This is a genomic window from Paenibacillus sp. sgz302148, from assembly GCF_056120465.1.
This window is the reverse complement of the sequence record NZ_JBVYOJ010000009.1, coordinates 115,344-311,647: the sequence shown is the minus strand read 5'-3', so window position 1 is coordinate 311,647 and position 196,304 is coordinate 115,344. Positions and strand designations below refer to the sequence as shown.

Here is a 196,304-nt window from a genome sequence, read left to right as displayed (position 1 = left end):
CGTCGCCGCGCATCGCCGCCGCGAACGCGGAGATGCTGCGCGCGCTGCATCGTCAGCCGCTGACGCTTGCGGCGGATGAGCTGTCGCGCTACGGCGACCGCGTCGCGATCCTCTGGGGCGAGAGCGATCTCGCGTATTCGCTGCCGGAGGCATTCGGTCGTCTTGATCGTGTGACTCGCCTACCGTACGGACATCAATTCCCGATCTCTCACCCACTGGTAACGGCGGAGCTGATGGTACGTTTGACTGCAAGCGTTCGATAAGAACGCCATTCATTGTTATTTGTTATACTTTTCAATTCCATCTGAATGGAGAAGCGGTCGCCCTGCTGGTGACCTCTTTTCTTTTTGAACAACATTGCGTCTTGATTTTAGATAAATTCGGACATATCCATAACTGCTCAAATTGTTATAATGGGAACAAATACCACAAAAAAGCGGCGGTACATACGATGAACAAGAATGATTCGGAGTCCATACAACACGCGATTGATTTTATCGAAATTCATCTACAGGAGGAGGTCGAGCTAAGCTGCATCGCAAGCAAAGCGCACCTGTCCCAAGCGCAGCTGTACCGGATGTTCTATGCCTTAACCGGCCATCCGGTAAAGGAGTACATTCGCAAACGCAAAATAAGCGAGGCAGCGAACGAATTGCGGTATTCGAATCGTCCGATTGCCGAGATTGCTTGGGAGAACGGCTTTGAATCGTACCAATCGTTCGCCAAAGTGTTCAAACGAATTGTTGGCATAACGCCAGCCGCCTATCGCAAGGCGGAGCAGTTCTTCAGCTTCGAGCCGATTCGATTGGAGGAAAAGGTTGCGTATGCGGAGCAGCGGGAGCAATCGGAAGCTTATCCGGATGTCAAAGTCATCCGCATGCAGCCGATGAAAGTATTCGCTTATCTGCATATCGCTTCTCAAGCGGAAGGCATCGAGCATTCCGCCTTTCGGAGAGTGTACGAGCGCATTCGTGCGCTCAAACATACTGGGTCGAAAATTCGGTTCCTCGGCCATAATGTCGATCTGCCTGACGTTAATGGCATTGCCCGGCACGGATACCGCATGCTTCTCTCCGGCGATGATCGAATCGGCGATGATGACCTATTCGTAGAAGATCAGTTTCCCGGTGGATTGTATGCCGTCCTGAAAACACCCGCTTCCCGCCATGACGCGATCGTCGCCGCTTGGGACCGGTTGCTCGCGGAATGGCTGCCAAAAAGCACGTTCGATCGAGGAAAACACCAGTATGTAGAAGAATTTATCGCTTATCACGAACATATTGCGCGCATGCACCTCTATTTGCCTGTCGAACGAAAACTGCGCCCCGAACAAATTGAAATCGTCCAAAGGCAGCCGGTAACCGCTCTTTTCAGCCGAGGGCATGGAGCTAAAGCCCAAACGTATGCGGAGCGCGAATTAATTGCGTGGTATAACCGATATTGCGGGTTTCCGTTAGGCCGCCATCATCACTATTACTTGTCGTTTCTTTATGGTAGTGATGACGACGAGCATTATTGGTGGGAAAACGGCATTGCCGGAGAGGGACTTGCCTGCCAGGAAGGACGCCATATTCACACAAAAAATAATAAGCGGCGGCCTCTACGCCTCCGTCGTTTCGAAAACGTACGGCCTGTTGACCGGCATGCTCGACAACATCCACCGATGGATCGCGGCTCATGCCAACCGTTTTCAATTGGACGAGGACAGGCAGTGGTTCGCCGAGTACCACACCTTCGAAGGAACCGACATCGCGCTCGATTCCATCGTCAAAATCTATGTCCCTATCAAGTGAGGAGCGTTTAGCATGGATCAAGCCGCCAAAAAAGATCAGGAGCATAATTACCGGCCGAATCACGTTACGCGTGCATTTCAGGTCATCGCCGGACATCATGCCATTATGCAGGAAGCAGGGAGCTCCCGAAATGAAGCGAATCCATCAGGCAGGCGAGCGCCCGAAATCGATTGCATGACATTGATTCAATTGCCCGCATCGGACTTGAAACGAATGGTTCATTTTTACGTTCATGTCTTGGGACTTGAATTCGAGTATCCCGATCGGCCAATCGAGGGTAACAGTTTTATCAGTACCTCACCGAGAATCGGTCCCGGTCTTCATTTGCTCGCGACTCCGGCATCGGAATTCCGTCATCTGCACGCGAATGTAAACGGGGTACCCCGTGAATACGTGAGCGTTTATGTCAAATCCATCAAAGAGCTGCATACACGGTTGCTTGAAGCAGGCGCACAAATCGTGTCCGAGCCAAACAACGGCTATATGTCTTTTCTCGATTCGGAAGGCCATTTAATCGGCGTTTATGAACGAACGGATCATCTCATCAATGAGCAGTTCCAGTCCAATATAACAGGCTTTCGACATGTGCAGCTACAAACCGTCAACGCGGATAAAACATCGGAATATTTCATCGATGCTTTTGGCTTCGAACCTGCAGCTCTCAGCGATGCGGTAACGGGTGAACGATTCCTCCGTATCCGGGACGGCGGCGACAACCAACCGTTCGTAATATTGCTGCAAGTACCTGAAGGTGCCTATCAGCCGATGCATTGGATACTTGACGGCCGGCCCAAACATGCGCTTGAATTGCACTCCAAGAGCATCCAAGCCTTAAGAGATACATTGGTCGGACATGCAACCGTCATCGAAGAGATGGAGTTTACCGCGTGTGGCGGTTATCTCAAGCTATTTATACCGGATGGCCACTATATTTGGGTCAATCAGGATCGTGAATACTGCGATTATTAATACATTGGGGAAGTGATATTCGAGATGAGCCAGCATGCGCGGAAAAATACCGAAGGCTACCAGCCGAACAGCGTGACGAAAGCTTTTCAAGTGATTATGGGGAATCAAACAGCAGCGGAACAATCGGCCGAACCCCGGAATACGACGTCGTTTACAATCGTTAGCATACAAGAGATGACATTAATCGGCATCCAGCCGGATGAACCGTTTCCGGGCTTCGATAAGAAAGTACGCTATCTGCTGGATGCGTGGGATAAGTTGTCGGCCGCCATTGACGGTGCTTTAAAGAAGGAGGACGCTGCAAAATATTTCGTTTATCATGGCATCGAAGCTTGTCCTTTCCTATGCGTCAAGGCTGACGATTTGTACTCCATTCCCGAGGGGGCTTCACAAATTACGGTGCCGGCAGGCCAATATGCCGTGTTTACATACAACGGCCTCCTGGAGGACCAGGATAACATATTTACGGAAATTTGCGATGCCCCTTTTGATATGGATCAAGACGGCATCCGCTTCGAGTTGTACGGTGAACGGTTAAACGAAACAGGTACACGAACGTGTTGCGATCTATACTTCCCGATGAAACGCTCCGAACCATGATCTTTGCGATTGCTTGCATTGCAACCCGTGAAAAGGCATCGACGCAAGCTCTTGAATAGACATTCAGAAATTTTTGGCTGAAATTCAGCAGATTCTTTCTGAAAACCTTATAAATGCTCTCATTCATTTAAAAATTCAGAAAATTTTTTCTGAAATAAAGAAATTTTTGGCTAAAAACAGAAAATGATTTCTGAATTCCGCGAAATCCCTTTCTTTGCCTTAGAAATTAAGAAAAAAGATTCTGAATTTCAGAAACTTTTTTCTTTAATGCGAGAGCAGAAGCTATTTAAAGACGAAATCAGGACATCTATTTCTGATGCAACCAAAACAACTAGCGCCGTCCGTCCTCATCACGACAAAAAACAACCTGCGAATTCCTCCCTAAAGGAAAACGCAGGTTGTCTTCATTTACTTTGCTTATAAAAGCACTTATGCGTAATGACAAGCGGCCCAATGGCCCGGCTTCACTTCGGCGAACGCCGGCTCCTCTGCGGCGCACCGCTCGGTCGCATGCGGGCAGCGCGTGCGGAAATGGCAGCCGCTTGGCGGATCGATCGGGCTCGGCAATTCGCCGGACAACACGATCCGCTCGCGCAGCGACTCCACCTCCGGATCGGGGATCGGTATGGCGGACAGCAACGCTTGCGTATACGGATGCTGCGGACTCGCGTATAATTCCTCGCTGCCTGCAAGCTCCACCATTTTGCCGAGGTACATCACCGCCACGCGGTCGCTGATATGCTTCACCATCGACAAGTCGTGGGCGATGAACAAATACGTCAGCCCGAGCCGGCGCTGCAAGTCCCGCATCAGGTTGACGACCTGCGCCTGGATCGAAACGTCGAGCGCCGAGATCGGCTCGTCGCATACGATGAACTGCGGATCAACCGCAAGCGCACGGGCGATGCCGATCCGCTGCCGCTGGCCGCCGGAAAACTCGTGCGGGTAACGCGTTGCGTGGTCCGGATTCAACCCGACCCGATCGAGCAGCTCCTCCACCTTCTTCTTGCGAGCGCCGCGGCTGTCCGTCAGCTTGTGAATATCGATCGCCTCGCCGATAATGTCGGCGATCGTCATCCGCGGATTCAGCGAAGTGTACGGGTCCTGGAAAATCATCTGCATCTCCCGCCGCAGCGCCTTCATCTTCTGCCCGGACAACGAATAGATGTTCGTCCCGTTAAACCGTACCTGGCCGTCCGTCGGCTCATACAGCCGCAGCATCGTGCGTCCGGCTGTCGATTTGCCGCAACCCGATTCGCCGACCATGCCAAGCGTCTCCCCTTTACGGATCGTAAAGCTCAGGTCGTTGACCGCTTTCAGCGTTTTCCCTTTCCCTGCATTGAAGTACTTTTTCAAATGATCGACAATGACAAGCGGTTCCGTCATACGCTCACCTCCCTGGCCATCGGATGCTGCGTCCAACATTTCACTTGGTGCGTTGAGGACAGCATCGTTGCTTCCGCGTCGCGAACGCCGCATACGGCCATCGCTTCCTCGCAGCGGCTGCAAAAACTGCAGCCTTCGGGCGGTTTGATCAAATCGGGCGGCGTGCCGAGAATCGGAATAAGCGGCTCGTCCTTTCTTTGATCCAGGCGCGGAATCGAACGAAGCAGCCCTTTCGTATACGGATGCTGTGGGTTTTTGAAAATGTCCCATTTCGTTCCCGCTTCCACCACTTTCCCGGCGTACATGACGATGACGCGATCGCACATGCCCGCCACGACGCCAAGGTCGTGTGTGATCAGAATAATCGACGTGCCAAAACGCGTTTGCAAATCTTTCATCAGCCGCAAAATTTGCGCCTGAATCGTGACGTCGAGCGCCGTCGTCGGTTCGTCGGCAATAAGCAGCGCCGGGTTGCAGGCAAGCGCAATCGCGATCATTGCCCGCTGCCGCATGCCGCCGGAAAACTCATGCGGATACTGTCGAAACCGCGCTTCGGCGTTCGGTATGCCGACAAGCTGCAGCATTTCGACGCCATTCCTGTACGCCTCCGCCTTGCCGAGCTTCTGATGCTTGACCAGTCCTTCGGTAATTTGCCGTCCGATCGTAAGCGTTGGGTTGAGCGACGTCATCGGGTCTTGAAAGATCATTCCGATCTCTTTGCCGCGGATATGCTCCATTTCCTTTTCCGTCTTCCGCAGCAAATCTTCGCCCATAAAACGAACCGAACCGCTCTTGACGACGCCGGGCGGCGACGGAACAAGCCTCATGACCGTCTGGGCGGTCACGCTTTTCCCGCACCCCGACTCGCCGACGATCGCCACCGCTTCCCCTTTGTTCACGGAGAAGTCGATGCCGCGCACCGCCTGCACTTCCCCGCCGCGGACGTGAAAAGACACGCGCAAATCTTGGACTTCCAATATCGGTCTCATGTTCTCACCTCGTTTTGTGAGCGATTACTTTTTCATTTTCGGATCGAGCGCATCCCGTAGGCCGTCGCCGAAAATGTTAAACGCGAGCATTGTAATGCTGATCAGGAAGGCGGGGAAAAACATCCTCCACGGATACAGCATCCAGCCGGCCAACGCGTCGTCGATCATCGTTCCCCACGAGGCTGCGGGCGATTGGACGCCAAGGCCGAGAAAGCTTAAAAAAGCTTCCGAAAAAATCGCCGAAGGAACGGTAAGCGTCAGCGTCACGATGATCGGTCCCATCGAATTCGGGATCAGATGTCGGAACAAAATGCGCCAGGCACTTGCGCCAATCGAGCGTGAGGCGAGAACAAACTCTTGATTTTTCAATTGCATCATTTGCCCGCGCACGATCCAGGCCATGTTGATCCATCCCGTGACGGACAAGGCCACGATAATCGTCCAAATGCTCGGTTCCATGACGACAAGAAGCAAAATAACGACCAGCAAATAAGGAATCGCATACAAAATCTCGCAAAATTTATTCAGCGCCTTATCGACCCAACCGCCGAAATACCCCATGATGCCGCCGATGACAACTCCGATCAGCAAATCGACGAGAGCGGCCGATACGCCGACGATGAGCGAAATTTGCGCCCCCGTCCAGGTGCGGGCGAACATATCGCGGCCCAGATCGTCGGTGCCGAACCAATAATCGGCGGAAGGAGACTGATTCGTCGCATCGAGGTGGTTCGTCTTAAAATCATGCGGCGATATAAGCGGCCCTACTACGGCCATCACAACGAGCAGACATAAGACGACGAGACTCGCCATTGCAAAACCGTTGCGCCGCAGCCTTTGCCACGAATCCTTCCAAGCCGATACGCTTTCCCGCTTCAGAACATCCGGCTGCTTGCGCTCGCGGCCCAGCTTCGCAAAGTCGCCGGGCGTAAGCCGCGCCGGCTTGAGACGGACATGTTCCTCCTGCATTCCCATCGGTCACGTCCCTCCTTTGCCGGCGCTCAATTTAATGCGCGGGTCGATAAAACCGTAGGCGACATCCGTCAAAAAACGGGTAGCCATCAGAATGATGCCATAAAACAACGTAATGCCCATAATGAGCGTGTAATCGCGATTGCTTACGCTTTCCACGAAATATTTGCCAAGCCCAGGTATGCCGAATATTTGCTCGACGACGACCGAACCGGTAATAACGCTGGCTGTCAGCGGCCCAAGATATGTGACGACAGGCAAAATGCCGTTGCGCAGCGCATGGCGCATCATAATAATTGTGCCGGGCAACCCTTTGGATTTGGCTGTTTTGATATAGTCGGCATTCAGCACCTCGAGCATGCTCGAGCGGGTCAAACGGGCAATAAAGGCAATCGGCAGCGCGGACAACGCAATGGTCGGCATAACGAAATCAAAAGGACTGTTTAACCCTGCAACATGAAACATGCCTAGCTTGACGCCGAGCACGTACTGCAGCATCGAAGCGAGCACAAAGTTCGGGATCGATACGCCTAGAACGGCGAGCACCATCGCCGCGTCATCGAAAAACTTGCGGTGGTGCAGCGCGGCGATCATTCCTAGTGCAAGTCCAAGTATGACGGAAACGACCAAAGAAACGATGCCGAGCTGAAGCGAATAGACGAACGAAGTGCCGATAATGCCGACGACCGTTAAATGCTGCCGTTTCATCGACATGCCGAAATCGAATTGGAGCAAATTTTTCAAATAATTGCCATACTGCACGATTACGGGTTGATCCAAGCCGTAATGGGCCAGCAGCTTCGCTTTAATTTCCGGCGGTACGGCTTTCTCGGACATAAACGGGTCTCCCGGAATCGCTTTCATCAGAAAAAAAGTGGCCGAGGCAAGAACAAACATCGAAATGAGCAAATAGACGAACTTCCATGAAATATACCGGATCAAGGCGAATTCACCTCCAGATAACCCCACAAAGTGGGGCTTGACTTCGAAGCTGATTCAGGTACTTAAAAAGTTTGCGAAGCAAACTTGCATCGAAAGCGTTGCTCGGGGACCCCGTATACCTTTAAGAAAGCCGGGACATACACGGTCATGTCGGCATATGCCCCGGCTGGCCGGTTTTTGTTACTTATTCGATATAACCGCGGTTAAAGTTGATGTCGCCTTTGTAGTCGATAAATATATCTTTGAACCCGGGTTTGAGCAAACGGACGTTGGAATAATAGTAGATCGGCAAAATGACCATGTCGTCCATCAGCAGCTTCTCCGCCTTCGACATCGACTCCATCCGTTTCTTCTGATCGAACGACGTCGTCGCTTCCTTGACCAGACCGTCATACTCCTTGTTTTTCCAGCCGGAATCGTTATTGCCGCTTGTCGAAGTCCATAAGTCCATATACGTCATCGGATCGTTATAATCCGCACCCCAGCCGGCGCGCGCAATTTGATAGTTTAAATTCGTCCGGTTTTTCAGGAATACGCCCCATTCCTGAACTTCCGTCTTGACCGAAACGCCGAGCTTTTTGTTCCACATGTCCGCGATCGCTTCGGCCACCTTTTTGTGCCCCGCGCCTTCGTTATGAATCAGCGTAATTTCCGGAAGCTTGGCGTAGCCTTTTTCCTGCATCCCTTCGGCCAGCAATTTTTTCGCTTCTTCGATATCTTCTTTGAAGAAATCGTCCTTGTACTCCTGCCTGTATTCTTTTTCCGCGCCGGAAATGCCCGGCGACACGAATCCGTAAGCCGGTAATTCCCCGGCAAGCGTTACCTTATCCACGATTTCCTGGCGGTCGATCGCCATGGCGAACGCCTTGCGGATTTTTACGTTATCGAATGGCGCCGCGGTCGTATTGAACACGTAGTAATAAGTGCTCGCGATGCCTTTAATCTCCATTTCGTCTTTTTTCGATTCCTTGAGCTTCGGAAGCTGATCCGCCGGAATTTCTCCGGTCGGCTTGCCGGTATAGTCGAGTTGATTCGTCTCGTACATGCTGAGCTCCGTGGAAGCGTTGTTCACCATCGTTAGATTTACTTTGGTTAAGTGGATGTTGCCTTTGTCGTAATAGTTTTCGTTCGGCACAAGCTCGATCGAATCGTTATGTTTCCATTGGCTGATTTTGAAAGGGCCGTTCGTGATGATGGATTGGGCTTCGGAAGCCCAGGCTGGATTGGATTGCACCGTTTTGGCATGTATGGGGTAGTAAGTCATAAACGAGGTTAAGCCTAAGAAGTAAGGAGTCGGCGATTCGAGCGTAACTTCGAGCGTATAATCGTCAGTCGCTTTGACGCCAACCTGGTTCGGGTCGGAAATGTGGTTCGGGTTGTCTTCGATGACGTTATAGTTTTGCGCATTTTTCAAGTAGTATAACTGATAAGCATATGGCGGGGCCGGCTCCGCTTTCGGATCGAGCACCCGTTTCCAGGCAAATTCGAAGTCGTGCGCGGTGACGGGATCGCCGTTGCTCCATTTGACGTCTTTCCGGAGATGGAACGTATACTTGGTTTTGTCGTCGGAAATATCCCATTTTTCGGCCATGCCGGGTTGGACTTTATTATCCGCATCAAGCTGAACGAGCCCTTCGTACAATGCAGTCAGAACGGTAGACGAGATGTTGTCCTGCGATTGCCCGGGATCGAGCGTAGGCGGCTCGGAATGCAAATTCATCCGAAACACTTGCTCTCCGCCCTTGCCGCTTTTTGTTCCGCAGCCGGCGAGCAGAGCTCCGATGACGAGTACAACCGACAATACAACATACATACTTTTTGTTCTCATACGAATACCCTCCCATAACATAAAATCGTCGTGCATAATGCGTTACATAATGCAGTCGGTTTTGTTGAATGGAAAGCCCGTAATCGTAAATACATCACTGGAATCAATTCATGTCACTCCTTTCATCTATATTATTAAAAATATGTAATGGTAAGAGAATTTATTTTTCCAATGGTTAATTTTTCGGATCAGCACAAAAAAAAGAGAACCGTCAAGGTTCTCCTAAAAATAAAACGATGTCGCGATTACGATTTATGCGTAATGGCAAGCTGTCCAATGGCCCGGCTTCACTTCGGCGAACGCCGGCTCCGATTTGGCGCACAACTCGGTCGCATGCGGACAACGCGTGCGGAAAGGGCAGCCGCTCGGCGGATTAACCGGGCTGGGCAAATCGCCTTTGAGCACGATGCGTTCGCGTGTCGCCTCGATCTCCGGATCGGGAATCGGGATCGCGGACAGCAGCGCTTGCGTGTAAGGATGCTTCGGATTGGCGTACAGCTCGCCGGCGTCGGCCAGCTCCACCATTTTGCCCAAATACATCACCGCTACGCGATCGCTGATATGCTTCACCATCGACAAGTCATGAGCGATGAACAGATAAGTGAGGCCCATGCTGCGCTGCAAATCTTGCAGCAAGTTGACGACCTGCGCTTGAATCGAAACGTCGAGCGCGGAAATCGGCTCGTCGCAAATAATGAACTTCGGATTCACCGCAAGCGCCCGGGCGATGCCGATCCGCTGCCGCTGGCCGCCGGAGAACTCATGCGGATAACGCGTTGCATGATCCGGGTTCAGCCCGACCATGTCGAGCAGCTCTTCGACCTTCTTCTTGCGGGCGGCGCGGCTGTCCACCAAATGATGAATATCGAGCGGTTCGCCGATGATATCGGTAATCGTCATTCTCGGATTCAGCGATGCATACGGATCTTGGAAAATCATCTGCATGTCGCGGCGCACGGCCTTCATCTTTGCGTTATTCAATCCGTAAATGTTCGTTCCGTCGAACTCAACGGCACCGTCCGTCGGCTCGTATAAGCGCAATATCGTGCGTCCCGCCGTCGATTTGCCGCAGCCGGATTCGCCGACCATGCCTAGCGTTTCACCTTTGCGGATGGAGAAGTTCAGATCGTTCACGGCTTTAAGCGTCTGGCCTTTGCCAACGTTAAAAAACTTTTTCAAATGATTGACCGACACTAACGGTTTCGTCATACGCCCACCTCCTGTGCCAGCGGATGCTGCGTCCAGCAGCGAACGACATGCGTGTCGCTAAGGCGCGTAAACTCGGCATCCCGCGTTGCGCATACGCCCATAGCTTCATCGCAACGGCTGCAGAAGCCGCAACCTGCAGGCGGTTTGATCAAATCCGGCGGCGAGCCCAAAATCGGGATGAGCGGCTCGTCCTTTTTCTGGTCCAGCCGCGGAACCGAACGAAGCAATCCTTTTGTGTATGGGTGCTGCGGATTTTTGAAAATTTCCCATTTCGTTCCTGTTTCTACCACTTTACCCGCGTACATCACAACGACACGGTCGCACATATCGGCCACGACGCCGAGATCATGCGTGATCATAATGATCGAAGTGCCCATCTTCTGCTGCAAATCCTTCATCAATCGCAAAATTTGCGCCTGAATCGTCACGTCGAGCGCCGTTGTCGGCTCGTCGGCGATTAACAGCGCCGGATTGCACGCCAGCGCGATCGCGATCATCGCCCGCTGCCGCATCCCGCCGGAAAATTCATGCGGATATTGCTTGAACCGCGCTTCCGGATTCGGAATGCCGACCAGCTTCAGCATTTCAACGGCGCGATCGAATGCTTGCTGCTTGCTCATTTTTTGATGCTTGATGAGGCCTTCCGTAATTTGCCGTCCGATCGTAATCGTCGGATTCAGCGAGGTCATCGGGTCTTGGAAAATCATGCCGATGTCTTTGCCCCGGATGCCTTCCATTTCTTTTTCGGTTTTCTTCAGCAGATCCTGGCCGAGAAAGTTGATCGAACCGTTTTTAATTTTGCTGGGCGGAGACGGAATAAGCCGCATGATCGTTTGCGCGGTCACGCTTTTGCCGCAGCCCGATTCGCCGACGATCGCCACCGCTTCGCCCCGGTTGACATGGAAGTTCACCCCGCGCACGGCCTGCACTTCGCCGCCCCGCACGTGAAACGATACGCTGAGGTCGCGTACTTCCAATAACGGTTGTTGCATGATGTTTCACCTCAATCCCTATCTATTTTTTCATCTTCGGATCGAGCGCGTCGCGCAGCCCGTCGCCGAATACGTTAAATGCAAGCATCGTCAAGCTGATCAATACAGCCGGGAAAAACATTTTCCAAGGATAGATCGTCCAGCCTTGCAAAGCGTCGTTAATCATCGTGCCCCAGGAAGCTGCGGGCGATTGTACGCCAAGGCCAAGGAAGCTTAGGAATGCTTCCGCAAAAATCGCGCTTGGCACGGTCAGCGTCAGCGTGACGATAATCGGCCCCATCGAGTTCGGAATGAGATGGCGGAATAGAATACGCCATGCGCCTGCGCCGATCGAACGGGATGCGAGCACGTACTCCTGATTTTTCAACTGCATGATCTGTCCGCGTACGATCCACGACATATTAATCCATCCGGTCACCGACAAGGCGACAATGATGGTCCACATGCTCGGTTCCATCACGACGAGCAATAATATGACAATAAGCAGGTAAGGAATCGAATATAAAATTTCCGCGAATTTGTTCATCGTTTCATCCAAGCGGCCGCCGAAGAAGCCCATGATACCACCGTAGATTACGCCGATCACCAAATCGATTAATGCGGCGACAACGCCGACGGTAAGCGAAATTTGCGCCCCCATCCACGTTCTTGCGAACATGTCGCGGCCCAGATCGTCCGTTCCGAACCAATGCTCGGCCGAAGGCGGCATGTTCGTCGCATCCAGATTGTTCGTTTTATAATCGTGCGGCGAGATCATCGGACCGATAATTGCCATAATGATGAGAAGGATCATCACGATAAGTCCGGCCATCGCCAGCTTGTTCGTTTTGAGTCTTTCCCAGGCGTCCCGCCAGGCGGACAAGCTTTCGCGGGGAATAGCTTCCGATTGCCTGCTTTGCTGATCGAGCTTGACGAAATCTTCCTTGGTCAGCGCCGGTTTGTTGTCTGCTGAACTATTGTTCGTTGCCAATGTTAGCCCTCCTTGCCTTTTGAAAGCTTAATGCGCGGGTCGACGAACATGTAGGCAATGTCGGTGACGAACCGGGCAACCATCAAAATAACGCCATAAAATAACGTAATGCCCATGATCAGCGTATAATCGCGATTTCCGACGCTTTCGACGAAAAACTTGCCCAATCCGGCGATACCGAATACTTGTTCGATTACGACCGAACCGGTAATGACGTTTGCCGTGAGCGGTCCCAAATACGTAACGACAGGCAATATGCCGTTGCGCAGCGCATGCCGAATCATCACGATACGCCCAGGCAAGCCTTTGGAGCGGGCGGTACGGATATAGTCGGACGTTAATACTTCAACCATGCTGGAGCGGGTAAGCCGTGCGATAAAGGCAATCGGCAAAGCGGACAAAGCCAGCGTCGGCATGACAAAATCAAGCGGCTCTTCCAGTCCCGCTACGTTGAACCACCCAAGCTTTACGCCCAGAAAATATTGCAGCATCGATGCGAGCACGAAGCTCGGAATCGATACGCCGAGTACTGCAAGTATCATCGCGATGTTATCGAGTGCGCGACGATGGTATAGCGCAGCGATCATGCCAAGAAACAACCCGACGATAACCGATACGATGATCGAAACGACGCCTAACTGCAGCGAATAAGTAAACGAATCGCTAATAATGCTCGTAACGGTCAAATTCTGGCTTTTCATTGACATGCCTAAATCCAAATGCAGCAAGTTTTTCAAATACACGACGTATTGCGTGAATAGCGGCTTGTCCAATCCGTAGCTAGCCATCAGCTGAGCGCGGATTTCAGGCGGAACGGCTTTTTCGGATAAAAAAGGATCCCCTGGGATCGCTTTCATGAGAAAAAAGGTAGCCGTTGCCAACACGAAAATGGAGACAAGCATATATAAAAACTTGCTTGAAATATACCGGGCCATTACTGCACCTCCATACAAAATATCGCTTAATGCTACATTAATTGTAAACTGTCGTAGCCGACAACGTCCATTTTAAGATGTTTCCATTCAAGGTGGATTCATGGTCTCCATTCAAAAGAAATCGGGATATATATGGATTTCCACATATATCCCGATCACTCATCGTTCGTTCACTACTCAATATAAGCGCGAGTATAGTCGACGTCACCTTTATAATCGATCGTCAAGCCTTTAACGTTCGGCTTCACCATTTGCGTGCTGGAGTAATAGTACAGCGGCATGATGACCTGATTGTCCATCAGGATCTTCTCGGCTTTGGCCATCGCTTCAACCCGTTTGTTCTGATCGGCGGTGCTATATGCTTCTTTCACAAGGGTATCGTATTCCGGGCTCTTGAAGCCGGAGTCGTTGTTGCCGCTCTTCGAAGTCCACAGATCGATAAATGTCATCGGATCGTTATAGTCCGCTCCCCAACCGGAACGAGCGATTTGGTAGTTCAGGCTTGTACGGTTTTTCAGGAACACTTTCCATTCTTGGTTTTCAAGCTTAACCGTTACACCCAGGTTTTTGCTCCACATGTCGGCGACTGCTTGAGCGATTTTTTTGTTGCCGTCGCTTGTGTTGTAAGTCAATTTAATTTCTGGCAAAGCCGTTAATCCTTTTTCTTGCAGGCCTGTTGCAAGCAGTTTTTTCGCTTCGTCGATGTTGTCGGCGAAGAAGTCGTCTTTATGCTCGGTACGGAACTCGTCTTTGACGCCGATGATTCCCGGCGGCACGAAACCGTGTGCAGGCAGTTCGCCGGACAACGTAACTTTGTCGACCAGCTTCTGGCGGTCAATCGCCATCGCGAACGCTTTGCGGATGTTCAAGTTGTCGAACGGCGCAGCCGTCGTGTTGAACACATAGTAGTACGTGCTTGCGATCCCTTTAATGCTGAGCTCGCCTTGTTTTTCTTGTTTCAGCTTCGGCAATTGATCCAGCGGAATTTCGCCGGTTGGCTTGCCTGTGTAATCCAATTGACCTGTGTTGTACATATTGAGCTCGGTCGAGGAATCTTTAACCATCACGAACTTGACTTTCGTCAGTTTAATTTCGTTTTTGGCGTAATAGTTCTCGTTAGGAACCAATTCGATCGAGTTGCTGTGCTTCCAGGAGCTGAGCTTGAACGGTCCGTTCGAAATGAACGTGCTTGCATCTCCGGCCCAGTTGGCATTGTCTTTCGCCGATTTATGAACCGGGAAGAACGTTTGGAACGACAACAGGCTCAAGAAGTACGGCGTTGGCGCTTCAAGCTGGACTTCCAGCGTGTAGTCGTCCTTCGCTTTGACACCGACTTGCGAAGGGTCTGTAATATGATTAGGGTTATCTTTTTCAACGTTATAGTTTTGTGCGTTTTTCAAATAATACAGCTGGTAAGCGTATGGCGCAGGAGGATTCAGCTTCGGATCCAATGCGCGGGTCCATGCGTATTCGAAATCGTGAGCCGTTACAGGGTCGCCGTTGCTCCATTTCGCGTCTTTGCGAAGGTGGAACGTATACGATTTTTGGTCGTCGGAAACTTCCCATTTCTCGGCGATGCCGGGAATCGTTGCGCCTTTTTCGTCTTTGCGGGTCAGTCCTTCAAACAGACCGTTGATGACCGTGTTGGATACGTTATCCTGCGATAAAGCCGGATCCAAAGTCGGCGGCTCGGATGTTAAGTTCATCCGGAATACTTGCTCTTTAGCCGATGGTTTGCCAGTTTCTCCACCTGCGCCCGTCTCGGCTTTGGAGCCGCAGCCGGCTAGAACAGTGCCTGCGACAAGCAGTGTGGACAGCATGACAGTCAAACTTTTTTTCATCTGTTCGTTTCCCCCTAAAAGTTTTGTGAAGCAAGACTTCGTGAATCAACTACGCAACAAAACTCGCTTCGAAAGCACTCGCTTAGTTTTGTGGAGCTTGGCTGCTGCGAATGAACTTCGCAACAAAACTTACTTCGTAAGCATACGCTTAGTTTTGTGAAGCTTTGCTTCATAAATTCAGCAACATATCAAAGCGCGCATGCCAAGAAAGCGTTATTATAGCTGCGTTTCCCATTATAAAACCGCCGGTCAATTAATTGCTAGATGTAAATATTGACATTCGCGATCCTTATCTTCTATTTATAAAAAAGCACCTTTGAACATCACTGCTGGTTACATTCCCCATAGGAGGCAAAAAAAAGAACCTACTTCTTTGTAGGTTCTCACCGTTTGGTCCAATTATTCGCAATCGCTACATCGTAAAAATATTTTTTCCGATCCCGACAAATAAAAATACGACATATAGCAAACTCATCGCAAAAAAACTGATTCTCCACAAGCTTCTGAAAATTTTGGCGACATTCAGCTTGCCGCGAACTCGGTATTGCAAGTTGCCCATTAGTCCGCCCGCAATAAGAAAGAACAATAAAATGCCGTAAAATCCGAACTTGGACGAAAATACATTATTGAACATGCTGGCCACAACGGCAATCAGCAATGCCGTCGTGACGTCCATGGACATAAGCGTCGCTTGACGCTTGTCCTTGCGGCGATAATAAACGATTGCCCATACGATGATAAAAGGAACAAAGGGTACAACCGCCAATACAGCATACAAATGTCCGAGCCATTCCAGCATTGCATCATCACCGCCTTTATCGCAATATCCCTTTGACTAGATCATATACCGTTCGATTCGCAGGTACAGGGACCCCGACCCGATCGGCCAATGAAATGACGCTGCCGTTAATCCAATCGATCTCCGTCTCCCGTCCTTCCTGAATGTCGCGCAGCATCGAAGACGTATTGTTCGCCGTGCTGCGGCAGACGCCCAGCACTTCTTCCCACGCTCCGTCCGGCAGAGAACAACCCAGCTTCCCGACAACCCCCGCGGCTTCATCGAACAATTGCCGCATCATATGTATTCTGCGTTCCGATAGGAGCAGTTCCCCGTTACGGATTCGCCATAACGCCGTCAGCGGATTAATGACCGCATTCACGACCAGTTTCATATAAACTCTATCGTTGATGTTGTTCGACAGAAATACGGAGAATCCTGCCGAAATAAGCAGATTGTTCAATATTTTTTCATTATTTTGCGGAATGGAGACGGAATTTCCGATATAGGTCGTCCCGTGCCCGGTATGCAGCACGGAATGTCCGGACTGCTTCAGCGCAGCTTCGGTCGTTATGGCCGCATAAAGACGCTCCTCCGGAATAAATTCAGCGAGACGTTCCATATGGCCAACACCGTTTTGAAAGCACACCATCTTCGTCTTCCGCCCGATGAGCGCAGCTATCCGCTGCGCGAACTTCGCGTCAATATGCTTTTGCTTTACCGTTAACAAGATCCACTCCGGACCATCGCCAAACTCGGCTGACGGCAAATGCTCCATTGCGTATGCTTGGCATGCCGTATGGCCGGCTTCGTTTGTCGACGCCTCCATAACGGTGATACCGGCTTGTCCGATTTCATCGGCTTGTTGTGCCGATCGCGTCACAATGGCAACGTCCGCTCCGGATATCGCCAGTTTGCCCGCAAAGAGCAGCCCCATCGAACCGGCTCCAATGACCCATATTTTCATTTTATCCCCGCCTGTTAGATTCGCTTCCATAGTTAAGCTCATTATCTCTTCAATGAAAAAGATCCGCAAGCGACTTCGTCACTTCCGGATCTTAATACGCGGCTGCTATTCAATTCGTTCCAAATTCCCGTTGGCATCCATCTTGAACCGCGGCTTCGACTCATCTTCCTCTTCTACGAGGAATGCGAGTTTTCGTGCCCGATCCATAATTTGAATGAGTGCTTTATAATCGTCGTTGACGACCCGGTAATCGGTTTGCACTTCGCTCACTTCACGGTTCAAACGTTCATTGTCTCTGCGCAATCTGGAGATATCGTCTTCCTTCTCGCGCAATTCTTTTTCGAGACTCTTGATTTGACGGTGCGTTTCCTGATAGGTTGTTTTCCATTGTCTTAAAAAACGAATAACCGCATCGATCGAAATCGATTCTTCGGTAATGGTATCGCTTCGGTATCCGGAATCATCCGTTTCCAGCGTGGCGATTGCCGCAATATGACTTGCCGCGGTCTGTTTTTTCATGTAGTTTCGCTTTTGCCTTTGCGCCTTGGCATTATGAATCGCTGTTTCGTATTTTTTGCGTACGCAGCTGTTCCAACGAAAACCGCATGCCGCCGAGGTTCGCCCTATTTTTTCTCCTACCTCTTCAAAAGCGGCCAATTGTGTACTGCCCTCGCGGATATGACGCAAAGTCACCTCCGCCAAGATCAGATCATCATCCGTGCTCCATGCATCTTGTCTAACTGCTGACATGCTTATGAACCTCCCAACTTATTGGTTTCATGACGAATCCCGTTTTTTTCTACATATGTGTCATCGGTTGTATGAGTCATTAAGTAACCCTTACCTTATCTCTATGCCCTTGGTAGAGTTCATAGAATCTATTTGTAGTATTTGGTATTTCCATTTTTTCGAAGGCTCATACATGTTTTTGGGCGATATAGGGTAAAGTAATTTATAAGCGGCAAGCAAATAGAAAAGTTTTGGATTTCGTCACGGATTCGCAGTTTACACCAAGTCGAGAAAAGCGGTATAATGTTGGTTAAAGACTGCGCCTGCGAGAGAGGGGGAGAATACAGTGGCACGCATGTTTCGGGTTCTCGGCTTCTTTACACTGGTGATCGGGCTTATGGCATATGCCGGCGATATGGTGGAAATGGCACTTCTGTTCTTTTTCCAAACCGCCGTATTTGTACTACTCGGTTACTTGAACTTCACTGAAAGGACTTACATATTAATGTTCTGGGGGTATATGATCCTTAGTTTCGGGGGATATACGTACTGGACATTTTTTGAGATGGGCAAACCTTTCTAAGAAGACGTCGACGACAAAGCGGCTGAGCGATCAGCCGCTTTTTTGCTGTACTAGCACCTTAAACAATTCGCTCATGCCATCGCTTAGGAGCAGTTGGCGGATGGCACGATTGGCGCGAGCTTCCTTCGAGAACGGATCGCCGGCGTGCTGCTGCAATCGGTTCAATATGCCGGCCTCGATCAGAAACTGCTTTTGTGTCTGGTATGCGATTGTTTCCAAACCTAATTTGCTTCCGGCACGCATGAGAGAAGAAAAATTGACGTGTGCCGTCATATCCTGCTCACCGATGAAGCGATACGGACGATCATACGCGGTATGGTTTCGGTAGCATAAAAACGTGCCATTCATCCGAGAGCGAGCGTACAACTCCTCTGACTCATCCCCGTAATCGATCGACAAGACGATGCTTCCCGCAGGCAATTTGTCGGCTATATTGCCCAGCCATGCGATGGCGTTCAGGTTCACTTCGATCGTCTGCCCTTCCGCAAGCTCGATGGCTTCATCTTGTACATAACGTGTCAGACGTTCGTCGCGAATCGGCGAGAGCATTTCACGGAACCATCCGCTCTCGTCATCCCAGCCTACGCAAATTTCCATAACTTCTCCCCGATGCTTGTGCAATCGATGGACCGGGAATGCGTCGAGCAGTTCGTTTGACAATACGATATGATGCCCTGAAATCACCTGCCGCTCATACTCTTCACGCGTAAACACCGTCGATATATCGGCATACGGAGCCAACCTCCGGCGGATGATATCTCGGTGATACGGACTTTCCTCCACAACCTGATATCGGATATCCGAAAGAATCGTCGCTTCGGCCTGTTGCAGCCCCCGAACGATTTGTTCCGCGAGCTGTCCCGTACCTCCGCCCCATTCCGTCAACGTCACTTCCTGACCGGCCCATCCGTTATCGCGAATCACTTTATACACATAGGCTGCCAGCATTTCTCCCATGAATCCCCCGATCGCGGAGCTTGTATAAAAATCGCCGTCCTTGCCGATTTTATCCCGCTGCCGGGTGTAATAGCCATGCTCGGGATCATAAAGACATGCTTCCATATAAGCGGCGAAAGTGATCGTTTGATCCGGACTTTGCTTGATACGGCCGCGAAGCAAGTCGATCAAGCTCTCGTCCCCGCGTTCTCCTTGTTTAGGTATTTCGGTTCGCTCTAGTTCCATCGAAATATCCTCCGTTCGATCCATTCTAGTCTCAGCTAAAGACAAATACCGTACGAGTCGCTATAATATTAAAAGATTATGATACCAGGAAGGAGTATCGGCATGAAGAAGCGCAAATCGCTGCTCGGTTTGGCGGGCCTAGCCCTGTTCGTTGCCTTGGCCGCCGGCTGTTCAGACGACGATACATTAAAGAAAGAAGTGCGGCAATCGATTCAGAAGCAAACCGAAATGAAGAGCTACTCCTTCGCCGGTTCGGCCAATGTTCGCGCCGATGTTCCAAAGCCTCAGACAGCCTCCCTGACAAGCCAATTGGCCGAGGCATTGGCTAACAGTCAGATCAAGTGGCAAGGGGCCGTAGACAGCCAAGCGGCGCGCGGAGAGATGAAGCTGAACGTTAAGCCGGAAGGAAATCAGCAAGCGTACGATCTGTCCATGCTGTTCAAGGATAACAAAATGTACGTGGGCACGCCACTCGTTAACGCACCGGATGAATATTTTGAGATCGATCTTGCCAAAGGAGCCCAAATCGGACCGCTTTCCGCGGATACGTTTCAGATGAACGGCATGTTTGCCCGTTTATTCGGCACGATTGCGGACGCCGTCGAACCCGGATCGTTTCGGCAGACCAAGGCATCGGACGCTAGCAATCAGAACGTCCATACGATATCCGTCGAAGTGGAAGATAAGAACAAGGAAGCTTTTTTGACTCAGCTCTACCCGAAGCTGCCGGAACTATTGGATACGATGGCCTCTTATCATGTGATTAACTCATCGCAATTGCAGGTGCTAAAGTCACAGCTAGAGAAGCTGGACAACGGGCAGAAAAAGAAGCTGGCCGAGCAAACAACCTTGAACGGACCGTTGCAGCTGCAGCTCACCGTCGACGGCGAGAGCCGCGTCGTCCGGCAAACGATGAAACTGGATCTGACATTCAAGCCGGAAACAAGCGATACGCCGCTCGGTCTGAAGCTCGATACGGACATTGCCTACGATAACCTGGATCAAGCCCCTTCGTTCAAGATGGAGGTCCCGTCCAAAACAGTTTCCATCGATCGGCTGCTCCAATACATAAAGCCCGTCTCCCCATAATATGATTAGGGTGTAGGGACGAGGGGGTTATCGCGTGAACATGCTGAAACGGAGCGTTGCCGCTCTCATCTGCCTTTGGATGCTCTTGTCGCAGACGGAATCGTATGCCGCCACGGAGCTTGTACCCGCCGAAGCCGATCAAGGCGCCAAAAGCATATTGGAAAAAAGCTTGTCCATCGTCGAAATCGATAAAGAGATCGCACGCATCGACGAGTCGCGACAAGCGACAGCAGCAAAAATCACCGAGTCCGAACGCCTGATCGGGGAGCAGGAGACGCTGATCGAAGGCAAGCGGGAGCAGGCAGGAGCCATATTGCGCGCATATTATACCGGCGAAAGGCAATCGTTATGGCTATCGCTTCTATCATTGGACAAATTCAGCGACCTGTTCGCCGTGTTCGACTATTTCAATGTCATCTTCGAGAACGACGGCCGCACGCTGGATCGTTATACGACCGCTTATCGGGAGATCAAATCGCTAAACGCCGAATACAAAAAAACGGAAACCGAGCTGAACGAACTAAAATCCCGGCTGGTCGCTCAAAGAAACCGAGTCGCCGCACTTCAATCCGAAGTGCAAAGCGAGCTGGATCAAAGCGGCAACCGTGAGCAGCTGCAAAGCATGATTCAGGATCTGATCGCGCATTGGCAATCTTCCGGCATCGAGGCGGTACAAACGTATTTCCGCGCGCTTGCTGCGGCGATGAAGGATTTCCCCGAGCTGCTCGATAACCATCGCGAAAATATTGTGATCGACGGATTCAATTACACCGTGCAAATCAAGGAAACGGACCTGAATGCGTTTCTGCGGCAAAAAAACCCGCTTTTCAAGCAGATGGAGTTCAAATTCGAACCCGGTCTGGTTAAAGCAAGCGGGAAACAGGACAATATGGAAGTCAGCATTTATGGGAATTACACGCTGGAGGAAGAGCCGGAGAACGCAATCCGCTTCCACGTCGACCGGCTCACATTTAACGGCATTGACCTGCCGGATACGACGTGCCGGGATCTGGAGAAACAGTTTGATCTGAGCTTCTATCCGCAGAAAGTCATCGCTTTGTTCAAAGCGACCGACATCAAGATCGAACAGGGCAAGCTCATTGTCGATTTAACGATCGCATTATAGGCCCTTGCCTTTCCATCCGCTATCGACACGTTCGATAAACGACTTGACATCGATATCGCCTTTCCACAGCTTCGGCAGCTCCTGCTGAAGCTGTTCCAGTTTTTCGGGCAAATAGGGGTCTGGCGGGAACACCCTGCCCTGCTCGGTTACTTTCGCCGTATGCCGCAAATCAGCGTAATCATTCGAGAACGAATTCAGGTAGAGCGATTTCACAACGGGCAGCTGTCCTGTCGTTTCCAGCATATTTTGCTGAGATTCCGTCGATGTCATCGCTTTGACCCATCCCATCGCTTCGTCCTCCAGTTCGGTTCTGGACGATACGACGAAGCTTCTCCCTCGAAGCCAGCCTCCGTTTTTCACTTCTTCTTTGGAATCAAACTCCATGTAACGAATATCGGCCGTTCCCTTCATCCGGTACTTCGACATTGTTGTCACCATCATCGCTAGGTCGCCTTGCTTCAACAGCTCCCATGCTTCATCCTCATTATCCGCGCCGCGATAAAATATCGGTCCGGCCGGAGCGTCCTCGCTCTCGCCCGACGCCAGAGCCGCTTCGTTGCCATCCTTGGTCGCGGGCTTGCCGTTGACGTTGCTTTTGTTATCGGCAGCTTGCGTCGTCTTCGGATCGAACAGCTGGCTCAACATGTGACCCGTTACGGAATCGGAAAGCCGCGGGCTTCCGCTCGTCCGATCGATCCATGATCCGCCCAATTGCCATATGAGCGAAATTAGCGCATAGGGGTCATTCGGATTGACATATAACGCATGCCGTCCCTCTTCCGGGTTCGCCAGCATCCGGCATAACGCATAAAACTCTTCAAACTTAGCGGATGGCTTCAACCCTTTGCCGTAATTCAATGCTTTGTCGTTCCATACCAAGACATACGGATCGATATCCTTCGGGATGCCCCATATGTATCCGTTCCATTTCAACTGCTCAATGATCGGCTCAATTTGGTCCGATTGCGATTCGTTCGTGAAATAAGCGTCCACCGGCAGCAAATAACCGAGCACGGCAAACTCTCTTACCCAGCTGTTGTCGAGCAGGAGCAGATCCGGCGCTTCGCCGAGCTGCGACATTCTTTTGAACTGTTCATACGCTTCGGCCGGGCTAATATTGTTTAATTCAACGGAGATCCCGTGTTCCTCCATATATTTCATGTTCATCGATTGCAGCATCACATATTCTACGGGCTCCATGGAAACGGCGATTTTAATCTGCTTCGACTCTTTCGTCAGCTTGGCCGTCTCTTCCGCCGGTCGGAATACTTGCTCTCCCTTATCCCAATTCTGCTGGGTGATCGGGGCGCTTCCATAAAATTGGAGCAGCAAAATCAAGGAAATCAGCAGCATTGAAGCAAGGACGAGTGCATTTTTTTTCTTTGACACGAATTTCTTCCTTTCACTCCTATACTTCTTACTATCATATCAAAATATTGAAAACGCTTCAAAACAATTGTTGGCCGCAACGGCTTGCCTACCCCTGCCGGTTTCATGGATAATAGTAACGAATATAGAATCGAGCGAAGGAAGAGTTGACATGATCAAATACGGTATTTTGATGAGTTTGCCGGACGGCAAGCTTCCCGGATTTTATGCGCAAATCGTCAAAGGACTCGCGGCTAAAGTAACCCTATTCGACCGTGACAAAGAAATGCTCATCGTCGATACGGAGCATGACCGTGACGCCGTTGTTGAGCTGCTCATCCATTACAAGGTCGAATATGAAACGATGGAACTGACACTGCTGCCGGAAGCGGCTCAAGTGGCCGGAACGTTCGAGGATTACGGCTTCACGAGCCGCGCCGGTAACAGTTATTTGTATAATCGATTGACGCTTTTGTTTACGTTTGCCGATCGCATCGAAGGCAGCGGCCAAACCGAACGGCATATGGCGGTTCTTCAGCTGGAAGAACACGTTATTGCCAAGTTCGACCTAGACGGCGCCACAATGTATGCGGTCGACCGTCAAATGGACGAATTGATCGAAGGCATCGCCAAAGCTTACCGTTGCAACATTCGTTTCCTATCGTAGCTTACAGCAAATCTGCCGCGAGCTGAGCAAGCCGGGACCGCTCCCCTTTCTCCAGCGTCATATGCCCGCTGATCGATTCCGCTTTGAACCGTTCGACCAAATAAGTCAGCCCGTTGCTCGTCGCATCGAGATACGGATGATCGATCTGTTCCGGATCGCCCATCAGCACGATTTTACTGCCTTCCCCTACGCGCGAAACGATCGTTTTCACTTCATGCTTGGATAAATTTTGCGCTTCATCGATAATGATGAACTGGCCCGGAATCGAGCGGCCGCGAATATACGTCAGCGCCTCCACTTGGATGCTGCCGAGTCCGAGCAATATTTTATCGATATCGCCGGATTTTTTCGTATCGAACAAAAACTCCAGATTGTCGTAAATCGGCTGCATCCACGGACGCAGCTTTTCTTCTTTTTCTCCCGGCAAATAGCCGATATCTTTGCCCATCGGCACGACAGGGCGTGCGATAAGCAGTTTTTTATATTTATGCTCGTCCTCGACCTTCATCAGTCCCGCTGCCAGGGCGAGCAGCGTTTTCCCTGTTCCGGCTTTCCCTGTGAGCGTCACGAGCGGAATATCGTCGTTCAGCAGCAGCTCCAGCGCCATCCGTTGCTGCGCGTTCCTAGCGCCGATGCCCCATACGGGATCATTGCTGTAGTATAAGGGCTCCAGCTTTTTGCCGTCGCTGCTCACTCGAAGCAATGCCGATTTGGACGAACCCATCTCATCCTTCAAAATGACGAATTCATTGGCCAGCAGCTGCACGTTCGGCGGCAAGCTCTTCGTCGGCAGAAACCGGTACGTATAAAATTCGTCGATGACCGACGGATGAACAAACAGCGAGACGTACCCCATATACATATCCGACAAAGACGAGGCGATCCGGTCCGATAAATAGTCTTCGGCGTTTAATCCGAGTACGTCGGCTTTGATGCGGACGAGCACGTCTTTGCTTACGATAATAACCGGTCGCGGCGATTCCTTGTCCTGCTCCTCCATATGGTAATTGAGCGCAACCGCCAAAATGCGGTTGTCGTTTGTAATTTCCCCGAACATCTCCTGAACCTTAACGAAGCTTCGATGGTTCAGCTCAACCTTGAGATTGCCTCCGTTGTCCAGCTTGATGCCGCTGTGCAGCTGGCCTTGTTCCCTTAATCCGTCGAGCAGCCGCGACACAAATCGCGCATTTCTGCCGAGTTCGTCGGCATTTCTTTTTTTGGAATCAATTTCTTCCAGAACGACAGCGGGAATGATCACCTCGTTGTCCTCGAAAGCATATATCGCGTTAGGATCATGCAGCAAAACGTTCGTATCCAACACAAATATTTTTTTCATAGGAGTCCCTCCAGCCGCTCGTTATAAATTGATGGAATAAGGACAAACTAACCTCGGACATTCGTTAAGAAAGGACGGTTATTGCCATGAACAAAAAACTGCTGCTTGTATCCATGTCGGTTACGTTAGCGTTGTCCCTTGTAGGCTGCATGAATCGAAATGCGGCATCACCCTCTCCTCATAGTCAACAGGTTAGACCTTATGCAACGGCACCAGGACAAAAGCCTGTCATTCAAAATCCAACGGAGGTTGCCGCCCATCTTGAGGCGCTGGCCAAAAGCGTTCCGCAGGTGAACGGGGCCCATTGCGTCGTTATGGGCAATACGGCGATCGTCGGCATCGATGTGAACGAAAAACTGGATCGCTCACGCGTCGGAACGATCAAATATTCCGTCGCCGAAGCGCTGCGCAAAGACCCGTACGGCAAATACGCCATCGTTACGGCCGATATGGATCTGGCGCAACGGATCCGCGAAATTCGCGCCGATATCGGCCGCGGGCGTCCGATTTCCGGTTTTGCAGAAGAATTGGCCGATATTATGGGCCGAATCGTGCCGCAAATGCCGCAGGATGTCATGCCGAGGAAAGATCCGAACGCAGGTGATCGTCCTAAACTGAATAAAAGCCTGTAGGCCAATCAAACAGCCGATTAAAGCCGCAAAAAGCCCAGTGAAACGCTCACTAGGCTTTTTTCATGGCGGTAAACACTTGTCCGTCGAGCTTATCCGCCGCTCGTTTGTCATACGTTTTTTCATATTCGGGGCCGACCGTTATGCGCGCTCCGTAGAACATCGCATCCCGCACCGTGTCGATGTCCACATCGAAGCAGGCCAGCTTTAAAGGTACTTCGGGCAACGTTTCCGCAACAACGGAAGCGCGGCCGTATACTGCGTACACGGAAGCCGCACCGAAGACGGAAACGGTCACCAAAGGATTTTGCGTCATGTTGGCGATCAGACGGGAACGTTGATCTACCGCAAATCGCAGCTTGGACGGGCTTACCGCGTACACCCATGAAATGGCGCTGGCGGTAGGAGCTCCGGATTCCGCGTCGATCGTATGGAGCATCACGAACGCTTCTTTCTGCAATTCGGCGAATAGTGGCTCGGATAGTGTTGTAACCGGTTCTGCCATGCAATCGGAACCTCCTAGTTCAATAATGTTACTGCTATTATAACATACGCTTTGTACAGGAGCTATATGTGTCCGGCCAAGGTCCCATTCGGAAAAGGGGCGCACCGCACGCGGCACGCCCCTTACGTTTTATTTTGCTTTGCTCTCGTCCGTTGTCTCCGGCGCTTTCAGCGCGTCGCTATTGCCTTGCAGTTCGTTCTGAAGCGATTGCTTGGCTGCGTCGAGACGCTCGTCCGAAACTTGCATATACGGGCTTATCCAAGCTCCTTCGATCGGCGTATAGCGAATATGGTCTTTGCTGATTCCGATATAGGTCCAGATCAAGTCCTTAATTTGCTGACTAGGAATGTCCGTCTTCAAATTATCGCCGACCGCATCGATGACGTCGCCGATTTTGGTTACGCCGCCGAGCGTTTGCATTTTGCCTACGATCTCCTTGAGCACTTGATTCTGACGAATGTTGCGCTCGAAGTCGCTGGACTCCTTCGTTGCGCCCTTACGGCCCGGATTGGAGTGACGGTAACGCACGAAATCAAGCGCGTTCTTCCCGTCCAGAGTCTGGGGGCCTTTCTTCAGGTTGATGTCCGTGCCGTCGGCCGTATCGCGGTAACGCATATCCTGGTCCACGTTGACGTCGACGCCGCCGAGCTCGTCCACCACTTGCACGAAACCTTTGAAGTCGATAATTGCCGTATAATCGATCGTAATATTCAAATAATCGCCGAAAAATTGCTTAATGTCGTTTTGCGCTTTGGTTAGCGCCGCTTCCTTGGCGGCATCCATCTTGGTGCCTTTGTCCAGCTCGTCTTTCAGCGCATTCGTATAGAAGGTCGCATAATAGGAATTAGCCTTATAAATATTGCGCTTCTTGTGCCCTTCGACCTTGATGTAAGTGTCCCTCGGAATGGACACCATCGTCGTCGTTTTGGTTACCGGGTTCAGCGTAGCCACGATAATGACGTCCGTATTCAGTCCGCCGCCTTTGCTTCGCGTATCGACGCCAAGCAGCAAAATCGATAGCGGCTTGACTTTGGCCGACTGCTCGGGCGGTACTTCGACGTCTTTGTTCGGATTTGATATTTTTTTATCGATATTATCATTGAGCTTCAATAATACACTCGCCGCGAACGCCCCGCCGCCAATCAGGCATAAGATGATCACCGTGATCAGCACCCGCAGCCAAGTCCGCTTTTTCTTGCGCTTGGTCGTACGTTCGCGCGGCGGCAAGTCGGAAGATTTCGACATGATCTATACACCTTTTCCAGTTAATTGTATTTCGGATTGGATTGAATGTCATGCAGCAGCTGCTCCGCCGCTTCGCGGTCGATAAGCTGCTTTTTCGTTTTCCCCTCCGATTCATACTGAACATGATACATCGTATCATCGACGCGTACAATTTGAAAATGTTGCAGTTTGTGGTCTTCTTCAAGGATTCCTTCAAAAAATTGGCATGTATCCAGCGCTGCATTGTCTTCCGGGCGAGCATCCGCTACGATCCGGATTTGCAGCCAATTAAACAACGCATCCTGCAAATTCACCGGTTATCCCTCTCTTATCCACACGACATCATATCCCAGTAAGTTCCAGCCATCGATCAAAGCAAGCAAGCGCAATTCCATATCGGACCACGTCATGGTGCGGGCAATGGCAAGCCACCCTTTTACTTCGCCTACCGAAGGCAAACGGTCCAGAAACGATTGTCCGCAGTGGGACAATTCCCAAGGCTTGCCGTCGAAAATTAGGTGACCATCGCCGTTTAAAGAAACGCAAAAGGACGAATATTCGTCCTGGCCTCCAGGGCCGCAAACGTCATCGCCGCCGTATTCCCCGCTTGTCAGCAGCTCTGCCTTGAACATACTGACGAAACGGGGATGAATCAGGTTCATTTTTTCGCGGAAGGCCGTTAGCTCCGGCGACGGGCTCACAGGGAGCCGGCCTGTGCCGAACGTTAACGGTTCCCGCGAAACGACGGGAGTCAGCCACATGTTAACCATTGCGTTTTCTCTTCTGCAGCTTTTCGACAAAATAGCGAATTTGGACCATTAGCATCAGAATGACCGCAACGCCAAGGCTTTGGATAATCGGAAGTCCTCGTCCCGTTTGGAGCACGTCGATCTGGAATACGAGCAGCATAAGCGCTCCAAGCCCGATCAGCACATATACGATAATCTCTTTAATAATCGGCAGCTTGCGAACTCGGAACACTCGATTATATACATAGGTCATGAACAAAAATATAAGAATATAAGCTATCCATGGATGGGCTTGAAACCACTCGCTCATCGCATTCCACTCCTCTCAGCCTGCCCGAAGGAACGGTTTATACGTTCGCTTCGGCCATTTTCCGGTGCTTCTCCGCACGCTCGCGCTCGCTTTTATTCAAGATTTTCTTGCGCAAACGGATGGATTTCGGCGTAATCTCACAATATTCGTCGTCGTTCAAGTATTCTAGCGCCTGCTCAAGCGAGTAAATTCTTGGCGTCTTCATCTTGACGGTATCGTCTTTTCCTGCGGAGCGAATATTGTTCAGCTGCTTTTCTTTGCAAATGTTCACAATAATATCGTTATCGCGGGTATGCTCGCCTACGATCATCCCCTCATACACTTCTGCGCCCGGTGTCAAGAACAGAATGCCGCGATCTTCGATTGACAAAATCCCGTACAGCGTCGAAGTGCCGGTATCGCTGGACACGAGAACGCCCTGATGACGTCCTCCGACGTTGCTGCCGGCATAAGGTCCATAGCTGTCAAAAGCATGGTTCATGACGCCATATCCGCGCGTCAAAGTCAAGAAATGCGTCCGGTAACCGATCAGTCCGCGAGCTGGAATCAAGAACTCTAGACGTACTTGTCCCGTACCGTTGTTGATCATATTCACCATGTCGGCTTTGCGCGTTCCGAGGCTTTCCATGACAGCACCCATGCTGTCTTCCGGCACGTCGATAATAAGCCGTTCGATCGGCTCCAGCTTGACGCCATCCTCAACCTTAACGATAACTTCCGGTTTCGAAACTTGCAATTCAAAGCCTTCACGGCGCATATTCTCGATCAGAATGCCGAGGTGCAGCTCGCCGCGTCCGGATACGACGAACGCATCTGGGCTGTCCGTTTCGTCTACGCGCAAGCTGACATCGGTTTCCAGTTCTTTAAAGAGACGCTCGCGCAGCTTGCGGGACGTTACCCATTTGCCTTCGCGGCCCGCAAACGGGCTGTTGTTAACGAGGAATGTCATTTGCAGCGTCGGCTCGTCGATCTTCAGGACCGGAAGCGCTTCGGGATTCGCCGGGTCGGCGATCGTTTCCCCGATGTTGATTTCTTTGATGCCGGCGATCGCAATAATGTCGCCCGCTCCCGCTTGCTCGACTTCAATGCGCTTCAGGCCTTGGAAGCCGAACAGCTTCTCGATGCGCGCTTGCTTGATGCCGCCTTCGCGAGTCATGACGGCTACCGGCTGGCCTTGGCGAATGATGCCGCGGTTTACGCGACCGATGCCGATGCGGCCCAAGTATTCGTTGTAATCCATCAAGGTGACGAGGAATTGCAGCGGCTCGTCTACATTTTCCGTCGGCGCCGGAATGTGCTCTACGATCGTGTCGTACAGCGCCTGCATGTTATCATCCTGCTTCTCCGCATCTTTGCTGGACGTACCCATTAATGCGGATGCGTAAACAACAGGGAAATCGAGCTGATCGTCGTTCGCGCCAAGCTCGATGAACAGGTCCAGCACTTCGTCGATGACTTCCGCCGGACGCGCGTTCGGACGGTCGATTTTGTTCACGACGACAATCGGCGTCAGTTGATGCTCAAGCGCTTTGCGCAATACGAATTTCGTCTGCGGCATGCAGCCCTCGAATGCGTCCACGACGAGCAGAACCCCGTCGACCATCTTCATGATCCGCTCCACTTCGCCGCCGAAATCGGCGTGTCCCGGTGTATCGACGATGTTAATCAAATAATCTTTGTACGTGATTGCCGTATTTTTAGCCAAAATCGTAATGCCGCGTTCCCGTTCCAGATCGTTCGAGTCCATGGCGCGTTCTTGCACCGCCTCGTGTTCGCGGAACGTTCCGGATTGCTGGAGCAGCTTGTCGACAAGCGTAGTTTTGCCATGGTCAACGTGAGCGATAATGGCGATGTTGCGAATATTTTCTCTTAAATGCATGTGTCAATTCCTTTCAAATGTAGGTTTCTTCTCCTGTTAAACGGATAAACGGTCTTGCGCCCAAAAAAAGCGCCGGACAACAGTGCCGACGCTTGACATAACAATATTATACGAATTTCGTCAAAAAAATCAAGCTACCATAGCCGTGGACGTCGGTAAATAAGAAACGCGCCGACGATAATCAGGACGATGGCGACGAAATAAATGCCCGCTCCCCATAGCAGCGAAATCCCGAAGAAAACGGCGGAAATGATCGTCAGAATCATGGAGGCAAGGAAAATGCCTTTCGGGCGATGCGGTTCGAACCAGTAGTATTCGTACAAGCCGATCGCTACGCCGAACATGAAAAACGGCCATAAATACTTCATCAGATCGAAGCCGAACCAGTTGCAAATCTGAAATATCAAGCCGTAGGTCGTCAAGATGCCGGCCGGGATCAATACCCACGACGGCAGCATACGGCTGAAGAACAGTACGTGAAGCAATATGCCCGGAACGAGAATAAACAACGGCCAAAAAATCGTTCCGATAAAGCTGAATACACCGAGCTTCCCGAGGAGAATGACAACTCCTGCAAGTAGAATGAATACGCCGAGCGCAGATTGATTTTTGGACATTCCCCATCACTCCGTTCCGTCGGTTTCGACAAGATTCTTGATATATCTCTAGTGTAATGCAGATTGGTTAAAAATACTAGCCGACAAGCATCCGCTTCGGTAAAAATAGTGCTTTGGTTGTTGTTACTTGACGACTCGGATCAAACGGAACTTCTTCATTAACCCCAGGCCGATGACGAGAACTGTCGTCAAGATCGGAATGAGCCAATGGAAGAAGGCAAAGTCGTGGATGAACCACTCGATCATTTTCGGATCTTTCACGAACATCTCGCCGGCCGTGTAACCGAGAATACCGGCGCCCAAGTAAACAAGTATCGGAAATTTTTGCAGCAGGTTCATGATGACCGTGCTGCCCCAGATGATGAGCGGTATGCTGAAGCCGATGCCGAGCACGATAAGCGGGACATCTTCGCCCGCAACGGCGGCGATCGCCAGCACGTTGTCCAAACTCATGACGAAGTCGGCTACGATTATCGTCCACACCGCTTTGCCGAGCGTGGACGCTTCCTTAACGTTAGAATGCCCGTCATCGTCCATAAGCAGCTTGATCGCGATGTATATGAGCAGAATCGAACCGGCAGCCTGAATAAACGGCACCTTGAGCAGCGTCACGGCAACAACCGTCAGGATGACGCGCAGAACTACCGCCCCGATGGCGCCCCACCAGACAGCCTGCTTCCGTTTGTCGGGAGGCAAATTTTTGCTGGCGAGCGCGATGACGACGGCATTATCTCCGCTCAGTACGATGTTAATCAGCATGATTTGCAGAAATAACCATACCCATTCCATCTTGCATACCCCTTTTCATCGGAAAATGTATTAGAACAAATGACGATCAATTTCGTTCCGATTGCCCGGCAGCACGATTGTTTCCGTCTGGTTGACGGCGTCCTCGATCCAGCGATCAAGCTCCGTAAGCGATTGCTCCGTTCGTTCGACGACATGCAAATTCGGATTGGTGCTCGGCGATTTCGGCACGAACAGCGTGCAGCAGTCCTCGTAAGGCAATATCGAAATCGGATAAGTGCCGATCGATTCGGCGATTTTGACGATCTCCACCTTATCCATCGCGATCAGAGGCCGAAGCAGCGGAATGTCGATCCCTTTGCCGATCACATTCAGGCTGCCCAGCGTTTGGCTTGCCACCTGCCCAAGGCTGTCGCCCGTCACGATCGCCAGCGCATTATTCCGCTCAGCTAGCTTTACCGTTATTTTCAACATGATTCTGCGCATCAGGGTGATTAGCAAATTTTGCTGCCCGGTTTTGGTCAGCTCCGTCTGAATTTCCGTAAAAGGAACCATATGTAGCTTGATTCTTCCGGCATATTGAGACAATACCTCTGTGAGCTCGATGACCTTCTGCTGAGCTCTTTCGCTTGTGAAGGGGTAGCTGTGAAAATGTACGGCCTCAAGCTCCAGCCCCCGCTTCATGGCCAGCCATCCCGCGACCGGACTGTCAATGCCGCCGGACAGCATCAGCATCGCTTTGCCGTTCGTGCCGAGCGGAAATCCGCCGGCAGCCGGTACGACCTCGCAGAACACATAAGAGGCATTTTCCTGGATATCAAGGTGCAGCGTAACTTCCGGCTGATGCACGTCCACCTTCAAGCCGGGAAAAGCTTGAAGAACGTAACCGCCGACCAAATGATTCATTTGCAGCGTGTCATGAGGGAACTGCTTCCAAGGCCGTTTCGTCGCCACTTTAAAAGTAGCCGGAATTTGCTTCAACTCTTTCATCATGGCGACAGAGGTTGCGCGAATTGCATCGAGCGTCGATTCGGTCCGTTTCAGAGGGCTGTAAGATACGATGCCGAACACCTTATGCAAGGAAGCGGAGACTTTCTCGTAGCTTTCCCCCTCCAGCTCGACGTACAAGCGGCCGAACGTTCTCATGTACTTCAGACCCGGGAATGGCCGCAGCACGCGGCGCACGTCCCGTTCAATCGCTTTTTCGAATTTGCCTCTATTTTTGCCTTTCAGCGCCAATTCTCCGAAGCGAAGCATTATCATATCGTATTTCATTCGTTTGATCTCTCCAAAGGCTTTAGTTTATTGACGACTTGCGGCAGCATGCGGCATAAATAGTCTATCTCATGCTCCTCCTGATCCGCAGACAAGCTGATGCGTATGCCGCTGTCCGCGCGCCGCTCATCGTTCGTCATCGCGAGCAGCACTCGGCTAGGCTTGTTCGTTTTTGACGAGCAGGCCGATTGGGTGGAAGCGATGATCTTATGTTTTTCGAGCATATGAATAAACACTTCCGGCTTCATGCCCGGGTAACAAAAATGAATGATGTGCGGCGCCATCATACGTTCGTCCTCGCTGCCGCTCACGACAAGCTCGGGAATGGCCCGGACCGCATCCAGCAGCTTCGATCGCATGGCGTACAAATGGCGTTCCTTGTTAGATTGCCCTTCCAGCGTCATTCTTACTGCTTTCGCCATGCCAACGATGTTTGGAACGTTTTGCGTCCCCGCGCGTTTGCCGAATTCCTGAGTTCCCCCGGCAAGCAGCGGCTCAAGCTTTACGCCGTCCCGGCAAAACAACGCGCCGGCTCCTTTCGGTCCGCGGATTTTGTGCGCGGAAATACTGAACAGGTCGATCCCCCAGCCTGTAATATCTACCGGGATTTTGCCGATGCTTTGAATTCCGTCGACGTGAAAAAGCACCTTCGGGCGATGCTTCAGCAGCGCCCCGATCTCGGCGATCGGCTGTATGCTGCCGACTTCGTTATTGACGTGCATCACGCTTACGAGGATCGTTTCCTCCGTCAACGCGGCCTCGATATCCCGAACGTCCACATGCCCCGATGCGTTAACGGGAATATAGGTAACCCGAAACCCTTCACGCTCGAGCTGTTTAAAGCATTCATAAACGGAAGCATGTTCGACCGCTGTAGTTATCATATGATTGCCGCGGCTCCGATATTGCATCGCCGCCCCCCGAATCGCTAAATTATTGCTTTCCGTACCTCCCGAAGTGAACAGGATTTGCCCCGCGGAGACGCCAAGCGACTCTCCGATGACTTCCCTGGCCCGCATCAGCAGCTTGTCCGCTTGGGCTCCGAGCCGGTGAATCGACGACGGATTGCCGTAATGCTCCTTCATCACTTCCGTCACGGCGTCGATGACTTCGTCGTAAGGCCGGGTTGTCGCGCAATGGTCAAAATACAGCATGATGTCCGCTCCTTTGACAATATTTCAGGTATGCGATATCCGAATAATATCATATCTGGGCAAAAGAAAAAGATCAAATCCCTTATGATCGGGTTTTGATCGTTATTCGTTCGAATAGGTTCAATTACACCGCAAAGTCGTCCCGCATCCGAAGTACTTTGCGGACATACTGCTGCGTTTCCTCCGGCAGCAAATGCAGCTTCTCGCTCAAATCGTCGTTGGTCCGGATACCCAGCCGATCTACTCTGCCCGGTCCGGCGTTATAAGCGGCCAATGCCACCCCTTCGTTGCCGTTATATTTGCGAAGAAGATAACTTAGGAATCTTGTTCCTCCGTCGATATTCTGCTCAGGGTCAAACGAATCGGTGACGCCCATCCCCCGTGCCGTGTCATCCATAAGCTGCATCAAGCCTTTGGCTCCCGCGGAGGATACGACGTTCGGGTTAAATGACGATTCCTTGCTGATCACTGCCTTCACGAGATTCGGATCAACGCCGTATTTGGCGCTTGCCGAACCGATGATGGAATCATACGCGACCGGAGCCGGTTGAGCGGCGGATTGGATCCGCGGAATCGCGCCGAAGCTTCCGAATGCATCCATTGCCGTCGGTCCCAGAGACGCGCTGCCTGGTTCCTCTGCCGAAAGGTTGTCCGACAATGCGATTTGCTGGAGAAGCGCCGCGAAATCGATGGACTGCTGCTCGCTGGACTCAGCCGCGGGCGACGTGCCTGTGGCGGTAAGATCCAGGCTGCGGAGCAGCTGCTGGTTCAACATTTCTTTGACGTAACGGAAATCGATGCTCATCATTATGCCCCATTCTTGTACGTTTTCGAACTAATTCTATTTTATATATCGGTTAACGAGGCCTGAAACTTTGCATGTATTTATTTCCATAATTATAAATTTCAAATAAATAGAAACAGACTTGCCTGACCGCAGTCATAACAAGCCTGTTTCACTTCTAACGATAAAAGGGCAGTAACACCAAGTATGCCACAAAGGCCACCATGCCGATAATCATCGACCATACGGCCATTGCCCGGCTGCCTTGAATATAGGCTACCGCGCCAAGAACGATCGCCGTAGGTCCCATAACAACCGGCCATAAAAACAAAGAAACGAAAGAAAAGATAAGCGCAACCCAGCCCATCGTTCTGCCGCCTTGATTCGTTCGCGTAACGTCTCTGCTTGGCCTGCTTTCGGCAACCGGCCGTTCTCGGCGAAGATTGGAATCAGCGACGGCGATTTCTGTGGCATATTCTTCTTCGGTGAGCATTCGTCCCGATTCCAGCTTCATTTGCTGACGTTTCCGACGCTCCGTATCCTGCGAATCGCCTTCATGGCTGTTGTGATCCTTGTCCATCAGGTATCGGCCTCCTCAAGCACCCTTTTTCGGCTCGAACGTATGGCAGCATGTTGCGGACGCAATTTTCGCGGTATCCTTATGGTTAGGCTCGAAGCCTTCACCCGCAAACTCTTCGTTCAAGTTGGCGTTAGCGTGCTTGTCGATTTCGATCAAAATCGTCTCGGCGCTGCACCGGTTCCCTTGTGCCCAATAATTACAATCGGATACGCTGCATTTAACTGCAGGCATAGTTATCACCCCCACTACAATCGTTCCCGCGGAGAAGCCGCCCTATACCATGAAACAATTGCAAAAAAAAGAGATGCGAATCGATCGCATCTCAAGGTTCTATATCGTTCTTATCCGGATTTATGCTTTTTCGCCTTGCATCCGGCGCTGTGTCAAATAATCGTTTTCGTAATACGAAAGATCGTCCCGCAGTTCCTCGTACACCTTGGAAATGTCCATGATGATGTCGCGGGCGACCCGGACCGGTTTCTTGCGGAAACGGATGGCATCCTGCCCCGTGTAAGCATAACGCCCATCTTCGGAATAACATTCATTTTTAGGATAAAAAAACGCATTAACGCTATTATGATAAACATCGTACAGCGCTCTTTCGGCAAAATCGTTATCGAAATTTTGCCTCCGCAATACAACGCCCAGCTTTTCGTAAGAAACTTCGGAAAAAACAAGCAAGTGCCGCAAGTCGGCCAAATACCCTTTGTAGAACAGCCCCATGTCCGCGTCGTTATCGGAATTAAGCTGAGGCAAGCTGTAAGCATTCAAAAAAGCTTCCATTTTGTCGATGGCTTCCTTCAGCTTTGCTCTTGTCGTTTCGCAAATGTTTTTTACATTGTGCACAGGCATAAAACTTCCCCCTTAAAAGATGGCAAAAAATACTGGTATCGTCAATGAACTTCCGTATTACATCCTACCACAAAACGGACAGAAAAGGTACTCCTTCCGCGCGCATAATTTGCGGGCGAGTTTCTTACGCTAAGAGCACAAATCTCAACTTGAGGAGGCGCCATTATGCGCAGATTTTGGATTGCCGCGTTTTTCACGATCGCATTGGTCGCACTAATGTATCCCTTTGCCGCTCCCCGCAATCCGGGAAATCCGAAAACGATGCAAGTTCCCCAGCCGATTCCGAAAAACGCTTGGCATGAAGTATCGATGAAAAAAGCCATTCTCAGCCAGGATCTGAAACGAACCGATGAACTATGCCGTACGCAATGCACCCTTGATTTCAAAATGATGATGACCGAAATTTCGGGCCGAACGGCACGGGAAGTCCCGGCGACCTTGCGGAAAATGCAGGAGGAACACAAAAATATCGATTATGTTCAATGGTTCAAGGGAAACTCCGAAGTGACGAGCGGCACCTTGCAGAAATCGCTCAAGCCAAAAGTCTCAGCGGAATTAGAGCAAGCGAAAAAGAAGGCGCTCAACCGGGAATTGTACCATTCCAAAGCGATTAAGCATGACGGGCATACGTATTTCGTGCTTGGCGTGCCGGCGTCTGCCGGCAAATCCGCGATGGTCGGCGTCGTGCACCAGCAAATTCTGGCCAAAGTCGAAGCGCACCAGCGCAAAAATTTACGATTGGTCCCTTATCCAAAAGAAGGCAAGCCAAAAATCGAATCGGTTGATCCGAATACGAACCGGGATATTACGGTCCAGACCGGTGAAGATAATGGTAATGCAAGCCATTACCATATTAACGAGGTGGTCGTTCGATTCCGCAATGCCCCGACCGATGCGGAACTTGCGCAGATGAAGGCGGATCTTGGCACGAAGCATGTCAGGAAGCTGGGCTACACGTATGTGTTCCATTCGAAAACGATGGATGCAAACGCGATGATGAAATATTTCAGCAAATGGAATCCGGTTTACATCGAACCCCATTATTATTATTTGACGAACGAACAGGTACCGAACGATACGTTGTATTCCAAATACCAGTGGAACCTACCGATCATCGAAACGGAAAAAGGCTGGGATCTGTCGAAAGGCAGCGGCAACGTGATCGTTGGCGTTGTCGATACCGGCGTCGATTTGAATCATTCCGACCTGAACGGTAGATTGGTCAGCGGCTATAACGTCGTGAACAAAGGCTCTCAGCCGACGGACGATGTCGGCCATGGTACGCATGTCGCCGGCATCATATCCGCGCTCGTCAACAATGGCTTAGGCGTCGCGGGGATGACGTGGAATAATAAGGTCATGCCGGTCAAGGCGCTCGATTCGAGCGGTGCAGGCACGACGTACACCGTCGCGGAAGGCATCATCTGGGCGACGGATCACGGAGCGAAAGTCATCAACATGAGTCTCGGCAACTATGCCGAAGCGCAGTTCCTGCACGATGCGATCAAATACGCGTATGACCACGACGTCGTGCTTGTCGCGGCCAGCGGTAACGACAATACGGATCGGCCGGGATATCCGGCTGCGTACCCGGAAGTATTCGCGGTTGCGGCGACCGATTCGAATAAGAACAAAGCGCCGTTCTCGAACTTTGGCGATTATGTCGACGTTGCTGCGCCAGGAGTCAGCATTGCGAGCACGTATCCTAGCAATGACTACGCGGCTTTGTCCGGCACTTCGATGGCGAGCCCGCACGTTGCCGCATTGGCTGCGCTTATCCGTTCCGTCAACCCGAACCTCAAAAATACGGAGGTCATGGATATTATGCGGAAAAGCGCCATCGATCTCGGCGCACCCGGCAAGGATCCGAATTTCGGATACGGTCAAATCGACGTCGTAAGGGCACTCCAGATGGCGGAGCAAAACGTCGCATCAATCGAAAATTGGAAAGATAATTTGCAACGGAGGCTGAATTTTGCGATCAGCAAGTTCAGAAGATAATTTGTTGCGAAATTCGATATTCGCAAACGTACAAGGATAACAAAAAAGCATGTTACACCCAAGGCTAACTTGCGTGTAACATGCTTTTCTATTTACGACGTAAAACAAAAAGCGAAAACAAAACCAGCCGTCGTCACATGGCCGGAACCGGCTGCTTGAGCAGAAGATTCGCGGCAAGACTCGGCTGTTGCTTTGCTGAACTCATTTATACGCATTGTAGTAGTTATGGAAAGTTTGCCATAAGCCGGGTTCTGTGCTTCGAGTGGTCAAAACGGGAACTACCCTCCCACCGTAAAAGCGACAATCATCTATCTAGGCCGGCCATTGCTGACCGGCTCAAGCGACCAACCCGGACGCGCCTCGGGCTAAGGCTGCGGTTCAAACCGCTGCGTCCCTCTTCGGTCTTGCTCCAAGTGGGGTTTACCAGGAACGTAGTCACCCACGCTCCTCGTGGTCTCTTACACCACGGTTCCACCCTTGCCTGTGCCGCAAGCGGCCATCGGCGGTCCATTTCTGTGGCACTATCCTTCAACTCGCGTTGACTGGACGTTATCCAGCACCCTGCCCTGCGGAGCCCGGACTTTCCTCTCGTGAGCTCGCGCTCACCAGCGATTGTCTGTCAAACTTCCCAATATACATTGACTAGTATACAAACATTCCGGCAAAAGTACAACGATAAATGTATAACAGGTTTGCACCGAATTGGCGCGGCTTCCAGCTATACGAATCGGAACGGCTCCGTATTGACCGTCGATGGGATGACTTGCGTCGCATATTTCGATTCGGTCATTTTCGATTGCAGCAGGTCGGCGACCTTCGACTTCATGATCTTCTCGATATTGTGCCCTGGATCGATGATCGCAAGACCTGCAGCCAACGCGTCGTGGGCTGTGTGATAATCGATATCGCCCGTGATCAGCACATCGGCGCCGTTAAACAAGGCATGCCGCACAAATTTGCGTCCGGCTCCGCCCAATACGGCGACCTTGCGTACCGGACGCTGCAATTCGCCGACTACACGAACAACGGGTACGTCAAACGCCGCCTTCGTTTGGTTTGCCAATTGCTCCAATGTTACGGTCTCCGGCAGCTTGCCGACCCGCCCCAATCCGAAGGTACGCCCCTTCAGATCAACAGGATACAAATCGTAGGCTACTTCCTCGTACGGGTGCGCCTTGAGCATCGCTTGCACGACGCGGCGCTGCATGCTTTGCGGCACGATCGTTTCCACGCGCACCTCGTTAACGCGCTCAATCTTGCCTTCTTTGCCGATAAACGGCTCCGTGCCCTCTCGCGGCATAAAGGTGCCCGTGCCTTCAATATTGAAGCTGCAGTGGCTATAATCGCCGATCCAGCCGGCTCCGGCAGCGAACAGCGCTTGCAGTACCTGCTCGTGGTGCGATTTCGGCACGAATACGACGAGCTTGCTCAGCTTTTCGGTATGTACTTCCTCAAGGCAGGACAGCTGGCTCATGCCAAGCGCCTCGGCCATCATATCGTTAATGCCGCCGTCGGCGACATCCAGATTCGTATGCGCGATGTAGACGGCGATATCGTGCTTGATCAGCTTTTCGTACAGCTTGCCCATCGGAGAGTCCGTTTGCAGCGTCTTGACGGGCATATACATGATCGCATGGTGCGCGATGATCAGGTCAACTTGCTCGCGAATGGCTTCCTCGACGACATCGTCGGTCACGTCCAACGCGACGAGCACCTTCTTGATTTCCTTCTGAAGCGTGCCGAGCTGCAAGCCGATCCGGTCGTCCGGCTCCGCGTAATGCTTCGGCGCGAATTGCTCAAACATTTGGATTACGGTTTGTCCTTTTGCAAACATTGCAATACCTCCTTAATGCAAGCGATCTCCTGACGGAGCTGATCTTCCTTCTCTCGCGAAGCTTCCAGACTAGATTGCTGCAACGTCCCGACTATCCGCTCCAGTTTGCCGATCTCAAGCTCCCATTTGACGAACAAGACAGGGTCGGCTTGCCGAAGCAGATACGGACCCATAGCGATCAGTCGCTCCCGGGTAACGCTTATGCCGCACGTCAAGCGGATCGTATCCGGATATAATTCGGCATTCAGCTCTTCCGCGTTCGCCATCCGTTCGGCGGTTAAGATTTCGTATATTTTGTCGTCTTCCTCCAGGATCTGCTCTTCTACGAGAACCCATCCCCGTTCCAATAGCCAGGTCCGCACCTGGTCCTCGCCGACGTTCGGCTGCAGAACAAGACGTTTCACGCCCTGCAGTTTCGATTCGCCTGCGGACAATATTTTGACGATCAGACTTCCGCCCATGCCCGCGATCGTAATGACGTCGACTTCGCCCGGCCCAATCACCGCCAAGCCGTCGCCGCGACGTACGGAAACGACATCCGCCAATTTCGCTTGAGCGACCTGTTTGCTGGCGGCCTCGAAAGGACCCTGATTGACTTCGCCGGCAACGGCAAACGCCGCTACGCCGCGTTGTACAAGATATGTCGGCAGCAGCGCGTGATCCGATCCGATATCGGCGATCCGGCTGCCTTGCGGAACTTGACCGGCAATCATCGCCAGTCTTGATGATAATTTAACCATTTAAGCCATCCATTCAATCCATTTTTTTCTGAACGCAAATAATAAAACCGCTCCGAACACAATTTTCACCAGCAATAACGATTGCACGACACCGGCCATACTGCCGTCTACGAACATGTGGTCAAGCTCCGGCGCAAACCAGAGCAACGCGCCTACAATAAACAATACGCCGGACGCCGATTTGTTCCGTTGATGAAACAACGAAGCGAGCCAACAAAAAATAAAGCATGCCGGCAACCAGTACAGCTGCAGCTCGATCCAAGAAGCTTTGACGGCTTGCGGAAAGAGAAGCCATCCGTAAATCATGATGAAGCCGATCCAGCCGCACAGATGAAATAATCGAATGCGCAACAGAATGCCCAAGATCAGCCAAACGAGACTGCATAAGGCCAAAAAAGCAATCGTCCAGCCAATCGGCTGGATTTGATGCAGCCGAAGCATGTAAAGTCCGATGCCGAGCAGCGATATGCTTCCCGCTCCGATCGCGGAGAAGGAAACCGCGGTATTCGTTTCCCGATATTTCACGCCGACCCCGTAACATGCGGAGACGAACAGCAGCGTGACCCCAATTTGCAAAGGTGCGGGAAAAGAGTTAAAATAAATCCCAGATAAACAAATCAAGGAAATTATGACAATCCCAAGCAACCAGCTTTTCCAGCTGCTATTAGCTATAGGCGTTGTTGACTGACCGCCCGAGCGTGAAGAAGGCTTGTCCGTTGATTTATCGGCATACAGATTCAATAAAAAATCACAATAATGCTCAGGCAGCAGCTTGCTGCGCCGCCAATGCTCAATTTCCTTGACAATTATATTTCGTTTCTCTTGATCCACCGGATCACCCCATCGTTAGAACTGGTCCCAAGTTCGCGCCGTCCTCATTAGCGTTCCTTGGAAAAAAAGACCTTACTGCAAGCAGAAAGGTCCTTCTCTAACTTATATCGGATCGGGGCTGCCATTATTCAAGAAAATCTTTTAAACGTTTGCTCCGGCTCGGATGACGGAGCTTCCGCAACGCTTTCGCTTCGATCTGCCGAATCCGTTCGCGCGTAACGCCGAATACTTTGCCGACTTCCTCGAGCGTCCGGGTCCGCCCGTCATCAAGTCCAAAGCGCAAACGAAGCACGTTTTCTTCCCGTTCGGTGAGCGTGTCGAGCACATCCTCGAGCTGTTCTTTCAGCAGCTCGTATGCCGCGGCGTCAGCCGGAGCGAGCGCTTCCTGATCCTCGATGAAATCGCCGAGATGGGAATCGTCCTCTTCGCCGATCGGCGTTTCGAGCGATACCGGCTCTTGCGCGATTTTCATAATTTCGCGAACTTTGTCCGTGCTGAGGTCCATCTCCGCCGCAATTTCCTCCGGCGTCGGTTCGCGCCCGAACTCTTGCAGCAATTGCCGCGAAACCCGGATCAGCTTGTTGATCGTTTCCACCATGTGTACGGGAATCCGAATCGTTCTTGCCTGATCCGCAATCGCCCGCGTGATCGCCTGCCGAATCCACCAGGTCGCATACGTACTGAACTTGTAGCCTTTCGTATGATCGAACTTTTCTACGGCTTTAATCAAGCCCATGTTCCCTTCCTGGATCAGATCCAGAAACAGCATGCCGCGTCCGACATAACGTTTGGCGATGCTGACGACCAGCCGCAAGTTCGCTTCCGCGAGCCTCCGTTTCGCCTCTTCGTCACCGTTTTCGATCCGCTTCGCCAAGTCCACCTCGTCGTCGGCCGACAACAAAGGCACTCTGCCGATTTCCTTCAAATACATCCGAACCGGGTCATTGATCTTGATCCCCGGAGGCAGAGACAGGTCGTCGTCGAAGTTGAATTCGTCATGATGATCGCGATCGCGGTCGCGATCGTCGCTCATATGCATGTCGTCTTCGTTATCGTTCGTCACTTCAATGCCCAAATCGGCCAATTGCTCAAAAAATTCATCGATTTGATCCGCATCCTGATCGAATGAGGCCAGCTTCTCCATAATCTCTTTATACGTTATCGCTGACCGCTTCTTGCCTTGCTCGATCAACTGATCCTTCACTTGATCCAGTGATAGTTCGGTCTCTAGTTCAGTATGTTGATCATTTGCCATAACCCGACTCCCTCCTCCCTAGAACGTTATCCCTGCAATAACTTCAGCTGTCTTTCTAGGGCAATAATCTCGCTTGCGATTTGTGCGGCCGCCAGCACGTCGCCTGAACGTTCCGCCCGCATCATTTGTTCTTTTTTTGTTTCGATTTCTTTCTGACGCGGCACTTTTTTGATTTCCCGAATGTAGTCGTCGATTACCTGCTCATTGTAACCGAGGTTCATGTCCATGAGTATGGATGCCGCAATCTGCTCCAAAGCGTCATCCTTCAGCGACGTCATGTACATCCGGGCATCGGGTGGCTTGCCTTGCGCATAATAAGCATATAAATAAGCAGCTAATGCTGCGTGAGCTTCGACGTTGAATTGATCTCCCAACTGTTGTTCGACATAACCCGCCACTTCATCGTTTTGCATCATAATGGCGAGCAGATTGCGTTCAGCGTTATGGTAAGCGGGGAGTAAAGAGGGCGTGGAAGGTGCGACTCTTTTTTCATGCATAACAGTATTCCACGAATTCTGGATATTATCCCCATGTCGGTTTATTTTTTGCTGTTGCTGCTGCCGAACTTCATTTAATTCCTGCTTTAACGTTTCGAACGATATTTCAAATTCGGAAGACAATTCTTTAACGTAGTGCTCTCTCTCCGTCGGCGAAGGAACCTCTGCGATGATTTTGACGGCATCCTTGACATAATTCAATTTCCCGTCATCTTCTAGCAGTATATGGTTTTTTCGCAAATATATAAGTTTAAATTTTGTCGGCGATACCGCATGGCGAATCATTTCATTCATGAACTTGTCGGCGCCGTAGGCCGTAATGTATTCGTCCGGGTCCATCCGGTTCGGGATGACCGAAACGGTCGCATGCAGCCCGGCTTTTTCGAGAATGGCCATGCTCTTGTACGCCGCCGCTTGTCCGGCATTGTCGCCGTCGTAGCAGATGACGACGTGCTCCGCAAACCGCCGCATCAGAATCGCATGTTCTTCGGTAAGCGCCGTACCCATCGTGGCCACGCCGTTCGTTACGCCGGCTTCCCATGCCTTGATGACGTCCACGTAACCTTCGAACAACACGACCTGCCGCGTCTTGCGAATCGATTCTTTCGCTTGATGCAAATTGTAAAGCAGCTTGCTCTTGCGGAATAAAATCGACTCGGGCGAATTCAAATATTTCGGCTGTCCGTCGCCGAGTATTCGTCCCCCGAACGCGATCACTTTGCCGCTGGCATCACTGATCGGGAACATGACCCTGTCGCGGAACTTGTCGTAATATCCTTGGCTCTCGGATCGTTCGGACAACAGTCCGCCCTTCTCCATCAATGCGGGATCGAAGCCTCGCCGTTCCAGAAATTGCGCCAATGTTTCCCACATGTTCGGAGCGTAGCCGATTTGGAACCGGTCGATCATCGCATCGGAAAATCCGCGCTTCTGCAAATACTGCTTGGCCGGAATGCTGAACTCCATATTTTTGAGCAGATGGTTGTACAGCATCGCCGAAAGCCTGTAAGCCTCAAGCAGGGATTGCCTTTCCTGATCCCGCTCCGTCGGTTCGTGATCCGCCTGCTTCCAGTCGAACGGAATATTCGCATCTTCTGCCAAATGCCGAACGGCTTCCGGGAACGAATAGTTCTCGATATCCATCATGAACTGGATGGCAGTTCCGCCTTTGCCGCAGCCGAAGCATTTGTAGATTTGTTTCTCCGGCGTCACGGTGAACGAAGGCGTTTTCTCCGAATGGAAAGGACAGAGCCCCTTCATAGACTTCCCGTTTTTGGTTAGATGCACGTATTTCCCTACGACTTCGACAATGTCGCTTGCCTTTAAGATCGCTTCAATGATCTCATCCGGAATATTGCCGCTGCTCATCTAAACCACCTTCATCTCTGTAAGCACGATAATAATTATTCGCTGCACTCACGTATTCTCCTGCAAAAGTCGTAAAACTTTTGTCAGGTTTTGTAGAAACTTTTTGCGATCCTCGTCGGTGAACGCCCGCGGACCTTTGCCCCGCTTGCCGCCGCGCCGATCCTTGGCAAGCTGGTGCCGCCTCTCCAGCAAAAAGTCGATCGTGCTGTCCGTATACAGCTGGCCGTGATTCGACAAAACATGAGCGCGCTTCGCCAAACCGATCGTCGCGAGCCCAAAATCCTGCGTCACGAGAACATCGCCCGGCGAAATCCGATTGGCGATATACAAATCGACGGATTGCGAGGACGGGTCAACCTGGACGATTTGTACGCTTGCCTCGGCTTCCAGCCGATGAGCGTACGAAGCGACCAGCAGGACAGGAACATGGAACTGCCGCGCGGTTTCGGCAATTTCGCGTTTGACCGGACATGCATCCGCATCAACAATGATTTTCGGAGCCGTCGCTACAATGAGAATCCCCCGTTTATCGAACGATAATATGAATAATACAATAGATCCGTCGATCCCTGATTACCGTAATATTATATACGATGAAGATTTAAAAAATCCTGCTTTTCCATAAAAGCAAGTACCGTCGATTCATATCGAAATTTGTCGAAAGATTGAACAAAAGAAATCTGCCCCGAAAGGCAGATTAATTGCGCTGGCGAAACATATCCAGAATGACGCTGGCCGTTTCCTCCACTGCTTTATTCGACACGTCGATGACGACGCAGCCAAGCCGTTCCATGATCGAGTTCGCGTGCTCCAGCTCGCGCCCAATCCGCTCGATCTTGGCATAATTGGCGTTCTCCGCAAGTCCGAGCGCCTTGAGGCGCTCCCTGCGGATTTCGTTCAGCTTGGCGGAATTGATTGTCAAGCCGACGACCTTCGACTTGTCGATCGTAAACAGCTCGCTTGGCGGCTGCAGCTCCGGCACAAGCGGCACGTTCGCCACTTTATATTTTTTGTGCGCCAAGTACATCGATAGCGGCGTCTTGGACGTCCGGGACACGCCGACAAGCACGATGTCCGCCTTGAGCACGCCCATCACGTCGCGGCCGTCGTCGTATTTTACGGCGAACTCGACCGCTTCGACCTTCTTGAAGTAATCTTCGTCGAGCATATGGTTCATGCCCGGCTCCCGCAGCGACTTGCGCCCGACTCGTCTCTCGAGACTGTCGAGCAGCGGACCGAGCAGGTCGATCGTCTCCACAAGGTGAAGCCGCGCTTGCTCCAGCAAATAATCGCGCAGCTCCGGAATGACAAGCGTAAATGCGATCATCGCACGCTGCCGCTTTGCGTCCGACAGCACTTTATCGATCGCCTCCTCATTTTGAACGAACGGGAAGCGGCGAATGTCAACGACAACGGGATGAAATTGCGCCGCGGCCGCTCTTACGGCAAACTCCCCCGTGTCTCCCGCGGAATCGGACACGACGTAAACGACCGGCGATTGACGATCCTCTTCCATCGGGAAGTTTACCATACGATCTTGGAGAAATCGGCAAAGCTGCGCAAGTCGCCGGCAATGCCGCTCAGTTGGGCGAGCCGGTTCGCTTTGATTGCCTCGTCGTTTGCCATGACCATCACCTGATCGAAGTAGCGGGTAATCGGCTCCTTCAGCTTGCCGATGATCGACAGCGCCTCGCGCTCTTGACCCGATGTCATCGCTTCCCCGTATGCTCCGCGAACCGATTGCCATGCGTCGTACAGCTCCCGCTCGACCGCTTCGGCAAATATCGCCGGATCGATTGCGTGGCTGTCCGCTTTGGCGGCAAGATTCGCCACCCGGTTGAACGAGTCGACGGCCGTTTTGAAGTCGGCTTGGTTTGCCACCGTATCCATCAACGCGGAACCGCGGCGAACGACCGAACCTACGTCGTCGATGCCTTCCGAGCCGGCTAATACGGCATCTACGACGTCATAGCACACGCTCTCCGACAATACGTTTTTCACGCGCAGGGTGAAGAAATCGAACAAGTCTTTGACGATTTCCGCAGACGGGCGCTTGAGCAGCTTCGCTTGATCAAGCACGGCGAGCGCTGCGTCGAATATTTGTGAAAGCTTGACGGTCAAGCCATGATCCAAAATGATCTGCACGATGCCCGCGGCTTGGCGTCTAAGCGCATATGGGTCCTGCGAGCCGGTCGGGATGATGCCGATCGAGAAGCAGCCGACGATCGTGTCGATTTTATCCGCGATGCTGGCAATGGAGCCGACAATCGATGCCGGCGAAGCATCGCCGGAGAAGCGCGGCTGGTAATGCTCGTTGATCGCTTTGGCGACAGCTTCAGGCTCTCCCGCTTTGCGGGCGTAATCTTCGCCCATTACGCCTTGAAGCTCGGGGAACTCGTATACCATTTGCGTCACGAGGTCGAACTTGCAAATATCGGCTGCACGGCCGACATGCTGTGCGGTCTCGGCGTCCACGCCGATCAGAGCGGCCAAACGGTCCGCGATGGCGCGAATGCGGCGCACTTTATCGCCGATCGTGCCGAGCTCCTCGTGGAATACGATCGTCTCCAGCTTCGCGAGTGCCGTTGCGATCGGAAGCTTCTGATCTTCCTCGTAGAAGAAGCGGGCGTCGGACAAGCGGGCGCGAAGCACCTTCTCGTTGCCTTTTGCCACGATATCTAGTGATTCGCTGTTGCCGTTGCGTACCGTCACGAAATACGGCAGCAGCTGTCCCGCTTGATCAAGCACCGGGAAGTAGCGTTGATGCTCGCGCATCGACGTAATGAGCACTTCTTGCGGAATGCTGAGAAATGCAGGATCAAATGAACCGAATAACGCCGTCGGGTATTCAACAAGGAATAGTACTTCCTCGAGCAAATCGTCCTTAATGGCGATGGTCCAGCCCTTTTCCGCCGCGATCGCGTTGATTTGCTGCAAAATCAGATCTTTGCGCTCTTCCGCATCGACGAAGACAGCCTGATCTTTCAACAACGCTTCATACGCCGCAGGGCTCGTAATTTCCGTATCGCGGCCAAGGAATCGGTGTCCCTTGGATACGCGGCCAGCCGTTACGCCGGCAATTTCAAGCGGGACGACCGCATCGCCCAGCAAAGCGACGAGCCAGCGGATCGGACGAACGAATTTTTGCTCCAGCCTGCCCCAGCGCATATTTTTCGGGAACGTCATTGACGTAACGATCTGCTGCAGTCCTTCCGTCAAAACGGCCGACGTCTCGACGCCGATGCTGTTCTTCTGCGCATAGACGTATTCCACGCCGCCAAGCTCTTTGAAGTACAACTTCTCCGGTTCGACCCCTTGGCTGCGAGCAAACCCTAAAGCCGCTTTGCTCCAGTTGCCGTTTTCGTCCTGGGCGATTTTTTTCGCCGGACCTTTCGCTTCCTCCTGGATATCCTGCTGCTTATCGGCAACCGCCAGCACGCGAACCGCAATCCGGCGCGGCGTTGCGAACGCTTGGGCCTCGCCGTGCTCGATCCGGGAATCGGCAAGCCATTTCGTCAATTTATCTTTTAACTGATCCATCGCACCGCGCATAAAACGGGCCGGAATTTCCTCCATCCCGATTTCGATGAGCAAATCTTTAGGCATTTTCGTTCGCTCCTTTCTTAAGCAACGGGAAGCCGAGCCGCTCGCGCTCCTCCAAATACGTCGCCGCGCAGGCGCGGGCCAAATTGCGGACGCGCATAATGTAGCCGGTTCTTTCCGTAACGCTGATCGCGCCGCGCGCGTCGAGCAAGTTGAACGTGTGCGAGCATTTCAGCACGTAATCGTACGCTGGAAATACGAGCTTTTGCTCCATCGTTTTTTTCGCTTCTTCTTCGTACGTGTTGAAAAGAGAGAACAGCATTTTGGCGTCGGAAACCTCAAACGTATATTTGGAATGCTCGTACTCCGGCTGCTTGAATACGTCGCCGTACGTTACGCCGTCCACCCACTCCAGGTCGAATACGTTTTCTTTGTCTTGAATATAGGACGCAAGCCGTTCCAGGCCATACGTAATTTCGACGGCGACCGGGTTTGCGTCGATGCCGCCGACTTGCTGGAAATACGTGAACTGCGTAATTTCCATGCCGTCGAGCCATACTTCCCAGCCGAGTCCCCATGCGCCAAGCGTCGGCGATTCCCAGTTATCTTCTACGAAGCGGATATCATGCTTGAGCGGGTCGATGCCGAGACGCTTCAAGCTTTCCAGGTACAGCTCCTGCACATTGTCAGGCGATGGCTTTAAAATAACTTGGTACTGGTGATGCTGGTACAGCCGGTTCGGGTTTTCCCCATAACGGCCGTCCGCCGGGCGGCGGGAAGGCTCCACATAAGCGACATTCCACGGCTCCGGGCCGATGCTCCGCAAAAACGTCATCGGGTTCATCGTGCCTGCGCCTTTCTCCGTGTCGTATGGCTGAAGAATGATGCAGTTTTGCTCGGCCCAATAGTTTTGCAGCGTCAAGATGATCTGCTGAAAATTCATTGCTACTACCCCTTTCTTCATTTGGACAAAAATAAAACTCCCGCCCTATGCCTGAACATGCAAGCATAGGGACGAGAGTTGTTTTCCCGCGGTTCCACCCTAATTGACCGATCCGATACGCAAAACGTACCGTTTTCGATCCACTTTTCAAATTGCCGCTCAAGAGCGCCGTTTCACCGACCCGGTCGACCGGGCTTACACGATCCCCGGCTCGCTTGACATAACCTGACAGCCTGCTACTTTCTCCGTCATTGCAGCTTATTCCGTATGTTGTACGAGAACAATTATGCAATATAATACCTAACTCATAGCAGATTGTCAATATGCAGGCAGATTCGCCTATCGGCCCGGCTGCTGAAGCCGTTCCTGCGCGATGCGGATCATCTCGCGCACCATCCGTCCGCCGATTTGCCCGCCGATTTTGCCGGCATTTTCCGTCGACAAATTGCCGTTATAGCCTTGCTCGAGCGGAATGCCCAGCGTACGGGCCACTTCGAACTTGACGTTCTGCGGCTGGTTCGCCTGGTAACCGGCATCCCGCATCACTTCCAGCTTGAGCTGCTCCAGCGCGCCGGCCGCCTCGGGCACGATCGGCCGTCTGCTTCTTCTTCTCGCCACCGCTATCCCTCCTTCAGCTACTCGAAGCCGGGCGGCTTCGACAAGCGTATCGTTGACACGCCTTGAACCGTGGTTCAGGCTGATGTGCTTACCGATAGGGTGTCCGGGACGAAGGTTAAATATGATACTTGTCCATCTGGTCCAAAAAATTGCGTGCTTTAAAAGAGATGCCGAGGTGGTGATCCAAATACGCCTTCATGCACCTTTTGAGCTGCTGCTTCGTTTCCGGCTTCACTTCCACTTTGCCGAGCCGGCGGGCGTCAAGCCGCCCAAATAGCCGGAGCAGCTTAATCGCCTTTTCGGATAGTGCCGTTGCCGACGGATCTTTCGTCAAGCAGTAGGAGCACAGCATGCCGCCGAGCTGCGCGCTTAAGGCGAACAGCTCGGAAGTTCTTCCGCAGGAAACGCACTCCTCCAGTACAGGCGCATAGCCGGAAGCCGCAATGATCTTCATTTCGAACAAATGGATGACGATTTGCGGGTCTTTTTCCTGCTCGATCGCTTCCAAACTGGCCTTCAGCTGCTCGAACATATAGGCCCCCGCCTCTTGCTCCTGCAGCGCGCGGTCCGCTAGTTCTACCAAGTAGGCGGCATATGCGGACATATGCAACTGCTCACGCAAAAGATGGTGAGATTCGTAAATCTCACCATGATTCAGCGTACCCATTTGGCTGTTTTTGTAAAAGACATACTCACCGTACGTAAACAGCTGCGACGCCGCCGTCAGCCGGCTTTTCAGCTTCTTCGCTCCGCGCGCCATGACGGCCATTTTCCCATGCGTTTTCGTAAACAACGTGACGATTTTGTTTCCTTCGCCGTAATCGATGCTGCGAATGACAATCGCCTCAACGCGATGCAGCATGTGTCCATCCCCCATGTTCCTGCCAAGCTTCAGTTCGATAAATTACAATTCGTTATAAATCCGCCGTTTCCTCCTGAAGCGGCTCATCCTGCTCCCATTCGTCCCGATCGACGCCTTTGTTGATTTCCTTGTAGAGCATGTACGCATCGACATCCCCAGTCATCATAAAATACTTCCAAGAAAAATCTCGCATCCGAGTATTCATCCTTTCCGTAGGAAATGACTATGCATTTACACCGTTAGGATGCGGCGAAAGAGCCTTCGATATGCGATGCAATAACTGGGAGAAGGTGGGACGTTCGGTTGACGTTGAAGGAAAGTGCGTGCTCCTTGCAAAAGAAATGCTTCGTTGCGAGTGGGTATGTGCTTCCGTCCGCTGTTCAAATCGTATATTTCACATCATGTTTTATGGTTATTATACGATTTGAAATCGGAACGCAGACTTGGAAGTTTTCCGAAGGAAAACTCGCATCGTAAGCATATGCTCAGCACATACCCGACTCGCTTACTTCGCTTTCTTTTTCCAGTCGCTACATTTCCACAATCAAAACCGAACAATGAAGAAGAGACTAAGGAAAAACGAACGGACAAAACAAACGAATCAGACAAAACAGACAAACAGCCGAAGGATCAATACGAATCCTTGCGGAAGCCCAGATCCTTCAGAACGCTTTCGTGGTTGCGCCAGTCTTTTTTAACTTTGACCCATAGCTCCAGGAACGTACGCGAGCCAAGCAGGTTTTCGATGTCCTGGCGCGCGCGTTTGCCGATTTCCTTGAGCAGTGCGCCTTGCTTGCCGATAATGATCCCTTTTTGCGAATCCCGCTCGACAAAAATCACGGCGGATATATGCACAACCCCGTTCTCCTGCACTTTCATATCCTCGATCGCAACGGCGATGGAGTGCGGCACTTCCTCGCGGGTCAGCAGCAAAATTTTCTCGCGAACAAGCTCTGCGCAAACGAACTGCTCCGGATGGTCCGTAATTTGGTCGGCCGGATAATATTGCGGTCCTTCCGGCAAATATTTGATCAGCTGCGTCAACAGTGTGTTCACATTATTGCCGTTCATCGCCGAAATCGGCACGATTTCCGCGAAGTGATATAAATCCTTGTATATTTCGATCGTCTTGAGCAGCGCCTCCGGCTGAACTTTATCGATTTTGTTCAGCACGAGGAATACGGGCGTCCGTACGTCCTTGAGCCGCTCGATAATGTACCGGTCCCCGCCGCCGATCTCTTCCGTTACGTCAATCAGGAACATGATCGCGTCCACTTCCGCCATCGCGCTGTCCGCGGCCTTCATCATGTAGTCGCCAAGCTTGGACTTCGGTTTATGTATGCCCGGCGTATCCAGGAATACGATTTGCGCGCCGTTCGTCGTATACACGCCGTGGATTTTGTTGCGCGTCGTTTGCGGCTTGTCGGACATGATGGCGACCTTCTGTCCGATCACTTGGTTCAACAGCGTCGACTTGCCGACATTCGGCCTGCCGATAATGGCGATAAAGCCGGATTTGAATTTTTCGTTAGCCATATGTAATAAATCCCCCTATGGAAGGTGTTCAATTGAATATTGAATGTAAAACAACTGGAAAATATGTAGTTAATTCGAGAACAAAAGGCACGTTGAACAAATTAACTGTAAATCCTGTACTTAAAATTTCCGGAATCCTCGCTTAATCCATATTTCCTCGAAATTAACTGTAGGTTTTCCATTTAATCGATAAAAATCAATTGTTTTAAACGAAATTAACGGCAGGTTTTACAGTTATTTCTCAATGTGAAATCAAACAACGTCGAGGACACTCATTTACCGTTCCGGCAAACCGGCCGTCATCCGGCCGCCTTTCCGCCCCGCATACCGCTCATACTCACTCGGGAATACCCGGCCACCCTACAGCGCTTGAAACAAACTGTAGCATAGCAACGTAATTAAACTCCCCGTTGCTCCGCCCAGCAGCAGCGACAGGATAGATCGATCGGTCTTATCAACCAAAACAATTACAAATATAACGCATAACAGAACGGAAAGTAAAATGACGAGCGATTCGCCCGATACGAGACAAATCAGCGTTGCGATAGCGAACGAAACGGCGGCGATCAGGCTTGGTCTCCATCCGGTACCCGATTTGCCGGACAATCGTACTTGGATCGCGATGATCAGAATAAGCACCAGCGCAACAAACGCAACGACCATGCCGGCAGATAGCGAAATGTGCTGCATCCGCCACTCCCGAAGCAACGTATCCACCGGTTCGTAGAAGACGATCGCCCCCACGGCAACGGCAAAAACCGCAGTCACGAGTACGGCGCCTGCGGCTACGTCTTTTGCGATTTTAGCCAAAGGATGGCGGTCCGGCATCGCCAGATCAACCGTTTTTTCAACGGCCGTGTTGATCATTTCCATGACGATAACAAGCGTAATCGAAGCCAGAATGAACAATATATCCAGCTTCGACAGCCGAAGCAGCATCGCAAACAGAAGCACAAACACCGACACGGTGAAATGGAATTTCATGTGCCGCTGCGACGATAACGCGTATTGAATGCCTTCATACGCATAACGAAAATTGCGAATCCATTTGCGAGGCTCCATTAGCGGACCAACCCTACCTTTTGCAAAGCGGCTTCTTGCTTGTCCATCATGATGCGTTCCGCCGCCTCGTCCTGATGATCGTAACCAAGCAGGTGCAAAAATCCGTGCGCGAACAAAAATCCGAGCTCCCGTTCGACCGAATGGCCGTAATCTTCGCTTTGCGCAATCGCGCGAGGCACGGAAATAATGATGTCGCCCAGCATATTGCCGAACGGCTCCTCCTCATCCTCGCTTTCCACTTCGAAGACGATGTCAGGCTCACCGTCGCCGTCTTCCTGCATCGCAAAAGACAGCACGTCCGTCGGCTTGTCCACGCCCCGGTAATCTCGGTTCAATTGATGGATTGCGGCATCGTCCACAAAACTGAGCGCAACTTCGCCGGCTTCCACGCCTTCCGTTTCGCCAACAATTTGCAATACCGTCTCGAGCTTGGCAATCAGCTCGTCCGTAATTTCGAGCGCATCCTGCTCATTATTCCACTCCAATGTCAACGTCATGCGGTTTGTTCTCCTTTGTTGTCCTTATTGTCCGTTTTTTTGGCGATATCCTCCGGATATTCGATCCGGGAATGGAAAATGCCGATTACCGTTTCCTTGAGCGATTGGGCAATCGTATCAAGCTCTTTCATCGTCAAATCGCATTCGTTGAACTGCTGGTCGTCCAGACGGCTTTTAATGATTTTTTGAATCATATTCTCAATATGCTCCACGGTCGGATTGCGGAGCGAACGGACCGCGGCTTCGACGCAATCGGCGATGCCGACGATGGCCGCTTCCTTCGACTGCGCTTTTGGTCCCGGATAACGGTAATCTTCTTCGGTGATATCCGGCTCTACGCCTTGTTCCTCCGCTTGTTTCAAAGCCTTGACGTAAAAATATTTCAGCAGCGTCGTTCCGTGATGCTGCTCCGCAATGTCGCGAATCGGCTTCGGCAGCCGGTGATCCTTCAGCATCTCGACGCCGTCGCGCGCATGGGCGACGATGATCGATTTGCTCAGCTTCGGCTCGATAAAGTCATGCGGGTTTTCGATGTTCGTTTGGTTTTCGATAAAATAGCTCGGGCGCTTCGTTTTGCCGATGTCATGATAGAACGAGCCGACGCGGCATAATAAGCCGTTCGCCCCGACCGATTCCGCGGCGGCTTCCGACAAATTGCCGACCATCACGCTATGGTGATAGGTGCCCGGCGTTTCCTTAAGCAGCTTGCGCAGCAAAGGATGGTTCGGATTCGACAGCTCGACGAGCTTCAGCGCCGACAAAATGCCGAAGGTGAGCTCGAAGAACGGCATCAGACCGATGACGAGAATGACCGTCAGCAGCCCTCCCGCCAAAGTAAATCCAAGCGAATAAAAAACTTCCTGCCGGTTGACTTGGTCCTCCAGCATGAGCAGCGACATGATCGACAAGGCGCCGAACAAGCAAACCATGATGCCGGCTTTCAAAATCGTCGAACGCTGGCTTGCCCGATGGATCGCGAACATGGATGCGAAGGAAACGACCAATGCGACGAAGCCGTAGCGGAAGTCGAATATTTGATCTTGGCCCATGTTCAGCACGATGCTCGCGATGACGGCGAACAAAATCGTGGATACGTAAGCGATCCTTCCGTCCATCAGCAACGTTACGAGCATGCTGCCGAGAGCTAGCGGAGTAATAAACCCGATATACGGATACTCGTCGCTTTGCGCCAGCTCGACGATCTTCATCGCGAAAATATTCACTATAAAAATTAGCAGCAGCATAAGCAGCTGGCCGTTATGGTACGGATAGCTCGTCGCGCTGCTTTGCCGCATAAACATAAACAAAACGAGCGTAAACAACAGTACGAGGATGAACAAGCCGAATTGCGGCCAATAGCTGACTTTGTCCTTAAGCAGCTTCAAAGCGTCCAAACGATCGTAAATATCTTGCGTAATGACTTCGCCTTTGTCGACGACGATGTCGTTTTTCTTGATATAGACAGGCTGCGTGTTTTCCCGCGCTTTATCCCGCGCTTCTTGCGTCGATTCCTCGTCGAAAAATCGATTCGGCGTAATCGCGTAACGCGCCATTTCCTGCACGATTTCACGCATCGCTTTTTTCGATAGCGTCGATGCGTTCACCAACTCCGCGACGCGGGCTCTCGCCGTTTGGGCGTCGTTGATCTGATCGTTCATGAGGCGCATGACGATTTCGCTCGTTACGGGCCGCATTTCCGCAATTTCCGCCGCGCTTAGCTTCGGCAGCTTGTAGAACGTTTCTTCCGGGATCGTATATTGCTGCTCGTCCACCCGCTTCTTCAGCTCTTCCAGCAGCGTTGCGTTCAAATTGATGTTCGATTTGTTGTTGCGGATGAAGGAATCGGTAAAATTGCCGATTTTGCCCGGAATTTCGTTGCGGTAAATATTAACCTTGCTGTCATACGAAACTTCATCGTCCGCATTGAGCTGCTCCAGGCGGTCGAATATTTGATCGACAACGATTTCGTTGCGCATCGATACGATCGTAAAGATCGGCTGAACCTTCTGCGCCGCATCTTCCTGCGCCTTGACCGTCGCTTTTTTATCCTCGATTTGCTCCGACGCTTTGATTTCCCTTTCGCTGACTGCGCCTAGCTTAATGTCGTACGTTTGCGGCACGAGCCGGTCCGCCATGCTGATATAAAACAGTACCGCAAAAAAGAAAAACAGAAGCAAGCGCACGCCAGCACTGTGCTTCCATCCGCTCATTTTATACGAAAATTTGCTTCTCGCCCCGTCAAGCTTTCGGTTCATACGGAGGTCATTCCTCTCTTATTGACCAACTTGCTCAGTTTCTTTATTGTAGGCCATAATAATTTTTTGGACAAGCGAATGACGGACAACGTCCTGTTCCGTAAAGTGAATGAATCCAATCTCCTCAATTTCGTTTAATAGCCGTCCCGCTTCGATCAATCCGGAATTTTTGCCCCGAGGCAAATCGATTTGCGTCACGTCGCCGGTAATGACCATCTTGGATCCGAATCCGAGCCGGGTTAAGAACATTTTCATTTGTTCGGGCGTCGTATTTTGCGCTTCGTCCAAAATAATAAAAGAATCGTCGAGCGTCCGTCCCCTCATGTAGGCGAGTGGCGCGATTTCGATTAATCCCCTCTCGAGCGCCTTGGCGACATGATCGGTTCCGAGCACGTCGTATAAGGCGTCATACAGCGGTCGCAAATACGGATCGACCTTTTCTTGCAAATCGCCTGGCAGGAAGCCAAGACTTTCGCCGGCTTCGACGGCGGGCCGAGTCAATACGATCTTCTTCACTTGCCCTTCCTTCAGCGCCGCCACGGCCAGTACGACGGCCAAATATGTTTTCCCCGTTCCTGCAGGTCCGATACCGAACACGATGTCCTTCTTGCGTATGGTCGAAACGTAATGTCGTTGACCGATCGTCTTGACCCGAATCGGTTTCCCTCGATACGTAGTAGTAATCTCACCTTTGTACAGCTCTAGCAGCTGGTCCGCTTTCATTTCCTTCGCCAAATCGATGGCGTACAAGATATCCCTTTCCGTCAACGCATAGCCGTTGCGTACAAGCTGGAGCAGCACGTCCAGCAGCTGGTGAATCGAATCCAGCATCGCCCCTTCGCCTTGAATCGATATTTCCGCCTCGCGCGACTGGATGCGCGCATCCATCCGCTCTTCAATCAACCGCAAAAATTTGTCCTGCGGACCGAACAGGGCGAGCGCCTCCGCCGTATTTTGCAGCGTCATCTTGATCGTTTGTGGGTAATTTGCCAACAAGCCTCATTCTCCTTGGATGTGAACTAGGGGTTGTTCTTTCGCTATATTTTGCTCTATCTCGAAAAGCACTTTCATATAAACTTTACCACTCTCCGTCTTTTCATGCAAAATCTTTTCTTCCTTGATCGCCGCATCGCGGCCCGCCTTGACGAGCAAATCGGCCCGCGCCTGCTCCAGTCCGATCGCTTTCGCCTCCTTCGGCGACCGTTCCGTATCCAAATATTCGAATTCCATAATCTTTTCCTTCATCCACCCGATCGGCAGCGAGTAGCCCCGCCATCCCACCTTGTCCCGTTCGACGATCGTTTCATACATCGCATATTCCAGCTTCCCGAAACCGCTCACCTTCAGCGCGCGGTCGCCGAAAACCGCATATTGCCGGATCTTGGACTCGCCGGTATACACTTTATAGCGCTGCACAAGCGGTACGGCGATCTCGTATTCGTGCCATACGAGGCCCCTTACCTTTCCTTGCGCAACGACCGTTGCCGTATTGTCTCCTCCGCCGGTAATGCCGGATATGAGGATATCCCCTTTTTTGACACGCATGTTTTTGCGGACGAGAGGCTTGCCCTTCTCGGCGATAATTTCGGTAATGACCGCATCCGCGTTCGAAACGAAGTGTCGCGGCGTATTCAATGGCTTGTCTTCAGGCACCGTAGCCTCAACAACCTTGATCATGATGCTCGTCCCTTGTTTCTCGACGCCAACCCAAGCAGCTCCCGGGAGATGATTTTGCAGCCTTCTCGACAGAACGTCGGCGTCATCCAGCCTGAACTTCCATTGAAAGCGATAAATGCCCTCCTGCGCTGCCGCTTTCATGATTTGATCCTCCGTTATCTTTACGTTGCCTTGTACCTGAATGTTCCAAACAAGCGATGAAAGAATATAAAGTCCGATGAAAAAAGAGACGCCGCCGACAACGAACATTTTGCGATGGCCCAGTTTGTCCAAAAAAAACGGAAAACCAAACCGCGCCTTCACATGGATGCGGCAGCCTGTCCGTTTCAAGAGCGGCCGAAGCCGGAAAAAATCGCGCAGCAAAATATTCATTTCGAGCCGCTCATTGCGCGTAAGCTTGACGTCCCAAATAGAAAAACCGCCGGCGGCGGCCGCGTTGACGAGTTCTTCCCGTCGTTCGCCGCGCACCTCCACGGTAACAAAGCCGCGAAGTTTGGAGATGATGGACGATTGCAAGGAGATCACCCTTTCGATTGGCTAATATATTTCACGTCGGAGATCGTGCCTTCGACGAGCACCTCTTCGGATAAAATCGCGCGTATGACGAGCTCCTTGCCCAGCACTTCCAGTTCGCCGGCCGTCAGCGACAGGCGCAGCCTCTCGCTGGAGAAATGCAATACGCCGCGATAGTTCTCGATATAGAGCTGCACGTTGCCGATCATCGTCACGCGGGGCATATCGAAGGTAACGTCTTGAGGCAGGTCGAGTATGGTCGAGGTTAGTTTTCGAAGTTTTCGGCCTAAGCGGCGCATGTTTGCTGCAGCCCCCCTCCTGTACTGTACAAAATATGCGTCGATAATCCGTTTTATGAGCAACAAAAGTACCCACAATGTGGAGTCTGGCTTCAAAGCCGATTAAGGGACTCTGCGGGAACCCCGAGACGTAAAAAAATCGCCAAGCCTTATGCATCAAGGCTTGACGATCGATGAAACTCCTATGCGCACTAGGACATCCGTTTGCCGGAGTAAGGTCTTTTTGCGCGCGGCGGACTTAATATTTCCGACCAGATGACCCCTTGAACGAGCTCCCTGTTCGTTACTTTCCGCTGCGGTACGGCAGCGTCCGACGCAGCCGTCGAATTCTCGTTGCCGATGGCGCCCGGCGTCAATAAGCTCTCAGGCCGCCTTGGGTCGGGCGGCGCTGTCAACGCCGGCATGGCGATTTCGCGCTCGTTGGACGGGATTGCGCCCTGTTCCGACACCGGTTCAGGCCGTTCCTGGCGGTCCGGAGCCGCCGTTTGGAACGGTGACGGCGCCGGCGCTTTCCGCGGCTCCATCGGCCGCGCAGGACGCGAAGGATCGCGCCAAGGCCGCGCCGGGTCGCCGCCTCCGAAAGGAGGCATCGGATTCATTCGTTTGCCCGGAGTCTGCGGCTGATTTTGCGGTTTGCCGAGCTTGGAAAATAACGAAATGACAAATCCGATCACGATGACGACAAATACGATATTGCCCATCAAAAAATCGATGATCGTTTGCATGGCATTACTCCTTGTCGTCGTTGCGGCCGGATTCCGACATTTTGCCTAACGATCCGCGCATTTGCGTGTCGGCTTCGATATTTTTCAAATTCATGTAATCCATGACGCCGATTTTGCCGCTGCGGAGCGATTCCGCCATTGCAAGCGGAACCTCGGATTCGGATTCGACAACCTTCGCGCGCATTTCCACGACTCTCGCTTTCATTTCCTGCTCCTGGGCGACGGCCATTGCCCGGCGCTCCTCGGCTTTCGCCTGAGCGATCCGCTTGTCCGCTTCCGCTTGTTCCGTCTGCAGGTGGGCGCCGATATTTTTGCCTACGTCCACGTCGGCGATATCGATCGATAAAATCTCAAAAGCGGTCCCTGCGTCCAGTCCTTTGCCGAGCACGGTACGCGAAATCATGTCCGGATTTTCGAGCACGTCCTTATGCGAGTTGGCAGAACCAACCGTCGTGACGATCCCTTCCCCGACGCGGGCAATAATTGTTTCTTCACCGGCGCCGCCGACGAGTCTTTCGATGTTCGCGCGCACCGTAACGCGCGCTTTGACCTTCACTTCGATTCCGTCCTTTGCTACGGCTGCGACGGTCGGCGTTTCGATCACCTTCGGGTTAACGCTCATTTGCACCGCTTGCAGTACGTCTCGGCCCGCCAAATCGATTGCGGCCGCTCGCTCGAAGACGAGATGAATGTTGGCGCGCTCTGCGGCGATCAACGCATTTACGACGCGGTCCACGTTCCCTCCGGCGAGAAAATGACTTTCCAACTGATTGATCGTAAGTCCCAGACCCGCTTTTGTCGCCTTAATCATCGGGTTAACGATACGGCTTGGGATAACGCGGCGCAAGCGCATCGCCACAAGCGTAATGATGCCGATGCGGACGCCCGATGCCAGAGCGGAAATCCAGAGCATCACCGGGAAAAAGCTTAAAAATACAAATAGCACGACAACGGCGACGGCACAAATCAGCAATACTGTAATCGTATTCGGATCCATCTTCGATATCATCCTCCATTGATTATATTTGCTCTACTCGAATACTACTCGATAACTTCTCGCACGACGACGCGGCTCCCTTCTACCTTGCAAACTTTAATCCGTCGATGCGGCATAATAAATTCGCCTTCCGTTACGACATCGACGCGTTCGCCGCCGATAAGGGCCGTTCCGGCCGGGCGCAGCGGCGTGATGCTTTCCCCCGACTGATGAAGCAGAGAGGTCTTTGTTTCCGCAGAAACGTAGCCGTCCTCCGTCTTCAGCGAGTGCTTCAGAATGAACCGGTTCCATTCGCCGAGATGCTTGTACTTCTTCGTGAGCCAAACGACGATGATCGTCGAGATCACTAGAGCAAAGCCAAGCGAGACGACGGCTTCTCCGGGATGCTCCGCGGCGCGCACGACGCCGATGATCAAACATAAGGTTCCGAGCACGCTCAGCAATCCGAAGCTTGGTACGAATAATTCCAAAGCCAGCATCACGATGCCGAGGATGAACAGCACGATATCGATCATGCTTGCCGAACCTGCCGCAAACTGCCCATAGAAATATACCGCGAATGCCGCAGTCCCGACGATTCCCGCTCCCATAAAACCGCGAAGCAGCAAAGCGGATGCGATGCCGGTCAGTCCGATCAGAAGCAACAGGGCCATAACGATCGGATTTGTCAGTATATCCATCGTATTCACCTCCACTAGTTGTTTAATACGATGCACGGCCATAAATGTTTCAACGAACCTATGCCGATATGGATCGAATCCTGTCGCCTAACGGTCATGCAGCTTCCGATTTTTAAAGAAAAAACACCCCGCTGGCGTGCGGAGTGCTTTGTTTGTTCGTTTGTTTATTGCAGAAGCTGCTGTACGGTTTGGTTAACGAGCTTACCGTCAGCGATCCCTTTGACTTTCGGCATTAAAGCGGCCATTACTTTCCCCATATCGGCTTTCGAAGAAGCACCGGTTTCTTGGATGGTCTGCTGTACAATAACTTTAACTTCTTCTTCGGAGAGCTGCTGAGGAAGATAAACGCTTATTACGTCGATTTCGGATTTTACTTCTTCAGCCAGGTCGCTGCGACCCGCCTTATCAAACTCTTGGAGGGAATCTTTTCGCTGTTTGATCTCACGACTAAGAATGTCAAGCACTTCGTTGTCATCCAGCGTTCTGCGCAAATCGATCTCTCGATTTTTTATCGCCGAACGAACCATTCGAATTACGGAGAGTTTGAACTTGTCCTGACTCTTCATCGCTTGTTTCATATCTTCGTTCAATCGTTCGCTTAAGCTCATGCGTTGTGAATCCTCCTAAAACTTTCTCTTGCGAGCAGCCTCGGACTTTTTCTTGCGCTTAACGCTTGGCTTTTCATAGTGTTTGCGTTTCTTCACCTCAGCCAAGACGCCGTCCTTTGCAATGGAGCGCTTAAAGCGACGAAGTGCAGCATCGATTGTCTCATTTTTGCGAACTTTAGTTTCAGACACCAGTTTTCCCTCCCTCCGAACAGACCGTCCAAGACGAATAACACGGTTTATCAAACTACATTATATGTTAAAACGAAATAGGGTGTCAACCTCACATAATGATGCCGGCCTGCAATGTACCTTGAAACTTACGATTGCTGCGCGACTGTTGCGACAGGACCAAGCTTCGCGCCGGCCAACAAATGGAAATGGATGTGGAACACGACTTGCCCGGAATCTTTGCCGCAGTTGTTCACGAGACGATATCCGGTTTCGGCTACGCCGAGTTTGGCGGCGACCTGCTGAGCGACGCGGTGCACCTCGCCGATCGTCTGCCAATCCTCCGCGCCTGCGTCGTTCAAGGAAGCGATATGTTTTTTCGGTATGATCAGCACATGGGTCGGAGCGACCGGCTGGATGTCATGAATGACGATCACATGCTCGTTTTCGAACACCTTCTTGGAAGGAATGGAGCCTTCGATGATTTTGCAAAAAATGCAGTCCATAAGTGGAACCTCCTCTACTCTATGTATATACGCCCGTAATAAAAAGGGCGGTCGACGAATGACCCTGCGTAAGATGAAACTTTTCTTGAAATATCATAAGCTTCGCTGCTGATATTATAACAAAAAAAAATCGCTCGTCCAATTCTAGATCGCCGAAAAATGGGAAATATTAAATGCCGACAACAGTTACGCAAAGTTCCGCTCCCGTACGACGGAATCATTATAGACTACGAGTCTAATTTGGCTTATAATGATTGTAAAGACGGGTGCTGGAGGAATCAGCGATGCAATATATGCGATCCGAGACGAAGAAAAAAAGGCAATTCGTCATCGACGTCGCTTTGAAATTGTTCATGGATAAAGGGTACGAAAACGTATCCGTGGATGAGATCATTGCCGCCACGAATACGTCTAAAGGGACATTCTACCACTATTTCCGCAGCAAAGACGAAATCATCGGCGAAATCATTCGCAATCAATTGGATATTATTGCGCAATGGTCTTTGCAGCCGCCAACCAAGGTCATGTCACAGGAAGGCCATATCAATCGTCTACTATTAGACTTGGCGTCTAATATATCCGCTGTTCCGAAGCTGATTCGCAGTCTTTCGGCATTGTACGCCTTAAACGAATCGCTGCTGCGCGAATATGAGCGGCAAGTACGCGTGCTGTACGAAGCCATTTATCGTCGGCTGCCTCATCCAGAGAAAGCCGACCTGCTCGTCACGACCTATTTCGGCACCGTTTACTTTTGGTGCATGCAAGAAAACGACGATCTCATCCGCAGGATGAGCGATAACTTAGCGCTCGTATGGACCGGGCTGCGTCACGACGACCCGACCGGGCTCGATCTGGCGTTGTCCCCTAATCAACCGGAGGTGCCACACATGAAAGTAGCCATAATTGGCGGAGGATTGGCCGGCCTGACCGCCGCCTCGTATTTATCGGAAAACCAACACATTGAAGGAACGATCTTCGAACGGAGCCCGCAGCTCGGCGGACGTGCATTCACTTACGAGAAGTCCGGGTTTACTTTGAACTACGGCGCACATGCCATTTACGGATTGGACCGCCATATCTTAACGACGATGGAGCGCGAGCTAGGCTTGTCGATCGGCAGCAAACAAGTGGACAAACGGAAAGTGTATTACGAGAAATTCGATCAAATCACGCCCGCTCCGCTTGATTTCTTCAACCTGATGCGGACGGGATTGTTAAGCGCGATGCAGAAAGTGAAATTCGTCGGCGAAATTACGGCGATCATCGCCAATATCCACCAAATTAAAAATTTCAAGACGCTGGGCGACTACCTGGCTCAATCCAATGCCGACGAAACGCTGAAGGAATTGTGGGAGCATCTCGTATGCTCGAACTTCTTCATTACGCCGGAAGACGCGCGCAAAGTGCCGGGACACGTTATTAACAGCTATTATCATAACCTGTTTTTGTCGCACCGCCCCGTCAACTACATTCTCGGCAGTTGGGCCGTTATCACGAACCAGCTGAAGCAGAAAATCGAAACGTCGGGCCGCTGGGAGCTGGCCATGCAGGAAGGCGTTGAATCGATCCGTTTCGAGGATGACAAATATTGGGTGAAAACGAAGAAAAACGAGCTTGCCTTCGACCGGATCATCTTTGCCATGCCGGTTCAACAGGTCGCCAAATTGCTCAAATCGACGCCATGGGAATCCGCCATGACGCCTTACGAGAACAATAAAGCGACGGAAGTCATGGTTTATGACGTCGGCCTTTCCGAAGTCGTGGCGCGTCCTTTCTCGTATATAAGCGACATGAATCACAAAATGTTCATCAGCGACGTTTCGGCAACCGATGACACGCTCGTGCCGCCTGGCGCGCAGCTGCTCCAAGGCATCGCTTACCTGCATGACGAGGATTTCACCAGTGAGGAAGAGCGGAAGGCTTACCTGGAGGAGCGGACGCAGCAAATGGAAGCTTTATTCGACCGTCATTACCCGGGCTGGCGGGACGCAATCGCCGTCAAGCGCGTTTCCAAAAAAGCGATGGTGCAAAGCGTGAAAAATGTCATCACAAACAATCTGCTGCCGAACCAAATCGAGGGCGTGCCGTTTTACTTTTGCGGCGACGGCTGCGTAGGTAAAGGCGAGCTCGCCGAACGGGCATTCTCGAGCGCTCGCGCGGTCGCGCAGTCGATCATCAAAGAAAGCGGAAAAACGCTTCAACATGCCTCCGTCTAATCGATTGAATTGACGCCTTCGGGTGTTGACTTCATCCAACTTAATGTTGATTTTTGTCCGAATTCCTCGAATTCGGACTTTTTTGTCTAGTAGCCTTTTCAAGAATCGTATATACTAGACAAAGACATGGTTATTTTACCTAAACATTTACATTCAGCTGGGAGTGCCGGTAATGCACAACAAAAACGCCAAATTTTTCTCCATGGGGCATGCAGTCATCGCCTTTGTACTGGTGCTGCTGTATTTGCAAGTGCCTAATCAGCCGTCTGTTTTGTTGCTGGCACTCTGCTCGCTCTTATGGACCTACTATTTGATATGGCGGGCTTACTTTCGCAAAGATTTGATTCATTCGCTGCAGCGTGCCTCCGTATGGTTATACATTATGGCCGATACCGTCCTGTTGGCTTTCGTGTTTGCCGTTCCCGACTGGTCGGGAACCCCGTTTAAGCCGACTTGGATATTATTGTTCGTCCTTGTGTTTTATTGCGCGGAGCTTGGGATGGCAGCTTCGATCAACTACTGCCTGCTTGCGGTCGCAAATCTATTCTTATATAGCATTGTCCAGCATACGAGCTTTTTTGCTTTCGATACGTTCCTAATTTTGATCGGCATGTTTTTTGCCGTCTTTTTCGTCGGACGGATGACGGATCATTTGAGCCGGATGGCTTATAGCGATTCGCTTACCTTGCTGCCGAACCGGTATTATTTTCAGGATAAGCTGTCGGCTTTGCTCGTCAAGGCGCGGCGCAATCGATCGCAGCTTGCCGTTTATTTTCTCGATCTCGATCAATTCAAGCATATTAACGATACGATGGGCCACGCTGCAGGCGACGCATTGCTCAAGAAGGTAGCCGAACGGATGAAGGAATGTTTGCCGAAAAAAGCGACGCTGTCGCGGATGGGCGGCGACGAGTTTACGCTAGTCGTCTCTGATTTGAAGAGCATGGATGAAGCGAAGATGATCGCCGAAAAAATCATCGAGGCCATGGAACGTTCCATTCTGCTGCATGGGAAGGAAGTGTTCATCTCCTGCTCGATCGGAATCGTCCTCTACCCGAGCGACGGACAGGATGCCGAAACGCTGATGAAGAACGCCGATGCCGCCATGTACCGCGCCAAAGAACAAGGAAGGAACAATTACCAGTTCTATGCGCCGCCGAACAGCCAAGACCGGATTGAACGCATTACGATGGAGACGATGCTCCGGCATGCCGTGGAGCGCAAGCAATTCATCGTGTACTACCAGCCGCGCGTGTATGCGCATAATGAACAGTTAGCCTGTCTGGAGGCGCTCGTACGCTGGCACCATCCTGTGCATGGCATCATTCAGCCGAAGGATTTTATTCCGCTCGCCGAAGAAACCGGCTTGATCGTGCAAATCGGCGAACAGGTGCTGCAGATGGCGTGCAGGCAGCTTAAACAATGGCTTGACCGCGGGTTCCCGGAGATCAACATCAGCGTCAACTTGTCGGCCCGCCAGTTTAGCCAGCCGAATTTGCCCGGCGTCATCGCCAAAATATTGAAGGAAGAAAAGCTCCATCCGTCATATCTCGAGCTGGAGATCACGGAAAGCATGGCGATGGGCGATATTAACCACGCGGTTGCGATGCTGCGGACATTAAAGGATATGGGCATAAAAGTGGTCATCGACGATTTCGGCACCGGCTATTCTTCGCTCAGCTATTTGAAACGTCTGCCGATCGACGGGCTCAAGATCGACCGGTCGTTTATCCAGAACATCTTGACCGATCCGGACGATGCCGCCATCGTCAACGTCATCATCACCCTGGCCAAAACGTTGAACCTGTCGGTAACCGCCGAAGGGGTCGAGACGGTCGGCCAGCATCTGTTCCTGAAGGAGCGACACTGCGACGAGGCGCAAGGATTTTTGTTCGGCAAGCCGATGCCGAAAGCGATGTTCGAAGATTGGATTCGGCATGTCATGTCGGAGGAAGAACAGCAGAAGCAGCCGAGCTAGTAATTTGTTACATATAAGGTTCATTCCAGCGAAAAGAACCTCCAATTCCACTGAAGTGGTTTTGGAGGTTCTTCTTGTTTCAACCGAGATTCTAGAACGTCTCGATACGCACAGTGCTTCCGCGTCCCGAATGCTCGGCCGGCTGGACGATCAGCTTGCGCGGCAATCGTGCCCGCAGCTCGGGAACGTGGCTGATGACGCCTACGGAGAGCTGGTCGGTATGTAGTTTTTCGAGTGCGGTGACGACCGTATCGAGCAAATCGGGGTCCAATGTACCGAAGCCTTCGTCCAGGAAGAAAAACTGCAGCGGATATTGACCGCGAAGCTGGATTTGGGTCGACAACGCCAATGCCAGCGCAAGCGAAGCGAGGAACGTTTCGCCGCCGGACAATGTCGACACGGGACGTTTAACCCCGCCGTTGGCATCGTCGCGAATGACGAAGCCGCCGCCGGAATCCACCTCGATGGCATAACGCCGTTTGGTCAGAAATCCAAGCCGTTCCGAAGCTGCGCGGCTAACCTGAATCAGCTGCTCCTCGGCGATAAACTCGACGAAAGCATTGCCCCGGAACACCGACTGCAGCTTGCCGAGACGTTCGTAAAGCAGCTGTTGCACCTCGCGTCTCTCTTCAAGCTCACGCCATTTGACATGCTTGCGTTCCAGCTCTTCGGCATCGCGCTCGGCTTTGGCCCGCTCGGAGAGGGCAAGCTCGTCTCTCTGTTTGCTCATCGTTAATGCTGCGGCAATTTCATTCCATTGCTCTTCGGACAGGGTCCGCTGCTGCAGCAGCCCGTCCAATTGGCCAAGCTGAGCCTTGAGCCGCTTCTCCGCGTCGCGATGTGCGGTAATCTCCTTCGTCCAAATCTGTATCGTATCTTCGTCGAGCAAAGCCGACTTCGTTGCCGTCTCGTCCTGGAACGGAGTCTTGGAAAGCGCGGCCCGCCATTCATCCTCAGCCTTCGCCAGCCGTTCCGCTGCCGTCGAAGAAGCTTGTTGGGCGGCACTGTAGCTATTGCTCGCCTGCTGCGATGCCTGAAGCCTCATTTCGCGTTCTTGCGCCGCCAGCCGATGCTTCTCCCTCAGCGCTGTAAGTTCGGCGGTTGCCTCGGCAATCAGCCGCTCGGCCGAATGCTCGCCGATCCATTGGCGCAGCCGCATCCGTTTCTCTTCAAGCAGCTCGCTTTTCCCTTGAAGAATGGCGGATAGCTGGGCTTGCGTTTTTTCCGCTTCCGCAAGCTGCCGCTCAAGCTGCGCGATCTGTTCCTTCGTCTGCTCGATGAATGGGATGCTCCGATCGAGACGTTCTCTAATATCCTGGGCTTTACGATCCTTCTCCGCCAACAGTTCCGTCGCGGAGACAACCTGATCCAGCTGCAATCCCGGGTAGCTTTTATCCCACCGGCCTTCCATCGACAATAGCTCATCTTTTAGCAACGCTTGTTTGGATGCAAGTCCCTCGAATGCCGACTTGGCCGCTTGCTCATTGGCTGCGAGTTGATGGACTTGTCGAGTCAGCTCGGTTTCCTGTTTGCTTATCGCATCAAACTCTCGTTCGATGGCGTGAAGCTTGCCGCCGAAATAGACAATTTGCTTATCGGCTTCGTCTAACTTCTTAACTGCCATCTCAAGCTGAATCAGTTGCTTAGGCTCGGAAGGTACGGATGAAACGGCTACCGCAGGTGCTGCCTCTTGCAGAAAACGATGCCTGTCCTCTGTGACACCCTCTTCCCGCTCCCCGATACTCCGCAAAAGCCGGTCGCCCCGGAACAAAAGATGTTTCAGCTCAAGCAGCTTCGTTCCGACTTGCTGCAGCGCTTGCTCCAGCTGCATGCTTTCGGCTTGACGTAGGGCGATGCCGTCCAACTCCGGCATACCGGCCGCCGGTCGCGGATGGTGACTCGACCCGCAGACAGGACACGCTTCTCCGTCCTGCAATTGCGCCGCCAAGCGATGGGCCAGCTTCTCCGCCTCTGCGGCTTGTTCCGCTTGACGCAGCCATTCCAGCTTGCGGGGGATCGCTTGCTGGAGCTCTCTCAGCTCCGATTCGCACATCGTCAGCCTCAGCAGCTCGTCAGCCGTCTGCTCCGCCAGCGATTGCAGCTGCCGATCCAGGCTTTGCCGCCGCTCTCCGGATTCGGCGAGCGATTGCTGCAGTTGAACGAACGCCTCTTGTTTCGCCGCTTGCTCCTGCTCCTGTTCATGCATGCGGATGCGCAGCGAATCGATCGATTGTTTGAGCCCGAGTGCCGATTGCATACGCTCCCGATCTTCCGTACGAACTTCGTTCCCCTTCAGCTCGTCCTTCAACTCGGTTTGCCGTTTGACCGCCTTGTCCAGCTTCTCTTTTTCTTTGCCGCCCTGCTCCTGGGCTTGGCGCATCAAATCGGCGATCCCGTCGCGCTGCCCGGCCATCTGCCGTATTTCTGCCGCCAGCTTGGCCTCATCCGCCTGCAGCAGCTTCGCCTGCTCCAGTTGTTCCAGCCGCAGCAGCAGCGGCGCCTCTCCGCGCGACAGCTCGCCCTGGGCCTGCTCGCAAGCCGTCGTCGCCCTCTCGGCTTCCGCGCTTGCCGCCGCAAGCTTGGCTTGGGCCGTCTCCAAAGCGGCCCGGCAAGTCAGCATCGATTCGCGAGCCGCCTCAACTTCTCGCAAATACGGCAGCGCCTTGACGGCGGCTTCCGCTTGCGCCAATTGCCGCTCGCGGCCTTTGACCTGCTCGTCGCGGTCCGCGAGCTGCTCCAGCTGCTTCGCCAGCGTCTCGCGCTCTTGCAGGCGCTCGCGGATTTGCTTCGCTTCACCATAACGGAGCTCGCTCGCCGCAAGCGCCTCCCGCGCGCGTTCCGCTTCTAGCCGCGCGGCGGCCAAACGTTCCGCCGCCGCTTGCACGGCTTCGGCTGAGGCGTCGCCAAGACCTTGCTGCTCGGCCGCGATCTCCTTGATTGCGACATCCGTTTCCTTGTAGCGGGCGCTCAGCCTGAAGCTGAGTCCGTCTCCGTATTGCTCCAGATGGAACAACCGCTGCAGCATCGCGCGGCGGTCCTTGCCCGCAAGCGTCAAAAATTCGGCAAACTTGCCTTGCGGCAAAACGACGGCCCTCGTAAAATCCTGCATCGACAAGCCGAGCAAATCTTCAACCGCGCGAGTCGTATCGCTCATCTTGTCCGCGATGACGCGGTCCCCTTCCGGGACGACCTCCACGAACCGGCTCACCGAATTCTGGATCGAAACGTCGCCGCTCCGTTTGAATTGGCGCTCTACCCGATAACGCTTCGCGCCGGAAGCGGATTCCAGCTCGAACGCAAACGATACGGACAAGCTGTTCTCGGAATGGTTCATAATCGCCTGCGTACCGCCGGAAGCCCGCTCCACCTTGCCGTACAAAGCGAGGGTGATGGCGTCGAGAATCGTCGACTTGCCGCTGCCGGTCGGACCGAATATCCCGAACACGCCGGCATCGGTCAGCTTCGTGAAATCAACCTCCTGCGCGTCGCGATAGCTTTGCAATCCCGCAATTTTCAGCAAAATCGGCCTCATGCCGCATCACTCCTTTCCTTCCGCGGCAGCCGCCGCTTCCGCATGGCCTTCCAGCAGCTCCAGGAACAGACGGACCAAATCCTCATCTGCCTGCGCGCCGCCGGATTGGCGCGTGTAGAATCGCCGGAACAGCTCGTCGATCGGCAAACCGGCTTGAACGGACAGCGTTTCGGCTTCACCCGTTTCGGTGTATACCGGACGAATGTTCACGATGCCTTCATGCGATTTGCGGAGCTTGGCGATTTGCTCCATGGTCAACGCGTCGCTCATGTGGATTTCCAGATCGATCCAAGCCCTTGCGTCGCGTCCTTCGTCCAGCCATTGATGCACTTGGCCGATCCCGCCGGTGGCCCGCCATTTGACCAGCGGCCTGCCGCTGCTCAGCAGCAGCTCGGTCACAAGCGGCGCTTGCCCCGGCTGCACGTCGAGCAGCGTCACCGACTTCGCTTGCCCCGCTTCGGAGAAGCTGTACGCCAGCGGCGAGCCGCTGTAGCGCACGATGCCCGGCGCCTTGAGCGTCTGCGGCCGGTGCAGGTGGCCAAGCGCCGTATATTGCGCTCCGCTGTCGAGCGCGGCCATATCGACGGTATACGCGCCGCCGACTTGAANAGCCGCTGTAGCGCACGATGCCCGGCGCCTTGAGCGTCTGCGGCCGGTGCAGGTGGCCAAGCGCCGTATATTGCGCTCCGCTGTCGAGCGCGGCCATATCGACGGTATACGCGCCGCCGACTTGAATCGGCCGCTCCGAATCGCTCTCCGCGCCGCCTAGCGCATAAATATGGCTCATCACGACGTTGACCGTGTCCGGCGCAAAATGACGCGCCTGCTGCCGGATCAAGCTGCCGACGCGCGCCGAATACGCACTCCGCAGCAGCTCCTCCTCCGAGCTGTCGGAAAGAAGCTCGGACAATCTCGCCTCGGAGGGATACGGCAAGCCGTACACGACCGCCCGTTCTCCCGTGCGGGCAATGTCAACGAATTGCACGTCGGCTGTCGGCAAGCCGATCAGCGTAATGCCTTGGCGCGCGGCGAGCGGCCCCGATGCCGACAGCCGATCCGGGCTGTCGTGATTGCCGGCGATCGCGATGACCGGCCTCCGACCATGGTCGCACAGCCGGGAAATGCCCTCGTAGAAAAGCTGCTCGGCGGCCGCCGGCGGATTGACCGAATCGTAAACGTCGCCCGCGATCAGGACGAGGTCAACCTGTTCTTCGAAGGCGATGCGAACCAGCTCATCGACGAATGCCGCTTGCTCCGCGAGGCGCCCTCTCCCTTCCAATGCGCGCCCGAAATGCCAGTCGGCCGTATGTAAAATGCGCATTCGCGCACCTCCTTGATATGGAACTATGAATTCGCCGCGACCGGCTCTAGTTAGAGTCGCACCGCGGTATTGCCTTCAAAAAAGTAAATGTATTTCCCTGCGACCGGCTTGCCCCACAAGCTTTCTACCGCTCTCGCGTACAAATCCAGCTGCAACCGGTATTTCTCGGCCGTTTCCGCATGCCGGTTGCCCCGCACCGCGTCGGTCTTAAAGTCGAGCAGCACCCATTCGTCGCCCTCGCGAAAAATACAATCGATGACGCCCTGGATCAGCACGATCTCACCGTCAAGCTGATGCTTGTCCTCCGCACCGGCGTAAGCTTCCGCCGCCGGAATGCCGAAACTGAACGGAAGCTCCCGCTTCACCTCTTCGGCACGGATCAGCCTTTGCCCCAGCTCTCCCGCGAAAAACGCGGCGATCGGCGCAGGATCCAGCGTTTGCAGCTGGTCGCCGCTTAGGATGCGCAGCTCGGCCATGCGGGAGATCGTTAAGGCGACAGCCGCTTCGTCCACCTCCGCCTCAAGCGGCACATGCTGCATGACGGCATGGTATAGCGTCCCTCGTTCCGTTGCCGTCATCGAACGCCGCTCCATGAACTTAGGCCTGCGGTAAGGCGCTGCGTTGGCGCTTGCCGCACCCGCTATTCCCGGACGCTCAGATTGCTCGTCCAACGCGGACGCTAGCGAAGGCAGCATCGCCGTTCCGTTCCCTTCTTCAGCCTCCAGCTTCAGCCGCTTCAGCTCCGTCACCGATGTTTTGGCAAACCGCCGTTCTGCCGCCGTATAAGGATACCGCCAAGACATACGCCGGGATATCTCGGCTTTATACATTGCACCTTCATCGCTCGCCACCGCCTCATCCACCGGCGTCAGCTCCGTAATGGAACGGATCGCCGCAGCTTGCAGCTCGTCGGGCTCGGTTTGTTCCTCGGCGGCAGCGGCGGCGAGCGACGCGAACATGTCCGCCTCCAAGACGCTAATGCGCCATGATGACGTATCGTCCGCCATGCAGAGCGCTGTCCGGTTCTCCATCTCCCCGCGCTGCCGCAATTCGGCCCCCGCCTTGTGCCGGATCATTGCCGGACCGATCCAGTCCAAATAACAACGCGCCTTCGCCAGCGTAAATACTGGGAGATGCCACTCATCGTGCTGTACGGCCTGGCTCCATTTATCAAGCTGCTTGTCGAGTCCTTTCACCGTACCGACAAGAAACAGCTTTTCTTTGGGCCGGGTGAGCGCCACGTACAAGACGCGCATTTCTTCGGCCAGCGTTTCCATCCGCATCCGCCGCTTGATCGCGAGCGTCGGCAGCGTCGGGTACGTCGTACGCAAAACGGCGTCCACGTACTTCGGTCCGAAGCCGAGCTGCTTGTGCAGCAGGAAATTGCCGTTCAAATCCTGCTGGTTGAACTGCTTGGCAAGTCCGGCGACAAATACGATCGGGAACTCCAGCCCTTTGCTTTTGTGAATCGATATGATCCGGACAACGTCCTCCTGCTCGCCAAGCGCTCTGGCCGTTCCGAGATCGCCGCCGGAATCGCGCATCCGTTCGATAAACCTCAGGAAGCGGAACAAGCCGCGGAACGAGGTGGATTCGTATTGGCGTGCCCGGTCGTACAACGCCCTCAGGTTGGCTTGCCGCTGTATGCCGCCCGGCAGTCCGCCGACGAGGTCATAATAGCCTGTCTCGCGATAGAGACGCCAGATGAGCGCCGCGACCGATCCTTGCTTCGCCTCGTCCCGCCAGCGGTTCAGAGCCGCAATGAAGCCGGCCAGCTTGGCGGCCAGATCCGCATCAAAGCTGCCGGAACGTTGTTCGGAAACGCTTAGAAGGGCGACGCTTTGCCCGGCAATGCATTCTGCGTTCACGTTGTCCCGGACAGTGCTTTGCGGAGCAACGTTATCCGGGGCCACATTATCCCGAGCAACGCTTTCCCGGGCTACATTATCCCGAGTAACGTTATCCCGGGCAACGTTATCCTTGGCGGCGCCTTCCTTAGACGCCAACACCGCGCCAGCAAGCACCGCTTCGTAAAAAGGCTTGCCCTTGCCAAGCATTCGGATATGAGCGAGCTGCTCGGCCGTTACTTGGAACAACGGCGAACGAAGCACGCCGGCAAGCGGGATGTCCTGATACGGATTATCGATGACTTTCAGCAGCGACAAGACAATTTCAACCTCCGTCGCCTGAAAATAACCGGTATTGAGCTCCGCATACGCCGGAATGCCCGATGCCCGGAGCTGCTCGATCATGACCGGCGCCCACATTTGGGTCGCCCGCAGCAAAATGACAATATCGCGGTACATGACCGGCCGCATCGCTTTTAGCTTTTTGTCATAAACATGGAACGGCTCCTGACCGTTTTCGCCGAATAGGGTGCGGATTTGCGCCGCAATCAGTTCGGCTTCCAGCTGCGCCGTTTCCATATCCCGGGCGTCCTGCAAGCTGTCCGCACCGCCGGCCTGTTCGTCGGATTGTTCCCCATCGTCGTCCGCTTCCGCTGCGGATCGATCCCCGGTTGCACTCGAGCCACGATCCATCAACAGCAGCTCCACCGCGTAATCCTGCCGTTCCGCCCGGCCTTCCTCGGGATAATAAGAAGCCCCGAATACAAGCTCCGCCCGTTCGTCATACCCGACTTCGGCCACCGTTTCATCCATGATTTGTTTGAAAATATAATTGACGCCGTCCACGACCTGCCTTCGGCTGCGGAAGTTGCGGGCAAGATCGATCCGGCGGCCGACGGCCGGCGATCCCGCCCCGGCGCCAGCCGTTATCTCCGCAACCGGCGCGTCGTTCCGGTACGCTTTATACTTTTGCAGGAACAATCCCGGCTCTGCCAAGCGGAATCGATAAATGCTCTGCTTGACGTCCCCGACCATAAACCGGTTACCGTGGTTGTGCCGAGAAATGAGCGTGACGATCGCTTCCTGTACCATGTTCGTATCCTGGTATTCATCGAGCAAAATTTCGACGAACTGCTCCTGAAATTCAAGCGCCGCCTGCGAAGGTATGGTATGCTCCGGGGTTGACGAAGCATCGCGAAGAATGTGAAGGCAATAATGCTCCAAGTCGGAAAAATCGACAAGCCCTTTCGCCAGCTTCGCCGTCTTGTAGCTTTCGCCGAACTCGATCACAAGCTCGGCCATCGTTTCCATTAGCGGCGCAAGTTCGTGCAGTTCCGCCAAGTACATCTCAGGCGGCCTCGTAAACAACTCGCCCCGAACGTCGCCCATCGTGTCTTTCGCTTGCTCGCGCAGCCCTTTAACCTGCTCTTGCAACCGCTTATCGACCGAGTCGCCCTTAACCGGCTTCAGTCTGCCGAAACCGCCCGATTGAAACGCCGCGAACAATGCTTCCCAGCCCCCGCTTCGTGCAGCTTCCCAAACCGACAGGACGTATGCCAGCTCCTCCTTGAGATTGTCGGCGTACGGCAGCGGTCCGCCCGGCGCTTCCGCCAGATTTAGCGCCTGCCGGAGCAGCTCCGCCGCTCCTTGCAGCGAAAGCTTGACGTCTTCGACAAGACTTAAGTACCACGGCGTTTGCTCCAGCGCCTGCACATCGGCTACGGCAAAATCCGCCGCCGTTTGCCTTAGCCATTCGTCCGGCCAAGGATGGCTGCGCGAAAAGTCGTACAGCTCCTGTACGAGACGAAACAGAGCGGCATCGTTGCGTTCGCCGCCGAACCAATCGGCCAGCCGCACGAAAGCGGAACCGCCATCGGAGCCACCGTCGCCATCGGTCCCTTCGCCCGCGATGACGTCTTCGGCTTCGCCGTATTTGGTTTCGAACAGCTGTTCCAGCACGTCCTGCCGCATCAGCTCGGCTTCCGTTTCGTTGGCGATGCGGAACACAGGATCAAGCGGAATAAGCTGATAAAAGCGCTGAATGACCTCCATGCAAAACGAATGCAGGGTCGTTATCGAAGCGCGGTTCATAAGAGCCAGCTGCCTGCGAAGGTGCTCCGATTCAGGCTGTTTATCCAGCGCATGCTCCAGAGCTTCGCGTATCCGTTCGCGCATTTCCGCTGCAGCCGCCTTCGTAAACGTCGCGACAAGCAGACGGTCGACGTCGATCGGCGATTGCTCGGAGCAAATTTTACGGATGATCCGTTCGACGAGCACCGCCGTTTTGCCCGAGCCTGCGGCCGCGGCGACCAGGATGTCCTGCCGGTCGCGCACGATCGCCGACCACTGGTCGTCCGTCCAGGAGCTGTCCTGAGGCTTTGGCGGATACGGTGCAGCACCCTCTGATGCCGGTATCGAAGCCGTTACCGGTGATGATGGCGACGTTGTAGCGGATGTTGCCGATTCTACCGGCATTACAGCGCCAACACTCGATACCGATGCCGATTCCACCGGTGTTACAGCGCCCGCACTCGATGCCGATGCCGATTCCACCGGCATTACAGCGCCCGCACTCGATGCCGATGCCGCTTCAAACGTTTCATCCTTTTCCGGCTTCGTACGTTTATCGTCCATCTGCGGTTTTTCCTTGTCCGATTCCCGTTCCAAGTTCATGTCCCCCCGTTCCCCCGCTTTCCGAGAGCAGCTGCCACACCTGCTCCTTGCTTGGCTTCAGCCACGTTCCGTAAGCATTGCCTTCGATCAACGGATCGAACTGGCATACCGGCTTGTATGCGCAATGCTGGCATGCCGTTTTTTTGCCGATTCTGTACGGGGCAATGGCTACTTCGCCGTCCGTGATGCGCGTGCCGATGCGGCGGATCGTCCGCCGTACCGCTCCGCGCAGCGTATCCCATTGCTCCGGCGTTGCGACGGAAGATCTCGCGTCAAAGCCTCCGTCCTTCTTGACCCGCACCGGAATCAACTGCGAATAGCCCGTATCGGCCGCATTGTCCATCAACTGCACCGTTTCTTTGTCCGCGCGGACAAGTCCCCGCATTTTGAACCGTTTCAATAACTCTTCCTGTGCCTGTTCGGGAGCTAGCGCATTGCCCGATGCGATCAGCGGGTTATGTACGTGAAAATACAAAGCGCCTGCCGGAGCTGCGCTGCGGCCCAGCCATTGCTCGGCGTGCGAAACCGCGATGTCGAGGTAAGTTAATGTTTGCAGAGACAAACCGTAATACACTTCATCCAGCTTCAGATGCGTTTCGCTGGATTTGTAATCGATGATCCGAACGAGCAAGCCGCCGCTTTCATCCTCCGCCGCGTCGATCCGGTCGATTCGGCCGATAACTTCCATCGTGCAGCCGTTTGGCAGCGTAAATTGCAAGGACGGGATCGGTTTGTCCGGCCCGAAGGCAAGCTCCAGCCCTACCGGGACGAACGCGCTGCGTCGGCTGTGCTCGCCCAGGACCGCGGAAGCACGTCCGACGATATCCTTCAGCTTGCGCGCGATGTACCCGTATCGCTTCGAGCTGAGCAGGATTTCGCCTTGCAGGCGCGGGGCAAGCTCATCCACCACGGCGTTCGCCGATACGCGGCACTGCTCGGCCGACATATCGCCCCAACTGATGCCGTCCTGCATAAGACCGGCCGCGATCCGGCTTAATGCCGCGTGGAACAGCTCTCCGATATCCGGCGCTTCGAGCCGATATACGGCCCGCTCCTCAAGCCGAAGCCCGTGCGAGGCGAAATGCGCGAAAGGACAAGCGACGAATCGCTCCATCCGCGACACGCTGGCTCTCAGGTGGCGGCCGAACAACGCTCGGCTCGCCTCCTCTGTCAGCGGCGGTTCGTTATTCGTGTAGAACAGCGATCGCGTCAGCAGCTGCAGCTTCGCCTGCCATTCCGGCCGGCCGCAAAACCAGTTGAACAGCTCCCACCAGAACGGAGCGATCTCCACGCCGCGCCTCCATTCCCGCAACTGTACGATCAAATGCGACAGCACGCGCTCCGGATGTGCGACAAAAGCGAATTGCTCGTCAGCGGATTGGTCCGTCCCCGGTTCGACCAGCAGCATTTGCTCCCGCAAACCGGGATACATCGCCTTCATGTGGCGAAGCAGCTCCGAAGGCAGCAGCGTTTTGCCTTCTTCGTCCGCCATGGCATAACTGATCCATAGATGATCGCTTGGCGTTGTCAGCGCATTATAAAGAATGAATTTTTCGTCCAGCAGCTTGCGCCGAATGCCCGGCGCGAGCGTCACGCCGCCGTCTGACAGCCTTTCGCGCTCCTGCTCCGTCAAAACGCCGTCTTCCTTCGCCTGTGCCGGAATGACGCCGTCGTTTGCGCCGATGATCATACAATAGCGAATGTTGCCCGATCTTGTCCTGTCGATGCTGCCGACAAGCACCTGATCCAGTGCCGGGGGCACGAGCCCCAGCTTCATGCTGGCAAGCCCCGTTTCCACGATGCCCGCGAACAATTCAAGCGACAGCTGCTCCTCACCCATCATCTCCACGATCTGATCCAGCATGTCGACAACATTATCCCATAGCTGGCTATGCTCACGCGCCTGCTGCGGGTCGCCACTGTTCGCGCTCTCGTCGCTCCAGCGCTGAAGCCGCTCAGGTGCCTGAACGTCTTCCAGCAGCCGGTACAACGCCTCCGTCATATCCCTAACGTTAGTCGCTCGCTTCATCTCGCGTTCCATCCGCTGGAGCGGCTCGACAACATAATCGCGGCTGCGCATGATTCCTTCCATTTCCGCTGTCTGCCGGGCCGATGCACCCAATTGTTCCTCCTGCTCAAGTCCATCCCTGCGAAGCGGCCTCCAGCAGCGGGCATCCGTCCAACGCCAACCGTCGATCCCGCGTGCCAGTGCATAGTTTTCCAACCGATCCATGTCGCTTCGGTCCACCTGCCCGTCAAGCGGAAGCAGGAACTCCGTTTTAACACAGCGGAAAGCAGCATCGTATCGCCAGCCTTGGGCAACGGTTTCGAGGGAGGAACGGATAAATTCCGCGAGCGGATGGTGCAGTACCGTCCGTTTCTGATCAAGAAAATAAGGAATGCCGTAGTCGGCGAATATCGTCGTCAAATAATCCTCGTACGCCGCCGTATTGCGTACCAGGATCGCCATTTCGCGCCAGCGGTACCCTTCGTCGCGGACGAGTCTAACCATTTCGCGCGCCGCACCCTCCACCTCGGCTCTGCGATTTGCGGCCGCTTGCAGCGAAATGCCCTTTCCCTTTTCATCCGTTGCGTTTGACCAGCGTTTTCGCCGCTCATAATTTCGCTCAAGATGGGCAAGCTGACAGCTTGACGCATATCGCGGAAGCGGATCGCCGGCCAGAACGACCGCAGGCTCCTGTACGACGCCGAGCTGCTCCGCCATCTCGCACAATTGAATGCACGTCGAGGCTGTCGGATGGAACATGTCCAGCTCATGCGGCCGCTCTCCCGCGACATATTCGCGGTCTAGGCATAATGCGATCGACACTTTGCGCGCATGCTTCAGCAGCTGCCCGATGACACGGTATTCCTGCGGCGTAAAGCCGTGGAACCCGTCGATCCAAACTTCCAGTTCCTTTATATAGGAAGAATGCGGAATGCCTTCCGCCAGCATCGCCAAATAGTCTTCCGAATCGACGTACAGCTTGGACAGCTCCTGTTCAAAATCCTCATAGATCAGCTTGAGATCGTGCAGCTTGTCCATCATCATGGTCGTGCTGTATCCGCCGCCCGACGCTTGCGGGCCCTCTTCTTCCGGGAACAAGCTTTGGGGCGATACGCAATACCGCTTCATTTCGTTGTGCAATTCGTTCAGTTTGCCGACGAAGCCGAATTGCTCCGCCGCACGCGAGAATAAGCGCAGCTCTTGCTTACGCTTGTGCAATATTTTATATAGAAGCATCGATTTGCCGTTATCGTCGATATGTATGAGTGCCGTGCCGCCGGTCTCCTGCATGACCCGAAATGCGAGCCTTCGAAAGCTGAGCGCCTGGGCGCGTATCATTCCCCTAAGATCGGGCGTTTGAGCTAATGAATATTCAGCCTGAAACGTCGCTTGCTCCGGTACGAGTAGAACAAGCGGACTGCCATCCGGGTTTTCGCGCAGCTTGCCGCGCACGGCATCCAGGCAGTACCGGCTTTTGCCGCTGCCCGACCTGCCGATAATAAGTTGCATCGACATCGTACGACCTCCTTCTCCTCGCTATATTTTAACATATTTCGTCTGCGACCGAGGCGGAGATTATTGGGATAACATTTTCATTGAAAATTGCCGAAAAACTTTTTTAGAGACACTGAAACCATTTCATCATACAATCGTAATATTAGCATACAAACAAATTTAACGATCCTTTAAGGAGGAACCATTACAATGTCCATTTTCAAACGCCTGCGTGACCTGACCCTATCGAATGTTTATGCTCTGATCGAAAAAGCCGAAGATCCGATCAAAATGACGGACCAATACATCCGCGACATGCACGAAGACTTGGAAGACGCCGAAAAAGCGGTCGCTCAACAAATCGCACTGGAAAAACGATTCAAGCAACAATACGAAGAGCAAGCGGCGCTTGTTGCGAAACGCGAAGAGCAAGCCAACATGGCGGCTCAAGCGAAGAACATCGACCTGGCACGCCGCGCGCTGGAAGAGAAAAAGTCCGCCGAGCAGAAGATGAACGAATACAAAGCGTCTTATGATCAAAATAAAGCAGCTGCCGACAACCTGCGCGCCAAGCTGGAGGAAATGCGCAAGCAGCTGACGGAAATGAAGAATAAGCGCGAAACGTTGGTCGCTCGTTACAACGCGGCTAAAGCACAAACCGAAATCAACAAAGCGATGTCCGGATTCAGCTCCGATACGGCGACTGCCGGCCTTAAGCGCATGGAGGAAAAAATGCTGGCGATGGAAGCACGCGCGGAAGCAAGCAACGAAATGGCCGCCAAAGACAAATCGCTTGACGATGAGTTCGCCCAATTGAGCAAAGACAAAGGCGTCGAAGACGAACTGGCCGCGCTCATGAAAAAATACGAAAACTAATCCGAACATCATGGGAAGAAAGAACGTCTTGGGACGTTTTTTCTTCTGTTAGGACCTTTTACGATGCTGGCTTTCTTACGAAAGCCTAGCTATTGCTTACGATGCTGGCTTTCTAACGAAAGCCTTTGGGAGGATTCTCGATGTCGCTCGATTATTTATTGTCCGTGCTTGTATGGACGGGAGCCGGAGCGGTGCTGCTGTTCCTGCTCATGTTCATCGATTCTTTATTTACGCGATACAAGGATATGGAAGAGATTAAAAAAGGTAACATGGCCGTCACGACGCGTTTTGTGATCAAGCTCATGTCGCAAGGATACATTTTGTCGCAATCGATCATCAAATCCGACGACTTGCTTGAGGCGCTCGCCGTTTCGATCATTTCTTTTGTCGTCCTGCTCATTTTGGAGCTGATCGTCCGCATTGCTTTGAAGGCATCCGTTCAGTTGAACCTGGACGAAGGCACAAAGGAAGGCAAGGTCGCTCACGGATTGTTCGCAGGTTCGCTGCATGCCGTCGGTGCGTTAATTATTGCGGCCTGCCTGTAATTTTATCGTCAAGAAGGAGCCTATAGTATGAGCTTGTTCCAGCGCATTAAAAATTTGATGAAAAAACCTGAGCCTCCCATCGTAGAAAAAAGCATGCTGACGCTTGGCCCCGGCGACTTCTGCGAAGTGTCGCTCGTCACATACGAGGTGACCGGACGCATCCAGAACCGCCAGCGCAACGCCATCGTCCTGACGCTGCGCGACGGCAATACGATCCGCTATTTGCATGTCGAACAGCGCGAAGTCCTTAAATTTTCTTTGTATTCGCCGATCGACGGGCGTCTTGATTCGTTCGATGAAGTGCCGACGACAATCGAAATGGAAGACAACACCTATCATTTGGAAGAGCAATATTCCGGCCACGTATTGGCCGTCGGCAATACGCCGTTCCGCCAAGGCGGCGAACAACACGTATGGCAGTTTCAGTCGGATGATTCCAAGCTGCTACGCATCGAGTGGCAGGACGGCCGGTTCATGCTGTATGAAGGCGAGTGGATTCTCACCGCAGATGTGCAAGTATTACGAGGAACGTAGGAGTTGAAGCGATGTCCCGCCTGCTGCAAGCGATAAAAATCATATTGTTGGCCAGCTTGTTCGCCTCGCTCCTCAGCGGCTGCGGCGGACCTTCGGTTAGCGAGACGTACCCTCTGGAATCGGTGACGAAGGACGGCGGGCAATCCTCCTACATTTACCGGGCCGCGAACAAAACGGTTCCGGAAGTAGCGCAGGAGCTCACCGACCAGAAGAAGCCGGATCAGGTATCCAAGGAAGATACGGAGCGTATGTTCCTCGTTTACCCGAACGAGCTGTACCATTTGCAGAAAGACCCGAAGCAGCCGCAGGATACGCTGATCGAGGTCGACAACAAGCAATATGTCCAGCAAAATTACAACCCTTCGTTCCTAGAAGGATATTTGCTGGCAAGCCTGCTCACCAACATGTTCGACTTCGACTTCGGCCGCTCGGGCAAATACTACGGCGATTACCGCGGCTATACGGACAAAGATAAATATAAGCCAAAAACAAGCTACCGTTCGCCAACCGAGCAAGATAAAAAAACCGCTCCTCCGATGACCGTCGAGCGCAAAGGCTCCATTTTCAAACGAGGCAAATCTTCAACCGGTTCGAGTTCGGACAGCGGCGGATTGTTCGACAAGCCTTCCTCCTCCAAAGGCAAAATATCCAAAGGAGGCGGCGATTCGAAAGGATCCGATTCATGGTTCTCTCCGCCCAAAACGAAAAAGCCGAAAACCTCGAAGGGCGTCGGCAAAATATTCAAGCGAAGGCGATGAACGGCCGGATATCCGGCCGTTTTTCTTTGTTGCGCATCGATGTGAGCACACGGGTATATAAAGGGGCACGCTATACGCAGAGATGCGGGTATGGATGAGTAGCTGCAAATGTGCAGGTATTTTTCCGATAATACCGATCTCAGAAAAGAATTACTGCGATTGTGCAGTTATTTACTCTCGCATGCCCCGACAACCGTCAACTAGAGCAAAATAGATGTACTTTTGCAGGCTATTCTTTATTTTAGGATTTATTGAATCCGATAGATGCAGAATCGCAGCTATTTCGAAAGTTCCCGCCCCGGTCGTTGTTCTCGTTAATTTACGAGCCTTTTCGACCGAGTCAGTTGCACACCGGCGGCTTGCCTACTGGGCATGTGGTTGACCAACGTCATGCGACGCCAAATACCGCGCGCTGGGAGCTTCACGCGGTCTCATCGCCCCCAAGCAATTGCAGTAATCGACTCTGGCTTCGGTACCTCCGACATTTATGTGTTGTCTGCCCGGTGATGTCGTGACATCAATGGCACAGTTGTGTGCCGCATCGCCTCAAGCGTCTATAACCGGCTGCGCACCTCGAATATCGCGAATTTCAAATAATGGCCTTCATCGACGCCGACGATTTGCGGATGATCCTTGCCCGCGCCCCGCCATTCGATCAAGCGCAAAATTTTGCCCGCATCCAAAGCCGCATCCTGAATCGCCTGCAGGAACAGCTCGGGCCGCATATGGTACGAGCAGCTGGCCGTTACGAGGTAGCCGCCTTCGTTTACGAGCTTCATCCCATGCAGGTTAATATCCTTGTAGCCCCGCGTGGCTCCCGCCACCGCGTTCCTCGTCTTGGCAAAAGCAGGCGGATCGAGGATAACGACATCCCAGGTACGTCCTTTCGCTCCGAGCGGCTTGGACGTGTCAACCTTCTTCCCTTCGCCGGATGCCGCTCTGCCGCGTTCCAGGCGGTCCTCCACGCCTTTGACCTGCTCCCGCAAATATTGGAACGCATCCGCCACGACGAACTCCACGCGTTCTTCAAAGCCGTTTAACGCGACGTTCCTTTTGGCCGATTCGATCGCATGCTCCGAAATGTCGAGGCAGGTGACCTTCTTCGCTCCGGCCTTGCAGGCGTTCAGCGTAAAGCTGCCCGTATGGGAGAAGCATTCCAGCACGGTCGCCCCGTCCCAATAAGGGAAAGTCACGATGCTGCCGCTTTTGTTGACGGGCACGCTTCGCCGCTCGCCATCGACCTCCAGCTCCCGCACTTCGATGCCGCTTCGGGCACCCCACCCTTTCATCAGGCGGCCGACCGACGCGCGATTTTCGCGTTGATCGAAAAAGTATCCGGTCTTCTGTCCTTCCACGATGTCGACCTCGATCTGGAGGCCGTTCTCCGTAATAAGCACATGCCGCGGGCAATCTCCGTACAACGTTCCGGTCGTCTGCTCCAAGCCTTCCAGCTCGCGGACACTGACATCGCTGCGTTCATAAATGCCGTTCGGCGCGAAGACTTCAACTAGAGCCGACACGATTTCAGCACGTCTTAGCTCCATTCCGAGCGTAAGCAGCTGAATGACGAGCACGTCGGCAAAACGGTCGACGATCAGCCCGGGCAAAAAGTCGGCTTCGCCGTAAACAAGCCGGCACGATACCGGGTCATCGACAAACCGGAGACGATGCTCGAAACATCCGCGAAAGCGCTCGGCGAAAAAAGCGTGGTCCATCGCCGCCAAAGGCGTATACGCAACGACGCGTATCGCGATTTGCGAACGCGGGTTCCAGTAGCCGGTCGCCAAAAACCGCCCCTGGTGATTCAGTACGGTGACCAAATCGCCGGGAGCGGCGTCGCCTTCCATTTTTTCAATCTCATTCTGATATACCCAAGGATGTCCTTGTTCCAGCCGTTTTTTGCGGCTGCGCTGCAAATAAACCGATGCCATGATAAAGCCCCCTGATAGCCAATATGGAGCTTATTGTAGCAAATATAAACAGGCACCGCAATTTATCCGTCACGGAAACGAACGGGCGCTACGAAGAAATCGTCGTATCGTTCGCGGATTTGAGCGTTGGCGTGCTGCTCGTCAGCGACGTCTCCACCCGGATGACGTCCGGTGTAGTGGCGACTGCTTCCAGCACGCTGTCGAATTTTTTCGGCTTCGCCGTTTTGACGGTCATATGCATGAGCGCCGCTTTGCGTTTGCCGTCCTCGTAAGGCAGCTCGCGATTTTCGATTTGGATGTTGCCGATTTGCACGCCCATCTTGTGCAGCATCATCATGATCGTACCGATGTTGCCGTTTCCATCCCAAACTTCGATGCATAACACCCGTTTTTGCCGCGACTTCGAAAATGTTTTTTCCAGCTTGTTCAGCAAAAAAAGGCAAATCAGCACGGCGAACGTCCCGACGAACGCGCCGAAATAAAATCCTGCGCCAACCGCGAGGCCGATGGCCGCCACAACCCACAGCGAAGCGGCCGTCGTCAGCCCCGATACGGTCGTACCGGTACGCATGATCGTCCCCGCGCCCAAAAAGCCGATGCCGCTGATCACTTGCGCAGCAAGCCGGGCGGGGTCCATCCGCACGTTCGGTTCCTCCGCGAATTCTGAAAACCCGTAAATCGATAACAAAACGACAAGCGCCGAGCCAAGACAAACCAAAATATGAGTGCGAAAGCCTGCGGCGTGATCGCCCAATTCGCGTTCCAAACCGACCAACCCGCCGAGCACAACGGCCAAAACGAGCCGAATGCCCAGTTCCAAATAACTAATATGCCATACTTCGGGATGAAAGACGGTGGGCATTAGCGTCACCTCAATCTTTTAAAGGAATGCTGATGCGTTTTTTGTTTTCGAAATAGACGATTTCCTCATATCCGACTTCGGCCAATAGCGCCGCCGCTTCGTCAAGCTGTGTGCCGAGATCGTCCGGAAAATGCGCGTCCGAGCTCATCGTAATCGGGACGCCGTGGCTGCGCAGGACGCGCAGGAAGGCAGGGCTTGGGCAAGCTTCCTTGACCGGATATCGGTAGGCTAGCCCGGTATTGATTTCGGTCGCAACGTCCTTCTGAACGAGCAGCTCGGCAATTTCGTTATACATCGGCAGCAGAACCTGTTCGTCCGGGCGATGGTTGAACACCTTCAAGTTGTCCAGGTGGGCGATGAAACTGAACAAGCCGCTGTTGATCGCGCCTTTTACATTTTCAAAATGATTGCGGTATAATTCCGTCAAATCGTATTGCTCGAATAGGTGCTGGACTTCCGGATTGTCGAAACCCCAGCCTTCATAGAAGTGCACCGAACCGATCACGTAATCGAATTCGTAGCGGGATAACAATTCGCCTAGTTCGGCTTCGCCGCCGGGAAAATAATCCGCTTCCACGCCGAGCGATACCGGAAATCCGTCCTGCTTGGCTTGACGGACGGCTGCGATGAACGGCTCGATCGAGCATACGCATACGCGATCCAGCCAATAGCGCTGCATCCGGCCAAGCGGCGAATCGTCCAGCGTCATATGCTTCTCGTAATACGAGCGGAATTCCGTAAACCGGTACAGGTGGTCGACGAGCCCGAATCGCTTTATGCCCCGCTCCTGCCCTTTGCGGAAATAATAACCTAGCCATTCGCGCGTGAAGCAGCCGCTGTCCAGCCGATCCTTCAGCAGCTCCCCGAGCTGGTTGATCCACTCCAAGGAATGCGACGGGGCCGTCAGCTTCGCTCCGCCCTCATTCATGTTCTCCAATGCGCGTGCCGTTCGTTGGATCCATCCCGTCGAATACGGACCTTCCTCCAAGTGAAAATGAAAGTCTACCTTCATGTTGTCTCCTCCTCGATTCAATACAACCGCTTCCCGGCGCAAGAGTTATCGTCACTCCACACAAAAGCGCTTGCGTATCGTAAGCCGAGTCCCTTTTACGCCTCGTCAGCTACTTCCTCCGACTCAAATTTGTCGCCCGCAATTAGCACTTCCACATCGCGTTCGCGCAAATGCTCGATCCATTCCGCCGGGCAGCCCGGATCGGTAATGAGCATCGATACGTTGTGCAGGGTCGATATTTTGGCAAATGTCGCTTTGCCGAATTTGGAATGGTCGGCGAGAACGATCGATTCCTCGGCGCGTTCCATCATTTTGCGGGAAATGCCAGCTTCGTTCAGATCGTAATCGGTTATTCCTTCAACGAGCGAAATGCCGCCTACCGTAATAAAAGCCTTGTGGACGCGAAATTGTCCGAGCAGCATATCGGTTAACGGACCGGCAGCGGATTGCAAAGCGGTATTCACTTCGCCGCCCGCGAAAAAAATTCGCCCCTTGAACGATTCCAACGCAAACAACAACACCGGTACCGAATGGGTAACGATCGTGACGTCGGTCCGCTCGCGCAAGTGACGAACAAGCTCAATCGCCGTCGTCCCGTGGTCGACCATGATCGTCTCGCCTTCTTTAACGAGTGATGCGGCATATTTGCCGATTAGCATCTTTTCGGATGCGTTCATCTGCGCCCGTTGCACGAACGGCGGCTCCCACGTTTCCATACGCGTTTTGACGGCGCCTCCGTAGACCTTCTTTAACCAGCCTTCCTTCTCCAACCGGTCGAGATCGCGGCGGATCGTTTCCGCAGAGACGTTTAATTGCTCCGCCAAAGCATGAACCTGAACTTTGTTGTCCTGTTCCAGCTGATCCAAGATCGTTTTTTTGCGTTCTTCATAGGATAACGACATAACAAGACGGAATAAGACGTTAACGCGTCTTATTGCCGAACGATACCTCCTTTTAAGTAACATCACGATGATTCGGTGGTTTTGTTGATTGTTGAATGTTTGTGTTGTTTGTTGCCTATATTATCTTTGTTTTTGCCGGATGTCAATACAAAATAAGTAAAGCTTCTATTCGGAGCACTATCCACGATGAATGACCCTAGTCATGCTTGGACAAATCGTTTCATAAAATGCAGCAGGAGTTGAAGTTCGGGAGTTACAGTTTCTAGGAATGAGGGGATCATACATGGCGCAAATATTTTTCGCATCATTATTCGGTTTCGGATTATTTCTATTCGGCATGAAAATGATGGAGCTTTCGCTGCATCGCTGGGCAGGTCCTCGGCTGCTCGGCATTCTGGAAACGTACACAGCGACCCCTTGGCACGGCCTTGTCGCCGGAACCGGAATCACCGCTCTGCTCCAGAGCAGCACCGCCGTAACGGTCCTTTCCATCGGTCTGGTGAATGCCGGGTTGTTGACCTTCCCCCGTACGCTCGGCATCATTCTCGGCACGAACATCGGCACTTGCCTAACGACCGAGCTGATCGGATTAAACATAAACCGGCTTGGCCTGCCTCTACTCATATTATCTATATGTACGTTAGTGGTCTCATTTGTTATGATCCAGCAAAAAGACGGGACGGCGCAAGTCGCTTCCTTCCGATTATCCGTGAGCGCGCTCCGCTCGACCCAATGGTTGTCTCTCGCCATAGCCGGGTTTTCCTGCGTCTTGCTCGGCATCCATACGATGCAGTCGGTTGCGCCCGCTCTTCAGGAACGCGGTCTGTTCGACTGGTTCGTGGAGCAAGCCCAGCGCAGCCTATTGTGGGGGATAGCGGCCGGCGCCATTGTGACGGCGATCATCCACAGCAGCGCAGCCGTCATCGCGATGGCAATGGGCCTTGCGTCAACCGGCGTGCTGCCGCCCGAGCTCGGCATCGCGATTGTTATCGGCGCCAATGTCGGCACGTGCGCCACGGCCTTTATCGCTTCGATCGGAGGCAGCAAAGCCGGCCAGCTTGTCGCCTGGTCGCACATCGCTTTGAACGTCGGCGGCGCCATTTTGTTTTACCCGCTCATCCCGGTACTGCATGACCTTGTCAACTGGATGACGAATCAACCTTCCGGCCAGATCGCGCGCGCGCAAACCGTGTTTAATATTGCGTGTTCGCTCCTGGCTCTGCCGCTGTGTTATTTGCCGGTTTGGCGGAAGTTCCGGCTACAATCGTAACGCCGGAGCTTGTACCGAGCCGCGTAGCGCCGGCTTGAATCATTTGGAGTGCGGCCGCCGTATCTCTTACGCCCCCGGAAGCCTTGACTCCGATATGCGGAGATACGTTCTCCCGCATGAGCCGGATGTCGGCTGCCGTTGCTCCGCCCGGACCGAATCCCGTCGACGTTTTGACGAAATGCGCCCCTGCCGCTTCGGCGATCCTGCAGCCTTCGCGTTTCTGATTGTCGCTGAGCAGTCCCGTTTCGAGTATGACCTTTACGATCGCTTTGCCCTTCACCGCTTCGACAATCTCGCGAATATCTCGTTCCACGGCCTCGTAGCTTCCATCCTTCAGCAAGCCGACGGCTACCACCATGTCGATCTCCGCAGCGCCGGCGTTTGCCGCTTCGGCAGCTTCGAACGCTTTGGCGCCGCTCGTCATTGCGCCAAGCGGAAAACCAACGACGGCGCAGACGCGCACGTCCGAGCCGGCTAACAATTCTCGGCAAAGCGGTACCCAGCAGCCGTTTACGCAAACGCTGTAAAACCGATGCTCTTTCGCTTCCCGGCACAATTTCTCGATATCTGCTCTACCTGCTTCCGGCTTCAAGTACGTATGATCGATATATTGCGCCAGACGAGCAGGATCGGATGCCAGCCGTTCATTCGAATAATGTCCTTCAGCCATTGCCAATCGCCTCCAAGCCCAATTGTTTCAAAGCCGCCCTCAAAATTCGGTCATTGTTGTCATAGCCGGAGGTTGATTGGCGTCTCCAAGCCTCTTGCGGTTCAAACCATTCGACGCCGCGGATTTCTTCGACTTGAGCTTGCAGCGAGCCGCCGACCGCCTCAACCAAATAATAGTGGACCTCTTTATCGACGACCTCATTGCTTTGCGTCGTGTATTGATATTTGATCGTATCGAGCGGGGCGATAATACGGCCCGTTATGCCCGTTTCCTCGACGATTTCCCGGAGCGCCGTCTGCTCGATCGTTTCGCCGGGCTCCATTTTGCCCTTGGGCAGCGATATTTTGCCGTAACGATCCTGAATCATCTGAATTTCTAATTTCCCGTCTACCGTTCGATAAACGACGCCTCCTGCGGATATTTCTTTCATGATGGCTCACCCCAATATGAAATGGTTATATTTTGAAAAAAGGACTTCGTATCGGCAAGCCGAACGAAATCCTAACTAGCGTATATAGAGGGTCCGCAAAAGCCGGGTTCGGGATTATATCCCGCTCGCCGTACGAACTTGCTCCGGTGCCGACGGCATGACGCGCACGAGCTTGCCTTTGCATTCGTTGACTCCCGCTTCCACGATTTGTACTTTGCAAAGCTCGCCGATGAGCGATTCCGCCCCCTCGAACACGATCTGCAAGTAGTTGTCGCTGTAGCCCATCACCATGCCCGTACCCGGCGCGCCTTTATAATCCCGCTCCGGGATCACGTCAAGCACTTGACCGACGAACTTGCGGGCGTAATCCAGCTGCATCCGCTCGGACAAGTCGATCAGCTCATGGACGCGTTCGTTTTTCACTTCTTCGTCGATCTGATCCTCCATCCGTGCGGCCGGCGTGCCGGTACGCTTCGAATACGGGAATACGTGCATTTCCGCGAACTGAATTTTCTCCATGAAAGCATAACCGTCGCGGTACATTTCTACGGTCTCCCCCGGGAAGCCGACGATCACGTCGGTCGTAATCGCGACATCCGGCATAATCCGGTGGAGTCGTTCGATCTTCTCGGCGAATTCCGCCGTCGTATATTTGCGGCGCATCCGCTTCAGTACGGTATCGTTCCCCGCTTGAAGCGGTATGTGCAGATGACGGCACATTTTCGAAGTGTTCTGGAGCACTTCAATCACTTCATCCGTAATTTGGCTCGCTTCGATCGAGCTGATCCGAATCCGCTCCAAACCTTCAACTTTGTCAAGATCCCATAGCAGATTGGCCAGCTTGTAGTTCTCCAGATCGTCGCCATAACCGCCGGTATGGATGCCGGTTAATACGATTTCCTTGTAGCCGGCAGCTACAAGCTGCTTCGCCTGGTTAATGACGCTTTCCGGGCTGCGGCTGCGCGAGAGGCCGCGCGACCAAGGAATGATGCAGAACGTGCAGAAGTTGTTGCAGCCTTCCTGTATTTTGAGGAATGCGCGCGTACGCTCCGCAAAATCGGGAACGTCCAGCTCTTCGAATTCGCGCGTTTTCATAATGTTGCGAACGGCGTTGATCGGCTGGCGATCCTTCTGGATTTGCTCGATATACGGCATGATTTTGTCTCGGTCTTGCGTGCCGATAACGAGATCGACGCCCGGAATGGCCATAATTTCGGCCGGCGACGTTTGCGCGTAGCAGCCGGTAACGGCGATGATCGCGTCCGGATTGCGGCGAACCGCCCGGCGAATGATTTGCCGGCTCTTCTTGTCCCCTGTATTCGTTACGGTGCATGTATTGATCAAATAAACGTCGGCCGTCGACTCAAAGTCGACCTGCTCGTAGCCTTCGTTTTTAAACAGCTGCCAAATCGCTTCCGTATCGTAAAAATTCACTTTACAACCAAGCGTATAAAATGCGACGGATGGCATGTTACCGTCCTCCCATCTCTCCGGATTCATATAGTATGCACGTGAGTCCGACCATGGCGGCCGTTTCCGTGCGTAAAATTCGTTTGCCAAGCCCTACGGCTTTCGCCCCGGCCGCTTCGGCCTGCAAGGCTTCATTTTCGGTAAAACCGCCTTCCGGCCCTACGATGAGCAGCAGCTTCTTACGTCGTTCTGCTTTGGTTGTCGCATTAGGATCGGCAGCCTTATCTTCAGTCTGTCCGTTTCCTGCAAATACAAGCCCCAGCAGCTCGCGAAATTGCTGCGCCGATTGTTTCTCATAACAAAAATATGCGGCGTCAACCTCCGGAATGAGCCCGAGGAGCCTTTTCCAGGAAACCGATGCGTCTACCCGCGGCACTCGGTTGCGATGGGCCTGCTCCGCCGCTTCCTTGGCGATTTTGTTCCAGCGCTCGAGCCGCTTCGCTTCCTTCTTATCATCATATTGGACAACCGTCCGTTCGGAAATAAACGGAACGAACCGGCTGGCGCCGATTTCCGTGCATTTCTGAATGACCGTTTCCAGCTTGTCGCCTTTCGGCAAGCTTTGCGCAATCCATACGTCGACGGCGGCTTCCTGCGTCATTGGGATCATCTCGACGATCGAAGCTTCGACAGAGCCTTGCCCGATTGCCGTAATTTCAACCTTCGCCTCGCGGCTTTCGCCGTCGCTGCAAATGACGATGTCACCGACCCGCCCGCGCATGACGCGCGTGATATGATGAGCGTCATCGCCGGTAATCGTGACGGACGCTTCCGTAAACTGCTCCGGCGCTACAAAATATCGCTGCATAATCATCTCTGCCTTCACGAATTCATACGTAATTAAACGAAAAAAATGGAGTCGGAAAACTCCAAACTCCATCATACAACTTTTACGGCTCAAATGCTACCTTTGTCCTCATTTTCCACTACATTCGGAAGAAGATCGATAGAAAATCGTTGAATAATGTCAAAATATCCCCGCTTAACGCAAAAAGCGGTCCGAGCGTCACCCGGGAGACGGGAGTGATGAATACCAACAACAGCAGGATGAACATGCCCCACTGCTCGTATTGCGACATTTTAGCCCGCAGCGCCGGAGGGGCCAAATCTTCGACAATCCGGTAACCGTCCAGCGGCGGCAACGGAATCAGGTTAAAAATAAACAAGGCCAAGTTAATCGTGATCAAATAATTGAAGAACGTATATAAGGCCATTGCGACGCCGCGATTCATCCCGTTCAACCATCCGAAATAGAAGAACATCGTTAACAGCAAAGTGCCGATAAACGCAAGAATCAAATTGCTGATCGGTCCGGCAGCCGAAACGATAATGCCCATCAACCGAGGCCTTTTGAAATTGCTGCGGTTGACCGGTACCGGTTTCGCCCAGCCGAAGCCCGCCACCATCAAGAACAATACCCCGATGAGGCTAAGATGCACTCTCGGATTCAAGCTGACCCGCCCGAGTAGCTTGGCAGTGGGATCGCCGAATTTATAAGCCGAATACGCGTGGGCAAATTCGTGAACGGAAAAGGCGATCAATAAGACAAGAATAACAAACGGCAAATCTTCCAACGGATACCGAATTAAATTTTGGAGAAAATCCATCGTTCACCCACCTACTGTTTTTTGGCGACAAAAGCAATCCAGTCCTGGTCGCGCTGACGATCGACGATCGTGAATCCGGACGCAGTCAGCGCCTGCTCCACCGCTTGCTCTTTATTCTTGTAGATACCCGACGTAATATAATAGCCGCCGGCTTCCAACACTTGATAGACGTCGTCGATGAAGAGCATGATAACCTCCGCCAGGATATTCGCGACGACGATGCGTACGGGCAGCTTGACGCCGAGAATGCCTTCGGCATCATCCGACTGCTCGTTATCGTGGAGCACCTGCAGCAGGTCGCTTTCGCGGACATTGATCCGGTCGCTTAGCCCGTTCAATTCGACATTCTCGGCCGCGCTTGCGACGGCGACGGGATCGAGGTCTACGGCGAGCACCCGCTTTGCGCCGAGCAGGCATGCGCCGATCGCCAGGATGCCGGATCCTGTACCCACGTCGATAATATCTTCGCCGCCCTCAATGACGGACTCCAGCGTACGCAGGCAAAGCGACGTAGTCGGGTGCGTGCCCGTGCCGAATGCCATGCCGGGGTCGAGCTCGATAATCCGCTCCTCTGCGCTTTGAGGCGTGTAGGTTTCCCATGTCGGTTTAATCGTCAGCTTATCCGTCACTCGAATCGGCTTGAAATATTGCTTCCAAGCGTTGGCCCAATCGTCCTCGTCGACGAGCCGCGTTTCCATCACGCCCGATCCCGGGTCGATTCCGAAATCCCGAAGCTCCGCAATTCTCGGTTCCAGCCCGGCCATCAACGTGGCGGGATCCTCCGTCTCAAGGAAGTAGCCTTTCACGACGGCAAACCCTTCCGGGATGTCGTTCAGCGGCGATTCATAAAATTGTCCAAGCGACGTATCGCGCTTTTTGTTTAACGTTCCCGACTCTTCAATCGATACCCCGTCCGCATCCAATTCATGCAGGAAGTTGGAAACCATTTCCGTGGCTTGCTCGGTCGTATGTATCGTAATTTCATGCCAACGCATTCATTGCCCTCCAATATGTATGAAAAAATAAATAGTCTTGCAGTCGCATAATTGTTATTGTACTATACCGTCCACCATAATACAAAATAACCCCACAAAGCGGGACATGGCTTCGAAGCTGATTTACACCGTCAAAAAGGCCTCCCTGTGAGGGAAGCCTTTCTTCGAGCGATGCTTAATTTATGTCGCACATTCGCGCCACCCGCGTCTCTAAACTCTCCCGCCGCCGTCGGAAATGGCATGTATCGCCTGATCGTACGCTTCATCGTCGATCGTTGCGGTCAGCAAGCAATCCAGGTTGTCTCCGGCAAATTCCGACATGCCGTATGCCATCGGGTCGTAAGCCGCAAAAATCGCTCCATTCGGGTTCAGGAACGTGCCGCCGATCGAAAGAGCCGCCATCCCGGGAAATCCGCTCGTTATCGGATTGGAGAGGCCTACCGGGGTTCCGCCCGTATAATTGGCGGCCGGACCGATCGATACGTCCTCCGCCCGCAACGATTTAAGCTTGGTTGCAACGGTTTCCGCTTGCGATGCGTTTTGGAAATAAGCTGTGATGGTTCGTTGACCCATGAATTACCCTCCTTCTAACCCGCGAGCCAGGCGCGCTGCCCGCGACTGGTCGGCATCATTCGGACGTTACGACTGCTGCCTTTGATCGGCTTGTTCCGCCCGCTCCAACGCCTCTTTATCGTCGGCATCCATTTGCTCTTCCGAAAATTCGACATCCTCGTTTTTCCCGATCGGCAGGTCGCCGAATTGTACGTTTATATCTCGATATAGATTGTTCTTTTTATCTTGAGCCATGGTTAAGCTTCCTCCTCATGAGCATATTTCCGCATGAATGTAGTATTTGGCAAACTCGGCTTCATTATGCTTGTTAACGCAAAAAAACTATGATGAATGCGGACGTGCCGCAAACATCATAGTTATGTTGTGCATATTGCCGGATGTCGGAATATGCCGTTATTAGTCGCCTAGAAACGCTTTTTTCATCCGCTCGAAGATCGATTGGTGCTGCTCGTGCGTTTGCTCGCCGCTTAATCCGGCAAATTTGCGCAGCAGCTCCTTCTGTTCTTCGCTTAGGTTCGTCGGCGTCACGACAACGACCTTCACGTGCTGATCGCCTTGTCCGTAGCCGCGAAGACGCGGCACCCCTTTGCCCTTCAGGCGGAAATGGGTGTCTGTTTGCGTGCCTGCCGGAATTTTCAGCTTCACCTTCTCCGTCAGCGTCGGGATTTCGATTTCGTCGCCGAGCGCCGCTTGCGCGAACGTGAGTGGAATTTCGCAATAAATGTCGTCGCCTTCGCGCTCGAAGAAGTCATGCGGCTTCACGCGCAAAATGATGTACAGATCGCCGGAAGGACCTCCCCGCAAGCCGGGCTCCCCTTCGCCGGAGATGCGCAGCTGCGCGCCGTCGTCCACACCTGCAGGAATTTTGACATGAATCTTCCGCTGCTTCTTCACCTTGCCCGAGCCATGGCAATCGCCGCATTTGTCTTTGATAATTTTGCCCTGCCCGTTACAAGTGGAGCACACTCTGCGGTTCACGATACGTCCGAACGCCGTATTCTGCACGACCTCCTGCTGTCCGCTGCCGCGGCAAGTGGAGCAAGTTTCCGGTTTCGTACCCGGTTTGGCTCCGGAGCCGTGACACGTATCGCAGTTTTCGGTACGCGGGATCGTGATGTCCGTCTCTTTGCCGAACACCGCTTCCTTGAACTCGATCGTCATCGTATATTGCAGGTCATTGCCGCGCTGCGGCGCGTTCGGATCGCGCCGGCTTCCGCCGCCGCCGCCGAAAAACATATCGAATATATCGCCGAAGCCGCCGAAATCTTGGCCGCCGAAGCCGCCTCCGCCCATCCCCTGGTTCGGATCGACATGCCCGAAACGGTCGTACGTCGCCCGCTTCTGATCGTCGCTTAAGACATCGTAAGCTTCCTTGATTTCTTTGAACTTGGATTCCGCATCCGCGGCTTTGTTCACGTCGGGATGATACTCGCGCGCCAACTTGCGATAGGCCTTTTTCAGCTCATCGGCATTCGCTTCTTTCCCGACGCCTAGCACTTCATAATAATCCCGCTTATTCGCCATGCTCCCACCCCCATTGCCATCTCATCTGCAATCGATATTGATTTCAAAACGAAAGCCAAAGTCAGCATAACCTGACTTTGACCTCGCGTTCAACCTTTAATTTTCGATCCGAAGCTTTTCTTATTTCTTATTTCTTATCGTCGACGACTTCGTAGTCCGCATCGACTACGTTATCTTTTTTCGCCGGTTCGCCTTGCGATTGCGGTCCCGCTTCGCCCGCAGCGCCTGCTTGCGACGCTTGCTCATACAGCTTGACGGACAGCTTCTGAACCACCTCGGTAAGCTCCTCGGTCGATTTTTGGATTTCTTCGAGATTGTCGCCTTCGAGCGCTTTTTTCACTTTGTCTTTCGCCGCGTTCGCTTGGTCGATTTCGCCTTGGTCGACCTTGTCGCCAAGATCCTTCAGCGTTTTCTCCACGGTGTAGACGAGTTGGTCCGCTTGGTTGCGCGCTTCGACGAGCTCTTTGCGCTTGCGGTCTTCTTCGGCGTGAAGCTCGGCATCCTTCGTCATCCGGTCGATTTCCTCTTGGCTGAGGCCGCTGGAGGAAGTGATCGTAATTTTGTGGCTTTTGCCCGTACCTTTATCCAGCGCCGAAACGTTTACGATGCCGTTCGCATCGATATCGAACGTAACCTCGATTTGCGGAATGCCGCGCGGCGCCGGCGGAATGTCGCCCAGCATAAAACGTCCAAGCGTTTTGTTGTCCTTCGCCATCGAACGCTCGCCTTGCAGAACATGAATTTCCACGCTTGTTTGGTTGTCCGCGTACGTGGAATAAATTTGCGATTTGCTTGTCGGTATCGTCGTGTTGCGGTCGATCATTTTCGTAAATACGCCGCCTGCCGTTTCGATACCGAGGGAAAGCGGAGTAACGTCGAGCAATACGACGTCTTTGACGTCGCCCGTCAATACGCCGGCTTGAACGGCTGCGCCGAGAGCAACGACTTCGTCCGGATTGACGCCTTTGTGAGGCTCTTTGCCGATCAGCTTCTTGATCGCATCCTGTACGGCAGGAATACGCGTAGATCCGCCGACAAGAACGACTTTGTCGATTTCGCTTGCGGACAAGCCGGAGTCGGACAACGCCTGGCGAGTCGGTCCAAGCGTACGCTCAACCAGCTGTGCCGTCAGTTCGTCGAATTTTGCGCGAGTCAAGTTCATCTCCAAGTGCTGAGGCACGCCGTCGACAACCGTAATGAACGGCAAAGAAATCGTCGTGGACATGACGCCCGACAGCTCTTTTTTCGCTTTTTCCGCAGCGTCTTTTAAACGTTGAACCGCCGCTTTGTCTTTGCTCAGGTCGATGCCTTGCTCTTTTTTGAACTCGGCAACAAGGTAATCCATCACCACTTGGTCGAAGTCGTCGCCGCCGAGACGGTTGTCGCCGCTTGTCGCCTTTACTTCGAAGAAGCCATCTCCCAACTCGAGAATCGAAACGTCGAACGTACCGCCGCCGAGGTCATAAACGAGGATCGTTTGATCTTCCGATTTTTCGAGACCGTAAGCAAGCGCCGCAGCCGTCGGTTCGTTTACGATCCGCAGCACTTCCAGACCCGCGATTTTGCCCGCGTCCTTCGTCGCTTGACGCTGACTGTCATTGAAATAAGCAGGAACGGTGATAACCGCTTGCGTTACCGGTTGGCCGAGGTATGCTTCGGCGTCGGATTTCAGCTTTTGCAGAATCATTGCGGAAATCTCTTGCGGCGAAAATTCGTTGTTGTCGATTTTTTCTTTGTGCGTTGTTCCCATGAAACGCTTGATCGAAGAAATCGTGCGGTCCGGGTTCGTGATCGCCTGGCGTTTCGCCGTTTCGCCGACAACGCGTTCGCCGTCTTTCTTGAAGCCTACGACCGACGGGGTCGTACGGTTGCCTTCCGGATTCGGGATAACGACGGCTTCGCCGCCTTCCATGACGGCAACGCAAGAGTTCGTTGTTCCTAAGTCGATGCCAATTACTTTACTCATCTGAATGAACCTCCTCAAAATCATTGTTCAATATTATCGGATAACGTCCGTTACATGCTCACTTTGACCATTGCGGGACGGAGTACTTTCTCTTTCAGCATATAGCCTTTTTGCACTTCTTCAACAACGATGCCTTCCTCGTGCTCCTCGGATTCCACTTGCATGATCGCTTGATGGAATTCGGGATTAAACGGCTGGCCGACAGCGTTCATCGCTTTAAGCCCTTCGTTCTCCAGCACTTGCGAGAACTGGCGGAAAATCATGTCCACCCCTTTGGCAAGCGATTCAAAATCTTGGTTCGCCTTGCTTGCGGCAAGCGCGCGCTCCATATTGTCCGTAACCGGCAGCAGTTCGCCGATCAGCTTCATGGCGGCGTATTGGGCGAGCTCTTCCTTTTCCTTTAACGTGCGGCGCCGGAAATTGTCAAAATCGGCTTGCGCCCTCAGCAACCGCTCTTTCCCCTCTTCCACTTGCTTTCGCAATTGCTCGATTTCGGGATCAACCGGTTGTTCGTCAAGATTGTCGGATGTTTCCGGCTCGGTATGAGTAGAAGACGTTACGTCTTGTTCGTTATCTACGGTTTCAGCCGCTATCTCTTCTTTGTTCTCCATCTCCATAGCATTCTCTTTCTGAGTCACTATCCATTCACCTCCTTAAAATGGTACACCTGCAAAGCTTAGGTCGGCTTATCATCGTTTAGTATGCATCGTCCGCCTCCGCGGAACGCATTTTAATGACGGTATGTATGCGAAGCACGGCCGCCGCCACTTCTCCCGCCGCTTGCAAGGCGTGGATCTTCACGGGCGCGGGGTCGACGATGCCGGCTTGCAGCATATCGATCAGCTGGCCGGTATCGCAATCGATGCCGAGCGTATCGGTATCTCCTTGATGCTGCGCGGCTTTAGCTTCTTCCACCTTCTCCAGCGGGTTGAAGCCTGCATTCACGACGATTTGCGAAAGCGGCTTGCGCAGCGCCTGCGCGACCGCGTCTACGCCGAAGCCTTCCATGCCGCGAATGCCTTCGCGGTATCGCTCCAGCTCGCGGGCGACCGCGATCTCAACCGCGCCGCCTCCCGGGACGATCCCGCCGCGGACAGCCGCCTGCACCGAAGCCGCCGCATCGCGGGCGATTCGGGCCCGCTCGCCGACGATTTCCCGGGTGCTCGCTCCGACGACGATCGTTACCGCCGGCTCCCTCGGGCCGCCGGCTAGGCGGACCCGTTCCAGCTTCGCATCATAATAGACATCTTCGACGAAGCCCAGGTAGTCGATCAGCTCATCTTCTGATTTATGCAAGGCGATGCGCTTTAACGGCTTGGCTCCGGTAAACTCGCAAACTTTGTGCAAATCCGTCTTCGACGCCCGTTGAATGACGATAATCCCTTGATCGGCGCAAAATTGCTCCGCCTCCGGATGAACGCCGCGATCGACGAGCACAAGGCCGATATCCAAGGCGACCAGCTTATGCAACAGCTGCGTAAATTGCTTATTCAGCTCCATATACCGGTGGAACCCCGCTTCGGTCGCAAGCGCCTCTTCGCCGATCGACTCCGGCTCGAACGCATCGTATAGAACAAGCGCCCGCTTGTTGCTTAAGCCGATATGCATTTGCGCGTTAAGCGGTTTTTTGCGGAGCAGCAATCCGGGCCATACTTCGTTGTCCGCCTTTTCGTCCGAAACAACCGTTTCGGAAAATGCAAACCGCGGGTCCCGCAGCTTCTCCGCGCCGAGTCGCTCGGCTGCCGATACGACCAGCCGCGCGATATCCTCGTGCTCTCGGCCGGCAACGAAGGCGACCTGGCGCAGCATCGGATCGTCCATGCCGGCGATCGGCCTTGCTTTGCGCTTGACGGCGTCAATCGCCTCGCGAATGCCAAGCGCCATGCCGCTGACGACTTTGGCGACCGGCACGCCCCGCGTCACTTGCGCCACGCCCTCGTTAACAAGCGCGCCCGCAAGCACCGTTGCCGTCGTCGTGCCGTCGCCGACCTCATTCTGCTGCGCACGCGCCACTTGTATGAGAAGACGCGCGGCGGGATGCGTGACGTCCATTTTCTCCAATATCGTCACGCCGTCGTTCGTAATAATGACGTCGCCGCCCGCGCCGACGAGCATCGTATCGAGCCCTTTGGGACCAAGCGTCCCTTCGACCGCCGAACAGATCGCGCGAATCGCGCCGGCGTTGTTCATTAATGTGGAATGCCGTTCGTCCCCTTCGGAACCGCTTTGCTTCATTTGACTCATCGGCCGCTCTGTCCTCTCCTTCGGAATGATCGGTTGTCGGTTTATTTGTACCAGCGGGCCAGCGCAACCGCCAAATCTTTGGACAGATGATCCAGCAAGCCGATGACGCGTCCGTAGTCCATGCGGGTAGGTCCCAAAATGCCGATCGTGCCAAGCGTCTGGCCTTCCAAGGAATAGGTTGCCGTAATCAAACTGCAGCTATTGATCGCTTCATGCGAGTTTTCCGTGCCGATCCGAACCTGAATGCCGGACGGAGCGGCAGAAAACAGCTTCAGCAGCGTTGGCGTTTCGTCCAGCAAATCCAATATCGTTTTGACCTTGTCGACGTCTTTGAACTCGGGCTGTGTCAGCATGTTCGTCGTACCGCTCAAGAACAGGCGATTGTTGTCGTTCTGATCGAACAACGATTCCACCATGCCGATGAGCGATTCATACCGGTCCACGTATCTGCTGAGCTCCTGCCCGATTTCGGAATACATTTTCGAGCTTAGCTTCAATAGAGGTACGCCGGCCAGCTTGGAGTTTAAAATGTTCACCGCTTTTTCGAGCTCGCTCATGGCGATGCCGTCGGGAATGGTCACCGTGCGGTTCTCCACATGCCCCGTGTTCGTCACGATAATGGCGACGGCCGTATTGTCGTTTAACGGCACGAGCTGCAGGTGACGCAATGTCGTGCTGAACACCTCCGGACCGAGCACGATCGAGGTGTAGTTCGTAATATGCGAAAGAATCGAGGCTGCATGCTGAATGACCCGCTCGATTTCGATTATTTTTTCGGCAAAAAATGATTTGATTACGTCCAGATCTCGGCCGTTGATATCGGCCAGCTTCACAAGATGATCGACATAATAACGATATCCTTTGTGCGAAGGAATGCGTCCTGCCGATGTATGCGGCTGCTCCAGGTAGCCAAGCTCCTCCAGATCGGCCATCTCGTTCCGGATCGTCGCCGGACTGAAGCTGACGTCGCCGCGCTTGGAAATGCTCCGTGATCCGACAGGCTCCGCGGATCGAATATAGTCTTCTACGATGATGCTTAATATCAATCTCTGACGTTCCGACAGCATATTCTTCCCTCCTGTCGTTAGCACTCGTTTCTGATGAGTGCTAATCGCTAATACAAAAATACCAAACCGACGTGACGGTTGTCAAGTCAGTTCAGCATCCGAAGTACCGCGATTTCGTCGCAGCAATGTTGTTTTTTGCAATGAATGCAATCGGTCCATACTTTCTCGGGGAAAATTTCTTTTTGTACGACGGTAAACCCGTTTTTCTGAAAAAACGCCACCTCATATGTCAATGCCATCACTTTAGGCACTTGCATTTCCCGCGCTTCTTCAATCAGATAGTCGACAAGCCTGCTGCCGATGCCTTGTCCTTTGTAACCGTCGGTAATGCCAAGCGAGCGGATTTCGACCAAATCCGTTCCGAGCTTGAACAAGGAGCCGCAGCCGACGACCGTGCCGTCCAGCTCGGCAACGACGAAAGTTTCGATCATTCTGGCAATCGCTTCCCTTGACCTCGGGAGCATAATCCCTTTTTCAGCATATTCTTGAATGAGCCTAACGAGTGTGTCGATGTCTTCCGTTGATGCTTTCCTGCAGCTAACGGCCATGGCACGCCCTCCTTCCATGGGATAAGTCATACGAATAAATATACAATAGGGCGTATAAAAAATTCAAGAGGCAATTACAAACGATCTATCGGTTTGATTAAATAATTTCATAGCTTCGCAGTTTTTCCTCAGGCGAAAATCGGTTTACAATATAGTTAGAACCCATGAGGAGCGTGAACGGATATGTCGAATTCCAATGCCGATACGACAAGTGAACTGGCTGAACTCTATTTGCAAACGATCGTAACCGATTTTAACGGCATCAAAAAATTAGGAGACCGCGCGCTGGATCAGCTCCAGGAGCAAGACATCAACCGGTCGCCGGACTCCGAATCGAACAGCGTCGCCGTCATCGTCAAACATATGAGCGGCAACATGATTTCCCGCTGGACCGATTTTCTGACAACCGACGGAGAAAAAGAAAACCGCAATCGCGACGATGAATTCGTCGATGATGTACGGTCAAAGGAACAGCTTCTTGCAATCTGGAATCAAGGCTGGTCGGTTTTGCTGAATAGCCTATCTGCGCTAACCGCGGGTGACGTGCTGAAAACCGTCTATATCCGCAAGGAGCCGCATACGGTTCTTAAGGCGATACAACGTCAAGTCTCTCATTATTCTTATCATGTCGGGCAAATCGTTTATCTCGTCAAGCATCTGCAATCGGAAGCTTGGGTGTCGCTCAGCATTCCCCGGAACCAGTCGTCGGCGTTTAATCTAGAAATGAGCCAAAAACATCATTCCCAAGCAAAATCCCCTGATCGGTAAGCCGAAACCCGGATCCGGTCGACTCAAGCAGGCCCCGGGCGACAAGCCGCTCCAGCGGTTTCGCGAACACGTCTTCGAGCGATTCGCCGAATTGGCGGACGAAATCCTCATTGCGCACGCCGCGCAATAGTCGCAGCCCAACCATCATAAAGTCCTGCATCGCTTCCTCCCGGTCAACGGAGAACGTCTCCAGCCGGGGGAATCGAACTTGAGCCGCATCGATGTACGGCTGCACGCCTTTAATGTTGATGTGCCGCTGTCCGCGAGCGTATCCGTGCGCCCCGGCGCCAAGCCCGTAATAGCTTTCGTTCAGCCAATAGGTCGTGTTATGCCTGCTTGCGAAACCCGGCTTGGCGAAATTGCTGATTTCATATTGCTCGTAACCGGCTTCCTTCAGACGCTTCATAATAAGCAAATACATGTCCAGCTCGTCTTCTTCATCGGGAAGAGGAAGCTGGTTTTTTTGATATAAAGCGTGGAACAGCGTATTCTCCTCGACTTTAAGGCCGTAAATCGAATAGTGGGTCAAATCGAGCTCCAGCGCCTTGCGTACGCTATCCTCCAGCATGGCGATCGTTTGCTTCGGAAGTCCGAACATCAAATCGATCGACAGGTTGCCCAAACCGACCGCTCGGGCATTCTCGATACTGGCATATACGTCGTCCGTATTATGGATCCGTCCGATGCCTTCGAGCAATCCGTTGTCGAACGATTGCACCCCGAAGCTGATCCGGTTTACGCCGCCGGCGCGCATCGCCGCCAGCTTTTCCTTGTCCGTCGTGCCGGGATTCGCTTCCATCGTAAACTCGCCGCCTTCGGCAAGCGGGAAATACTTCCGCACCGTGCCGAGAAAATATTCCATCTGCTCCGGCGTCAGCACGGTCGGCGTCCCCCCGCCGACGAAGATCGTATCGATCGTCTCCGGCGGACATTCGCCGGCCGTGCGCTCCATCTCCCTCTCCAGCGCCTGCAAATAATCCATTACGGGCTGGCCTTTCAAGATATACGAGTTAAAGTCGCAATAATGACACTTGTTCGTGCAAAACGGAATATGGATATAAACCGCACGCGGTACGGACGCTTCGTGATACGTTGGTTCGGCCGTATGCTTTGCCGTTATTTCATTCATGATCAACACCTCGCTTTTCTTGGGACTAAATGGCCGACAAAAGCCGCGGCAGCACCATTTTACGGCGCGACGCGGCTCAGCCTCATTATGATATAACCCGACTATTCGTCGATTTTGAGCACGGCCATGAACGCTTCCTGCGGCACCTCGACGCTGCCGACCTGCTTCATCCGCTTTTTGCCTTCCTTCTGCTTCTCGAGCAGCTTCCGCTTCCGCGAGATGTCGCCGCCGTAACATTTGGCAAGGACGTTTTTGCGCATCGCCTTAACCGTTTCGCGTGCGATGATCTTCGTGCCGATCGAAGCCTGCACCGGCACCTCGAACATTTGCCGCGGGATAAGCTCCTTCAGCTTCTCGCAAATGATTTTGCCGCGATGGTACGCGCGGTCGCGATGGACGATAACCGACAGGGCGTCTACTTGCTCCGCGTTCAGCATAATGTCCATTTTCACCAAATTCGACTTGCGGTAGCCGACGAGATCGTAGTCGAACGACGCATACCCTTTGGTGTTGGATTTGAGTTGATCGAAGAAATCGTAGACGATTTCCGACAGCGGCATTTCATAAATGATCGTCACCCGGTTCGTGTCCAGGTACTCCATCGTCTTGAATTCGCCGCGGCGGCTTTGGCACAATTCCATGATCGCCCCGACGTAATCGTTCGGCACGATGACCGAAGCTTTAACGTACGGCTCTTCGACGAAATCGATTTTGCCGACCTCCGGGTAGTTCGACGGGTTGTCGATCGATAGCGTTTCGCCATTCGTCAGCGTTACCCGGTACACAACGCTCGGCGCCGTCGTAATGAGCGGAATGTTGAATTCGCGCTCGATCCGCTCTTGAATGATCTCCATATGCAGCAAGCCCAGGAAGCCGCAGCGGAAACCGAAGCCAAGCGCCGACGACGTTTCCGGCTCGTAACGCAGCGACGCGTCGTTCAGCTCGAGCTTCTCCAGCGCTTCGCGCAGGTCGTCGTAATCGGACGTTTCGATCGGATACAAGCCGCAAAATACCATCGGGTTGATCCGGCGGTAGCCCGGCAGCGGTTCAAGCGTCGGATTTTTCGCATCGGTGACCGTATCGCCGACGCGGGTATCCTTCACGTTCTTGATGCCTGCAACGATAAAACCGACGTCGCCGACGTTCAATTCCTCGACGATCGACATGCGCGGCTTGAATGCGCCGACCTCGATGACTTCGAACGTTTTGTCCGTCGCCATCATTTTGATTTTGGAACCGGACCGAATGGCGCCGTCCACGACGCGGACATATACGATAACTCCTTTATAAGGATCATAATGCGAGTCGAAAATGAGCGCTTTAAGCGGCGCATTCGGGTCGCCTGTCGGCGCGGGCACTTTGGCGACAACCTGTTCCAGAATGTCGCGGATGCCGATGCCCGCTTTGGCCGAAGCAAGCACCGCTTCGCTTGCGTCGAGCCCGATAACGTCCTCGATTTCCTGCTTGACCCGCTCCGGCTCGGCGCTTGGCAGGTCGATTTTATTAATAACCGGCAATATTTCAAGATTGTTATCGAGAGCCAAATAAACGTTGGCCAACGTTTGCGCTTCAATGCCTTGTGCCGCGTCGACGACGAGCAGCGCGCCTTCGCAAGCCGCGAGGCTTCGCGATACTTCGTACGTAAAGTCGACGTGTCCCGGCGTGTCGATCAGGTTCAGGATATAATCCTCGCCGTTATCGGCGCGATAGCTCAACCGCACGGCCTGAAGCTTGATCGTAATGCCACGTTCCCGCTCGAGATCCATTTGGTCGAGCACCTGCTCCTGCATTTCCCGATTCGACAACGCACCGGTATATTCCAGTATGCGGTCAGCAAGCGTCGATTTGCCGTGGTCGATATGGGCAATAATCGAAAAGTTGCGTATTTTTTGTTGTCTAGCTTGAACGTCCGTCATCCATAACCCCCACCATACTTGCCTTAAGATTCTATTTATTATAACAGTTGTGGGGAAACGCTTCAACGGTCGGACTTGACGACTGCTGTCGTTCGCCTACGATCAAGGCAAATTATTGAGTGATCGCGTCAAAAATCGAAACGATGAACCGGATGCCTCCGCTCGATACGGCTTGCAAAACGCCGGCCGTATGGTCGGCCAGGACGTCGACGGAAGGCTCTTTCCCGCTGCGTTTCAGCGGCTGCGGCTGCGTTGCGGCAGGCTCTTCCTGCCGATCCTCTCTTTCAGGCGTCTCTTTCACAGGCTTCTTGATGTCATCCTGGGTTTGTTCCACCTGCTCCGTTTGCTGCTGGCCGGATAACGGTCCTTGAATCCGCTCGATGCCCGAGGTTGCCATTTCGATCCCGTACAATATGCATAACGCAACCAACAAACCGAATAACGCAAACCGTATCGTAAATCTTCCCATCGCCTTTGTCCCCTTTCGTCCGCATTGATTGTTCGTTTATTTTTTCGCGGTTGTGTTCACGCGCTCAGCTTCCCAATAAATTTCGGCGATTTCCTTGGCCAATACATCCGCCGTCCGATAGCATTCCTCCAACGTGTTCTCGATGCCTCCGATTTCGATCAATACGCTGTCCGGCGACACCGACTGATTGTATTCGCCGTTCGTGCCGCTCGACGCCGCTTTGCCCCAAATCCCTCTCGAAATGCCGGGATATTTGCTCTCCAGCGCATCGTGAATTTTTGTTGCGAACTGCTCGTTTTTCTTCCAATTCGGATTGCGGTGTCCGATGATAAAATAAACTTGCGCATACGTCTTGCCTTTAATCGTTGCGGTCGTTATTTTACGGCGCTGGGAATCCCTGTGGATATCGAACAAAAACTGAATTTCCGGGTTTGACGCGAATGCTTCCTTCACCGTATTCAATGAATATTTGTAGGAAAAGTACCAGTTGTAATTTTTCATCGTCGAAGCGTAATCCTTGTCCGAGTGGACGGCGCCGACGCCAAGCTCCTCGAGCTTCTTCGTCAGTCTGGCGCCTACGAGTGTAATGTTCTTCTTCGAATCCTCCGTATATTTACGTCCCGGCGGTAGCTCCGGGAGGAACGATTCCCGATTGTGCGAATGATAGACGAACACGACTTTTTTTCCTTTTGTCGACAAAGGTGTCGGGTTCGCTTTCGAGCCACTCGTGGAACTGCTTGTCCCTTTCCCTGAACCGGTGCCGGCGTTGTCCGGCGTCGGATTCTTGCTCTGGCCGTTGTTCGAAGGCGGCTTGTCCGTCTTGTCTCCGTCCGGTTTCTCACCGGATGTTCCGGTTTCCGGTGTCGTATGCGGTTCCGGTTCCTGTGTTGCTCCGCCTCCTGTTTCGCCTTCGCCTTTCGGCAAACCGGCTTCCGGGTGATAGTCTTCCGGAGCGGCCAAATCCGTCACCGTCCCTTTGCGGATCAACACGGCATCGCTATCGCCCAATCCCGGAATTTCTCTTGCGATCAGGCTTTTCGGATCGTTCGGGTTAATGTTCGTCAGCATTTGAAACAGGAAGCTTGCGACATGGCTTTGCGTCAGGATGGAAGGATCGCCTTCCTTCGCCATTTGCGGCATTTCCATTCCTAGCATATCCTTAAATACTTGGCTTGAAACGGCGGCGGCAAAACCTTGCATCGATGAAACGGGCGACGCCGCAATTTTTTTGTGCAGCATCGTCCCAAAACCTAGCAAAATAAACAGGAGCATGGAACATAACGTCAATATAACGAACATCCGGCTCATGACGAAAACACCGCGGAACGCTTTTCTCCATTTGGCTAAATTGATCGTAACGGTTGTCCATTTCATGGGCGGTCATCCTCCTCGGCGATTCTATCTAATAGCAATCTATGATTTTGCTAGCGATGATAGAACCAAAAACATAGAAAGAGTTGCGCAGAATGGAAAAATGCAAAAAGCGCCTTGCCATGTTCCCCATGGTTAAGGCGCCTAGTGGAGTCGAATCCTTCGATTGTCAGTGGGTATATGCCGCTACGTTATCCACATCGACCGCCTCGTGCAGGGCGGCGTTCAGACCGCTTGCAATAATATTGGCGATGTCCTCGATAAACGTGTCGATTTCTTTGGGCGTTACGAGCAAATCATGTCCGACCGGATTCAGCACCTCGCGGATCAGCTCAAGTCGCTCTTGCTCTTGAATCCCGTCCAGCAACCCTAATATTTGTTGGGAGTTGCTCGTTTCCCGTTTGAAATGAGAAACCATCAGCTCAATGCAGCTGCTGACGATCGTGGATGCGTATACGACCGTCGGAACGCCGATCGCGATAACGGGCACGCCCAAAATTTCTTTGGTCAGCCCTTTACGCTTATTGCCGATGCCCGAGCCCGGATGAATGCCGATATCCGCGATTTGAATCGTCGTATTTACCCTTTGCAGCGCTTTGGACGCTAACGCATCGATCGCGATCACAAGGTTCGGCTTCGTTTTTTCCACGATGCCTTGCACGATCTCGCTGGATTCGATGCCCGTAATGCCAAGCACGCCGGGTGCTACCGCACTCACCTCGCGGTAGCCCGGGCTGACTTGGTCCGGCATTAATTGAAAAAACTGCCGCGTCACCATGACGTTCTCGACGACGATAGGACCTAGCGCATCGGGCGTCACATTCCAGTTGCCGAGCCCGATAATAAGCACGCGATCCTTCGGGCCGATATTCAGCTTGCGCAAAAATTTCTCGAACTGCTGCGCCAGCTTGGTCGCCACCCTGTCCTGCAGATCCGTATCCTTGTTCCGCAAGGCGGGCACTTCGATCGTGATATAATGTCCGATGAGCTTGCCGAGCGATCGCGATCCTTGTTCGGTTTGCACATCGATTCGCGTAACGATAATTCCGTCCTCTTCTTCCGTTTCCGACTCGACGCCCGGAATATGATCGCCATAGGTGATGCTGGCTTGCTCCTTGGCTTCGAGCGCAAGATCTGTGTTGACCGAATAACGGCTTAAATCGAGCTCCATACGTAGGCAACTCCTTCCACTATTGAACGTTCCAACTTATTGTGCAACTCCCTGCGCTACCTTATTCACTATTGCATTTTGAATAGGCACATGATAGAATGTTTGAAGTTGTGTTGGAATCTTGTCGGGAGGTGAATGTAATGCCTAACATTAAATCGGCGATTAAACGCGTGAAAACTAGCGAAAAGCGCCGTCAACTGAATGCTTCTCAAAAATCCGCGCTTCGCACGGCTGTGAAAACTGCAGACACGGCGATCGCCGGCAATGACGTAGAAAGCGCTAAAGCAGCTCTGATCGTTGCTTCCAAAAAATTGGACAAAGCGGTAACGAAAGGTTTAATCCATAAAAACGCGGCTGCCCGCAAAAAGTCCCGTTTGGCGAAAAAGTTAAACGCGCTGTCTGCGCAAGCCTAATTCGATAAACCAAGGATACAAAGAAAGTCCCAGAAGCTTCGGCTTCCTGGGACTTTTTTAACATTCATCATCATGCAAGCTTGAGCAGCAGCAGCTCAAGACCGAGCACCTTGTCGACGCGGCCGGATTTCATCTCGTAATCGAGCTGTGCCAAATCCGCGAGCACCCGGCCAAGCTTGCCGATATCGAATTTGCGCGCCTGCTCGGCTGCGAGCTTCACCGCATAAGGATGCACGCCGATCTGGGATGCGATTTGCTGCTGGGAGTAGCTTTGCTGTACGAGCTCCTTGACCTGCAGCATGATGCGGAATTGCCTGGCGATCAGCGACATGATCTTGATCGGCTCTTCGCGCTGCTTCAGCAGATCATAAAATATGGCGAAGGCTTGGTCGAGACGCAAGTTCGCAATATGTTCAATCAGAACGAATATGTTCTGCTCCGTGTTGCGCATGACAAGGCTGTCCACCATATCCTGTGCAATGGTTTCCCCGCTTCCGACGAACAAACAAAGTTTGTCGACCTCCGCGGCGAGCGATTGCAAATTGGTTCCCGCATTCACGACCAGTTTCTCCGCCGCCCCGCCGCCGAACGAGCAATTTTGCTTCTCCGCTTGCTTCTTGACCCAATTCAGCAGCTCCTCGGAGCCAAGCGGCATAAAGGGAACTAGATATCCTCGATCCTTGAGCAGCTTCACGACTTTTTTCCGCTCATCCAGCTTTTCCGCATGGACGGTCAGCACGATGACGCTATAATCAACCGGCTTGTCCGCATATTCTATGAGCCGCTCCAGCTTATGCTCCACCTTCGAAGTATCCTTCGCACCCGTCAGGAATAACGCGTCCTTCGCCACGATGAGCTTGTGCGGCACAAGAAACGGCGGCGTCTCCGCGTCTTCGATGACCGTTTGCAGCGATGATTCGGCCAAGTCGAATTTGCTCAGCGCAAACTCCCTCTGATCCGGTTCAATAAGCTTATTCGTCAAATAAACGATAAATTCGTTCATCAAATATTTTTCCGTTCCGTAACAGACGTATACCGGCAAGATCGTACCTTTATGAATGTCTCTCGCTGCCGCTTTATAATCCATCGCGCCCACCTGCCTCTCGTTCCCTACTATACCAAAAAGCGCGTGCTGCCGCCACTGCCCGCAATTGCGCGCAATTGTGGGCAAAACAAAAGGATCGCGCCAAATGCGGACATTTAGCGCAACCCCTCTGTCTCTGAACATCTATATAAACATCCGTGGCGAAGCCCTAGGCGCTTCCCGCAAATGGTCATACGACGTCCTGGTCGATGACTTTCTATTTGTTATACTATACGCAAACTCTGCGAAAGGTGTGACGGCATTCGTTTATTTTTTCACGATTTTTTCCGCCTTCGCCGCTACATCGACTTGATAATGCGTCACGACGCCTTTATCCGTTACGTCGTAATCGACAAGCTTGTCGTCGGCTGACCATACGATATTGCCGATTTCTCCCGTTTTCGCTTCGCTCTTGAACAGCGGGTCTCCTTGCTTAGCGGTACTCATAATCAATAGTTGACCATTCTCCGCCTTTGCCGTCCATTGCCCGTCATGCGACGGCGATTCGATGAGCGGCGTAGCCGCAATTCCCATCTTCGGCGGTTCCGGTTGAACGTCCATCGCCGACATATCTCCGTTCTGGTCTTGGGGCGCGATTCCTTGCTTCGATTGCGCGCCGCCGTCGCTTTCGCCGGCAATCGTCGTTTTCCGGGTGACGGCATCCGGCGCTATGCTTTTCTCCTCCTTAGGAGCGGCATCGTTGCTAGTCGCATCCGCCATAAATGGCGCGGCAGACGGCTTTTCCGCAGACGATTGCTGCGAAGCGGACGCCGTATCGAATTTGGCTTCGCTTGCGTCATCGACGGCTTTCGGCTGATTCATGACGATGAACAAGCCGAAAATAAACCCGGCTGCAACGACTCCGCTCGCGATTCGCCACGAAATCCGGTCCGACCAGCGACGTTTCGACGGTACGGCATGGGCTTTGGCAGACGGCGCGGCGACAACCGGCGGCTCTGCGATCGCTGCATCCGCAGCCGCGCGGTCGATCAGTTCAAGCCGCGGCAATATCGCGTCGACGAGGCTGAAAGCCGGCATCACTTTCGGCAACGATTCCAATTCGCCAGAAAGGTGTTTTAAACGTTCGAACATCTCGGCACACGAACTGCATTTCTGGACATGACGGGTCAAACCCTCGGCTTCCGACTCGTCGAGATCGTGATCCAAGTATCTATGCATCAGTTCTATCACCTCTTGACATTTCATCCTCGAACACCACCTTTCTGATAATCATGGAGTAAAGCTTGCAATTGGTGCCTCGCCCGGAATAAGTATGATTTGACCGTGTTTAACGGCAAACCTAACGAATCCGCTATCTCGTTGTATGAAAAGTCCTGCAAATAACGCAGCACAACGACCGCTCGGTGATGTTCGGGTAGCTTTTCAATTGCATCTTGAATATCTTTCGCAACGTATGTGGACATAACCTCGTCCTCGACATTTTGGGTGTCGGAAAATACGAGCTCATGCTCCTCGATTGAAACGGACGGCTTGCTGCGTCTGAATTTATCGATACAAATATTCGTCACAATGCGCTGCACCCATGTTTTGAATTGAGCTTTTTCTTCATAGGAATTGATTTTTGTATAAATTCGGATCAGCGCCTCCTGAGCGGCGTCCATCGCATCCTGCTCATTGTTCAGAATATAATAGGCTGTTCGGTACACATGTGTTTCAATTTCACGCAATAGGGTTATTAGAGCGTCGCGATCGCCCGATTGAGCGGCTCTGATGAGTCCTGGCTCTACCACTATGATCCCCCTCTCTTGCAACATTTAAGACGTACTTCGTCAAAAAAATGTTGCACTTCACAATAATGAGTTATTACGCATAATCGCATATGGAAGTTGCGCTATCGATGACGCCCGTTTTGCGCTCGTTTCGCACGGATTTCAATGCCCCGGTCATTGACCTTGACCTGTACTTCGCCTTGGCGGTCGGTCCGGTACACTTCCGAATGCGCCGATTTTAGTCTTTCGAGCGCATCCGGACTCGGATGCCCGTATACGTTCGATTTGCCAACCGAAATGACGGAAACTTTAGGCTTCCAATAAGCCAGCCAATCCGCGGAACTGGAATGCTTGCTGCCATGATGCGCGACTTTTAGTATATCGATAGAATCAATGCTTGCCGAGCTAGATTCGAAGATTCCGGCAGTCGTTTGCCAATTGCGCAGCATGTCGCTTTCGGACACCTTGCCGATATCGCCGGTAAATAAAAAGGTACGCCCGTACATGTCCAGCAGGAACACGATCGAGCTTTCATTTTGATCGCTTTCGAGCCGCACCTCCGCAACGGAGTCTCCCGGGTTCGAAGGCGCCTTCGGGTATAGAAACGTTAACGTCGTGTGTCGGTCGGGCTTAAGCGTCAGGCCTTCGTGGGCATAGTACAACGGAATATGTTTGCGAAGCGCCGTTGCAAACAGCTTCTTCACGTTCGGGCTTTCCTTTAGCGTTCCGTTGAACAAGATGCGATTCACCGGAATTTGTTCCAGTACGGCTTGCAGGCCGCCGATATGATCTTCATCCTCGTGAGAGATGATCAATTCGTCGATTTGCTGTACGCCGCGCTTCTTGAGCAAGGGTACGAGTACTTTTTTGCCAACCTCGAACGGGTCCAGGCGGTTTCTCCATTGCTCGTCCGCTTTGCGGAAACTAACGGTGCCTCCGCCGTCAACGAGAATCGTGCGCTTGCCCGGCGTAACAATCAACGTGCAGTCGCCTTGTCCGACATCGATAAACTGCACGAGTCCATCGTCGCCGAAGGAAGGGACACGGTAGCCGTACCATAGCAAGAATACCATAAAAACGCCGGTTAGTGGCAGCTTCAATGCAGAAAAACCGATCCGCTTCGGGCGTATGTATGTCTCCACCCCGATCCAGTTGCTCGAGCCTGCGGCTCCTTCGCGACGCTTCGCCCAACCGGACAGCAGCGCCGCGAATGCGGCATAATAGGCCGCGATCCATATCGGTGCGGGCGTAGCCCAAATGCTGACGAACCCATCGGCATCGTTAAACGATTCGACGATCCGGAACGTCACATCGTTCATTTTGCCCGTGATCCATGCGAGCCATATCGCAACGGAAGGATGAATCAGCGCCAGCAGCATCGCGATTGTCCCTGCGGGAAGAACGATGAAGCTGATAAACGGGACGAACACAAAATTGGCGACAAACGATAATAGAGAAAATTGATTAAAATAATAGATCGATAACGGGAACGAAACGGCTTGCGCAACGAGCGTAACGGATATTGCGCCGGACAACGCTTTGGGACGGGCGGGCAGCAGCTTGCCCATCAGCGGCACGCCCCATATTAATCCGGCCGTCACGGCAAAAGAAAGCTGAAAGCTTACGTCGAATACATAATAAGGATTCCATACCAGCATAACGAATGCGGTGATCGCAAGCAAATGGAGCGCGTCCTTCAACAAATTTCTGCGCACCGCATACAACGCGATCATGGCCATGATGCCTGCTCGAATGACGGAAGGCGAAGCTCCTGTCAGCAGTACATAAAGCGGAATAAGCAGCATGACGACAAGCAGGCTCGTCTCCTTCGTAAGACCGACAAGACGCAGGAGCCACGTGACGCACGCGACAAAAACGGCGACATGCAGCCCCGAAACCGCCAATATATGCGTAAGTCCCAGCTTCGAAAATTGCTGAAACTGCTCCGGGTCCAAGTCATCCTGCTGTCCGAGAATCAATCCCTTCATATAACCGGATTGACCTTGAGGAAAAAGCTGCTCGAGCGTGAACTCCAGACCTGCACGCAGCTCATCGGTCCAACGAAGCAATTGGATCGCGCTCCAATGAAATGTTGGACTTCGCTCCACCGAACCGGTACCTTTCACATCGATTAGCCAGTGGGTTTGGCGCGTGTGCAAAAACTTCCGGTAATCGAATCCGTCGAAATTCCCCGCTTCGTTCGGCAGTTTCAGGGTACCTTGCAGCATGACTTCGTCTCCCCTGCGCCATTGTTCAACCTCTTGCACTTGAGACTGCTGCGTCAGTTTAACGTAAACGATAAATGGCTCCGATATGTTAGCCGGCTCGCGGTCGGCAAGCCGGATCATGTGCGCATCCAATGTAAAATCGGCACGGTCCCCGTCGACGGATACGGTCGTTACGATCGTACCCTGTAGGCTGACCGGACTTTCCGATATGGCTTCCATCTCCTCTGGTGTTGCCGTCAGTTCCGTCATGTTCCTTGCTTCCGCCCAGCCTGAATAGATAGCTGCGATCGCAAAACCTGCGCAGCAGACGAGCCCAAGCCTGACACCGAGCAGCTTCGTGCGGGCGGCGAGCGGTATCAACAAGAGCAGGCCCATAACCATGAAAAGCAAATCGTCCCATCCCAGCATAAACCCGGCTCCGCAGCCTGCAATCCAGCTAGCGGCAAACCAAACGATCGGTCGCTTCATTTCGATGTCTCACTCCTTATTTGAACAAAAAAAAGAGCTCTCGTTCGCCGAAACGAATGAGAGGCTCTTCCTCATCAACTTGCCCGATTGAATTAATTCTGGACTTCGGCGACCGTGCTCGCCGGCGGCTCGTACTGCTCGAGCCTGCGGAACACGATCCCCTTTTGCTCCATTAAAGCTTTCACTTTGTCGCTATCCTTCGGGTAAGACCGATGGTAGACGATTTCGGCTATGCCGCTGTTGGCCAGCATATTGGCACAAGTCCAACAGGGCTGGTCGGTAACGTAAACGGTGGCGCCTTCGCGGTCGATCCAGTCCGTGAACAGGAGCAGATTTTGCTCCGCATGAATGGTGCGGATGCAGCGCTGCTTCTTTACGACCTTCTCCTGACCGTTATCCTGGACGATTTCATATTCCTCGACCAGCATACAGCCTGCCTCGGAACAATCCGCTACCCCCATCGGCGCGCCGTTGTAGGCGGTGCCGAGCAGCTTTTTGCCCTGAACGAGGACAGCTCCGACGTGCCGTCGCGGACATTGCGACCGCGTGGAGGCCATGTAAGCAATGTCGAGAAAATACGTGTCCCAATCTTTCCTTAGCGATGCGCTCATGTTGCTCTAGACTCCTCTTGCTTGTTAGCTCTGGCTCGCTTGGAGCGCTTGGCTCAAATCATAAATGATATCGTCGATGCTTTCCGTGCCGATCGACAAACGAATCATGCCCGGCCCAACACCTGCGGAAATTTGCTCTTGCTCGGACAGCTGCTGGTGCGTCGTGCTCGCCGGATGGATGATCAGCGACTTGGAATCGCCGACATTGGCCAAATGCGAGAACAGTTGAACGGCATTGATTACTTTTTTGCCGGCTTCTACGCCGCCTTTGATGCCGAACGTCATGATGGCGCCTTGGCCCTTCGGCATATACTTCTGACCCAGCTCATACGAGCTGTGGCTTTTTAGTCCCGGGTAATTGACCCATTCGACGGCATCGTGAGACTCCAGGAACTCGGCGACGCGCTGCGCGTTCGAGCTGTGGCGTTCCATGCGCAGATGAAGCGTTTCTAGCCCTTGCAGCAGCAAGAACGAGTTAAACGGCGACAGCGCCGCACCCATGTCGCGAAGCAGTTGCACGCGAGCCTTGATGATGTAAGCGATCGGACCTACCGCATCGGTGTATACAACGCCGTGGTAGCTCGGATCCGGCGTCGTCAAGCCCGGGAATTTGCCGCTGGCTTTCCAGTCGAACTTGCCGCCGTCCACGATGACGCCGCCGATCGACGTGCCGTGCCCGCCGATAAACTTCGTCGCGGAATGAACGACGATATCCGCACCATGCTCGAGCGGCCGGCACAGGTAAGGGCTTGGGAACGTATTGTCGATAATGAGCGGGATGCCGTTTTCGTGCGCGATTTTGGCAACGGCTTCGATGTCGAATACGTCGCCTCTCGGATTGCCGATCGATTCGGCATACAGCGCTTTTGTCTTATCCGTGATCGCGGCGCGGAAGTTTTCCGGATTGCTTGGATCGACGAATTTGACATTTAACCCGAGCTTCGGCAGCGTTGTAGAGAACAGGTTGTACGTGCCTCCGTACAAGCTTGTCGCCGAGACGATTTCATCGCCGGCTCCGGCGATGTTAAGCAATGCGTATGTAATAGCCGATTGTCCGGATGCGACGGCCAGTGCCGCCGGCGCTCCTTCGAGGGCGGCGATGCGCTTCTCGAAAACGTCCGTTGTCGGGTTCATTAGACGAGTGTAGATGTTGCCGAATTCTTTCAGCGCGAACAAGTTCGCGGCATGATCCGTGTCGCGGAAGCCGTAGGATGTCGTTTGGTAGATCGGTACGGCGCGGGACATCGTGGTCGGATCGATTTCTTGGCCGGCGTGAACCGCCAGTGTTTCAAACGAGAGCTTGCGTTGGTCTGACATAGTATTCCCTCCCATGGGTAGTGTTATCTTTATAGCGGATACACACTTCTCCATCTTCTCATATTTTCCACAAAATTTAAACTTGTTTTAAGGGCCGGCTTTTATTTTTTTGCTGATTTTTTCGAACATTTTCGAACCAATGCCCTTAACGTTCAGCAAATCCTCGACACGTTGGAATTTGCCGTGCGCTTCGCGATAGTCAACGATCGCTTTCGCCTTGCTTGCGCCGATTCCGGGTAGCGTATCCAACTGCTCGGCAGTTGCGATGTTAATGTCTATTTTTCCGTCATCTTGACTCGTATCGTTCGCGGAGCTAGGCGTCTCGGCGTTCGGCGCGACGACCCGATCCGGCTTGTCGGGCGGTTCAGTAGGCGCAGCTTGCATCGGCTTGTCTTCGGCGGACGTTGCGGCCGGTACGTTAATCTTATCGGCCTGGTCCGACTTCGACTCTACCGAAGCGGACTTCTGCGGCGGATTAACCATCGCGCCCGGCTCCGTTGCTTCCAGCGCCGATTTCATTCCCTGATCCAGAGCGGCCCATCCTGCCGGCTCTTCCGAACCGGAGGGCGAGAGCATCGCAAAGCCGATAAGCAGCAGTCCGATCGCCGCCAGAACAGCGCAAACGACGAATCCTTTCATCGAAGCGGTGCGTTGTGCTGGAATCATCCATTCCCTCCTTTCAATCTGTATAATTGAACGATTGTCCCGCCATAAATGATGGAAATGCCGCTAGGATCACCTCCTTAAATTCAATATGATAGAACTGACTTTACAATTGGCGAATGACGGCGCTTGTTCGGGCATATATTTGATTAATCCCGGTATCGCTCAGACTATGCTGACCAGCCAGCCATATCGCAACCGTCTGGAGGAATTCATGATGAATGTCGGATTTATTGGAACAGGAAGTATGGGGAGTATTCTCATAGAGGCAATGATCCAATCCGGTTCTCTCGTGCCGGAACAAATAGCGGCAACGAACCGCACGTACAGCAAGGTCGAACGGCTCGCCCTCCGGTATCCCGGCCTTAAAGCTCTGGACACGGTCGCGGAAACGGCGGCGTCAAGCGATATCGTCTTTTTATGCATCAAACCGATGGAATTCAAAAAAGTGATCGATGAACTCCAGAACGTCGTCACGTCTGCTCATATTGTCGTGTCGATTACGAGTCCCGTGCAGATCAGTCAATTGGAAAGCTTGCTTCCTTGCAAAATCGCCAAAGTGATTCCAAGCATCACGAACTATGTTTGCAGCGGCGCATCGCTCTGCATATACGGGGAACGGATGCAGCACGAAGATATCGCCTTGGTGGACAACATGCTCAGGCCGATCAGCATGCCGATAGCCGTAGACGAACGTTATACCCGCGTAACTTCCGATATTTCAAGCTGCGGCCCGGCTTTTATCGCCTTCTTCGTTCAGAAGCTGGTTGATGCTGCGGCACTCCAAACGGGAATCCCCCGGGATGAAGCGATTCGGCTCGCGAGCGAAATGGTGCTCGGTACCGGCAAGCTGCTTACCGTCGGCGGATTAACGCCTGAAGCGCTCCAGCAGCGCGTAGCCGTGCCCGGCGGAATTACCGCCGAGGCGCTACAGCTGCTGCAAAGCGAGATGAACGGCGTATTTGATCAGCTCATTCGCAAAACCCATGCCAAATACGACGAAGATTGCGAGAAGGTCGAACAATCGTTTTTCGGCCAAAGCGTTGAATAGCGGGTGCTCCCATACCGACGGCTGCTGCTTGCATGCACGTCGGCGAAGCGGGAGCACCCGCTACGATTTTTAAAGTATTTTCTAGCCTACTACGATATTAACCAATTTGCCCTTGACGGCGATAACTTTGCGAATCGTTTTGCCCGCCAAAGCTTCTTGAACCTTCTCCAGCTCCATCGCCGTTTGCTGCAGACCCGCTTCGTCCAAGTCACTGGCAACCATCGCGCGCTCCACGATTTTGCCGTTGACTTGAACGACAACTTCCACTTCGTTATCGACTGTCAGCGCTTCGTCATATACCGGCCATGCCGCATAAGTAATCGATTCGTTGTGTCCGAGCTTCGACCACAGCTCCTCAGCAAGATGCGGCGCAAGCGGGGACAGCATTTGAACGAAATGCTCCATTGCCTCAAGCGGCAGCTCCTCGGCCTTATAAGCTTCGTTGACGAAAATCATCAGCTGGCTGATCGCCGTGTTGAAGCGCAAGTTTTCAAAGTCGTCGGTTACTTTCTTGATCGTGCGGTGCCATGTCCGCTTCAGCGCGTCGCTGCCGCCTTCCGCTTTGATTTTCGGATTCAGCGATCCGTCGTCGGTGACGAACAAACGCCAGATGCGGCCCAAGAAACGGAACGAGCCTTCGACGCCGTTCGTGTTCCATGGCTTCGTCGCTTCGAGCGGCCCCATGAACATTTCGTACATCCGGAGCGTATCGGCACCGAATTGGTTCACGATTTCGTCCGGGTTGATGACGTTGCCGCGCGATTTGCTCATTTTCTCCATATTTTCGCCAAGGATCATGCCTTGGTTCACCAGCTTAAAGAACGGCTCCTTCGTATCGACGACGCCGAGGTCGTACAATACTTTATGCCAGAAGCGCGCATACAGCAAGTGAAGTACCGCATGCTCCGCTCCGCCGATGTACAGGTCGACCGGCAGCCATTTCTTCTGCAGCTCCTTCGAGCACAGTTCCTTGTCGTTTTTCGGATCGATGAAGCGCAAGTAATACCAGCAGCTGCCCGCCCATTGCGGCATCGTGTTCGTCTCGCGGCGCGCAGGCAAGCCCGTTTCCGGGTCGACCGTATTGACCCAGTCCTCTACGACCGCAAGCGGGGATTCTCCCGTGCCCGACGGCGTAATCTGATCCACGTCCGGCAGCAGCAGCGGCAGCTGGTCTTCCGGTACCGGCTTCATCGTGCCGTCCTCCAGGTGAATAATCGGAATCGGTTCGCCCCAATAACGCTGGCGGCTGAACAGCCAGTCGCGCAGACGGTACGTTACTTTGCCTTGGCCTTTGCCGTTCGCTTCGAGCCACGAAATCATGGCGGCAATCGCCGGTTCGTTCGTTAAGCCGTCCAGCAAGTCCGAATTGACATGCGCGCCGTCGCCGGCATAAGCTTCTTTGGCCACGTCGCCGCCTTGAACGACTTCGATGATCGGCAGATCGAATTTCTTCGCGAACTCCCAGTCGCGCTGGTCATGGCCCGGCACCGCCATAATCGCGCCCGTGCCGTAGCCGGCAAGCACATAATCGGCGATCCAAATCGGCACCTTCGCGCCGTTCACCGGATTGATCGCATAAGCGCCCGTGAATACGCCGGATTTGTCCTTGGCGAGGTCGGTCCGCTCCAGATCGCTCTTGCGCGCCGCTTGCTCTTGGTATGCCTCGACGGCGGCCTTCTGCTCCGCGGATGCGATCCGCGCGACAAGCTCATGCTCCGGCGCAAGCACGCAATACGTCGCGCCGAACAACGTGTCCGGACGCGTCGTGAAAACGGTTAGCTTCTCGCCCGGATGGCCCTCGATCTCGAAGTTCACTTCCGCTCCCTTCGATTTGCCGATCCAGTTGCGCTGCATGTCTTTGATGCTTTCCGACCAGTCCAGCTCCTCGAGGTCTTCCAGCAAACGCTCCGCATACTCGGTAATTTTCAGAATCCACTGGCGCATCGGCTTGCGGATGACCGGATGGCCGCCGCGTTCGCTCAAGCCGTCGATGACTTCCTCGTTCGCGAGCACCGTTCCGAGCGCCGGACACCAGTTCACCGGCACCTCCGCTACGTACGCGAGACCTTTCTTATACAATTGGATAAAAATCCATTGCGTCCACTTGTAATAATCCGGATCGGTCGTGCTCAGCTCGCGGTCCCAGTCGTACGAAAAACCGAGCGACTTGATTTGGCGGCGGAAGTTGTTGACGTTCGTCACCGTAATGTCGCGCGGGTGTTTGCCCGTGTCGAGCGCATGCTGCTCGGCCGGCAAGCCGAACGCGTCCCACCCCATCGGATGAAGCACGTTGTAGCCGCGCATTCTTTTGAAACGCGAAACGATATCCGTTGCCGTGTAGCCTTCCGGATGGCCGACATGCAGCCCTGCTCCCGAAGGATAAGGAAACATGTCGAGCGCGTAAAATTTAGGCATGCTGTCGTCGTCCAGCACTTTAAACGTTTTGTTCTGTTCCCAGTACGCTTGCCATTTCGGCTCGATCGCTTGCGGGTTATAGCCCTGCGATTGGCCTTGGCCTTTAGTCTCTTCTGTCATGTGAATCGGCTCCCTTTACTCTGCCCTATATTGGTTTCATTTCGCTAAAAAACCTCTCATCCGTAGCGAATCCGCTAGGGACGAGAGGTTAATTTCCCGTGGTACCACCCTAGTTAGCAGCAGACATGCTTTGTCCGTGCTCACTTTGACCCTTAACGCGGGGTACGGTACGGTTTCGCCGATCGTATCGGTTGACCGCACAGCTCCAAGGCGAGTTCATTATACTCCGTATATCGGCTTTCACCTTCCGCCGACTCTCTGCAATACGCCGTACAACTACTGCTCCTTATCGCAGCCTGATGTTATACACAAATTTTGTCGAATTTGATGGTCAAATTTATAATGATTATATGAAATTTGCTTGTCAAATGTCAAGCAAGTTCCGCTAGAAGGACATTATTTCAACGCCGTATAAAATACGCGCGACGTCGTATCCGGCGAAACCGGCTCAAATCGAAAGTCGGCATAAGCCTGAACGTCGCGGAAGCCGATTTCTTGCAATGCGCGCAGCACCCACTCCGGCTCGTAAGCGCGCTGTATATGTACTTCGTCGATCCGGCCGTAGAGACCGCGGCCCTGATCTTCCTGATCGCCGCGGGCAAAAATCGTCAGCTGATGCTCGATTTCGCAGCGCTCCTCGTCCAGGTCGCTGACCCAGATGTAAGCAAGATCGTCCTCATTGAGAACAAAAGGCTGCTCCGCCGCATACATGCGCAGCTGGTTCGGATGATGCATGTCGAAGATGAAAGAGCCGCCTTCCCGCAAGCCGTCATAGGTTTGCCGGAAAGTAAGCAGCACATCGTCCTCTTCCGTTAAATAGTTGAACGTGTCGCAGAAGGAGATGACCGCATCAACCGGCTCGCCCAGCTCCCATGCCCGGATGTCCTGCTGCAGCCATGCGACCGAGCCTTGCCCCGGCGGCTGGAGCTCCTGCTTCTGCCGGGCGATAGCCAGCATGTCCGCGGAAAGGTCGATGCCGAACACACGTCGGCCCGACCTGGCGAGCGGCAGGGCGATGTTGCCGGTGCCGCAGCCGAGATCGGCTACTGTACGAGGTTTGCCGTAACGCTCCCAGATGTGCTCCGCAAATTGGACCCATTCCGGGTAAGGCATTTCCTCCATCAACCGGTCGTAAACGTTCGCGAATTGTTGATACGATTGCACCTGCTTCGCCTCCTCGCTATTCCTCTTCGGCTTGGACCGCAGGCGCTGCCGCCTTGCCCGATTCCGTCAAATGCGTCCAGCTGCCTTGCTGTGTGACGAAACCTTCTTTCATCAGCTTGCCGATCGCTCGCTTAAAAGCGCTTTTGCTAATATTGAATTTTTGCTTGATGATGTCGGCAGGCGTCTCGTCCGAATAAGGCATCGCTCCGTTCGGACGCTCGCGCAGAAACGCCAAGATCCGGTCCGAATCCTCGACGCGTCCGACTTCTTTTCTTTCCTGCATCGACAAATTGACTCTGCCGTCCTCGCGAACGAAAATTACGCGTGCCTTGACCCGCTCCCCGAGCCGGAGCTTGCGCGTCCGCTCCGAAGAATGGATCATGCCGATCGCGCCGAAGCCGAGAACGCCTCCGTCGCACAATACGAAAGTGCCCATTTGCAGCGGCTTGTAGACCCAGCCTTCGACCCATTTGTTCTTCCAGCCTGTCGGCGCATGGAACGCCCGTTCCATCAGCTCCCGTTCTCCGGCAAGCGTCGCCTTCAACCGGCCTTGCTTATCGTGGTCCATCGTGACGAACACTTTGTCCCCGACTTGCGGGCGCAGCTCTGCGAATTCCGGCAGCTCCTTGATCGGCAGCAGCAACTGACGGCCAAGCCCCATCTCCAGAAAGCAGCCGAGCCGCGGGTGAACGTCCGCCACCTCCAGCAGGGCAAGCTCGCCCAGCTTCAATAATGGCTTCTTCATCGTCGCCGATGGCCGGTCCTCCGTATCGTAATAGAAAAAAACTTCCACGATGTCGCCGGGCTTTACCGTTTTGGTCGTCTCGCTATAATGAAGCAGCACATCGCGTTCGCCGTCGTTCACGAAATAGCCGTAAGGCGATTTCTCACGGACGATTTGCAGCGTGGCCGTCGTTCCCGCTTGGAAGCTCATCTTGTTTCAACTACTTTCGCGTCCGACCATAAGCGCTCGATGTTGTAATATTCCCGCTCGTCGCGATGGAAAATATGGACGACGACGTCCCCGATATCCAGCAATACCCACCTGGCCGAGTTCATCCCTTCGATGCCTTTGATCCGCGCTCCGTGCTCCTCCGCTTGCTTGCGGACTTCCGTTGCGATCGCCTGCACCTGAGTGTCCGAGTTGCCGTGGCAAATGACAAAATAATCGGCGATCAGCGATACGCCTTTTAAGTTCAACGCAACAACGTCCATCCCTTTTTTATCTTCGGCTGCTTTTACGGCAAGCTCCATTAATTGTTCTGAATTGATCGTCAAGCGTTCAGCCTCCCCTTATTTTGAAGTTCTTTGATAAGTCCGTTTCTCGCCAGCATCGTCAGCGGATAAATCCGCTTTCCCTGGTCGAGCAAAAATCGAATCGTGCTGTCAAATCCGGCAATCAAAGCCTTCTCAAGGCTATGTTGGGCTAATTCCCGTATATTATGCACGCCCGGAAAATCTCTTCCCGGTTCGATATAATCGGCCAAACAAACGATTTTGTCCAGCAGCGACATCGATTCCCGTCCCGACGTATGGTACCTGATCGCGTCGAGAATTTCTTCGTCGTTAACCCCGAAGTCCCGCTGGGCGGCAACCGCGCCAACCGGGGCATGCCACAATTCTTTGTCGTATTCCAGCAAAATCGCCGGCAGCCCGTGCTGCACGATCACCTCGCGCATCCGTTCGGTCGGCCAATATTTCGCGTAATCATGCAGCAATGCAGCCAAATCCGCCTTGACGGGGTCGGCTCCGAACCGCTCGGCCAATTGAACCGCCGATTCCATGACGCCAAGCGTGTGCTGCCACCGTTTCGGCGGCGTTTGCTCCTGCACCGCGGCGAAAATTCGTTCACGCTCCATACAGATCGTTCCTCTTAATGAATTGGAATACTTTCTCCGGTACAAGGAATCGAATGGATAGACCCTTGGTTTTCCGGTTGCGAATGTCCGTTGAGGAAATGTCCAGCATCGGCATCGGCACGACCGTTACTTTATTGCGGATATATTCCGGCAATTCCTCCAGCGCAAGCGTTGTGCCGGGGCGGGCAAGGCCGATGAAGGAAACCATGTCCGCCAGCTTCTCGATCTGATGCCACTTCGGCAAATATTGCACCATATCCGCGCCGATGATGTAATGAAAGCTGCGGTCCGGGTACATCATCTGCAATTCGGCGACGGTGTCGACGGAATACGATATGCCGCCGCGGGCAAGCTCGATATCGATGGCGCGGAAATACGGCTGAAAATCGATGGCGCGGAACACCATCTCGAGCCGCTCTTCAGGCGTTGCCTTCGGCTGATCCTCTTTATGCGGCGGAATGTTCGTCGGCAGAAACCAAACTTCATCCAGGGATGCCGCCTCGCGTGCGGCTTCTGCCGCGACCAGATGCCCGATATGGATCGGGTCGAACGTACCGCCCATAATGCCAATTTTCATGACGTTTCCCCTCCTGTTCTCGGTAAACGAATGCGCCGACAAAGACGGCGCAAGCCGTTTATCTTTGAGGCAATTCGATTTTTTTATTGTCGCGCGAAGGCTTATACAATACGATCGTTTTGCCGATCACTTGTACCAGCTCGGCTCCGGTGTTATCGGCAAGATCGCGGGAAATTTCGTCTCGATCGTCCATGCAATTGTTCAGGACGGAAACTTTGATGAGCTCGCGCACCTCAAGCGCTTCTTCAATGTGACGATACAGGTGATCATTTACGCCGCCTTTGCCCACTTGAAAAATCGGGTCCAAATGATGAGCGAGCGAACGTAAATACCTTTTTTGCTTTCCTGTTAACATTTCATTCATCCTCTATTCTAATCTTATGATTTGGAGGTTGCGTAATTTTTCGTCAGCTTGATGCCCGAAGCTTAAACAACTGGAAAAGGTGCAGTTATTTATAGAAAACCAGGTACTCTGGGAAAAATAACTGGAAAACCTCCATTTAAAAACTACGGATTTTCTCGATATTCCAAAATTCAGTTGAATTAAATGCATGTTTTCCATCTATTTGCACAGAAACAGCGATGGACGACGAAAATAACTGCAGGTTTTGCAGTTATTCCCGATTCGAACGTGCAGTCATGGCAACGCGACTGTGAGGCGGGCGTACGCAGTACGGCTCATGGCAACGCGACTGCGAGGCGGCGCACGCAGCACGGCTCATGGCAACGCGACTGCGAGGCGGCGCACGCAGCACGGCTCATGGCAACGCGACTGCGAGGCGGCGCACGCAGCACGGCTCATGGCAACGCGACTGCGAGGCGGCGCACGCAGCACGGCTCATGGCAACGCGACTGCGAGGCGGCGCACGCAGCACGGCTCATGGCAACGCGACTGCGAGGCGGCGCACGCAGCACGGCTCATGGCAACGCGACTGCGAGGCGGCGCACGCAGCACGGCTCATGGCAACGCGACTGCGAGGCGGCGCACGCAGCACGGCTCATGGCAACGCGACTGCGAGGCGGCGCACGCAGCACGGCTCATGGCAACGCGACTGCGAGGCGGCGCACGCAGCACGGCTCATGGCAACGCGACTGCGAGGCGGCGCACGCAGCACGGCTCATGGCAACGCGACTGCGAGGCGGCGCACGCAGCACGGCTCATGGCAACGCGACTGCGAGGCGGCGCACGCAGCACGGCTCATGGCAACGCGACTGCGAGGCGGCGCACGCAGCACGGCTCATGGCAACGCGACTGCGAGGCGGCGCACGCAGCACGGCTCATGGCAACGCGACTGCGAGGCGGCGCACGCAGCACGGCTCATGGCAACGCGACTGCGAGGCGGCGCACGCAGCACGGCTCATGGCAACGCGACTGCGAGGCGGCGCACGCAGCACGGCTCATGGCAACGCGACTGCGAGGCGGCGCACGCAGCACGGCTCATGGCAACGCGACTGCGAGGCGGCGCACGCAGCACGGCTCATGGCAACGCGACTGCGAGGCGGCGCACGCAGCACGGCTCATGGCAACGCGACTGCGAGGCGGCGCACGCAGCACGGCTCATGGCAACGCGACTGCGAGGCGGCGCACGCAGCACGGCTCATGGCTGCGCGACCGCGAGGTGGCGCATGCAGTACGGCTCATGGCAACGCGACTGCGAAGCGGCGCACGCAGCACGGCTCATGGCTGCGCGACCGCGAGCGGGTGCGCGCAGTACGGCTCATGGCTGCGCGACCGCGAGGCGGCGCATGCAGTACGGCTCATGGCTGTGCGACCCCCGACGCGGCGTACGCAGCTCAGGCCTGCATCGACTGAAGCACCGTTTCGCGCATCGCCGCTACGGGCGCGGGCAAACCGGTCCAATATTCGAATGCATATGCGCCTTGATAAATAAACATGCCGAGCCCTCCGTGAATGCGGCAGCCGATCGCTTCGGCCTGCTTCAGGAGCTCTGTCTTGAGCGGATTGTAAACAATATCGCTCACCGTAACCGCAGGCGTCAGCCAATCTGTTTCAATCGGCGACTCCCCGACATTCGGGGACATGCCAACTTGCGTCGTATTGATAACAAGATCGATGCTTCCTCCGATGGAGGCGATGTCTTCAAAGCCAATGCCGGTGATATCGCCGTACGCTTTAAAATCGGTGGCCAGCTCGATCGCCCGCTCCTTCGTCCGGTTCGCGATCCAGATGCGGCCGGGATTATGCTTGGCAAGCGCGTATACGATCCCTCTCGCCGCGCCACCCGCGCCGACGACCAGAATACTGCGACCCGCAAGCTCAATGCCGGTCTCCTCGATCAACGAACGGACATATCCGATCCCATCCGTATTGTATCCCTTAAGGACGCCGTTCTCGTTTACGATTGTATTCACGGCGCCGATCAAACGCGCGCCTTCGTCGATTTCATCGATATATTTCATCACTTCGACTTTGTGCGGAATCGTCACGTTGACCCCGCGGTACCCTAAGGCGCGGATGCCGCGCACCGCATCGTCAAGCTCCCCGGGCTTGACGTGAAAGGCGGCGTAAACGCCGTTTACGCCCGCTTCGCGAAACGCACGATTGAGCATAATCGGCGATTTGGAGTGGCGAACCGGATCGCCAAAAACGCCATACAGGACCGTGTGGCTATCGATGCCTGCCAGCGGCCCCTTTTCCCCGTCTCGTTCCATTCGTTTCTCCTCCCCCGATTAAATCAACGATTCCCGCGTGACGACTTTCACGCCTTTCGGCGCATGTATATCGATCAGCGCACCGGAGTCGCCATTGGCTTTAATCCAGCCTAGGCCGGAAATAAAAATGTCGGTGCTGCTTCCCCTCGGGATCCGAAGTTGGTGTTTCGTCCATTTCGGCAGCTCCGCAAGCCGTTCCTTCGTCGGCGGAACCAGCAATTCCCCCTTGTGCTCCTCGTACAACTCGTCCGCCCGCTCCAACTTCGTGCGGTGCAAATACAGCGAATTGGACAAATAGAACGTAAACGATTGGCGTTCTCCTTGCACGAAATCAAACCGAGCCAAAGCGCCCATAAAAATCGTCTGTCCTTCGTTCAGCTGATAAACCATCGGCTTCAACGGCTTGTCCGGCATGATCGTCTGCAAATCCGCCTTGGCGACGAGTTCGGTCAGCCTGGAAGGGTATACGATGCCCGGCGTATCGACGATCGCCTTGCCGTCATCAAGCGGGATCCGCACCAAATCAAGCGTTGTCCCCGGGTAGCGGGACACGGTCAACTCGGCGTCCAAGCTGCTGTAATCGCGAATGAGCCGGTTGATCAACGTGGATTTGCCGACATTGGTCGCGCCGACGACGTAGACATCCCGGCCCTTGCGATGTTTGGACAGCGATTCGAGCACGCGATCGAAGCCCGTATTTTTCTTGGCGCTGCACAGGGCAACGTCGACGATTCGAATACCCGCCAGCTTCGCTTGATGCTGCACCCAGTTTTTGATCCGGTTCCAGTTCGTCACCTTCGGCAGCAGGTCGATTTTGTTGACGACGAGCAATACCGGGTTATTGCCGACAAAACGCTGCAAGCTGGAAATCAAGCTGCCTTCGAAGTCGAACATATCGGTAATATGGACGACGAGGCTGTCCGTCGTTCCGATTTGTCCCAATATTTTAAGAAAGTCGCTTTCGTCCAAAGCTACCGAAGAAGCTTCATTGTAGTTCTTGATCCGGAAGCAGCGCTGGCATATCGCCGGCGTACGCTGGAGTGCTTGCTCCGGCAAATACCCCGGGTTTTCCGGCTTGTCCGTTTGCAGCTTGACGCCGCAGCCCGCGCATGCGTCGGCCGTCTCTGTATGGTGATTCCGTTGTTCCGTCATTTCCGATCCTCCCTGATGATTCCTTTCTTACGTAAACGGGACAACGCGATTTTTTCGATCACACGGTTGATTCTTGTAAAAAATCCTTCGTCCGCAAGCGAAATCGGGGTCACCAATATCGTGTACAGCCCCATCCGCTTGCCCCCCAATACGTCCGTTAACATTTGGTCGCCGATGACGACGACTTGCTCCGCTTTCAGCTCCAGCATGTCCAGCGCTTTGCGGAATGCCGCGTTTCCGGGCTTGCGCGCCGCATGGATGAACGGCAAGGAAACCGGCTCCGCGAAAGCCGAGACACGAACCTGCTGATTGTTCGACACGATCACGACGCGGAAACCGCGCGCTCTAACGTCGTCAAGCCACTCGATCAGCTCCGGCGTCGCATGGGGGTCTTTGGCGCCGACCAGCGTATTGTCCAAATCGGTAATGATCCCCCGGATTCCGCGTTTCTGCAAAAGATCCAAATCAATGTCATATATCGTGCTGACTTGCATGTGTGGCAAAAGCTTTTCGAACAATCCCGTCACCTCGACTGAGTTTCTACGCAAACTATACCATATATGTCCTTTTTGTTGCAAAGCACGGCCGCAAAGTGGGGCTTGGAATCATGCTGTTTCAATAGCTATGTGGATATAACGCGAAAGCCGCCCGGACCGACCGGACGGCTTCTTCAATCGATTACAATTCTTCGCGTATTTTTCGGACTTTCCCAAGCGCCGTTTGGAGCTCGTCTTCGGTGACGAACGAACGGCTGTATTTCGCTTTTTCGAAAATATGGAGCAGGACGTCCAAATCATGCTTCAGCGGACGATTGTTCGCCGACCATCGTTTCACCGACTCCCGGATGGTTTCATGCTCGCCACGCGTAAACCCTTTGCGCCGGAAAAACCGGAGCAGCTTCTCGAATTCGGCGACGATTTTGTGATTGACGTTAAGCCCTTGAGCGGGATTACGCTTGAACAAGCCAAGCGTAATTTTCTTTCTCCATATCACCCATGCGGCAGCGATTGCGACAAGAGCGGCGGCTCCTCCGGCGATACCGCCCCCTACGGAAATTCCGTTGCTTTCGATCGTTTGATCTTCTTCTGCGATCGTTCCTTCCGGCAAGGCATTCAAGTCCGGCTGCTGCTTTTCTTTCTCCGGCTGCAGCGCCGGCATCGTGAACCCCGGCGTCGGCTCAAACGGGATCCAGCCGTAGCCTTCAAAATAAATTTCCGCCCACGAATGCGCATCGGCGTTGCGAACCGTATACGTGCCTGCGGCATCCGGATCGATTTCCCTAAAGGAAGGGTCGTTCCGCATCATTTCGGACAAATCCCGCGGCGCTTGGCCCGGCGCATAACCTTTCACCCAGCGCGCCGGAATGCCAAGCGAACGCGCCATGACAACCATCGTCGTCGAAAAATAATCGCAGTAGCCTTCCTTGATCTCGAACAGAAAGCGATCGACGAAATCTTTGCTTTTGCCGAGGCTTACGTCAGGTTTGTTGTTGTACTCGTAATGCAGCTCCAAGTAATCCTCGATCTTCTTCATTTGATCGTATGGATTCGTTGCGCCTTTGACAATATCGGCCGCAAGCTGGCGCACGCGATCCGGAACCGTATCGGGCAGCTGCGTGTACTCTCTCATATTTCGGTCCGAGGGCTGCGGCGGCTTGGCTATTCTAAGCCCGGATACATCAATGACCGGCGCTTGCGAAATGACGACATATTGCTTCGGATAAGGCGTCTTCGATTTTTCGTTCCAATGCATTTCGAGCGATTCGGGGTGCCAAGTCAGCGTGTTGAAAACATCGACGGGCTTGTCGTTGATGCTTTCGAATCTTTCGATCGAATAAGCGCCGAACAAAACGGGATACTTCTGCTCGTTCAGCATCGTCACCATTTGCCGAATCTCTTGCGTTTGGAGCTTCGAGGTATCGAAAGCCCCGCCTTGAGGCAGCGGATTTTTCGACGATTCGGGACGCATTTCCCCAGCCTCGTCCGTATCCGTCCAGCCGGCTCCGGTGTATACTTTCTTGGACTCTCCGCGCCAATAGCTGCGCCTTGACGTCGTGACCGTCATGACGGGCGAATAGTCGTAATCGAAGCCTCCGCCAAGCTCTTTGTCTTCCCGGCTGTAGCCGGACGAGGCATTGCCCGTCGATGACAAAAACGCGGTTTCGCCGCTGACTTTCGGATCGCCTATGATCGGCACTTCTTTGCCTTGCAGCTTTTGCCATGCCGTGTACGGGTCCGGAATGACCGGATTAATATTCGGAGCAACGATTCCCGCCGCCATAATGATCGAAACGATGATGACGATCATAAATAACGCTACCGCGGGGTATTCGCTGAAGATCGTCCAGCCGTCCGGATTTTTCTGTTTGAACGTATAGAAGTGGTTGACAACGAGCATGCTGAGGCCGCTGAAAATAATCCAAGCGATATTATCCCACAGCACAAATTGCGTGAAGGAGTCAACGCAGGATAACACGACCACCGTCAAAACGATAAATACGATAATTCGCTTCTTGGAAACGACGAAGCTCTGGACAAGCACAAAAGCAATCCATATCGCAACGCCAAACCAAATGTACGGCGAAAACGGGCTTGCATTCAGCTCAAGCCATTGCCAGAAAGTCGCAAACGATCTGACCGGGACATCCGTGAATCGGTAATCCAGCACGTATGCCACGATGCCAACAAGAACAATCAACTGGACAAGATGCCGGATCGCGTATTTATAAAGCACAAGCCCTTGAATCAATACAAGACTGTACAACGTATATTTCGATATTTCAATCGTTTCGTCGAACCAATAATCGGTGACAAATTCGAGAAATTGCCAGAATATGATAGCGATCAACAGAGAAGTGAGTTTCGTATGCCAATCGGCCATTAGCAAACGAAACAGCTTCAATGCAAGACGTTGCATGCGTGGAACCTCCTCTAGTGCCGCCGTCAAGCCAATGCGGCAGGCAGCTCTTGCAGTGTGCGGATGGAATAGCCGACCATGCCTTTGGATTTCAGCAGCTGGTGCCACTCATAACGGCTGATCGGGGCTTCCGCCGAACCGACAAGAATTTGGCACGGCAGCATTTGTTTCCCGCGAAGCCAATTCATCGTCTGCAGCATCGTTTCGTCAGCCGAAGGACTGATGATCACGAAAATGCCGCCTTGCGGCAATTGGCGAGACTGCTCTTTCAGTATGGCGAGCAGCGGGCGCGTGCCGTTCGCCTCCACTTCGATCAAATGGGCGGAAATGTTTTTTTGCTGGGATTGTCCGCGTTTCGGTTCGATCATGGTCATGTCTTGTCCCGCCGAGAACAGCCCCATCGCCATTCCTTGCGGGAAACCGTATTCGAATAAAGAAGCCGCAGTCGACACCGCAAGCTCGAACTGGTCCTTGCTTTTATAAGCGGAAGCGGTACGGTCGAGAACGACGATCGTTTTGGGGAGCGACTCCCGCTCGTATTCCTTCGATTTCCAAGTTCCCGTTCGGGCCGTCGCGTTCCAATGGATTCTGGAAATGCGGTCGCCGTAAATATATTCCCGAACGCCGTTGATCTGCGTTGTTTCTTTTAGAGCTTGGGTCGTAATGGCATGGTGAAAGTGGCCTTTCGACAGTTGCCGGAACTGCTTCCACTCTTTGATCTGCACCGTCTGCGGCTTGACGCAGAAGCTTTGCGACAAAGCCAGGTCCCCTTTGTGCTCGAACAAGCCGAAGATATCCTCGGTCACGCATTCCGTCCGGTCAAATTGATAAAACCCCCGGTGCAAAGGGGGCGTCGAATATTCGACTTCGCCCCGTCGCTTCCAGTCGGGGATAAAGGACGATTCGAACGTCAGCTCATGCCCGTTGCGCCGAACGAGACGGTCTTTCATCAGAACGTACGGAAGCGGCCATACGCCTGGCACCTGAACATTCAGACGAACCGTGAGCGTTGCGCCCGATTCCAGAATATCGCGCTCCGCGTTGACAAGCGAGCGGGAGCCTTGCGCTTTCGTAATGCCGCTCCACCGTCCCAAGCCTACGTATACGGATAGCAACGAGACGATAATGAATACCATAAGCGCCACTTTCCCGCCTTGGAACAAGACGAAGAAAAGACTGCATATGAAAAAAGCAAAAGCGATCCAGAACTGATTCGACCGCTTCGCCCGCACAACTTCGTCGACAAATTTGCGCCAGACGTTCGCTGCCATAAGACTATCGCTCCAACCGGACCGGAACCCGAATTTGCTGCAATACCGATTGCAGCACCGATTCCGCTGTCGTTCCGTCCATCCTTGCTTCGGATCGAACGATCAGCCGGTGCGTAAGAACGTACGGCACGATCGTCTTGATGTCGTCCGGAATGACGTACTCCCTTCCGTTCACGAAAGCATACGATTTTGCCGCGTTCATGAGCGCGATCGTCGCCCGTGGGCTTGCGCCCAGCAAAATCCCCGGATGCTCGCGGGTTTTGCGCGTAATCGAAACCAAATATTCGCCCACCGCATCATCGACATGCACATCGCGCACCTTGTTCTGCAGCACGGAGATCCGCTCGATTTCCGTTACGGGATGCAATGCGTCGATCGGCTGCGCTTTGCTGTGAGAATATGCCATTTTCTTCTCGGTCGTTTCATCGGGATAACCGACGGACAGCTTGAACATGAACCGGTCCAGCTGCGCCTCAGGCAGCACATAGGTGCCTTCGAAATCGATCGGGTTTTGCGTCGCAAACAAAATAAACGGAGCGGGCAAGTCGTAACACTCGCCGTCCATCGTAATTTGGTGTTCTTCCATCGCTTCCAGCAAGGCGGATTGCGTCTTGGTCGTCGCCCGGTTGATTTCATCCGCGAGCAGGATGTTGGTCATGATCGGGCCCGGCCGAAATATAAAGCTCTCCTGCTTCGGATGATAAATCGATACGCCGGTTATATCGGTCGGGAGTAGGTCAGGATTGCATTGGATTCTGCGAAATTGGCCGTTGATCGTTTTGGCAAGCGCTTTCACTAGAGCGGTTTTTCCCGTTCCGGGTACATCCTCAAGCAATACATGACCGCCGGCGAGCAATGCGGTGATCATGAATTTAATTTCTTCACTTTTACCTAAAATACAAGATTCCAAGTTAGCCTGAATTTGCGCGATGAGCTGCATATCTTCTTTCGTTACGGCTTCCATTGCTGCATCCCTCCCGTGATAGACTGCAAAAAAAAAAAAGTATGTACCCTATTATTTTACCAAATATATTGTAGCAGTTCACATACTAAAATACTAGGGAATTACATCTTTTTCCTATCGATGGGAAGACACATAGGACCATTTTTTAAGCTTGCTTGCTTATGTGGCCGAGTACATCATTTCATATTTTGTTTGGAAGAAAGGATCCGCCGCTGCGGATCCCTTCTGCTGTTTTATTGAGGAGTCCACCCTCATCTATTATCGATATTACTTACGGACCGGGTAACATCAGTATGATCTGCATCGATTGGGGTTACATCAGCAAGCATCTGCAGTGAATCGCCTTTAGTTGAAATGGTATCTGTTCCATAAACCTTGAGTTCCGTGATGGCGATACCTCTAAGCTTGCCGCCTGAGGTGCCGGCAGTCATCATAATGTTTACCTTTGAAGATGTAACAGGGTCAAAATTAATGATATTCGGGCCCTGTATAAAGCTCCCGTTCCGCTGACCGCTTACATCAACCCAGTCAGTGCCATTCCAATACTGTACCTTAACGTTAGCAGGCGGCGCTGTATCGTTGTCTGTAAAAACATCGAGTTCCACCGAGTCAAACTGCACATCCGACCCAAAATCAATGCCTATAGTATCCTCCGTCCTCTTGGGATCCTCCGTCCAGTTCGTCCAGGCGTTAGTCCCCGCCCTGTAATCTTCATTCCCGTCCACTAGCTGCCACTTTCTATCGTAGCTATAAGCGTATCCGGCATTTGTATTAAATGATACAAAGGGTTCAGGGAAACCTGACCTTGTTTTGTTTAACGCCAAGTTCGTTTTAGTAGCAGGCACGATGGAGTTTATAAATTCCGCATCAAGCGAGTTCTCAGGCTTAAACTCGTCGGAGCCCATATACCTTAAGATGCTGTGTAGCATTTGTCTTGCTTCAGGCTTATCCTGCTGGTCCAAAAGGTCCATGGAGCTGACGACGAGTCTTCCTCCATCTACATTTGCTTCAAAGAGTAATCCAAGCTTATGGTTCCTATCGAAATTATCGATAACCTGCACGATCGGTTTGAAGGTCGCAGGCGTATCGTCAAGTATAATAGGTCTTCCATTCTTCGCAAGAGGCCACCATTGCCAGTTGCTGAAATAATCTGTTGGAAAATCCTTGAGCGCTTGATGCTTAGTATCGATTAAAAGTCCCGTCGTACCGGGTTGGTTGCTACCGAACGCGGCAGAGCTCCAGAAATCCGGTATAAATGCTCCCGCAATACTCTTTGGCAGTGCTGAAGTGGTGCTATCAGGTACAAGCAGCACCTTACCGCCGCGCTTTAAAGTATTTTGGGCTTCCGAGTTAAAATCCTTGACTACCAGTACATCGGCGGGCGCTGTGGTATCTACCTCTTCAGGATATACCCATATATCATAGTTGTTTAAATACGATGTATTCTTAATTCCAACCTCTAGAGTTAACTGCGCAGCTTCAGCTATACGTGAAAGGTCTGCGCTGATTGTACCTAAGTCTCTTAACCCTCCCTGAGCTGCGGATAAAGAACCCATTTCACCGGATGCCACTACTGTGCCGTCAAGCTTTTTTATTGTCCAGTAAGGTTTACCGGTAATATCTGTCGGTCCGTAATTTGCGAGCTGCAGCTTTGCAGTATAGGTTTCATTGCTCTGCCATGTCATTTTTTCCATGCGAACAAGAGGAACGACAGCGTTATTAAATCGCTTGAAATCATCAGGGTTGGAGAAGCTTTTCGATTCTCCCAGCGCATTTACCATACCTACAAGGGCTGTGCCCTGTCCAGGAAAGTCCTGCAGTCCCAACAGAGAAATTCCTGCAAACTGCGGGGTACGAAGGGCTGTTTCGATCTCTTCGCGGTAGCTGATTCTGGATAATTCACCGGACGCCTTGACAAACTGCTCAGCCTGGTCCAACATTCCTGCGTTTTCAAGGGCCTTTCTGAAAGATTCAAGATTCCTGGGTTCCAGAACACCCGTATATTTGGGAATCTCCGTAAAATCCGGGTATATCTCATACTGTCCTACCTCAAACCCGAATACAGGCACAGGAGCGCCCATTATAGCGTCGGTGTATTCCTCCATAGTTGACGGATAATTGTCATTCAGGTGCCCGTATAAACCTATATAAGATCCCCTGAGATGTTTTTCACTCCATTGTTGCGCTGTAAAAAAGTCGCTTTTGGGCCCAGGACCCTGCCACCCATACCAAGCATTAGAACCTTCTGCATATAATCTGGTAGGATCGACGCTTCTCATATGCTCAACAAGGTCATTCATCCTGATCCTGTCACCGCCAAGTTCATTCCCCCATGTAACCATCACGAATGATGGATGGTTCGCGTACTGCTTGACGATACTTTCCACTTCTTTTGTGTAATATGCGTAATCGCTGTCCGAAACGAAAGTGCCTCCTGTGTCCCATAGGGAAAGTTCCGGTTGCATATAGATGCCCATCTTATCGGCCACCCTGAATGCCGCCTCCGGCGGGGCCCATGAATGGAACCTCACATGGTTGATTCCGTATGACTTATACACGCTAAACAGCTTTTCCCAACCCTCGTCGTCCATCGGGGCGTAACCGGTCAGCGGAAATACGGCACAATTTGCTTCACTTCTGAGGAAGATGTTCTTTCCGTTTATAGAAAACTGCTTACGGTCACTATTTACCTGAAATTTTCTCATACCAAAATCGATGGCTGTATGACCGGTATATTTTTTTGCATTCATATCAACTTTGAGGTTGTAGAGTATGGGATTAAACTCATCCCAAAGTTGGACATTATCGCCCATCTTATATTGGACCTCCACGGTCTGAAGACCCGGCTTCACTGTAAAATTAAAGGTTTGCCGGGGAACATGATGTGGCCGCTGGGGAACTTTATGCGAAGAATCGGTATTCCAACTCTTTGCCATGAGGGACAAAGTCCCGCTGATTTCTCCGCTTGTTGTATTATTTATATCTACCGCTACCTTTGCAGTCTTATTATTCACATCGGGGATTGCCCTGACCTGGTCGATATATAAAGCTTTGTTAACTTGAATTTCAATCCTTCCCAGTATGCCATTCCAGTTGGTCTGAGTATTCTCCGTAACCATATGGGATTCAAGGACGCCCCATGGCATATCTGTATAGGAGTTGTCGACCTCAATGGTAATCAAGTTGTCGCCCATTTGGATATATTGGGTAATATCGTAGACTTGGTTAGTAGTCAACTGGTTCTGGGTACCGACATACTTGTCGTTCACCCATAACTTTGTCTCCCTGGTACGTTCAAGGAACAGCTTAATCTGCTTGCCCTTGAAGCTTGCAGGTAACGTGAATTTCCTCTGGTATACGGCAGGGCCTGTATATTTATATTTCCTGCTCAAGATTCTAACTGCTGTATCGTTGTTAATAAAGCCTTTCTTATTTTCATCGAGCGTACCCGGAAGGGTTACGGTTTCGTAGAGATTCTGGGCTGTTCCATTTGCTGCGCCTAATTTGAACTCCCACTTGCCAGCTAGGGAGACTATAGTATCTTGGCTATACTGAAATACAGCAATTGCGTCCTTCAGCGCAATTGTAGCCGCATCAACAGCCTCATCGGAGGCGTTTGTATCACCGGCGATGGACTCTGCGCTGGCAATAGCCCCTTTTAATGTGTCTATATCTTCCTGAGCATACTCGGAGGATGTCGCAGCACCGGCCATATCTTTTGCTTCCGAGATAACTGTCCGGAGCTGCTCTCGTGTGTATTTTATTTTAGAAGCCATAAAAGCCATAAAAGCATCGTTCAATTTTTCCGTTGTCGCATAAAATTCCGAAGGTAGTGAGTTCGAGTTTCTTAATTTTGCATTTGCTTCTGCTATCTCTTGTACCAGGGCAATCTTTGCTTCACTATTATACTGGCCTGGATTATCACCCACCTCTACACTAGAATAAAAAATCTTGGCCGTGTTTATTTTATTGGCAAGGGATTCAACGTAAACATCGTAGGTGCCGACTCCCATCTCTGCGATAGAAGCATAGTTTCCACTCCCTTTATTTGCCTGTACCGTTACGTACCTTGCCCTTACCGGGTTAATCTTTGTCGTTTTGGTAGAAGCATCGGTATTCCATATGCAATTTTCCACAACATTCATATTCTCTTTGTCGGTTCCTGCAAATAATGTGGCATCGCTGATCCAGCCGTTGCTGGAATCCTGCCTTGGTGTTACCCATATGGAGTCGATGTTGTAAATACGTCCGAGGTCTACCGTGATGGATTGGGGTAAATTGTCTGCTGTGGGGGTATAGTTCGTATGCCATATGGATGCAATATCGCCGTCAATCGCCTTCTTTGCCTCATATCCAGTATTTTGGCTGGTAGCCTCTGCACTCATCATATCGCTTACTGCATTGTCTGTAGCAGGTTCGCCGGCGAGCTTGCTGCTAATCAGGAATGTAGAGGCAGCTTCCACAAGACTTTTATATGCTCTGTCAGCCTCCATGTCAGTAGCATCCTGTTTTTGTACGACGGATTTTGCAGAATCCAGGACACTTCCAAATGCAGCCTTGGCTTCTGCAGTGTATTCTCCAGGTGCAGTCCCTTGGACGGCACTTTCATACAAGCCGCTCAAATTGTCCACATACCATGTAAGCCGCGAAACGCTATAGTCAACCTTCGATTCCTTGAAAATATCGATTGCAGATTGAAGTTCAGTGAGTGCCTCCTGCATTTGGTCATTTGTCGCATCAGGGTCACGTTCCAAGCCCGCATACCTGGCAATCACCAAATCAAGTGCGTCCTTGGTATCTTTCGGGTAATCACCGACATCGGTCCCAATTTTAGCGTTTTCGGAAAGGTTTTTTGCTTCATCTAGGGTGGCTGCAAATCTTACAAGAGTAACATCTGTAGTTTCAATATTAATCTCTGCCGCCGACGCAAAGTTACCTCCTCCTGCGGTTGTTTCCAGTTTTACATATGAGGCACTTACAACTGGCGTTATATCGACTATCTTTTCTGAAGCGTCATCTGACCAGGTACCGCTTACTACCTTCTGATAATCCACACCGTCACTGCTTACATACAGATTATACGCCGTTATTCTGCCATTTGTATTATTATCCTGCCTTGGAAGCAACCTGAACCTGTTCACATTAAAGTTGCGGTTTAGTTTTATATTTATACTCTGAGGCAGCGTATCTACTTCAGGATCATACCTGATGTGCCATATCGTTGACGGGTTTCCATCAATTACTTTGCTCGCCTCATACCCTGCGTTCTGGCTTGTAGCCGTTGCTGACATAAATTTTTGAGGTATTACGGCAGAGACTGCCTCAATGGAGCCTTCATCTGCCGCTAATGCCTTAGTAGCCATTTCGGGCACCAAAATATTCAACATCATTGCGATCAATACAATGAGTGATAGTATTTTTGTGGTTGAATTTTTTTGCATTCTTTCACTCCTCACAGCTTTTTATTTGACCTTCTCTTCCGCTTCATACACGAATGTCAACGTACCTTCATTGAACCGATCAAGCAAAGCAACCATAATAACGACAAGTATCCTACCTAACAAAGTAATGGATATAAATCCCCCCCTTTGAATGAGTAGAAATTATGGAAAGCGCTTACCCATATAAAACTTACCAAATATCCAGTGAAGACAATGTGCGTTTCCTGTGAATTTTTTGTGAAGATAGAATAGCAATAATATGATTGTTAACGGGTACGATTAAGTTTGATACGACTTCAGTCCAGCCTTCGGATTTATGCAATCCTCTTTTACAAAAAAAAACAACTGCAGCACAAAAGTATGTGCTACAGTTGTTTAAAATTTATTTCTTTCGCATTCGCCGGTTTGGCGTGACTCGGCACGACGGCGACGGCCAGCTGCGCGGCGAAGCTGCAGTTGGCTTGCCAATCTAATACTTCTTTTGACAAATAGCTCCCTGGCGGGAGCTCGTACGCATAGTTATCCTTTCGGCTTGAAAAGAAGCGCCGCGATAAACGAGAAGATGATCGCCGACGAAATCCCTGCGCTCGTCACCTCGAATATGCCGGTGATCACGCCGATCCACCCGTCTCGTTCAAGTTCCGACAATGCCCCGTGCACGAGGGCGTTACCGAAGCTTGTAATCGGCACCGTTACGCCGGCGCCTGCAAATTTGATCAAAGGCTCGTACAATCCGACGCCGTCAACAATAGCACCCAGGACTACAAGCAAAGACATCGTATGCGCGGGCGTCAGCTTGGCGACGTCCATGAGCAGCTGACCGCCGACGCATATTAGACCGCCGATCACAAAAGCCCAAACGAAGATCATGCGCTCACCCCCTCCATTCGATCGAAACCGCATGGGCGATGGCCGGGATGCTTTCGCCCTGCTGGAACGTTACCGGCGAATGGAGCGCCCCGGTTGCGACGACGAGTACCCGCTTCAAATCGCCTTTGCGAATTTTTTTCATAATGTGTCCGTAAGTAACGGTTGCCGAACAAGCGCAGCCGCTGCCGCCCGCTTGTACGGGCTGCTTGGCGGTGTCATAGATCATCAGGCCGCAATCGGAAAAGGTCGTTTCCTCGATCGGAATGTTATGCTTTTTGAGCAAATCGGTTGCGATATGATGCCCGACGCTCGCCAAATCGCCGGTGACGATCAAATCGTAATACCCCGGTGTCCGGCGCAAATCGCGCATATGCGCCTCAATCGTATCCACCGCCGCGGGCGCCATCGCCGCGCCCATGTTAAACGGATCCTTAATGCCCATATCGACAATACGTCCGATCGTCGCCGACTCGATAGCCGGACCTTCGCCGCTGCGCGACACGAGGGCGGCTCCGGCGCCGGAAACGGTAAATTGAGCGGTCGGCGGCTTCTGCGATCCGTATTCGGTCGGGTAGCGAAACTGCTTCTCCGCCGTGCAGTTGTGACTCGACACCGCGGCCAGCACATGATGTCCATATCCGCTGCTTACGATGAGTGAAGCGAGGGCAAGGCTCTCCATCGACGTGGAGCAAGCGCCGAATATGCCAAGATACGGAATCGCCAGCGTTCGATTGGCGAACGTGCTGCTGACGATTTGGTTCATCAAATCGCCTCCGACGTGGTAATGAACTTGCTCCTTCGTCAGATTGGCCCGTTCGATGGCGATTTTGCACGCTTCCTCGAGCATCATCTTCTCCGCTTGCTCCCAGCTTTTTTGCTGCAGCAGCAGCTCCGAGTGGAGAATGTCGAAGTCGTCGGCGATCGGGCCTTTCGCTTCTTCCGGACCTACGACGGTCGCCGTGCCGGTTATGATCGGCTTGCGCTCAAAAACCCATGATTGATGTCCTTGCAGCATGCCGCATCACCCTCCCAACTTGACCAGCCAATGAATGATCCCGACGACGAATGCCGCCACCGTACCGAACACGATAACCGATCCGGCCAGCTTGAACATGTTGCCGCCGACTCCAAGAACAAGTCCTTCGCTTCGATGCTCGAGCGCCGTCGAGCACATCGAGTTGGCGAAGCCTGTAACCGGGACGGCTGAGCCCGCTCCGGCCCATTGCGCAAATTTGTCGTACACCCCTAAGCTCGTCAGGACGACCGATATGAAAATCAATACCGCAGCCGTAGGGCTTCCCGCCGTTTTTTCGGTAAAATGGAACCAATGAATAAACGCTTCCTGTATCGCTTGTCCGATCAAGCATATGAACCCACCGGCAAAAAAAGCGCGTATGCAGTTTTTCCCTACTGGACGCTTGGGCTCCCGTTGTTTGGCAAAATCGTGATACTCCTGCTGCGTCATCGTTAAATTTTTTTTCTTCTGATTTGCCACGATTACCCCTCCTCGTTATCGTTTCAGCAACGGCGTCATCTGTTCGACCAATTCGTTCATCTTGGCCGCACAAGCTTCATACATATTCTTCGCTTTTACATTTTGCGTTGTCAGTGCGAACAGTTCCAAGTCGGCGGCGCTTTTCTTCAGGGTTGCATACAATACTTCTTTAGTTTGAGGCTCCGGCGTCTTCAATTGATCGTCATACAAATCGACATAGAGCTGGCCAAGATCATCGACCTGTCCAAGATATACGTTTTCGATCGGAATGCCCATCTTCTGCAGCTCCGTGTGCAGCCAACCGAGGCTGAGCCCGCGGGTTGCAAGCGCTTCGAGCATGACCTCGCCGTCCATAATGACGGTCTGGGGCTCTTCGGTTCTCGGCACTTTGACCCCAAGATGTTTTGGCGTAAGCGGCTGGTTTTCTTTTTTGAGCAGGACGCTGACCTCGCCGTTCGCTTCCAGTACCGCAAACTCAACATCAGCCACCTGAAACACGTTTTTTTTGCGCAGCTGCTCTAGCAGCTCGTCGGTGCTGTACCGTTCTTTTTTCATATTGTCTTCGAGTATTTTGCCGTCCTTAATGAACACGGCCCCTCTGCCTTCCAGCCAGTCCCTTACCGTCTTGCTCTTCAGTCCCAGATACTCCATGGATAACGGAACAACCGTCCAGATCAATAAAGCAATGACGCCGTACGCGTAATGGGCTTCCATGTCGGTTGACATGAACCCGGCGATACCGCCTAGCGTAATTCCCGTGATGTATTCGAAAAAAGTAAGCTGCGATATTTGCTTTTTGCCCAAAATTCTTGTCAGCACAAACAACATAATGACAGAGCCCAGGGCACGAAAAACGATATGTAACCATTCTGGCACTCGCAATCTCTCCTTCGACGGTTCTCTTGTCACATTATTTGCCGAAATGGATGTCATTATGTTGAACAAATATTTTCCATTCATGTCTTGTCTGTGGAAAGGGTAAATTAGTCGAGGAGTCGCAACGAACATTGCCGGGAGGTGTTAGAAATGACGGTAGCACAACAAGTGAAAACCTGCTTGTCGTCGCTCAAGAGCGCACAAGCAAGTCTTGAATCTTTTGCGCTGAACACGCAGAACCAACAAGCGAAGACGCTTTTCGAAAACGCGGCGCAGCAAACGCAGCAAATTGTGGACCAAGTGAGCTCGCGCGTGCAGGAGTTGGAGAACGAAGAACCGCAATATAAAGGTTTTTAATAGCCGTTTAAAAAAGAAGGAAGCTATATACCGCCATGCGGTACGTAGCTTCCTTTTTTGTACTAGACGTACATAAGCAAAAAAATGGAGAGGAGGATGAAGAGAACAAGAATCAGGATCGCGAACCAAGATTTAGACATTTGCGAATGCTCCTATCTTGTAGCCTTACACCATAGAGTATGAAAGACTCCCGGCAAAAGTACCGCCGTCATTCGCCCATTTTGCCTGTTGCTCTCCCCATTGACGCTTTGATAGCGCCAAGACGCGTCGTTAAGTATAATACGAACGCAAGCAATATCGCGCCCATGCCGACGACGGCGTATTGAATATCGATTTTTGAAGTCAGGAACAAATAAATAAACAATCCTGTTATCGTCAATGCATTTTCGACCAGATTTTGAACCGCGATCGTTTTCCCCGCTCCGACCAGATCTTTGCCGACGTTTTGCAGGATCGTATTCATCGGAATAAGGAACACGCCGCCGAATACGCCGATCAAGAACAGCATAATCAACGTAAGAATCAGATTGTGCATGAACGCCGTGATCATGACAGACAGCACCATTAGAAAACCGTATACATACGAAATATACATTTTATTGACAGGGATCAGCTTCGGCATGACAATCGATCCTACCACGACGCCAACGGCCGTCACGCCGATGATGTAAGATTGCTGATCGGTATCGGTAATGCCGAGATTCGCCGGCAGCCATGCGACGAGCGCGATGCGCAGCACCGCTGCGGTAAGCCAGAATGCGCCGGTTCCGATCAGCGAAAAATTCGCTTGCGCGTCCTTGAACAACGTTGCGGTATCCTTTAGGAATGCTTTGGCCGATTCGCCGTAGTGAAGCTGTTTGTTGCCCTCTTTCTTTGGAATAAGGAACGTCAGCAAAATCGAAGCCGCGTAGATGCCGAAGCATGTGATCAAACCCGCGAAATCGGAAATTTCGGCCAATATGCCGCCTGCCACGGTTCCAAGCAGGATAGCCAGGATGGTCGTTCCTTCGATCTTGGAATTCGCCTTGAGCAATTGTTCGTCCGTATTCGTTAACTCCGTAAGAATACCGTATTTGGCCGGAGAATAAATGACCGCTCCGATCCCGAGTATGGAGTAGCAAATCGCAGGATGTAATCCGACCATCATCAGCAAGATGGCGAGCGCCTTGAACATATTGCCGACGAGCAGGACGCCCGATTTGGCGTTGCGGTCGGCAAAAGCTCCCACGATCGGAGCCAGCAATACATAAACGGCCAAAAAACCGATTTGAATGTAGGTGACGTATTGATCCGGATTGACGAACCCTTGTCTTTTGATTAATCCGATAATGATGAAAAAGTTCAAATTGTCGGCGAACGAGCTCATGAACTGGGTGAGAACGACGGCATTAACCGGCGACAGCCATCGTCTGCGAGCACTGGCTTGAGACATAATTACCCTCCGTTAAGTCAAATCAACAATTTCCAACATACCATGATTGCCTACATTCGTAAAGTGACCGCCGGTCATGGATAATAATTTCCCCGTACATGCACAGATAGGCTTCGGCCCACATACAATGTAACAGTTTTCTTCGCAATTGAACGAATCCGAGCTTCCGAAGCGCGCCTGTCTTCGGCAAACAATCAGGAGGTGCTGTCCATGCCTGGCTTTTTTACAGCCGTCGCCTTATTCATCAAACAGCTGACACTGCTCGTCTCCTATGTCAAAAATAACGCCTTCCCCCAACCCCTGTCGGAAGATGAGGAATTAAAGCATTTGCGATTGATGGCTGAAGGCGATCAACACTCCCGCAATCTGTTAATCGAACATAATCTGCGCCTTGTCGCACACATCGTCAAAAAATTCGACAACACCGGAGAAGACCTGGAAGACCTCATCTCCATCGGCACGATCGGGCTCATCAAAGCGATCGAGAGCTTCCAGCCGAACAAAGGCACGAAGCTGGCTACTTTTGCGGCTCGGTGTATTGAAAACGAAATATTGATGCATCTGCGATCGCTCAAGAAAACGCGCAAAGACGTATCGCTTCACGACCCGATCGGGACGGACAAGGAAGGCAACGAAATTACGCTCATCGATATTCTCGGCACGGAAGCCGACGACGTTGTGGACAAAGTCCAGCTCAAAATCGAAAAAAGCAAAATATACCGCAATCTCGACATTCTCGACGACCGGGAGCAAGAGGTCATCAAAGGACGATTCGGCCTGGAGCTGGGCGGCGACGAACGGACGCAGCGCGAGATCGCGAAGGAGCTTGGCATCAGCCGCTCTTATGTGTCGAGGATTGAGAAGCGGGCGCTGATGAAGCTGTATCACGAGTTTTATAAGTTGAAGCGGTGAGCGGCCCCGCGCTATAATCGGCATATAGCCCATTGCAGGAGGTTCATATGTCCGTGTACTTATGGTGCGTTAAATGCGAACACGTACACACCTTAGAGGAATGGACCCGAGGAAAATTGAAATACGGCGTATGCCCCAAATGCGCGGCGTGGCAATACCGGCACGCCGTCTCCTGGACACAGATCGCCGCAGCAAACGGATATGACAAAGAACCGATCAACGGGGTGCAATACCCGTTACATCGGTTCGATTTTTGATGCCTATGCACGAAAATCAACCCCGCTCCGGAACGGCTCCGGGTCAAACGCGGCCATGTTACACTGGGCAACATAATCCAGCCATTGCTCGCGGCTCATGTTCTGCTTTTTGCCCCGATCATGATCTGCATCGTTATCTACCTTCGACACTTTCGCTGGCAACGGCAGTCCAAGGCCATGCATCAGCTCACGAACTTGTCGCTCATCGTTTCGCCGGATAAGGAACGACTGCGGCGAAAAAGCGCCGACAATCCATTTGCCAAGCTTTTTGTCCGAGCGAACGCGTTCCGCAAGGACGGGATCGTCCACATGAAGCACCATGACATCCATCAGCCTGGCTTTGCCGAAATGGCCGATCCAATCTTCGATCGTCCGCCATATATTCGGGGCGACCGGAATTTTGCTGTGCCGTTCGAGCAGCGCCCGGATACTTTCGAACGTCCATCCGCATTCCAGGGCGTGAATGATCCGTTTTGCCTGCAAGGAATACACGTACGCGGTATCCGCTTGCTTCAGCTCGGCAATCGCCTCGATCTGCCAACGGATGGCCGGAGCAACGTTCTCGGGCACGATAATGTCCATATTCGGCTGAACATAAATATGATCGGTCATCAGCCGTTCAATATCATCGTAATAGCTGCCGTTATCCTTAAAATGGCGCTTTGCATACAAACTCCCCCAGGCCGTCCATCGCCAAACGCAATTTCCTTCCGCATCCCGGCCTCTTTCAATCAATCCGAGCACCAGCATTGGATGATAGACCAGCATATTCAACTGCTTCTCCGATACGGGAAGCTTCCATGCCTCCAACTTGCGAGACAATTGTTCCAATACGACAAGTTCATCAATCCATTCTTCCCCGGTCAAACCGTAAAACATATGATAAATGAGCGATGATGGCAAATATCGAAGATCGGTGCCGTACATGATGAGCGGCATCATCACTTGATGGAGCTGCGCGGCCCATTCCGTATAAGGAACTGCAAGAAACGAGCGAAGGGCGTCCGGCTGAACTCTCGCGACTTCGCGGAAATCCGCAAGGCCAAGCTGCGCTGCAAACCGCTCCATAAAAGCAAAATGCATCGGAGCTTCGGCGCCGAACATCGCCGGAAATCTCGTTTCGTTTGACCGAAGCAGCGGAAGTATCCGATTCATCGTCCGCTTGTAGACATGCCCCTTTTGAGAAATTTCGACCGTTTCGTTTGCGATAAAAGATAACAGCGTGATGATATCGTGATAAAGCGCAAGACCGTAATTTTCCGTTACTTGCACCTTACCGAGCGCAGCGCTGCGCTGTTGAATCGCCGCACCGATGTCTCGAGCCGCTTCACGAAGCACGGGCTGCCACACTTGCTTAGGCGCAATGACATTCAAATTCCAGTAGTGGCGGTATTGAAACAATAAACCGGCCCCCCGGAGCCGGCTGATCATTTCCTCCCCTCGGCACTTGGACCCGAGAAGCTCGTTGATTTTCCTCGATGCATCCTGGGTGGACAACCCGTCGGGATTGGAGGAGGATAAGACCGCAAGCAGCTCCAGGCATTGTCGTTCTTCCTCCGTCAACTTCACGATTTGCCGCTTGATATTCGCCTCCGTATACGACTCGGCCAGCAGCTGTCTCATTCGCTCTTCCGATCCGCCATGATGATACGGAACCTTCCATCGGACGGCCAACTCGACCAACTCGTCAGGCGGCACATATTGCAGCAATTCCAATACGTCCATACGTTATCCCCTTTGTTTCAACTTCTCCCGTTTGTATTCCGTCAGCGAAACGAGATTGTCCGCGATACCGGCCATCCCCCGCTTATGCAGCACCGAATTTCCTAGGCTTACGACATCCTCGGCGTCAACGATGGAGTATTGATATCCCTGCTCGGTCAAAAACCGCTGCCGATTCAGAGCGAAGTCTTGATCCTTCGTATTCCGGGCGACAATGGAGTAGAAATACGCTTGCGCGCCGTCGGTTTTGGGACGCAGTATCCGCCCGAGCCGCTGTGCTTCTTCCTGCCGCGAGCCGAATTGTCCGGATACCTGGATCGCGACATTCGCATCCGGCAGATCGATGGCGAAGTTGGCCACTTTGGAGACGATCAGCACCGAAATTTCACCGTTTTTAAAAGCTTCGTACAGCTTCTCCCGCTCTTTGTTGGGCATCTTCCCCGTAATTAGCGGCGCCCCGATCCGGGCCGCGATCGCTTCCAGCTGGTCGATATATTGGCCGATAATCAGCACCAGATCGTTGGGGTGGTTCTGAACGAGCCGCTCCGCCACATGCAGCTTGTTCGCCGCCTCGGCCGCAATTCGCGCCTTCACGCGCGCTTCCGATACAGCATATTCAGACCGCTCCTCCGCCGTCAGCTCCACGCGGATCTCTTGGCACCGGGCGGTCGCGATCCATCCTTGCTGCTCCAGCAGCTTCCAGGATACATCGTACTTCTTCGGACCGATAAGCGAAAAAACATCCTTCTCCAGCCCGTCCTCCCGAACGAGGGTCGCAGTCAGCCCGAGCCGGCGCTTTGCTTGAATGCCGGCCGTAATGCGAAATACCGGAGCGGGCAGCAAATGGACCTCGTCGTAAATAATGAGTCCCCAGTTCCGGTCGGAGAAGATGGACAAATGCTCGAAGCCGCCTTCTTTATCTTTGCGATAACTTACGATCTGATAGGTCGCGACGGTAATCGGCCGTACTTGTTTATTTTCACCGGAATATTCGCCGACTTGATCTTCCGAAATCGACGTTTTGTCCAGAAACTCTCGCACCCACTGGCGCGCGGCCGTAATACTGGACGTCAAGACGAGCACTTCCTCCTGCACGCAATGAGCCGCCGCCAAACCGATGACGGTTTTGCCTGCGCCGCAGGGCAGTACAAGCACTCCGCTGCCACCGTATACCGATCCGCCTGCATAGAAGCTATCCGCCGCTTTCTGCTGATAGTCACGCAGCGCAAAAGGCTTGCCGCCGATCGCGGTCGAATCCCTCAAAGCGATCTCAAGCTTCGCCCCTTCCGCATACCCCGCCAAATCTTTGACCGGATATCCGAGCAGCATCAGTTCTTGCTTGAGCGAGCCGCGATGAAGCGGGTCGATACTAACCGTCGTATCGTCAAGCCATTCCCGTATGTAAGACTGCATGCTTTTATATTGCAGCACTTCCTTTAGTACGTATGGGTCGGTACTGACCAGCCGAAGCTCGTCGTTCCCCTGTTCCATCTGCAAAATGCCGAAGCGGCGAAACAAGCTTTCGATTTCCCGAATCACATTCGGGGCGACGTCGAATTTGCTGTACTTCTCCACGATGTCGACGATCGCCTCCATTTCCAAACCGGCGGAAGCCGCATTCCATAAGGAAAGCGGCGAAATACGGTACGTATGAATATGCTCCGGGCTTTTCTCGAGCTCTGCAAAGGCGCTTAGCACATCGCGGATTTCCTCGTATTTGGGATGATTGACCTCCAGGAGGACGGTCATATCGGATTGAATCATGAGCGGATTATCCGGCCGGTAAGCCATTTGGGTTACACTCCTTCCGGGATCTACGCCTCGACAAAGCTTTTGATCGTTCGCTCGAGTTCCTTCGGAGGCTTGATGCCGTATATGATCTCGCGAATGACGCCGTCTTTGTCGATGAGAAAGCTCGTCGGATAAGCTTGAACATTGTAAAGCTTCTGCACTTTGCCTTTTTCGCCGCCTGTGACGTCAAGCAAGGCCGGGAATTTAAAGTCGTATTGCTTAATAAAATCGCGAGCATTGTCCACGTCGTCATATAACGTGGCGTTGACCGCATAAATATCGAGCTTGTCTTTGTATTCGTCGTACAATCTTTTCATATCGGGCGCTTCCGCCTGGCACGGCTCGCACCAAGATGCCCAGAAGTTGATCCAGAGCGGCTTGTCTCTTTTGCCGCCGACACGATATTCTTGGCCGTCAAAGCTTTGCAGCTTGAATTCCGGCGCCAGAAAATCAAGCTTCGGCGCGTATTCTACGGGAAGCTGCACTTCCTTCTCCGCTTTTCCTACATTCTGATACACCGCGAATCCGACCAACACTAACATTACGGCGATAACGATCACATTTTTTTTCACTTGGCTGCCTTCTTTCTTTCCGATTGTACATTCTTTATCATACCTTCTTTTTGCTCGATTTCCAACTTCCCCTTTGTGCCGCAACCTCCGAATGAGATATCTCCCCCGCGGACACATTATGGTTAACGAACTCATAAAGGAGCTTTCCGATGCAAAAAGTGAAACGTAAACGGCTGCTGGACATCTCCTTCCAGAGCGACATCGATGTGGACATCACGGAGCCGGAACAGGCTAAAGCCAAAAAGTCTAAAGACGAACCGCCGGAAGGCGGCAAGGGTAAAGGTCAATTATGGGAGTTCATCGCGCTTGCTTCCATCCCCGTTGTGCTCGTATTCGGCAATTCAATGCTGATTCCGATCCTGCCCGACATGAAAAAGCATCTGGGGATATCGCAATTCCAGAGCAGCCTAGTCATAACGTTATTTTCCATCACAGCTGCATTGTTTATACCCATTGCTGGATATTTATCCGACCGATTTTCGCGAAAAGCCGTCATGATTCCGTCGCTCATCGTATATGGAGGTGCGGGCATATTGGCCGGCATGGGGGCCGTCTGGAACTCGTATACGATCGTCATCATATCGAGGGCGATTCAAGGACTGGGCGCGGCGGGCACCGCTCCCATCGCGATGGCCCTTGTCGGGGACATGTACAAAGGGGGCACCGAGAGCAAGGCGCTCGGTTTGATCGAAGCTGCGAACGGCGGGGGCAAGGTACTGAGCCCGATTATCGGCTCGCTGCTGGCGCTGATCGTATGGTACGCGGCATTTTTTGCGTTTCCGATCTTTTGCTTCCTGTCGCTGATCGCCGTCATATGGCTTATTAAAGAACCTAAAAAGCAAAAAGAAGCTCAAAAATTAGGCGATTATATCCATGCACTCGGCCAAATTTTCAAGCAGAAGGGCCGCTGGCTCATTACTTCATTTTTCGCGGGATCGCTTGCCTTATTTATTTTGTTCGGCGTTTTGTTCTACTTATCCGACATATTGGAGAAAAAACCGTACAACATCGACGGAGTTCCAAAAGGGCTTGTTTTGGCCATCCCGCTGCTCGGCATGGTCATCACTTCGTATACGACAGGCAGTCTGATCAAGAAAAACGGTCTGCTGATGCGCATTTTGATGAATGTCGGCTTGACCGTCATTACCGTCTCGCTCGCGCTGACGATCTTTTTTTATTACAATATTTACGTATTCATCGGCTTGCTTACGTTGAGCAGCATCGGTACCGGGCTGCTGCTTCCGTGTTTGAATACGATCATTACCGGCTCCGTATCCAAGGGTGAGCGCGGCATGATCACGTCGCTTTACAGCAGCTTGCGATTTTTCGGCGTTGCTATGGGCCCGCCGCTGTTCGGATGGATGATGGGTTTTTCGCATCAGGTCATTTTTATTACCGTTTCAGTGCTTGCGTTTATTACGCTAGGATTGGTTTTTTTCTTGATTAAGCCGGACAAACAAGTCGGCTAAGATGCCGAAAGTTACTGCTAGAGGGTGATTGCTCATGATGATGATTCCTACTCGCATATACCGGGAAATCATCGATTACTGCATGTCTAAACTGCCGGAGGAAGCGTGCGGCGCGTTAATCGGCAGAACGGATACGGCCGATACCGGAGAGATTACGCAATGCATCGTTTACGGCTTCGTACCGCTTGCGAACGCGGCCGCGGAAGATCGGGAGCACAGGTTCACGCTGGATCCCGGGGAATGGATCGACACCTTGTTTGCGGCGCAGCGCCATCATCGGCAAGTAGTCGGCCTGCTGCACTCCCATCCTTCAATGCCGCCGATTCCGTCTTTGGAGGATCGAAGCACCTTGTGGACCGAAGTGCCTTCGCATTGGATCGTATCGCTTGCCGACCACAAAGCGCCGGACGTCAGGGCTTATCGGTTCGAACATATCCAGCCGGAAGATCTTTCGTCAGCCGGTTCAATTCATAACAAAACCTCGGAGCGGTTTCAACCGCAAACCGAGGCTACATACGCGCCTTATGTTGAATGGGCAATCCAATTAACGTCCGACGAGCTCGAACCCGTGTAGAAACACCTTAACGCCTACCTGCTGAGATATGCGTATAAATCGCCTAGCGTTACGATATTGCGCTGCAAAATCCGGTCCAGCATCCTAACCCACAGCTTGGCGGTCATGAGGGCATCTTCCAGCGCGTGATGTCTTACGCCTGCCGGCACGCCGTAGCTTTCCAGCAAATCATCCAGCGTATAACTCGCTCTTCCCGGCTCCAGCCACTTCTCAACCATCAACGTATCGACAACCCGGTGATTCAAATTCATTTTGGATGTCTTCCAAAGCGCCGCGTTCAAAAACTGCTTATCGTGGCCGCTTGCGTGGGCGATTAAGATCCGGCGTCCGACAAAATCAAAAAAACGGTGCAGCGTTTCGATCAAATCCGGCGCTTTCTCTGCCATTTCATTCGTAATGCCCGTCAATTCCACGACGGTCTTCGGAATTTTGCGTTTCGGATTGACCAGGCTATGGAACGATAAATCCTCTCTTACGTTACCGCCCTGCACGACAACGGCACCAAATGAAATGATTTCATCCCCGTTGCTCGGGTAAAAGCCCGTTGTTTCGAGATCGAATACGACGGCGTCCAAATCAAGCAATCTTGCTTCCAACAACGATTCCTTGCGATGTCCCTTCGCCAAGGAACGAAGAAAAGCCATTTGCTGGGCGTTCTGCGCACCGAGCATCGACGCGATCGCGGGAGTCAGACCACCCATCTTGTACAAGCTCCACATCCGGCCGACCGGACTTTTCGGCTCCTTCATCCGGGTTCCCCACCGCCTTTGACTCGTCCTTCTCTCACGATGTCGTTATTATCGGCAATCCATTTGCCGACGAAACGCTGCAGCTTTCTGCACATGCGCATGCTTGTTTTCAACTCGGCAACGATTTCCTTCGTTAACATATCGCTTGTCAGCTTGCCGCTTGACGTATAGTACCCTTCCTTCATGCGGCTTGCAGCCATGTACCGCATGCGCAGGAAGAGGAGCAAAGCGTGGCGATAGACGGAGGACTGTTCTTCCGAGAATACGCCGGCTTGTTCCAGCTTGCGAATGCGTCCGATCGTTGACGTTTCTTGAATGCCGGCTTGTACCGCCAGAAGGCGAATCGCATTCACGAGAGGGATATAGGCGCCGTACTTCATGTCGACGCCGCCCGCGAATTCCCCGTATCGCTCGCGAATGAGCTGGCCGAGCGGGCCGATCAGCGGTTTATGGTGCAGCGTATTGCGCAGCATATGGACCAAAATGTCCGGGTTTTGCCGGACCATCAGTTCGAATTTATGTTTCAGCGCGACGGCAGGGAGCATATCGCCGCCGATAAACCGGCAATCGGCCATAATTAACAGATAGCGGACGTTCTCCCAGTTCGGCTCTGCGAACCATTCCTCCAGCCTTTGATGCCATTCCCCAACCGAAAGGCACCATGCCGGTTGATTGCTGACGACCCCGCCGTCGCACGGCGGATATCCGATTTGCTGCAAGCCTTCCACCACTTCGGCCGCCAGCTTGCGGAAATATTCGCCGACCGACTCTTCCGGGCATTCTTCACCCGCCTCGTATACAAGTCCGCTATCCTGGTCGCTGTTCAGCGTTTGCTCCGACCTGCCGCCGCTGCCGAATAACATGTAAGCATACCTGACATGAGGTCTGACATCTCCCTCCTGCCGGAGCTTCTCTTCCGCGATCTCGATCACCTTCTGAATGATCGTATCATGGACCTTATTCACGATTTCGTTATATCGTTCCATCGGCCAAGAAGAAAGAGCGGCACGAAACCGCTCCTGAATAACTTCCCTGGCCGCACGCATCTCGAGGAAATGATGAGCGCCGTCAATTCGTATCTGGAATTCCCGTAATGCGTCCTGCATCATCCTTATTCTCCCCTTCGAACCATCTGCCGTTTATGTCAGCTTATGCGCTATGACTGGATTGGCCGGCTTTTTTCAATTGCTCCGGGTAACCGTATGCGCCATGCTCGCTAAGATCAAGACCGACGATTTCTTCTTCCTCGGTAACGCGGAAGCCCATAACGAGCTTCATGACGCCAAGAATCAGGAAGGAAACGATCAACGCATACCCTCCGCAAGTAACGATACTTTCGAATTGCACCCACAGCTGATGCCAGCTGCCTGTATAGAACAACCCGCCTTCGCCAACGCCTACCTTGGCTGCAAGCTGGGGCGTTGCGAATAAACCGTTCGACAGCGTGCCCCAAATTCCTGCAATGCCATGAACGGACAATGCGTAAATCGGATCGTCGATTTTCATTTTTTCGAAAAATTTGACGCTGAAAAATACGAGTGCCCCCGCCACCAGACCGATAACGACCGCCGCCCATGGTTCAACGTATGCGCAAGATGCCGTGATCGCAACAAGACCCGCGAGACCGCCGTTCAGCATCGACGTAATATCCGCTTTGCCCAGGAAAACCCACGATACAAGCAGTGCGGCAACCGCTCCGCCCGATGCGCCGAGCTGCGTAATAAAAGCGACATAGCCGAAAAATCCGTCGCCGACAGCCGTCGTGCTGCCCGCGTTAAATCCGAACCAACCGATCCAAAGCAGCAATACGGCGAGCGCGGAGAACACTTGGTTATGGCCGAGAATTTCATTGGCTGTGCCGTCCTTATTGAACTTGCCGATCCGCGGCTTGAGCAATACGGTCGCTGCGAATGCGGCGATGGCGCCCGTCAAGTGAACGACCGTCGAGCCGGCGAAGTCTTGCGCGCCGTCTTGCGCAAGCCAGCCGCCGCCCCATATCCAATGCGCGATAACGGGGTAAATCAGTGCCGTAAACAGAATCGTGAAAATGAGATAGGAGCTAAGCTTGGCGCGTTCAGCAAACCCGCCCCATGCAATGGAGAGCGATACGGCGGCAAAAGCGAGCTGAAATAAGAAAAAAATCGATTTAGGCAAGTTTGCGTCCTCTGCCGGACTATAGAAAAAATCGCCCCATCCGAAAAAGTCGGTACCCGATCCGCCAAACGAGATGCCGTAGCCGACGGCCCAATATACGATGGAACAAAGCCCTACGGTAAAAATCGTTTTGCCTGCAACGTGTCCCGCGTTTTTCATGCGAGTGGCCCCGGCTTCAAGCAGTATAAACCCACCTTGCATCAAAAGAACCAATATTGCCGCGAGCATCACCCAAACCGCGTTGAGCCCCATGTTCAGCGTACCGTTCGACGGATCCTCTGCAAACGCCATGGCCGGGAAAGCAAGCAGCATGACGCCGATCGCAATCAACAATTTTTTGACCATCTCATCCATCTCCTCATGTTATTTAATCTAACACGTTGTGAAATTCTTAGTGTCATTATATGCGTGATGTTCGTTTTTTACAATACCCTTTATGACATTAATTTCGATTAAACAATCGGTTTCTATTAAAAAACCGAACGTTGTTAATTCCCCAAACAATATGTTATGTTATTTAACATTTAATGTAGCTTCATAAAAGCATAACGTTTGACTGTATGGTTGGAATCCAATATCATAGGAGTTAGAAAACTTAAAACGATTGAGGTGAGATGAATGGGGATATGAAACTTTATCGAATAGGCGAATTATCGAAAACGGCAAATGTCAGCCAGCGGACGATCGACTATTATACGAAGCTCGGACTGATTCATCCGGAGAAACGTTCCACGACGAACTACCGTTTGTACAGCGATGAAACTTTGCTTCGCCTCGAACGTATTGAACATATGAAAAAAGAAAAATATAGTCTTGACGAAATTAAAGCAGCTCTCGAGCAATGGGGCAAAGTGTCGAGCGAGGAACAAGTGACGCAGAAGTTTACCGAGCTTCAATCTCATTTGAAGCAGTTGGAGCGGGAAGCCAAGGAGCTCAGTCCGATTGTCCAGAAGCTGAAGCCGAATCAAGTCAAAAATTTGTTAAAGACGCTGACGCCGCACACCGCCGCTTGTATCGAAGCACTGCTGCTTTTACTCGGGAAAGGCCCCCTGATGTAACAGTTGCACAATACGGACTCTATCACGGAGGTATGAACCATGTTTTTTCACCCGATGGATTTTGCTATTCTGATCGCATTTATCATTTCTTTATGGGCGCAATTCCGTGTCAAAAGCACGTTTAACCGCTGGTCCGAAGTTCACGCTTCAAGCGGCATGACCGGATACGATGCAGCAAGGCGCATGCTGGATGCCAACGGCTTGTATGACGTGCCGATCGAACCGGTACGGGGCGCACTGACCGATCATTACGATCCGATCGCCCGCGTCGTGCGGCTGTCCGAACCGGTATATTACGAAAGCTCGATTTCCGCCATTTCCGTTGCCTGCCATGAGGTCGGCCACGCGATCCAGCATAAAGTGAACTATCCGATGCTCGTTCTGCGGCACAGGATGTTCCCAGTCGTCAATATCGTGTCGGGTATCGCGCCGTTCCTGCTGATCGCCGGATTTTTGTTCCATGCCCTGAATTTAATCGGGCTTGGCATCATCTTCTTCTCGGCCGCCGTTTTGTTCCAGCTCGTGACGCTGCCGGTCGAATTCAATGCAAGCAATCGCGCACGCGAGCTGATGGTCGCCGAAGGCTTCATCTCGAACAACGAAGAGCACGGCGTCGCCAAAGTATTGAACGCGGCGGCATTAACTTACGTAGCGGCCGCGCTCATCTCCTTGCTTGAGCTGATCAAGTACATTATGATTTTTACGAGCAGCCGAAGCGACGACTAAATATTTTGGTAATTGTCGAGAAAGCGCCCTATCCCGGGGCGCTTTTGTTTGTTTTCCGCACATTCGGCCATTGACAAGCGCAAGCGTACATTATAAAATGGCTCCAAATGAAAGGATGTATTTACTATGAATCCGATGGCAGCCTTTAAACTAATTACCAAAAGCCGCTCCGTACAAATGGATAAAACGATGAGACGTTGTCCGGAGCTTAATCCAAAAGCGTAATGCTTTGATTTCATCGACCGATCGCCTTCTAAATTTCAGCATGGAATCCCATGCTTATTTGGTTGTGCCATCTGTCGGCGATTAACGATTAAGAGGCTGCAGACAATGTTTTGTCTGCGGCCTTTTGTGTCTCGATATTCGGTTTTCGGCTGAATATCGGAACGCTGTACCGAATCTACAGTACAGAAAAGCAGAAGGTTTGTGCCGCTAGGCATGTACCCTCTGCTTTTTTTGTTTAAAAAAGGAGAAATTACGATGAGTTTGCTTGAAGTTGTTCATATGTCCCATTCCTACGGGGACAAAACGCTGTACAAACAGGTGACGTTCGATTTACACAAAGGGGAACACTTAGGTGTGGTTGGACAAAACGGAACGGGAAAAAGCACGCTGATCGGCATTTTGACCGGCGAGATCATTCCTGATGAGGGAACGGTAAAATGGCAGCCTTCCGTGAAACTGGGACATCTCGACCAGCATGCCGTCATCAACGGAGACCCTACGATTATGAAATATTTGCAAACGGCGTTTGACGATTTGTTCGAGCTCGAGAACAAAATGGGCGAGCTTTACGAGGAAAGCGCCAATACAGGCAACGAAGCGCTTTTGCTGAAGGCGGCGCAATACCAGGAGCAGCTTGAGAAGCGCGATTTTTATTTCATGGACAGCACCATTCATAAGGTGGTGAATGGTCTTGGGATCAACGCGATCGGCATCGACCGTCCGATTCGCCATTTAAGCGGCGGCCAGCGCGCCAAGGTGATACTAGCCAAGCTCTTGCTTGAACAACCGGATGTTCTATTGCTTGACGAGCCGACGAATTTCCTCGACAAAGAGCATGTCGAATGGCTTGCCGGCTATTTGACCGGTTTTCAAAATGCGTTTGTCGTCGTCTCCCACAATCAAGCTTTTCTTGAAAAAGTGACGACCTCCATTTGCGATATCGAAGGGGAAACCGTCAAAAAATATTATGGGAACTATTCGCATTTCCTCAAACAAAAAGAGCATTTGCGCGAGGATCATATTCGCAGATACCACGCCCAGCAGAAACAGATTGAACAAACCGAGCAATTTATTCGCAAAAATATTGCCGGAGTCAATTCCAAAATTGCACGAGGACGCCGCAAACAGCTTGAGAGGCTGGATCGGATCGCTCCGCCGGCTTTTGCCTCCAAACCGTCCTTTCGCTTTCGGGAGCTCCCGCTCCCGGCTCAGGTGGCGCTCAAGGTTAACGGTCTCGAAGTCGGGTATGGCGGCATATCCTTGCTGCCTAAGCTGAATTTTTCCGTACCGGCTGGGGAGAAGCTTGTCATTTCGGGGTTTAACGGAATCGGCAAATCCACTTTGCTCCGAACCTTATTGGGTCGTATACCGGCTGTTACAGGCAGCTATCGATTCGCGGAACAAACCGCAATCGGTTATTACGAGCAGGACTTGATCTGGGACGACGATGAGATGACGCCGATTGAGATTATAGCGGAGCGGTATCCTAAACTGAGCACGAAGGATATTCGCCGTCATCTGGCGCAATGCGGCTTAACCGAAACCCACGTCGCGCAGGCCGTCCGCTCGTTAAGCGGAGGCGAGCAGGCGAAGGTCAAACTATGCCGCTTGCTGCTTTCCCCGTGTCATATGCTCGTGATGGACGAACCGACCAATCATTTGGATGCCGAAGCTAAAGACGCATTGCGGAAAGCATTGATTGATTTTGACGGGACTGTCATTCTCGTCACGCATGAACAAAGCTTTTACGAGGGCTGGGCGGATCGACTTATCGATATCGAACATTTGAGTGAAAATAATGATGAATAACCCATATCAAGACTGGGAAAGGAAAATCGTATTCTTTTTGACCGCCCAAACGATTTCGTTATTCGGCTCATCCTTGGTTCAATATGCCATCATCTGGCACATCACGTTAACAACCTCCTCCGGGTTCATGGCGACGATATCCACCGTTTGTGGGTTTCTCCCGCAAATTTCCATATCCTTGTTTGCCGGCGTATGGATCGACCGTTACAACCGCAAAGCATTGATTATTCTGGCCGACGGCATCATTGCGTCTGCGACGCTTACTTTGGCGGTTCTGTTTATGTACGGTTACCAAAGCATGTGGCTGCTTATTGTTTTATTGCTTATTCGTTCGGCTGGAACCGGAGTTCAATCGCCGGCAGTTAACGCGCTAATACCTCAGATCGTACCGGCAGATCGGCTGATGAAAGTAAACGGCGCGAACAGCAGCATTTCGTCCTTGATGATGTTTCTATCACCGGCGGCAAGCGGGCTGATCCTTTCCGTCTCGACTATCGAAGCGACGTTTTGGATCGATGTCATAACCGCCGTCATCGGTATCGGAATCATGCTGGGCATTCCCATCCCGTCCCGTTCGAATACGGCTAAACGGAATTCTTCGAACTGGCGCGAAATCAAACAAGGACTTGTTTATTGGAATGATCATGCATTTGTTAGACGATTGCTCGTGTTTTTATTTATTGTCTTGATTTTGATCAGTCCCGCCGCGTTTTTGACTCCTCTTATGATTAGCAGGTCCTTCGGCGGAGAAGTATGGAGGCTAACGGCAAGCGAGATGACGTTCAGCGCGGGGGCAATAGCGGGAGGCGTCGTAATCGCCGCTTGGGACGGCTTCCGGAACCGCATGCATACGACGATCGCAGCATGCGCTTGTTACGGGTTCCTGATGATCGGATTAGGAGCCGCTCCGATTTTTTCGATATATTTATTGTTTAATTTTGTGATCGGCATTACGATGCCGATCTTCAATTCGCCGATTACGGTATTATTGCAGGAAAAGGTCGACCCTTCCATGCATGGCAGGATGTTCAGCCTTGTTCAAGTATCGAATTCCTGTGCATTGCCTTTAGGGATGGTATTGTTTGGTCCGCTGGGGGATATTGTGAAGGTGGAGAGCATTCTCATATTTGCGGGACTATTGGTGATTGCTTGCGCGTTGTACGTATGGATCGGCAAACGACTCCCTGAAGAATAAGGCAAGAACGGCAATAAGCCTCCAAAACCGCTAGCCAAGCGGAATTGGAGGCTCTTGCCCTGCCGTTTATTTTTGCTTGAAATATTCGAGCATGAAGGAATGGAACGACCGTGCGACAAGCGGAAGCTTTTCGGTCGAACGGCGGATGAGCCCGATCGTCCGCGTCACGGGCGAATCGATCAGCCGCACCTTCACCGGCTGAAGCTGCGACGTCTCGAACAACGCCATCTCCGGCAGCAAGCTTACGCCCATTCCAGCGGCAACCAACCCGCGGATCGTGTCCGTCTCCTCGCTCTCGAATCCGATTTTCGGCGTAAATCCGGCCTTTAGGCAGGCATCCCATACGATGGGACGCAGCGAATACCCTTCGCTGAACAACACGAATTTGTCGTCCTTCAGATCGCTTAATCGAATTGCGCTTTCTCCGGCAAGCGGATGATTCGGCGGCAGGATCGCGAACAGCTCCTCGGTGAGCAGGATTTCCCCGTCAACCTGATCGTGCTTCTCCGGGCATGGCGAAATAAGCGCCAAATCGACTTCCCCTCGCATCACGTCAACAATGAGCGAATTGAACATGCCTTGCTTAAAACGAAACTTCACCTGCGGATGCAGCTGACGAAACGCAGCCACTACCGACGGCACGAGCTGCGCTCCGAGACTATGCGGAAACCCGAGACGGATTTCGCCGAGCTCCGGATCGAGAAATTCGCGAATTTCCGCAACCGATCGCTCCAAATCGCTTAATATATGCTCAACCCGGTTCAGGAACAGATGTCCCACCGGCGTTAACTGCAAATTTCGGCCTTTCTGCAAAAAAAGCTTCGCGCCGAGCTCCTGCTCCAGCTGATGAATTTGCCGGCTGACCGCGGATTGGGCCACGTGAAGCTCCTCCGCCGCCTGGGTCATATGTTGCTTTCTCGCTACTTTCGCAAAATACTGAAGCTGTCGTAACTCCACTAAAGTCTACCTCTTTCGATCCGCATTGGACAATCGTATTTTAAAAAGATTATAATGAATTTTGGTAACGCAATTTAAGTTAATCTCTAGGGAGGAATTATCGTTATGGCTCAAGAACGTACAGGTGTCGCAACTTTAAAAGGGAATGCGATCACATTGATCGGACCCGAACTGAAAGTCGGCGATCAAGCGCCTAACTTCACACTTAACAAATCGCTCGTCGAGGAAGTCACGCTGCAAAACTATGCAGGCAAAGTGAAGCTGATTTCCGTCGTGCCTTCGCTCGACACCGGCGTATGCGACGCGCAAACGCGCCGTTTCAACGAAGAAGCGGCTAATCTGGGTGACGATGTAGTTATTCTTACCGTAAGCGTAGACCTTCCATTCGCGCAAGCGCGCTGGTGCGGTGTGGCTGGCGTAGATAAAGTCGTTACGCTGTCGGACTACAAAACGAATTCGTTCGGCGAAGCATACGGCGTCCTGATCAAGGAAATCCGCCTTGACATGCGTTCCATCTTCGTACTGGACAAAAACGATAAAATTACTTACGTGCAATACCTCGGCGAAATGACCGAGCATCCGGATTACGAAAAAGCGATCGCAGCGGTAAAAGCACTCGTATAATACGGCGGCGCAGCGCACAACCCGGACAGAAAAACAGCGAGGAAGGGGAAACCCTCTCTCGCTTTTTTCTTAATTCGTCGTTTTGTATTGCGCGAGTTTTTTGTCGAGCGTGTTATAGATATCGAGTATGAGTCGATAATTCGAGCCTAGATCCCCAAGAGATCCGCGCGAAGCGGAATAAATGTCAACCGCAGACGTAACGGGATTCGTGCCGATAACCGATACGGTGACGTCCATCGTACGTCCCGACATCGTCCGTTTCTCCAGAACGATTTCGCCGACGCTCTTTACTTCGTGCAGCACTTTGTAGCCTTGCATTTTTTTTAGTGTGGAAACGACTTCGTCCCAAGCTTTTTCTTTCGAAAGCTTATAGTAACGCGTTTTCAGCAGTGGGTCTTTGGCCTTATCTCCAGTTTGTTCGAAGCTGCGTAATATTCCGATCAAGACTCTCTTCAACAAAAGTCTTTTCCCCCTTCTGGTTTCCTATTGCACTAGATACTATATTAACATTGTTTTTGTAATAGAAAAAGAGTTCGCACCCGAAAAATGTGCTAAAAAGCTTCATTCGTTACCATTACACGACAATCACTTCGATGCCGAGCTCGCGAATTTGCTCGCAAATACGCTCGTCCGTCATTTTGTCGGTTATGACTTTGTGGACGGCATCCACGGGCGCAATCTGCGAAAACATCACCGCGCCGAATTTCGTATGGTCGGCGACCACGATCACTTCCTTGGCGATGGCGATCATCTGCCGGTTAATGCTTGCTTCCGCCATGTTAGGCGTCGTAAGCCCCTCCTGAAGATCGAAGCCGTCTACCCCGAGGAACAGCTTGTCGACCCGCATCGACTTCAGCGTTTGCTCGGCCAAATTGCCGACGAGCGCATAGGACTTCCGACGCATCTTCCCGCCCAGCAGGATGAGGTCGATTCCTTCCTCGTTGCCGATCTGCGCGGCGATATTGACGGCATTCGTCACGATCGTCACTTCTTTTTTGCCGATCAGCTTCTTGGCGAGAAACATATTCGTCGTCCCGGGCGACAGCAGCACCGCTTCCTCGGAACCGACCAGGTTCGCCGCCGCTTCGGCGATGCGTTCCTTCTCGGCAGCCAAAGCTTCGGCTTTTTCGTCATACGATTTCTCGAAAGGTTCGCCCATCACGTTGGAACCGGTCGCCATCGCTCCGCCATGCGTCCGGAACAGAAGCTCTTTCTCCTCCAGCTTCTCCAGATCTCGTCGCACGGTCACCGACGAAACGCCAAGCGCCTCGCTTAGCTCAGCCACCGTTACTTTGCCCTTTCCGTTCACGATTTCCAAAATGCGCAAATATCGTTCTTCAGCGAACATCGCTTCCCCCTATCCGCTTGCGAAAATGTTTTATCGTCTTCGTTTCGCTTCGTTTTCCTTCTTTTCATCATACACTAGCCGTCACATTTCCGTCAAAGCATGCGAAGGAGCTGCCTGACGACGGCAGCGGAAGCGCCGACGGCGCACGCCTCGTCTTGAAGCGATGAATAGCGGATTTCGACCGTTTCCTTGTGTACATATGGAAACCGCGACTGCATCGCCTGTTCGATATACGGCCGCAGCCACTCGCTCTGGCGTGCGATCGGATAACCGATCACGACCATTTCGGGATTCAGCGTATGCACCAAATTGCCGATGCCGATGCCGAGGCAGCGCCCCACCTCCGCAATCGCTTGCGCGGCGCGGCCTTCACCGCTCTCCAGCATGCTGGCAATCCGCTCCGTAACGCCGGGCTTGTACGGCAATTGCAGCCTATCGGCGAGCGCCCGCTCGGAGGCATACATCTCCCAACAGCCTCGATTGCCGCATATGCATGGCAAACCGTCGCGCTCGATGGTCGTATGCCCGACTTCGCCCGCGTAACCATGCCTGCCCCGGTAGATGTCCCCGCCTACGATCAAGCCGCCGCCGATGCCGCCGCCAACGCTCAAATAGACGATATTGTCGCTTTTTTGCGCCACCCCCGCTTCCAGCTCGCCAAGCGCCGCAAGATTCGCCTCATTGTCGATGACGACAGGGACGCCAAGCTCCTCCTCCAGCCGTCCCTTCCATTCGACATTGCGCCACCCGAAGAAAGGCTGGAACAAAATTCGGCTGGACGGATACTCCACAAACCCGTGTATTCCGATGCCGACCCCCATGAGCCCAAGCGGGCTTGCCGGAAGAAGTCCGCATTGCTCGCGTACGACTTCCGCCACTTGCTTCATTGTCCGGTCGGCATCGGCCGAATCCGAATATTCGAAGCTTCGTTTATGAAAGTGCGCACCGCCCCAATCCGTTACGATAAGCACCAGCTCCGTCGGCCGTAAGTCGAAGCCAAAAACGAAGCCCGCCTGACGGTTGAATTCGAGCATGACGGGTTTTCTGCCGCCGCTGGAGTGGCCGATCCCCGTTTCAGCGACCCGGTGCTCTGCGATCAGCTCTTCGACAAGGGCCGAGACTGTCGCCCGCGTCAGCTTCGTTCGTTTCGCGAGCTCGGCGCGGGAAATCGGCGCTTCGTTCTTAATGAGCGCGAGCACCGTTGTTTTATTCATCGACTTCAGCATCGTGCTGTCGCCGGAAACATGTTGAACTTTCATAGATCTCCTCCGTAGTGCATGCCGCCCGATGTCATTTCCTGCTGCTTGCAATCGTTCATCGCTTTATCCATTCTTTCATGTTTTGCCCTTGCGGGCAAGTAGGGTCCGGGTAACGGTCCGATTCCGGCCTGCCGCACGTCAGGAAAAATGTCGTCAGTCACCCAAAACTATGCTATGATGACTTTGTATATTAAATGAACAAAGTTAATAAACCGTATAGATGAGGTGAAGGGGATGGCATTATTTTTAGGCATTGATTTGGGGACGTCCGCAGTCAAATGTATTTTGGTCGATGAGCGGGGAGCCGTTATCGGCAGCCATAGCGTGGAATATCCGCTGCTGCAGCCGCGGCCCGGTTGGGCGGAGCAAAACCCCGAAGACTGGTGGAATGGAACGGCCTCTTGCGTCGCCGCCCTGCTGCGCAATACAGCGGCCGACAAGGCGGATATTGCGGGAATCGGATTATCCGGTCAAATGCACGGATCGGTATTTCTCGATGCAAACGGCGAAGTGATACGACCGGCTTTGTTATGGTGCGACCAGCGGACAGCCGATGAATGCGATTGGATCGAAGCCGCGGTCGGCCGTGAGCGGCTCGGGCAGCTCACGGGAAACAAAGCGCTGACCGGCTTTACGGCTCCGAAAGTCGTCTGGCTGCGCAACCATGAGCCGGAGCATTATGCCCGCGTCGCGCAGCTGCTGCTGCCGAAGGACTACGTGCGCTTCAAGCTGACCGGCGCCTACGGCATGGACATGGCCGACGCCAGCGGCACGCTGCTGCTCGACGTCGCGAACCGCCGCTGGAGCGCCGAGGTCGCTGCGGCGCTCGACATCCCGCTCGCGTGGCTGCCGCCGCTTTACGAGAGCAGCGACATCGCCGGCACGCTGAGCCGGGAGGCCGCCACGCGGCTCGGCTTGCGCGAGGGCACGCCCGTCGCTGCCGGCGGCGGCGACCAGGCATGCGGCGCCGTCGGCGTCGGCGTCGTGCGGCGCGGCATCGCCTCCGTGGCGCTCGGCACGTCAGGCGTCGTCTTCGTCCACGACGACACATACCATGTGGACGCCGAGTACCGGCTGCACTCCTTCTGTCACGGCGTTCCAGGCAGATGGCACCGGATGGGCGTCATGCTGTCCGCGGGCGGTGCGCTGCAATGGTGGAAAAATCAAGTTGCCTCCGATGAGCGCCGGTTGGCTGAAGCAACAGGCCAAGACGTCTATTCGCTGCTGACGGAGCTTGCCGCAACCGCGCCGATCGGCAGCGAAGGGCTGCTATTCATGCCGTACCTGACCGGCGAAAGAACGCCGTATCCCGACGCTAAGGCGCGTGGCGGCTTCGTTGGCTTGAATATGCGCCATACGAAGGCACACATGACTCGCGCCGTTCTGGAGGGCATTACGTTCGGCTTACGCGATTCGATGGAGCTGATCAAGCAATCCGGCATCGAAGTGTCGGAGCTTCGCGTGAACGGCGGCGGCGCGCGCAGCCCCTTCTGGAGGCAGATGATCGCCGACATATTCGGCTACCCCGTCGTTACGGTCAATTCCACCGACGGCCCCGCTTACGGCGCGGCCATCATGGCTGCAGCCGGCGTACTCGAACGCGACATTCCTTCTTTATGCGAAGAATGGATCCGCGTCGTCGATCGGGTCGAGCCGAATCCGGAGCACGGCCGGCGCTATGAGGCGTATTACGAGGTGTACCGTTCGCTATACCCGGCGCTGCGGCAAGCGTCGCATCGATTGACGGACCTCGCGCACAATAGTTAAGCTGCTAATGAAACTTAAAAACACCTCCTGCGGAACGCGTAAGCGCCCGACAGGAGGTGTCGTTTTGTGTAAAAGAAAACCCGCCTATGCCGTCCGATTCATGTTTCTGAACCCGCTCTCGCAGGTGGGTGCTCGCAGAAACGGTTTTGAAGTCCCTTTTCGAGGGCATGTCAGCCGCGTTTCGATTAGTGCTCCCGGGAAACAGTCATTGGTTCAAAATAACGAAGAACCGAAACGTACATCGCAGGATGTAGTCCTATTATAGATGTTTCCGACACAAAAGTAAACCGGGTAAAAACTCCTACTTTATTTCGTTTCTGCCGCCGCGGCATGATCGCCCGCTTCGGATTCTGCAGCAAGGCGCTCCCGCTCTTCTTCCTCCAGCCGTTCCGCCTCTTGCTGTTTTTCTCTTTCCAGCTGATCCTGCGTCTTCCGGAAAATCTGATAAAACTGGTGGAACGACAAGTAAGCGATGATGCTGCCCATGAAGAACGGAATCAAAAACGTGAACTGCGCAAAGCTCAAATAAATGACCGCGCAATTGAGCAGCAAAATAATGAACGTACGTATCGGACGGCCGATCGTAATGAGCAGCGCATTTTTGAACACTTGGAACGTTTTCATATGAAAATGAACCATGATGGAGAAATAATGGAAAAATGCCACGAACAAAATAATGAAAAACGCGATGAACATATACGCCAGCATTTGCATCATGCCGGTCATTTCGCGATAAAAGCTGAAGTTGACCCACAGGACGGAGAACAATACGACAAAGAAAATGCCGCCGATCATGCTTTGTTTATAGTTTTCTTTGTAACCCCGGAAAAAGGTTTTGAACAAAGTCACGTCTTCTTCGCCGGTAATCCATTTGCGCGCAACCGTAAACATGGCCGCGGTCGCCGGGAACAACGTAAAGATAGCGGTAACATAAACCGGCAGCATCATGATGAACCAAGACACGATGCTTGTCGTCGGCGTAATCGCCGCCACGAGCTCTTCAGGCTTCAATTGAGTCCACATTGCGAATTCCAATATCAGTACCAGAAAAAACGGGACCGAACATACGATCCAAAGCAGGTTAATGACGGACAACCGCATAATCCATTCGGAAATCCGATAAAAACCTCCCATCAAACCTTTCATTTCCATGATGTTTCCTCCTTGAACCCGCTTCCATAATCGAGCACGTCTTGTCTACTTTATTACTATAATATACATCGGCATTCTGTTCCAGTGCCTAATTTTGTTTCGCATAGGTGTTGGTCTAAACGGCAAGGACCTATTCGCATAGGATATATTGTCATCCGCCAAATATCCCTATATCGTGAAGGAGGCTTTTTCATGAATTACAGCAACATGAACTTGGGACCGCTGAACGTTGGACCGAACATAGGTCCGCTGAGCAATCAACCGCCGGTGTTCGTGTCGAGCGTTCCAAGCTTTCCGCCGCACGGAAATTTCTGCTGGAGCGACGTCGGAACCATCCTCGTATTGTTCATCCTGCTTGTCATCATTAGCCGCTGCTTCTGCTAAAGCAGAAAACTTAGAACAATTATGGTAAAAAAGACGAAGAGTAGAATCTTCGTCTTTTTTCTTTCTCATCTTAAATATTGACAAAATCTTCGGGACGCTTCGGCTTGCGATCCGTTCTTGGTTTGCCTTCGCCGTAATTGCGGTCGCGGCTGTAGCTGTCACGGCTTCCGCCGTCGCGATCGCGGGAATAACCGCGGCCGCCGCCGGAACCGCTATTGCGGTTGCCGTACCGGCTTCCGCCCCCCGATTTTACGCTAGCCGTGCCGGAACCGAACGGTCCGGAAAATTTTCTGCCGGAGCTGCGAACGTCAGGTCTCCGTTTTTTCATGCGGATCGGATCCTCAGGCGTAAGCTCGACATTGACGTCTTTTTTCTCGCCCGTGAGCAATTTTAATGCTGCCGCAACGAGGTGTACGGAGTCGTATTGCTCCAGCAGCTGGATGGAGATGCCTTTGTATTCTTGGAAGTCATCGTTCTGAATCACTTCGATCAGACGCTCGGCAATCATTTTTTGTTTGCCTTCAATCGCTTCAGCCAAGCTAGGCAATGGCTTGCGAGCAATGCGATGACGCGTGACCTTCTCGATAAAATGCAGATGGTCGATCTCGCGAGGCGTAACGAACGTCCATGCCGTTCCTTCCTTGCCTGCGCGGCCGGTACGGCCGATACGGTGTACATAACTCTCCGGATCTTGCGGCAAGTCAAAGTTGATAACGTGGGAGACGCCGGAAACATCCAAACCGCGTGCCGCAACGTCTGTTGCTACAAGCACGTCAAGACTGCCGTCGCGGAATTTGCGCATAACGGTGTCGCGTTGGTTCTGGCTAAGGTCGCCATGAAGGCCGTCGGCGGAATACCCGCGTTTCTGCAATGCTTCTGCCAACTCGTCGACACGACGTTTCGTACGTCCGAATACAATAGCCAGCTCCGGCGATTCCATATCGATCAAACGGCTTAAGGCATCGAATTTTTGACGTTCATGTACTTCAATATACGATTGAGCGATAAGAGGGGCGCTTACTTGTTTCGGGATTACCGAAACGTGCTCCGGATTGGTCAGAAATTGTTGAGCCAGCTTTTGAATGTTCGGTGGCATCGTCGCCGAGAACAGCATCGTTTGGCGATCTTCCGGAACGAGGCTAAGGATCGATTGGATGTCCTCCATGAAGCCCATGTCCAGCATTTCATCCGCTTCATCAAGAATGACGGTTTGAACATCTTCCAGCTTGATTGTTTTACGATTGATGTGGTCGAGCAAACGGCCTGGCGTTCCGATAATGACTTGAGGTTTTTTCTTCAGAGCGCGAATTTGCCGCACAATATCTTGTCCACCGTAAATTGGAAGGGTGCGAATGCCTTTGAAACGGGTCAATTTGCCGATTTCGTCAGCAACCTGAATGGCCAGTTCGCGGGTCGGGGTCATAACGAGCGCAACGATTTTTTCTTCGGTTACCGGAATTTTGTTAATCAGCGGAATGCCGAATGCCGCCGTTTTCCCAGTTCCTGTTTGCGCTTGCCCGATTAAGTCTTTACCAGTCAATGCGATCGGAATCGCTTTTTCTTGAATAGGCGTCGATTCTTCGAATCCAAGCTCCGTAATTGCTTGAAGAACTTTCGGTTCCAAACCGAATTCGCTAAATGTTTTCAATATGGTTCAAGCTCCTTCTCCAAGGGTCAATCCCCTTGCAAATATATGTACCCTTAAGTAGCGATTCTTATGTTTATCGTGTCCCATTAACCGCATATTGTTTCAACGGATTTTCCGTTATTAACGATCCATTACAAGAAAAAAGCATTTTCCCTTTGGAAAATACTCCCTACTTAAGAATATCCAATCTATTATAGCACATGGAACGTGACCTTTTCCAGTTCGATTTTCAGAAAATTTTCAAATCATTTTCACGATTTTGAGAATAATAAGCTTGGAGGTGATGATTTTGAAAACGATTGTCGGCTATTCGATCGTTGTGCTTGGCGCAATTTTTATCGCAGTAGGCTTTAATTTATTCTTGATCCCTCATGAGCTGTTAAGCGGAGGCGTTTCCGGCATCGCCATGATTATCGGCTATTTGTTCGGCTGGAATATTAGCGTCCTGTATTTGATCGCCAATGTGCCGATACTTGTTTGGGGTTTTTTCGTCCTGGGCCATCGGTTTATTGCCATGAGCATCACGGCCGTCATCGTTACGACCTGGTTCATGCAAATATTGCCGGCGCCTCGGGTCACGTCCTCCCCGCTGCTCGCTTCGATATTCGGAGGCGTATTGATCGGAATCGGCACCGGATTGGCGCTTCGGGCCGGGGGCTCTTCCGGAGGCTTCGACATCGTTGCATCGATCATCGCCAGAGAACGGGATTTTCCGCTCGGCACCGCTCTTCTCGCATTAAACGGGATCGTTATTTTGGCACTCGGCTACGTTAAGAGCAATTGGGATCCGGCCTTATATTCGATGCTGTCGATCTTCATCACGACCAAAGTGCTTGATACGATCCATATCCGGCATTTCAAAATTACCGCCTTCATCATCACGAACCACTCTTCGGCCATTGCCGAGCGGTTGATGAAGCTGCCGCGCGGCGTCACTATCATCCAAACCCGCGGAGCGTTTAGCCTGACGGAACGAGAAATGCTTATGACCGTAGCAACCCGGTACGAGCTCGCCGAGCTTGGAAAAATCATTCGGGAGCTCGACCCGCAGGCGTTCGTCAATATTGTCCCTACGGTTGCGGTCATCGGCAAATTTCAACGGCTGAAATAGGGTATCGCTACATATATTTTTAGTAGTAAGTGTGCTATACTTAGTTCTTGAAACACCTTGAAATTTCATATAGTTCTGGTTTGCCCGCATACCGCATTCTCACGGAAGTGCTGCTTTTTCTAATCGCAATACAAATTTCGATTGGAAGGGTGATTACTGTGGAAATGGAAACCGTGAAGTTGTCCAGAATTGTGATGAAATTGATTCCCGAAATGTATGCTTTCTTAAAGCAGGATGAACTGGACTCTACGATCGTGCTGCGGGATGGCTTTGACATTCTCGAGCCCGAGGACGCGATGGAAATTTTCCAGTACAGCATCTATGAGCACCAGAAAGGATCCTTGCTGCATTAAGCTTTGCGTAAAAGCCCATCTCAGGCCGCAAGTCGGTCGGGATGGGCTTTTTTGTTACGGATAACAAGTTTATACGGTTCTCCGCCGCTCCGCCACATACGCCGCAAACAACATCGCTGCACCGGCCAAAGCAAAGATCGCCGCGCCGTTGTACATCGCCGCTCCGCCCCATTCATCGCGTACCCAACCGCCAAGAGTGCTGCCCGCGATGCCGGCCAGACCGACGAAAACGGCGGAGAACACGGATAGCCCGGTTGATCGCAGCTCCTCCGGCACGAGTCTGACCGTATAGTTGATCGCAGCGATCCAAGCGACGCCGAACGTCATCGCCGCGGACAACTGCATGATGACAAGCGCCCACGGATCCTGCACGATGCCGTATGCGACCCAACGGACGGCATAAATGAGCGCGACGAACGCTAGCAGCGACAGCTCGTTGAACCGGCGAATATTGCGGCCAAGCCAAGCAAAAACCGGTATTTCGCCGATTGCGGCGAGCGTCCATGACAAACCGACCATCGTATCGGTGGCACCGAGATTTTTAATGTACAGCCCGAACAAGCTGTCGTGCATTCGATGCGGCATCATCAGAATGCAGAACATGAACAGGAACGTCAAATATTTGCGGTTGCCGAGCAGCTGCCCGACCGCCTTGATTGTAATCCGCTGCTTCGCCTCCCGGTCGTCCTTCAAGGCGAACAAGAATAGAAACGGAACGACCCACAGGCTTAAATAAATATAATGCAAATTGCCGATCCCGCCGACGGCGGCAATGAGTGACCCGGCCCCTACAGCGACGGAAGAAAAGCCGATGGACCCCCACAAACGGATCGAACCGTAGGAAACGCCCGCCTTGTTCGAAGAATGGATCGTCATCGTATCGACGAGAGGGGAAGAAGGAACGAAGAAAAAGTTCAGCAGCAGTGTAAACAAGAACGCGGCATGAAATCCGCCCGTAAAAAACAACCCGATACTCGCAAGCACGGTGGATATCCATAGGAAAACGATGATATGTTTCACCGTATTGAGCCGATCGCTGATGATGCCCCACATCGGCTGGGCGAACATCGCCACAAAAGGGCCGATATTCGTCATCAGCGCGATCTCGACCGACGTGTAACCCCGATTTGCAAAGTACAGCGGCAAAAACGGCATAATGACAGCGTTTAACGCATAATATGAAAAATTCATTCCGCGCAAGGAGATCAGTTGGTTATTCATATGCGGCCGCACGTTCCTATTCTATGTTTTCTATTAGTCTCTAGCCTATCCTAACGCAATCGCGGGCAATTGAGAAGAGGGGTATCCGACAAAATCCGACACCCCGGGACAAAACCCCGTTTATTCCTACAAAATACCTCTGTCTCCGCCACGCCGATTCCGATATAATGATATAGATATGAATAACGGGGAGAAGAACATATGGACATTTTAATCGCAGCCATGATGTTGATTTGGGGCAGCATATCCGGACACGGACATTCCGGCAATTCCGACGTCTCCTTGGAGCAGCTGCTGCAGGCATCCGTCGAATACAAGTCGGCAACCCAAACGACGAATCCTGGCCAGACCGGCAGTATCACGCCTGGTGTAAAGGTCGATCCGCAGAAGGACGCTCCCGTCATCAAGGGTATTTATTCAACCGCGTACAGCGCCGGAGGCGCAAAGCTGCCCGAGCTGCTGAAGCTGCTAGACGACACCGAGCTAAATTCGATGGTCATCGACATAAAAGACGATGTCGGGTACATTACATATCCGACGGACAACCCGGTGCTTAAGAAGCTGGGGTCTCCGAAACCTTTTATCAAAGACATTCACAAGCTGATGGAAACCTTGAAGGAGCATCAAGTTTATCCCATCGCCCGCATCGTCGTTTTCAAAGATACGCTGCTAGCGAAGAAGCAGCCTGAGCTTTCTTTCATCAAACCGGACGGCACGGTCTGGGCGAACGGCAAAAAAGACAGCTTCGTCAATCCATACAAAAAAGAAGTTTGGGATTATAATATCGAGGTTGCCAAAGAAGCGATCAAGCTCGGTTTCAAAGAAATTCAATTCGACTACGTCCGTTTCCCGGAAGGGTTCGAGAAGAAGGCCGACACACTGAAGTTCTACAAAACGAAGGAAAGCCGCGTCGACGTCGTTTCGGAATTCGTAAAATACGCCAGGGAACAGCTGACCTCTCTTGGCGCGCGTGTTTCCGTCGACATCTTCGGATATGCCGCAGCCGTTCCTGCCGCGGAAGGAATCGGCCAAGATTTCGTGAAAATATCGCAGAACGTCGACGTCATCAGCCCGATGGTATACCCGAGCCATTACACTACAGGCTGGTACGGCTCCAAAGCGCCGGATAAAGCGCCTTACCAAACGATCAACGGTTCCATGATCGACACCCATAAGAAGCTGGACCCGATCGGGGAGCTCAAGCCGATCATTCGGCCTTGGATTCAAGATTTTACCGCAAGCTGGCTTGGCAAAGGAAATTATATCAAATACGGCAAACATGAGGTCGAAGAGCAAATTCGCGCATTAAAAGCGAACGGCGTTGAGGAATTCCTGTTGTGGAACGCTGGCAACCGCTACTCGCCGGGCGTTGACTACTAAGCATTTAGTGGACGTGGACTCATAATTCCTTCATAAGCAAAAAGACCATTCCAGGCAGGTTCTGCCTTTGCGAATGGTCTTCTTCGTTTATTTCGTTGTATAGGGTTAAGCTCCGATCTGCCGATTGCTTCCTGCAACAAGTCCAAAGATAAAGATCAACGCTGTCACAACGACTAAAATAAGAGTCGGCGCGGACCAGCCGGAAGTCATATCGTGCAAAAATCCGAATAACGTCGGCCCGACGGCGGCAAGCGTATAACCGACGGATTGAGCCATGCCGGACAATTCCGCAGCTTCCGCCGGCGTTCTGGTTCGAAGGCCGAAGAACATCATCGCCAAACTGAACGAAGCGCCCGACCCGATACCAAGCAAAATAACCGAGATCATATAATAGTCCGCGTTGCCGTAGAATAGGCCGAGTGCGCCGATAAAGAGCATGGAAGCCGCCAGCACGACAAGCGGCCGTTGACTTGACATACGTCCCGCCAATACAGGAACAATAAACGTAAAAGGCAGAACGGAGAGCTGCATGAATGTCAGCATCCAGCCGGCTGAATCGGAGCCGATCCCTTGTTCGCCGGCCATTTCCGGGAACCAGGCGATCACGACATAAAACACGATCGACTGGCTGCCCATAAATAAAGTAACCATCCAAGCAAGCGGCGAACGCCATAGGCTTGTCTTTGAACTTGCCGACGAACTCGACGCATTCGCTTTTACCGTTGCGGTTCGATCATGCTGATATCGCACTCTAGGGAGCCACATCAACATCGACACGAGGCTCAAAACCGCCCATACGCTAAGCGCCCCTTGCCAGCCTAGGCCTAAACCGGAAGCGATCGGGAAGCTGATCCCCGAAGCGATCGCTCCGCATAGATTCATCGATACGGAATATACGCCTGTCATCGTTCCCATTTTCTCCGGGTATTCACGTTTGATCAAACTCGGCAGCAGTACATTGCATGCGGCGATCGCGAGTCCAATCATCGCCGTTCCGGCAAACAAGGTCCATTCGCCGGCCAATGAACGTACGATGATGCCGGCGGTTAAGGCGACCATGGCGGCCATCACCGTCTTTTCGACGCCGAAACGCCTTGCGAGCTTCGGCGCAAAAGGCGAAAATACGGCAAAAGCCAGAAGCGGCAGCGTTGTGATCATGCCGGCGAGCGTGTTCGAAATGTGCAGCTGCTCGCGAATCGTGCCGATAAGCGGTCCGACGGAAGTGAGCGGTGCCCGAAGAATCGCCCCGACGAAAAGGATGCCGAGCACCGCCATCCAGGGAAGGGCACGCGAAAAGGAAGGCAAGGCGGATAGCGATTCGCCGTGCTGTGGTCGCTGTTGCAATTTCATGATGGATCGTCCTCTCTCTTGTCCTCCAGATCTTGCTTGGATCTTTCGATATATTCATGAACGGCAGCCATCGCTTTCGTCTCATTCCGTTCGATGATGGCCTCTACGACGTCGCGATGCGCCTTGCGATGGTCGGCCATTTTTTTCATGATGCTGACTTGGCAATTGATCGACATCTGCACGGCTTCCGTCATATGCTCGTACAGCTCAATGAAAATGCTGTTGTGCGTCGCTTCTACAATCGCCTGATGCAGCCGGATATCCTCCGCTTCATAAGCTTCATAGTCCAACCGCTCCGCAGCGTTGTCGCAGTCACGAAGATGGCGGAGCATCGCCTCCATATCCTTTTCCGTACGCCGGTTTGCCGCTAACTGGGCCGCCTTTTGCTCCAGTGCGTGACGCAATTCCAGCGTTTCGAGCACGCTCGACTGTCGGATTCTTCGCTGAAGCACAACGCCAAGGGCACTTGAAGAGCATACGTAAGTTCCGTCTCCTTGCTTCGTGGACAGAAGTCCGGCGTGCACCATCGCCCGAACGGCTTCCCGAATCGTGTTCCGGCTTACGCCAAGAATGGAGGCAAGCTCCGGCTCAGGCGGAATGCGGGTGCCGACAGGCCACTTCCCGGACTCGATCAACGATTGGATTTGTATGGCAACCTGCTCGACAAGCGTCGTTCGGGTTGTTTTTTGCAGATTCAATTCGTATACCTCCAAACATCGGATGATTGGTTCTTTTGAATTATAGGCTTCGATCCCGCTAGTGTCAATTCAAAGTCCAATATTGAATGAGAAAATAAAAAAAGCTCCTGTTCGGAGCCATTCCACGATGAATGACCCTGCGTAAGAAGAAGCTTTTCTTGCCAAATAGAATATAGGACACTGCGTTATCTGCGGAAAACTTATAAATTCTATTATGGTAAAAAGAACGATGCGGTCAATCCCGCATCGTCCCTATCCAATGAAATATTTTGCGATATTCGCCTGTTACCGAAGTGTCGCTGCCAGCTTCAAGAAATAATCAACCGTCCGGTGAACCCTCGCCCGGATGTTCTCGCTCTCCGGTTCGCCGTTATCCGCAAATTTGCGGTTATCCCCGCCGATTGAAATCCACTCCGGACAATTGATGCCATGAACGTTGCGCACGATCGTCTGCAGCTGCTGCAGCGTGCTAACGCCGACCGCACCGCCTGTCGAGCTGACCGACAATACCGCTTTGCCGTCAAATTGCTCGAAGCCTAAATAATCGATTGCGTTTTTCAGCACGCCGGAAACGCTCCCGTGATACTCGGGAGAGCTTAAAACAATCGCGTCGGCGCTTTTTGTCGAGTCCTTCAATAATTGAACGTTGCTGTCGGTTGAATCGTCGTCCGGCGAATAGAGCGGCAAAGGCGTCGCATTCAGATCGATCAATGCCACTTCGTGCCCGTGCTGCTCCGCAATCGTCCGAATATACCGGCACAACTTCGTGCTCGTCGATTCCTTCCGGTTGCTGCCGGCGATTATTGCGATTTTCATGTTGTCTCCTTCCTTTGCCATGTTGTTTATATACATTTTAGTTTCCGATATCTGTTAAGTCAATGCGCAAAAAAGACGATTTTCGAACCCGGCACCCTGCCGCATTCGAAAAATCGCCTTTACGAGTCGTCACGATGGAATGACCGATACCGGCCCCTGATCGTTATTGCCTAGCTTCGATAAAATAACCCGAACCCTTCTCCACTCGCTTCTTCTCCACGAGGCTAACCTGCTTCACTTCCGGGTTCGCCACATAATGGCGCACGACTTGCGATTCGACGTAGCTGAACGCCTTTTCGTCGGAGTCGGCCAGGACGATCAAATAAGCCAATTGACCTTCGAGCTCGATTTCGATTTTATATAGAAACATCGCTATGCCTCCTATTGGGACAACCGCAGTGCCAATTCGTACAGCTCCATATTGAACTGCTTCTTGCTCTTCACGACGGTTTCGATATCGGTTGCCACTAGCTCGCCGCGAATCATGCCGCACGACTTGCCGGAAATGCCGTTCATCAGCTGACGCACCGCAAAATCGCCCAGTCGGCTGGCGAGCACCCGGTCGTTATGAGTCGGGGTTCCTCCGCGCTGAATGTGGCCGAGAACGGTTACGCGCGGCTCGATGCCGCTAGATTCGGACAGCTTGGCTGCAATATCTTCGCCCTTGCCGACTCCTTCGGCTACGACGATAATGCTGTGGCGTTTGCCGTGCTCGAAGTTTTCCTGCATCCGCTTCGCCACTTCATCCAAGTCATAAGGCACTTCCGGCACGAGAATCGTTTCCGCGCCGCTTGCAAGACCCGCATACAGCGCAATATCGCCGCAATGACGGCCCATAACTTCCACGATCGAAACGCGCTCGTGGGAAGTCATCGTATCGCGAAGCTTATTGATGGCGTCAACAACGATGCTGACCGCCGTATCGAAGCCGATCGTAAAATCGGTAAACGGAATGTCGTTGTCGATCGTCCCTGGGAGCCCCATCGTTTTGATGCCCTGCTGCGACAATTTGTGGGCACCTTGGTAAGAGCCGTCGCCGCCGATGACGACAAGGCCGTCGATACCGCGTTTGCGCAAAATTTCCGCGCCGCGCTGCTGCCCTTCCAGCGTCAGGAACTCCTTGCAACGAGCCGTTTGCAGAACAGTGCCGCCGCGTTGAATAATATCGCCGACGCTGCGCAAGTCCATCGGACGAATATCGTCGTTCAGCAGCCCGTAATACCCGCGTTGAATCCCGTATACTTCCAGCCCGTGGAACAGGGCACTGCGTACGACGGCGCGAACGGCCGCGTTCATCCCTTGCGAATCGCCTCCGCTTGTTAATACCGCAATCGATTTTACTTGTGACATGACATTTCCTCCCCAAAATTGTGAGCTCTTATTTCAATTTGCGGACCCAGATGCTGTTTAACCGGAAAAATATTCGCATCATCGGGCTATCGCGCATAATTCGTTCCGAGGTCATTCGTACATCGTGCTGATCCCTGATTTTCGGATCGGACAAATACAAAGCGATCAGGCCTTCGATAATCATCCGGTGAAAGCGGGCGTCCGCCAAGCCGGCGACATCCTCGCGCGCCCGCTCAACGATATACCCGATCCGATCGGCGGCCACTTCGCCGCTCTCGTAATAGTTGCAAAAATTCAAATCGCCGCCAAGGCGATCCTCCGCCTGGTCGATTAAATAATCGAGCAAAATATGAAGCCCGCATACGTGCGGAAAGTAGGCCTTGCGGATATAATCCGATGAACGCATGTCCAGTCCGGGGTCGGTCGCAGCCAGAAACAGCATGAATACGCCCAGCGTGGAACCTGTAGCCGCCGCGAATTCGTTCCATTCGATGTTCGGGTAATTCGCGCGGTGCTCTTCCCACCAGCCTAACAGCGCCGGCTCGCGATGATCGTGCCGAATATGTTTGTACACCTGCAAATCCGCGTACAATCCGACAAGTTCCGCAACATGCTGCCTTACGAGCGGATAAGACGGGAGCTTCGCAATGCACGACTGGCACGTCCGCACCAGTTCGGGCAAATACCCGCCGTCCTCGCGTTCGCTCCGAAGCGCGTAATAATCCCGCACCGGCGAACCGGGATTAACCGCATCGAGCATCGATTGATGCAGCAGACGGAAGTCGTCGGCATCGAGCGATGTGCTGCGGTCGCATAAGTTGTCCAAGTAATCGCTAATCGTCTGGAACGCAACGATCAGCGGAATCAATACATGCCTTTGCGGCAAATTCGCCGCTGCGTACACGGCGCCGCCTTGGCAATGGAACTTCTTGTCCGTCATGCTGGCGATCGCCTGCTTCTTCAGTTCAGGATCGGGCATTGTCTCAGCCAACCGCCGCCATTTCGCAAGCTCGGTTCGCACTTCGGGCAGCACATATTTGTATACCCGGTACATGAGCTTGATGGGCCCTTTAGGGACGAGACGGCGGCGATATTCATCCTGTCTGTCGCCCCGGATTAAGCCGGGACTGCGTTGCTGCTCATCCTGCTTCAACAATTGCGCCTCCACTGCTTCGCTTATAGCTGAACTGTAATAATAACATCATTTCGATCCGCTGGATATGTAACAAGGCGGCTTCCGTCAGCTCCGTTCCATACCCGGCCGTCTGCTGCTGGACCGCGTCGACGAATAAATACGGATTCCACTGCGGCTGTTCCGCGGCTTGAAGCAAGGTCGTCTTCACCTTGTTCGCACCCGATCCCATAAGCGGTTCGTTGTCCGATATCCATCGTGACACCTGACCGGACAACGTCTCGAATATCGGATGGACGCCGACTAGCCGGAACCAATATTTCGCATTGCCATAATCCTTTTCCATACGGTGCATTAAGCCGTGCCAATAGCTGCCCGTTTCATTGTCGATTTCCTGCGACAGATCATGGGACCGGTCAAGGCTGTCGTTCCATAGATGCAGCCCTGACTTGACGGCCTGCGCATAATGCAGCCCGCCGCTCTTGCGCAGCGGATCCGCCGTCAGCCGCTCGGGATCTATGGCCCGGATTTCGGCGTCCAAAACTTCGTCCCATATTCGCACAGGCGCCAGCGATTGCAGCGGGCTTCTTTGGCTGAGCCGCCGCGCGATCGTTTCAATCATCGCCGCTTCCTCCTAACGAAAACATTTCTGATTATTATAAAATATTTTGGGCATAAAAGCGAAAACGTTCTCGCACCGTCTATTGATGCAGCTTCGCTTCGGCATGCTGATTGGCTCTGTACCAGAGATGCAAGTCGTTAATGCAGCTCGCCAAGTCGGCAATCTCCCAATTCAACCTGCACGATATATCAAACCGCGGCTCCACGTTCAATTGAGCCTGTTTCTCGTTAATGATCCGTTCCAGCTCAAAAATGCGTGACGGGATTCTTCCGCGGATTTGCTCCCATTCGTATAAGATTTGCGCGCGCTCCGTCTCGCTGTAATGCTCCCAGTCCAGTTCCAGTTGCGGAAGCATAATGCCCAACCGTTCGTCGAGCACAAACTCGTATTTCTCCATAACCTTCTCCCCAATCTCTCCCCGACAGCGATAAATGCCGTCGGCATGATCCGTGAAACGTTATTATTGTTACTGTACCACTTCGATTGACGTTATGCTAGATCGTTTCATTATGTAAGGGATTACAAACTTAAAAAAGCGGCTTCCGCATAGCCGAACCTATCGTAAAGGCTTACCCGCCGATGATAGCCGTGTTATACTGTCTAGAAAACCGTTCCTTCACGTTAATGCTTTACCGGACTTGCGTTTTTTATCGTTCAACAATTAACGGCAATGCACTGCCGTCAGGGAGGCTTTCAGATGTCAGACAGCGATAGTGTTCCTTCATCGCAGCACCATTTATTGCGTGCATTTTCGTTTTCGATTTTTACGACGATGGCCATTGTCGTCTCCTATTTCCCGCTTTACTTCGACTATCAAGGTTACTCGAAGGTTGAAATCGGCATCTTATATTCGATCGGACCGTTCGTTTCCATTGCTTCCAACTTGATCTGGGGAATTGCAAGCGACCGTTTCCACACGATCAAACGGATGCTCATCACGATTCTGATCGGCCAGATCGTGGCGCTGGTCGCCGTCGGCTATACGAACAGCCTGTACGGCGTGATCGCCGCGATGAGCCTGTTTTATTTTTTTCAGACTCCTGTCAATCCGCTCACGGACAGCTTAACGCTGCTCACCGTCAGTAAAAGCGGCAAAAGCTACGCTTCGATACGCGTTTTTGGCTCGCTAGGCTTTGCCGCATCGGCCTTGTTTTTCGGCATGGTGCTGAAAGGACAGGTCGCGCAGCACGCCGTTGTGCTTTGCTTATGTACCATTTCCGTTTCCTTGTTGTTTTCATTTACGCTGAAGGACCAACAGGGCAGCTATCGCAAAATGGAATTTTCCAATATTTTTAAAATCATCGGACAACGCAAGTTTATCTGGTTTTTGATAGGGATATTGATCGTTTCCGTCGCCCATCGGATGAACGAAGGTTTTCTCGCATTAAGCTTGCGCCAGATGGGCGCCGGCGACGAAATCATCGGCTGGTCCTGGATGGCGTCGGCGGTTAGCGAAATCCCGGTGTTTTTCTTCTTGAGCAAATACGGGCACAAGTTCAAGGAACTGCCGCTGCTTGCCGTTGCGAGTCTCATGTACGCCATTCGCTTCCTGCTTGTCAGCGTCGTTTCCGATCCCGGCTGGGTCATCGCGATCCAGACGATGCACAGCGTCTCGTTCGGGATTTACTTCTTCACGTCGCTGCGTTTCCTGCAGCTGCTTATCCCGGACGAATACCGGGCAACCGGTCAAGCCGTCTATACGGTCGTATGGTCCGGCATTGCAGGACTGCTAAGCGGTACGATCGGCGGCGCTCTGCTGCAATCGTGGGGGACCGTCGCCTTGTACAGATGCGCGATGATTCTCGCACTCATCGGATTCGTCGGCTTTTTCGCCGCTCAGCTATGGGGTAAATCGAAGGAGGATACGACGCTTGGCATGTGACGGATAGGCTAGCCGTACTCGCTGAACTACGGGAAACACACTTATGGCTGGCTTGTATCGCATGTTTTCAACTTCATTTGCGTTGCTTTTTTCCGATTCCAGTATATAATTAGAATGACCTTTTAGTAGCAGCCCCTAAGACGAGGGCAAAGAAACCATACGAATAAGAGGACGAGATCATATGGATTTTGAACAATTGAAGCAAGTGATTCATGAGCGTCGAAGCGTACGCAAATTTACGGAACAAGACGTTTCCACCCAAGACATTAAAGATATTATCGACTGCGCGCGTTATGCGCCGAGCGACACGAACTCGCAGACGTGGGAATTTATTGCGGTCACGAACCGCGAAATGATCAAAAAAATCGAAGAGATGACTTGGGAGCAGCTTCATCTCCGCGCGCAGGAAGCGGAAGCCAAAGGCCTGAGCAAAGAAGGCCGCTTGCTCGTCAAGTCGTTCGGACCCTACGCAACGGCATTCTCGAACGCCCCGGTGCTCATCATTTGTCTGGCTACGCCGTACAACTCGAAGTTCCGCGAGCGAATTTTCGACCCGATCGCACTTGTTAACGACGATGTATGGCGCGAAGAAGGCATCAAGAGCAGTTGCCTTGCCTCGCAAAATCTCATGCTGGCCGCTCATGCAAAAGGGCTGGCGACTTGTCCGATGACCGGTCCGGTGCTGCTCGCCGAGCATCAGTTGAAGCAGTTCCTGGAAATTGAAGACGACCGTCAGGTCAACATGGTCATTTCCCTTGGACATCCTGCCGAAATACCGGGCAAATTGCCGCGCAAGGAAGTCGACGAAATTTTGCGTATCGTAAACTAGCATAAGCGCAATAAAACCGCTGAAGCCAATCTGCTCCGGCGGTTTTTTTGTCTATATAATAAGAAAAGCAGCCCTCTGGCGAGAGCTGCGCTTGAATTGCCACGACACCACCTATATATAAAACTTCATAACGAAGCTTGAGATGCGCATCCGTGGATCAGCTGAAGTTGTTTTAAGCGATACAGTTCATTGCGTCTTAAGACTTATAATGCTGTATCTAATGAAATATCTTATAATTTCGTCACGTTAGCAGCTTGTGGGCCGCGGTTTCCTTGAACGATTTCAAACTCTACCGCTTGACCTTCGTCCAAAGTTTTGAAGCCTTCGCCTTGAATTGCGGAGAAATGTACGAATACGTCGTTGCCATTTTCAACTTGAATGAATCCATAGCCTTTTTCTGCATTGAACCATTTTACAGTACCTTTCAAATGAACAACCTCCTAAATATATCGCCATCTATGGCGAGTATCCTCATTATACCTGCATTTCCAGCCAAAATCAACCGGATTTTGTTAGTTATTCGGGAATACCAATGCGCAGCAGCGTGGACGAACCTGGTATAAATGGAAGCTCGCTTGTCAATTGCTCGATCTCTGCGCCCGACACTCGAAGTTGCTCCATAAGCTCCTCCAGCCAGGAGTACGGCTCCCAACGCAACGAGCTTAGCGGATAAATTCTGATCTCTCCGCCGGGCCGGCAAACCCGCATTAGCTCACGTATGGCGCGCAAATGGAAATCATAATCGAACTGGTCCTCGTATAGAAACAAGAAATGGCTGCACAATACAAGACCAAAAGTCCCGTCCGGAAACGGCAGCTGCGGCAGCACTCCCGGGACATAGCGTCTAGGAGAGCCCTTATCTTCGTCTGCGCTTTTATGTTCGATAAATAACTCGAGCGACTTCTCCCTGCCGGCTCTATGACGGGACAAGTCTCCGTAATAAGTCCAGTCAAACCGGTCCTTCAACCCTTCAAGCTTGGCGGTGGATACTTCAATTTCCTTCAAACCTTTAACCCGAAGCTCAAAAGCCTCCGAAGCATATTGCGGGTCGACCGCATAAGCATCATACCCTCTGCGGAACGCCTCGCCCGTGAACGAAGCCGCTCCTCCGGCTACGTCCAGAATCGGTCCCCTGCCCATGCTCGCTTCATTCAAAGCGAACATCCGCTCATATTCGGCATACGAACGGCATGTCACCGCTACGCCGATTTGCTCATACCCTCGTTTATCCATCTTCTCATCTCTCCTCGTCTCGGCTCAACTTCGCTAACCTCATCTTATACCGCCTTTTTCCAGCGGTTATTCGGGATTGTATCACGGAGCCCGCAATCCGGCAATCCCTTCGCCATCAATTCAAAATTGGTAAAAACATCGCCGCCATGGTAAAGTAATAATGCAACCGAGGATCATCGGCGAAATGAATGCAGAGGAGAATACCAAATGGAAAAGGTGTTCAAGAAGCACCAGATTTATAAAACCGACAAATGGAATATGATGACAGTTGAAGTGCAGGGCAAAACATTGGTATTGCGCGAAATTTCCGATCAATGGGGCGAGGAATGCCATACGTTCCTGAGCCGTCCGGAAATGATGCATTGGGTGAACCGGCGTTTCCCTAAAGAAGAGTATGCCGGCCGAGAGCAGGAATGGGAGCAAATTATGGAGGCGTTTCAGCAAGTGTAGCGCCCCGGCGTTTCCCGTTTTCGAAAAAATTGCTCGTCTGTTGGCTTGACCTGCGGCCATGGCGCAACTATAATGAAGACAATAGAATATGTTCTCTGAAGGGGAGTAGCTGTACAATAAAGTCGTCAATCCGGGATTCGTCCCCGGCTTTATTGGCAACGTAAACCGTTGTTAGCAAGACCTTTACCAATGCGCGGTAAAGGTCTATTTATATTTAGAGCGCCTTTACCGAAGCGATGTCGCAGCGGCAGAGGCGTTTTTTATTTGCACAAAATTTGGAGAGGAGTCGCGAACGAATGAACTGGATTGAAATGTTAACTGCTTTATTCAGCATCGTGGTCATTGACCTGGTGCTGGCCGGCGACAATGCGATCGTGATCGGGTTGGCGGCACGGAACTTGCCGAAAAGCATGCAGAAGAAAGTAATTATTTGGGGCTCCGCAGGTGCCGTCATCATCCGGGCAATCGCAACGCTGCTTGTCGTATGGCTGCTCAAGATCCCGGGACTGCTACTTGCGGGCGGGATCATGCTGATCTGGATCGCTTACAAGCTGCTTACGGAGAAGAAGGATCACGAAGATGTCAAAGCGGGAACAAGCTTATGGGCAGCGATACGGACAATCATTATCGCCGACGCCGTCATGGGCCTAGACAATGTCATCGCCGTCGCCGGCGCTTCGCACGGCAGCCCGCTGCTCGTTATTATCGGCCTGTTGATCAGCGTGCCGATCGTCGTGTGGGGAAGCACCGTCATTCTGAAGCTGATCGAACGTTTTCCCGTCATTATTTATGTCGGTTCCGGAGTGCTCGCATTCACAGCCGGGAAAATGATCGTAGACGAGCCTTTCTTGAAAGACTATTTCGTTTCGCACAGCGTCTTGAAATGGAGCGTGATCGCCCTCCTCGTCGTCGCCGTCGTGATTGTCGGTCTCGTGAAGAACATAAAATCGCAGGCTGCAGCCGTATCGGAACGCCAGGAATAAATCGCTTCACTAACGGAAAAGAAGGAATTATGCCGGTTTCTGCCGAAGGTATACGGCGACATACGACTTCATATTTGTAGGGGTGCTGATTTATGGATACCGGCGCAATTGTCGCTTTCATTATCGTCGCATTTTCGCTGGCGGCCATCTTAATTATGAAACGGGATACGGTACCGCCGTCATTGCGTCGCGGGATGGCGATCGTAACGCTCGTTCTCGTCGCTTTTGCGTTTTTTATGATCGTTTACAGCCTGCTGCAGATGGGCAAGTGAATATCCCGTTCGGTAACGCATAGGAAAGCATCCGAACGAATGATTAGGAGAGCGCCTTTTAGGCGCTCTTTGCTTTGTCAGCGAAAACCGCCCGAACCTGAAGCTTTCTAGAAATATAAGCTTCAGCTTCGCTGAACGATTACTTTCTGCTATGATAAGAAGAGACGGCCATGGTCATACTAAGGGACATTATTCCTGCGTCCAGGAGTTGTTGCCCGTGAGAAAAATGTCCGCGATATTGACCGTATGTCTTGTTACGCTTTGCTTGGCACCATCGATCTCCGCACAATCGCAACAAAAACCATCTCATTTAATCAGGAGGGATTCCATGAATCACGTACCGAAACGTTCGGAAACGCCCGTAGAGCACCGCTGGAAGCTGGAGGATTTGTTCGCCGATCAGCAGGCATGGGACAAGGAATACGCCGAAGTAAAGGATCAATTGAAGCAAATCGCCGCATTCCAAGGCAAGCTGAACGATCCGCAGCAGTTGAAAAACTGTTTGGATCTTGATGAGAGCATTTCCTTACATACGGAACGCCTATACGTCTACGCCAATATGCGCCATCATGAGGACATGGCGGAACCTACATACCAATCGTTGTCCGAAAAGTCGAAGAAGCTCAGCGTGGAAGCGAACGAAGCGACCTCTTTCATTACGCCGGAGATTTTGAATTTATCCGCCGAACAGCTGGACACCTTCATCTCCAACCCATTGCTCGCCCCTTTCAAACGGACGCTGAAAGAAATGAAACGGCAAAAACCGCACGTCCTGTCGAAAGCGGAAGAAGCGCTCATGGCCCAGGTCGGCAATTTGTCGCAGGCGCCTAGCACGATTTACGGCATGCTGAACAATGCGGACATGAAATTTCCTAAGATTAAGGACGAGAACGGCGAAGAAGCCGAGCTGACCCATGGCCGGTACATCCAGTTCCTAGAGAGCAAAAATCGCGAAGTCCGCAAAAACGCCTTCGAAACGATGTATGCGACTTACGGCAAGCAGAAAAATACGATTGCAGCTACGCTCAGCGCCAACGTGGCCAAAAACATGTTCTACGCCAAAGCCCGTAAATACCCTTCCGTATTGGAAATGTCGCTGTTCGGCGACAACATTCCGAAGGAAGTGTATACGAACCTGATCGATACGATCCACGAACATTTGCCGTTAATGTACCGTTACATGAACCTGCGCAAAAAACTGCTCAAGGTCGACGAGCTGCATATGTACGACTTGTTCGCACCGCTTGTGGAGCAATTCGATATGAACATCACGTACGAGCAAGCGCAGCAAACGGTCAAAGAAAGCTTGAAGCCGCTCGGAGATGATTACGTTCAGGCGCTGCAATCGGGGTATGACGACGGCTGGATCGACGTCTACGAGAACGAAGGCAAACGAAGCGGAGCCTACAGCTGGGGCGCGTATGGCACGCATCCTTACGTGCTGCTCAACCATAAGGACAACTTGAACAGCATGTTCACGCTCGCTCACGAAATGGGCCATGCGCTTCATTCCTACTACTCGGACAACAACCTCGAGTATCGCGACGCGCAATATACGATATTCCTGGCCGAAGTCGCCTCGACGCTGAACGAAGCGCTTCTAATGGACTATATGCTGAAGAAGTCGACCGATCCGAAGGAAAAAATGTACCTGCTCACCTATTACGCCGACCAGTTCCGGACGACCGTGTTCCGGCAAACGATGTTCGCCGAATTCGAGAAAATCGTCCACGACCGATCGGAAGCCGGCGAGTCGCTGACGCCGCAGGAATATTCGAAAATCTACTATGACTTGAATCTGAAATATTACGGCGAAGATATGGTCGTCGATAAGGACATCGAGCTGGAATGGGCGCGCATCCCCCACTTCTACACCAGCTTCTATGTGTTCAAATACGCGACCGGCTTCTCCGCCGCGACCAGCTTTGCAAAGCAAATTCTCGACGAAGGCGCTCCTGCGGTCGACCGTTACCTCGGCTTCCTGAAAAGCGGGGGCAGCGACTATTCGATCAATATCCTGAAACGCGCCGGGGTCGACATGTCTTCGCCGGAGCCGATCCGTCAAGCGATGGCCGTATTTGCCGAACTGATCGAGCAAATGGAGCAGCTGACGAAATAACCGAATAAGCAGCGCTTTTGGCAAGCCTCCCATTCCGATATGGCGAGGCTTGTTTTTTATTTTATTAAATTCCTATTGACTTACTTGGTATTACCCCTTATAGTGTGTCTATATCAAACTTTACATAATGTAAATTCTTGTTGCACAGCTTGACAAAAGAAGTTATTATTGCTCATGTTGAGAATAACTGCTGCACCAAGAGATTTACGTCAAGGAGGACGAACAATGAACGCATCTCGCAACAAATCGGCACTTATTCTAAGTCTACTGATCGTCGTGGCGATCCTGTTCACCGCTTGCGGTTCCAAACCGGCGGAGGACAAGTCCGCTGCGGGCGAAGACAATAAGCAAACCGAACAAACCAACGAACAGACGCAAGGCGACAAACAAGCGGACAACTCGCTTAGCGGCAAAAAAATCGCGCTGGTGATGCAGTTTAACATCGGCACGTTTTCCGCGCAATACATCGCCGGCGTCAAAGAACAAGCCGAAAAACTCGGCGGCGAAGTGACGGTATTCGCTTCCGATGGCGACCTCGCCAAAATGGCATCCAACCTGGATGCTGCCGTCAACCAAAGATTCGACGGCATTCTGATCGACCACGGCCAACCGAAAGCGCTGGAAGCCGGCGTGAAAAAAGCGGCCGAAGCGAAAATCCCGGTTGTTGTGTTCGACGCAGACATCAAAGTTCCCGGCGTGACGCTGCTTCAGCAGGACGACCGTCAGTTGGCCGACATGACGCTGGAGCAACTCGCCAAAGATATCGGCGGCAAAGGCAACATCGTTAAAGTATGGGTTGCCGGCTTTGCTCCGATGGAAAGAAGACAAGAATCGTACAAAGCGTTCCAAGCGAAATATCCGGACATTAAAGAAATCGCCGCGTTCGGTACGGCCGACAAGCCGGCACTCGATTCGCAATCTCAAATGGAAGCGATCCTGAAGCAATATCCGAATAAGGGCGACATCAGCGCCGTATGGGCAACATGGGATGAATTCGCCAAAGGCGCGGTCAAAGCGATCCAACAAGCCGGTCGTACCGAAATCAAAGTATACGGCATCGACATGAGCGACGAGGACTTGCAGCTGATCCAAAGCGAAAACAGCCCATGGGTAGGCTCCGCTGCCGTCGATCCGAAGGACATCGGACGCGTGCAGGTACGCTACCTGTACCAAAAATTCCATGGCGATCAAACGGAAGACACTGTTGTTCTGAAGCCTTCCCTCGTTCTGCGTGACGCACTGCCGAAAGACGCCAAAGTTACGCTGGCCGATCTCGACAAATATGTTGAAGGCTGGGGCAAAAGCGAGCAAGGCTACACGGATTGGCTGAAAGAACTGGAAGCAAACGGCGGTAAATAAGATGATGTACACGATGCAGTAACCAAGAAACCCCATTGGCCTGCCGGCGACTGGACGAGCTCTCGATCCCATGTCGCCGCGGCTGATGGGATTTCTTTGTAAACGATACCCAAATTCCGATCCGAAAAAAGAGGTGCGAACCCGATGTCTGAACGTGAGAATTTGCTGGAAATGCGCGGGATTTCCAAGTCGTTCGCCGGCGTGGCGGCGCTTACCGTCGTCGATTATTCGGTGCGCGGCGGCGAAATACACGCCCTTCTCGGCGCTAACGGAGCCGGGAAAAGCACGCTGATGAAAATATTGTCGGGCGCGTATACGCCGGACGAAGGCACGATCACATTAAACGGCGCGGCGCTGCCGGTCTCCTCCCCCGCCGATGCGAAAATGCACGGCATTCAATGCGTTTATCAGGAGGTTGACACCGCTCTGATCCCGCAGTTGAGCGTAGCCGAGAACATTATGCTCGACCGGCTGTCTGCCGACGGCGGGAAGCAGTGGATCGGCTGGGGCGCCTTATACAAGGAAGCCGAGCAAGTGCTGCAGCAGCTGGATGCCGTCATCCCGGTGCGCAAAAAGTCGGCTGACCTGACGCTCTCGGAGAAGCAGCTCGTCTTGATCGCCCGGGCGCTGGCGCAGCAGGCGAAATTTATTATTTTCGACGAGCCGACGGCTCCGCTTAGCTTGGAGGAAACCGAGCGGCTGTTCCGCGTGATGGAACGGTTGAAACGGACCGGCGTCGGCTCCATCTTCATCTCCCACCGTCTGCCGGAAGTATTCCGGATGTGCGACCGGATCACGGTCATGCGCGACGGCAAGCACGTGATGACGAAGCCGAGCGGCGAAACGGACAGCCAAGACGTCATCTTCCATATGCTCGGCCGAAGCTTCGAGGACGAGTTCCCGAAGACGGTCGTCAAGGCGGGCGAAATGCTGCTGGAAGCGGACGGGTTAAAGCGCGGCGGCAAAGTGCGCGGCGTATCGCTTCAGGTGCGCAGCGGCGAGATCGTCGGCGTCGTTGGACTCGTCGGCGCGGGCAAAACCGAGCTGTCGCGCCTGCTGTTCGCCGCCGACCCGCTTGATGCGGGTGCGATCAAGCTGCGCGGCAAGGCGCTCAAGCTGCGCGAGCCTTCCGACGCCGTCGAGGCGGGCATCGTGCTCGTGCCGGAGGAACGGCGCAAGCAGGGCATTCTCGTCGGTGAATCGGTGCGCAGCAATATGAGCTTGCCTAGCCTGAAGCGGCTAAGCGGCGCGCTCGGATTTTTGCGGCGCAAGCAGGAGTCGGAGCTCGCCCGGGAACAGGTCGAGAAGCTTGGCGTGAAGACGCCGTCCATTCAACAGCTTGTCGGTTATTTGAGCGGCGGCAACCAGCAGAAGGTCGCCATCGGCAAATGGCTGTCCACGCAAGCGGACGTCTTTTTGTTCGATGAGCCGACCAAAGGCGTCGATATCGGCGCCAAAAGCGATATTTTCCACATTATCGGCCAGCTTGCGCAGCAAGGAAAAGGCATCGTTTATTTTTCCTGTGAGTTTGCGGAAATTATGGGCATTGCCGACCGGATTTATGTCATGTGCGACGGGCAGCTCGTGAAGGAATTCGCTCGCGGCGAAGTGACGCAGGACCAACTATTGTATTACGCCAGCGCTGGGCAGGAGGTTGTATGATGAAAGAAAAATCTTTGGAATTTTCATTCCGCTATGGGGCCATCTTGATCATTTTAGCGGTCATTGCGTTTTTTTCGCTGCGATTCGAATATTTCTTTACGTATGGCAATATGGCGGACATCCTCCGCTCGATTTCGATCGTAACGTTTGTCGCCATTGGCGTCACGTTCTCCTTGATCGTTGACGGCTTCGACCTTTCCGTTGGCTCGACGGTCTCGCTCTCGACGGTCGTTTCGGCATCGCTAATGGTATGGTATCAACAGCCGCTGTATGTCGTTATCCCGGTTTCGCTTGCGATCGGCGCGGTGATCGGACTGATTAACGCGTTCCTGATCGTGAAAGTACGGATCCCCGATTTGCTGTCGACGCTCGCCGTCATGTACATTATCGATGGCGTGCAGCGGACATACACCAAAGGGTATTCGGTCTACGACAATATGCCGATGGAAGACGGCTCCACAGCCCCAGGCGTTATTAGCGAAGGCTTTCTGTGGATCGGGCAAGGCTCGATCGGCAAAGACTGGTTCGGCGAAGGCGCTTGGCCGGGCATTCCGGTTCCGGTGCTGCTCATGGTCATCGCCGTTGCGGGCGTCCATGTGTTCCTGAAATATACGCGCTGGGGTCGGCAAATGTACATTACCGGCGGCAACGAGGAAGCCGCCCGCTTATCCGGCTTGAAGGTCAAGCGGGTGCGGATGATCGCTTACATCTTGTCCGGCTTGTTCGCCGCCTTCGCCGGTATTCTATTCGCATCGCGCGTCGGCACGGGACAAGTTGACGCCGGCGCTCCGCTGCTCATGGAGGCGGTCGCCGCCGTATTCGTCGGCTTCTCCGTATTCGGCGCAGGCAAACCGAACGTCATCGGCACGTTCTTCGGAGCGGTGCTGACCGGGGTATTGCTGAACGGCCTAACGATGATGAAGCTGCCTTATTATTCGTTTTCGATCGTCAAAGGCCTTGTGCTCGTGTTGGCACTGGCGATTACGTTCGTGCACTTGAACCGGAAGAAAGTATAATTCGGATCCGAAAGCTTACAAGTTCATACGAAAACCCGCAGTTCAAACCGATGACTGGAGCTCTTGCTCTCGCCTCGGCCGGCTGCGGGTTTTTATGTACTGTTTATTCCCTCAAATGCTTCCGTATGAAATGCATCGCCTTGCGAATTTGATCGCCATTCACCTCATGCCCCATAAACGGGTAAACGTGAATTTCCTTTTCGCTCGTTAGTTGATTATACACGGCGAAAATCGTTTCCGGCATGCAGACCGTATCTTTGCCTCCGGCCGTAACCATCGTAGGAATATTGATCCGATCGGCCAAGTTCATCATATCGAAATAACGGATCGTATCCATCACCGTCCCGGTATGATGCGGGTATTGATGCAAGAATGAGGCGATTTCCGCAAGCGAGCTTGTGGAATTCAAAATGCCGAAATCCATTTGGCACATATTCGGAATCATCGCGACGCATAGGGAAGGAATGTCGCTTAACGCCGCAGCGACAAGCGCTAGCCCTCCCCCCTGGCTGCCTCCCATCACGACGATGTTGGACGGGTCGGCATAAGGCAGCTTGCCCGCAAGCTCGCACGCTTTAAAAGCGTCAATCGCGATTGCCTGATAATAGCTTCTTTCTTTGTCGAGGATGCCTTGGGTCACCCAGCCTTTGATCATGCCGTAGGACTGGTCCAAGAGATTGCCCGTCTCGCCTGCCTGTCCGCGAACGTCGACGGCGAGTACGGCTGCCCCTGTCAGCAGCCATTGCGCATAAGATTCCGGGTAGCCTTTGTCTCCTGTATATCCGTGGAAATGAACGATGCACGGAACTTTTCCCGTAACGTCCCCTCCTGGCTCATCTTGTCCATAATTCGGCCTTCCTTTGCCTTCGGGCTGTCCCAAAGCAAACGTCGGTACGATGTACCAAGCGTGAATCGGCGTTTCGTCATAGCCTTGAAAGGTTACTTTGTAGACTTTGGCATAGTCAAGCGGCGTCTCCGTTTCCGTGATCGTTTCATATAAAGGCTTCTTGCGGGCTTGATCAAGCGCGCGGTCCCAATAGTCGCGCAAGTCCTCCGGCGGGTTCGGCTGAACGCGATACGCGCGCAAATCCTCGATTCTTCTTTCGATGGCATTCATCGGTATTCTCCTCCCGGCTTTCGCCCGAAATTCGCAATGGCCGGACGCTCACCCAAATTGACAAACCTATGCTATAATTGGTTGAATCGCCTTCCAATATTCTTAAGTCCAATTTTAACAACAATGGGAGTTATCCGCTACAATGATGACGAATTATAAATTGCTCGTCCTCGATTTGGACGGTACGCTGCTGGAACCTTCCGGAACGATTTCCGCGGAGAACAAACGCTGGATCGCCAATGCTCGGAAGGCCGGCATGAACGTCACCTTCGCCAGCGGCAGACATCGCAAATATATGCGTGGTTATGCCGAGGAGCTGGGCATCACCGCTCCGATCGTATCCAACAACGGCTGCGACATTTGGCTCCCTGACGGAACGACGCTTCGGCGCTCGATCATGCCGGTAGAGCATATTCGCTTTCTGTACGGGCTGGCGCAGCAATACGGGCTCCGGTTTCGCGCTTACGCCGTGGAGGACGATTTCGAAGAAGACTTCTTTCGGCCCGAGTCGATGGATCGGTACCGGTGGCTCATGTGGATGTATCGGCTCGCCGAGAACGGCTCATCCATCAAAGATGCTTTATGGGCCGATTTGACGGCCTTCGGCAAGTTTGAACTCAGCATGGCCGGACCTTACAAGCTTGACGTCAACAGCCTCGGCATCAGCAAGGAGCTCGGCGTTCAGTATATTAGCGCCGAATTGGGCGTACATTCGAGCGAAGTCGTCGCCATCGGCGACGGATTAAACGATGTCAAGCTGCTGCGCTGGGCGGGTCTCGGCATCGCCATGGACAACGCTTCATGCGAAGTAAAAGCCGCCGCCGACCGGGTGACCGCAGATTTCCGGCAAGACGGAGTGGCGCTTGCCATCCGCCATATTTTAGAACAACAATCGACTACATAAGGAGCAAAGCCGCCATGAGAATTCAATGGACGATGATCGCCGCATTACTATTTGCACTCATTACAGCCGTATTCGCCGTCATTAACGTGAATCCGGTCGAAGTCAACTTCTTGTTCGGCTCGGCGGGCATCCCGCTTATTCTGGTCATTCTGGGCTCTGCGCTGCTCGGCGGGCTTATGGTCGGGCTTTACGGCATTATCCGGCAGTACAAGCTGCAGAAGCAGCTGCATGCCCTGAACAAGGAAATGGAACATATCATTGCCGAAACCGGTTATGTGCGTCCGGTTCCGGAACACGCTAATACGAACGAACAAGCCGCAATCAAGGAGGAGACTCATGAAAACTAAACTGAATCGCAGCTATCTGCTCTCGATACTGACCGAATTGCTCGGTACGCCAAGTCCAAGCGGCTTCTGCCGCAAAATAATGGACAAAGTGAGCGAAGAAGCCGGCAAGCTAGGGTATACGTGCGAATTTACGAACAAAGGCTGCTGCATCATTACGGTGCCGGGGCGCGAAGAAGGCGATGCGCTTGCGTTATCGGCACATGTCGATACGCTGGGAGCGATGGTCCGCTCGATCAAATCTTCGGGTACGCTCCGCCTCACGCCTGTCGGCGGCTATATGATGAGCGCCATCGAAAACGAATACTGCCAAATCCATACGCGCGGCGGCCAAACCTATAGCGGCACGATTTTGACGACACAACCTTCGGTTCACGTCTATTCCGATGCCCGGAGCTTATCCCGCGAGGAAGCGAATATGGAAGTACGCATCGACGAGCTGGTCAAATCCAAGGAGGATGTCGAGAAGCTGGGCATTCGGGTAGGCGATTTCGTGTCGTTCGACCCGCGCACCGTCGTCCTGCCGAACGGTTACATCAAATCGCGCCATCTGGACGACAAAGCGAGCGTAGCCGCCCTGTTCGGACTGCTGGAGTTGTTCGGGCGGGAGAAGCTGACCCCGAAACGTACGCTTAAGCTGTTTATTACGACTTACGAGGAAATCGGGCACGGGGCATCCTATATTCCGCCGGGCATCGAGGAGATGATCGCGGTCGACATGGGAGCGATCGGCGACGATCTAAGCTGTACGGAGCTCGACGTATCGATCTGCGCCAAAGACTCGTCCGGACCCTACGATTACGAAATGACATCGAAGCTCATCCGGTTGGCTGAACAGGAGAAGCTCAGCTATGTCGTTGACATTTATCCGCATTACGGCTCGGACGCTTCCGCGGCGCTGCGCGGCGGGAACAATATTCGCGGGGCGCTGATCGGTCCCGGCGTCCATGCTTCCCACGGCATGGAAAGAACGCATATCGACGCGATCGAAAGCACGGTTGTTCTGCTCGCCGCTTATTGTCTCGAATAAATCGGGAAACGGGCGATGAACCTTTCGTTTCTTCCCTCCTCGATTCAGGAATCATGGCGGCGGCGCAAGCCGGCATGGATCGCTGCAGGAGCCGCTCTGCTGCTCCTGGCGGCGACAGCGGCGGTCATCCTGCTTTGGAACTCGTCGAAGGAGCCGTGGCACCCGACCGGTTATGCGTATAGCCGAAGTCAAGCGGCGAACGGCGTCGAGCTTCATGCGCTGAAAACATCGCCGTACAACATCGAATTAAAAGCCGTTGACACGAACATTGCCGGCACGAACGAATACGGCATCAACGGCGGATTTTTCTACAACGGCGATCTGCTGTCGCTGGCGATGCAGAACGACCGTCCCGCCAAGGACGGCGATAAAGAATACGGCACGGGGCGGTTCAATGTCAAATACGCGCGTGGCACGCTTGTATGGGACGGCGCCGCTCGCGCCTACTCGATCCAAGTCGTCCAAGCGGCGACCGAGCTGCGCGTATCCGATCGGCGGCAGTATTGGGCGCAAGGCGGCATCAGCATGAATTTGCGGCGCGACGATCTGTGGAAAGCGCAAATCGCAGATGAGCATATGCCGGCCCCAGACGAAACGCGGCTGCGTACCGGTATCGTCTACAACGCAGCGGGCAACGTATGGCTCGTCGTCACGCCGACGCGATGCACGGCCGAGCAATTCCGCGCCGCCATTCGCGAAACGATCGGCTCCGGCACGCTCGTTGACGGCATCTTCCTCGACGGCGACGGCTCCTCGCAGCTGCGCGCAAACGAAATAACACTTCCCGGCGATTCGCGGGAAGTGTATCAATTGATTACGATCCGGGAGTAGGCTCATGCCTCCCCGGATTTTTTTTACCACAATAGAATTTATAAGTTTTCCGCAGATAACGTAGTAGATTAAAATTCTATTTGGCAAGAAAAGCTTCCTCTTACGCAGGGTCATTCATCGTGGAAAGGGCTTCGAAAAGTAGCTTTTCTTATATGTGCTTCAGTCTATTTATTCTGGCTTTGGGCGATTTGCTCGGCCAACTCGTTCAAGTACGTCCACCGTTCGAGCAAATGCTCCAGCTTCTTCTCGATTTGCTCCTGCTCCTGCAGCAAGCTTTGCAGCAGCACGGAATCGCTGCCGGCATCGTTCATCCGCTCGGCGATGCGCTGCTGCTCCGCCTCCGCTTCGGCAATCATCTCGTCGATTTTTTCGTATTCCTTCTGCTCTTGGTAGGAGAAGCGCAATCCTCGCTCTTTCTTCCGTTCGGCCGGTGGTTCCGCCGTCTTCAACTGGCTTCCATCCGCCCGACCGTTGCCTCCGTCCGTTCGGCCGTCGCCCCCATCCGCATCCAACCCTTTTCTCGCCTGAAACTCGCGATATTCCGAGTAGTTGCCGACATTGTGCGTAATGACACCGTTCCCTTCGAAGGCAATGATCTTATCGACGGTCCGATCCAGGAAGTACCGGTCATGGGATACGACGATGACGGCTCCCGGAAAATCGTCCAAGTAATCCTCAAGCACCGTGAGCGTTTGAATGTCCAAATCGTTCGTCGGTTCGTCCAGCAGCAGTACGTTCGGAGCGCCGATCAGCACCCGCAGCAGATGCAATCTGCGCTTTTCGCCTCCCGAAAGCTTCGAGATCGGCGACCATTGCAAATTCGGCGGGAACAGGAACCGTTCCAGCATTTGGCTGGCGGTCGCCGTGCTGCCGTCGCCTTGGCGGACGATTTCGGCCGCTTCTTTGATATGATCGATGACGCGCTGATTCGGATCCATCGCTTTGTTCTCCTGCGAGAAGTATCCGATCCGAACGGTCGGCCCGATGTCGATCGTGCCGCCATCCGGCATGATCCGGCCGGCGATCATGTTCAGCAGCGTCGATTTGCCGCTGCCGTTGGCGCCGATAATGCCGACGCGGTCGTCACGCATGACGATATATTCAAAGTCGCGAATGAGACTGCGATCCGCATAAGATTTGGTCAGATGCTCGATCTCGATGACCTTCTTGCCGAGTCGCGATGCGCTGACCGATACGTCCATCTTCCCTCCGCGGTTTACGGTCGCGGCTTCGTCCTGCAGCTTCTCGAACCGGTCGATGCGCGCCTTCTGTTTCGTCGTCCTCGCCTTGGCGCCTCGCCGAATCCATGCAAGCTCATTACGCAGCAGGTTCGCGCGTTTTTGCTCCGTTGCCGCCTCCCGCTCCTCGCGCTCCATCTTCAGCTCCAGAAACCGGCTGTAATTGGCGGCATAGCTGTACAGCTTGCCTTGATCCAGCTCGAAGATCCGATTGACTACGCGATCGAGGAAATAGCGGTCATGCGTAATCATGAGCAGCGCGCCCTTCCGCTTGTTCAAGTACGACTCCAGCCAATCGACCGATTCGTTATCGATATGGTTCGTCGGTTCGTCCAGAATAAGCAAGTCGCTCGGCTGAATGAGCGCGCTCGCCAGCGCAATTCGCTTCCGCTGTCCGCCGGACAACGTCCCGACCTTCGCATCGAATTGGCCGATGCCGAGCTTCGTGAGCACCGTTTTCGCTTCGCTTTCGAGCTGCCACGCATCAAGCGCATCCATCTGCTGGCTCATCTCGATCAGCCGCTTCTGCAGCGCCTCGTTCCCGGAATCCCGGTTCAGCGCCTCCAGCGCTTCCCCGTAAGCACGAAGCGTCCGCATGACGGCGGAATCGCCTTGGAATACTTGCTCCAGCACGGTTGCATCTTCTTCGAATACCGGGTCCTGCGCCAAATATTGAATCACAACACGGTTGCCAACTGATATTTTCCCTTCGTCGGGCGGCTCCAGTCCTGCAATGACTTTGAGAAACGTTGATTTGCCGGTGCCGTTTACGCCGATGATGCCGATTTTATCGTTTTCGTCGATGCCGAACGTAATGGCGTCGAACAATATTTTTTCTCCGTAAGACTTGGAAATCTCTTCGATGGATAATAGGTTCATGGTCCATTCCTTCATTCTAATAATTTGTCGTAACGCTATTATAGCATACCGTCACCTGATCGCCGTACCCGAATCTAGACTATCGTCCAGGTAAAATCCGGCCCTTCACCGGGTTTGCCAATCTCGCAAATCGGGTATGCTAGATAAAAGAAAAGCTTCTGATCGAAACCGTTACGATGAAGATACATTCGTGTCTTAGCGGAAGCTTTTCTTGCCAAATAGAATTAAGGTCATTCGCTCGCCGGCGAAATACTTATTAATTCTATTGTGGTATAAGCATGACAATTCCGGTAGAAAGGTTGTGAAACCATGAATAATCGTCAAAAAGTGAGAGCCGTGCAAAGAACGGTACTGATCGCGATGTCCATCCTGCTGT

181 protein-coding genes, 2 other RNA genes, 2 pseudogenes and 1 other annotated feature (1 of these 186 only partly in view) are annotated in these 196,304 nt (G+C 52.8%); of the genes and pseudogenes, 49 read left to right on the top strand and 136 right to left on the bottom strand.

Annotated elements, in window-relative coordinates:
• From AC0LWM_RS15920 to AC0LWM_RS15905, 4 genes and pseudogenes are all read left to right on the top strand, one after another.
• Positions 1-263, top strand: a pseudogene (locus tag AC0LWM_RS15920) (alpha/beta fold hydrolase); the annotation flags it as partial.
• A 188-nt stretch (positions 264-451) separates the two neighbouring features.
• Positions 452-1,804 carry a helix-turn-helix domain-containing protein gene (locus tag AC0LWM_RS15915; protein WP_474675937.1) on the top strand — a complete coding sequence of 451 codons (1,353 nt, stop codon included), beginning with the start codon at positions 452-454 and terminating at the stop codon, positions 1,802-1,804.
• Between the two features lies 1 nt (position 1,805).
• Entirely contained in the window at positions 1,806-2,762 is a 957-nt protein-coding gene (locus tag AC0LWM_RS15910) for a VOC family protein (RefSeq protein WP_474675936.1), read from the top strand.
• 24 nt (positions 2,763-2,786) lie between these two features.
• Positions 2,787-3,362, top strand: a complete 576-nt coding sequence (locus AC0LWM_RS15905) for a GyrI-like domain-containing protein (RefSeq protein ID WP_474675935.1) — start codon at positions 2,787-2,789, stop codon at positions 3,360-3,362.
• Between the two features lie 429 nt (positions 3,363-3,791).
• Here AC0LWM_RS15905 and AC0LWM_RS15900 read toward each other — a convergent pair whose 3' ends face one another.
• The 13 genes from AC0LWM_RS15900 to AC0LWM_RS15840 all read right to left on the bottom strand — a co-directional run bounded on the left by AC0LWM_RS15900 (position 3,792) and on the right by AC0LWM_RS15840 (position 17,921).
• Positions 3,792-4,748, bottom strand: coding sequence for an ABC transporter ATP-binding protein (locus tag AC0LWM_RS15900; protein ID WP_474675934.1), 957 nt, complete (start codon positions 4,746-4,748; stop codon positions 3,792-3,794).
• Complete coding sequence (locus AC0LWM_RS15895) at positions 4,745-5,737, bottom strand: ABC transporter ATP-binding protein (protein WP_474675933.1); 993 nt, start codon at positions 5,735-5,737, stop codon at positions 4,745-4,747. Before AC0LWM_RS15895 ends, AC0LWM_RS15900 begins: the two co-directional genes overlap by 4 nt.
• A 24-nt stretch (positions 5,738-5,761) precedes the next feature.
• A complete protein-coding gene (locus AC0LWM_RS15890) occupies positions 5,762-6,712 on the bottom strand; it encodes an ABC transporter permease (RefSeq protein WP_474675932.1) in 951 nt (316 codons plus the stop codon).
• Between the two features lie 3 nt (positions 6,713-6,715).
• On the bottom strand, positions 6,716-7,651 hold the full coding sequence (locus AC0LWM_RS15885; protein WP_474675931.1) for an ABC transporter permease: 936 nt from the start codon (positions 7,649-7,651) through the stop codon (positions 6,716-6,718).
• A 184-nt stretch (positions 7,652-7,835) separates the two neighbouring features.
• Entirely contained in the window at positions 7,836-9,479 is a 1,644-nt protein-coding gene (locus AC0LWM_RS15880; protein WP_474675930.1) for a peptide ABC transporter substrate-binding protein, read from the bottom strand.
• 252 nt (positions 9,480-9,731) lie between these two features.
• Complete coding sequence (locus AC0LWM_RS15875) at positions 9,732-10,688, bottom strand: ABC transporter ATP-binding protein (RefSeq protein ID WP_474675929.1); 957 nt, start codon at positions 10,686-10,688, stop codon at positions 9,732-9,734.
• Positions 10,685-11,680, bottom strand: a complete 996-nt coding sequence (locus AC0LWM_RS15870; protein WP_474675928.1) for an ABC transporter ATP-binding protein — start codon at positions 11,678-11,680, stop codon at positions 10,685-10,687. Before AC0LWM_RS15870 ends, AC0LWM_RS15875 begins: the two co-directional genes overlap by 4 nt.
• Before the next feature lie 22 nt (positions 11,681-11,702).
• Positions 11,703-12,650, bottom strand: a complete 948-nt coding sequence (locus tag AC0LWM_RS15865) for an ABC transporter permease (RefSeq protein ID WP_474675927.1) — start codon at positions 12,648-12,650, stop codon at positions 11,703-11,705.
• A gap of 2 nt (positions 12,651-12,652) precedes the next feature.
• The gene (locus AC0LWM_RS15860; RefSeq protein WP_474675926.1) at positions 12,653-13,585 is read right to left on the bottom strand and encodes an ABC transporter permease; all 933 of its coding nucleotides are present in this window, start codon (positions 13,583-13,585) and stop codon (positions 12,653-12,655) included.
• Positions 13,586-13,758: 173 nt separating this feature from the next.
• Entirely contained in the window at positions 13,759-15,426 is a 1,668-nt protein-coding gene (locus tag AC0LWM_RS15855) for a peptide ABC transporter substrate-binding protein (RefSeq protein WP_474675925.1), read from the bottom strand.
• Positions 15,427-15,838: 412 nt separating this feature from the next.
• Entirely contained in the window at positions 15,839-16,225 is a 387-nt protein-coding gene (locus AC0LWM_RS15850) for a DUF3397 domain-containing protein (RefSeq protein ID WP_474675924.1), read from the bottom strand.
• A gap of 16 nt (positions 16,226-16,241) precedes the next feature.
• Positions 16,242-17,171: a ketopantoate reductase family protein gene (locus tag AC0LWM_RS15845; protein ID WP_474675923.1), complete on the bottom strand. Its 930-nt coding sequence runs from the start codon at positions 17,169-17,171 to the stop codon at positions 16,242-16,244.
• 105 nt (positions 17,172-17,276) lie between these two features.
• A complete protein-coding gene (locus AC0LWM_RS15840) occupies positions 17,277-17,921 on the bottom strand; it encodes an RsfA family transcriptional regulator (RefSeq protein ID WP_474675922.1) in 645 nt (214 codons plus the stop codon).
• A gap of 325 nt (positions 17,922-18,246) precedes the next feature.
• Between AC0LWM_RS15840 and AC0LWM_RS15835 the strand changes: the two genes are divergently transcribed.
• Positions 18,247-18,483 carry a DUF2626 domain-containing protein gene (locus tag AC0LWM_RS15835; protein ID WP_474675921.1) on the top strand — a complete coding sequence of 79 codons (237 nt, stop codon included), beginning with the start codon at positions 18,247-18,249 and terminating at the stop codon, positions 18,481-18,483.
• A gap of 30 nt (positions 18,484-18,513) precedes the next feature.
• Here AC0LWM_RS15835 and AC0LWM_RS15830 read toward each other — a convergent pair whose 3' ends face one another.
• On the bottom strand, positions 18,514-19,665 hold the full coding sequence (locus AC0LWM_RS15830; RefSeq protein ID WP_474675920.1) for a class I SAM-dependent methyltransferase: 1,152 nt from the start codon (positions 19,663-19,665) through the stop codon (positions 18,514-18,516).
• A 102-nt stretch (positions 19,666-19,767) separates the two neighbouring features.
• Here AC0LWM_RS15830 and AC0LWM_RS15825 point away from each other — a divergent pair, with 102 nt between their 5' ends.
• Positions 19,768-20,754, top strand: coding sequence for a hypothetical protein (locus tag AC0LWM_RS15825; protein ID WP_474675919.1), 987 nt, complete (start codon positions 19,768-19,770; stop codon positions 20,752-20,754).
• 34 nt (positions 20,755-20,788) lie between these two features.
• Positions 20,789-21,880 carry a hypothetical protein gene (locus AC0LWM_RS15820; RefSeq protein ID WP_474675918.1) on the top strand — a complete coding sequence of 364 codons (1,092 nt, stop codon included), beginning with the start codon at positions 20,789-20,791 and terminating at the stop codon, positions 21,878-21,880.
• Here AC0LWM_RS15820 and AC0LWM_RS15815 read toward each other — a convergent pair.
• Positions 21,875-23,269, bottom strand: a complete 1,395-nt coding sequence (locus AC0LWM_RS15815) for a sugar ABC transporter substrate-binding protein (RefSeq protein WP_474675917.1) — start codon at positions 23,267-23,269, stop codon at positions 21,875-21,877. The genes AC0LWM_RS15820 and AC0LWM_RS15815 overlap by 6 nt on opposite strands.
• A gap of 151 nt (positions 23,270-23,420) precedes the next feature.
• Between AC0LWM_RS15815 and AC0LWM_RS15810 the strand changes: the two genes are divergently transcribed.
• On the top strand, positions 23,421-23,915 hold the full coding sequence (locus AC0LWM_RS15810; RefSeq protein ID WP_474675916.1) for a hypothetical protein: 495 nt from the start codon (positions 23,421-23,423) through the stop codon (positions 23,913-23,915).
• Position 23,916: 1 nt separating this feature from the next.
• Here AC0LWM_RS15810 and AC0LWM_RS15805 read toward each other — a convergent pair whose 3' ends face one another.
• Positions 23,917-25,251, bottom strand: coding sequence for a PhoH family protein (locus AC0LWM_RS15805; protein WP_474675915.1), 1,335 nt, complete (start codon positions 25,249-25,251; stop codon positions 23,917-23,919).
• Between the two features lie 86 nt (positions 25,252-25,337).
• On the opposite strand from AC0LWM_RS15805, the gene AC0LWM_RS15800 reads away from it, so the two are divergent.
• Positions 25,338-25,883, top strand: a complete 546-nt coding sequence (locus AC0LWM_RS15800) for a YhcN/YlaJ family sporulation lipoprotein (RefSeq protein WP_474675914.1) — start codon at positions 25,338-25,340, stop codon at positions 25,881-25,883.
• A 49-nt stretch (positions 25,884-25,932) separates the two neighbouring features.
• Here the strand turns inward: AC0LWM_RS15800 and AC0LWM_RS15795 are convergent, their stop codons facing one another.
• The 14 genes from AC0LWM_RS15795 to AC0LWM_RS15730 form a co-directional block, all read right to left on the bottom strand.
• Positions 25,933-26,385 (bottom strand): pyridoxamine 5'-phosphate oxidase family protein, encoded by a 453-nt coding sequence (locus AC0LWM_RS15795; protein WP_474675913.1) that lies wholly within the window; start codon positions 26,383-26,385, stop codon positions 25,933-25,935.
• Positions 26,386-26,514: 129 nt separating this feature from the next.
• The gene (locus AC0LWM_RS15790) at positions 26,515-27,630 is read right to left on the bottom strand and encodes an LCP family protein (RefSeq protein WP_474675912.1); all 1,116 of its coding nucleotides are present in this window, start codon (positions 27,628-27,630) and stop codon (positions 26,515-26,517) included.
• Positions 27,631-27,650: 20 nt separating this feature from the next.
• The gene (locus tag AC0LWM_RS15785) at positions 27,651-27,923 is read right to left on the bottom strand and encodes a hypothetical protein (protein ID WP_474675911.1); all 273 of its coding nucleotides are present in this window, start codon (positions 27,921-27,923) and stop codon (positions 27,651-27,653) included.
• Positions 27,924-27,926: 3 nt separating this feature from the next.
• The gene (locus AC0LWM_RS15780) at positions 27,927-28,379 is read right to left on the bottom strand and encodes a hypothetical protein (RefSeq protein ID WP_474675910.1); all 453 of its coding nucleotides are present in this window, start codon (positions 28,377-28,379) and stop codon (positions 27,927-27,929) included.
• Complete coding sequence (locus AC0LWM_RS15775; RefSeq protein ID WP_474675909.1) at positions 28,372-28,668, bottom strand: YlaH-like family protein; 297 nt, start codon at positions 28,666-28,668, stop codon at positions 28,372-28,374. Before AC0LWM_RS15775 ends, AC0LWM_RS15780 begins: the two co-directional genes overlap by 8 nt.
• Positions 28,669-28,705: 37 nt before the next feature.
• Positions 28,706-30,547: a translational GTPase TypA gene (gene typA / locus AC0LWM_RS15770; RefSeq protein ID WP_474675908.1), complete on the bottom strand. Its 1,842-nt coding sequence runs from the start codon at positions 30,545-30,547 to the stop codon at positions 28,706-28,708.
• A gap of 134 nt (positions 30,548-30,681) precedes the next feature.
• Complete coding sequence (locus tag AC0LWM_RS15765) at positions 30,682-31,164, bottom strand: hypothetical protein (RefSeq protein WP_474675907.1); 483 nt, start codon at positions 31,162-31,164, stop codon at positions 30,682-30,684.
• 123 nt (positions 31,165-31,287) lie between these two features.
• Positions 31,288-31,953 (bottom strand): TerC family protein, encoded by a 666-nt coding sequence (locus tag AC0LWM_RS15760; protein WP_474675906.1) that lies wholly within the window; start codon positions 31,951-31,953, stop codon positions 31,288-31,290.
• 30 nt (positions 31,954-31,983) lie between these two features.
• Positions 31,984-33,186: a tRNA uracil 4-sulfurtransferase ThiI gene (thiI, locus tag AC0LWM_RS15755; RefSeq protein WP_474675905.1), complete on the bottom strand. Its 1,203-nt coding sequence runs from the start codon at positions 33,184-33,186 to the stop codon at positions 31,984-31,986.
• A complete protein-coding gene (locus tag AC0LWM_RS15750; RefSeq protein WP_474675904.1) occupies positions 33,183-34,340 on the bottom strand; it encodes a cysteine desulfurase family protein in 1,158 nt (385 codons plus the stop codon). The genes thiI and AC0LWM_RS15750 overlap by 4 nt, the downstream gene beginning before the upstream one ends.
• Before the next feature lie 124 nt (positions 34,341-34,464).
• A complete protein-coding gene (locus tag AC0LWM_RS15745; protein ID WP_474675903.1) occupies positions 34,465-35,145 on the bottom strand; it encodes a lytic transglycosylase domain-containing protein in 681 nt (226 codons plus the stop codon).
• Positions 35,146-35,302: 157 nt separating this feature from the next.
• The gene (locus AC0LWM_RS15740; RefSeq protein WP_474675902.1) at positions 35,303-35,704 is read right to left on the bottom strand and encodes a hypothetical protein; all 402 of its coding nucleotides are present in this window, start codon (positions 35,702-35,704) and stop codon (positions 35,303-35,305) included.
• A 15-nt stretch (positions 35,705-35,719) separates the two neighbouring features.
• Positions 35,720-35,935, bottom strand: a complete 216-nt coding sequence (locus AC0LWM_RS15735) for a DUF1540 domain-containing protein (RefSeq protein WP_474675901.1) — start codon at positions 35,933-35,935, stop codon at positions 35,720-35,722.
• Positions 35,936-36,055: 120 nt separating this feature from the next.
• Positions 36,056-36,556, bottom strand: coding sequence for a YpuI family protein (locus AC0LWM_RS15730; protein WP_474675900.1), 501 nt, complete (start codon positions 36,554-36,556; stop codon positions 36,056-36,058).
• A 165-nt stretch (positions 36,557-36,721) separates the two neighbouring features.
• Between AC0LWM_RS15730 and AC0LWM_RS15725 the strand changes: the two genes are divergently transcribed.
• Complete coding sequence (locus AC0LWM_RS15725; protein ID WP_474675899.1) at positions 36,722-38,557, top strand: S8 family peptidase; 1,836 nt, start codon at positions 36,722-36,724, stop codon at positions 38,555-38,557.
• 225 nt (positions 38,558-38,782) lie between these two features.
• Here the strand turns inward: AC0LWM_RS15725 and rnpB are convergent.
• The 26 genes from rnpB to AC0LWM_RS15595 form a co-directional block, all read right to left on the bottom strand.
• Positions 38,783-39,185, bottom strand: an RNA gene (gene rnpB, locus AC0LWM_RS15720) — RNase P RNA component class A.
• Between the two features lie 90 nt (positions 39,186-39,275).
• Complete coding sequence (locus AC0LWM_RS15715; RefSeq protein WP_474675898.1) at positions 39,276-40,391, bottom strand: Nif3-like dinuclear metal center hexameric protein; 1,116 nt, start codon at positions 40,389-40,391, stop codon at positions 39,276-39,278.
• Positions 40,367-41,131 (bottom strand): tRNA (adenine(22)-N(1))-methyltransferase, encoded by a 765-nt coding sequence (locus AC0LWM_RS15710; protein ID WP_474675897.1) that lies wholly within the window; start codon positions 41,129-41,131, stop codon positions 40,367-40,369. The genes AC0LWM_RS15715 and AC0LWM_RS15710 overlap by 25 nt, the downstream gene beginning before the upstream one ends.
• On the bottom strand, positions 41,132-41,962 hold the full coding sequence (locus AC0LWM_RS15705) for a hypothetical protein (RefSeq protein ID WP_474675896.1): 831 nt from the start codon (positions 41,960-41,962) through the stop codon (positions 41,132-41,134).
• A gap of 124 nt (positions 41,963-42,086) precedes the next feature.
• A complete protein-coding gene (gene rpoD / locus AC0LWM_RS15700) occupies positions 42,087-43,217 on the bottom strand; it encodes an RNA polymerase sigma factor RpoD (RefSeq protein WP_474675895.1) in 1,131 nt (376 codons plus the stop codon).
• Positions 43,218-43,243: 26 nt separating this feature from the next.
• Entirely contained in the window at positions 43,244-45,082 is a 1,839-nt protein-coding gene (gene dnaG / locus AC0LWM_RS15695) for a DNA primase (protein ID WP_474675894.1), read from the bottom strand.
• Between the two features lie 48 nt (positions 45,083-45,130).
• A complete protein-coding gene (locus AC0LWM_RS15690; RefSeq protein WP_474675948.1) occupies positions 45,131-45,595 on the bottom strand; it encodes a YaiI/YqxD family protein in 465 nt (154 codons plus the stop codon).
• Positions 45,596-45,779: 184 nt separating this feature from the next.
• On the bottom strand, positions 45,780-46,598 hold the full coding sequence (locus tag AC0LWM_RS15685) for a pyruvate, water dikinase regulatory protein (RefSeq protein ID WP_474675893.1): 819 nt from the start codon (positions 46,596-46,598) through the stop codon (positions 45,780-45,782).
• A gap of 8 nt (positions 46,599-46,606) precedes the next feature.
• Positions 46,607-48,688: a glycine--tRNA ligase subunit beta gene (glyS, locus tag AC0LWM_RS15680; protein ID WP_474675892.1), complete on the bottom strand. Its 2,082-nt coding sequence runs from the start codon at positions 48,686-48,688 to the stop codon at positions 46,607-46,609.
• The gene (glyQ, locus tag AC0LWM_RS15675) at positions 48,681-49,568 is read right to left on the bottom strand and encodes a glycine--tRNA ligase subunit alpha (RefSeq protein WP_474675891.1); all 888 of its coding nucleotides are present in this window, start codon (positions 49,566-49,568) and stop codon (positions 48,681-48,683) included. The genes glyS and glyQ overlap by 8 nt, the downstream gene beginning before the upstream one ends.
• Before the next feature lie 339 nt (positions 49,569-49,907).
• Entirely contained in the window at positions 49,908-50,186 is a 279-nt protein-coding gene (locus tag AC0LWM_RS15670; RefSeq protein WP_474675890.1) for an alpha/beta-type small acid-soluble spore protein, read from the bottom strand.
• A 115-nt stretch (positions 50,187-50,301) separates the two neighbouring features.
• A complete protein-coding gene (gene recO, locus AC0LWM_RS15665) occupies positions 50,302-51,048 on the bottom strand; it encodes a DNA repair protein RecO (protein ID WP_474675889.1) in 747 nt (248 codons plus the stop codon).
• Between the two features lie 52 nt (positions 51,049-51,100).
• Complete coding sequence (locus tag AC0LWM_RS15660) at positions 51,101-51,241, bottom strand: YqzL family protein (protein WP_474675888.1); 141 nt, start codon at positions 51,239-51,241, stop codon at positions 51,101-51,103.
• A gap of 437 nt (positions 51,242-51,678) precedes the next feature.
• Positions 51,679-52,584, bottom strand: coding sequence for a GTPase Era (gene era, locus AC0LWM_RS15655; protein ID WP_474675887.1), 906 nt, complete (start codon positions 52,582-52,584; stop codon positions 51,679-51,681).
• 360 nt (positions 52,585-52,944) lie between these two features.
• The gene (locus AC0LWM_RS15650) at positions 52,945-53,646 is read right to left on the bottom strand and encodes a diacylglycerol kinase family protein (RefSeq protein WP_474675886.1); all 702 of its coding nucleotides are present in this window, start codon (positions 53,644-53,646) and stop codon (positions 52,945-52,947) included.
• A complete protein-coding gene (ybeY, locus tag AC0LWM_RS15645; RefSeq protein WP_474675885.1) occupies positions 53,646-54,143 on the bottom strand; it encodes an rRNA maturation RNase YbeY in 498 nt (165 codons plus the stop codon). Before ybeY ends, AC0LWM_RS15650 begins: the two co-directional genes overlap by 1 nt.
• Positions 54,140-56,398 carry an HD family phosphohydrolase gene (locus AC0LWM_RS15640; RefSeq protein ID WP_474675884.1) on the bottom strand — a complete coding sequence of 753 codons (2,259 nt, stop codon included), beginning with the start codon at positions 56,396-56,398 and terminating at the stop codon, positions 54,140-54,142. The genes ybeY and AC0LWM_RS15640 overlap by 4 nt, the downstream gene beginning before the upstream one ends.
• Positions 56,399-56,416: 18 nt before the next feature.
• Entirely contained in the window at positions 56,417-57,364 is a 948-nt protein-coding gene (locus AC0LWM_RS15635) for a PhoH family protein (RefSeq protein WP_474675947.1), read from the bottom strand.
• A 33-nt stretch (positions 57,365-57,397) separates the two neighbouring features.
• Positions 57,398-58,600: a sporulation protein YqfD gene (yqfD, locus tag AC0LWM_RS15630; RefSeq protein ID WP_474675883.1), complete on the bottom strand. Its 1,203-nt coding sequence runs from the start codon at positions 58,598-58,600 to the stop codon at positions 57,398-57,400.
• Positions 58,597-58,887, bottom strand: a complete 291-nt coding sequence (gene yqfC, locus AC0LWM_RS15625) for a sporulation protein YqfC (protein WP_474675882.1) — start codon at positions 58,885-58,887, stop codon at positions 58,597-58,599. The genes yqfD and yqfC overlap by 4 nt, the downstream gene beginning before the upstream one ends.
• A gap of 191 nt (positions 58,888-59,078) precedes the next feature.
• The gene (locus AC0LWM_RS15620; protein ID WP_474675881.1) at positions 59,079-59,612 is read right to left on the bottom strand and encodes a hypothetical protein; all 534 of its coding nucleotides are present in this window, start codon (positions 59,610-59,612) and stop codon (positions 59,079-59,081) included.
• Positions 59,613-59,616: 4 nt separating this feature from the next.
• Complete coding sequence (gene floA, locus AC0LWM_RS15615; RefSeq protein WP_474675880.1) at positions 59,617-60,609, bottom strand: flotillin-like protein FloA; 993 nt, start codon at positions 60,607-60,609, stop codon at positions 59,617-59,619.
• A 44-nt stretch (positions 60,610-60,653) separates the two neighbouring features.
• The gene (locus AC0LWM_RS15610; protein ID WP_474675879.1) at positions 60,654-61,289 is read right to left on the bottom strand and encodes an NfeD family protein; all 636 of its coding nucleotides are present in this window, start codon (positions 61,287-61,289) and stop codon (positions 60,654-60,656) included.
• 164 nt (positions 61,290-61,453) lie between these two features.
• Positions 61,454-61,897, bottom strand: coding sequence for a GatB/YqeY domain-containing protein (locus tag AC0LWM_RS15605; protein ID WP_474675878.1), 444 nt, complete (start codon positions 61,895-61,897; stop codon positions 61,454-61,456).
• Positions 61,898-61,912: 15 nt separating this feature from the next.
• On the bottom strand, positions 61,913-62,086 hold the full coding sequence (gene rpsU, locus AC0LWM_RS15600) for a 30S ribosomal protein S21 (RefSeq protein WP_005547957.1): 174 nt from the start codon (positions 62,084-62,086) through the stop codon (positions 61,913-61,915).
• A gap of 128 nt (positions 62,087-62,214) precedes the next feature.
• Positions 62,215-62,571, bottom strand: a complete 357-nt coding sequence (locus tag AC0LWM_RS15595; RefSeq protein WP_474675877.1) for a histidine triad nucleotide-binding protein — start codon at positions 62,569-62,571, stop codon at positions 62,215-62,217.
• A gap of 284 nt (positions 62,572-62,855) precedes the next feature.
• Between AC0LWM_RS15595 and AC0LWM_RS15590 the strand changes: the two genes are divergently transcribed.
• Complete coding sequence (locus AC0LWM_RS15590; RefSeq protein WP_474675876.1) at positions 62,856-64,787, top strand: FAD-dependent oxidoreductase; 1,932 nt, start codon at positions 62,856-62,858, stop codon at positions 64,785-64,787.
• A gap of 172 nt (positions 64,788-64,959) precedes the next feature.
• Positions 64,960-66,765 carry a putative bifunctional diguanylate cyclase/phosphodiesterase gene (locus tag AC0LWM_RS15585; protein WP_474675875.1) on the top strand — a complete coding sequence of 602 codons (1,806 nt, stop codon included), beginning with the start codon at positions 64,960-64,962 and terminating at the stop codon, positions 66,763-66,765.
• A 91-nt stretch (positions 66,766-66,856) separates the two neighbouring features.
• On the opposite strand, the gene AC0LWM_RS15580 is transcribed toward AC0LWM_RS15585, so the two are convergent.
• The 4 genes and pseudogenes from AC0LWM_RS15580 to addB form a co-directional block, all read right to left on the bottom strand.
• A complete protein-coding gene (locus AC0LWM_RS15580) occupies positions 66,857-70,297 on the bottom strand; it encodes an AAA family ATPase (protein ID WP_474675874.1) in 3,441 nt (1,146 codons plus the stop codon).
• A gap of 6 nt (positions 70,298-70,303) precedes the next feature.
• Positions 70,304-71,618: pseudogene (locus AC0LWM_RS15575) on the bottom strand (exonuclease SbcCD subunit D).
• Between the two features lie 50 nt (positions 71,619-71,668).
• Positions 71,669-76,138 carry a helicase-exonuclease AddAB subunit AddA gene (gene addA, locus AC0LWM_RS15570; protein WP_474675873.1) on the bottom strand — a complete coding sequence of 1,490 codons (4,470 nt, stop codon included), beginning with the start codon at positions 76,136-76,138 and terminating at the stop codon, positions 71,669-71,671.
• Positions 76,089-79,661, bottom strand: a complete 3,573-nt coding sequence (gene addB, locus AC0LWM_RS15565; RefSeq protein ID WP_474675872.1) for a helicase-exonuclease AddAB subunit AddB — start codon at positions 79,659-79,661, stop codon at positions 76,089-76,091. The genes addA and addB overlap by 50 nt, the downstream gene beginning before the upstream one ends.
• A 189-nt stretch (positions 79,662-79,850) precedes the next feature.
• Here addB and AC0LWM_RS15560 point away from each other — a divergent pair, with 189 nt between their 5' ends.
• From AC0LWM_RS15560 to AC0LWM_RS15545, 4 genes are all read left to right on the top strand, one after another.
• Positions 79,851-80,516, top strand: coding sequence for a PspA/IM30 family protein (locus AC0LWM_RS15560; protein ID WP_474675871.1), 666 nt, complete (start codon positions 79,851-79,853; stop codon positions 80,514-80,516).
• Between the two features lie 140 nt (positions 80,517-80,656).
• Positions 80,657-81,061 (top strand): DUF350 domain-containing protein, encoded by a 405-nt coding sequence (locus AC0LWM_RS15555; RefSeq protein ID WP_474675870.1) that lies wholly within the window; start codon positions 80,657-80,659, stop codon positions 81,059-81,061.
• 27 nt (positions 81,062-81,088) lie between these two features.
• Positions 81,089-81,595, top strand: coding sequence for a DUF4178 domain-containing protein (locus AC0LWM_RS15550; protein WP_474675869.1), 507 nt, complete (start codon positions 81,089-81,091; stop codon positions 81,593-81,595).
• A gap of 11 nt (positions 81,596-81,606) precedes the next feature.
• The gene (locus AC0LWM_RS15545) at positions 81,607-82,353 is read left to right on the top strand and encodes a DUF4247 domain-containing protein (protein WP_474675868.1); all 747 of its coding nucleotides are present in this window, start codon (positions 81,607-81,609) and stop codon (positions 82,351-82,353) included.
• Positions 82,354-82,907: 554 nt separating this feature from the next.
• On the opposite strand, the gene AC0LWM_RS15540 is transcribed toward AC0LWM_RS15545, so the two are convergent.
• The 4 genes from AC0LWM_RS15540 to AC0LWM_RS15525 all read right to left on the bottom strand — a co-directional run bounded on the left by AC0LWM_RS15540 (position 82,908) and on the right by AC0LWM_RS15525 (position 87,060).
• A complete protein-coding gene (locus tag AC0LWM_RS15540) occupies positions 82,908-84,284 on the bottom strand; it encodes a class I SAM-dependent rRNA methyltransferase (RefSeq protein WP_474675867.1) in 1,377 nt (458 codons plus the stop codon).
• A gap of 88 nt (positions 84,285-84,372) precedes the next feature.
• Positions 84,373-85,146, bottom strand: coding sequence for an MgtC/SapB family protein (locus tag AC0LWM_RS15535; RefSeq protein ID WP_474675866.1), 774 nt, complete (start codon positions 85,144-85,146; stop codon positions 84,373-84,375).
• A 10-nt stretch (positions 85,147-85,156) separates the two neighbouring features.
• On the bottom strand, positions 85,157-86,158 hold the full coding sequence (locus tag AC0LWM_RS15530; RefSeq protein WP_474675865.1) for a histidinol phosphate phosphatase domain-containing protein: 1,002 nt from the start codon (positions 86,156-86,158) through the stop codon (positions 85,157-85,159).
• Between the two features lie 95 nt (positions 86,159-86,253).
• Positions 86,254-87,060: a DeoR/GlpR family DNA-binding transcription regulator gene (locus AC0LWM_RS15525; RefSeq protein ID WP_474675946.1), complete on the bottom strand. Its 807-nt coding sequence runs from the start codon at positions 87,058-87,060 to the stop codon at positions 86,254-86,256.
• 283 nt (positions 87,061-87,343) lie between these two features.
• Between AC0LWM_RS15525 and AC0LWM_RS15520 the strand changes: the two genes are divergently transcribed.
• Positions 87,344-88,330 carry a Na/Pi cotransporter family protein gene (locus AC0LWM_RS15520; RefSeq protein WP_474675864.1) on the top strand — a complete coding sequence of 329 codons (987 nt, stop codon included), beginning with the start codon at positions 87,344-87,346 and terminating at the stop codon, positions 88,328-88,330.
• Here AC0LWM_RS15520 and deoC read toward each other — a convergent pair.
• From deoC to AC0LWM_RS15450, 14 genes are all read right to left on the bottom strand, one after another.
• The gene (deoC, locus tag AC0LWM_RS15515) at positions 88,254-89,000 is read right to left on the bottom strand and encodes a deoxyribose-phosphate aldolase (RefSeq protein ID WP_474675863.1); all 747 of its coding nucleotides are present in this window, start codon (positions 88,998-89,000) and stop codon (positions 88,254-88,256) included. The two genes, AC0LWM_RS15520 and deoC, sit on opposite strands and share 77 nt — an antisense overlap.
• Positions 88,993-89,430, bottom strand: coding sequence for an NUDIX hydrolase (locus AC0LWM_RS15510; protein ID WP_474675862.1), 438 nt, complete (start codon positions 89,428-89,430; stop codon positions 88,993-88,995). The genes deoC and AC0LWM_RS15510 overlap by 8 nt, the downstream gene beginning before the upstream one ends.
• 114 nt (positions 89,431-89,544) lie before the next feature.
• Positions 89,545-90,900: a tRNA (N(6)-L-threonylcarbamoyladenosine(37)-C(2))-methylthiotransferase MtaB gene (mtaB, locus tag AC0LWM_RS15505; RefSeq protein ID WP_474675861.1), complete on the bottom strand. Its 1,356-nt coding sequence runs from the start codon at positions 90,898-90,900 to the stop codon at positions 89,545-89,547.
• Position 90,901: 1 nt separating this feature from the next.
• A complete protein-coding gene (locus tag AC0LWM_RS15500) occupies positions 90,902-91,708 on the bottom strand; it encodes an RsmE family RNA methyltransferase (protein ID WP_474675860.1) in 807 nt (268 codons plus the stop codon).
• 118 nt (positions 91,709-91,826) lie between these two features.
• Positions 91,827-92,507: a site-2 protease family protein gene (locus AC0LWM_RS15495; RefSeq protein WP_474675859.1), complete on the bottom strand. Its 681-nt coding sequence runs from the start codon at positions 92,505-92,507 to the stop codon at positions 91,827-91,829.
• 11 nt (positions 92,508-92,518) lie between these two features.
• A complete protein-coding gene (prmA, locus tag AC0LWM_RS15490) occupies positions 92,519-93,502 on the bottom strand; it encodes a 50S ribosomal protein L11 methyltransferase (RefSeq protein WP_474675858.1) in 984 nt (327 codons plus the stop codon).
• Positions 93,503-93,712: 210 nt separating this feature from the next.
• On the bottom strand, positions 93,713-94,075 hold the full coding sequence (locus AC0LWM_RS15485) for a hypothetical protein (RefSeq protein WP_474675857.1): 363 nt from the start codon (positions 94,073-94,075) through the stop codon (positions 93,713-93,715).
• 66 nt (positions 94,076-94,141) lie between these two features.
• On the bottom strand, positions 94,142-94,309 hold the full coding sequence (locus AC0LWM_RS15480; protein WP_474675856.1) for a YfhD family protein: 168 nt from the start codon (positions 94,307-94,309) through the stop codon (positions 94,142-94,144).
• Positions 94,310-94,471: 162 nt separating this feature from the next.
• The gene (dnaJ, locus tag AC0LWM_RS15475; protein WP_474675855.1) at positions 94,472-95,599 is read right to left on the bottom strand and encodes a molecular chaperone DnaJ; all 1,128 of its coding nucleotides are present in this window, start codon (positions 95,597-95,599) and stop codon (positions 94,472-94,474) included.
• A gap of 127 nt (positions 95,600-95,726) precedes the next feature.
• Positions 95,727-97,565: a molecular chaperone DnaK gene (dnaK, locus tag AC0LWM_RS15470; RefSeq protein WP_474675854.1), complete on the bottom strand. Its 1,839-nt coding sequence runs from the start codon at positions 97,563-97,565 to the stop codon at positions 95,727-95,729.
• Positions 97,566-97,615: 50 nt separating this feature from the next.
• Positions 97,616-98,203: a nucleotide exchange factor GrpE gene (gene grpE, locus AC0LWM_RS15465; RefSeq protein ID WP_474675853.1), complete on the bottom strand. Its 588-nt coding sequence runs from the start codon at positions 98,201-98,203 to the stop codon at positions 97,616-97,618.
• A gap of 58 nt (positions 98,204-98,261) precedes the next feature.
• Positions 98,262-99,809, bottom strand: a complete 1,548-nt coding sequence (locus tag AC0LWM_RS15460; protein ID WP_474675852.1) for a TCP-1/cpn60 chaperonin family protein — start codon at positions 99,807-99,809, stop codon at positions 98,262-98,264.
• A 41-nt stretch (positions 99,810-99,850) separates the two neighbouring features.
• Positions 99,851-100,876, bottom strand: a complete 1,026-nt coding sequence (gene hrcA / locus AC0LWM_RS15455; RefSeq protein WP_474675851.1) for a heat-inducible transcriptional repressor HrcA — start codon at positions 100,874-100,876, stop codon at positions 99,851-99,853.
• Between the two features lie 86 nt (positions 100,877-100,962).
• Entirely contained in the window at positions 100,963-101,424 is a 462-nt protein-coding gene (locus AC0LWM_RS15450; RefSeq protein WP_474675850.1) for an N-acetyltransferase, read from the bottom strand.
• Positions 101,425-101,607: 183 nt separating this feature from the next.
• Here AC0LWM_RS15450 and AC0LWM_RS15445 point away from each other — a divergent pair, with 183 nt between their 5' ends.
• Entirely contained in the window at positions 101,608-102,192 is a 585-nt protein-coding gene (locus AC0LWM_RS15445; protein WP_474675849.1) for a DUF1572 family protein, read from the top strand.
• Here AC0LWM_RS15445 and hemW read toward each other — a convergent pair.
• The 5 genes from hemW to gpr form a co-directional block, all read right to left on the bottom strand.
• Positions 102,137-103,321, bottom strand: coding sequence for a radical SAM family heme chaperone HemW (gene hemW, locus AC0LWM_RS15440; protein ID WP_474675848.1), 1,185 nt, complete (start codon positions 103,319-103,321; stop codon positions 102,137-102,139). The two genes, AC0LWM_RS15445 and hemW, sit on opposite strands and share 56 nt — an antisense overlap.
• A gap of 101 nt (positions 103,322-103,422) precedes the next feature.
• Entirely contained in the window at positions 103,423-105,237 is a 1,815-nt protein-coding gene (gene lepA, locus AC0LWM_RS15435; protein ID WP_474675847.1) for a translation elongation factor 4, read from the bottom strand.
• Positions 105,238-105,349: 112 nt separating this feature from the next.
• Positions 105,350-105,706, bottom strand: a complete 357-nt coding sequence (locus AC0LWM_RS15430; protein WP_474675846.1) for a DUF3679 domain-containing protein — start codon at positions 105,704-105,706, stop codon at positions 105,350-105,352.
• 36 nt (positions 105,707-105,742) lie between these two features.
• The gene (gene spoIIP / locus AC0LWM_RS15425; protein WP_474675845.1) at positions 105,743-107,080 is read right to left on the bottom strand and encodes a stage II sporulation protein P; all 1,338 of its coding nucleotides are present in this window, start codon (positions 107,078-107,080) and stop codon (positions 105,743-105,745) included.
• A gap of 166 nt (positions 107,081-107,246) precedes the next feature.
• Positions 107,247-108,248 (bottom strand): GPR endopeptidase, encoded by a 1,002-nt coding sequence (gene gpr / locus AC0LWM_RS15420; protein WP_474675844.1) that lies wholly within the window; start codon positions 108,246-108,248, stop codon positions 107,247-107,249.
• A 140-nt stretch (positions 108,249-108,388) separates the two neighbouring features.
• Here gpr and rpsT point away from each other — a divergent pair, with 140 nt between their 5' ends.
• Complete coding sequence (rpsT, locus tag AC0LWM_RS15415; RefSeq protein ID WP_474675843.1) at positions 108,389-108,661, top strand: 30S ribosomal protein S20; 273 nt, start codon at positions 108,389-108,391, stop codon at positions 108,659-108,661.
• 70 nt (positions 108,662-108,731) lie between these two features.
• Here the strand turns inward: rpsT and holA are convergent, their stop codons facing one another.
• From holA to AC0LWM_RS15380, 7 genes are all read right to left on the bottom strand, one after another.
• Entirely contained in the window at positions 108,732-109,748 is a 1,017-nt protein-coding gene (gene holA, locus AC0LWM_RS15410) for a DNA polymerase III subunit delta (RefSeq protein WP_474675842.1), read from the bottom strand.
• Between the two features lie 264 nt (positions 109,749-110,012).
• Entirely contained in the window at positions 110,013-110,951 is a 939-nt protein-coding gene (locus AC0LWM_RS15405; RefSeq protein ID WP_474675841.1) for an anti-sigma factor family protein, read from the bottom strand.
• A complete protein-coding gene (locus tag AC0LWM_RS15400; RefSeq protein WP_474675945.1) occupies positions 110,948-111,496 on the bottom strand; it encodes an RNA polymerase sigma factor in 549 nt (182 codons plus the stop codon). Before AC0LWM_RS15400 ends, AC0LWM_RS15405 begins: the two co-directional genes overlap by 4 nt.
• A gap of 101 nt (positions 111,497-111,597) precedes the next feature.
• Positions 111,598-114,171 carry a ComEC/Rec2 family competence protein gene (locus AC0LWM_RS15395; protein ID WP_474675840.1) on the bottom strand — a complete coding sequence of 858 codons (2,574 nt, stop codon included), beginning with the start codon at positions 114,169-114,171 and terminating at the stop codon, positions 111,598-111,600.
• 92 nt (positions 114,172-114,263) lie between these two features.
• Positions 114,264-114,782, bottom strand: a complete 519-nt coding sequence (locus AC0LWM_RS15390; RefSeq protein WP_474675839.1) for a deoxycytidylate deaminase — start codon at positions 114,780-114,782, stop codon at positions 114,264-114,266.
• A 24-nt stretch (positions 114,783-114,806) separates the two neighbouring features.
• Positions 114,807-116,099 carry a homocysteine synthase gene (locus tag AC0LWM_RS15385; RefSeq protein WP_474675838.1) on the bottom strand — a complete coding sequence of 431 codons (1,293 nt, stop codon included), beginning with the start codon at positions 116,097-116,099 and terminating at the stop codon, positions 114,807-114,809.
• 87 nt (positions 116,100-116,186) lie between these two features.
• Positions 116,187-116,765: a ComEA family DNA-binding protein gene (locus AC0LWM_RS15380; RefSeq protein ID WP_474675837.1), complete on the bottom strand. Its 579-nt coding sequence runs from the start codon at positions 116,763-116,765 to the stop codon at positions 116,187-116,189.
• A gap of 214 nt (positions 116,766-116,979) precedes the next feature.
• On the opposite strand from AC0LWM_RS15380, the gene comER reads away from it, so the two are divergent.
• Positions 116,980-117,813, top strand: a complete 834-nt coding sequence (comER, locus tag AC0LWM_RS15375) for a late competence protein ComER (RefSeq protein ID WP_474675944.1) — start codon at positions 116,980-116,982, stop codon at positions 117,811-117,813.
• 81 nt (positions 117,814-117,894) lie between these two features.
• On the opposite strand, the gene leuS is transcribed toward comER, so the two are convergent.
• The 19 genes from leuS to AC0LWM_RS15280 all read right to left on the bottom strand — a co-directional run bounded on the left by leuS (position 117,895) and on the right by AC0LWM_RS15280 (position 141,606).
• Positions 117,895-120,348 (bottom strand): leucine--tRNA ligase, encoded by a 2,454-nt coding sequence (gene leuS, locus AC0LWM_RS15370; protein WP_474675836.1) that lies wholly within the window; start codon positions 120,346-120,348, stop codon positions 117,895-117,897.
• Between the two features lie 73 nt (positions 120,349-120,421).
• Positions 120,422-120,650 (bottom strand) — a binding site (T-box leader).
• Between the two features lie 94 nt (positions 120,651-120,744).
• Positions 120,745-121,554: a class I SAM-dependent DNA methyltransferase gene (locus tag AC0LWM_RS15365; RefSeq protein WP_474675943.1), complete on the bottom strand. Its 810-nt coding sequence runs from the start codon at positions 121,552-121,554 to the stop codon at positions 120,745-120,747.
• Complete coding sequence (locus AC0LWM_RS15360) at positions 121,529-122,446, bottom strand: CvfB family protein (RefSeq protein ID WP_474675835.1); 918 nt, start codon at positions 122,444-122,446, stop codon at positions 121,529-121,531. The genes AC0LWM_RS15365 and AC0LWM_RS15360 overlap by 26 nt, the downstream gene beginning before the upstream one ends.
• Positions 122,443-122,766, bottom strand: a complete 324-nt coding sequence (gene rsfS, locus AC0LWM_RS15355) for a ribosome silencing factor (protein ID WP_474675942.1) — start codon at positions 122,764-122,766, stop codon at positions 122,443-122,445. The genes AC0LWM_RS15360 and rsfS overlap by 4 nt, the downstream gene beginning before the upstream one ends.
• A gap of 20 nt (positions 122,767-122,786) precedes the next feature.
• Entirely contained in the window at positions 122,787-123,371 is a 585-nt protein-coding gene (gene yqeK / locus AC0LWM_RS15350) for a bis(5'-nucleosyl)-tetraphosphatase (symmetrical) YqeK (protein ID WP_474675834.1), read from the bottom strand.
• Positions 123,361-123,948: a nicotinate-nucleotide adenylyltransferase gene (locus AC0LWM_RS15345; RefSeq protein WP_474675833.1), complete on the bottom strand. Its 588-nt coding sequence runs from the start codon at positions 123,946-123,948 to the stop codon at positions 123,361-123,363. The genes yqeK and AC0LWM_RS15345 overlap by 11 nt, the downstream gene beginning before the upstream one ends.
• Before the next feature lie 58 nt (positions 123,949-124,006).
• Entirely contained in the window at positions 124,007-124,303 is a 297-nt protein-coding gene (yhbY, locus tag AC0LWM_RS15340; protein WP_474675832.1) for a ribosome assembly RNA-binding protein YhbY, read from the bottom strand.
• 1,439 nt (positions 124,304-125,742) lie between these two features.
• Positions 125,743-126,621: a shikimate dehydrogenase gene (gene aroE / locus AC0LWM_RS15335; protein ID WP_474675831.1), complete on the bottom strand. Its 879-nt coding sequence runs from the start codon at positions 126,619-126,621 to the stop codon at positions 125,743-125,745.
• An 18-nt stretch (positions 126,622-126,639) separates the two neighbouring features.
• Entirely contained in the window at positions 126,640-127,773 is a 1,134-nt protein-coding gene (yqeH, locus tag AC0LWM_RS15330; protein WP_474675830.1) for a ribosome biogenesis GTPase YqeH, read from the bottom strand.
• Entirely contained in the window at positions 127,770-128,291 is a 522-nt protein-coding gene (locus AC0LWM_RS15325; RefSeq protein ID WP_474675829.1) for a YqeG family HAD IIIA-type phosphatase, read from the bottom strand. The genes yqeH and AC0LWM_RS15325 overlap by 4 nt, the downstream gene beginning before the upstream one ends.
• A gap of 160 nt (positions 128,292-128,451) precedes the next feature.
• Complete coding sequence (locus AC0LWM_RS15320) at positions 128,452-130,689, bottom strand: DUF4129 domain-containing transglutaminase family protein (RefSeq protein ID WP_474675828.1); 2,238 nt, start codon at positions 130,687-130,689, stop codon at positions 128,452-128,454.
• Positions 130,690-130,715: 26 nt separating this feature from the next.
• On the bottom strand, positions 130,716-131,960 hold the full coding sequence (locus AC0LWM_RS15315) for a DUF58 domain-containing protein (RefSeq protein WP_474675827.1): 1,245 nt from the start codon (positions 131,958-131,960) through the stop codon (positions 130,716-130,718).
• Between the two features lie 4 nt (positions 131,961-131,964).
• Positions 131,965-132,924, bottom strand: a complete 960-nt coding sequence (locus AC0LWM_RS15310) for an AAA family ATPase (protein WP_474675826.1) — start codon at positions 132,922-132,924, stop codon at positions 131,965-131,967.
• 251 nt (positions 132,925-133,175) lie between these two features.
• Positions 133,176-138,365 carry a discoidin domain-containing protein gene (locus AC0LWM_RS15305; protein ID WP_474675825.1) on the bottom strand — a complete coding sequence of 1,730 codons (5,190 nt, stop codon included), beginning with the start codon at positions 138,363-138,365 and terminating at the stop codon, positions 133,176-133,178.
• Positions 138,366-138,730: 365 nt separating this feature from the next.
• Positions 138,731-138,853, bottom strand: coding sequence for a hypothetical protein (locus AC0LWM_RS15300; RefSeq protein WP_474675824.1), 123 nt, complete (start codon positions 138,851-138,853; stop codon positions 138,731-138,733).
• 31 nt (positions 138,854-138,884) lie between these two features.
• Positions 138,885-139,235 carry a stage V sporulation protein AE gene (spoVAE, locus tag AC0LWM_RS15295; RefSeq protein WP_474675823.1) on the bottom strand — a complete coding sequence of 117 codons (351 nt, stop codon included), beginning with the start codon at positions 139,233-139,235 and terminating at the stop codon, positions 138,885-138,887.
• Between the two features lie 4 nt (positions 139,236-139,239).
• Complete coding sequence (gene spoVAD, locus AC0LWM_RS15290) at positions 139,240-140,250, bottom strand: stage V sporulation protein AD (RefSeq protein WP_474675822.1); 1,011 nt, start codon at positions 140,248-140,250, stop codon at positions 139,240-139,242.
• Between the two features lie 6 nt (positions 140,251-140,256).
• Positions 140,257-140,730 carry a stage V sporulation protein AC gene (gene spoVAC, locus AC0LWM_RS15285; protein WP_474675821.1) on the bottom strand — a complete coding sequence of 158 codons (474 nt, stop codon included), beginning with the start codon at positions 140,728-140,730 and terminating at the stop codon, positions 140,257-140,259.
• A gap of 15 nt (positions 140,731-140,745) precedes the next feature.
• The gene (locus AC0LWM_RS15280) at positions 140,746-141,606 is read right to left on the bottom strand and encodes a DUF421 domain-containing protein (protein ID WP_474675820.1); all 861 of its coding nucleotides are present in this window, start codon (positions 141,604-141,606) and stop codon (positions 140,746-140,748) included.
• Positions 141,607-141,756: 150 nt separating this feature from the next.
• Between AC0LWM_RS15280 and AC0LWM_RS15275 the strand changes: the two genes are divergently transcribed.
• A complete protein-coding gene (locus tag AC0LWM_RS15275; protein ID WP_474675819.1) occupies positions 141,757-141,963 on the top strand; it encodes a DUF1657 domain-containing protein in 207 nt (68 codons plus the stop codon).
• A gap of 208 nt (positions 141,964-142,171) precedes the next feature.
• Here AC0LWM_RS15275 and lplT read toward each other — a convergent pair whose 3' ends face one another.
• The gene (lplT, locus tag AC0LWM_RS15270) at positions 142,172-143,395 is read right to left on the bottom strand and encodes a lysophospholipid transporter LplT (RefSeq protein WP_474675818.1); all 1,224 of its coding nucleotides are present in this window, start codon (positions 143,393-143,395) and stop codon (positions 142,172-142,174) included.
• Positions 143,396-143,605: 210 nt separating this feature from the next.
• On the opposite strand from lplT, the gene sigK reads away from it, so the two are divergent.
• Both sigK and AC0LWM_RS15260 read left to right on the top strand, forming a co-directional pair.
• On the top strand, positions 143,606-144,307 hold the full coding sequence (gene sigK, locus AC0LWM_RS15265) for an RNA polymerase sporulation sigma factor SigK (protein ID WP_474675817.1): 702 nt from the start codon (positions 143,606-143,608) through the stop codon (positions 144,305-144,307).
• Between the two features lie 47 nt (positions 144,308-144,354).
• Entirely contained in the window at positions 144,355-144,564 is a 210-nt protein-coding gene (locus tag AC0LWM_RS15260) for a hypothetical protein (protein ID WP_474675816.1), read from the top strand.
• Positions 144,565-144,567: 3 nt separating this feature from the next.
• Here the strand turns inward: AC0LWM_RS15260 and AC0LWM_RS15255 are convergent, their stop codons facing one another.
• From AC0LWM_RS15255 to AC0LWM_RS15245, 3 genes are read right to left on the bottom strand one after another with little or no spacing between them, the layout of a single operon-like run.
• Positions 144,568-146,289, bottom strand: a complete 1,722-nt coding sequence (locus tag AC0LWM_RS15255) for a helicase-associated domain-containing protein (protein ID WP_474675815.1) — start codon at positions 146,287-146,289, stop codon at positions 144,568-144,570.
• Between the two features lie 3 nt (positions 146,290-146,292).
• Positions 146,293-148,077: a DNA repair helicase XPB gene (locus tag AC0LWM_RS15250; RefSeq protein WP_474675814.1), complete on the bottom strand. Its 1,785-nt coding sequence runs from the start codon at positions 148,075-148,077 to the stop codon at positions 146,293-146,295.
• 23 nt (positions 148,078-148,100) lie between these two features.
• Complete coding sequence (locus AC0LWM_RS15245) at positions 148,101-148,649, bottom strand: peroxiredoxin family protein (protein WP_474675813.1); 549 nt, start codon at positions 148,647-148,649, stop codon at positions 148,101-148,103.
• A gap of 149 nt (positions 148,650-148,798) precedes the next feature.
• On the opposite strand from AC0LWM_RS15245, the gene AC0LWM_RS15240 reads away from it, so the two are divergent.
• Together AC0LWM_RS15240 and AC0LWM_RS15235 are read left to right on the top strand one after the other, a co-directional pair.
• Positions 148,799-150,118, top strand: a complete 1,320-nt coding sequence (locus AC0LWM_RS15240; protein WP_474675812.1) for an MFS transporter — start codon at positions 148,799-148,801, stop codon at positions 150,116-150,118.
• 34 nt (positions 150,119-150,152) lie between these two features.
• Positions 150,153-150,692 carry a M67 family metallopeptidase gene (locus AC0LWM_RS15235; RefSeq protein ID WP_474675811.1) on the top strand — a complete coding sequence of 180 codons (540 nt, stop codon included), beginning with the start codon at positions 150,153-150,155 and terminating at the stop codon, positions 150,690-150,692.
• Positions 150,693-150,706: 14 nt separating this feature from the next.
• Here the strand turns inward: AC0LWM_RS15235 and AC0LWM_RS15230 are convergent, their stop codons facing one another.
• The 3 genes from AC0LWM_RS15230 to AC0LWM_RS15220 are packed head-to-tail and all read right to left on the bottom strand — an operon-like array spanning position 150,707 to position 153,940.
• Positions 150,707-151,441 (bottom strand): exonuclease domain-containing protein, encoded by a 735-nt coding sequence (locus tag AC0LWM_RS15230; RefSeq protein WP_474675810.1) that lies wholly within the window; start codon positions 151,439-151,441, stop codon positions 150,707-150,709.
• Positions 151,438-152,550: a DUF294 nucleotidyltransferase-like domain-containing protein gene (locus AC0LWM_RS15225; protein ID WP_474675809.1), complete on the bottom strand. Its 1,113-nt coding sequence runs from the start codon at positions 152,548-152,550 to the stop codon at positions 151,438-151,440. Before AC0LWM_RS15225 ends, AC0LWM_RS15230 begins: the two co-directional genes overlap by 4 nt.
• A 40-nt stretch (positions 152,551-152,590) precedes the next feature.
• Positions 152,591-153,940 (bottom strand): ammonium transporter, encoded by a 1,350-nt coding sequence (locus tag AC0LWM_RS15220; RefSeq protein ID WP_474675808.1) that lies wholly within the window; start codon positions 153,938-153,940, stop codon positions 152,591-152,593.
• A 281-nt stretch (positions 153,941-154,221) separates the two neighbouring features.
• On the opposite strand from AC0LWM_RS15220, the gene AC0LWM_RS15215 reads away from it, so the two are divergent.
• The 4 genes from AC0LWM_RS15215 to AC0LWM_RS15200 all read left to right on the top strand — a co-directional run bounded on the left by AC0LWM_RS15215 (position 154,222) and on the right by AC0LWM_RS15200 (position 158,608).
• Positions 154,222-154,653: a MerR family transcriptional regulator gene (locus AC0LWM_RS15215; RefSeq protein WP_474675807.1), complete on the top strand. Its 432-nt coding sequence runs from the start codon at positions 154,222-154,224 to the stop codon at positions 154,651-154,653.
• Positions 154,654-154,692: 39 nt separating this feature from the next.
• Positions 154,693-155,379: a zinc metallopeptidase gene (locus AC0LWM_RS15210; RefSeq protein WP_474675806.1), complete on the top strand. Its 687-nt coding sequence runs from the start codon at positions 154,693-154,695 to the stop codon at positions 155,377-155,379.
• A 480-nt stretch (positions 155,380-155,859) separates the two neighbouring features.
• Complete coding sequence (locus AC0LWM_RS15205; protein ID WP_474675805.1) at positions 155,860-157,413, top strand: ABC-F family ATP-binding cassette domain-containing protein; 1,554 nt, start codon at positions 155,860-155,862, stop codon at positions 157,411-157,413.
• Positions 157,406-158,608, top strand: a complete 1,203-nt coding sequence (locus AC0LWM_RS15200) for an MFS transporter (RefSeq protein ID WP_474675941.1) — start codon at positions 157,406-157,408, stop codon at positions 158,606-158,608. Before AC0LWM_RS15205 ends, AC0LWM_RS15200 begins: the two co-directional genes overlap by 8 nt.
• 66 nt (positions 158,609-158,674) lie before the next feature.
• Here the strand turns inward: AC0LWM_RS15200 and gltC are convergent, their stop codons facing one another.
• Positions 158,675-159,565 (bottom strand): glutamate biosynthesis transcriptional regulator GltC, encoded by an 891-nt coding sequence (gltC, locus tag AC0LWM_RS15195; RefSeq protein WP_474675804.1) that lies wholly within the window; start codon positions 159,563-159,565, stop codon positions 158,675-158,677.
• Between the two features lie 105 nt (positions 159,566-159,670).
• Here gltC and tpx point away from each other — a divergent pair, with 105 nt between their 5' ends.
• Entirely contained in the window at positions 159,671-160,189 is a 519-nt protein-coding gene (gene tpx, locus AC0LWM_RS15190; RefSeq protein WP_474675803.1) for a thiol peroxidase, read from the top strand.
• A gap of 69 nt (positions 160,190-160,258) precedes the next feature.
• Here the strand turns inward: tpx and AC0LWM_RS15185 are convergent, their stop codons facing one another.
• From AC0LWM_RS15185 to AC0LWM_RS15175, 3 genes are all read right to left on the bottom strand, one after another.
• Positions 160,259-160,648 carry a DUF1499 domain-containing protein gene (locus AC0LWM_RS15185; protein WP_474675802.1) on the bottom strand — a complete coding sequence of 130 codons (390 nt, stop codon included), beginning with the start codon at positions 160,646-160,648 and terminating at the stop codon, positions 160,259-160,261.
• Between the two features lie 115 nt (positions 160,649-160,763).
• Positions 160,764-161,537, bottom strand: coding sequence for a DeoR/GlpR family DNA-binding transcription regulator (locus tag AC0LWM_RS15180; RefSeq protein WP_474675801.1), 774 nt, complete (start codon positions 161,535-161,537; stop codon positions 160,764-160,766).
• 92 nt (positions 161,538-161,629) lie between these two features.
• Entirely contained in the window at positions 161,630-162,796 is a 1,167-nt protein-coding gene (locus AC0LWM_RS15175; RefSeq protein ID WP_474675800.1) for an ROK family protein, read from the bottom strand.
• Positions 162,797-163,030: 234 nt separating this feature from the next.
• Between AC0LWM_RS15175 and xylB the strand changes: the two genes are divergently transcribed.
• Positions 163,031-164,563, top strand: a complete 1,533-nt coding sequence (xylB, locus tag AC0LWM_RS15170; protein ID WP_474675799.1) for a xylulokinase — start codon at positions 163,031-163,033, stop codon at positions 164,561-164,563.
• 73 nt (positions 164,564-164,636) lie between these two features.
• On the opposite strand, the gene ssrS is transcribed toward xylB, so the two are convergent.
• Both ssrS and AC0LWM_RS15160 read right to left on the bottom strand, forming a co-directional pair.
• Positions 164,637-164,816, bottom strand: a non-coding RNA gene (gene ssrS, locus AC0LWM_RS15165) — 6S RNA.
• A gap of 53 nt (positions 164,817-164,869) precedes the next feature.
• The gene (locus AC0LWM_RS15160) at positions 164,870-165,715 is read right to left on the bottom strand and encodes a YesL family protein (RefSeq protein ID WP_474675798.1); all 846 of its coding nucleotides are present in this window, start codon (positions 165,713-165,715) and stop codon (positions 164,870-164,872) included.
• Between the two features lie 192 nt (positions 165,716-165,907).
• Here AC0LWM_RS15160 and AC0LWM_RS15155 point away from each other — a divergent pair, with 192 nt between their 5' ends.
• A complete protein-coding gene (locus AC0LWM_RS15155; protein ID WP_474675797.1) occupies positions 165,908-166,099 on the top strand; it encodes a hypothetical protein in 192 nt (63 codons plus the stop codon).
• A 70-nt stretch (positions 166,100-166,169) separates the two neighbouring features.
• Here the strand turns inward: AC0LWM_RS15155 and cshA are convergent, their stop codons facing one another.
• On the bottom strand, positions 166,170-167,747 hold the full coding sequence (cshA, locus tag AC0LWM_RS15150) for a degradosome RNA helicase CshA (RefSeq protein WP_474675796.1): 1,578 nt from the start codon (positions 167,745-167,747) through the stop codon (positions 166,170-166,172).
• A gap of 286 nt (positions 167,748-168,033) precedes the next feature.
• On the opposite strand from cshA, the gene AC0LWM_RS15145 reads away from it, so the two are divergent.
• A complete protein-coding gene (locus tag AC0LWM_RS15145) occupies positions 168,034-168,858 on the top strand; it encodes a YitT family protein (RefSeq protein WP_474675940.1) in 825 nt (274 codons plus the stop codon).
• A gap of 158 nt (positions 168,859-169,016) precedes the next feature.
• On the top strand, positions 169,017-169,211 hold the full coding sequence (locus tag AC0LWM_RS15140; RefSeq protein WP_474675795.1) for a hypothetical protein: 195 nt from the start codon (positions 169,017-169,019) through the stop codon (positions 169,209-169,211).
• A 69-nt stretch (positions 169,212-169,280) separates the two neighbouring features.
• On the opposite strand, the gene AC0LWM_RS15135 is transcribed toward AC0LWM_RS15140, so the two are convergent.
• Positions 169,281-170,432 carry an MFS transporter gene (locus AC0LWM_RS15135; RefSeq protein ID WP_474675794.1) on the bottom strand — a complete coding sequence of 384 codons (1,152 nt, stop codon included), beginning with the start codon at positions 170,430-170,432 and terminating at the stop codon, positions 169,281-169,283.
• Positions 170,433-170,633: 201 nt separating this feature from the next.
• Between AC0LWM_RS15135 and AC0LWM_RS15130 the strand changes: the two genes are divergently transcribed.
• Positions 170,634-171,812 carry a putative glycoside hydrolase gene (locus AC0LWM_RS15130; RefSeq protein ID WP_474675793.1) on the top strand — a complete coding sequence of 393 codons (1,179 nt, stop codon included), beginning with the start codon at positions 170,634-170,636 and terminating at the stop codon, positions 171,810-171,812.
• A gap of 105 nt (positions 171,813-171,917) precedes the next feature.
• Here AC0LWM_RS15130 and AC0LWM_RS15125 read toward each other — a convergent pair whose 3' ends face one another.
• The 8 genes from AC0LWM_RS15125 to AC0LWM_RS15090 form a co-directional block, all read right to left on the bottom strand.
• The gene (locus tag AC0LWM_RS15125; protein ID WP_474675792.1) at positions 171,918-173,162 is read right to left on the bottom strand and encodes a CynX/NimT family MFS transporter; all 1,245 of its coding nucleotides are present in this window, start codon (positions 173,160-173,162) and stop codon (positions 171,918-171,920) included.
• Positions 173,159-173,860, bottom strand: a complete 702-nt coding sequence (locus AC0LWM_RS15120; RefSeq protein WP_474675791.1) for a FadR/GntR family transcriptional regulator — start codon at positions 173,858-173,860, stop codon at positions 173,159-173,161. Before AC0LWM_RS15120 ends, AC0LWM_RS15125 begins: the two co-directional genes overlap by 4 nt.
• Positions 173,861-174,145: 285 nt before the next feature.
• The gene (locus AC0LWM_RS15115; RefSeq protein ID WP_474675790.1) at positions 174,146-174,676 is read right to left on the bottom strand and encodes an NADPH-dependent FMN reductase; all 531 of its coding nucleotides are present in this window, start codon (positions 174,674-174,676) and stop codon (positions 174,146-174,148) included.
• A 163-nt stretch (positions 174,677-174,839) separates the two neighbouring features.
• On the bottom strand, positions 174,840-175,046 hold the full coding sequence (locus tag AC0LWM_RS15110) for a DUF3906 family protein (protein ID WP_474675789.1): 207 nt from the start codon (positions 175,044-175,046) through the stop codon (positions 174,840-174,842).
• Positions 175,047-175,057: 11 nt separating this feature from the next.
• Positions 175,058-176,026, bottom strand: coding sequence for a 6-phosphofructokinase (gene pfkA, locus AC0LWM_RS15105; RefSeq protein WP_474675788.1), 969 nt, complete (start codon positions 176,024-176,026; stop codon positions 175,058-175,060).
• Between the two features lie 28 nt (positions 176,027-176,054).
• Positions 176,055-177,080 (bottom strand): tetraprenyl-beta-curcumene synthase family protein, encoded by a 1,026-nt coding sequence (locus AC0LWM_RS15100; RefSeq protein ID WP_474675939.1) that lies wholly within the window; start codon positions 177,078-177,080, stop codon positions 176,055-176,057.
• 85 nt (positions 177,081-177,165) lie between these two features.
• Positions 177,166-177,780 (bottom strand): hypothetical protein, encoded by a 615-nt coding sequence (locus AC0LWM_RS15095; RefSeq protein WP_474675787.1) that lies wholly within the window; start codon positions 177,778-177,780, stop codon positions 177,166-177,168.
• Positions 177,781-177,859: 79 nt separating this feature from the next.
• Positions 177,860-178,177, bottom strand: a complete 318-nt coding sequence (locus AC0LWM_RS15090) for a hypothetical protein (RefSeq protein ID WP_474675786.1) — start codon at positions 178,175-178,177, stop codon at positions 177,860-177,862.
• 300 nt (positions 178,178-178,477) lie between these two features.
• Between AC0LWM_RS15090 and AC0LWM_RS15085 the strand changes: the two genes are divergently transcribed.
• Both AC0LWM_RS15085 and AC0LWM_RS15080 read left to right on the top strand, forming a co-directional pair.
• Positions 178,478-179,662 (top strand): MFS transporter, encoded by a 1,185-nt coding sequence (locus AC0LWM_RS15085; RefSeq protein WP_474675785.1) that lies wholly within the window; start codon positions 178,478-178,480, stop codon positions 179,660-179,662.
• A 181-nt stretch (positions 179,663-179,843) separates the two neighbouring features.
• Positions 179,844-180,491, top strand: coding sequence for a nitroreductase family protein (locus AC0LWM_RS15080; protein WP_474675784.1), 648 nt, complete (start codon positions 179,844-179,846; stop codon positions 180,489-180,491).
• A 230-nt stretch (positions 180,492-180,721) separates the two neighbouring features.
• On the opposite strand, the gene AC0LWM_RS15075 is transcribed toward AC0LWM_RS15080, so the two are convergent.
• Together AC0LWM_RS15075 and AC0LWM_RS15070 are read right to left on the bottom strand one after the other, a co-directional pair.
• The gene (locus tag AC0LWM_RS15075; RefSeq protein WP_474675783.1) at positions 180,722-180,919 is read right to left on the bottom strand and encodes a cold shock domain-containing protein; all 198 of its coding nucleotides are present in this window, start codon (positions 180,917-180,919) and stop codon (positions 180,722-180,724) included.
• An 88-nt stretch (positions 180,920-181,007) separates the two neighbouring features.
• Positions 181,008-181,724, bottom strand: coding sequence for a class I SAM-dependent methyltransferase (locus AC0LWM_RS15070; protein ID WP_474675782.1), 717 nt, complete (start codon positions 181,722-181,724; stop codon positions 181,008-181,010).
• 216 nt (positions 181,725-181,940) lie between these two features.
• On the opposite strand from AC0LWM_RS15070, the gene AC0LWM_RS15065 reads away from it, so the two are divergent.
• The 7 genes from AC0LWM_RS15065 (at position 181,941) to AC0LWM_RS15035 (ending at position 189,585) form a co-directional block, all read left to right on the top strand.
• Positions 181,941-182,174 (top strand): hypothetical protein, encoded by a 234-nt coding sequence (locus AC0LWM_RS15065; protein ID WP_474675938.1) that lies wholly within the window; start codon positions 181,941-181,943, stop codon positions 182,172-182,174.
• Positions 182,175-182,470: 296 nt separating this feature from the next.
• On the top strand, positions 182,471-183,157 hold the full coding sequence (locus tag AC0LWM_RS15060) for a TerC family protein (RefSeq protein WP_474675781.1): 687 nt from the start codon (positions 182,471-182,473) through the stop codon (positions 183,155-183,157).
• 92 nt (positions 183,158-183,249) lie between these two features.
• Entirely contained in the window at positions 183,250-183,429 is a 180-nt protein-coding gene (locus tag AC0LWM_RS15055) for a hypothetical protein (RefSeq protein WP_474675780.1), read from the top strand.
• A gap of 328 nt (positions 183,430-183,757) precedes the next feature.
• Complete coding sequence (gene pepF / locus AC0LWM_RS15050; protein ID WP_474675779.1) at positions 183,758-185,548, top strand: oligoendopeptidase F; 1,791 nt, start codon at positions 183,758-183,760, stop codon at positions 185,546-185,548.
• A 225-nt stretch (positions 185,549-185,773) separates the two neighbouring features.
• A complete protein-coding gene (locus AC0LWM_RS15045; protein ID WP_474675778.1) occupies positions 185,774-186,907 on the top strand; it encodes a sugar ABC transporter substrate-binding protein in 1,134 nt (377 codons plus the stop codon).
• Positions 186,908-187,051: 144 nt separating this feature from the next.
• Positions 187,052-188,569, top strand: coding sequence for a sugar ABC transporter ATP-binding protein (locus AC0LWM_RS15040; RefSeq protein ID WP_474675777.1), 1,518 nt, complete (start codon positions 187,052-187,054; stop codon positions 188,567-188,569).
• Positions 188,569-189,585, top strand: coding sequence for an ABC transporter permease (locus AC0LWM_RS15035; RefSeq protein WP_474675776.1), 1,017 nt, complete (start codon positions 188,569-188,571; stop codon positions 189,583-189,585). Before AC0LWM_RS15040 ends, AC0LWM_RS15035 begins: the two co-directional genes overlap by 1 nt.
• 103 nt (positions 189,586-189,688) lie before the next feature.
• Here the strand turns inward: AC0LWM_RS15035 and AC0LWM_RS15030 are convergent, their stop codons facing one another.
• Entirely contained in the window at positions 189,689-190,702 is a 1,014-nt protein-coding gene (locus AC0LWM_RS15030) for an acetylxylan esterase (protein ID WP_474675775.1), read from the bottom strand.
• Positions 190,703-190,844: 142 nt separating this feature from the next.
• On the opposite strand from AC0LWM_RS15030, the gene AC0LWM_RS15025 reads away from it, so the two are divergent.
• From AC0LWM_RS15025 to AC0LWM_RS15010, 4 genes are read left to right on the top strand one after another with little or no spacing between them, the layout of a single operon-like run.
• Positions 190,845-191,606, top strand: a complete 762-nt coding sequence (locus AC0LWM_RS15025) for an HAD family hydrolase (RefSeq protein WP_474675774.1) — start codon at positions 190,845-190,847, stop codon at positions 191,604-191,606.
• A 14-nt stretch (positions 191,607-191,620) separates the two neighbouring features.
• Positions 191,621-191,953: a LapA family protein gene (locus tag AC0LWM_RS15020; RefSeq protein ID WP_474675773.1), complete on the top strand. Its 333-nt coding sequence runs from the start codon at positions 191,621-191,623 to the stop codon at positions 191,951-191,953.
• Positions 191,943-192,980, top strand: coding sequence for a M42 family metallopeptidase (locus AC0LWM_RS15015; RefSeq protein ID WP_474675772.1), 1,038 nt, complete (start codon positions 191,943-191,945; stop codon positions 192,978-192,980). The genes AC0LWM_RS15020 and AC0LWM_RS15015 overlap by 11 nt, the downstream gene beginning before the upstream one ends.
• Positions 192,981-192,995: 15 nt before the next feature.
• Entirely contained in the window at positions 192,996-193,811 is an 816-nt protein-coding gene (locus tag AC0LWM_RS15010) for a hypothetical protein (protein WP_474675771.1), read from the top strand.
• A 164-nt stretch (positions 193,812-193,975) separates the two neighbouring features.
• Here the strand turns inward: AC0LWM_RS15010 and AC0LWM_RS15005 are convergent, their stop codons facing one another.
• Positions 193,976-195,928, bottom strand: coding sequence for an ABC-F family ATP-binding cassette domain-containing protein (locus AC0LWM_RS15005; protein WP_474675770.1), 1,953 nt, complete (start codon positions 195,926-195,928; stop codon positions 193,976-193,978).
• A gap of 309 nt (positions 195,929-196,237) precedes the next feature.
• Between AC0LWM_RS15005 and AC0LWM_RS15000 the strand changes: the two genes are divergently transcribed.
• A protein-coding gene (locus AC0LWM_RS15000) for a hypothetical protein (RefSeq protein WP_474675769.1) crosses the window boundary here: on the top strand, positions 196,238-196,304 show its 5' portion. The gene runs 62 nt beyond the window's last position; 67 of the gene's 129 nt are visible here — the first part of the coding sequence; it begins with the start codon at positions 196,238-196,240; the stop codon falls past the right edge of the window.

Bases quoted from the DNA above. Each gene is read 5' to 3' on its own strand.
- AC0LWM_RS15580 (WP_474675874.1), bottom strand. From the start codon at position 70,297: ATGAGGCCGATTTTGCTGAAAATTGCGGGATTGCAAAGCTATCGCGAC.
- yqfC (WP_474675882.1), bottom strand. From the start codon at position 58,887: ATGCGCCGCTTAGGCCGAAAACTTCGAAAACTAACCTCGACCATACTC.
- aroE (WP_474675831.1), bottom strand. From the start codon at position 126,621: ATGGAACGAGACGGGGAAAAGGGGCCGCTGGCAGGCATCGATAGCCAC.
- AC0LWM_RS15540 (WP_474675867.1), bottom strand. From the start codon at position 84,284: ATGGCATCGGTTTATTTGCAGCGCAGCCGCAAAAAACGGCTGGAACAA.
- AC0LWM_RS15545 (WP_474675868.1), top strand. From the start codon at position 81,607: ATGTCCCGCCTGCTGCAAGCGATAAAAATCATATTGTTGGCCAGCTTG.
- AC0LWM_RS15275 (WP_474675819.1), top strand. From the start codon at position 141,757: ATGACGGTAGCACAACAAGTGAAAACCTGCTTGTCGTCGCTCAAGAGC.
- AC0LWM_RS15805 (WP_474675915.1), bottom strand. From the start codon at position 25,251: ATGAAAAAAATATTTGTGTTGGATACGAACGTTTTGCTGCATGATCCT.
- AC0LWM_RS15175 (WP_474675800.1), bottom strand. From the start codon at position 162,796: ATGAAAGTTCAACATGTTTCCGGCGACAGCACGATGCTGAAGTCGATG.
- AC0LWM_RS15080 (WP_474675784.1), top strand. From the start codon at position 179,844: ATGGATTTTGAACAATTGAAGCAAGTGATTCATGAGCGTCGAAGCGTA.
- spoVAE (WP_474675823.1), bottom strand. From the start codon at position 139,235: ATGATCTTCGTTTGGGCTTTTGTGATCGGCGGTCTAATATGCGTCGGC.
- AC0LWM_RS15055 (WP_474675780.1), top strand. From the start codon at position 183,250: ATGGATACCGGCGCAATTGTCGCTTTCATTATCGTCGCATTTTCGCTG.
- AC0LWM_RS15825 (WP_474675919.1), top strand. From the start codon at position 19,768: ATGAAGAAGCGCAAATCGCTGCTCGGTTTGGCGGGCCTAGCCCTGTTC.
- AC0LWM_RS15585 (WP_474675875.1), top strand. From the start codon at position 64,960: ATGCACAACAAAAACGCCAAATTTTTCTCCATGGGGCATGCAGTCATC.
- prmA (WP_474675858.1), bottom strand. From the start codon at position 93,502: ATGCGTTGGCATGAAATTACGATACATACGACCGAGCAAGCCACGGAA.
- AC0LWM_RS15460 (WP_474675852.1), bottom strand. From the start codon at position 99,809: ATGAGTCAAATGAAGCAAAGCGGTTCCGAAGGGGACGAACGGCATTCC.
- AC0LWM_RS15890 (WP_474675932.1), bottom strand. From the start codon at position 6,712: ATGGGAATGCAGGAGGAACATGTCCGTCTCAAGCCGGCGCGGCTTACG.
- AC0LWM_RS15385 (WP_474675838.1), bottom strand. From the start codon at position 116,099: ATGTCAGACCAACGCAAGCTCTCGTTTGAAACACTGGCGGTTCACGCC.
- AC0LWM_RS15445 (WP_474675849.1), top strand. From the start codon at position 101,608: ATGTCGAATTCCAATGCCGATACGACAAGTGAACTGGCTGAACTCTAT.
- AC0LWM_RS15715 (WP_474675898.1), bottom strand. From the start codon at position 40,391: ATGTTTGCAAAAGGACAAACCGTAATCCAAATGTTTGAGCAATTCGCG.
- AC0LWM_RS15855 (WP_474675925.1), bottom strand. From the start codon at position 15,426: ATGAAAAAAAGTTTGACTGTCATGCTGTCCACACTGCTTGTCGCAGGC.
- lepA (WP_474675847.1), bottom strand. From the start codon at position 105,237: ATGACGGACGTTCAAGCTAGACAACAAAAAATACGCAACTTTTCGATT.
- AC0LWM_RS15250 (WP_474675814.1), bottom strand. From the start codon at position 148,077: ATGGCTTACCGGCCGGATAATCCGCTCATGATTCAATCCGATATGACC.
- AC0LWM_RS15125 (WP_474675792.1), bottom strand. From the start codon at position 173,162: ATGAAATTGCAACAGCGACCACAGCACGGCGAATCGCTATCCGCCTTG.
- AC0LWM_RS15830 (WP_474675920.1), bottom strand. From the start codon at position 19,665: ATGGAACTAGAGCGAACCGAAATACCTAAACAAGGAGAACGCGGGGAC.
- AC0LWM_RS15220 (WP_474675808.1), bottom strand. From the start codon at position 153,940: ATGGTCAAAAAATTGTTGATTGCGATCGGCGTCATGCTGCTTGCTTTC.
- AC0LWM_RS15850 (WP_474675924.1), bottom strand. From the start codon at position 16,225: ATGCTGGAATGGCTCGGACATTTGTATGCTGTATTGGCGGTTGTACCC.
- AC0LWM_RS15395 (WP_474675840.1), bottom strand. From the start codon at position 114,171: ATGAAGCGACCGATCGTTTGGTTTGCCGCTAGCTGGATTGCAGGCTGC.
- AC0LWM_RS15760 (WP_474675906.1), bottom strand. From the start codon at position 31,953: ATGGAATGGGTATGGTTATTTCTGCAAATCATGCTGATTAACATCGTA.
- AC0LWM_RS15135 (WP_474675794.1), bottom strand. From the start codon at position 170,432: ATGAATAACCAACTGATCTCCTTGCGCGGAATGAATTTTTCATATTAT.
- AC0LWM_RS15485 (WP_474675857.1), bottom strand. From the start codon at position 94,075: ATGGGTCAACGAACCATCACAGCTTATTTCCAAAACGCATCGCAAGCG.
- AC0LWM_RS15620 (WP_474675881.1), bottom strand. From the start codon at position 59,612: ATGCAAACGATCATCGATTTTTTGATGGGCAATATCGTATTTGTCGTC.
- AC0LWM_RS15555 (WP_474675870.1), top strand. From the start codon at position 80,657: ATGTCGCTCGATTATTTATTGTCCGTGCTTGTATGGACGGGAGCCGGA.
- AC0LWM_RS15750 (WP_474675904.1), bottom strand. From the start codon at position 34,340: ATGCTGTATTTTGACCATTGCGCGACAACCCGGCCTTACGACGAAGTC.
- AC0LWM_RS15305 (WP_474675825.1), bottom strand. From the start codon at position 138,365: ATGCAAAAAAATTCAACCACAAAAATACTATCACTCATTGTATTGATC.
- typA (WP_474675908.1), bottom strand. From the start codon at position 30,547: ATGCATTTAAGAGAAAATATTCGCAACATCGCCATTATCGCTCACGTT.
- AC0LWM_RS15025 (WP_474675774.1), top strand. From the start codon at position 190,845: ATGATGACGAATTATAAATTGCTCGTCCTCGATTTGGACGGTACGCTG.
- yqeK (WP_474675834.1), bottom strand. From the start codon at position 123,371: ATGGAGCGTGAACGAATTTTCGCCGCGGTGCAGGAGCAAACGCCGCCG.
- AC0LWM_RS15660 (WP_474675888.1), bottom strand. From the start codon at position 51,241: ATGCGAGATTTTTCTTGGAAGTATTTTATGATGACTGGGGATGTCGAT.
- AC0LWM_RS15605 (WP_474675878.1), bottom strand. From the start codon at position 61,897: ATGAGCTTAAGCGAACGATTGAACGAAGATATGAAACAAGCGATGAAG.
- hemW (WP_474675848.1), bottom strand. From the start codon at position 103,321: ATGAATGAAATAACGGCAAAGCATACGGCCGAACCAACGTATCACGAA.
- AC0LWM_RS15260 (WP_474675816.1), top strand. From the start codon at position 144,355: ATGTCCGTGTACTTATGGTGCGTTAAATGCGAACACGTACACACCTTA.
- AC0LWM_RS15115 (WP_474675790.1), bottom strand. From the start codon at position 174,676: ATGAAAATCGCAATAATCGCCGGCAGCAACCGGAAGGAATCGACGAGC.
- AC0LWM_RS15740 (WP_474675902.1), bottom strand. From the start codon at position 35,704: ATGGACAAGGATCACAACAGCCATGAAGGCGATTCGCAGGATACGGAG.
- AC0LWM_RS15070 (WP_474675782.1), bottom strand. From the start codon at position 181,724: ATGGATAAACGAGGGTATGAGCAAATCGGCGTAGCGGTGACATGCCGT.
- AC0LWM_RS15735 (WP_474675901.1), bottom strand. From the start codon at position 35,935: ATGCCTGCAGTTAAATGCAGCGTATCCGATTGTAATTATTGGGCACAA.
- AC0LWM_RS15915 (WP_474675937.1), top strand. From the start codon at position 452: ATGAACAAGAATGATTCGGAGTCCATACAACACGCGATTGATTTTATC.
- AC0LWM_RS15160 (WP_474675798.1), bottom strand. From the start codon at position 165,715: ATGGAAATGAAAGGTTTGATGGGAGGTTTTTATCGGATTTCCGAATGG.
- AC0LWM_RS15100 (WP_474675939.1), bottom strand. From the start codon at position 177,080: ATGTACCGGGTATACAAATATGTGCTGCCCGAAGTGCGAACCGAGCTT.
- AC0LWM_RS15320 (WP_474675828.1), bottom strand. From the start codon at position 130,689: ATGCAACGTCTTGCATTGAAGCTGTTTCGTTTGCTAATGGCCGATTGG.
- comER (WP_474675944.1), top strand. From the start codon at position 116,980: ATGAATGTCGGATTTATTGGAACAGGAAGTATGGGGAGTATTCTCATA.
- AC0LWM_RS15840 (WP_474675922.1), bottom strand. From the start codon at position 17,921: ATGTCAGCAGTTAGACAAGATGCATGGAGCACGGATGATGATCTGATC.
- glyS (WP_474675892.1), bottom strand. From the start codon at position 48,688: ATGCCTAAAGATTTGCTCATCGAAATCGGGATGGAGGAAATTCCGGCC.
- AC0LWM_RS15745 (WP_474675903.1), bottom strand. From the start codon at position 35,145: ATGAGCATCGATTTCCGTTACGTCAAAGAAATGTTGAACCAGCAGCTG.
- AC0LWM_RS15035 (WP_474675776.1), top strand. From the start codon at position 188,569: ATGAAAGAAAAATCTTTGGAATTTTCATTCCGCTATGGGGCCATCTTG.
- ybeY (WP_474675885.1), bottom strand. From the start codon at position 54,143: ATGACGTTGACATTGGAGTGGAATAATGAGCAGGATGCGCTCGAAATT.
- hrcA (WP_474675851.1), bottom strand. From the start codon at position 100,876: ATGCTGTCGGAACGTCAGAGATTGATATTAAGCATCATCGTAGAAGAC.
- AC0LWM_RS15535 (WP_474675866.1), bottom strand. From the start codon at position 85,146: ATGCCCACCGTCTTTCATCCCGAAGTATGGCATATTAGTTATTTGGAA.
- yhbY (WP_474675832.1), bottom strand. From the start codon at position 124,303: ATGTTAACAGGAAAGCAAAAAAGGTATTTACGTTCGCTCGCTCATCAT.
- AC0LWM_RS15060 (WP_474675781.1), top strand. From the start codon at position 182,471: ATGAACTGGATTGAAATGTTAACTGCTTTATTCAGCATCGTGGTCATT.
- AC0LWM_RS15040 (WP_474675777.1), top strand. From the start codon at position 187,052: ATGTCTGAACGTGAGAATTTGCTGGAAATGCGCGGGATTTCCAAGTCG.
- AC0LWM_RS15430 (WP_474675846.1), bottom strand. From the start codon at position 105,706: ATGGGAAGATTTACGATACGGTTTGCGTTATTCGGTTTGTTGGTTGCG.
- AC0LWM_RS15640 (WP_474675884.1), bottom strand. From the start codon at position 56,398: ATGAACCGAAAGCTTGACGGGGCGAGAAGCAAATTTTCGTATAAAATG.
- AC0LWM_RS15005 (WP_474675770.1), bottom strand. From the start codon at position 195,928: ATGAACCTATTATCCATCGAAGAGATTTCCAAGTCTTACGGAGAAAAA.
- thiI (WP_474675905.1), bottom strand. From the start codon at position 33,186: ATGAAATACGATATGATAATGCTTCGCTTCGGAGAATTGGCGCTGAAA.
- AC0LWM_RS15725 (WP_474675899.1), top strand. From the start codon at position 36,722: ATGCGCAGATTTTGGATTGCCGCGTTTTTCACGATCGCATTGGTCGCA.
- AC0LWM_RS15900 (WP_474675934.1), bottom strand. From the start codon at position 4,748: ATGACGGAACCGCTTGTCATTGTCGATCATTTGAAAAAGTACTTCAAT.
- yqeH (WP_474675830.1), bottom strand. From the start codon at position 127,773: ATGACGGAACAACGGAATCACCATACAGAGACGGCCGACGCATGCGCG.
- holA (WP_474675842.1), bottom strand. From the start codon at position 109,748: ATGGATTATAAAGCGGCAGCGAGAGACATTCATAAAGGTACGATCTTG.
- AC0LWM_RS15635 (WP_474675947.1), bottom strand. From the start codon at position 57,364: ATGACGCTGCAAAATACGGCGGAGGCGCTCGCCCTGTTCGGTCCGCAG.
- AC0LWM_RS15730 (WP_474675900.1), bottom strand. From the start codon at position 36,556: ATGCCTGTGCACAATGTAAAAAACATTTGCGAAACGACAAGAGCAAAG.
- AC0LWM_RS15090 (WP_474675786.1), bottom strand. From the start codon at position 178,177: ATGGAGAAATACGAGTTTGTGCTCGACGAACGGTTGGGCATTATGCTT.
- glyQ (WP_474675891.1), bottom strand. From the start codon at position 49,568: ATGAATTTTCAGCAGATCATCTTGACGCTGCAAAACTATTGGGCCGAG.
- AC0LWM_RS15610 (WP_474675879.1), bottom strand. From the start codon at position 61,289: ATGGATATACTGACAAATCCGATCGTTATGGCCCTGTTGCTTCTGATC.
- AC0LWM_RS15495 (WP_474675859.1), bottom strand. From the start codon at position 92,507: ATGGATTTTCTCCAAAATTTAATTCGGTATCCGTTGGAAGATTTGCCG.
- AC0LWM_RS15650 (WP_474675886.1), bottom strand. From the start codon at position 53,646: ATGGAGCCTCGCAAATGGATTCGCAATTTTCGTTATGCGTATGAAGGC.
- spoIIP (WP_474675845.1), bottom strand. From the start codon at position 107,080: ATGAAATGGACAACCGTTACGATCAATTTAGCCAAATGGAGAAAAGCG.
- AC0LWM_RS15130 (WP_474675793.1), top strand. From the start codon at position 170,634: ATGGACATTTTAATCGCAGCCATGATGTTGATTTGGGGCAGCATATCC.
- AC0LWM_RS15015 (WP_474675772.1), top strand. From the start codon at position 191,943: ATGAAAACTAAACTGAATCGCAGCTATCTGCTCTCGATACTGACCGAA.
- AC0LWM_RS15215 (WP_474675807.1), top strand. From the start codon at position 154,222: ATGAAACTTTATCGAATAGGCGAATTATCGAAAACGGCAAATGTCAGC.
- AC0LWM_RS15200 (WP_474675941.1), top strand. From the start codon at position 157,406: ATGAATAACCCATATCAAGACTGGGAAAGGAAAATCGTATTCTTTTTG.
- pepF (WP_474675779.1), top strand. From the start codon at position 183,758: ATGAATCACGTACCGAAACGTTCGGAAACGCCCGTAGAGCACCGCTGG.
- lplT (WP_474675818.1), bottom strand. From the start codon at position 143,395: ATGTCTCAAGCCAGTGCTCGCAGACGATGGCTGTCGCCGGTTAATGCC.
- mtaB (WP_474675861.1), bottom strand. From the start codon at position 90,900: ATGCCATCCGTCGCATTTTATACGCTTGGTTGTAAAGTGAATTTTTAC.
- AC0LWM_RS15240 (WP_474675812.1), top strand. From the start codon at position 148,799: ATGCAAAAAGTGAAACGTAAACGGCTGCTGGACATCTCCTTCCAGAGC.
- AC0LWM_RS15085 (WP_474675785.1), top strand. From the start codon at position 178,478: ATGTCAGACAGCGATAGTGTTCCTTCATCGCAGCACCATTTATTGCGT.
- AC0LWM_RS15860 (WP_474675926.1), bottom strand. From the start codon at position 13,585: ATGGCCCGGTATATTTCAAGCAAGTTTTTATATATGCTTGTCTCCATT.
- AC0LWM_RS15230 (WP_474675810.1), bottom strand. From the start codon at position 151,441: ATGAAGGAGCCGAAAAGTCCGGTCGGCCGGATGTGGAGCTTGTACAAG.
- AC0LWM_RS15800 (WP_474675914.1), top strand. From the start codon at position 25,338: ATGAACAAAAAACTGCTGCTTGTATCCATGTCGGTTACGTTAGCGTTG.
- AC0LWM_RS15550 (WP_474675869.1), top strand. From the start codon at position 81,089: ATGAGCTTGTTCCAGCGCATTAAAAATTTGATGAAAAAACCTGAGCCT.
- tpx (WP_474675803.1), top strand. From the start codon at position 159,671: ATGGCTCAAGAACGTACAGGTGTCGCAACTTTAAAAGGGAATGCGATC.
- dnaJ (WP_474675855.1), bottom strand. From the start codon at position 95,599: ATGGCGAATAAGCGGGATTATTATGAAGTGCTAGGCGTCGGGAAAGAA.
- sigK (WP_474675817.1), top strand. From the start codon at position 143,606: ATGCCTGGCTTTTTTACAGCCGTCGCCTTATTCATCAAACAGCTGACA.
- AC0LWM_RS15225 (WP_474675809.1), bottom strand. From the start codon at position 152,550: ATGATGCAGGACGCATTACGGGAATTCCAGATACGAATTGACGGCGCT.
- AC0LWM_RS15880 (WP_474675930.1), bottom strand. From the start codon at position 9,479: ATGAGAACAAAAAGTATGTATGTTGTATTGTCGGTTGTACTCGTCATC.
- AC0LWM_RS15525 (WP_474675946.1), bottom strand. From the start codon at position 87,060: ATGTCGTTATCCTATGAAGAACGCAAAAAAACGATCTTGGATCAGCTG.
- AC0LWM_RS15095 (WP_474675787.1), bottom strand. From the start codon at position 177,780: ATGATTGAAACGATCGCGCGGCGGCTCAGCCAAAGAAGCCCGCTGCAA.
- AC0LWM_RS15155 (WP_474675797.1), top strand. From the start codon at position 165,908: ATGAATTACAGCAACATGAACTTGGGACCGCTGAACGTTGGACCGAAC.
- addA (WP_474675873.1), bottom strand. From the start codon at position 76,138: ATGAACTTGGAACGGGAATCGGACAAGGAAAAACCGCAGATGGACGAT.
- AC0LWM_RS15530 (WP_474675865.1), bottom strand. From the start codon at position 86,158: ATGAAGGTAGACTTTCATTTTCACTTGGAGGAAGGTCCGTATTCGACG.
- AC0LWM_RS15360 (WP_474675835.1), bottom strand. From the start codon at position 122,446: ATGAGCTTCCAAGCGGGAACGACGGCCACGCTGCAAATCGTCCGTGAG.
- dnaG (WP_474675894.1), bottom strand. From the start codon at position 45,082: ATGAGCAGCGGCAATATTCCGGATGAGATCATTGAAGCGATCTTAAAG.
- AC0LWM_RS15255 (WP_474675815.1), bottom strand. From the start codon at position 146,289: ATGGACGTATTGGAATTGCTGCAATATGTGCCGCCTGACGAGTTGGTC.
- deoC (WP_474675863.1), bottom strand. From the start codon at position 89,000: ATGGCTGAAGGACATTATTCGAATGAACGGCTGGCATCCGATCCTGCT.
- AC0LWM_RS15235 (WP_474675811.1), top strand. From the start codon at position 150,153: ATGATGATGATTCCTACTCGCATATACCGGGAAATCATCGATTACTGC.
- AC0LWM_RS15590 (WP_474675876.1), top strand. From the start codon at position 62,856: ATGCAATATATGCGATCCGAGACGAAGAAAAAAAGGCAATTCGTCATC.
- floA (WP_474675880.1), bottom strand. From the start codon at position 60,609: ATGGATCCGAATACGATTACAGTATTGCTGATTTGTGCCGTCGCCGTT.
- era (WP_474675887.1), bottom strand. From the start codon at position 52,584: ATGGCTAACGAAAAATTCAAATCCGGCTTTATCGCCATTATCGGCAGG.
- AC0LWM_RS15775 (WP_474675909.1), bottom strand. From the start codon at position 28,668: ATGAGCGAGTGGTTTCAAGCCCATCCATGGATAGCTTATATTCTTATA.
- AC0LWM_RS15405 (WP_474675841.1), bottom strand. From the start codon at position 110,951: ATGAAATGTCAAGAGGTGATAGAACTGATGCATAGATACTTGGATCAC.
- spoVAD (WP_474675822.1), bottom strand. From the start codon at position 140,250: ATGCTGCAAGGACATCAATCATGGGTTTTTGAGCGCAAGCCGATCATA.
- gpr (WP_474675844.1), bottom strand. From the start codon at position 108,248: ATGGAGCTCGATTTAAGCCGTTATTCGGTCAACACAGATCTTGCGCTC.
- AC0LWM_RS15780 (WP_474675910.1), bottom strand. From the start codon at position 28,379: ATGGTTAACATGTGGCTGACTCCCGTCGTTTCGCGGGAACCGTTAACG.
- recO (WP_474675889.1), bottom strand. From the start codon at position 51,048: ATGCTGCATCGCGTTGAGGCGATTGTCATTCGCAGCATCGATTACGGC.
- AC0LWM_RS15595 (WP_474675877.1), bottom strand. From the start codon at position 62,571: ATGGACTGCATTTTTTGCAAAATCATCGAAGGCTCCATTCCTTCCAAG.
- AC0LWM_RS15010 (WP_474675771.1), top strand. From the start codon at position 192,996: ATGAACCTTTCGTTTCTTCCCTCCTCGATTCAGGAATCATGGCGGCGG.
- AC0LWM_RS15380 (WP_474675837.1), bottom strand. From the start codon at position 116,765: ATGATTCCAGCACAACGCACCGCTTCGATGAAAGGATTCGTCGTTTGC.
- AC0LWM_RS15210 (WP_474675806.1), top strand. From the start codon at position 154,693: ATGTTTTTTCACCCGATGGATTTTGCTATTCTGATCGCATTTATCATT.
- AC0LWM_RS15450 (WP_474675850.1), bottom strand. From the start codon at position 101,424: ATGGCCGTTAGCTGCAGGAAAGCATCAACGGAAGACATCGACACACTC.
- addB (WP_474675872.1), bottom strand. From the start codon at position 79,661: ATGTCGATGCAACTTATTATCGGCAGGTCGGGCAGCGGCAAAAGCCGG.
- AC0LWM_RS15710 (WP_474675897.1), bottom strand. From the start codon at position 41,131: ATGGTTAAATTATCATCAAGACTGGCGATGATTGCCGGTCAAGTTCCG.
- AC0LWM_RS15205 (WP_474675805.1), top strand. From the start codon at position 155,860: ATGAGTTTGCTTGAAGTTGTTCATATGTCCCATTCCTACGGGGACAAA.
- rsfS (WP_474675942.1), bottom strand. From the start codon at position 122,766: ATGGAGCTTGCCGTAAAAGCAGCCGAAGATAAAAAAGGGATGGACGTT.
- AC0LWM_RS15560 (WP_474675871.1), top strand. From the start codon at position 79,851: ATGTCCATTTTCAAACGCCTGCGTGACCTGACCCTATCGAATGTTTAT.
- AC0LWM_RS15870 (WP_474675928.1), bottom strand. From the start codon at position 11,680: ATGCAACAACCGTTATTGGAAGTACGCGACCTCAGCGTATCGTTTCAC.
- AC0LWM_RS15045 (WP_474675778.1), top strand. From the start codon at position 185,774: ATGAACGCATCTCGCAACAAATCGGCACTTATTCTAAGTCTACTGATC.
- AC0LWM_RS15315 (WP_474675827.1), bottom strand. From the start codon at position 131,960: ATGGCAGCGAACGTCTGGCGCAAATTTGTCGACGAAGTTGTGCGGGCG.
- AC0LWM_RS15500 (WP_474675860.1), bottom strand. From the start codon at position 91,708: ATGCAGCGATATTTTGTAGCGCCGGAGCAGTTTACGGAAGCGTCCGTC.
- AC0LWM_RS15875 (WP_474675929.1), bottom strand. From the start codon at position 10,688: ATGACGAAACCGTTAGTGTCGGTCAATCATTTGAAAAAGTTTTTTAAC.
- AC0LWM_RS15810 (WP_474675916.1), top strand. From the start codon at position 23,421: ATGATCAAATACGGTATTTTGATGAGTTTGCCGGACGGCAAGCTTCCC.
- AC0LWM_RS15390 (WP_474675839.1), bottom strand. From the start codon at position 114,782: ATGAGCGCATCGCTAAGGAAAGATTGGGACACGTATTTTCTCGACATT.
- AC0LWM_RS15480 (WP_474675856.1), bottom strand. From the start codon at position 94,309: ATGGCTCAAGATAAAAAGAACAATCTATATCGAGATATAAACGTACAA.
- AC0LWM_RS15020 (WP_474675773.1), top strand. From the start codon at position 191,621: ATGAGAATTCAATGGACGATGATCGCCGCATTACTATTTGCACTCATT.
- AC0LWM_RS15180 (WP_474675801.1), bottom strand. From the start codon at position 161,537: ATGTTCGCTGAAGAACGATATTTGCGCATTTTGGAAATCGTGAACGGA.
- rpoD (WP_474675895.1), bottom strand. From the start codon at position 43,217: ATGGCAAATGATCAACATACTGAACTAGAGACCGAACTATCACTGGAT.
- AC0LWM_RS15345 (WP_474675833.1), bottom strand. From the start codon at position 123,948: ATGAAAATTGGCATTATGGGCGGTACGTTCGACCCGATCCATATCGGG.
- AC0LWM_RS15030 (WP_474675775.1), bottom strand. From the start codon at position 190,702: ATGAATGCCATCGAAAGAAGAATCGAGGATTTGCGCGCGTATCGCGTT.
- pfkA (WP_474675788.1), bottom strand. From the start codon at position 176,026: ATGTCACAAGTAAAATCGATTGCGGTATTAACAAGCGGAGGCGATTCG.
- leuS (WP_474675836.1), bottom strand. From the start codon at position 120,348: ATGACAGAAGAGACTAAAGGCCAAGGCCAATCGCAGGGCTATAACCCG.
- AC0LWM_RS15910 (WP_474675936.1), top strand. From the start codon at position 1,806: ATGGATCAAGCCGCCAAAAAAGATCAGGAGCATAATTACCGGCCGAAT.
- dnaK (WP_474675854.1), bottom strand. From the start codon at position 97,565: ATGAGTAAAGTAATTGGCATCGACTTAGGAACAACGAACTCTTGCGTT.
- rpsT (WP_474675843.1), top strand. From the start codon at position 108,389: ATGCCTAACATTAAATCGGCGATTAAACGCGTGAAAACTAGCGAAAAG.
- AC0LWM_RS15905 (WP_474675935.1), top strand. From the start codon at position 2,787: ATGAGCCAGCATGCGCGGAAAAATACCGAAGGCTACCAGCCGAACAGC.
- AC0LWM_RS15795 (WP_474675913.1), bottom strand. From the start codon at position 26,385: ATGGCAGAACCGGTTACAACACTATCCGAGCCACTATTCGCCGAATTG.
- AC0LWM_RS15520 (WP_474675864.1), top strand. From the start codon at position 87,344: ATGGCGCAAATATTTTTCGCATCATTATTCGGTTTCGGATTATTTCTA.
- AC0LWM_RS15310 (WP_474675826.1), bottom strand. From the start codon at position 132,924: ATGGAAGCCGTAACGAAAGAAGATATGCAGCTCATCGCGCAAATTCAG.
- xylB (WP_474675799.1), top strand. From the start codon at position 163,031: ATGGCATTATTTTTAGGCATTGATTTGGGGACGTCCGCAGTCAAATGT.
- AC0LWM_RS15845 (WP_474675923.1), bottom strand. From the start codon at position 17,171: ATGAAAATATGGGTCATTGGAGCCGGTTCGATGGGGCTGCTCTTTGCG.
- AC0LWM_RS15895 (WP_474675933.1), bottom strand. From the start codon at position 5,737: ATGAGACCGATATTGGAAGTCCAAGATTTGCGCGTGTCTTTTCACGTC.
- AC0LWM_RS15110 (WP_474675789.1), bottom strand. From the start codon at position 175,046: ATGTTTCTATATAAAATCGAAATCGAGCTCGAAGGTCAATTGGCTTAT.
- AC0LWM_RS15685 (WP_474675893.1), bottom strand. From the start codon at position 46,598: ATGGAAGAGGATCGTCAATCGCCGGTCGTTTACGTCGTGTCCGATTCC.
- AC0LWM_RS15510 (WP_474675862.1), bottom strand. From the start codon at position 89,430: ATGAAAGAAATATCCGCAGGAGGCGTCGTTTATCGAACGGTAGACGGG.
- AC0LWM_RS15790 (WP_474675912.1), bottom strand. From the start codon at position 27,630: ATGTCGAAATCTTCCGACTTGCCGCCGCGCGAACGTACGACCAAGCGC.
- AC0LWM_RS15765 (WP_474675907.1), bottom strand. From the start codon at position 31,164: ATGTCCAAAAATCAATCTGCGCTCGGCGTATTCATTCTACTTGCAGGA.